Genomic DNA, 228,403 nt, shown 5'->3' on the forward strand with positions numbered 1-228,403 from the left:
GCGCACCCGCGCACCGGCGACGAGGTCACCTTCGTCAGCGACTACCCGGACGACCTGGCCCGGGCGCTGGAGATCCTGCGCGACTGACGTGACCGACCGTCCCGCGCCGCCGCGCCGGTCGCGTGCCGCCGCGCTGACCTGGCTCGCCCTCGCCTGTGCGCTGATCGTGCTGGTCGTGGGCGTGGCACAGCGGCGGGACCGGCCGGTGGGCGACCGCACGGTGGGCGAGGTGACCCGGGTCGGCGTGGCCGACGGCGACGCGGTGCCGGCGTACCTGCGCGCCGCCGGGGACGAGCTGGCCCGGCTCGACGCGCCCGACGGCTACGCCCTGGTCTCGTTCAGCGCCTACCTGACGCCGGCCCGGGTGGCGTCCACGCTGGGCGGCACGCCGGTGTCGGCCGTGGTCGCCCGGGTGCCGCTGCCGGGCCGGCAGACCGAGATCGTGCGCATCGCCGCGCTGCGCCTGCCCGACGACGTGGCCGGCGGGATGGCCGAGGTCGCCGCGCGCAAGGACCGCGAGGCGGCGGACTACCGGGCCCGCGCCGCCGCCCCGGCGGCCACCGCCGACCCCGAGGCGCGCCGGGTGTACGCCACCGGGGCCGAGGTGGCGGCCCGGGAGGCGGACGCCTACCGGGCCGGGTGCGCCTGCGTCTACGCCGCCGTGGTGCGGGGCGGGCCGGACGCGCTGCGCACGCTCGCCGCCCGTCCCGGCGTACGCGGGGTCGACCCGGCGCCGGAGGTGACCCGCCTGGACCGCACGGTGTTCACCCCGCCGCTGCCGGAGCAGCGCGACGTGGCCCGGCCGCCGGCCGACACCGGGTTGGCGTCCGGCGACGGTATGGGTGATTCGTCGGAAGCCGCACCGACGGTGAGCGGACCCTCACCCGTCGCCCGCCCGGCCGCCACCGGGTCCGGGTCGCCCAATCCCGCTCCCACCTCCTGAGACACCCCGGTGCGCGACGGCGCGACGGGTGACACGGTGAGGAGGGCCACCGGGCGATGTGCGGAGCGGGGAGTGGTCCGAATAGGGTTTCGTTCGTAGCCTGTCAGGCGGAGATCGATGGGCTGGGGGAGGGCGAATCCTTGGACGGCAGCGAGACCGGCTGGGGTCGGCAGGGTGAGCCGGCACCGCGGTGGCGGGCGCTGCTCGACCGGGCCCGCCTGGGCGGTCGCGGCGCGGAGCACACCGACGCCGAGCGGCGCGCCGAGGAGAACCCGGCACCACCACCCGAGCCGTTGCCGCGTCGCGGCGCGGGCAACGGGTGGACCGGCCGTGCCGCCGCCGTCGGCCGCGCCGCCGACGGGTCGTACGGCGCCGAGCCCGGCTACCGCGCCGAGGCCACGTTCCGGGTCGATCCCGCCTTCCGCGCCGACCCCCGCCTCGACGGCGAGCCGGCCTACCGCGCGGAGCCCGCGTACCGCGCCGACCCGGAGCCGGCCGCGCCGAGCTGGCGGGCCGAGCCGACGTACGCCCCCGAGCCGTCCTGGCGCGCCGAGGCGCCCCTCGCCCCGGAACCACGCGCCGAACCGTCGTGGGGCGGCGAGCCGGTCCCCGAGCCCCGTGGGCGGGCCGAGGCGCCGGTCGAGTCCCGCTACGCGCTGCTCGACGGCGGCTACCGGCCCGCGCCGCCCCCGGCGGAGTCCCGCTACGCGCTGTTGGACCGGGGCCGCTACCGCCCGGAGACCCCGCCCGCCCCGGAGCCGGTGCTGCCCGCCCCGCGACGGCCGGTGGAGGCCCGGCCCGGCCCGGTCGAGCCGGCGCCGGCGCGGTGGCGGGCCCGCGCCCCGCAGCAGGACCCCGAGCTGGAGCGGGCGACCGGGGTGCTCCGCCGCGAGCTGGGCACGCCCCGGGTGCTCGCGTTCGCCAACCCCAAGGGCGGCGTGCACAAGACCACCGCGACCGTGCTCGCCGCGGCCACCGTGGGCAGCGTGCGCGGGCGCGGCGTGCTCGCCTGGGACGACAACGAGCTGCGCGGCACGCTCGGTCTGCGGGCCGGCAGCGCCCGCCACGCCCGCACCATCCGCCACCTGGTCCACGACCTGGCGCAGATCGAGATCCTGGAGGGTGACACGCTGCTGTCGCACCTCGACGACTACCTGCGGCACGCCTCCGACGGCTCCTACGACGTGCTGGCCGGCGAGGAGAGCCCACGGTTCGCCCAGCGCCTCGACCAGTTCACCGTCAAGCGGGTGCTGGAGCTGCTGCGCCGGACCCACGAGGTGGTCTGCGTGGACACCGGCAACAACGTGGAGAGCCCGAACTGGCGCACCGTCATGCAGGCCGCCGACCAGCTCGTGGTGACCACCGTGCCGCGCGAGGACGCCGCCTTCAGCGCCGACTGGATGCTCGACCTGCTGCACGAGGTCGGCATGGGTGAGCTGGCCGACAACGCGGTCACGCTGATCTCCTGCCCGACCCCGGGTCGCACCTCCCTGCAGGACGACCTGGAGCGGCACTTCGCCACCCGCACCCGGGCGGTCGCCGTGGTGCCCTACGACCCGGCGCTGGAGACCGGCTCCTCGATCGAATACCACCAGCTCCAGGCGGAGACCCGGGACGCCTGGCTCAAGGCGGCCGCGGTGATGGTGGAGCCGTTCGCGCGCTGACCGCCCACCACCGCCCCGCGCCGGGCCCCGGCCTGAGAGGATCACCGGGTGAGTCCGGACACCCCTGATCCCGAGCGTCCCGGCGGCGGACCGACCGACCGGCAGGCGCCCGAGGCGGCGCAGTCCGCCGGCGCCCGCGCGACCGACGGGCGGTCGCCCGAGGGCGCGCGCGCGGCCGACGCGCAACCGCCCGCCTGGCCGAGCGGCCTGCCGGTGCCCGCCGGCACCCCGGTCACCGCGCCCGGCGCGGACCCGCTCGCCGGCCATCCGGGCGTCGTGGGGCAGCTGCCCGGAGCGGCCCCGGCCGCCCGGCGCGCCGTCCGCCGCCCGGTCGCGACCGTCCTCGGCCTGGCCGCGCTGCTGACCGCGCTCGGCGCGCCGCTGGGGTTGCTGTGGGCGTGGCTGGCGCCGGACACACCGGTGCGGCAGACCCCGGACGGGGCGGTCTACGTCACCCCGCAGCCGGAGCAGCCGATCGCCGCCGACGGCTGGTTCAGCCTCCTGGCGCTCGGCTTCGGCGTGCTCGCCGCGGTCGCGCTCTGGGTGCTGCTGCGTCGTCGACGCGGCCCGGCCGGCCTGCTCGCGGTGACGCTGGGCGGGCTCGGCGCCGCCGTGGTGGCCTGGCAGGTGGGCCGCCGGATCGGGCTGGCCACGTTCCAGCGGCTGCTGGACACCGCGCCGCCGGGCACCGACTTCACCAAACCCGCCGACCTGCGCGCCGGCGGCGTCGACTGGTACGGACCGCTGCCCGTGCCGCACGGCAGCCTGCTGCTCGCCGCGTTCGGCGCGGCCGTGACATACACGCTGCTGGCCGGGTGGTCCCGCTGGCCGTCGCTGCGCCCGGAACCGGAGCCCGGCGGCCACTGGCCGCCCCCCACGGGTCAGGCGGGCGACTGGCCGCCGTCGACGGGTCAGGCGGGCGACCGGCCGCCGCCCGGGATCAGTTCGGCGCCGGGAGACCCGCCAGCTCGCTGAGCGGCACCGGCACGGCCCGCACCTCGCGCAGCAGCGCCGTCTCCCGGTGCAGCAGGCGCAGCTCGGCGCGCAGCCGGCCGGGCGTGTCGTCGATGGCGAGCAGCCGCTGCCGGTCCGCGACGGTCAGCGCGGCGGTCGCGGCGACCAGGTGCGACAGCACGGTCGGGTCCTCGGGCAGCTGCTCGGAGATGTCCTCCGGGTCCGGCCGGATCAGGCCCAGATAGTGCCGGAACACCGAGATCACCCGGGCGGCCAGCAGATCGGCCGTCTCGTCCGGGCCGGTCGGCTCGGGCAGCCACTCCACCTCGGCGGTGAGGTAGGGCTCGGCGGCGTCGTCGACCTCGGCGATGCGGAACCTCCGCCGCCCCACGGTGACGATGTCGAAACCGCCGTCGGCCAGCTCGGTGACCTGCCGCAGCTCGGCGGTGCAGCCCACCTCGTGCAGGGTGACCGGGCCGCCGGCCAGCCCGGACCGCCCCGGCGGCCCGGCGGGCGCGACCTCCCACCCGGCCTGGATCGCCACCACCCCGAACTCGCGGGGCGCGCCCTCGGGCAGCCCGACCAGGTGGCGGACCAACGCCCGGTAGCGCTCCTCGAAGATGTGCAGCGGAAGGACCAGCCCGGGGAAGAGGACGGTCCCGAGGGGGAACACCGGCAGCCGTGCGCTCACTGATCGAGCGTATCCCCCGTACGCCCGTCCGGCGTGTCCCGGCTCACCGTCCCGGCGTGCGGGCGGCCCCGACCGGTCCGCGCGGTGGCGGCCTAGACTCGCAGACGTGCTGAATCGGATCGACCTGCGCGGCGGAGTACGCGACCCGCGCCGCCTGCTGCCCCGTGCCCAGCTCGACGTCTCCGTGGCGGTCGAGCGGATCCGCCCGCTCGTCGAGGCGGTCCGCGAGCATGGATACCCGGCGATCCGGGAGGCCAGCGAGCGGTTCGACGGCGTCTCGCCGGAGCGTCTGCGGGTGCCGGTGGAGGTGATCCGCGCCGCCGAGGACGAGCTGGACCCGCAGGTCCGGGCCGCGCTGCTGGAGTCGATCACCCGGGCCCGCAAGGTCCACGACGACCAGCGTCGCACCGACCACACCACTCAGGTCGTGCCGGGCGGCACGGTGACCGAGCGGTGGGTGCCGGTCGACCGGGTCGGCCTCTACGTCCCCGGCGGCCTGGCCATGTACCCGTCGACCGTGGTGATGAACGTCGTCCCGGCCCAGGCGGCCGGGGTCCGCTCGCTGGTGGTGGCCAGCCCGCCGCAGAAGGACAACGACGGCCTGCCCGACCGGCGCGTCCTCGCCGCCTGCGCGCTGCTCGGCGTCGACGAGGTCTACGCCGTCGGCGGCGCCCAGGCGGTGGCGATGCTGGCGTACGGCGCCACCGTCGACCCGGCCGGCGCGGAGCGCTGCGAGCCGGTCGACATGATCACCGGGCCGGGCAACATCTGGGTCACCGCGGCCAAGCGGCTGCTGCGCGGCGTGGTCGGCATCGACGCCGAGGCCGGCCCGACCGAGATCGCCATCCTGGCCGACCACACCGCCGACCCGGCGCACGTGGCCGCCGACCTGATCAGCCAGGCCGAGCACGACCCCCTCGCGGCCAGCGTGCTGGTCACCCCGTCCACCGAGCTGGCCGACGCGGTCGACGCCGAGCTGGCCCGGCAGGCGCCGGCCGCCAAGCACGCCGAGCGGATCGGCACCGCGCTGCGCGGCGAGCAGAGCGGCGTGGTCCTCGTCGACGACCTGGAGGCGGGGCTGCGGGTGGTCGACGCGTACGCGGCCGAGCACCTCGAGATCCAGACCGAGAACGCCCGCGAGTGGGCGCTGCGGGTACGCAACGCCGGCGCGGTCTTCGTCGGCGCGTGGTCGCCGGTCTCGCTGGGCGACTACTGCGCCGGCTCCAACCACGTGCTGCCCACCGGCGGGTGCGCGCGGCACTCGTCCGGCCTGTCGGTGCAGTCCTTCCTGCGCGGCATCCACCTGGTCGAATACACGCAGGACGCGCTGCGCGACGTGGCCCCGCACGTGGTCACGCTGGCCACGGTGGAGGACCTGCCGGCGCACGGCCAGGCGGTCAGCGTCCGGTTCCCCGAGGGCGGCACCTCGTGACCACGCTCGACGACCTTCCGATCCGGGACGACCTGCGCGGGCGGACGCCGTACGGCGCGCCGCAGCTCGACGTGCCGGTGCGGCTGAACACCAACGAGAACTCCTACCCGGTGCCCGAGCCGGTGGTCGAGGCGATCGGCAAGGCCGTCGCCGCCGAGCTGCGCGACCTCAACCGCTACCCGGACCGGGACGCCGTGGCGCTGCGCGCCGACCTGGCCGCCTACCTGGGGCACGGGCTCACCGCCGACCACGTCTGGGCGGCCAACGGCTCCAACGAGATCCAGCAGCAGCTGTTGCAGGCGTTCGGCGGACCCGGGCGCACGGCGCTCGGGTTCACCCCGGCCTACTCGATGCACCCGCTGCTGGCCCTCGGCACCGGCACCCGGTGGGTCCCGGGGGCCCGGGGCGCCGACTTCGGTCTCACCGCCGCCGACGCGGTGGCCCAGGTGCGCCGGCACCGGCCCGACGTGGTCTTCCTCTGCTCGCCGAACAACCCGACCGGCACCGCGCTCGACCCGTCGGTGGTCGCCGCCGTGCTGGACGAGGCGCCCGGCATGGTGGTCGTGGACGAGGCGTACGCCGAGTTCGCCCGCCCCGGCACGGTCAGCGCGCTCGCGGTGCTGCCCGGCCACCCGCGGCTGGTGGTCACCCGCACCATGAGCAAGGCGTTCGGCTTCGCCGGTGGCCGGCTCGGCTACCTGGCGGCCGACCCGGCGGTGGTGGAGGCGGTGCAGCTGGTCCGGTTGCCCTACCACCTCTCCGCGCTCACCCAGGCCGCCGCGCGGGCGGCGCTGGCCCACCGGGACGCGCTGCTCGGCACCGTCGCCGCGATCAAGGAGCAGCGCGACCGGATCGTCGCCGCGCTGCGCGCCCGGGGCCACCGCGTCGCCGACAGCGACGCCAACTTCGTGCTCTTCGCCGTCGACGGCGACCAGGGCGCCGCCTGGCGTACCCTGCTCGACGCCGGCGTGCTGGTCCGCGACGTCGGCCTGCCCGGCTGGCTGCGGGTCACCGCCGGGACGCCGGCCGAGACCGACGCCTTCCTCACCGCAACGGAGAAGCTGTCATGAGCCGCACCGCCCGGATCGAGCGGGTCACCAACGAGACCAAGGTACTGATCGAGATCGACCTCGACGGCACCGGCGAGGCCGACATCTCCACCGGCGTCGGCTTCTACGACCACATGCTGAATCAGATCGCCCGGCACGGCGGCTTCGACCTGACCGTGCACACCGTGGGCGACCTGGAGATCGACGCGCACCACACGATGGAGGACACCGCGCTCGCGCTGGGCGCGGCGTTCGACCGGGCGCTGGGCGACAAGGCGGGCATCCGCCGGTACGGCTCGGCCACCGTGCCGATGGACGAGGTGCTGGTCCGGGCCGCGGTCGACCTGTCCGGCCGGCCGTACGTGGTGCACGACGAGCCGGCGCTCGCCCCGTACATCGGGCCGGTCTACCCGACCAGCATGACCCGGCACATCTGGGAGTCGTTCGGTCAGGCGGCCCGGATCACGCTGCACGTGGACGTGCTGCGGGCGGCCCGTCCCGGTGGCCACCCGGACGCGCACCACGTGGTCGAGGCCCAGTTCAAGGCGGTCTCCCGCGCGCTGCGCGAGGCCACCGCGCTCGACCCGCGCAACGCGGGCGTGGTGCCGAGCACGAAGGGCGCGCTCTGATGCGGGTGTGGCCGACGCTGCTGCTGATCCTGGCCGGGGTGCTGGTCGGCGGGACCTGGTCGCTCTACAAGCAGGGCGCCAACCGGGCCGCCGTCGTGGTCACCGGCCTGCTGGCCGCGCTGGCCACCGCCGGCGGGCTGCTCTGGCTGCTGCCGGGGGAGGGCTGATGGCGCGGGTGGTGGTGCTCGACTACGGCTCGGGCAACCTGCGCTCGGCCGAGCGCGCGCTGGAGCGGGCCGGCGCCGACGTGACGGTCACCGCCGACCTGGCCGCCGCCGCGTCCGCCGACGGCCTGGTGGTGCCGGGCGTGGGCGCGTTCGCCGCGTGCATGGCCGGGATCGAGGAGCTGGGCGCCGGTCCGGTCATCGCCGACCGGGTCGCCGCCGGCCGGCCGGTGCTCGGCATCTGCGTCGGCATGCAGGTGCTCTTCGGGCACGGCGAGGAACACGGCGTGGTCACCAAAGGGCTCGGGCTGCTGCCGGGCGGCGTGACCCGGCTGCCCGCGCCCCGGCTGCCGCACATGGGCTGGAACACGGTGGCGGCCCCGGACGGCTCGGTGCTCTTCGCCGGGCTCCCGGCCGACGCCCGGTTCTACTTCGTCCACTCCTACGGCGTCACCGACCCGGCCGCGTTGGCCGCCGCCGGTGCCACCGTGACCACCGCCCACCACGGTGCGGACTTCGTCGCGGCGGTGGAGCGGGGCCCGCTGTCGGCCGCCCAGTTCCACCCGGAGAAGTCCGCCGACACGGGGGCCGCGTTGCTGCGCAACTGGCTCGGCACGCTTGAGTAAGGAGCGGGCCCGGCGCCGGGCGGCCCGCGAGGCCGAGCAGGAGCGCGAGCGCGCCGCCCGCGCCCGCCGCACGGCCCGTCGCCAGTGGCGGCAGGCCCTCGTACGCCGACTGACGCCGCGCCTGCGCCGGGGGCGTACCGGTCGGCTGCGCCGGCACACCCGTCGCGAGCGGGCGGCGATCGTGCTGTTCACCGCCGTCGCGGTGGTCGGCATCTGGAGTTTCGTCGACGACCTCGCCCTGCGTCTGGCGTTGGTCGTGTTGTTGCTGCTGGTCCTGCCGGCGATCGTGGTGATCGCGCTGGACCGTCGTTGAGGATACGAGGAGAGAAGCGTTGAGCCTTGACCTGTTGCCCGCCGTGGACGTCGCCGACGGCCAGGCCGTCCGGCTCGTGCAGGGCGCCGCCGGCAGCGAGACCGCGTACGGCGATCCGCTGGAGGCGGCCCTCGCCTGGCAGTCCGACGGCGCCGAGTGGATCCACCTGGTGGACCTGGACGCGGCGTTCGGCCGTGGCTCGAACGCCGCGCTGCTCGCCGAGGTGGTCGGCAAGCTCGACGTCAAGGTGGAGCTCTCCGGCGGCATCCGTGACGACGAGTCGTTGCGGGCGGCGCTGGGCACCGGGGCGACCCGGGTCAACATCGGCACCGCCGCGTTGGAGGACCCGCAATGGTGCGACCGGATCTGCGGCGAGTACGGCGACCGGGTGGCGATCGGGTTGGACGTGCGCGGCCGTACCCTGTCGGCGCGTGGCTGGACCCGCGACGGCGGCGACCTCTACGAGGTGCTGGCCCGGCTGGACGCCGCCGGCGCGGCGCGGTACGTGGTCACGGACATCACCAAGGACGGCACCATGCGGGGGCCGAACCTGGACCTGCTGCGCGAGGTGTGCGCCCGCACCGACGCGCCGGTGATCGCCTCCGGTGGCGTGTCCACGCTGGACGACCTGCGGGCGCTGGCCACGTTGGAGCCGGTCGGGGTCGAGGGTGTGATCGCCGGCAAGGCGCTCTACGCCGGCGCGTTCACCGTCGCCGAGGCGCTCGCCACGCTGCGGGCCGGCGCGTGACGGCAGGCCCGGGCGAGCTGCCGGTCGACGACACGGCGGTGACCCGGCTCGGCTCGGGCGGCCCCTGGGAGGCGCTCTACGGCTACTCGCGGGTGGTCCGGGCCGGGTCCCTGGCGATCACGGCCGGCTGCACCTCGACGGTGGACGGCCGGGTGGCGCACGTGGGGGACGCGGCGGCGCAGACCGCGCAGGCGATCCGGATCGGCCTGGACGCCCTGGCCGAGGTGGGCGCCACCCCGGCCGACGTGGTGCGGACCCGGATGTACGTGACCGACCGGCTCTACGTCGACGAGGTCGGCCGGGCGCACAACGCGGTGTTCGGTCCGGTGCGTCCGGTGGCGACCATGGTGGTGGTGGCCGGGCTGATCGATCCGGAGCACCTGGTCGAGGTCGAGCTGGAGGCGTATCTCCCCGTCGGCTGAGCCGGCCCCCTCCCGGTTCCGCGGCCGGACGGGGGAGGGTCGCCTTTCCGGTGCCTTTCGAGCTGATATCGGAAACGACTCACCCACGCGGCCATGTCCGGCGGCGGGGCCCGACCCGCGGCGGCGGCGAGGGCTTAACCGCGGCGGCGGCGAGGGCTTAACCGCGGCGGCGGCGAGGGCTTAACCGCGGCGGCGAGGGCTGACCCGCGGCGGCGAGGGCTGCGGCGGCAGGCCGGGAAGAGCCGGGCCGCTCCGGATGTCCGGAGCTGCCGGCGGCGGGGCGCGGCCCGTCCGGATGCCCGGCGCGGTGCCTGAGTCGTTTCAGGTATCAGCTCGAAAGGCGGTGCCCGGCGATGGCCCGCCCCCGCCCGCGAACGGCACCGCCGACGCAATCAAGTTGTGCGCAACTTGATTGCGCGCTACTGTTCAACGCGTGACCGATGATCTGGTGCTGCGCCGGCAGGTGTGCTTCGCCCTCTACGCGGCGTCGCGCGCCCTGACCGACGTCTACCGGCCCATCCTCGACGCGCACGGACTGACCTACCCGCAGTACCTCGTGCTGCTGGTGCTCTGGGAGCGCGACGACGACGCCCCCACGGTCTCCGAGCTCGGCGCGTGGCTCCGGCTCGACTCCGGCACGCTCTCCCCGCTGCTCAAGCGGTTGGAGGCGGCCGGCCTGGTGGTGCGTACCCGCTCGGCGGCCGACGAGCGCCGGGTCGAGGTGGGCCTCACCGACCGGGGCCGGGCCCTGCGGGAGCGGATGGCGGAGGTGCCGATGCGGGTGGCGATGGCCACCGGACTCAGCGAGGCCGAGCTGATCGGCCTGCGCGACACCCTCACCCGGGTCACCGAGACGATCCACTCACAGAAGGAGCAGTGACATGCAGGTGCTCTACACCGCGTCCGCCCGGGCCACCGGCGACGGCCGCGACGGCCACGTCCGCACCTCCGACGGCACCGTCGAGTTGGACCTCGCCGTGCCGAAGGAGATGGGCGGCGCCGGCGGCGCGGCCAACCCGGAGCAGCTCTTCGCGGCCGGCTACGCCGCCTGCTTCCACTCCGCGCTGCGCATCGTCGCGCGCCAGGCCAAGGCGGACGTCACCGGCTCCGTGGTCGAGGCCGAGGTGGGCATCGGCCCGAACGGCAGCGGCGGCTACGGCCTGACCGTCACGCTGGTGGTGGACCTGCCCGCCGTCGAGCGCTCGGCCGCCGAGCGGCTGGTCGACGCGGCGCACCAGGTCTGCCCCTACTCCAACGCGACCCGCGGCAACATCGAGGTCGCCCTGACCGTCCGGGAGGCACTGTGACCGTGAACCGGGAGATCCACCTGGCGTCCCGCCCGCAGGGGTGGCCGACCGCCGACAACTTCCGGCTGGTCACCACCGAGGTGCCGACGCCGGGTCCGGGCCAGGTCGTGGTCCGCAACCAGTTCATGTCGGTCGACCCGTACATGCGCGGCCGGATGAACGACGTCAAGTCGTACGTGCCACCGTTCGCGCTGGACGCCCCGCTCGACGGCGGCGCGATCGGTGAGGTGGTGGCCGGCGAGGCCGAGGGCGTCAAGCCCGGCGACGTCGTCCTGCACGGCTTCGGCTGGCGCGAGTACGCGCTCGTCGACGCCCGCGCCGTGCGCAGGGTCGACCCCGGCCTCGCCCCGGTCAGCGCCTACCTGAGCGTGCTCGGCATGACCGGGCTGACCGCGTACGCCGGGCTGCTCGACGTGGCCGCGATGAAGCCGGGCGAGACCGTCTTCGTCTCCGGCGCGGCCGGCGCGGTGGGCAGCATGGTCGGCCAGATCGCGAAGCTGCGCGGCGCCGGCCGGGTGATCGGCAGCGCCGGCTCCCGGGCGAAGGTCGAGCGGCTCACCGCGCTCGGCTTCGACGCCGCCTTCGACTACCACGACGGACCGGTGTACGAGCAGCTCAAGGCCGCCGCCCCGGACGGCGTCGACGTCTACTTCGACAACGTCGGCGCCGACCACCTGGAGGCCGCGATCGGGGCCATGAACCTGCACGGCCGGGCCGCCATCTGCGGCATGATCGCCCAGTACAACGCGACCGAGCCGCCGGCCGCCCCGCGCAACCTGGCGCTGGTGATCGGCAAGCGGCTGACGCTGCGCGGCTTCCTGGTCGGCGACCACGGGCACCTGCGCGAGCAGTTCGTCCAGGAGATGGCCGGCTGGCTGCGCGACGGCCGGCTGTCCTACGACGAGACCGTGGTCGACGGCATCGAGCAGGCGCCCGAGGCGTTCCTCGGCCTGCTGCGCGGCGAGAACCTCGGCAAGATGCTCGTCCGGCTCTGACCGGCGGGCGACCCGGCGGCGGTGGCCGGCCTCACAGGCCGGTCGCCGCCGCCCGCGCGTTGGCTAGGCTTCGGGGCATGACGGTGGCGGTACGGGTCATCCCGTGTCTGGACGTGGATGCCGGTCGGGTGGTCAAGGGGGTCAACTTCCTCGACCTGCGCGACGCCGGCGACCCGGTGGAACTGGCGGCGGCGTACGACCGGGCCGGCGCGGACGAGCTGACGTTCCTCGACGTGACCGCCTCGTCCAGCGACCGGGGCACCATGCTCGACGTGGTGCGGCGCACCGCCGAGTCGGTGTTCATCCCGCTCACCGTCGGCGGCGGCGTCCGGCAGGTCGCCGACGTCGACACGCTTCTGCGGGCCGGGGCGGACAAGGTCGGGGTGAACACCGCGGCGATCGCCCGGCCGGAGCTGATCGCCGAGATCGCCGACCGGTTCGGCCGGCAGGTACTGGTGCTCTCGCTGGACGTCCGACGCGCGCCGGCGGGCACGACGCCGAGCGGCTTCGAGGTGACCACGCACGGTGGTCGTCGGGGCGCCGGCCTGGACGCCGTCGAGTGGGCCGCGCGCGGCGCCGAGCTGGGCGCGGGCGAGATCCTGCTCAACTCGATGGACGCCGACGGCACCAAGACGGGCTTCGACCTGCCATTGATCGAGGCGGTCCGCGCGGTGGTCGAGGTGCCGGTGATCGCCAGCGGTGGCGCGGGCGCGGTGGCGCACTTCCCCCCGGCGGTCGGCGCGGGCGCCGACGCGGTGCTCGCGGCCAGCGTCTTCCACTTCGGCGAGCTGACCGTCGGCGAGGTCAAGGACGCGCTGCGCGGCGCCGGGCACCCGGTGCGCTGACCGCGCGGTCAGGGCCGGCCGGAGTGCCCCTCGGGGGAGCGGCGCGGCATCGGGATCGACCGGACGACATATTCCTGGACGGCGGCGGCGTGGTCGTCCTCGTCCAGGTGCCACTCGGACTCGCCCGGCGGGTGCCGGCGGCTCAGCACGCCCTGCACGGTGTCGACGGTGGTGCCCAACCCGGCGCTGGGCCGGGTGCGCCAGAGCCGCTCACCGTCCGGGGTGACCCGGAACCAGCCGTCGGCGACGCTGACCAGCCCCGCGCCGACGAGCCGGCGGACCGCCCCCTCGACCTCGTGCCGCTCGGGAATGGCCTGGTTGAGGTGGTCGGCGGTGGAGAGGACGTCGGCGAGGCGCACCCCCTCGGGGCGGCGTGTCGCGGCGGCCCGGCGGTGCCGGCCGGCGCCGCTCGCGATGACCAACGCGACGAAGATCCAGGCGTCGCTCCAACGCCATCCGTTCTCCCCCATGCACGAATGATGCCCGGCGACGGCGGCGGAGAAAACACCTGGTTTCGGTGCCGTACGTCGTCGCAGCTCAGGGCCGTCCGGCTCGTCCCATCCCGTGGCGGTCGGCCCGGCGGCGGTCACGTAGCGTAAGCGTCCGCCGGTCGGGTGGGGATGGCGAAGATCGGGATGAACATCTGCGCGAGCGGTCCGATGGCCAGCGCGTAGGCCACGGTGCCGAGCCCGACCGTCCCGCCGAGCAGCCACCCCAGGGCCAGCACGGTGACCTCGATGACGGTCCGGACCAGCCGCACCGACCAGCGCGGGTGGCGGGCGACGAACCCGGTCATCAGACCGTCGCGGGGGCCGGGGCCGAGCCCGGCGCCCAGGTAGAGGCCGGTGGCGGCGCCGTTGGCGACGATGCCGACGACCAGCAGCGCGGCCCGCACCGGCAGGCCCTCGCCCGGCGGCAGGACGGCCAGGGTGGCGTCGACGACCAGCCCGATCACCACGACGTTGCTCACCGTGCCCAGGCCGGGGCGTTGCCGCAGCGGGATCCAGAGCAGCAGCACGAGCGCGCCGACGGCGATGGTGACGGTGCCGAAGGAGAGGCCGGTCTGCCGGGCGAGCCCCTGGTGGAACACGTCCCAGGGGTCCAGGCCGAGCCCGGAGCGGATCATCAGCGCCATGCTCACGCCGTAGAGGGCCAGACCGGCGTAGAGCTGGGTGAGCCGTCGCACCGGCCGGTGCCGGAGATTGCCAAGCTGAGCCATGCATGCCACCCTAGGGGCCAATTGCGGAGTGCAAGGGGGCCAATTCCGGAGGTGTGGCCATGACGACCCAGGTACGCGGTGTCCAATTGGCGCGTCTGCTCGGTCAGTGGCACGCTTTGCCCGGCCGCCGGCGCAGCCCCGACTACGCCGCGCTCGCCGGCGCCGTGCGGGGGCTGCTCGCCGACGGCCGGCTGCCGCTGGGGGTACGCCTGCCGGCCGAGCGCGAGCTGGCGGAGGCGCTGCGGATCAGCCGGACCACCGTCACCGCCGCCTACCGGGAGCTGCGGGAGACCGGCCACCTGGCCAGCCGCCGAGGCGCCGGGAGCTGGACCATGCTGCCGGGCACCCACCGGGTCGCCAGCACCGGCCTGTGGACCCCGCTCGACGACCGGGACATGATCGACCTCGGGGTGGCCGCGCTCTCCGCGCCGGCCCAGCTCGTCCCGGCCGCCCGGGCGGCCGCCGAGGACCTGCCCCGCTACCTCGGCGGCGCCGGCTACCACCCCACCGGCATCATCGAGCTGCGTGAGGCGGTCGCCCGCGGCTACACCGAGCGCGGGCTGCCCACCAGCCCGGAGCAGATCATGGTCACCAGCGGCACCCAGCACGCGCTGGACCTGGTGCTGCGGCTGGCCCTGTCACCCGGAGGCGGGGTGCTGGTCGAGTCGCCCACCTACCCCAACGCGCTCGCCGCGCTCGCCGCCCGCCGGGCCCGGATCACCACCCACGGGCTCTCCGACGACGGCTGGGACGCCGACCTGCTGCTCGGCAGCATCCGGCAGACCCGGCCGAAGCTCGCGTACCTGATCCCGGAGTTCCACAACCCGACCGGTCACCTGATGGCCGCCGACCTGCGCGAGCGGCTGGTGGGCGCGGCGCACGCGGCCGGCACCGACCTGGTGGTGGACGAGTCCTTCGTCGACCTGCCGCTGGACGGCACCCCGCTGCCGCCCCCGGTGGCGGTCTTCGACCGGCACTCCCGGGTGATCAGCATCGGCGGGATGAGCAAGCCCTACTGGGGCGGCCTGCGGATCGGCTGGGTGCGCGCCTCCGCGCCCCAGGTGCAGCGCCTGGCCGCGGCCCGGGTCGGGGTGGACATGGCCAGCCCGGTGCTCGACCAGCTCGTCGCCGTGCACCTGCTCGACCAGGCGCCGGCCATCGTGACCGCCCGCCGGGCGCAGCTCGCCGCCCAGCGGGACGCCCTGGTCGCGGCGCTCGCCGAGCGGCTCCCGGACTGGCGGGTCACCGTGCCGTGCGGCGGCGTCACGCTCTGGGCCGAGCTGGACGGCCCGATCTCCAGCGCGCTGGCCCGGGCCGCCGAGGAGGTCGGCGTACGGCTGGCGCCCGGTCCCCGGTTCGGCCTGGACGGGACGCTGGAGCGATTCCTCCGGCTGCCCTTCACGCTGCCGGCCGCCGAGCTGGTGGAGGCGGTCGGGCGGCTCGCCGCGGTCCGCTACGACCTGGACCGGGCCGGCCGGCCGCAGTGGCGGGAGCCGAGCGTCATCGCCTGACCGGGCGCCCGTTCCGGTGGTCGGGACCGGAACCGGTCGCCGGGGCGGACGCGCGCCGACAGACTGCCCGGGTGGCACACCGAAGCGTCGCGCGCTGGTCGTGGGGGCTGCGCGCGGCGGCACCCGGGTCCCGCACCACCCGGTTGGAGCTCTTCTACGACCTGGTCTTCGTCTTCGCGTTCCTCAGCGTCACCACGCTCACCGCCAGCGAACTCACCCCGGTGAACCTCTACCGCTTCGTGCTCGTGCTGGCGCTGCTCTGGTGGTCGTGGACCGGGTTCGTGCGGATGGGCAACGCCTGCCGCGCCGACCAGGGCTCGCTGCCGCTCGTCGGATTCGTCACCGTGGCGGCGACGTTCCTCCTGGTGCTCAGCGCGCCCAGCGCGTTCAACGACCGCCCGGGCGGCCTGCCCGGCCCGCTGGTCTTCGCCGGCTGCTACTTCGTCATCCGGATGGCCCAGCTCACCGTGTTCGGCCGGGTGGACCGCACGGACCCGGTGCGGCGATGGCGGTTCCTGCTGCGCCTGACGGTCCCGACGGTGGCCACCGTGCTGCTGGTGCTCGCCGGGGCCGTCCGCACCCACCTGCCCGACGGCCGGCTCACGGTGGTGCTGCAACTGACGCTCTGGACGCTGGCGGTGCTGATCGAGTACGTGGTGGGGACCACGGTGGCCTGGCGCTGGTGGGTGGTGACGTCGGCGGGGCACTGGGCGGAACGGCACGCCCTGATGGTGCTGGTCGCGCTCGGCGAGTCGATCATCGCGCTCGGGCTGGGCCCGAAGACCGGGCTCCCGCTGACCGGCCCGGTGGCGGTGGCCGCGCTGATCGGCATCCTCATCGTGGCGACGCTCTGGTGGGCGTACTTCGACACGTTGGCGTTCGCGCTGGAGCAGGCCCTGCACCACGCCCGCGACCGGGCCGCCCGGCTGCGGCTGGCCCGCTCGGTCTACACCTTCCTGCACCTGCCGATGGTCACCGGGACGATCCTCTACGCGCTCGGACTCAAGGACCTGTTGGCCGAGGTCGCCGACGACCGCACCCCGACCTGGGGGTGGGCGTTGGGCGGCTTCTGGGGCGGGGTCCTCTTCGGTGGCGTGGCCCTCTACCTGCTCAGCATCGCCGCCTGCTGGTGGTTGGCGGAGCGGGAGGTGCACCGACCCCTGCTGGTCACCGTGGCGGTACTGGCCGCGGTGTCCCCGCTCGCGTTCCGGGTGCCGGAGGTGGGCGCGCTGGCCCTCCTGGCGGTGGTCACCGCCGGCGGCGTCGGCTGGGAGACGCGCAGTGAGGACGGCAAGCGGCACCGGGTGCGCCAGCTCGCGCTGGAGGAGCAGCTCGCGTCGGAGGCCGAGCAGAGCCGGTGGCGGCGCGAGCACCTGTGACCGGCGTACGAGACGGGGCCGACCGGCCGTGCCCCGGGACGGTGGGGCGCGGCCGGTCGGCCTCGTGGGCGTCGCTACAGCTCGGCGAGCGTGCCCTCGTACATCTTGTCGATCTCGCCGGCGAAGTTGGTCTCCACGCTGCGGCGCTTGATCTTCAGCGACGGGGTGACCTCGCCGTCCTCGATGGTGAGGTCGCGGGGGAGGATCGTCACCTTCTTGATCGTCTCCCAGCGGTTGAGCTTGGCGTTCAGCTCGGCCACGTAGCCCTCGACCATCTCCCGCGCCTGCGGCGAGGTGACGATCGTGGTGTAGTCGCTGCCCTCCAGCGGGGTGCCGGCGGCCCAGCCCTTGATCGCGTCCGGGTCCAGGGTGACCAGCATGGTGCAGTAGTTGCGGGCCTGGCCGATCACCACCGCCTGGGAGGTGTACGGGCAGACCGCCTTGAACATGCCCTCGATGTGCGACGGCGCGACGTACTTGCCGCCGGACGTCTTGACCAGGTCCTTCTTCCGGTCGGTGATGCGCAGGTAGCCGTCGTCGTCGAGGGTGCCGATGTCGCCGGTGCGGAAGAAGCCGTCGGCGGTGAACGCCTCGGCGGTCTCCTGGGGCAGATTGTGGTAGCCGCGCATGACCGGACGACCGCGCATCAGGATCTCGCCGTCGGTGTCGATCCGGCACTCCAGGTCGCCCATGGCCCGGCCCACGCTGCCGATCTTCAGGCCGCCGGGCGGGTTGACGAAGGCGCCGGCGCTGGTCTCAGTGAGACCGTAGCCCTCGGAGATGGGCAGGTTCGCGGCGGCGAAGAACGTGGCGATCTCCTTGCTCAGCGGCGCCGCGCCGGAGACCAGCACCCGCATCCGGCCGCCGAGCCGGGCCTGGAGCTTGCTGAAGACGAGTTTCTCGGCGAGCGCGTACTTCAGCCGCAGGCCGGCCGGGACCGGCTTGCCGGCCTGCTCCAGCGCGACCTTCTCCTTGCCGACCGCGACGCCCCAGGCGAAGATCTTGGCCTTCGCGCCGCCGGCGCCCTGCGCGGTGGTGACCGCCTTGTTGTAGACCTTCTCGAAGACCCGGGGCGCGCCGCACATGAGCGTCGGGCGGACCACGCCGAGCAGCTCGACCAGCTTGTCCACCCGGCCGTCGACGTAGGTGGGCAGGCCGACGTGGGTGGCGCCGCAGAGCAGCGTCTTGCCGAACGAGTGGGACAGCGGCAGCCACAGGTACTGCAGGTCGTCGACCCGCAGCAGGCCCAGCTCGGCCTGCGCCACGCCCTCCCAGCACCAGCCGCCGTGCAGCAGCTCCACGCCCTTCGGGCGGCCGGTGGTGCCGGAGGTGTAGATCAGGGTGGCCAGATGGTCCGGCCCGATCCCCGCGACCAGCATGTCGATCAGGTCGGGCTCGGCGGCCAGCGCGGCGGCTCCGCGCTCCTCCAGCTCGGCCAGGGTGAGCTGGGGTACGCCGGCGGCCGGGTCGGGCGTGCCGTCGAAGAGCACCACGTGGGTCAGGGCCGGCAGCTCCGCGCCGGCGATCTTCGCCGCCTGGGCGGCGTTCTCCGCGAACAGCACCCGCGACCCGGAGTCGGCGACGATGTAGACCGCGTCGTCGGGTTCGGTGGTCGGGTAGACGGTGGTGGTGGCCCCGCCGGCGCACATGATGCCGAAGTCGGCGAGCACCCACTCCAGCCGGGTGTTGGCCAGGATCGCCACCGGGTCCTCCAGGCCGACACCGAGCCCGTGCAGCCCGGCCGCGATCGCCTTGGCGCGCTGCCCGACCTGCTCCCACGTCAGCCAGACCGGGCCCGAGTCGTCGGGTGCGGGGTGGGCGAACGCCTGCCGGTCGGGGGAATCCGCCACGCGCTTGAGGAACATGTCGGGTACGGAACGGTACGGTACATCGAGAGCCATCGCTGTAGCCGCCTTCAGGGTGGAGGGACGTGACGGGGGTCACGCCGATCTGCGGTTACCGAAGGGTATTGCCTGCACCGGGGCAGCGGCTAGCCCCGGCCGGCGCGTACCATGCCGGTCCCGCGTCCTGGAACCCGGATCAGGTGTAGCGGGCGGCCGCGCGGGACCAGTCGTACGTGGCCCGGATCCAGTCCCGCCGGGTGTCCAGGAACGCCCGCACCCCGTCGTCGGCCGCGCCCGCCAGCGCCGCGTCCCGCTCCGCGTAGGTGGCGAGGGCGGTGTTGAACCGGGCCGCCGCCGCGCGCAGCGCCGCCGGCTCGTCCTGCCCGTTCTCGCCCGCGATGGTGGTGACCAGGTTGTGCGCCTCCGGGGCGACGCCGCGCTCCTTGCCGTAGGAGAACAGGTCGTTGCACCAGCACACCAGGTCGGTGGCGAGGGCGTCCAGCGCGGCCAGCGCCGGCTCGGACCGCTGCGCCGCACCGGTCCGGGGCGTGCGCGCCAGGTCGGTCACGGTGAAGCTGGGGCGTACGCCGCCGGTGTGCCGGCGCATCTGCGTGTACTCGGCCACCCCGGGCACCCGCCGGTGCTCCCGGTTGGCCGCCTCCCACAGCAGCGCCAGCAGGTATTCCCGCAACTGGCTGACCAGGCGCAGCAGCAACGCCGGCTGACGCTGCCCACGGACCCGTCGGCACAGGTCGTCGAGCGCGACGGCGAGCGGCCCGGCGTCGCTCGGCGCGGGCGCGTCCGGGTCGCCGTGCCGGTCGAGCACGGCCAGCAGCGCCGCCACGGTCGGGGCGAGCCGGGTGGGATCCGCGCCCAGGCCGTCGTCGTCGCAGGCGTCGTCCATCACGAACAGCCAGTTGATCAGATCGGTCAGCAGGCGCAGGCCGTCCGGGGACGCCTGCGGGGACGCCCGTCCGGCCAGTTCGGCGGCGTGCGCGCCGGCCAGTCGGCGTCGTCCCGCCGGGTCGTCGACCAGGCCCAGGTCACCCACCCAGCCGGCGCTCTCCCGCGCGATCCGCTCGACGTCGGGGTGCCGCCGCGCCGGGAAGGGCGGCTCGTGCAGCGCCGAGAGCGCGAAGCCACGCATCGGTTCTGTCCCCTGTCCGCCGCCGGCGGGGGTCGGGCGGCGGGCAGGAGCGTACGGCAGGCTCGATCGGTCACCGTCGTTGGGTTGTGCAATTTCCACCTGGCACGGTGACCCGCCGCGCACGCTCGGTCAGAACCCCAGTTCGGCCGCGCGCAGCCGGTCGGCCCGCTCGACCGGGCCGTCCACCTGGACCCGGGCCACCCGCTGCCGGCCGGTGAGGAACAGGACGAGTTCGCCCGGCGCGCCCACCACCCGCAGTCGTTCGCCGCCGCGCCCCGCCCGCAGCTCGCCGTGACCGGGCGCCTGCACCAGCACCTCGGCCGGGAAGCGGCGCAACGCCATCCGGGCCAGCAGGCCGACCCGCTTCCAGAGCACCCGCTGCTGCCCCGCCGGCAGGTCGCGCGGGTGCCAGCCGGGCCGGGCCCGGCGGACGTCCTCGTGGTGGATGAAGAACTCCAGCCCGTTGGCCAGCTCGTCGGTGAGCGGATTGCTCACCGGGCTCCACAGCGGCGGGCGGCGCACCCGGGCCACCAGCTCCGGGTAGGGCCCGGCGGCGATCCGCCGGCGGACCGACTCGCCGTGTCCGCGCAGCGGCGGCAGCAGGATCCCACCGGCCGCGTCCGGCCGGCGCTCACGCACCAGCAGGTGCGCCGCCAGGTCACGGGTGGTCCACCCCTCGTTGACCGTCGGCGCGTCCGGTCCCAGTTCCAGCATCAGATCGGCGAGCGCCTCGCGCTCCGCCCGGGCGTACCGCGGCATGGCCCGATCGTAGGCCCGGGCGGACCGATCGGCGCGCCGTGGCCGGCGCGGCGGCGGCGACCGGCCGACCACGCGGCGTGGTCCGCCCAGGTCCGCCGAGGAACGTGACGGCGGACATATCCCCGGCGGGTCGGCGGACCTGGCGGGGTGCGGTAAGGATGGGGGAGAAACGGGCGGCTTACGGCGGGGGAGAGCGTGGCGAGCGGGACAAGTCGGGACGTGCTCGGCAGAGGGCTACGGGTGCTCGGCCGGGCGATCCGGGAGCAACCGCGCATCTTCGCGGTGGCGGTGACCGGCAGTGTGCTCTTCGGCCTCCTCGTGATCGCCAGCGCGTACGTGGTCGGCGGCGTGGTCGGCGAGGTGGTGGTGCCGGCGGTCGAGCGCGGCGAGGTGGGCGGCGGGGTCCTCGCGCTCGCCGCCGCGGCGCTGTTCGGCATCAGCGTGCTGCGGGTGGTCGGCATCTTCGGTCGGCGACTCGGCGCCGGCTACATGCAGTACCGGCTCCAGGCCGCCTACCGCCGCCGGGTCACCCGCCGCTACCTGGACCTGCCGCTGGCCTGGCACCACCGCAACTCCACCGGCACGTTGCTGTCCAACGCCAACTCCGATGTCGAAGCCGCCTGGTATCCGATCGCGCCGCTGCCGTTCGCGGTCGGCACGCTGGTGATGCTGGTCGGCGCGGTGGCCTCGCTCTTCGTCACCGACTGGGCGCTCGCGCTGGTCGGCCTCGCGGTCTTTCCCGCGCTGTTCGCGCTCAACGTGGTCTACTCCCGCCGGATGGCGCCCCGCCAGGCCCGGGCCCAGCGCCTGCGCGCCGAGGTCAGCGGCATCGCGCACGAGAGCTTCGACGGCGCGCTGGTGGTCAAGACCATGGGCCGGGAGGCGCAGGAGACCGCCCGTTTCGCCGCCCGCGCCGGCGACCTGCGCGACGCGCTCATCTCGGTCGGTCGACTGCGCGGCGTCTTCGACCCGATGCTGGAGACGCTGCCCAGCCTCGGCACCCTCGCCGTGCTGGTGGTCGGCGCGATCCGGCTGCGGCAGGGCGCGATCACGGTGACCGAGCTGGTCAGCGTGGCGTTCCTGTTCACCGTGCTGGCCTTCCCGGTGCGGGCCATCGGTTGGGTGCTGGCCGAGCTGCCGCGCAGCGTCGCCGGCTGGGACCGGGTCCGCCGGGTCCTCGACACCACCGGCGAGATGCCCTACGGCGAGGTCGCGTTCGACCCGGCCACCCGCACACCGGCCACGCTGGGCTTCGACGACGTGCACTTCGGGTACGAGCCGGCCGAGGCGCACCTGCCCGGCGCCGAGGTGCTCGGCGAGGTGACGTTCACCGTGCCGGCCGGGAAGACCGTCGCGCTGGTCGGGCCGACCGGGGCCGGCAAGTCCACCATCGCGTCGCTGGCCGTGCGGCTGGTCGACCCGGGCTCCGGCCGGGTCACGCTCGACGGCGTCGACGTGCGGGAGTTGACCGCCGCATCGCTCGCCGCGACCGTGGCGCTGGTGGCCCAGGTGCCCTTCGTCTTCGACGACACGGTCCGGGCCAACATCACGCTCGACCGCGACGGCATCGGCGACGACGAGGTGTGGGCGGCGCTGCGGCTGGCCGAGGCGGACGGTTTCGTCGCCGCCCTGCCGGACGGACTGGACACCATGGTCGGCGAGCGCGGCACCTCGCTCTCCGGCGGCCAGCGGCAGCGGTTGACGCTGGCGCGGGCGCTGGCCGGGCGGCCCCGGCTGCTGGTGCTCGACGACGCCACGAGCGCCGTCGACCCGCGGGTCGAGGCGGCCATCCTGGCCGGCCTGCGGACCCCCGGTGACGGCGGCGCGTCGGCGTCGATCCTGGTCGTGGCGTACCGGCGGGCCACCATCGCGCTGGCCGACGAGGTGATCTACGTGGAGCAGGGCCGGGTGGTGGCCCGGGGCACGCACAGCGAGCTGCTGGCCACCGTGCCCGGCTACGTCGACCTGGTCACCGCGTACGAGCAGGCCGAGCAGGAGCGCGAGCAGAAGCGCACGTACGACGAGGTCGCGCCGGTGCCCTCCGGCCTGGAGATGGAGGTGGACCGGTGAGCGCGAGGAGTGCAGCGAAGCGGAGCCCCGCAGTCGCGAACGAAGGGCGGGCCCGGTGAGCGCGAGGAGTGCAGCGAAGCGGAGCCCCGCAGTCGCGAACGAAGGGCGGGCCCGGTGAGCGCGAGCGCGACCACGGCCGAGGCACGGACCGAGTCGACCTGGCGGACGCTGCGGCGCGGGCTGGCGCTCTCCCCGGAGCTGAAGACCGGGCTCGCCGGCACGCTGGCGCTGGCCCTGGTCTACATGATCGGCCGGGTGGCCGTGCCGGTGGCGGTGCAGCGCGGCATCGACCACGGCATCGTCGGCGGGCTCGACCTGGACGTCATCTCGCTGACCGTGACGATCACGGCCGCCGTGCTGGTGGTGACGACCGCCTGCGGCTATCTGATGATGCGCCGGCTGTTCACGGTCAGCGAGACCGCGCTGGCCGGGGTGCGCACCCGGGCTTTCCGGCACGTGCACGACCTGTCCATGCTGCACCAGCAGTCGGAGCGGCGTGGCTCGCTGGTCTCCCGGGTCACCAGCGACGTCGACCAGATCACCCAGTTCCTCCAGTGGGGCGGCGTGATCCTGATCGTGAACCTGGGGCAGCTGCTGGTCACCACCGCCGTGATGCTCGCGTACTCCTGGCAGTTGACGCTGGTGGTGCTCATCGCGTTCACGCCCGCGGTGCTGATCATCCGGTCGTTGCAGCGCCGGCTGGCCGGCGCGTACGGGCTGGTCCGGCAGCGGACCGGCACGCTGCTCGGCGCGATCGGCGAGAGCGTGGTGGGCGCCCCGGTGATCCGGGCGTACGGGATCGCCGGGCGCACCGCGCGGCGGCTGGACGCGGCGATCGACGGGCAGCGGCTGGCCCAGCAGCGGGCGATCCGGATCAGCATCCTGGGCAGTTCGGTCGGCGAGCTGGCCGCCGGTCTGGCGCTGGCCGGGGTGGTGGTGGTCGGGGTCAACCTCGGCGTCGACCGGACGCTGTCGGTCGGCCAGCTCACCGCGTTCCTGTTCCTGGTCACGCTCTTCATCCAGCCGGTGCAGATCGCCACCGAGGTGCTCAACGAGGCGCAGAACGCGATCGCCGGCTGGCGTCGGGTGCTCGACGTGCTCGACGTCGCCCCGGACGTGGCCGACCCGGGCACGCAGGGGCGGGACCTGCCGGCCGGTCCGCTGGACGTCCGCTTCGCCGGCGTGACGTTCGCCTACCCGGGCGGCCCGCCGGTGCTGCACGACGTGACGCTGGACATCCCGGCGAAGAGCCGGGTGGCGGTGGTGGGCGAGACCGGCAGCGGCAAGACCACCTTCGCCAAGCTGCTCACCCGGCTGATGGACCCGAGCGAGGGGGAGGTGCTGCTCTCCGGCGTCGACCTGCGCCGGGTGCGCTTCGACTCGCTGCGCACCCGGGTGGTGATGGTGCCGCAGGACGGCTTCCTGTTCGACGCCACGGTCGGGGAGAACGTCCGCTTCGCCCGCCCCGACCTGACCGACGAGCGGCTCACCGCCGCCTTCACCGAGCTGGGCCTGGCCGACTGGCTGGCCGGCCTGCCGGCCGGGCTGGACACCCCGGTGGGGGAGCGCGGCGAGGCCCTCAGCGTGGGTGAGCGGCAGCTCGTGGCGCTGGCCCGCGCGTACGTCGCCGACCCGGACCTGCTGGTCCTCGACGAGGCGACCAGCGCCGTCGACCCGGCCACCGAGGTACGCCTGCAACGCACGTTGGACGCGGTCACCCGGGGCCGGACCACGCTGGCCATCGCGCACCGGCTCTCCACCGCGCAGGCCGCGGACGAGGTGATCGTGGTGGACCGGGGCCGGATCGTGCAGCGCGGCCCGCACGACGAGCTGGTCCGCGACACCGACTCGGTCTACGCCCTGCTCTACGCCTCCTGGCTGGAACAGACCCGCTGACCCGTCACCCGGAACGCCCGCGATCTTGCATTTTCGGCCCCCGGTAGGGGTGGATCGTCCCCTTTCGTCCGGGCAGCAAGTGCAAGATCGGCGCGGGGGACGGGTCAGCCCCCGTCCAGCGGGCCGGTGAGGTAGCGCTGGACGGTCGGGCCGATCGTGGCGGCCAGGGTGTCCGGCGTCGCGGACGCGACCGGTTCCAGGCGGATCACGTAGCGCATCATGGCCAGGCCGGCGATCTGGGTGGCGACCAGCGCGCCCCGCAGCGGCACCTCGGCCGGGTCGAGGTCGAGCCGGTCGACGACCCGGCGCAGGATCTGCGTGGTCAGGAACTCGCGCAGCAGGCGGGCGGTCCACTGGTTGCTCACGGCGGAGCGGAGCAGGGCCACCGCGGCGGTCCCGGCCGGGGAGTCCCAGACGCCCAGGAACGTGCGGACCATTCGTTCGCCGACCTCGTCCCGGCCCCCCGCCAGCACCCGGGGCACCAGCTCGGCCGGGTCGATCGGGATCGCCATCGCGGCCCGGAACAGGTCCTCCTTGGTGCCGAAGTAGTGGTGCACCAGCGCCGGGTCCACAGCGGCGGCGGCGGCGACCGCCCGGATCGGGGTGGCGTCGAAGCCGCGCTCGGCGAAGGCGGCCCGGGCGGCGGCCAGGATCGACTCCCGGGTGTCCGGGTTGCCGGGCCGCCGGCCGGTGCGACGTGGGCTCATCCGCTGCGCCGGCGCAGCGTCGCGGCGGCCAGCACCAGCGCCGCCACCGCCGCGCCGGCCACGATCGCCACGTCGCGCCACATGGTGCCGGTCGGCTCGGCGTGCGCGCCGACCTCCTGCAAGGCCTCGACCGCGTACGACAGCGGCAGCGCGTCGCTGACCGCCTGGAGCCAGCCGGCCATCTGCCCGCGCGGCACGAACAGCCCGCACAGCAGCAGTTGCGGGGCGACCACCACCGGCATGAACTGCACGGCCTGGAACTCGGTGCGGGCGAAGGCCGAGCAGAACAGACCGAGCGCCACGGCCAGCACCGCGTTCACCCCGGCGATCAGGACCACCAGCCAAGGACTGCCGGCGGTGTCCAACCCGAACACCTGGTAGGCCACCAGCGAGGCGACGGTGGACTGCACCACCCCGGCCAGGCCGAACGCGATGCCGTAGCCGAAGAGCAGGTCGAGCTTGCCCAGCGGGGTGGTGAGCAGCCGTTCCAGCGTGCCGGTGGTGCGTTCGCGGAGCATGGCGATGCTGGTCACCAGGAACATGATGATGAACGGGAAGAAGCCCAGCATGATCAGCGCCACCCGGTCGAAGGTGCTCGGCGCACCGGGTGGGGTGGGCTGGTCGACGTACATGAAGTAGACCAGGGTGAGCAGCACGACCGGCACCACGACGAGCAGCGCCACGGTGCGCCGGTCGTGCCGCAGTTGGCGCAGGATCCGCGCGACGGTGGCGGTCAGGATCTTCGGGTTCACGCGCCGGCCTCCTCGCTGCCGCGGATCAGGCGCAGGAACGCCTCCTCCAGGTCGTCCACGCCGGTGGCGGCGCGCACCGCGGCCGGGGTGTCGTCGGCGACCAGCCGCCCCTCGCGGATCAGCAGCAGCCGGTCGCAGCGTGCCGCCTCGTCCATCACGTGGCTGGAGACCAGCAGCGTGGTGCCGGCGGCGGCCATCGCGTGGAACCGGGCCCAGAGGTCGGCCCGCAGCACCGGGTCCTGGCCCACGGTGGGCTCGTCCAGCACCACCAGCTCCGGGTCCCCGACCAGGGCGCAGGCCAGCGAGGCGCGGCTGCGCTGACCGCCGGAGAGCGTGCCGACCAGTTGCCCGGCCGCCGCGGCCAGGCCGACGTCGGCCACCGCCCGGTCGGCCTCGGCGTGCCCCCGGCCGTGCAGCACGGCGAAGTAGCGGGCGTTCTCCCGCACGGTCAGGTCGGCGTAGACGCTGGGCGCCTGCGTCAGGTAGCCGACCCGGTGGCGCAGGTCGGCCGATCCGGCCGGACGGCCGAGCACGTCGACCGCGCCGGAGCGCACGCTCTGCACCCCGACGACGGCGCGCATCAGCGTGGTCTTGCCACTGCCGCTGGGTCCCAGCAGCCCGGTGACCGTGCCCCGGGGCACGGCGCAGCTGATGCCGTGCAGCACCCGCCGTTTGCCGCGCTCGATCACCAGGTCACGGACCGACACCGCGTCGTCCATGTCCGCCTCCGATAAGTCATCAACCGTTGAAATCAACGCTAGATGAATTCTTCCGTCCGGTCAACGGGCTTGACTTCGAGCGGACTCGAACTGGAAGCCTGGACCGGTGGACATCGGTATCCGGGAGAAGAGCCTCAGCGTGGGCGAGGCGGCGGAGCGGGTCGGCCTGACCACCTACACGCTGCGCTGGTACGAGCAGGAGGGGCTGGTCGCCCCCGTCGGGCGGGACTCGGCGGGTCGGCGGCGCTACACCGACGACGACGTCAGTTGGCTGTTCCTGCTCACCCGGCTGCGCCGCACCGGGATGCCGGTGCGGGACATGCGCCGCTACGCCGAGCTGGCCCGGCAGGGTGATCGCACGCTCGGCGCGCGGCGGGCGCTGTTCGAGGCGCACCGGGCCCGCGTGCTGGCCCGGATGGCCGAACTGACCGAGGACCTGACGGTCCTCGACCACAAGATCGACGCGTACCGGAGGGCGGAGGAGGAACTGGGCTGAAGTCGCCCAGTAGCGGACACCCGGTCCGCCATCGGGCATTGCGCCGAAGATCGGACTTCCGGCACCATGTCGCGGTGGGTCCCGCTTCGTTGCCCGAGTCCGGATTCCTCGACGAGTGGGCCGCCCGCCTGCGGCAGGCCGCGGACCGGCCGGTCGTCGGGATCATGCTGCGTGGCAGCCACGCCCGGCGGGCCGCCACCGAACACAGCGACGTCGACGTGGACGTGCTCGTCGCGGCCGACGACGACCGCGCGGTCCGCACCCCCGGAACCACCGCCCCGGCCCGCCCCGCCGGCCCGTACGCGGCCCGCCGCGCCTACCTGACCGAGTTCGACGGCCGGCTGGTGCACGTCTCGGTGGCCGCCCGGGACGTCCGCTCCTGGGTGCACCGGCTCGGTCAGCCCGCCGACTGGGCCTTCGGGCTGCCCGTCACCGCGCCCGCCCGCCTGCTCTGGGCGGTGCCCGAGTGGCGTCGCCGGATCGACCTGCCGGTGCTCTGCCAGCCCGCCGACGAGCCGCGCCTGGAGGAGCTGATCGCCACGCTGGGCAAGGTGGCCGGCGCCCACTGGGCCGACGACCCGGTCGGCGTCCGGCTGGCCGCGGCCGACCTGGCCCGGCTCTGCCCCTCGGTGCTGCGGCTGGCCAACCCGTCGGTGCGGGTGGTGTCCCGCCGGGCCGCCCTGACCGCCGCGCTGGACCTGCCGGTCGCGCCCCCCGGCTACCGCACGGACATGCTGCTCTGCCTCGGTCTGCGCCCCGCCGACCCGGCCGAGGTCGGCGCCGCCGCCGGCCGCCTGGTCCGCGGGATCCTCCCGCTGGTCCGCCCGTACGCCGGGGAGATCGCCGAGGTGGCCGGCACGGACCTGGCCGAGGCCCTGGTCGACGGCCGGGTGGAGCGCTACCTGCGGCAGTTGGGCCGGGCGCTGGACCCGGTCGGGCCCGTCCCCCGGGACACGTCGGCGGTGCCGACGCCGCGTGCGGGAGAATGGTCAACCGTGCCCGCCTCTGACGCGCCGGTGACCGGCGCCCCCGCCCGCTCCGGCGGCGCCGCGGCCCCCGGCCCGGCCCGCCCCTCCCGGCTCGACCCGGCCATCGCGGCCAAGCTGCGCCGCACCCCCGACGGCCTGGTCGCCGCCGTGGTCCGCGCGCACGACTCGGGTGAGGTGCTGATGGTCGCCTGGATGGACGACGAGGCGCTGCACCGCACGCTCACCACCGGCCGGGCCACCTACTGGTCGCGCAGCCGGGGGGAATACTGGGTCAAGGGCGCCACCTCCGGCCACCACCAGTACGTCCGCTCGGTGGCGCTCGACTGCGACGGCGACGCGCTGCTGGTCAGCGTGGAGCAGGTCGGCGCGGCCTGCCACACCGGGCACCGCACCTGCTTCTTCACCGACCTGCCGGTCAGCTCGCCGGAGTCGACCCCGTGACCGACGGCGCGCTCACCCCGGACCGGACCACCTTCGCCGAGCTGGCGGCCCGCTGGCGGGTCGTGCCGGTGACCCGGCGGCTGCTCGCCGACGCCGAGACCCCGGTCGGGGTCTACCGCAAGCTCGCCGGCGGGCCGGGCACGTTCCTGCTGGAGTCCGCCGAGCAGGGCGTCGGGGCGGCCGGGACCGCCTGGTCGCGCTACTCGTTCATCGGCGTACGCAGCGCCGCCACGCTCACCGAGCGGGACGGCGCGGCCCACTGGACCGGTACGCCGCCGGCCGGCGTGCCCACCACCGGCGACCCGGTCGCCGTGCTCCGGGAGACCGTCGCCGCGCTCGCCGGCCCGGCCTGGGACCCGGCCGGCGACATGCCGCCGCTCACCGGCGGCCTGGTCGGCTACCTCGGCTACGACCTGGTCCGCCGGTTCGAGCGGCTGCCCGCGCTGACCCGCGACGAGCTGGACGTGCCCGAGCTGGGCATGATGCTCGCCACCGACCTGGTGGTGCTCGACCACTACGAGGGCTCGGCGATCCTGGTCGCCAACGCGGTCCTTCCGCCGCCGGACGCGCCCGACCGGGACGAGCGGGTCACCGCCGCGTACCACCACGCGGTGGGCCGCCTCGACGCGATGACCACCGCGCTGTCCCGTCCGATTCCGCCCATGGTCGCCACGGTCGGCCGGCCCGGCGTGGGCGAGGTGGTGAGCCGGACACCGGAGGGCGGATACCCCAGGGCGGTGGAGGCGGCCAAGGAGGCGATCCGGGCCGGTGAGTGCTTCCAGATCGTGCTCAGCCAGCGTTTCGAGCGTCCCACCGACGCGGACCCGCTCGACGTCTACCGGGTGCTGCGCACCACCAACCCCAGCCCGTACATGTACCTGCTGCGCTTCGACGGCTTCGACATCGTCGGCTCGTCCCCGGAGGCGCACCTCAAGGTCAGCGGCGGGCCGGGCGGGCGGCGCCGGGCCCTGCTGCACCCGATCGCGGGCACCCGCCCGCGCGGCGGCTCACCGGAGGGCGACGCCAAGTTCGCCACCGAGCTGCTGGCCGACCCGAAGGAGCGCGCCGAGCACGTCATGCTCGTCGACCTGGGCCGCAACGACCTGGGCCGGGTCTGCCGGCCGGGCACCGTGGAGGTGCCGGAGTTCGCCACCATCGAGCGCTACAGCCACGTCATGCACATCGTCTCCACAGTGGTCGGCGAGCTGCGGGAGGACCGCACCGCGTTCGACGCGCTGGCCGCCACGTTCCCCGCCGGCACGCTCTCCGGCGCGCCCAAGGTCCGCGCCATGGAGATCATCGAAGAGCTGGAACCGGTCCGCCGTGGCGTCTACGGCGGCACCGTCGGCTACTTCGCCTTCGGCGGCGACCTGGACATGGCGATCGCCATCCGCACCGCGCTGATCCGCGACGGCCGCGCCTACGTGCAGGCCGGCGCCGGGGTGGTGGCCGATTCCGACCCCGCCGCCGAGGAGCAGGAGACCCGGAGCAAGGCCGCCGCGGTGCTCGCCGCGATCGCCGCCGCCGAGACGTTGCGGCCGGCCCGATGAGCGCGTCCGGGACGCCCGCGACCGGCGCGCCCGCCGCCCGGGGCCGGCGCGAGCTGGCGTACGCGGTGCTGCTCTGCCTGGCCGGCGCGGGCCTGGCCTGCTGGGCGGTGACCCGGACCTGGTCGGTCGAGGTGACCACCCGCGGGTCGCTGCCGCCCGGGCGGCCGGGCCGCACCGGCGCGGAGCTGCTGCCGTGGGTGTCGGCGCTGGCCTGGGTCGGGCTGGCCGGCGGCGGCGCGCTGCTGGCGACCGGGGGGCGGCTGCGCCGGGTGCTGGGCGCGCTGTTGGCCGGCATCGGCCTGGCCGTGGCGCTGGGCGGTGGGATCGGGCTCGCCGAGTCGGGGGTGAGCCGGCACTGGCCGGCGCTGGTGCTGGCGGGCGGCCTGGCCCTGGCCGCCGGTGGCGCGTTCGCGGCGCTGCGGGGCGGCGGGTGGCCGGCGATGGGCGCCCGCTACGAGCGGCGGGCGGCGTCGTCGTCGGCCGCGCCGGGCGGCGCCGAGCGGCCGGCGGTCGAGCGGGGCGCCCGGGACGCGTGGGACGCGCTGGACCGGGGCGAGGACCCGACGGTCAGCTGACCGGCTGGGCCTCGCGCGCGTCCCGGCGCTCACGGGCCGCGGCCCGGGCGGCGGCCAGCTCGGCCACCAGCCGCTCCAGCTCCCGACGCTGTGCGGCCCGGGCGCGATCGGCGCAGACCGCCTCCCAGGCGTTGCCCCGGGCGGTACGGGTGCGGCCGTCGCCCGCCACCGCGCGTTCCAGCGTGTGCACCACGCCGACGGCGAGGGAGGCGACGGTCCGGGAGATGGTGGTCAGGCCCATGGTCTGGTTCGGCCCGTTGACGCTCACTGGTTCACCCCGCACGAGATCGTTGGTGACGGTCGGCAGCCGCCTCGTCGAGTCTGCCCGAGGACCATGCTGCCGGGCTCACGTTTCGGCGCCGTGAAGCCCAGGTCAACGGTCCGACAGAGGGAGCGACCAGGGCAGGGCCGGAGGTCCTTGAGCTTGGTCACAGTCGCGCGGGACCCGCCCCGCTGCGGCGCGGGAGCGGCCGTGGTGAGATAGGGCATGGGCGGCGATCGATACCCACGGTGGCGCTGCGTGACACCGCGTTCACCAGAAGTCGGCCATCATGCCACAGCCCGTTTCGTGAGGTGCGCCATACCCCCCGGCACGTGTCGCCAGGTGGCGCCCCCTAGCATCGGCCCATGACACCCGGAGAGGGGAGTCCGTTGGTGACTGCTGAGCATGCGCACGCGGAGGGGGACGACGCCGCAGGGGCGCCGTCCGCAGGCGTGCTCGACGAGATCCTGGCCGGCGTCCGCGAGGACGTGGCCCGGCGCCAGGAGCAGGTTCCGCTGGAGCGGATCCGCGAGCTGGCCGCGGCCGCGCCGCCGCCGCTGGACGCGTACGCGGCGCTGCGCCGGCCCGGCGTGGCCGTGATCGCCGAGGTGAAGCGTTCGTCGCCGTCCAAGGGGCGGTTGGCCGAGATCGCCGACCCGGCCGACCTGGCCGGTGACTACGCGGCCGGTGGGGCGCGGGCGATCAGCGTGCTGACCGAGGGCCGCTGGTTCGGCGGGTCGCTGGACGACCTGGCCGCGGTCCGGGCCGCCGTGAACGTGCCGGTGCTGCGCAAGGACTTCGTGGTCTCCAGCTACCAGGTGCACGAGGCGCGGGCGCACGGCGCCGACCTGGTGCTGCTGATCGTCGCCGCGCTGGAGCAGAACGCGCTGGTCGGGCTGCTGGAGCGGATCGAGTCGCTGGGCATGACCGCGCTGGTCGAGGTGCACACCGAGGAGGAGGCGGACCGGGCCCTGGAGGCCGGCGCCCAGGTGATCGGTGTCAACGCCCGTGACCTGCGTACCCTGGAGGTCGACCGCTCGGTGTTCGAGCGGATCGCGCCCGGCCTGCCCAGCAACGTCGTCAAGATCGCCGAGTCCGGCGTGCGCGGCCCGCACGACCTGATCCGCTACGCCTCGGCCGGCGCCGACGCCGTCCTGGTGGGCGAGGGACTGGTCACCCAGAAGAGCCCCCGTGAGGCGGTCGCCGAGCTGGTCAACGCCGGTAACCACCCGGCCACGCCCCGCCCGGTGCGCTGACCCGCGCCGGGCCACCCGATCCGAGAGGACGCCCGCGATGAGCGTCGTACCCGCATCCGGCCAGGTCCCCGACGCCGCCGGCCACTTCGGCCGGTTCGGCGGCCGGTTCGTCCCCGAGGCGCTGGTCGCCGCGCTGGACGAGCTGGACGCGGCGTACCGCAAGGCGATGGGCGACGAGGAGTTCCTCGCCGAGTTCGACGCGCTGCTGCGCGACTACGCCGGCACCCCCTCGAAGCTGTACGAGGCCCGGCGGCTGTCCGCCCAGCTCGGCGCCCGGATCCTGCTCAAGCGGGAGGACCTCAACCACACCGGCGCGCACAAGGTCCGCAACGTCCTCGGCCAGGCGCTGCTCACCCGGCGGATGGGCAAGCGACGGGTGATCGCCGAGACCGGCGCCGGCCAGCACGGCGTGGCCACCGCGACCGCCGCCGCCCTGTTCGACCTCGAATGCGTCGTCTACATGGGCGAGGTGGACACCGAGCGGCAGGCGCTCAACGTGGCCCGGATGCGCATGCTCGGCGCCACCGTCGTCCCGGTCACCACCGGCTCGCGCACGCTCAAGGACGCGATGAACGAGGCGATGCGGGACTGGGTCGCCAACGTCGACACGACCCACTACCTGATCGGCACCGCCGCCGGGCCGCACCCGTTCCCGGAGATGGTCCGGGACTTCGTGCGCGGCATCGGTGTCGAGGCCCGCCAGCAGTGCCTGGACCTGACCGGCGCGCTGCCGGACGCGGTCGCGGCCTGCGTCGGCGGCGGCTCCAACGCGCTGGGCATCTTCCACGCCTTCGTGCCCGACACCGGGGTCCGGCTCTACGGCTTCGAGGCCGGCGGCGAGGGCGTCGCCACCGGCCGGCACGCGGCCAGCATCACCGGCGGCTCGTCGGGCGTGCTGCACGGCACCCGCACGTACGTCCTGCAGAACGCCGACGGCCAGACCATCGAGTCGCACTCGATCTCGGCCGGCCTGGACTACCCGGGCGTCGGGCCGGAGCACGCCTGGCTGCACGACACCGGCCGGGCGACCTACCTGCCGGTCGACGACGCCGAGGCGATGGCCGCGTTCGAGCTGCTCTGCCGCACCGAGGGCGTGATCCCGGCGATCGAGAGCGCGCACGCGCTGGCCGGCGCCAAGCGGATCGCCCCGGAGCTCGCCGCCGAGCTGGGCCGCGAGCCGGTGATCGTGGTCAACCTCTCCGGTCGGGGCGACAAGGACGTCCACACCGCCGGGGCGTACTTCGGCATCCTCGACAAGGAGTGACTGCGTGAGCCGCATCGGGGTCGCGTTCGACAAGGCCCGGGCCGACGGGCGGGCCGTGCTGATCGGCTGCATGCCGGCCGGCTTCCCGACCGTCGAGGGCAGCATCGCCGCCATGACCGCCATGGTCGAGGCGGGTGTGGACGTCATCGAGGTGGAGATCCCCTACTCCGACCCGGTGATGGACGGCCCGGTCATCCAGAAGGCCAGCGACATCGCCCTGGCCGGCGGCGTACGCACCGCCGACGCGCTGCGCGTGGTCGAGGCGGTCGCCGCGACCGGTGCGTCCGTGGTGACGATGACCTACTGGAACCCCATCGAGCAGTACGGCCCGGACGCGTTCGCCCGCGACATGGCCGCCGCCGGCGGCACCGGCCTCATCACGCCCGACCTGATCCCCGACGAGGCGGCCGAGTGGCTCGCCGCCTCCGACGCGCACGGCCTGGACCGGACGTTCCTGGTGTCGCCGTCCTCCACCGACGCGCGGCTGCGGATGACCGTCGAGCACTGCCGTGGCTTCGTCTACGCCACTGCGATCATGGGCGTCACCGGCGCCCGGTCGCAGACCTCCGACGCCGCCCCGATCCTGGTCTCCCGGCTGCGCGAGGTCACCGACCTGCCGGTCGGGGTCGGGCTGGGTGTGGGCACCGGCGCGCAGGCCGCGACCGTCGCCGGCTACGCCGACGCGGTGATCGTGGGCAGCGCGCTGGTCCGGTGCGTGCTCGACGCCCCGGACCAGGCCGCCGGTCTCACCGCCCTGCGCACGCTCAGCGCCGAACTGGCCGAAGGCGTCCGCAACCCGGTCCGCTGACCCGTCTCCGCCAGCCGTCCGGCACTTGTCGGCTCGCATCGGGCGCCGTCAGGCCGGTGTCGGGTGCCGTCGGGCCGGTGTCGGGCCGGTGTCGGGCGCCGTCGGGCCGGTGTCGGGCGCCTGTCGGGTCTCCGCGCTCGCACCGGCACCGCTCAGACTCGCACCGGGCACCGGGCGCTGGGCAGGCTCGGACCGGGTGCCGGGCAGGCTTGCGCCGGGTGCCGGGCAGGCCTCGCGCCGAACCCGTCGGTTTCCCGCCGCCCGAGGTCGGGCCACCCCCGCCGCACGCCTTTCGAGCTGAGTCGTTTGTGATATCGCGCTGCCCCGAGGGACGCAGCGGGCCGCCTCCACGCGCAGTCGACACCACGCCGCCGGGAATACGCTGCGTGGCTCACCCCGATACCGCCGGTCCGGCCGAGTGGCGTCCGGTCCTGCGCCCTCCCGGTGGTGACCGCCGTCCTGGCGAGATCCCCCGTGCGCTGAGTCGTTACTGATATCAGCTCGACAGGCGTCGGAAAGAGACCCAGCCCGGCCGAGCGAGTCGAGGCGGCCTTGTCCGGCTGACGGTCCGCCCGAGGCCGCCCCCCGACACAGTCGCGGCTCGCCTCGCGTCGGTCGCCACCTCGCGTGGGCCGCGACTTCGCGTGGGCCGCGACTTCGCGTGGGCCGCGACTTCGCGTGGGCCGCGACTTCGCGTGGGCCGCGACTTCGCGTGGGCCGCGACTTCGCGTGGGCCGCGACTTCGCGTGGGCCGCGACTTCGCGTGGGCCGCGACTTCGCGTGGGCCGCGACTTCGCGTGGGCCGCGACTTCGCGTCGGCCCCTGCTCGGCGTCGGCCCTCGATCGGCGTCGGCCCGCTCAGCGCCGATGCCGCTCAGCGCCGGCCGGTGTCGAAGCCACCTGGCGACCGCTGGCCGGGCGGCGTGCCGACGCCGTCGGACGGATGCGCGTCCGGCGGCGGCGGGTCGGCGGCGGGCGTGTTCCGGAGCACGCCGGAACGGCCGGCGAGCGCGTCCACGAGGGCGGCCCGGGTGGCGGGGGTGAGCGCGCGGGGCAGTGCGTCCGAGGGGTGCCACTCGGGATGGCAGCCGGGTGCCGATTCGCCGGCCGGAGCGCCACCCGTCGGCCGGGCGCGGAACACGTGCACCAGGACGTCCGGCGCGGGGCCGCAACGGCCGGCCGGGGGCACGGGAGCGCTCGGATCGGCGACCCGGTAGAGGCCGACCAGGTCGACCAGGTCGACGAGCCAGCCGGTCTCCGCGCGGATCGACCGGACGGCGGCGTCGGGCGGGTTCTCGTCGTGGCGCAGCCGCCCGCCCGGCAGGCCCCAGCGGGGTACGCCGCCGGAGCGCCGGCAGAGCAGCACCCGGCCGGACCCGTCGCTGACGACCGCGGCGACCGCCCAGGTGAGCGCGCTCATGGACAAAGAGCGTACGGCCGCGCAAACCAGAAGTCATGCGGCTCCACGACGCGGCGGACCGGGGTGCCGCACACACGGTCCGCACCGGTACCGTGTGCACCCGTGACCCTCGCCCCGATGACCCCACTGGCGGCCATGCCCAGCCCCAGCACCGCCGTCTGGCAGCTCGGTCCCTTTCCGATCCGGGCGTACGCGCTCTGCATCATCGCCGGCATCGCGGTGGCCTGCGTGGTCACCGAGTACCGGCTGCGCCGCCGTGGCGTTGCCCCGGGCGCCGTGCTCGACATCGCGGTCTGGGCGGTGCCGGCGGGCATCATCGGCGCCCGGATCTACCACGTGATCACCTCGCCGGAGAAATACTTCGGCGCCGGCGGTGAGCCGATCAAGGCGCTCTACATCTGGGAGGGTGGCCTCGGCATCTGGGGCGCGGTGGCCGGCGGCGCGGTGGGCGCCTGGCTCGCCGCCCGGCAGTTGGGCATCCCGCTCACCGTGGTGGCCGACGCGCTGGCGCCGGGGATGCCGCTGGCCCAGGCGATCGGCCGGCTGGGCAACTGGTTCAACAACGAGCTGTACGGCGGGCGGACGACCCTGCCCTGGGGTCTCGAGGTGCACGTGATGGACCCGGACAACCCGGGTCACGCGTTGCGCGACGACGCCGGCAACCCGGTCCTGCAACCCGGGCTCTACCACCCGACGTTCCTCTACGAACTGCTCTGGAACGTCGGCGTCGCCGCGCTGGTGCTGATCCTGGACCGCCGGCTGCGGCTGGGCCGGGGGCGTGCCTTCGCGCTCTACGTGATGGGTTACACGGTGGGCCGGTTCTGGATCGAGCTGATGCGCACCGACGAGGCCAACCACATCCTCGGCGTGCGGCTCAACGTCTGGACCGCCGCGCTGGTCTTCCTCGGCGCGCTCGTCTACTTCGTGCGGGTCCGCGGTCCCCGGGAATACCTCGTCCCGGTGGGTGAGCCGGCCGCCCCGGTGGCGCCGGCCGGCGACGTGTCCCAGGTCGACCTCTCGGCCGGCGAGGCCGGCGCGCGGCCGGTCGCGCCGGAGGGCTACCGGGTGGTGACCGAGGACCAGTTCCGCGCGTACCGGGAGACCGGTGCGCTGCCCCCGACGGAACCGGCGGCGACCGGCGACGCGGACCGTGCGGCGGCCGACGACGACGCGGACCGTGCGGTGATCGACGACGACGCGGTCCGGCCGGACCGCGCGGCGACCGACGGCCCGGACGACGCGTCAGCCGACCGGGCCGGGGCCGGCGACGATCCGGCCGGGTCGGACCACACGGGCGGGGTCGACCGCGCGGACGCCGGTCGGGCGGACGCCGGCGGGCGACCGACGGACCGGGACAGCTGAGCGGGGGAGTCATGCGCAGCGCGGTGGTGGTCGGCGCCGGCCTCGGCGGGATGGCGGTGGCCGGCGCGCTGGCCCGCTCCGGATGGCGGGTCACGCTGCTGGAACGCTCCGACCGGGTCCGGCCGGAGCCGACCGCCGTGGTGCTGTGGCCCAACGGGGTACGCGCGCTGCGCGCCCTCGGGCTCGGCGCCGGGCTGGACGCGATCGCCACGGCGTTGCCCGACGGCGGCATCCGTCGCCCGGACGGGCAGTGGCTGGTGCAGCCCCGGCCCACGCCGGCCGACCGGATGCCGGTGGTGGTGCACCGGGAGGACCTGCACGACGCGCTCATCGCCGGGCTGGGCGACCAGGTGGAGCTGCGCACCGGGGTGAGTGTGCGCAGCGTACGCACGGTGCCCGGCGAACGTCCCGCGGTGGGCGACGGCCGGCACACGGTCGAGGCCGATCTGGTGGTGGCCGCCGACGGCACCGACAGCGAGATCCGCCGGCAGCTCTGCCCGGAGACGACGGTGGTGAGTTCCGGCTGCGCGGCCTGGCGGGCGGTGATCCCCTGGTACCGCGCGCCGCAGCTCCCCGCCGACCAGCCGGTGCACGGCGAGACGCTGGGCGCCGGCTACCGGTTCGTGGCCGCCTCGCTCGGTGAGCGGGGCACCGCCGGAGCCTCCCGCCGGGGCGGCATCTACTGGGTGGCCACCGCCGCGGGCGCGCCCCGCCCCGAGCCGCCGGAGATCCAGCTCGCCCTGCTCAAGCGCTGGTACGCGGGCTGGCCCGCGCCGATCGCCACGCTGCTCGAGGCGACCGACCCGGCGGACGTGGTGCAGCAGGAGATCCGCGAGTTGCGGCCGCTGCCCCGGGCGTACGGCTTCCCGGTCGGCCCGGGCGGTGTGGTGCTGCTCGGCGACGCCGCGCACGCGATGCCGCCGCACCTGGGGCAGGGCGCCTGCCTGGCGTTCGAGGACGCGGCCACGCTCGCCGGGCTGCTGCGCGAGTCGCGGCTGCCCGACGCGGTGACCGGCTACGACCGGTTGCGCCGGCCGCGCGCGGCCACCATGGTGCGGCAGACCCGCCGGATGTCGGCGGTGCTGCAGACCCGGGGCCGGCTGGCGCTGCGCGCCCGGGACGCGGCGCTCGGCACGATCAGCCCGAGGATGCGCAACACGGCCGCCGCGGCGGCCGCCGCCTGGCAGCCGCCGTCCTGACCGCCTCGCGCGTCCCCCGTCCGGTCGGCGCGCTGGTCAGATGACGGCGGCCGGCTCGGCGATGCAGGCGGTGCCGACCCGGCGGAAGCCGACCCGCAGGTAGACCCGGGCGATGTCCTCGCTGCCGGCGCTCAGGAAGACCAGGTCGGTGCCGGCGGCGCGCAGCTCCCGGGCCAGCGTGGCGGTGACCGCGGCGCCCAGGCCGCGTCGGCGGGCGGAGGGCAGCGTGGCCACGCCGGCGATCTCCGCCACGTCGTCCACCCGCATCGCCATGCCGCTGGCCAGCGCGCCCTCCTGCGGGGTGCCGGCGAGCACCGATACGCGCCGGCCGTCGGTCACCCGGGCGGCCTCCTCCTCCAGCGCCTCCACGTCGAGGCGGGCCACCGCGGCGTCCCGCTCGGCCGGCCCGGCCTCGCCGCGTGCGGTGCCGCCGTTCGCGAAACCGACAGCGGCGACGGCCCGGCGCAGCGCGATGTCCGCGGCGAAGCCCGGGTCGCCGGGGTCCAGCACCCGCACCGGTACGTCGCTGAGCGTCCCCGGGTCGGGCAGCAGCTCGGGTTCGAGCAGCATGAGCGGCGCCTCCAGCACGCTCAGCCCTGCCGAGCGGGCCACCGCGAGCAGCTCCGGCTGGTGCTCGTGCACCCACTCGAACGCCTCCGGCAGGCCCAGCTCCCGCTGCCGGGCGCGGACGGCGGTCACCTCGGCCAGGGTGGGCGCCTCGGTGGCGTCGGGCCGGGGGCGGGCGTAGAACGGCCATCCGGCCCCGTCGCGGACGAAGAGCACCAGGGAGTCGAACTCCTCGGTCCGGGCCCCGTCGCGGGGCACCGCGTCGTAGAAACGCTCCAACCGGTCGAGTGCGTCAGCTCGTACGACATCCACCGCGCGAGACTACACGTCCCAGATTCTGGAAGTGTGATCAATCTGAACTGGCCTTGCGCCGGACGCCCTAACGTAGACTCAATAAACCCCAGAGGGCCGACGTCGTCCCCACCATGATCCAACCTGAGTGACGACAGGAGGCCCGGTGGCCTTTCCGTACCCTCTCAGCCCGCAGCCGGCCCCAGGGACGACGGGGCTCTACGACCCCGCGTACGAGCACGACGCCTGCGGCGTGGCCTTCGTGGCCGACCTGCACGGGCGGCGCTCGCACCAGGTCGTCGCGAACGGCCTCGGGGCGCTCTGCCGGTTGGACCACCGGGGCGCCCGGGGCGCGGAGCACAACACCGGTGACGGCGCCGGCATCATGATCCAGGTGCCGGACGCGTTCCTGCGCGCCGTGGTCGACTTCCCGCTGCCCCCCGCCGGCCAGTACGCGACCGGACTGGTGTTCCTGCCCGACGACGACGCGGCCGAGGCGCGCGCCCGCCAGGTGGTGGACAAGTACGCGCTGGTCGAGGGCGCCGACGTGCTCGGCTGGCGCGAGGTGCCGACCGACGCGTCCGGGCTGGGCGAGACCGCGCTCGCGGCCATGCCCCGGGTCCGGCAGTTGTTCGTGGCCGCGCACCGGCTGACCGACTCGCCGGCCGGGCCGGCCGGCTCCCCGCTGTCCGGGCTCGACCTGGACCGGGTGGCGTTCTGCCTGCGCAAGCAGGTCGAGCGGGAGACCACCGAGCGGGGCGTGCCGGCGTACTTCCCGTCGCTGTCCGGCCGCACGATGGTGTTCAAGGGCATGCTCACCCCGGACCAGCTCCCGGCGTTCTACCCGGAGCTGACCGACGAGCGGGTGGTCAGCGCCATCGCGCTGGTGCACTCGCGCTTCTCCACCAACACGTTCCCGTCCTGGCCGCTGGCGCACCCGTACCGCTTCATCGCGCACAACGGCGAGATCAACACGATTCGCGGCAACCGCAACTGGATGCAGGCCCGGGAGGCGCTGCTGCGCAGCCCGAGCATCCCCGGCAACATCCGCCGCGTCTTCCCGGTGTGCACGCCGGCCGCGTCGGACTCGGCGAACTTCGACGAGGTGCTCGAACTGCTGCACCTGGCCGGGCGGAGCCTGCCGCACGCGGTGCTCATGATGATCCCCGAGGCCTGGGAGAACGACCCGGACATGCGCGCCGACAAGCGCGCGTTCTACCGCTTCCACGCCAGCCTGATGGAGCCGTGGGACGGCCCCGCCTCGGTCGCCTTCACCGACGGCGAGATCGTCGGCGCGGTGCTGGACCGCAACGGTCTGCGTCCGGGCCGCTGGTGGCACACCTCCGACGGCCTGGTGGTGCTGGGTAGCGAGGCGGGCGTGCTCGACCTCGACCCGACCACGGTGGTGGCCAAGGGCCGGCTCCAGCCCGGCCGGATGTTCCTGGTCGACACCGTCAACGGCCGGATCGTCTCCGACGACGAGATCAAGACCGAGCTGGCCGCCGCGCAGCCGTACCAGGAGTGGCTGCACGCCGGCCTGATCGAGCTGGACGACCTGCCCCCGCGCGAGCACACCGTCTACACCCACGACTCGGTACGCCGCCGCCAGCAGACGTTCGGCTACACCGAGGAGGAGCTGAAGATCCTGCTCGGCCCGATGGCCCGCAGCGGCGCGGAGCCGATCGGCTCGATGGGCACCGACACCCCGATCGCCCCGCTGTCCACCCGGCCGCGGCTGCTCTACGACTACTTCCACCAGCTCTTCGCCCAGGTCACCAACCCGCCGCTGGACGCCATCCGGGAGGAGCTGGTGACCAGCCTGGCGTCCACCATCGGGCCGGAGGGCAACCTGCTCGACCCGGGCCCGGCGAGCTGCCGGCAGATCGTGCTGCCCTACCCGGTGATCGACAACGACGAGCTGGCCAAGATCCTCTCCATCGACGAGGACGGCGACCTGCCCGGCTTCAAGGCGGTCCGGGTCTCGGGTCTCTACCGGATCCGGGACGGCGGCGCCGGCATCAAGGCCCGGCTGACCGAGATCTGCCGGCACGTGTCCGAGGCGATCGAGGACGGCGTACGGATCCTGGTGCTCTCCGACCGGGACTCCAACGCCGACCTGGCGCCGATCCCGTCGCTGCTGCTCACCGCCGCGGTGCACCAGCACCTGGTGCGCGAGCAGACCCGGACCCAGGTGGCGCTGGTCGTCGAGTCCGGCGACTGCCGCGAGGTGCACCACGCGGCCGTGCTGATCGGCTACGGCGCGGCGGCGGTCAACCCGTACCTCGCCTTCGAGTCGGTCGAGGACATGATCTCCACCGGCGCGCTGGCCGGTGTGGAGCCGGTGAAGGCGGTCCGCAACTACGTCAAGGCGCTCGGCAAGGGCGTCCTGAAGATCATGTCCAAGATGGGCATCTCCACCGTGTCGTCGTACTGCGGGGCGCAGGTGTTCGAGGCGGTCGGCCTGGACACGCGCCTGGTCGACCGCTACTTCCGCGGCACGCCGAGCACGATCGGCGGGATCGGGCTGGCCGAGATCCACACCGAGGTGGCCGCCCGGCACGCGCGGGCCTGGCCGGCGCCGGGCGCACAGATCAGCGACCGGCTGGAGGTCGGCGGCGAGTACCAGTGGCGCCGCGAGGGCGAGCTGCACCTGTTCAACCCGGAGACGGTCTTCCTGCTCCAGCACGCCACCCGCAGCCGCCAGTACGACGTGTTCCGGCAGTACACCGCCAAGGTCGACGAGTTGGCCGCGCAGGCGGGCTCGCTGCGCGGGCTGTTCACGCTGCGCACCGGCGTCCGCCCGGCGGTGCCGCTGGACGAGGTCGAGCCGGCCACCGAGATCGTCAAGCGCTTCGCCACCGGCGCCATGTCGTACGGGTCGATCTCCGCGGAGGCGCACGAGACGCTCGCGATCGCGATGAACCGGCTGGGCGGCAAGTCCAACACCGGCGAGGGCGGCGAGGACGTCGAGCGGCTGCACGACCCGGCGCGCCGCTCGGCGGTCAAGCAGATCGCCAGCGGTCGGTTCGGCGTGACCAGCGAATACCTGGTCAACGCGGACGACCTCCAGATCAAGATGGCGCAGGGCGCGAAGCCCGGCGAGGGCGGGCAGCTGCCCGGCAACAAGGTCTGGCCGTGGATCGCGCGGACCCGGCACGCCACCCCGGGTGTCGGCCTGATCTCCCCGCCGCCGCACCACGACATCTACTCCATCGAGGACCTGGCCCAGCTCGTGCACGACCTGAAGTGCGTCAACCCGGCCGCCCGGGTGCACGTCAAGCTGGTCAGCGAGGTGGGTGTGGGCACGGTGGCGGCCGGCGTGGCCAAGCTGAAGGCCGACGTCATCCTCATCTCCGGGCACGACGGCGGCACCGGCGCGTCCCCGCTCAACTCACTCAAGCACGCCGGCACCCCGTGGGAGCTGGGCCTGGCCGAGGCGCAGCAGACGCTGCTGCTCAACAAGCTGCGCGACCGGGTCACCGTGCAGGTCGACGGCCAGCTCAAGACCGGCCGGGACGTGCTGGTCGCGGCGCTGCTCGGCGCCGAGGAGTTCGGCTTCGCCACCGCCCCGCTGATCGTCGAGGGCTGCGTGATGATGCGGGTCTGCCACCTGGACACCTGTCCGGTCGGCATCGCCACCCAGAACCCGGTGCTGCGCGAGCGGTTCACCGGCCGGCCCGAGTTCGTGGAGAACTTCTTCCTCTTCCTCGCCGAGGAGGTCCGGGGCTACCTGGCCGAGCTGGGCTTCCGCAGCATCGACGAGGCGATCGGGCACACCGAGCTGCTCGACGTGGCCGGCGCGATCGACCACTGGAAGGGCCACGGGCTCGACCTGGGCCGGGTGCTGCACCTGCCGGAGCTGCCCGAGGGCGCGGCCCGGCGCGGCGTCCGTGCCCAGGACCACGGCCTCGACGCGGCGCTGGACAACCGGCTCATCGAGCTGGCCGGCCCGGCGCTGCGCGACGGCACCCCGGTCCGGGTCGAGGTCGAGGTGCGCAACGAGCACCGCAGCGTGGGCGCGATGCTGGGCGGCGAGGTGACCCGCCGGTTCGGCGGCGCCGGGCTGCCCGACGACACCGTCGAGTTCCTGCTGCGCGGCACCGCCGGGCAGTCGTTCGGCGCGTTCCTGCCACGCGGGGTCACGCTGCGCCTGCACGGCGACGCCAACGACTACGTCGGCAAGGGACTGTCCGGCGGGCGGATCGTGGTCCGGCCGGACGCCGACGCGCCGTTCGTCGGCGCCGACGCCGAGCCGGGCCGCCGCGCCGAGGACCAGATCATCGCCGGCAACACGATCCTCTACGGCGCCACCGGCGGCGAGGTGTTCCTGCGCGGTCGGGTCGGCGAGCGGTTCGCGGTGCGCAACTCCGGCGCGGCCGCGGTGGTCGAGGGTCTCGGCGACCACGGTTGCGAGTACATGACCGGCGGCACGGTGGTGGTGCTCGGTCCGACCGGGCGCAACTTCGCCGCCGGTATGTCCGGCGGCACCGCGTTCGTGCACCGGCTCGACCGCCGGCTGGTCAACGCCGAGCTGGTCGACCTGTCGCCGCTGCGCGACGAGGAGCGCGACCGGCTGCACGAGCTGGTCCAGCGGCACTTCGCCGAGACGGACTCGGCGGTCGCCGAGGACCTGCTCAAGCGCTGGCCGCAGGCGGTGGAGGAGTTCACCGCCGTGGTGCCCCGGGACTACCGCCGGGTCATGGAGATCATGCGGGCCGCCGAAGCCGCCGGCCGGAACGTCGACGACGCGGTGATGAGTGCCCTCTCTCCCGCCCCGGTACCACCCGCGCCCCGGGTGGTCGCCCAGGAGGTGGCTCGTGCCTGACCCGAACGGTTTCCTGCGCTACGACCGGCGGCTGCCCGCCCGCCGCCCGGTGCCGGTGCGGATCACCGACTGGCGGGAGGTCTACCCGCCGGCCGGCGAGGAGCTGGTCCGCGAGCAGGCCACCCGGTGCATGGACTGCGGCATCCCGTTCTGCCACGACGGCTGCCCGCTGGGCAACCGCATCCCGGACTGGAACGACCTGGTCCGCACCGGCAACTGGGACGCGGCGGTGGAGTCGCTGCACGCCACCAACAACTTCCCCGAGTTCACCGGCCGGCTCTGCCCGGCGCCGTGCGAGGCGGCCTGCGTGCTCGGCCTGGGCGGCCAGCAGCCGGTCACCATCAAGCAGGTCGAGGTGGAGATCGCCGACGCGGCGGTGGCCCGGGACGGCCTGCGTCCCCGGCCCGCCTCCACCCCTACCGGCCGGTCGGTCGCGGTGGTCGGCTCCGGCCCGGCCGGGTTGGCCGCCGCGCAGCAGCTCGCCCGCGCCGGTCACACGGTCACCGTGTACGAGCGCGACGACGCGATCGGCGGCCTGCTCCGCTACGGCATTCCCGACTTCAAGTTGGAGAAGCAGCACGTCGACCGCCGGGTCGCCCAGCTCACCGCCGAGGGGGTGCGGTTCCGCACCGGCGTCGAGGTCGGCGTCGACGTGACCGCCGACCAACTGCGCGCCGAGCACGACGCGGTGCTGCTCGCCTGCGGCGCGCTCCAGGGCCGGGACACCCCGGGCACCCCGGGCCGGGCGCTGCGCGGCGTGCACCAGGCGATGTCGCACCTGGTGGCCGCGAACCGGGTGGTGGCGGCCGCGGGCGACGGGCGGCCCGCCCTGGCCGTGCTGCCGGACGGCACGCCGATCGACGCGGCCGGCAAGCACGTGGTGATCATCGGTGGTGGCGACACCGCGGCGGACTGCCTGGGCGTGGCCCACCGGCAGGGCGCGGCCGGCGTACACCAGCTCGACCTCTACCCGCAGCCCCCGACGGACCGGGACGCCGCGCGGGACCCGTGGCCGACCTGGCCGTGGGTGCTGCGGTCCTACCCGGCCCACGAGGAGGGCGGGGAGCGGGTCTTCGCGGTGGCGGTGCAGGAGTTCGTCGACGACGGCACCGGGCAGGTCCGCGCCGTCCGGATCGCCGAGGTGACCGTGGAGAAGGTCGACGGCCGGCGCATCGTCACCCCGCTGCCCGGATCCGAGCGGGAGATCCCGGCCGACCTGGTGCTGCTCGCGATCGGCTTCGAGGGCACCGAGGAACAGCCGCTGCTGGCCCAGTTCGGGGTGACCCGCAACGGCCGGGGCGCGGTCGACGCCCGACCCGACTGGCAGACCGACGCCGACGGGGTCTTCGTCGCCGGGGACATGCACCGGGGCGCCTCGCTGATCGTCTGGGCGATCGCCGAGGGGCGGGCCGCGGCGGCGGCCATCCACGCGTACCTGGGCGGGGTGGGCGAGCTGCCCGCCCCGGTCGACCCGGCCCGGCAGCCACTCGCCGCGTAAGGAGGGGCCCCCTGTTAACGCCTCCGGTAGAGCAGGGGGCCCCTCTTAACACCTCCGTCAGGGTGGGACGCCCGGTATCGCACCGACCCGGACCGGGTGTCCGGGTCGCCCGGTGACACCTGCCACCAACTGTCGCCGCGACGTTTCCTCCGCCGCCAGACTTGGCGACCGGCCGGACCTCACGAGGGTCCGGCCTTCGTCATGTCGCTGTCGTCAACGGGGGAGATCGTCGTGGCTCTCGGCGCCACGTTCGCCGCGCTGCGCCACCGGAACTACCGGATCTGGGCGGGCGCCGGCTTCGTGTCGGTCACCGGCACCTGGATGCAGGTGCTCGGCGTCAACTGGTTCGTGCTCGCGGAGACCGGCTCCGCCACCTCGATGGGCCTCACCGTCCTGCTCCAGGCGCTGCCCACGCTGCTGCTCAGCGTGTGGGGCGGCGCACTGGCCGACCGCCTGCCCGCCAAGCCGCTGCTGGTCACCGCGCAGGCGGCGCACGCGGTGCTGGCCGCCGGTCTGGCCGTGGTGGCGCTCACCGGCGCCGGAGGTCTGCCGGCCGTCTACGCGATCTCGCTGGCCACCGGCGCGGTGTCGGCGATCGAGGGGCCGGTGCTGGGCCGCTGGGCGTCCACCCTGGTGGACCGGGAGAGCCTCGGCAACGCGCTCGCGCTCGGTTCGTTGACCAACTCCGCCGGGCGGATCCTCGGCATGAGCGTGGGCGCCGTGGTGGTCGCCGCCGTCGGCCCGGCGCTGCTGTTCGCCGTCAACGCGGCCAGCTTCGTGGCGGTCGTGGTCGCGCTGCTGGCCGTACGCGAGGGGGAGCGGCACACCGGCGGGCCGGTGGCGGCCGACGCGGGCCCGGCGGACGGCGGGATCTGGGCCGGGTTCCGCTACCTGCGGGGTCAGCCGGTGGTGCTGGTCGCGCTGGCGCTGTCGTTCGTGCTGGGCAGTCTGGGCCGCAACTACCAGGTGACCATGGCGGCGATGAGCGACGGGCCGCTGGGCGGCGGCGCGTCCGGCTACGGCTTCCTGTCCACCGTCTTCGCCGTCGGCGCGGTGCTCGGCGCGCTGGTCGCGGCCCGCCGCGCCGAGCTGGGCTACGCGGTGCTGGTCGGCGCGGGGCTGCTCGCCAGCGCGCTGCAGATCGTGGCCGGGCTGGCCCCGGGCACGGCGAGCTTCGCCGCGGTGATCCTGCCGGTGGCGGCGGCGGCCGTGGTCATCGACACCACGGTCGGCGCCCGCGCGCAGCTGGACACCGACTACGCGATGCGCGGGCGGGTGCTGGCGGCGCTCGCGGTCACCGGCTCGGTCGCCGCCGCGGTGGGCGCGCCGTTGCTGGGTTGGTTGGCCGAGCACGCCGGCCCCCGCCAGACGCTGGTGCTGGCCGGCGCGGTCAGCGCCGTGGCGACGCTCGCGGCCGGGGTGGCGCTGGACCGGCTGCGCGAGCGCCGGCTGGTCCGGACGCCGGTCGCGGTGCGTCGTCCGGTCCGTCGGCTCGCACTCGTGCCGCCCGCGGTGCGGCGTCCGGTCCGTCGGCTCACGCTCGTGCTGCCCGCGGTGCGTCGTCCGGTCCGTCGGGTGGCGGCGAGCGCCGTCCGGGTGGTGCGGCCGGTCCGGCGTGCCGTGCCGGTCCCGTCCGGGCCGACTCCGACCGTCGCGGCGGGTGTCGCGCCGACCGTCATGGCCGGTCGGCCGGTCCCGGCGTCACGGCCCGGGGTCCGTCCCGGCACGGCCCGGCCGGCGTCGGCCGCCGCCCGGGTGGACGCGGGCCGCCGCTGAGGTGGGCCACGTCATGCCCGCCGGGGCCCCGCCGGCACGATGATCATCGTTACGCTGCGGGCATGGACGTCGAGGTACGCCTGCGGCGCATCCGCCGCTGGCTCTGGGTCGTGGTGGTGGGGCTCTTCCTCAGCGGGGTGACCGCGTTCCCGCTGGAGATCGAGGTCCGGTGGTTGCTCGCGGCGCTCGACCCGCTCGCCGGGCGGCTCCCGGCGCTGGTCGGCTGGATCGAGCGGGTCCACGACGGGCTGGTGGCCGCCGACCGGGACTACCCGTTCCTGCTCTACGGCACCGACTGGCTGGCGTTCGCCCATCTGGTGCTGGCGGTGGCGTTCTGGGGGCCGCTGCGCGACCCGGTGCGCAACGTCTGGGTGGTCCAGGTCGGAATGATCGCCTGCGCCGGCATCGTGCCGCTGGCCCTGATCTGCGGCCCGATCCGGGGCATCCCGTGGTTCTGGACGCTCGTCGACCTCTCGTTCGCGGTCGGCGCGTTCCCGCCGCTCTGGTTCGCCTACCGGCACATCCGCGCGGTCGAGGCGGCCCGCACGCCGGCGACGCCGGTCGGGACGCCCGCGCCGGCGGCCGGCTGACCGGGGCCGTACCCGGCCGCAGCGGGGACCACGGACCCGGGGGCCGGCCCGGCCGGGCCCGCCCCGCCGGTGGGGGAGCGGGCCCGGCCGGTGCCGGTCAGCGGCCGAGCAGGTCGTGCGCGGCCCGGATCTTCGCCCAGGAGGCGGGTCGGGCCGGGGCCGAGGTCGCCCGCGCGGTGGCGCCCACCTCGGGGCGACCGGCGGTGAACAGCCAGGTGGTGAACACCGCGTCCAGGTCGCGACCGGAGACGCGCTCCGCGAGCGCCTGGAACTGCTCGATGGTGCCGTTGCCGTACTGGCGCTGCGCGGTCCAGGCGCGCAGGATCCGGAAGAACGCCGGATCGCCGACGGCCAACCGGATCTGGTGCAGCGCCATCGCGCCCCGGTCGTAGACGGCGTCGTCGAAGATCCGGTCGGCGCCCGGGTCACCGGGGAGCACCTGCCAGAACTCCGAGTCGGCCGGGTAGCTGGAGTAGGTGAAGTCGAACAGCTCCTGGGCGGTGCCCTCGTCCTGCTCCTCCGACCAGAGCCACTCGGCGTACGAGGCGAAGCCCTCGTTCAGCCAGATGTTGCGCCAGGCCGCCACCGAGACCGAGTCGCCGAACCACTGGTGCGCGTTCTCGTGCACCACCACGTACGGGTTCGCGCCGCGCCGCCAGAAGCCGGGGCCGTACACCGGTCGGGTCTGCGTCTCCAGCGCGAAGCCGATGCCGTCGATCGGCCCGGCCACGCCGCCCTGCGCCTCGAACGGGTACGGGCCGAACAGCCCGCTCTCCCAGTCGACGATCTCGGCGGTGCGTTCGATGCTGGCCCGGGCCGCCGGACCGCGCTCGCCCAGCGTGGTGCTGTACGCGTTCACCACCGGCTGCCCGTTCGGTGCGGTGTCGGTGACGATGTCGTACTGTCCGATGGCCAGGAACGCCTGGTAGGTGGCGCCGGGCTCCACGCTGCGCCAGCTCCACCGGGTGCGGTTGCCGGCTTCGGGCAGCGGGTCGCGCGGCTGCACGCCGTTGCTGACCACCTCGACACCGGTCGGCACCGAGACCGAGATGTCCCAGGTGGCCTTGTCCTTCGGGTGGTCGTTGCTCGGATACCACCACCAGGCCGACTCGGGTTCGTTGACCGCGAGCGCCCCGTCGGCGGTGCGGGTCCAGCCGGTGTAGCCGTAGACCGTCGTCTGCGAGGGGACGCCGGCGTACTTCACCACGACGGTGAGCTGCTGGCCCTTGGCCAGGGACCGGGCCGGGGTGACCACCAGCTCGTGGTCGCCGGCCCGGGCGAACGTGGCGACCCAGCCGTTGACCCGGACCGACTCGACGTCGAGCGCGAAGTCGAGGTTGAAGCGGGACAGGTCCTTCCTGGCGGTGGCCAGGATCGTGGTGGTGCCGCTGAGGCGGTCGGTGAACGGCTCGTAGCGCAGCCGGATGTCGTAGTGGTCGACGTCGTAGCCGCCGTTGCCGTAGTCGGGGAAGTAGCTGTCGCCCAGCCCGGGGCCGCCCGGCGTCGGGGTCGCCGCCGCGGGTTGCGGGCCGCCCCGTCCGGTCGGGGCGGCCAGGCCGGGGGCGCCGGTCACGGTGGTGCCGGCGGTGGTGAGGGTCAGGGCGGCGATCGCCGCCGTGAGTGCGCGTCGCACGGGTGGGACTCCCTCCGTCGGGTGTACGCACCGGCCAACCTAATCGACGCATGTAAACGGATCTGGGTCGGCAGCTATTCAATTCTTGCGAATGTTTCGATAGCATTACCGACTAGTAACAAGCACGACCCCTCGGCCACGCGCGCGGTCAACGGGCTCCACCACCCCTGTCCCGTGGAGGTCCTGTCATGTCCCGTCGCGTCCGTACCGCCCTCGCCGCGGTGTTGGCGGCCGTCCTCGGCGCCGTGCTCCTGCCCGGCGCGGCCCGCGCCGCCACCGTCAACTACGTCGCCCTGGGCGACTCCTACTCCTCCGGCGTCGGCGCCGGGCCGTACGACCTCTCCACCTGCCTGCGCAGCCAGAAGTCGTACGCCCCGCTCTGGGCCGCGGCGCACGCGGTCACCAGCTTCCGGTTCCCGGCCTGCGGCGGCGCGGTCACCGCCGACGTCCGCAACAACCAGGTCGGGCAGCTCAGCGCGAGCACCACGCTGGTCACCATCACCATCGGCGGCAACGACGCCGGCTTCGCCGACGTGATGACCAGCTGCCGCTTCGGCAGCACGTCGAGCTGTGAGAGCGCGGTGGCCGGGGCCAAGGCGTTCGCCACCGCCACGCTGCCCGGCCGGCTCGACGCCACCTACGCCGCGATCCGCGAGCGGGCCCCGAACGCCCGGCTGGTGGTGCTGGGCTACCCGCGGCTGTTCGAGACCGGATACTGCGGCCTGCTCGCCATGAGCAGCTACAAGCGCACCATCCTCAACCAGGCCGCGGACGTGCTGAACGGGGTCACCGCCGACCGGGCCGGCGCGGCCGGGGCCACCTTCGTCGACGCCCGGCCGTACTTCACCGGGCACGGTGTCTGCGCGGCCGAGCCGTGGATCCGCGACGTCAGCGGCGTGATCGAGGCGTACCACCCGAACGCGAGCGGCTACCGCTACGGCTACCTGGCCGCGCTGACCGCCGCCATCGGCTGAGGTGTAAGGAGGGGGCCCCTCTTAACGCATTCCGCAGAGGAGGGGCCCCTTTTAACAACTCACGCGGGTCAGCGGCCCGCCGGCGCCAGGCTGCCGACCGTCTCCGCCGCCACGACCGGCGCGCCGGTCACGCCCGACACCGGTCCCAGCCGCCGCCGTCGAGGTCGCGTCTGGCGCCCGGAGGGGACCGCGAGGGCGGCCAGCGCGGCGGCCAGCGAGATGCCGGTGAGCAGCAGGAAGCCCGCGGTGAAGCCGGCCTCCCGGGGCAACCCGCTCGCCTGCGGGTGAGCGGTGATCACGGCGCTGGCCAGGGCCGCGCCGATCGCGCCGCCGATGGTGCGGATGTTGGCGTTCATGCCGGTCGCGGCGCCGGTCTGTGCGGCCGGCACGCTGGCCACGATGAGGTTGGCCATCGAGGCGAACGCCAACCCGATGCCGAGGCCCACGAGGCCGCCGGCCACGCCGACCTCCCACCGGGTGTCGTGCGCCACGGTGAGCATCGCCGCCGCCGCCACGTTGAACGCCGCGCCGGTGCTCAGCTGCGCCTTGGCGCTGAACCGGGACTCCAGTCGGCCGGCCAGCAGACCGGCGGCGAACATGCCGACCAGCATCGGCAGCATCAGCAGCCCGGCCTGGGTGACGCTGGCGCCGAAGCCGTAGCCGGCGCTGGTCGGGATCTGGGCGAACTGCGGCAGGAACGCGTAGACGGAGAACATCGAGGCGCCGTAGAGCAGCGCGACCAGGTTGGTCGTCCAGACCGCCGGCAGGCGCATCATCCGCAGGTCGATCAGCGGGTTCCCGGCCCGGGCCTCGGCGACCAGCCAGGCCGCCGCCAGCACCACGGCCAGCGTCAGCAGCCCGACCACCCGGCCGGAGCCCCAGCCCCACGCGGCGCCCTTGCTGACCGGCAGCAGCAGCGCCACCAGCCAGCCGGAGAGCAGCAGCGCGCTGAGCCAGTTGATCCGGCCCGGCGTGCGCACCGGCGACGGCGGCACGAACCGGTACGCGGCCACCGCGGTCAGGCCGACCACCACCAGCGGGATCCAGAACAGCCAGCGGTAGCCGAGGGTGGCCACGATCGGGCCGGCCAGCACCACGCCCAGCCCGCCGCCGACGGCGACGACCGCCGAGATCGAGGCGACCGCCGAACTCACCCGGGCGGCCGGGAACTCGTCCCGGATGATGCCGAAGGACAGCGGGAAGACGGCGCCGCCGATGCCCTGGACCACCCGGGCGGCGATCAGCACGCCGATGCTCGGCGCGACGGCCGCCAGCAGGCAGCCCAGCGCCAGCGCGGCGAGCGAGACCACCAGCGTCCGTTCCTTGCCGATCATGTCGCCGACCCGGCCGAGGATCGGCGTGAAGATCGACGCGGAGAGCAGGTAGGCGGTCAGCACCCAGGTCACCGTGTTCGGCGAGGTGTGCAGGTCGTGCTGGATCGTGGGCAGCACGGGGGTGATCAGCGACTGGAGCATCGCGAAGAATCCGGTGCCGGCCGCGAGGACGAGGAACGTCATCCGGCGCGAGCCGCGCCGGGGTGTGTCGATCATGTGGGAGAACTCCCGTTCGGTACGAGGTGAGTGGCCGCTCGCGCGGGTGGGGCGGCGGTGGCGGCCGGGTCGTCGCGGGTGGTCAGCGAACAGCGGGCATGGCGGGACCTCCTGGGGTCCGGGGTCGGTTTCGGTCACCCACGCCGGCCGGACGCGGCCGGGAAGTCCGGAGTACGCTATCCGGAGGGGTGCCTCCACCAACGTAGCGGAGGGATGCCTCCGGTTGCAAGCGGGAGGGAGAGGTGACGCGCGTCATGACCAGCGCCGACCAGCGGGACGAGGTCTTCGCGCGCCGCCCGAAGCGGGCCGACGCCCGGCGCAACTACGACGCGCTGATCGCCGCCGCCCGCGAGGTGTTCGGCGAGTGCGGCGCGGGGGCTTCGCTGGAGGAGATCGCCCGCCGGGCGGGCGTGGGCATCGGCACGCTCTACCGCAACTTCCCCGGCCGGCGGGACCTGTTCGAGGCGGTCTACGTCGAGGAGGTGCGGGCGCTCAGCGCCTCCGCCGCCGACCTGGCCGACCTCGCCCCGTGGGACGCCCTGGTCGGCTGGCTGCACCGGTTCGTCGCCTACGTGGCCACCAAGCGAGCCCTGGCCGAGGAGTTGGTGCACGACTCCGAGGTGTTCCGCAGCTGCCGCACCGAGATCTACGCCGCCGGCGAGCCGCTGCTGCGCCGCGCCCAGGCCGCCGGAGCCGCCCGGCCGGACGCCGACTTCGACGACGTGGTGCGGCTGATCAGCGGGCTCGCGGCGTACCAGTTCCCGGACCCGGCGCAGCGCGACCGGGTGCTCGCCATCGCCCTGGACGGCCTGCGCCCACCGGCGACACCCGCCTGAGCCGCAGAGCAGGGCGAACGACCAGCGTCCCGGGTCGCGGTCGCGCGGACGCTGCGAGATCGTAAAAGGTGAGGGCCCTCCCGAGGGCCGTTTCCTTCCAGGGTCTACGTGGGGAGTCGGGATGACGCGGAGCGGCGGGGAGCTGGGCGGGTTCCACATCGGACATCTCCCGGCCGAGGTCGGGGAGCAGGTGTCGGACTTCGCCACCGAGTGGGAGGACGTCCGCTTCGCCACCCGCGTCTGGGAGCGCCAGGTCGAGGACGGCTACCGGGTCGACCTGCGTGTGCACGTGCTGCGGGGCGACCGACTCACCGACCTGGGCGCGGTCCGCGACTTCCTCGCCGACTACCACGAGCGCGACACCGCCACCTGGGAGCTTGTCGACTTCGCCCACCCCGACGGCCCGGCCCTGGCCGGCGACACCGAAGCGTTCTGGCTCGTCGAGCCCGGGGTGGCGGTCGACGTCCTGGCCGACCCGCGAGCGGCGGACCCCACCACGCTCCGCGCGATCGCCGAGAACGTCACCCGGACACCCGCCGGCACCCGCTAGCTCCCGCCGATCTTGCACTTCGGGTCGACAAGACGCGGCTCATGCGCCGTTTGCCGGGGCAGCAAGTGCAAGATCGACGAGAGTCGGCGGGAGAGGCGAGGTCAGGGGTGGGCGTTGCTGGGGCGGCGCCACGGGCCGGTGATCGCGAAGACGTAGCCGGGGGACTGGATGTTCGCGTAGAGGATCGTGCCGTCCGCGCTGAACGTCGGGCCGGTGAACTCGCTGTCGTTCAGCTCGTTGCGCGCCAGCGGATACGCCTTGCCCTGCTCGGTGACGCCGACCAGGTGCGACACGCCCTCGCCGTCCTCGGCCAGGATCACCCCGCCGTACGGGGAGACGGTGATGTTGTCCGGCCCGTCGTAGTTGCCGTGGTCCGCCTCCGGGTCGGTGTTCACCCCGAAGATGGTCTTCAGCGTGACGGTCTGCCGCCGCGGGTCGTAGAACCAGACCTGGCCGTCGTGCTCGTTGACGCTGCCGTCGCTGCGCCGGGCGTAGCTGGCCACGAAGTACGCGCCGCCGTCGCCCCACCAGGCGCCCTCCAGCTTGCGGCTGCGGGTCACCTCGGCGTCGGTGAACTGCTTGCGCACCGACACGGTACGGGCGTCCCGGTCCGGCACCTCGACCCACTCCACCCGGTACCGGGTGCCCGGCGTGGTGGCCTCGGACAGGTCCGCCACGTGCCCGTCGCCGCGCAGGCAGCGCATCGCCGCCAGGCTGCCGGCGGTGGCGCCGTCCGGCCGCTGGGCGAGCGCCCGCAGCGCGCCCTTGCCACCCCGGAAACCGGGCGGCGGCGTCCACCGGAAGTAGAGGCCGTTCGGGCCGCTCGCGTCCTCGGTCAGGTAGATCGAGTGGGTGTACGGGTCGACCGCCACCGCCTCGTGCGCGTAGCGGCCGAGGAACCGCAGCGCCACCGGGTCCTGGTTGGCCGACCGGTCGTGCGGGTCGACCTCGAAGACGTACCCGTGGTCCTTGAGGAACTGACCGCCGGCCCGCTGCTCGGTCTCCTCGCAGGTCAGCCACGTGCCCCACGGAGTGATGCCACCGGCGCAGTTGTTGTGCGTGCCGGCCACGCTGACGTACTCGCGCAGCCGCCGGCCGTGCCGGTCCACCTCGATGGTGGTGGTGCCGCCGCGCGCGCCGGGGTCGTAGGTGAGGCCGGGCAGCGCCGGCACCGGGTACGGCTCGTCGCCGCCGATCTCGTGGTTGTTCACCAGCACCGATCCGCGCGGGCCGCGGAAGCAGCCGGTGCCGTCGGCGTCGCTCGGGGTCGGCTGCCCCGACTCCAGCAACGTCACCCCCGCCTGCGCGACGACGGTGTAGGAGAAGCCGGGCGGCAGGGCCAGCAGGCCGGCCGGGTCCGGCACCAGGTCGCCGTAGCCGACCGCTGGTCGGCACGCGGCCCGGGCCGCCGCCGGGCCGGCGATGGCGTCCAGGCTGCCGGCCACCACGATGCCGAGTCCACCGGCCGCGCTGCCGCGCAGCAGGGACCGCCGGGAGAGGGGAGAGGAGGTCACGTCGTCGCCTTCCTGTGCACACGGGTTGCACTGGCAGGCAATCCGCGCCGGGGGAACGGCGGGCGGCGCGGCCGTGCGACCCGGGGTGAACAGTGGACGAACCTCGGGTGCCGAGCGTCCCGTGCCGGTGCGGCGCGCGTCCGTTAGGGTTCCTTCGATCGCAGACGGCGTCGGAGGGCGGACGGTGGGCAGGCTCGCGGCGGCGTACCGGCAGGCGGTCGACCGACACCGGCAGGCGCTGCGCCACTGGGAGGTGGCCCGGCGGATGCTCGGCGCCGCCGGCCCGGCGCCCGTCGGCAGCCCCGCGCTGGTCGCGCGGCTGGCCCGGCTGGGCGGGGAGATGGCCGCCGCGGTGCCCGGCACCGCCCGCGTCGCCACCCACCCCGTCCCGGTACGCCTCGGCGAGGCCCGGACGGTCGACGGCGCGTTCCCGGTCCTCGTGCCGGTGGGGGCCGGCGCCCACCTCGCGGTCGACGCGGATGCCCGCGACCCGCGCGTCGGCGAGCTGCTGCGCGCGGTGGTGGTGCGGCTGCTCACCGCCGCCCCGGCCGGCGCGGTCCGGGTGGTCGGCATCGACCAGGCCGCCTTCGGCGCGGCCTTCCTGCCCCTGCGCCCGCTGCACGACGTCGGCGTGCTCGGCCCGGCGGCGACCACCGAGGCGGAGACGACCGCGCTGCTGGAGGCGGCGGAACGGCACGCCCGCGCCGCCCAGCGCAGCGCACCGGAGGACCGTGAGCTGCTGGTGGTGGTCGCCGCGTCCGCGCCCGCGCCCCGGGAACTGGCCCGGCTGGCCGCGCTGACCCACGCCGGCCCGGCCGCGGCCGTGTGCGTGCTGCTGGCCGGGCACCCGCCGGCCGGAGTGACCACGGCGCCGCCGCTGGGCGCCACCACCCAGCTGCGGCTCACCGAGCGCTACACCCTCGTGGGCGATCCGCCCGGGCGACCGTTCAGCACCGACGGCACTGGACTGGCCGCGCCGGTGGTGCTCGACGGCGACCCGTCGCACGCCGCGGTGACCGCGCTGGCCCGCCGCTACGCCGAGGCGGTCGACCAGGACGTCGTCACGTTCGCCGACCTGCTCCCGGCGGAGCGCTGGACGTTCTCCGCCGCCACCGGCCTGCGGACCACGCTCGGCCGCGCCGGCCGTCGGCCGCTGGCCGTCGCGTTCGACGACGCCACCCCGCACTGGCTGGTCGGCGGGCGCACCGGCGCCGGCAAGACGGTGCTGCTGCTCGACGTGCTCTACGGGCTGGCGGCCCGCTACTCCCCGGCCGAGCTGCGGCTGATGCTGCTCGACTTCAAGGAGGGGGTCAGCTTCACCGAGTTCGTGCCCACCGACCGCGACCCGTCCTGGCTGCCGCACGCCCGCGCGGTGGGCATCGAGTCCGACCGGGAGTACGGCGTCGCCGTGCTGCGCGAGCTGCGCGCCGAGCTGGGCCGCCGCGCCGACCTGCTCAAACGCCACGGGGTCAGCCGGCTCGCCGACCTGCCGCCGAACGCCCGGCCGCCCCGGATCGTCACCGTCGTCGACGAGTTCCACGTGCTGTTCGCCGGCAACGACGCGCTGGCCCGGCAGGCCGTCGACCTGATCGAGGAGCTGGCCCGCAAGGGCCGCTCGTACGGCCTGCACCTGGTGCTGGCCAGCCAGAGCACCACCGGCATCGAGGCGCTCTACGGCCGGGCCGAGGCCATCTTCGGTCAGTTCCCGCTGCGCGTCGCGCTGCCCGGCGGGGACGCCGTGCTGGACCCGCGCAACGACGCGGCGCGCGGGCTCACCGTCGGCACCGCCGTGGTGAACACCTCCGCCGGCGCGCCCGGCGCGGAGGTCGAGGTGCGGTTCCCCGACGCGCACGCCGCCTCGGCCGAGCTGGCGGCGCTGCGCCACGAGCTGCACGCGGCCCGACCCGACGGCTCCCACCCGCCGGCGGTCTTCCGTGGCCACGAGACGCCCCGGCTCACCGACGACCCCGCCTGGGCCGCGCTGGCACCCGGCGCCGACCCGCCGTACGCGCTGGTGGGCCGCGTCGTCGACGTCGCCGGCAGCGCCGCCGGGTTCGCCCTCGACGCGAGCCCGGGCCGGCACCTGGCGGTGGTGGGCACCGCCGCCGGCGGCGCGGACGTGCTCCGGTCGGCGGCCCTCTCGCTGGCCCGGCAGCACGCTCCCGGCAGCGCCCGGTTCCTGTTCGCCCCGCTGGCGCCGGGCACCACCGACGTCGCCGACGACCTGGCCATGACGCTGGCCGCGGCCGGCCACCCGGTACGCCGGCTGGACGTCGACGGGTTGCGCGCCCACCTCGCCGAGGCGGCCGGCGGCGAAGCCCCGACGGCGGGCCGCACCTACCTGGTCGGGTTCGGGATGGACGCCGCGGCCGGCGTGCTGGGCGCGACCGACCCGGGCACGTTCCGCTCCGGGTACGACGACCTGCGCGCGGTACTGCGCCACGGCCCGGCGCGCGGGGTGCACGTGCTCGGCTGGTGGCGCGGGCTGCGCCGGCTCGCCGACGACCTCGGCGGCAGCGGCCACCGCGACGACGTGACCGCCCTGGTCGCGCTGAACGTGCCGGCCGCCGACCTGGGCCTGCACCTCGGCACGCACGACCTCGCCTACACCCCACGGGATGGCCGCGCCCTGCTGGTCGACCGGCACGAGCACCGCACCGCCCTGATCGTGCCGTTCGCCGGCGAGAGCGAACAGCCGTGAGCGGGTTCGACGACTACGCGGCGCTGATCCGGGAGTTGTCCGGCCGGCAGCGCGGCGGGGAACGGGCGATCGCCGCCGAGGCGGAGCGCCGGCGCGGGCTGCAGACCGGGGTGGACACGCTCGGGCAGCGGCTCGCCGCGCAGGGGCAGCGCCTGGAGCAGTTCGGGCAGGCGATCGGGGTGCCGATGAGTGCGGTTCCGGCCGAGGTGCCGGCCCCGGCGGTGCCGGCCGGTGGCGTGCCGGCGGGGCCGCCGACGAGCCCCGGACCGGGGGACGGGGTGACCGGCGGCGCAGCCGCCGCGCCGGGGCGGGCGGAGGTCGGGGCGTATCCCGGGGGGAGCGTGCCGGAGCCGCGGGCCGGTGACCCGGCGACGGAGCTGGCGGCGGCCGGCCGCCTCGCCGACGAGGCCGACCGGCACGGGCAGGAGGCCGAGGCGCTGGCCCGGACGCCGGTGCTGCTGCCCACCTGGTCGGCGCCGGCACGGGCGGTGGCGGTGTACGGCGGCTGCGCGCTGGTCGGCTCGCTGCTCATGCTGGCCGCGCTGGTCGGCTCGCCGCTGCCGGTGTCCGGGATGGACCTGGTGGCGGCGCTGTCCTGCGCCGGCGTGCCGCTGATGTCCTTCGTGGCCGGTCAGCTCGTGCTGGCCCGGTGGGGCCGCCCGGTGATCGACGACGGGGCCGCCCCGGCCGGCCGCTACGTCCCGCTCGGCTTCGTGATCTGCGCCCTGGTCTCCCCGTCCCTGTTCTGCCTCTACCTCGTCCTGTTCCGCCTCCTCCGCTGACCCCTGCCCGCCCGCTTCGTCGATCTTGGAGTTGTGGCACCACAGAAAAGCCACGAAACCTCATTTCCTGGGCGCCATAACTCCAAGATCGACGAGCGTGGCGTGGTTGCGGCGGGCGGTAGGCTGCGCGGTAGTCGGGAGGGCGGGAGCGGGGAGGGCTTGTGAGCGCGGCGGAGATCATCGCGAGGCTGGCGGCGGCGGCGCAGAAGCTGGACGAGGCCAAGGCGCGCACCGCGGCCGCCGCCCAGGACGCGGCGGAGGCGCGGGCGCTGGTGGCCGGCGCGCTGGAGGGGGCCACGGCCGGCCCGCTGATCGGGGTCATCGACGCCTACCGGCAGGCGTTGGCGCAGGCGGCGCAGGGCGGGGAGCCGGCGCGGCAGCACGTGCAGGAGACGATCGCGAAGGTCCAGGCGCTGGGCAACTGAACCGCCCGGCATGCCGGTTTGCGCGGAGGGCGCGACAACTGGTTACCGGCGCGTAACTTTCCATTGACGTGTGTGAAATCGGACACGCATCATCGTTCCCACGATCGATCGGATCCCACCCGTCCCTCCCGGGTCTCCCGGGTGCCTCCCCACCGGAGGTGCAGCCCATGCTGCTCCGAACGATCCTGGCCGCCACCACCGCCGCCACCGCCCTGCTCCTGCCGGCCACCGCCGCGCACGCCGCAGCCGAACCCACCACCCCGCCGGCCACGGTGTCCACCGTGGACACCGTCACCGCCGCCGACCGGGCCGCCGCCGCGGCGGCCGACCCGGTCGTCGTGGTCGGCGGCCTGATCGGAATCTCCATCGCCTACGAGCCGATCGCCGCCCGGCTGCGGGCCGACGGCTACCGGGTCTCCATCTACCAACTGCCGAACCTCGGCTTCGGCGACATCCGCGAGTCCGCCCGGGCGCTGTCGTCCTACGTGGACCAGGTCCGTGCCGCCACCGGCGCGAGCCGGGTCGACCTGGTCACCCACTCCGAGGGTGGCCTGGTCAGCCGCTGGTACGTCAAGTTCCTCGGCGGCTCCGCCAAGGTCGACCAGTACGTCAGCCTGGGCAGCCCGCAGTACGGCACCTACGTCGCCAACATCGTCAACTTCCTGGGGCTGGGCAGCTGTGCCGGCATCGTCGCCTGCCAGCAGATGACCATCGGGTCGAGCTTCCTCGCCGACCTCAACGCCGGTGACGACACGCCGGGCCCGGTCCGCTGGACCACGGTGCGCACCTGGCAGGACGAACTGGTCCGGCCGGTCGACAACGCGGCGCTCGCCGACGGCGCGACCAACATCCTGGTGCAGGCGTGGTGCCCGCTGCGGGTCGTCGGGCACCTCGGCCTGGTCCTGGACGGCACCACCTACACGGCGGTGCGCCAGACGTTGGCCGACGCGCAGATCCGGCCGAACTGCTTCGCCGTCTGACCCGTTCCGGGCCCGCCGACGGGCGGGCCCGGAACGGAACGCTCACCCCCGGTCGCGACCGAGGATCAGGTCGGACGCCCGCCAGGCCAGTGCGGTCACCGGGGCGCTGGTCCAGCCCGCCACCATCACCGGCAGCACCGACGCGTCGACCACCCGTAGCCCGTCGACGCCGCGCACCCGCAGCCGCGGATCCACCACGTGGTCGTCGTCCGGGCCCATCGCGCAGGTGCCGATGGCGTGGTACCCGCAGTAGCCGTGCGCGACGGCCGCCTCGACGATCTCCTCGTCGGTCCGGGTGGCCGGCCCGGGCACCGTCTCCGCCCGGACCCGCCCGGCGATCGGCCCGGCGCCGAAGAACTCCCGCATCCGGCGGAACAGGTCGACCGCCACCCGCCGGTCGTGCACGGTGGCCAGGTAGTTCGCCACGATCGCCGGTGCGGTACGCGGGTCGGCGTCGGTGATCGCGAGGTGGCCCTCGCTGTCCGGCCGGGTCACCGTGCCCAGGCACATCACGCCGGGCTCCCGTTCCAGCTCCAGCGCCCGACCCGGACGCGGCGGGGCGGCGGAGAACGGCGCCATCAGCAGGTGGGCGTCCGGGCGGTCCAGCTCCGGTCGGGACTTCACGTGGGCCGCGACGTCGAGCACCGGCAGCGCGAGCGGGCCGCCCCGGGTGAGCAGCCAGCGCAGCGCCGCGCGGGCCTGCCCGAGCGGACTGCCGAGCCGGGCGTTGTAGCCGCCCGGCCCGGCGAGCCGGTACTGCATCGCCACGGACCGGTGCTCTCGCAGGCCGGCGCCCACCCGACGCCGGTCGAGCAGCACCGGCACGCCGGCCGCTCGCAGGGTGTCCGCCGGACCGATGCCGGAGACCTGCAACAGCTGCGGGGTGGCCAGTGCCCCCGCGGCGAGGATCACCTCGCCGGCCGCCCGGTGCTCGACCTCCCGGCCCCGGTGCGCGACCCGTACGCCGACCGCCCGGCCGCCCTCGACCAGCACGCGCAGCACGACCGCCTCGACCACGACGGTCAGGTTGGGCCGGCTGCGGCACGGGTGCAGGAACGCGTCGGCGGCGCTGACCCGGCGTCCGCGGTGGATGGTGGCGGTCGGGTAGCCGATCCGCTCGTCGTCGTCGGCGTCCAGGTCGTCCACCCGGCGCCAGCCCAGCCCGACGCCGGTCGCCACCATCTCCTCGGCGAGCGGGTCGGTGCCGGTGGCGACGGAGAGCCGCACCGGACCGCCGACGCCCCGGTGCGGTGCCGGGCCCAGCGGGTGGTCCTCCAGCCGCTGGAACACCTGCCGCATCGTGGACCAGCCCCAACCCAGCGGCGCCAGCGCGTCCCAGTCCCGGGCCGCGCCCCGGCTCCAGATCATCCCGTTGACCGAGGTCGAGCCGCCGATCATCCGGCCGCGCTGCCAGGTCTCCCGCCGGTCGGGCCCGATCGTCGCCGGGTAGTGCCAGGCGGTGCGCGGGTCGTCCATCAACCGGGAGAACGCCTTCGGCACGCGGACGAACGGGCTGCGGTCCCAGCCGCCCGCCTCCAGCAGCAGCACCCGGGTGCCCGGGTCCTCGGAGAGCCGGTTGGCCAGCACGCATCCCGCCGCACCGGCGCCCACGACGACGTAGTCGAACTCGTCCACAGCGGACCCCCACTCGTGAGAATCCTTCTGACGGTAGTTGTTCGATCACGCGCCGCAAAGGGCCGACCGGCTCAGGCCGCGTGCGCCAACGCCTCGAACTCGTCGTCGCTCAGCTCCACCTCGGCCGCCGCCACGTTCTCCTCCAGGTGCGCCACCGACGACGTACCCGGAATGGGCAGCATGACCGGCGAGCGCCGCAACAGCCAGGCCAGGGCGAGCTGCGCGGGGCTGGCCCCGTGGCTGGTCGAGATCGCGTCCAGCGGGCCACCGGGGCGGGCCAGGTTGCCGGTGGCGATCGGGAACCACGGGATGAACGCCAGGTCGTTGCGCTCGCAGTGGGTCAACACGTCCTCGGCGCTGCGGTCGGCCAGGTTGTAGAGGTTCTGCACCGACACGATCGGGGTGATCGCCCGGGCCTGCTCGATCTGCTCGACGCTCACCTCGGAGAGCCCGATGTGCCGGATCTTGCCCTCCTGCTTGAGCAGCGCCAGCTCACCGAGCTGGTCGGCCAGCGGCACCTTCTCGTCGATCCGGTGCAGCTGGTAGAGCGGGATGCAGTCCAGCCCCAGGTGACGCAGGCTCAGCTCGCACTGCTGGCGCAGGTACTCCGGGCGCCCCACCGGCCGCCAGTCGCCCGGACCGGAGCGGGTCAGCCCGGCCTTCGTCGCGACCACCAGGTCCTCGGCGTACGGGTGCAGCGCCTCCCGGATCAGCATCTCGCTGACGAACGGCCCGTACGAGTCCGCGGTGTCGATGAACGTCACGCCCCGCTCGTACGCGCGGCGCAGCACCCGCACCGCCTCGGCCGGGTCCTTCGGGTCGCCCCAGACGCCCGGGCCGGTGAGCTGCATAGCCCCGTAGCCGAGGCGGTCGACCCGCAGGTCACCGCCGATCCGGTAGCTGCCCGACGCCTTCGCCGGCTGGGTGCTGGTGGCCATCACGGTCCTCCTGTGTCGCGCGGTCGGCGGGCGGTCACGTCGCCCGACCGTTCGACATTCCCCGAAACGGCCCGCCGATGCCCGCTCAGCCGAGGTGCCGCAGCACCACCAGCGCCTGGTCGTCCTCGGAGCCGGCCAGGTCGCGCAGCAACGCGTCCGCGATCGCCTCCGCCGGCTCGTCGCGCACCGCGACCAGCGCCCGGTGCAGCGCCGCGACGCCCTCGTCGTACGGCCGGCCGCGCCGCTCCACCAGCCCGTCCGTGTACGCCACCAGCAGGTCGCCGGGGCCGAACGGGATCGTGGTGGCGGTCATCGGTCGGTCGACCATGCCCAGCGGCATCGCGTTCTCGGTGTGCACGGTGCGCGGCGGCGCGCCGGCGGGCAGCACCACCGGGTGCGGGTGGCCGGCGCGGGCCACCCGCGCGGTGCGGGCCCGCGGGTCGACCACCACGACCAGGCAGGTGCCGAGGAAGCCGACGCCGAGCAGTTCGGTGAGCCGCAGGAACACCTCCTCCAGCGGCACGCCCAGCCGGATCAGCGTGTTCAGCATGGTGCGCAGCTGCGCCATGTCGGCCGCGGCCTCCACCTGGTGCCCGACCACGTCGCCGAGCACCACGGCCAGCCGGTCGCCCTCCTGGCGGACCAGGTCGTACCAGTCGCCGCCCAGGTGCAGGCCGCTCATCGCGGGCCGGTAGCGGGTGGCCACCTCCAGGCCGCGCGGGGTGGTCAGCGACGAGCTGCGCAGCCGGCCGGCCAGGCGGGTCACCAGGTTGTGCTCGGCGGCGGCCAGCCGGACCCGCTCCAGCGTCTGCTCGCACAGGTCGGCGACGGTGTCCAGCAACGCCAGGTCGCTGTCGCGCAGCGGCCGTTCCCGTCGCCAGCCGAAGCCCAGCGCGGCGATCGGGCGGCGACCGGCGCCGAACAGCGGCAGCGCCACGGTGGTGACCAGGCCGTGCCCGCCGACCGGGTCGGGCAGCCCGGGGAACCGGGCGGTGAAGTCGGCCCGGTCGCGCAGCACGATGCGCTCCCCGTCGCGCAGCGCGCGCACGATCGGGCGCGGATCGTCGACGGTCAGGTCGCGGAACGTGGCGGCCAGCGTGCCCGGCACGTCGCCGTGGTGCCAGAGCCGGACCCGGCGGCCCTCGTCCCGCATGGCCAGCCCGGGCAGCTCCGCCCCGAGCGCCGTGGTGGCGGCGTCGAGGATCACCTCGATCGCCTCGGCGGTGGAGCGGGTCACGCTGAGCCGGGCGGCGAAGCCGGCCATCGCCTGCGCCGACCCGGTCAGCTCGGCCCGTTGCAGCGCCTGGCTGCTCAACCCGGCCACCGCGTCGAGCAGGTTCCGCAGCGCCTCGTCCTCGGCGACCGGCCCGGCCCAGCGCACCTCCAGGGCGCCCAGCGCGGCACCGTCGCCGTAGCGCAGCGGCAGGCACAGCCCGGTGGTCCGGCCGTCGACGCCGGTCAGCGGCAGCGCCGCGTTGTCGCGTACCGCGCGGGCCAGCGGGGCCTCGGCGTCCACCGGCACCCGCTCGGCGGGGACGTCGCCGCCGGCCACGTCGAGCACGGTACGGCCGGGCCGGGCGAGCGCCACCCGCAGCGCGACCGCGTCCACCACGGCCGGCCCGACCGTGGTCACCACCTCCACGATGGCCTCGTGGCCACGCGCCGAGCTGAGCGCCCCGGCGAGCCGGGCCAGCGCCTCGGCCCGGCGCAGCGCCCGCTGCCGGTCGCTGACGTCGCGCGCCACGGTGGCCACGAACGCGGTGCCGTCCCGCCCGTCGCCGGTGGCGACGGTGAACGTCTGGTGGTCGACGTCGATCGCCTCGCCGGTGTCCCGGCGCACCAGGCGGCTCTCCGCCCGGTGGTGCCCCTCGCGCAACGCGGTCGGGATGAGCTCGGCGCGCCACAGCTCCCGCGCGTCCGGGGCGGCGAAGTCGACCAGGCCCAGCCCGTCCACCCGCTCCCGGTCACCGAGCCCGACCAGCGCCCGTCCGGCCGGGTTGACGTAGACGGTCCGACCGTCCGGCGTGGCCACCGCGATGAAGTCGCCGGAGCGTTCCACCAGCGCCTGGAACAGCCGCAGCTCGGCCGGCGCGGCGCCGTCCGCCGCCCGCCTCGCCCGGGCCAGCGCCAGCGCCGTGCCGACCTGCCCGGCGACCAGCTCGACGAAGGTGCGGTCGTCGGCGTCGACCGGGCCACCCGGAGCCAGCGCGGCGACCAGCACCCCGGCCGGGCGGTCGCCGTCGGGGTCGGGCACCGGCTGCACGGCGACCACCGGCGCGGTCGAGCCGTCGTCGGTGCGCGGCGGCAGCAGCCGGGGCATGCCGTCGGCCAGCACGGCGGCCACCGGCCACCCGTCCGCCGGCGCCGGCGGAACCTCGACCCCGTCCGTGGCGGCCGGTCGTGGAGCGTCCGGCCCGGCCAGGTGGAGCTGCACGAAGGGCAGCGCGGGAGTTCCGGCCAGCACCTTGACCGCCCGCCGGGCCACCTCGTCCGGGTCGCTCGCGTCGGCCAGCGCCGTGGCCAGCGCGGCGAGCAGCCGCAGCCGCTGGTCGCCGCGAACCGCGCCCGCGTCCCCGCCCGTGGCGGCGACGACGTCCGGCCACCGGGCGTCGTCCGGCGGGGTGCTGCTCACCGGGACCTCCGCTCGGCATCAGGCGTCCTCAGTTTCCGGAAACGTACCAGCGGCCCGAGGTGGATGGCGATCGTCGATCCGGTCCTCGGCGCGGCCCGGCTGGACGTACCTCCCAGCACGTCGGCAACCGGGCCGCCGGCGTACCCAGTTGCGCTGAGCCCGCCCGGGCCCCGGGGCCGGCGTGCGAGGCTGGGCGGGACGGTGGTCAGGAGGTGCGCATGGGGGCGACGCCACGGCTCGACTTCGCGCTGGACACGTACGAGTGCATCGTGCTCTACCCCGGTCCGTCCGGGCGGGCGCTGCCGGAGGAGACCGTGCAGCGGTTGCAGGCCGAGCACGTCCAGCACATGGGGGCGCTGCAGCGACGCGGCATCGTGCTGGTCGACGGCTCGGTGGACGGCCCGGCCCGGGAACCCGACCCGCCGATCGGCTTCGGCCTGGCCCGGACCGGTTCGGTGGACGACGTGCGCAGCGTCATGGAGGCCGATCCCGCGGTGCAGGCCGGGCTCTACCGGGTCGAGGTGCTCACCTTCCTCTGCCCCGCCGGCTCGCTGGAGTTCCCGCTGCTCAAGACCCAGAGCTGAGGGGCGCCGCGCACTGTCGCGCGGGCGACGGCGGCGGCGTCGCGGCGGTGCTACGGTCCGGCGCAGTGAGCCGCCCCGGCCCGTCCGGCGCCGCCGGCCCGGGTCGGTCGAGGAGCCGCCATGACCTCCGCCCCGGACCTGCCGCGCGCCACCGACCTGCTCCGCGAGCTGCTCGGCGACCGCCTGCTCACCCCGGCCGACGCCGGTTACCCCGACGCCGTGCGGCTGTGGAACGGCGCCCCGGTCGCCGCTCCCGCCCTGGTGGCCCGCGTCCGCGACGCCGGGGAGGTCGCGCACGCGGTTCGCGTCGCCGGGCGCTGCCACGTGCCGCTGTCGGTGCGCGCCGGCGGCCACGATTGGGCCGGCCGGGCCCTGCGCGACGGTGGCCTGGTCCTCGACCTCACCGCGCTGCGCCGGGTGGACCTCGACCCCGGGACCGGAGAGGTCACCGTGGGCGGCGGGGCGACGGCCGCCGACGTGCTCGCCGCCCTGCGACCGTACGACCGGGTCGTCGCCACCGGCGTGGTGCGTGCGGTCGGGCTGGCCGGGCTGACCCTGGCCGGCGGTTACGGCCCGCTCTGCGGCCGGTTCGGGTTGGCGCTGGACAACCTGCTCGGGGCCGAGGTGGTGCTCGCCGACGGCCGCCGGGTGACCGCCGACGCCACGCACGAGCCCGAGCTGTACTGGGCGCTGCGCGGCGGAGGCGGCAACTTCGGCGTGGTCACCGCGCTGCGCTACCGCACCCACCCGCTGGCCGCCGCACTCGCCGGCATGCTGCTGTTCCCGTTGGACCAGGCGACGGCGGTGCTGCGCGGCTACGGCGAGGAGGTGCGCCGGGCGCCGGACGAGTTGACCGTGATGGCCGGCTTCCTGCCCGGCCCGGCGGGGGAGCCGGTGGTCTTCCTCGCCCCGGTGTTCACCGGCGCCGACGAGGCGGCGGGACGGGCCGCGGTGGACCGGCTGCGGGCGCTCGGCACCCCGCTGGTCGACCAGGTCGCACCGCTGCCGTACGAGGACGTGCTGCGCATGTTCGACGGCGGGATGGCCGACGGCAACCACTACCTGCTGCGTACCCGGTGGTTGCCCCGGGTGGACGAGCCGGTGGTGGCCGCGCTGACCGCGGCGGCCGGCGCGGTCACCTCGCCGTTCTCCGCGATCGCGCTGCACCACTTCCACGGCGCGGCGGCCCGGGTGGGGGTGGGGGAGACCGCGTTCGGGCTGCGCGCCGACCACCTGCTCGCCGAGATCATCGCGGTCTGGGCGCCGGGCGACGACCCGGCGCCGCACCGGGCGTGGGCCGAACACACCAGCGCGGCCCTGGCCCCGCACGCGCTGCCCGGTGGCTACCCGAACCTGCTCGCGCCGGAGGAGACCGACCGGGTCCGGCTGGCCTACGGTCCGAACTGGGACCGGCTGCGCCGGGCCAAGCGCCGCTACGACCCCCGGGGCGTCTTCTCGGCCGTGCCCACGCTGCCGCCGGCCGGCCCGCCCGTGCCCCGCGTCGGACAGGGGCGACCGGATCCCCGGGAGCACCCGGCCGGACGGTGACGGCGAGCGGTACGATTTCCGCCGCGCGGTCGCCGATGCCCGCCACTCACGACGTCGCGGTGCGGTGCATCCACCGCCCGCCCGCGCGGGTTTCGCGCGTCGTTGGACAACTGTTCCACAGTCCGCAAGGGGTCGGCCGGCAGGTCGATCCGGAGGAGAGACTAGCCTGATGGGCGTGACACGCCGCGCGAAGATCGTCTGCACTCTCGGCCCCGCCACCTCGTCCCCGGAGCGCATCCGGGGGCTCGTCGAGGCGGGCATGAACGTGGCGAGGCTCAACTTCAGCCACGGCAGTCACGAGGACCACGAGTCGGTCTACCGGATGGTCCGGGAGGCCGCCGAGGCCTCCGGCAAGCCGGTCGCCGTCCTCGCCGACCTCCAGGGCCCCAAGATCCGCCTCGGCCGCTTCGCCGACGGGCCGCACGAGTGGCGCACCGGCGACTCCGTGGTGATCACCAGCGACGAGATCGTCGGCACCAAGGAGCGGGTCTCCTGCACCTACCGCAAGCTGCCACAGGAGGTGAAGCCGGGCGACCGGCTGCTGATCGACGACGGCCGGGTCGCGGTCGAGGTCAGCGACGTCACCGGCAACGACATCCGCTGCCTGGTCACCGAGGGCGGCCCGGTCTCCAACAACAAGGGCGTCTCGCTGCCCAACGTGGCGGTCAGCGTCCCGGCCATGTCCGACAAGGACGCCGAGGACCTGCGCTTCGCCCTCGGCCTCGGCGTCGACCTGGTCGCGCTGTCGTTCGTCCGCTCGGCGGAGGACATCAAGCTGGTCCACTCGATCATGGACGAGGAGGGCGTGCGCCGCCCGGTCCTCGCCAAGGTCGAGAAGCCGGAGGCGGTCGACCACCTGGAGGCGATCGTGCTCGCCTTCGACGGCGTCATGGTCGCCCGCGGCGACCTCGGCGTCGAGCTGCCGCTGGACCAGGTCCCGCTGGTGCAGAAGCGCGCCGTGCAGCTCTGCCGGGAGAACGCCAAGCCGGTCATCGTGGCCACCCAGATGCTCGACTCGATGATCGAGAACTCCCGCCCCACCCGCGCCGAGGCCTCCGACGTGGCCAACGCGGTGCTCGACGGCGCGGACGCGGTGATGCTCTCCGGCGAGACCAGCGTCGGCAAGTACCCGGTGCTCACCGTCAGCACCATGGCGAAGATCGTCACCACCACCGAGGCCGGCTCGATCGCCGTCCCCCGGCTGCAGCACGACCCGCGTACGCACGGCGGCGCGCTGACCGTCGCCGCGTCCTCCATCGCCCGCGCCATCGGCGCCAAGGCCATGGTGGCGTTCTCGCAGACCGGCGACACCGTCAAGCGGCTCAGCCGGCTGCACTGCGACCTGCCGCTGCTGGCCTTCACCCCGGTGCCGGAGGTGCGCAACCAGCTCGCGCTCTGCTGGGGCGTGGAGACGTTCCTGATGCCGTTCGTCGAGCACACCGACGACATGTTCCGCCAGGTCGACCAGGCGCTGCTCGGCCTCAACCGGGCCAACCCGGGCGACTACGTGGTGATCGTGGCGGGCAGCCCGCCCGGCACCCCCGGCTCCACCAACACGCTGCGGGTGCACCAGCTCGGTTCGCTCGTCGACGCGGCCTCGGCCCGGGCCCTTCAGTGAGCGCGAGGAGTGAGCCGGGTTCGCGAGCCCCGCAGTCGCGAACGAAGGTGGCGCGGTGAGCGTGAGGAGTGAGCCGGTGTTGCGAGCCCCGCAGTCGCGAACGAAGGTGGCGCGGTGAGTGACGCTCCGGTGGCGACCGGGCAGGCGGCGGTCGACCAGCTCCTGGAGGTGCTGGACCTGGCGCAGACCGGCGAGATGGCCTTCCGCGGGATGAGCCCGCCGGTGGGCCCGCAGCGGGTCTACGGCGGTCAGGTCGCCGGCCAGGCGTTGGTCGCGGCCGGCCGCACGGTCGACCCGGAGCGGGCCGTGCACTCGCTGCACGGCTACTTCGTCCGGCCCGGTGACCCGGCCGAGCCGATCGACTACCAGGTGGAGAACGTCCGCGACGGCCGCTCCTTCTCGGTGCGCCGCTCGGTGGCGTTGCAGCACGACAAGCCGATCTTCTTCATGTCGGCGTCGTTCCAGCGGCAGGAGGAGGGGCTGGACCACCACGCCCCGCTCCCGCCCGACGTGCCCGCGCCGGACGACGTGCCGACCATGACCGACCGGCTGTCCCGCTACCCGGAACGGCTCGGCATCTGGGGCCAGATCCCGCGCCCGATCGACGTGCGCTACGTCGGCGAGCCCGGCTGGGTACGCCCCGGCGACCGGCCGGCCGAGCCGCACCAGCGGGTCTGGATGCGCATCGACGGCAAGCTGCCGGACGACCCGCTGCTGCACGCCTGCGCCCTCACGTACGCGTCCGACCTGACGCTGCTCGACTCGGTGCTGTCGGTGCACGGCGAGGTGTGGGGGCCGGGTGGTGTGGTGGGCGCCAGCCTCGACCACGCGCTCTGGTTCCACCGGCCGTTCCGCGCCGACGAGTGGTTCCTCTACGACTGCTGGAGCCCGTCGGCGTCGGGGGCCCGTGGCCTGGCCACCGGCCGGATGTTCACCACCGACGGCCGGCACATCGCCAGCGCCGTGCAGGAGGGGCTGCTGCGCCGGGTCGGCGGCTGAGCCGGCAACCGTGACCGATCGGCCGAGGGTCGGGAGTCCGGGCGGCTGAACCGGCGACTAACCTTGCCGGCATGCGTCTCTCCGCCCGGGTCGACTACGCCCTCCGTGCGGCCGCCGAGCTGGCCTCGGTCGCCGACGGCGCGGCCGTCGGGCGGAGTCGGCCGGTGACCGCCGAGCAGATCGCCCGCTCCCAGGACATCCCGCCGAAGTTCCTCGAGAGCATCCTGCTCCAGCTGCGCCGGGGCGGCATCGTGCACGCGCAGCGCGGCCCGGAGGGCGGCTACTGGCTGGCCCGACCGGCGTCCGAGATCTCCCTGGCCGAGGTGATCCGCGTGATCGACGGCCCGCTCGCGCACGTGCGCGGGCAGCGTCCGGAGCAACTCGGCTACCAGGGCGCGGCCCGTGCGCTGCAGGACGTCTGGATCGCGCTGCGGGCCAGCGAGCGGGAGATCCTGGAGCTGGTCACCATCGCCGACGTGGCCGGCGGCACGCTGCCCGGCCGGGTCAACGAGCTGGCCGCCGACCCGCGCGCCTGGAGCTGACGCCCGCCGCTCCGCTCCCGACCGCCCGTCGTCGGGGCCGTCCGGCGTGTTCCCACCAACCGGATGGGGGACTTGACCGGGACCCCCTCCGTGCCGCATTGTCGACCAAGTCGATAGGAGATACCGAAAAGTCAGGGGGCGCTCGTGCGCAAGCTGCTGGTCCTCGCCCTCGTCGGGCTCGCCGCGCAACTGGTCGACGGCGCGCTCGGCATGGCGTACGGGCTGACCTCCTCGACCCTGCTGCTCTTCGCCGGGGTCGCGCCGGCCGCCGCCTCCGCCTCGGTGCACCTGGCCGAGATCGGCACCACGCTCGCCGCCGGCGTCTCGCACTGGCGCTTCGGCAACGTCGACTGGAAGGTGGTCGGGCGCATCGCCCTGCCGGGCGCGCTCGGCGCGTTCGCCGGCGCCACCTTCCTCAGCTCCATCTCCACCGAGTCGGCCGCCCCGTGGATGGCCGCCATCCTGTTCACCCTCGGCGCGTACCTGCTGGTCCGCTTCTCCCGGCCGCTGCGCGCCAACCGCGCCGCCGGCCGGCTGCGCAGCCGCTTCCTGGCCCCGCTCGGGCTGGTCGCCGGCTTCGTCGACGCCACCGGCGGTGGCGGCTGGGGTCCGGTCGCCACCCCGGCGCTGCTGGTCTCCGGCCGGATGGAGCCGCGCAAGGTCATCGGCTCGGTGGACACCTCCGAGTTCGTGGTGGCGGGCGCGGCCAGCCTCGGCTTCCTGATCGGGCTCGGCTCCGAGGGCTTCCTGCTGCCCACCGTGGCCGCGCTGCTGGTCGGCGGCCTGATCGCCGCGCCGATCGCGGCCTGGCTGGTCCGCATCGTGCCCGCCCAGGTGCTCGGCGCCGTCATCGGCGGCGTGATCGTGCTGACCAACGCCCGCACCCTGCTGCGCGCCGGCGAGCTGGGTGGCCCGGTGCCGGCCCTGGTCTACGCGGCGCTCGGCGCCGGCTGGCTGCTCGCCGTGGTGCTGGCGGTACGCGCGCTGCGCCGCGCCCGCCGTGCCCGCGCCACTGTCGACGCGGCGCTCGCCGCCGCTCCGGCCGATCCGGCCGATCCGGCCGTTCCCGCCGCTTCTGCTGCTCCGGCCGTTCCCGCTCCGGCCGTTCCCGCTCCGGCCGTTCCCGCTTCGGCCGTTCCCGCCGCTTCGGCCGTTCCCGCCGCCCCCGAGGCTGCCACCCCGCTCGACGAGCCGGGGGAGTCCCGCCGGCTCGCTGCCGCCGTCGAGAGCTGACGCGGCCCGCCCCGGGCCCGGGCCTGGTGATCCGTGCCGGGCGGGAGCGGCGTCTCCCCGGGGGCGGTACAGACACGACAAGCCCCCGGCTGAACACCCGCCGGCGCGGCCTCCGTCGGCGCGTCGCCGGTCGAGACCCCATCCTTTTCGAGCGATATACCGCTGGGTCATATTTATGACTCAGCGGTATATCGGCCCTTTCCATCGTCGGTCGTGGACGGCGGCTACCGGGAGTGACGGACCGCCAGCCGGCAGCCCGGCCCGTGGCCGGGGCGGGACCGCGGAGGGGACGCGTTCACCGTCACCGGCCAGCGGCCGGCGGGAGTCAGCGGTCGGCGGTCTCCGCCTCCGGCGAGCGGCCGGGGCGCGCCGGCCTTGTCGGGGCAGCGACTTGTCGGGCGTGCGGGGATGCCCTAGCCTGACGGAACGCGGAGCCTAGTTACCGACGTCGATGTCCGGCGTCGGCCGTCGCGTCAGCGCGCGTATCCTCTCGCCGGCCCGGGCAGGCCGGCGCCCTCGCGTGCCTGACCTCCGCGAAAGGCATCCCCGTGCATCCCACCACCCCACGCCGTCGGCTCGCGCTGCTCGCCGCGGCCTCGGCGCTCACCCTGACGGCCGGCGCGCTCACCACGGTGACCGCCGCCGCGGCGGCCGTTGCCTGCCGGGTCGACTACCGGATCACCAACCAGTGGAGCGGCGGCTTCGGCGCCGACGTCACCGTGACCAACCTCGGCGACCCGGTGAACGGCTGGACGCTCGCCTGGAGCTTCGCCGCCGGCCAGCAGGTCGTCCAGGCCTGGAACGCCACGGTCAGCCAGTCCGGCACCCAGGTCACCGCCCGCGACGCCGGCTACAACGCGGCGATCGGCACCGGCGGCACCGCCAGTTTCGGCTTCAACGGCTCGTGGAACAACGCCGCCAACCCCGCGCCGACCGCCTTCACGCTCAACGGCACCACCTGTACCGGCGCTACCCCGACCACGCCTCCGCCCACCACACCACCCCCCACCACGGCGCCGCCGACCACGCCACCCCCCACGACGCCTCCACCGACCACGCCACCGGCCGGCGCCAAGCAGATGGAGAAGCTCGACCGAGGGCTGGTCAGCGTCCGCTCCGGAAGCGGGAACCTGGTCTCCTGGCGGCTGCTCGGCACCGAGACCACTGGCGTGTCGTTCAACCTCTACCGGGGCGGCACGAAGGTCAACGGCAGCCCGATCACCGGGGCCACCACCTACCTGGACGCCGGCGCGGCTGCCGGCTCCGCGTACATCGTGCGGGCCGTGGTGGACGGCGCCGAGCAGGCGGCCTCCGCCCCGGCGCTGCAGTTCGCCAACGGCTATCTCGACGTGCCGATCCAGCCGCCGCCCGGCGGCACGACGCCCAGCGGCGAGGCGTACACCTACTCCGCCAACGACGCGAGCGTGGGCGACCTGGACGGCGACGGCCGCTACGAGTTCGTGCTCAAGTGGGACCCGTCGAACGCCAAGGACAACTCGCAGTCCGGCTACACCGGCACCGTCCACGTCGACGCGTACACCCTCACCGGCGCCCGGCTGTGGCGCGTGGACCTGGGCCGCAACATCCGCGCCGGCGCCCACTACACCCAGTTCCAGGTCTACGACTACGACGGCGACGGGGACGCCGAGGTGGCCATGAAGACCGCCGACGGCACCCGCTCCGGCACCGGCCAGGTGATCGGGAACGCCTCCGCCGACCACCGCAACTCCAGCGGCTACGTGCTCGCCGGCCCCGAGTACCTGACCATGTTCGACGGCCGCACCGGCGCCGCCCTGTCCACTGTCGACTACGACCCGCCGCGCGGCACCGTCTCGTCCTGGGGTGACTCCTACGGCAACCGGGTGGACCGGTTCCTCGCCGCCACCGCCTACCTGGACGGGCAGCGCCCCTCGCTGGTCATGGCGCGCGGCTACTACACCCGGGCGGTGATCGCCGCCTGGGACTTCCGCGACGGCACGCTGCGCAGGCGGTGGACGTTCGACTCCAACGCGTCCGGCAACGGCGCCGCCGCCGGTCAGGGCAACCACAACCTGTCCGTCGCCGACGTGGACGGCGACGGCCGCCAGGAGATCGTGTACGGCGCGGCCACGATCGACGACAACGGCCGGCTCCTCTACTCCACCGGCAACGGTCACGGCGACGCGCTGCACGTCGGCGACCTCGACCCGGCCCGCGCCGGCCTGGAGGTGTTCAAGGTCGACGAGGACGCCAGCAAGCCCAGCTCGTGGATGGCCGACGCGCGTACCGGGCAGATCCTCTGGCAGACCGCGCCCAACGGCGACAACGGCCGGGGTGTCTCGGACGACGTCTGGGCCGGCAGCCCCGGCGCGGAGTCCTGGTCGTCGGCGGTCGACGGCCTGCTCAACACCCGGGGCCAGAACGTCGGCCGCAAGCCGTCCTCGGCGAACTTCCTGATCTGGTGGGACGGCGATCCGGTCCGCGAGCTGCTCGACGGCACCAAGGTCGACAAATACGGCACCGGCGGCGAGACCCGCCTGCTCACCGGCGGCAACGTCGCGTCCAACAACGGCACCAAGTCCACCCCGGCACTCTCCGGTGACATCCTCGGCGACTGGCGCGAGGAGGTGGTCTGGCGCACCGCCGACAGCACCGCGCTGCGGATCTACAGCACACCGGTCACCACCGGCCTGCGGCTGCCCACCCTGATGCACGACCCGCAGTATCGGGTGGCCGTGGCCTGGCAGAACACCGCCTACAACCAACCGCCGCACCCGGGATTCCACCTCGGCGACGGCATGAGCACGCCGGCCGCGCCGAACATCTACCTGCGCTGACGGAAAAGCAGGCACCGGGCCGCCGGCCGCGGAATCCGCTCGGCCGGCGACCCGGTGCACCACACCGCAGCATTCCCGACCCGTCCCGACCGGGAATGCCGTACCACCACCGGGGACAAAGCTATGCGTCCCACGCGACGCTGCGGTGACGTCGCTATGAAGAGCGTGTTTCAGCCCTCCCGGCGCAGGCCACCCGCCACCTTGTCGGCGATCAACTCGAACGAGCGGACCCGGTCCGCCACGTCGTAGACCATCGCGGTCAGCATCAACTCGTCCGCGCCGGTGCGCTGCAGCAACTCGCCAAGCTGCCGGGCCACCGTCTCCGGTGAGCCGGTCGCCTGGCCGTCGCGGCGCTGGGCCACGAACTCCCGCTCGAACTCCGAGTACGGGTAGGCCGCCGCCTCCTCCGGCGTGACCAGCGGCTCCGGCCGCCCGGAGCGCAGCTTCAGGAACGACAGGCCGGCCGGCCCGGCCAGCCACTCCGCCCGCTCGTCGGTCTCCGCGCAGACCGCGTTGACCGCCACCATCGCGTACGGCCGGTCCAGCCACTGCGACGGCCGGAAGTGCTGCCGGTAGAGCTGCAACGCCGGAACCGTGTTCTGCGCGCTGAAGTGGTGCGCGAACGAGAACGGCAACCCGAGCAGGCCGGCGAGCTGGGCGCTGAACCCGCTGGACCCCAGCAGCCACACCTGCGGCGACTGCCCCCGACCCGGCGTCGCCGTGATCGGCCCCGGCTCGGCGCCGGAGAAGTAGTTCATCAGGTCGGCCAGCTCGCGCGGGAAGTGCTCCGCGGACAGGCCCTCCATGGTGCGGCGCAGCGCCAGCGCGGTCACCTGGTCGGTGCCGGGCGCCCGACCGATGCCCAGGTCGATCCGGCCCGGGTGCAGCGCCTCCAGGGTGCCGAACTGCTCGGCCACCACCAGCGGCGCGTGGTTGGGCAGCATCACCCCGCCCGAGCCCAGCCGGATCGTGCTGGTGTTCGCGGCCAGGTGCGCGAGCAGCACCGCCGGCGCGGAACTCGCGATCGCCGGCATGTTGTGGTGCTCGGCCACCCAGAACCGGCGGTAGCCCAGCTCCTCGGTGCGGCGGGCCAGCTCGGTGGTGTGCCGCAGCGCCTCACCGGCGCTGCCGGTCGCGGCCACCGGGGCAAGGTCAAGGACAGACATCGGTACGTCGATCACGGCTGGGTGCAACCCGCCGAGTGCCGGAATTGTTCCCTCGGGTGCGCTACCCCATACCCCGGGCCTGCTCGAAGATCAGACTGGTCTGGGTGTGCTGCACCACCGGATCCACCGCCAGGTGGTCGAGCACGAAATCGCGCAGCGCGTCACCCGAGGCCGCCCGCACGTGCAGCACATAGTCCTCCGCGCCGGCGACGTGGAACACCGACACCACCCCCGGCAGCCGCACCGACCGGGCCCGGAACGCGTCCACCGCGGCCCGCTCGTGCGCCGTCAGCCGCACCGACACCAGCGCCTGCAACGGCAGGCCCACCGCCGCCGGGTCCACCTCGGCGTGGAACCCGCGGATCGCCCTGCACTCGCGCAACGCCCGGGTCCGCGTCAGGCACGTCGAGGGCGCCACCCCCACCCGCTCCGCGAGCGCGTTGTTGGGCAGCCGCCCGTCGGTCGCCAGTTCGGTGAGGATCGCGCGGTCGACGTCGTCCAGGCCGGCGAACGGCCGTACATCATTCGGTGCGGCAGGCATGTGACCATCCTTCACCGAACGCGCACTCCGCGAAAGCGCAATTGACAGAATCTTCTTCGCTGCTATTGCCTCTGACCGGCGTGATGTTCGACGCTTCCGCCATGACTTCCGTGGACACCGCAGCCGTGCACGCCGGACGCGACGACCTCGCCGGGCTCGGCGTCCACGTCCCGCCCATCGACCTCTCCACCACCAACCCGCTGCCCTCCGTCGCCGGCGGCGGCGACGACTACGAGACGCTCGCCACCGGCGGCACCCTCCCGGCCGGCGGCAGCGCCGTCTACCAGCGGCTCTGGAACCCCACGGTGGCCCGCTTCGAGACCGCGCTCGCCCAGCTCGAGGGCACCGCCGAGGCGGTCGCGTTCGCCAGCGGCATGGCCGCGCTCACCGCCACCCTGCTGGCCGCCACCCGCGACGGGAAACGCCACGTCGTCGCCGTCCGCCCCCTCTACGGCGGCACCGACCACGTCCTCGCCACCGGCCTGCTCGGCACCGAGGTCACCTGGGCCCGCGCGGGCGAGGTCGCCGCCGCGATCCGCCCCGACACCGCAGTGGTCGTCGTCGAGACCCCCGCCAACCCCACCCTCGACCTGGTCGACATCGCCGCGCTCGCCACCGCCGCCGGCGACGTCCCGCTGCTGGTCGACAACACCGTCGCCACCCCGGTGCTCCAGCGACCCGCCCGCCACGGCGCCGCCCTCGTGCTGCACAGCGCCACCAAGAGCATCGGCGGTCACGGCGACGTCCTCGCCGGCGTCGTCGCCTGCGCGCCCGAGTGGGCCGCCCGGTTGCGCCAGGTCCGCGCCGTCACCGGGGCCGTCCTGCACCCGCTCGGCGCGTACCTGCTGCACCGCGGCCTGCAGACCCTGCCGCTGCGGGTCCGCGCCCAGCAGGCCGGCGCCGAGAAGCTCGCCGCCTGGCTCGCCGGCCACCCCGCCGTCGAGCGCGTCCACCACCCGTCGCTGCACGACCCGGCCGGGCTGGTCGGCCGCCAGATGTCCGGCACCGGCAGCCTGCTCGCCTTCGAGGTACGCGGCGGCGCGCCCGCCGCCGCCGTGGTCGCCGGCGCCTGCGAGCTCATCACCCACGCGGTGTCGCTCGGCGGCGTCGACACGCTGATCCAGCACCCGGCCTCGCTCACCCACCGGCCGGTCGAGGGCGACGCGAAGCCGTGCGGCGGGCTGCTGCGCGTCTCGGTCGGGCTGGAGGACCCGGAGGACCTGCGGGCCGACCTGGCGCGGGCGCTCGCCCTTATCTGAAGTGCGGCCGTTGCCGGCCACATCCGGTCAGGACTTCGGGCCGACGTGCCGGTCCAGTGCGGCGACGGCTTCCCTCCGGGCCACCGACAGCGACCACGGCAGGTTCATCCGCCACGCGATGCCGAGCAGGTCGAGGGACCACTGACACAGCGCCATGATGTCGGTGGAGCGGTTGGAGAACATGTAGCGGGGATAGACGTACTCCTTCCCGCGAACGACGACCCGGTTGGCGAAGCGGCAGCCGTCGGAGTGGAACAGGCCCCGCAGGAAGTCGCCCGGTTGGGCCTCGACGATGGCGCGCTGCCAGTCAGCCAGGACGATCGGTCGCTCGTGTTTCTTGCCCGGCCCGTGCTGCGGAAACAGGCAAGGCCAGTGGGTGGCGGTGCTCTGCACGGCGACGCAGCCCCGCTTCTGGATGCGCTGCACCTTGTTGGCCAACACCGCCCGCATCGCGGCGTCGCACTTGTCGATCAGGTTCGGCCAGGCGTCGGCACAGTAGACGCGGAGCACCGGCGTTCGGTCGGTGGTCACCAGGTGCCCGTCACCGAGATAGAGCCCGAGCAGATAGGCGTAGGCGGCCGGATCAGGCGGCCCGTCCTGGTCGGGGTGGCAGCGGAAGCAGCGGACCGCGCTGCCGAAGACTGCCGGCTGCGGCCGGTCGACGCACCAGTGCCAGACTGTGGTGTAGGGCAGGGAAAGGCTGCGGGCCACCGAATGGATGTTGTGACCCCGGGCGCGAAGGGCGCGGGCTCGTGCCCGCATTTCGGGAGGATGCACAGCAACATCCTCGAACACGTGTATGACAAGAAGTGCCGGGAGCGGGATTCGAACCCGCAAGCCCTTTCGGGCAGAAGTGTTTGAGACTTCCGTGTATGCCGTTCCACCATCCCGGCGGGGTGCGGTAACTGTACCCGACTAGGCTCATGCGGGAGCATGGGTGGTGACCGTGCCGGGATCGATGGTGGGAGTGGCTCGTGGGCGAGATGCAGACGGATGCCGAGCGCAAGCGCGTTCTGATCGCTGAGGACGAGGCGCTCATCCGGCTGGACCTGGCCGAGATGCTGGTCGAGGAGGGCTACGAGGTCGTCGGCGAGGCCGGTGACGGCGAGACCGCCGTCAAGCTCGCCGAGGAGCTGAAGCCGGATCTGGTCATCCTCGACATCAAGATGCCGATCATGGACGGGCTGGCCGCCGCCGAGCGGATCGCCGGCGCGCGCATCGCCCCCGTGATCATCCTGACCGCGTTCAGCCAGCGGGACCTGGTCGAGCGGGCCCGGGCGGCCGGCGCGATGGCCTACCTGGTCAAGCCGTTCCAGAAGAGCGACCTGGTGCCGGCGGTGGAGATCGCGCTGTCCCGCTACTCGGAGATCGCCGCGCTGGAGGCGGAGGTCGCCGGTCTGACCGACCGGCTGGAGATCCGCAAGACCGTCGAGCGGGCCAAGGGCGCGCTGATGACGACGTACGGGATGACCGAGCCGCAGGCGTTCAAGTGGATCCAGCGCACCGCGATGGACCACCGGATGACCATGAAGGAGGTCGCCGAGCGGATCCTCGCCGAGACCGCCGGCGGCGAGGTGGCGCAGCCCGCCTCCTGACCCGCCAGCGGGTTACCGGGGTCGGCGGCGGTCGATACGATCGCCGGCATGCGACGACCGGCGGCGATGCTCGGCCTGCTCGTGGCCCTGCTGGCCGCGTGTCACGCCGCCGATCGGCCCGCGCCGGAGCCGCTGCGCCCGGCCTGGAAGCAGGTCGACCTGCCGCTGCCGGCCGGCCTCTCCGGTCGGGAGGTGCTGCGTGACGCCGCGGCCTGCGCGGGGCGGTGGTTCGTCGTCGGGGCGGTGCGGGACCCGGACGGGACGCCGCATCCGGCCGCCTGGTCGAGTGTGGACGGCGCTGCCTGGACGCCGCTGCGTCCGGTGCCGCGTAGCGCGTACGGGGCGGAGAACGTGCTGACCGCGGTGGGCTGCCGGGACGGCCGGCCGGTGGCGGTGGGTGGTCGCAGCGGCGGGGTGCACGGCAATCCCCGGATCAGCACCTGGCGCCAGGACCGGGACGGCGCGCTGGTGGAGGTGCCGGCGGAGTTCGAGCTGTTCGGCGGCCCGGACGCGGTGAACGTGGGTCGGGTCGCGGGCGGGCCGGGCGGTTGGTTGATCTCCGGGAACCGGGCCACCGGCGCGGCGGCCTGGGTGTCGCCGGACGCCTCGGAGTTCCGGCTGGTCAGCGGCGTGCCAGGGCTGGTCGCCGACGGTTCGGGCCGGCCCTGGGTGACCGACGGCGCGGCGACCGGGTCGGGGTGGCTCATGGTGGGCTCGGTGCGGCCGTCGGGGCGTACCGGATCGGACCCGGCGGTGTGGACCTCGGCGGACGGGTCGTCCTGGCGGCGGGCGGTGCTCGCCGACGGCGGCGTGGACCAGGACCTGCAACGGGTGGTCCGGCTGGGCGACCGGTCGGTGGCGTTGGGTCGGCGGGGCGACGGCGTGGGCGCGTGGGTGGGGGAGGGCGACGCCTGGCGGCCGACCGGCGGTCCGGCGGCCGGGGGCGCGGACCGGCCCGCCCGGGTGTGGGGGTTGGCGGCGCGCGGTGACGGCGTGTTCGCGGTGCTCGCCGGTCCGGCGGCGGGGGCGGGCTGGTTCTCGCCGGACGGTGACCGGTGGTTGCCGGTGGCGCTGCCGGCGGCGGTCCCGGGGGGCAGTGACCGGTCGGTGGCGGTCGCGGCGGCGGGTGACGACGTCCTGCTGCTGGTGGACGACGGTGGCCGGGCGCGGGTCTGGTCGGCACGCGGGTCGTGGCGGCCCGCGTGACGTTCTCACCAGCATGTTTCCGGTCTGTGTCGGATGTCCGATCGTCCCACCCCGTGATCCGGTGTGTTACAGCACAGCTGTGAATCCGGCCACTCAACGTAACGGTTAGGTCAACCCCGCTTCTCAGGTCTACCTTCGCCCCCCGCTGGTGGGATAACGTCCCGGCCCAGACCGGGATCGCGGTCGGTCCGGCCAACCCTCGCAAGGTCCAATTCGCGCTGGGTGGTTTCCGGGCCTTCGGACGGAGGAGGGTACGAGCCGTGAGGCAGAAGCTCGCACGGGTGCTCGGTGGTGTGGCCATCGGCGCGCTCGTTTTCAGTGGCGCGGCCTGCAAGGCTGACAGTGGTAGCGATGCGGGGGGCAGCAAGGCCGCCTGCGACCTGAAGATCGGCTTCTTCGGCCCGCTGACCGGCGACGCCGCGGGTCTCGGTATCCACATGCGCAACGGCACCAAGCTGGCCATCGACCAGTACAACAAGGACAACGCGGACTGCAAGGTCAACCTGGCCGAGTACGACTCGCAGGGTGACCCGGCCAAGGCCCCCGCGCTGGCCCAGCAGGCCGTCGGCGACAACAAGGTCGTCGGCATCATCGGCCCGGCGTTCTCGGGTGAGTCCGAGGTCGCCGACCCGATCTTCGACGAGGCCGGCCTGCCGATCATCACGCCGTCGGCGACCCGGCCGAGCCTGAGCACCAAGAACTGGAAGATCTTCCACCGGGGCGTCGGCAACGACACCTCGCAGGGCCCGGCGGCCGGCCGGTACATCAAGGACGTCCTGAAGGCCGAGAAGGTCTACGTGGTGGACGACCAGTCCGCGTACGGCGCGGGTCTGGTGGACGAGGTGAAGAAGGTTCTCGGCTCGGTCGCCGGCGAGGACAAGATCCAGGTCAAGCAGACCAACTTCTCCGCCGTGGTCACCAAGATCCAGAGCAGCGGTGCGAACGTCCTCTTCTTCGGTGGCTACTACACCGAGGCCGGCCTGCTGCTCAAGCAGCTCAAGGGCGCGGGCTGGAAGGGCACGATGGTCGCCGGTGACGGTGTCAACGACGCCAACTTCATCAAGGTCGCCGGCCAGCAGGTCGCCGAGGGCACGATCCTCACCTGCCCCTGCGCCCCGGCCACCGCGGCCAAGGGCTCGTTCGTGACCGACTACAAGGCCGCGTTCGACAACGCCGAGCCGGGCACCTACGCCGACGTGTCGTACGACATCACCAAGATCATGCTTGAGGGCATCAAGGACGGCAAGGGCACCCGCGCCGACCTGCTGAGCTTCATCAAGTCCTACAACAAGGCCGGCGGTGCGACCGGCGTGACCTACAAGTTCGAGTCCACCGGCGAGCTGGACCCGGCCCAGGTCATCGTGTGGGCGTTCAAGGTGAACGCGGGCAAGGTCGTCCCCGACATCGAGATCCCCAAGAGCTGACCGGTTCGTCCGGTCCGGTAACGGGACACCAGGCGTGCGGCCGGGAGGCTACCTCCCGGCCGCACCGCTTGGCCGCACAGTTGGAGCCCCCACTTGAACTTCGATGAGTTGTTCGGGAACTTCCCGACGCTGACCATCACCGGGCTGGAACAGGGCGCGATCTACGCGCTCATCGCCCTCGGCTACACCCTGGTGTACGGCGTTCTGCGTCTGATCAACTTTGCTCACTCCGAGGTCTTCATGGTCGGTACCTTCACCGCCCTGTGGACCTGGCAGGCCCTCGGCTACGACCAGAACTCCGCCGCCCCCGCGCTCGGACCCCTGCTGGTGGCCCTGGTCGCCGGACTCGCGGTGGCGATGGTCGCGGCGGCCGCTACGGCGGTCACCGTCGAGCTGGTGGCCTACCGGCCGCTGCGCAAGCGCAACGCGCCGCCGCTGGCCTTCCTCATCACCGCGATCGGCGCCTCGTTCGTGCTCGCCGAGTCCTTCGGCATCGGCACCAGCCGCGCGCCCTTCGGCATGCCGACGATGATCACGCAGGACACCGTCTTCACCATCTTCGGCGCCGCGGTGACCAACCTCCAGCTCGTGATCCTCGGCGTCACGCTGATCATGATGATCGGGCTGGACCAGTTCGTGAACCGCAGTCGGCTCGGCCGCGGCATCCGGGCGGTCGCCCAGGACGCGGACACCGCCGCGCTGATGGGGGTCAACAAGAACCGGGTCATCCTGCTGGTCTTCGTGCTCGGCGGCCTGATGGCCGGTGTCGGCGCGTTGCTGTGGGACCTCCGGTTCGGCTTCACCAAGTTCAACGTCGGCTTCCTGATCGGCCTCAAGGCGTTCTCGGCCGCGGTGCTCGGCGGTATCGGCAACCTGCGCGGCGCGCTGCTCGGCGGCCTGCTGCTCGGTGTGGTGGAGAACTACGCCGCCGGCCTGTTCGGCGGCGAGTGGAAGGACTTCACCGGCTTCGTGCTGCTGATCGTGCTGCTGATGTTCCGGCCGACCGGTCTGCTCGGCGAATCTCTCGGGAGGGCGCGCGCATGACCGCCACCGTGGACAACAAGCGGACCGCGGGCTTCAAGACCCGCTGGGCGGCGATGCCCAAGCAGGTGCGCTGGGCGGCGATCGCCGCGCTGATCGTCCTGCTCTACATCCTGCCCAACAAGTGGTTCTACGAATACCTGGGCTTCCCGCTCGGCAGCGACTACTTCGCCTTCTACACCACCCGCTCGGACTTCGCCGGCGTGCTCTTCGACACCGCCGTGTTCGTGCTGCTCGCCGTGGGCCTCAACGTGGTGGTCGGCTTCGCCGGCCTGCTCGACCTCGGCTACTTCGGCTTCTACGCGCTCGGCGCGTACACGGTGGCGTTGCTGACGTCGCCGGAGAGCCGGTTCGGCACGAACTGGCCGTGGCTGGCGGCGGTGCCGCTGGCGGTGATGGTGGCGATGGTCTCCGGCGTCATCCTCGGCGGCCCGACGCTGCGGCTGCGCGGCGACTACCTGGCCATCGTGACGCTCGGCTTCGCCGAGATGATCCGCCTGTACGCGGCCCGCAACGAGGGCATCCTGCAGGGTCAGCGGGGCATCCCGGCGATCCCGCACCCGCCGGGCAGCGGCAGCGACGGCAAACCCCTGTTCGGGGTGGTCGACGCGCGACCGTACTACTGGCTGATGCTGACGCTGATCCTGATCGTGCTGGTGCTGATCCGGAACCTGGCCAACAGCCGGGTGGGTCGGGCCTGGGTGGCGATCCGGGAGGACGAGGACGCCGCCGAGATCATGGGTGTGCCCACGTTCAAGTACAAGCTGTGGGCGTTCGCCATCGGCGCGGCGGTGGCCGGTCTGACCGGCGCGGTCTTCGCCGGCAAGCAGACGTTCATCAACTCGGACCAGTTCGTGCTGGAGAGTTCCATCCTGGTGCTCGCCGCGGTGATCCTCGGCGGCGCCGGCAACATCAAGGGCGCCATCGTCGGCGGCGCGCTCACCTGGTACCTGCCGGAGTGGCTGCGCGGCGTCGGCGACCTGCTCGGCGTGGAGTTCGACGCGGCCGAGTACCGGATCCTGGTCTTCGGTCTGGTGGTCATCGTCATGATGATCTTCCGGCCGCAGGGTCTGGTGCCCAACCGGCGGCGGGCGGCCGAGTTCGCCGACCGGCGCAAGGAAGCGGTTCCCCAGGAGACGGTGCCCAATGAGTGAGCCGCAGATGCACAGCGAGCGGGATCAGACCAGCGAGCGGGACATCGCCGACGACGGCCGGAGCACGGTCGGCACCCCGCCCGAGTCCGGGTCGGACACCCCGGTCGAGGCCAACCCGGGCGACACCGCCCCGGCCGGCCGGGAGCCGCTGCTGGAGGTCGACCACGTCACGCTCCGCTTCGGTGGTGTGGTGGCGCTCAACGACGTCGCGTTCACCCTGTACAAGGGGGAGATCCTCGGCCTGATCGGCCCGAACGGCGCCGGCAAGACCACCTGCTTCAACGCGATGACGGGTGTCTACCGGCCCACCGAGGGCGAGATCCGGTTCGCCGGGCAGCGGATCAACGGCAAGCGCCGGAGCTGGATCACCAAGGCGGGCATCGCCCGGACGTTCCAGAACATCCGGCTGTTCCCGGAGATGACCGCGCTGGAGAACGTGATGGTGGGCGCTGACGCCCACCACAAGACCAGCGTGATCGCCGCGATGCTGCGGCTGCCGCGGCACTGGCGGGAGGAGCGGCAGGGCCGGGACAAGGCCCACGAGCTGCTGCGCTTCGTCGGTATCGAGCGCCGCGCCGGCGATCTGGCCCGCAACCTCTCGTACGGCGAGCAGCGCCGGCTGGAGATCGCGCGGGCCCTGGCCACCGACCCGAGCCTGCTCTGCCTGGACGAGCCGGCTGCCGGCTTCACCCCGGCGGAGAAGGAGGAACTCAACGGGTTGATCCGGAAGATCCGCGACAATGGCACCACGGTGCTGCTGATCGAGCACGACATGCGTCTCGTCATGGGCGTGACCGACCGGATCGTGGTGCTGGAGTTCGGCAAGAAGATCGCCGAGGGCCTGCCGGCCCAGGTCCGCGAGGACCCGAAGGTGATCGCGGCGTACCTGGGGGTGCCGACCGATGCTGCTTGAGATCAACGACCTGACCCTGCTGTACGGGCGGATCCAGGCGCTGCACGGGATCAGCCTGCACGTCGACGAGGGTGAGGTGGTGGCCCTGATCGGCGCGAACGGCGCCGGCAAGACCACCACCATGCGCGCCATCTCCGGGCTGCGCCCGGTGGCGAGCGGCTCGATCATGTTCAACGGCACCGACGTCACCCGGATGCGGGCCGACCTGCGGGTGGTCCGGGGCATCGGGCAGGCGCCGGAGGGTCGGGGCGTCTTCCCGGGCATGTCGGTCGTGGAGAACCTGGAGATGGGTGCGTACACCCGCCGGGACCGCGCGGGCATCGCCGAGGACATGAAGATGGTCCTGGACCTCTTCCCCCGGCTGCACGAGCGGCGCAAGCAGGCCGGCGGCACGCTCTCCGGCGGCGAGCAGCAGATGCTGGCGGTGGGCCGGGCGCTGATGGCCCGCCCGAAGCTGCTGCTGCTCGACGAGCCCTCGATGGGTCTCGCGCCGATGCTGATCCAGCAGATCTTCGAGATCATCACCCGGATCAACGAGCAGGGCACCACCATCCTGCTGGTCGAGCAGAACGCCCAGCAGGCGCTCTCCCGGGCCCACCGGGGCTACGTGCTGGAGACCGGCCGGATCGTCAAGGAGGGCACCGGCCGGGACCTGCTGCACGACCCGGCGGTCAAGGAGGCGTACCTCGGCGTGGCCTGAGGTCGTACCGGTCGACGGCCGGTCGTCCCCGCGGGGGGCGACCGGCCGTCGCGTTCCCGGTGCCGCCGGCCACGGGTTGTCGGGGCCACGGACTAGAGTCGCTGCCGTGACAGCTACGACGCCGCGCCTGCTCCTCGTCGACGGACACTCCCTGGCATACCGGGCCTTCTTCGCCCTGCCGGTGGAAAACTTCTCCACCACGACGGGGCAGCCGACCAACGCCGTCTACGGCTTCACCTCCATGCTGATCAACGTGCTCCGCGACGAGCAGCCGACGCACATCGTGGTCGCCTTCGACGTCTCCCGCCGGTCCTTCCGCACCGACCGCTACGCGGAGTACAAGGCCGGCCGCAGCGAGACCCCGACCGACTTCAAGGGGCAGGTCAGTCTGGTCAAGGAGGTGCTCGCCGCGCTGCGCGTGCCGGTGGTCGAGAAGGAGGGCTTCGAGGCCGACGACGTGATCGCCACGCTCGCCTGCCAGGCCCGCGACCAGGGCATGGACGTGCTGATCACCACCGGCGACCGGGACGCGTTCCAGCTCGTCGGCGACCGGGTCACCGTGCTCTACCCGCGCAAGGGCGTCTCCGACCTGGCCCGGATGGACCCGGCCGCGGTCGAGGCGAAGTACGGTGTCACGCCGGACCGCTACCGCGACCTGGCCGCGCTGGTCGGCGAGACCAGTGACAACCTGCCCGGCGTCCCGGGCGTCGGGCCGAAGACCGCGGCCAAGTGGATCAACCTCTACGGCGGCGTCGAGGGCGTGGTGGCCCGGGCCGACGAGATCAAGGGCAAGGCCGGCGACAGCCTGCGCGAGCGCCTGGCCGACGTGATCCGCAACTACGAGATCAACTGCCTGGTCTCCGACCTGGAGCTGCCGGTGCGCCCGGAGGACGCCCGCTGGCAGGGGTGGGACCGCGAGGCCGTGCACCAGGTCTTCGACACGCTCCAGTTCCGCATCCTGCGCGACCGGCTCTACCAGTACCTGGAGGCGGTCGAACCGGAGGCGGAGGCCGGCTTCGAGCTGGCCGGCGAGGTGCTCACCGAGCCGGGCGCGGTCGCGGGCTGGCTGGACACGCACGCGGGCGCGGGCGCGCCCGTCGGTCTGGCGGTCACCCTCGACACCGGACCCAACCGTCGGCACACCGCCACCGTGACCGGGATGGCGCTGGCCACCGCCGGCGGCGCCGCGGCCTGGTTCGACCCGAGCGGCCTGGGCGCCGACGACGAGGGCGCCCTGGCCGGCTGGCTCGCCGACGCGACGCGCCCGAAGGTGCTGCACGACAGCAAGCCGGCGGTGCTGGCGTTCGCCGCGCACGGCTGGGACCTGCAGGGCATCGCCCGCGACACGCAGATCGCCGCCTACCTGGCCCGCCCCGACCAGCGGTCCTACGACCTCACCGACCTGGCGCTGCGCTACCTGCACCGCGAGCTGCGCGTCGACGCCCCGGAGACCGGTCAGCTCACGCTCGACGGGTTCGGCGACGACGGCGCGGCCGAGCAGAACCTGATGCTGCAGGCCCGGGCCACCCTCGACCTGGCCGACGCGATCGACGCCGAGCTGTCCCGCGACGGCGAGCAGTCCGCCCGGCTGATGGCCGGCGTGGAGCTGCCGCTGATGCGGGTCCTCGCCACCATGGAGCGCACCGGCATCGCCGCCGACACCGACTACCTCTCCGAGCTGGAGGCGCACTTCGCCGCCGAGGTGAAGGCCGCCGCCCAGGCCGCCTACGAGGTGGTCGGCCGGGAGTTCAACCTCGGCTCGCCGAAGCAGCTGCAGGAGATCCTCTTCACCGAGCTGGGCCTGCCCAAGACCAAGCGGATCAAGACCGGCTACACCACCGACGCCGACGCGCTGCAGTGGCTCTACGCGCAGACCGAGCACCCGCTGCTGCACCACCTGCTGCGGCACCGCGACGTCGCCAAGCTCAAGTCGACGGTCGACGGGCTGCTCAAGTCGGTCTCCGACGACGGCCGGATCCACACCACGTTCAACCAGACCGTGGCGGCGACCGGGCGGCTCTCCTCGACCGAGCCGAACCTGCAGAACATCCCTATCCGCACCGAGGAGGGCCGGCGGATCCGCCGGGCCTTCGTGGTCGGCGAGGGCTACGAGTCCCTGCTGACCGCCGACTACAGCCAGATCGAGATGCGGATCATGGCGCACCTGTCCTCGGACGACGCGCTGATCGAGGCGTTCAACTCCGGGCACGACTTCCACGCGGCGACCGCCTCGTCGGTCTTCACCGTCGAGGTCGACCAGGTCACCGCCGACCAGCGGCGCAAGATCAAGGCGATGAACTACGGCCTGGCATACGGCCTGAGCGCGTTCGGCCTCTCCCAGCAGCTCGGCATCACCGCCGAGGAGGCGCGCGGGCTGATGGAGAACTACTTCGCCGGGTTCGGCGGGGTCCGCGACTACCTCCAGGAGGTGGTGGCCCGGGCCCGGCAGGACGGCTACACCTCCACCATCCTGGGCCGCCGCCGCTACCTGCCCGACCTGGTCAGCGACAACCGGCAGCGCCGGGAGATGGCCGAGCGGATGGCGCTCAACGCCCCGATCCAGGGCTCGGCCGCCGACATCATCAAGGTCGCCATGCTGCGCGTCGACGCCGCGCTGCGCGAGGCCGGGCTGCGGTCCCGGATGCTGCTGCAGGTGCACGACGAGTTGGTCTTCGAGGTCGCACCGGGGGAGCGCGAGGCGTTGGAGGCGCTGGTGCGCCGGGAGATGGGCCAGGCGCACCCGCTCTCGGTCCCGATGGAGGTGTCGGTCGGCGACGGCCGCGACTGGAACAGCGCCGACCACTGACCCTCCGGGCCGGCCGGCCGCGTCCGGTCACCGGGACAGCCGGTCAGAGACCGAGCAGGAGGGGCGCCGCGTTGACCGCGCCGTGCGCCACGAGCGGCGGCCACATCCGGCGGTACCGGGACCACAGGTAGCCGAGGAACAGCCCCGTCACGCCCTGGTTCACGATCACCGACGCCAGGTCGACGCCGGGGCGGCCGCTGCCCTGGATGGCCACGTGCCAGGCGGCCCAGACCAGCGACGCGAGCACGATCGCCGGCCAGCGGCCCAGCAGCGACTCCCACCGGGTCTGCAGCCACCGCCGGTAGAAGACCTCCTCCAGCACCGCGTTCACCGCGAAGCCCACCAGCAGCACGACGACCAGCTCGACCACGGTGACGGTGCGCCCCCAGTCACTGGCCGGCACGGCCAGCGGCGTCGCGTAGCTGAGCACCAGCCACACCGCCACCGGCAGCGCCGGACCCCACCGGTGGGCGGCGTCCGCCGGGGCCGGCCCGGGCCGCCACCGCGGCGGCCGCCGGCGCGCGGCCAGGAACACCCCGACCGGTACGCCGAGCAGCAGCGCGAGCTTCAGCACGGAGTACGCGGGCTCGCCGCCCAGCAGCGGCATGACGGCGGCGAACGCGACGCCGGCCAGCAGCAGCGGCACCGCCTCGCGGTACGGCGCGACCGGGTCCGGCCACCTCGGGTCGGCGGCGGGCGGGATCAGCCGGATCAGGGCGATGCCGGCGAGCGCCGGGATCCACCGGTTCCACATGGGTACGGTGCCGTCGTGGTCGGCGCTGTACCTGACGCCGGTGTTCCCGGTGGCCACCAGGAAGACGGCCGCGACGACGACGAGCCCGAGGCCCGCGACGAGGACCACCCGCCCGGCGCGGGGATGACGGCCGTCGATCGAGGTGCCTGTCGTCATCGCCGGCACGGTACCAACACGCCGCGAGCGACCAGGCGGGCTCAGCCCTTGAGCGGGTCGTGCCCCCAGTTCATCAGCGACCAGCGCCAGCGGGTGTCCCGGACGTCGCCGGAGGGCCGCTGGGCGAGGTGCCGGTGGACGTACCCGATCACCTTGCGCATGTGCTTGTAGTCGGCCGCGGTCAGGTCGGCGCGCTTGCGGCGCAGCAGGTCGACGATCCTGCGGCCGGAGTCGTGCCCGACGGACTCGCCGCCCTTGGTGCCCTTCTTGTGCCAGCCGACGTGCTTGGACTCGTCGCTCTCCAGCCAGCGGGTCAGCTCGGCGGGCTTCATGTTCACCGCGTCGGTGAACTCCCGGTAGGTCTGCTGCGGATCCTCAGCGCGACTCATGGCGGAGCACCTCCGGGCGGTGGGCGACGTCGCGGCCCGAGTCGTCGTTGGTGATCCGGTACTGCGGCTGCTCCGGCGAGGCGTCCACCGTGTGCCCGCGGACGTGGGTGCGCTCGGTCAGCTTCTCCTTGACGACCCCGTACGCCCGGCCGCTGTGGCTGGCCCAGGAGACGTGGTCGCCGGCGCGGAACTCCATCTCGGCCATGCCGGCCGGTTACCCGCCGGCACCAGCGGCTAACGGCACGGTCAGGGCCGGATCTCCGCGATCGGCAGCTTGATGGCGAAGGGCTCGGTCAGCTCGATCACCTCGCTGCCGTCGGTCACCAGCTCGTACTGGCGCTCGCCACCCGGGCCGATCCGGTCACCGAGGCGGTAGGCGTAGAGGTGCACCGGATCCTGCTCGATCCGCCAGTAGAACGGAATGCCGGCGGCGGCGTACTCGCCCGGCTTGGCGAACCGGTCGACCCGCCGGGTGCCGGGGGAGACGATCTCGACGGCCAGGACGACGTCCGCCGCTCGCAGCAGCGACCGGTCGCTCGGCAGCCCGGCGTGATGGAGCAGGACGTCCGGTTGCCGGCTGGTGTTGGGGCTGAGCCCAACGCCAACAGCCAGGGAGGCCTGGACATGCGTCGGTGCGTGGGACCGGAGCCAGAGCCAGAGCAGGCTGGCGATGGTTTGGTGGCCCAGGGTGGGGGAGGGTGTCACCTGGATGACTCCGTCGACGAGTTCGACGCGGGGGGCGTCGTCCGGCAGGGTGAGCAGGTCGTCCAGCGTGTAGTCCGCACGCTGCTGCCGCATCGGGTCCGGACACCAGGGGCCAGGTGATGTCGGGACGGGCTCGGCGCTCATGCGGCGAGCGTACCGCCGGGGAACCGGGCCGGTGTCGGACCGGACGTGCGACGCGCTCAGTCCGCCGGCCTCTCGGCGACGAAGATCGCGGTGCCGGGGAAGAGTCGACCGCGCAGCGGGCTCCACTGGCCCCAGACCCCCTCGTGCCCGGCCGGCCACTCCGGTTCCACCAGGTCGAGCAGGCGGAAGCCGGCGCCGACCAGCTCCCGGATCCGGTCGCCGAGCGTGCGGTGCTGCTCCACGTACGTGGCCACGCCGCGCTCGTCCTGCTCGACGTACGGGGACCGGTCGAAGTACGAGTGCACGGCGGTCAGCCCGCCCTCGCCCGGGTCGTCGAGGAAGATCCAGCGCATCGGGTGGGTGACCGAGAAGACCCACCGGCCGCCCGGACGCAGCACCCGGGCCACCTCGCGCATCGCCGCCGCGGAGTCGTCCACGAACGGGATCGCCCCGAACGCGGTGCAGACGGTGTCGAAGGCGGCGTCGGCGAACGGCAGCGCGAGCGCGTCGGCCTGCACCAGCGGCACGCGTACCCCGGTCCGGTCGGCGGCCTCGGCGGCGTGCCGCAACATGCCGGCGGAGAGGTCCAGCGCGACCGGTCGGGCGCCCTGCGCGGCCAGCCAGCGGGCGGCGGCGGCCGCGCCGGCGCCGAGTTCGAGGATCCGCCGGCCGGCGACGTCGCCGAGCAGCCGCGCGTCGGCCTCGCGCAGCCCCTCCGGGCACCAGACGAAGTCCGTCTCGCCGAGGAACGCGCCGTGCTCGGCCTGGTAGGCGTCGGCGTCGGTGTCCCACCAGCCCCGGTTGGCGCGGCGGATCTCGGCGGCGTCGACCCGCCGGCGGGTCACCCTGTCGTCGTCCACCCGTCCACGCTAGGGCGGACTGGGGCGCCGGATCCGGTCGGGGTCGGCGTGTTGCGGGTGGGGCAGGTGTGACGGACGAGACAGCTGTGGCACCTTACCGCGCGAAATCTCCGCTTTCGCAGCGGATGAGGTCGCACGGACCCGGGAGGGCTTGCACGCTGTGGTAATGCAGCGGGTAGGCTAGACGATGCGCTCGCGGATCGTGTGCCTCGGCAGGGAGCAGGTGCGCGGTCACCGGAGCCACTAATGATCTTCTCGCGTCGATCGTTCGGTGTGCCCCGCGACGGATCCGCTGGCGCGGAAGAGTCACCGCGACACCCATGCCCGCTGTGACAACCCATCCGACCGGAGCAACCGCCCACATGACGAGCAGCATCGAGGCCCCCTCGAGCGCCAACAAGGTCACGCACGACGATCTCGGTTCCGAGGAGGCTTTCCTCGCCGCGATCGACGAGACCATCAAGTACTTCAACGACGGCGACATTGTCGAAGGCACCGTCGTCAAGGTCGATCGGGACGAGGTCCTGCTCGACATCGGCTACAAGACCGAGGGCGTCATCCCCTCTCGGGAGCTGTCGATCAAGCACGACGTGGACCCCGCCGAGGTCGTCTCGGTCGGTGACCACATCGAGGCCCTCGTCCTCCAGAAGGAGGACAAGGAGGGTCGGCTGATCCTCTCCAAGAAGCGGGCGCAGTACGAGCGGGCCTGGGGCACGATCGAGAAGATCAAGGACGAGGACGGCGTCGTCCGCGGCTCGGTCATCGAGGTCGTCAAGGGTGGTCTCATCCTCGACATCGGCCTGCGCGGCTTCCTGCCCGCGTCGCTGGTCGAGATGCGGCGGGTGCGTGACCTGCAGCCGTACGTCGGCCGCGAGCTCGAGGCCAAGATCATCGAGCTGGACAAGAACCGCAACAACGTGGTCCTGTCCCGCCGTGCCTGGCTGGAGCAGACGCAGTCCGAGGTGCGCACCGAGTTCCTCAACAAGCTCCAGAAGGGGCAGGTCCGCAAGGGCGTCGTCTCCTCGATCGTCAACTTCGGCGCGTTCGTCGACCTGGGCGGCGTGGACGGCCTGGTGCACGTCTCCGAGCTGTCCTGGAAGCACATCGACCACCCGTCCGAGGTCGTCGAGGTGGGCCAGGAGGTCGAGGTCGAGGTCCTGGACGTCGACCTGGACCGCGAGCGGGTCTCGCTGTCGCTGAAGGCGACCCAGGAGGACCCGTGGCGTCAGTTCGCCCGCACCCACGCGATCCAGCAGATCGTGCCGGGTAAGGTCACCAAGCTGGTGCCGTTCGGCGCCTTCGTCCGGGTGGACGACGGCATCGAGGGCCTGGTCCACATCTCCGAGCTGGCCGAGCGCCACGTGGAGATCCCCGAGCAGGTCGTGCAGGTCGGCTCCGAGGTCATGGTCAAGGTCATCGACATCGACCTGGAGCGCCGCCGGATCTCGCTGTCGCTCAAGCAGGCCAACGAGGGCTTCGTCGAGGGCGAGGAGCACTTCGACCCGACCCTCTACGGCATGGCCGCGACCTACGACGACCAGGGCAACTACATCTACCCCGAGGGCTTCGACCCGGAGACGGGTGAGTGGCTCGAGGGTTACGACAAGCAGCGCGAGACCTGGGAGCAGCAGTACGCCGAGGCGCGTCAGCGCTGGGAGGCCCACACCAAGCAGGTGCAGACCTCCCGCGCCGCCGACGCCGAGGCCGCCGCCAACCCGGCTCCGGCCACCACCAGCGCCACCACCACCTCGACCTCGGCCCCGAGCCGTCAGGCCGAGGAGCCGGCCGGCACGCTGGCCACCGACGAGGCGCTCGCCGCGCTGCGGGAGAAGCTCGCCGGCGGCAAGTGACCGGTCGCTGACGTCGGTCCACCCTCGGGCGGGCCGGCAGGTCGCCTCCGACGAACGGGCCCCGTCCCCGCGTTCCGCACCAGCGGAGCGCCGGGGGCGGGGTCCGCTCCGTTTCCGGCGACGACCGGATCCGGTCGTCGCCGGTGGGGCCCGGTTGGCACGCGGACGGGCATCCGGTTGACTGTCCGGGTGCTGAAGGTGGGGTTGACGGGCGGAATCGGATCCGGCAAGAGCGCGGTGGCGCGCCGGTTGGCCGCGCTCGGCGCGGTGGTCGTCGACGCGGACCGGATCGCCCGCGAGGTCGTCGCCCCGGGCACCGAGGGGTTGGCCGAGGTGGTCGCCGCCTTCTCCGACCGGGTCCTGGACGCCGACGGGGCGCTGGACCGGGCCGCCCTCGGCGCCGTGGTCTTCGGCGACGAGGCGGCCCGCCGCAGGCTGGAGGCGATCACCCACCCCCGGGTACGGGCGCGGACCGCCGAGCTGGTCGCCGCCGCCCCCGCCGACGCGGTGGTGGTCAACGACGTGCCCCTGCTGGTGGAGGTGGGGCTGGCGCCCACGTACCACCTGGTGCTGGTGGTGCAGACGGCGGTGGCGACCCGGTTGGCGCGGTTGTCCCGCGACCGGGGCATGGACCCGGCCGAGGCCGAGCGGCGGATCGCCGCCCAGGCCGACGACGCCCGCCGGCGGGCGGTGGCGGACGCGCTGCTCACCAACGACGGCACACTGGCCGAGCTGCACGACGCGGTGGACCGCCTCTGGCACGAGCGCCTGCTGCCCTACGAGCGCAACCTCCGGGCGCGGCACGCGGTGCGGCCCGGTCCGACGGCGCCGACCGGGCCCGACCCGACCTGGCCCGAGCAGTACGCGCGGCTGGCCGCCCGGATCCGGCACGCGGTCGGCGGCGACGTCCGGGTCGACCACGTCGGCTCCACCGCCGTGCCCGGGCTGGCCGCGCCCGACGTCATCGACATCCAGCTGACGGTGCCGTCGCTGGAGGAGGCGGACGGGCCGCTCGCCGACCGGCTCGCCGAGGCCGGTTTCCCCCGCCTGCCGGGGGAGTGGTGGGACGCGCCGCGCCGGCCCGACCGGGTGCACTGGGCGAAGCGGCTGCACGGCGGCGCGGACCCCGGTCGTCCGGTGCTGCTGCACCTGAGCCCGGCCGGCTCCGCCGGCTGGCGGTACGCGTTGCTGATGCGTGACCACCTCCGCGCCGACCCCGGGCGGCGGGCCGACTACCTCCAGGTCAAGCGGGATCTGGCGGCCACCGCGCCGGCGGGCGCCGAGCAGGGCACGCTCGGCGATCCCTGGTTCGACGAGGAGCACCTGCGGGCCGAGGAGTGGGCCGCGCAGACCGGCTGGCGCCCCTGAGGCGGCGCCTGTCCCGCCGTGGGCGGTCAGCGTGCGGACGGCGCGGCCGTCGGGCCGGCGCCCGGTCTCCGTCCGGGGGTGAGGTCGAGCCGGACCCAGACGCCCCGGCCGGTACGCAGCTCCACCCGGCGCGGCAGCCCGCCCCGGTCGAGCCACCAGCGCCGGCCGCCCGGGACCTCGACGACGTCCACCACGCGGCCGGCCAGCCGGTCCTCGCGGATCCGGACCGCCGCCGCGGCGGGTGCCCGGGTCGTGGCCCGCAGCGTGGCGTCGACCAGCCGGTCCAGGTCGTCGGCGGCCGGCCGGGCGGTGGCCGTGAGCAGCCCGGTCGGCACCGGCGTCGGCGGCGTGCCCGGACCGTCGGGAGACCCGGGTGTCTGTGCCACCCGCCCCGGCCGGATCCACCGCAGCGAGCGGCGGCCGGTGTCCTCGTCGGTCACCGCCAGGTAGGCCGACGGCGCCGCCCAGCTCAGCGTGCCGTTGCCGCCCAGGTTGGCGGACGGGCCGAGCGGGGCGGCCACGGTCACCGCCGCGCCACCGGCGGCACGCAGCCGGGCGGGCAGCCGGGCCAGCCGGTCGGCCTCGTCGTCGGTGAGCGCCCGGGGCTGCCCGGGCGGCCCGCCGAGCGCGTCCACCGGGCGCAGGGTGGGTCGGTCGACGCGGACCAGGTCGACGGTGACGGGGGCGCCGTCGGGCAGCCGTCCGGTCAGCCGGTGCAGGCGGGCGTCCGGGTCGATCCAGAGCGTCGGCGCGGGGCCGCCCGACGGCGTGGCGCCGCCGGCCAGCGGGGCCTGGACCACGTCCACCGGCACGCCCCCGAGGGTCTCCCGGCGCAGCCAGCGACCGTCCGGTCCGGCCGGGTCGACCCGGTCCGCGCCGAGTGAGAGCAGGAGGTCGCGTACGGCCGCCAGGCCCCGCCCGGCGGGCGGCTCGCGCAGTCGCCAGCGGTCGACCGGCGGGACCAGCGGCGGGCGCGCGGGTGTGGGCAGCGCGCTCGGGTCGGGGCGGACCAGCAGCGTCGACGCGGTGGCCTGGGCCAGCCCGCGGTCGGCGCCCGCGCCGGGACCGCCGACGTCCAGGTAGACCAGCGGCCGGGCCCAGTCGACCCAGCCGAGCAGTTCGACGCGGTCGCCGCCGGCGCCGACGGCGATCCGCACGCCGGCGCGGACGTCCCGCAGGTTGCCGACCCGCAGCGCGGCCACCCGATCGGCCTCGTCCGCGCTCAGCGCGCGCGTCGCCCCGGGTCGGTCGGCCGGCTCCGGCGGGCCGCCCGGCAGGCCGGCGACGAGGACGGCCGCGGAGGCCGCGGCGGCCGCCACGAGCGCGGCCAACGCGACGCGCCGCCGGCCCGGCGGATCGGGCGGGTCGGCCCTGCCGTCCGTCTCCGGGTCGTCGCCGAGGCCGGTGGACCGGGCCGACAACCGGCCGGCGCCGGCGTCGGTCCGCCGACGGCGACCGGCGACCGTGGCCGGCCGCGCCGGGGCGTTGGTCCGGCCGCGCCGGTGACCCCGGCCCGGCTCGCGTGGCACGGCCTGGTCGCCGCCGCCGCGCGCGGTGGGCCGGTGGGGGACTCTCTCTGTGCGCGGCCGGCCCGGTTCCGCGGCCGGGGTGGGCACGCCGCTGTCCGGGGTGTGATCGCCTCGCGGCCGGCGCTCGGGAGAGGTCTCCACACGTGGAGAACGCGGCGGTGGGGTTTCGGTGACGAGCAGGGGCGCTCGCGGCGGCCGGTCAGCGCCGTCGGCGCGACCACCGTGGGCGCGCACGCCGGTCGTCCCGGGTGCTGCGGCCCTGGCGCCGGGGGCGGCCGGGCCCCCGGAGGGGGCGGCCACCGGCCCGGGCGGCCGCCGCGAGCGGCCTACGGTACGAGGGTAGACCGGTGAGATGAGCCACACAATGGGAATATCGAAGCCGATCAGGGACGGTCCGTGGTCGTCGGGGAAGTGTCGGACCGCGGGCGTACGGTTGGTGTCATGGCGCTCGACATTCCCCGGCTCGACGGCCGCTTCCAGGTCGTCAGCGAGTTCCAGCCGGCCGGCGACCAGCCGGCAGCCATCGACGACCTTGAGCGTCGGGTGCGCCGCGGCGACCGCAACACGGTGCTGCTCGGCGCGACCGGCACCGGCAAGAGCGCCACCACGGCGTGGCTGGTCGAGCGGCTGCAGCGGCCCACCCTGGTGCTCGCCCCGAACAAGACCCTCGCCGCCCAGCTCGCCAAGGAGTTCGGCGAGCTGCTGCCGCACAACGCGGTCGAATACTTCGTCTCCTACTACGACTACTACCAGCCCGAGGCCTACATCCCGCAGACCGACACCTACATCGAGAAGGACTCCTCGATCAACGAGGAGGTCGAGCGGCTGCGGCACTCGGCGACCATGTCGCTGCTCACCCGGCGCGACGTCATCGTCGTCGCCACCGTCTCGGCGATCTACGGCCTGGGCACGCCGGAGGAATACCTCGACCGCGCGGTGCGGGCCAAGGTGGGCCAGGAGCTCGACCGCGACCAGCTGCTGCGCCGGCTGGTCGACATCCAGTACACGCGCAACGACATGGCCTTCCAGCGCGGCACCTTCCGGGTCCGGGGCGACACGCTGGAGATCATCCCGGCCTACGAGGAGCTGGCCGTCCGGATCGAGCTGTTCGGCGACGAGATCGAGAAGCTCTACTACCTCAACCCGTTGACCGGTGACGTGGTCCGTGAGGTGGACAGCCTGGTGATCTTCCCGGCGACGCACTACGCGGCCGGTCCGGAGCGGATGGAGCGGGCGATCCGCGACATCGAGGCCGAGCTGGCCGAGCGGCTGGCCGAGCTGGAGCGCCAGGGCAAGCTGCTGGAGGCGCAACGGCTGCGCATGCGCACCACCTACGACATCGAGATGATGCGCCAGGTCGGCTTCTGCTCCGGCATCGAGAACTACTCGATGCACATGGACGGCCGGCTGCCCGGCAGCCCGCCGCACTGCCTGCTCGACTACTTCCCCGACGACTTCCTCACCGTGGTCGACGAGTCGCACGTGACCATCCCGCAGATCGGCGGGATGTACGAGGGCGACGCCTCCCGCAAGCGGATGCTGATCGACCACGGCTTCCGGCTGCCCAGCGCCGCCGACAACCGGCCGCTGCGGTTCGACGAATACCTGGAGCGGGTGGGCCAGTCGGTCTTCCTCTCCGCCACCCCCGGCCCGTGGGAGCTGGAGCAGGCCCAGGGCGAGTTCGTCGAGCAGGTGATCCGGCCCACCGGCCTGATCGACCCCGAGGTGGTGGTCAAGCCCACCAAGGGGCAGATCGACGACCTCATGCACGAGATCAAGCTGCGCACCGAGCGCGACGAGCGGGTGCTGGTCACCACGCTGACCAAGAAGATGGCCGAGGACCTCTCCGACTACCTGCTGGAGAACGGCATCCGGGTGCGTTACCTGCACTCCGAGGTCGACACGCTGCGCCGGGTCGAGCTGCTGCGCGAGCTGCGCAAGGGCGACTACGACGTGCTGGTCGGCATCAACCTGCTCCGGGAGGGCCTCGACCTGCCCGAGGTCTCCCTGGTGGCGATCCTCGACGCCGACAAGGAGGGGTTCCTGCGCAGCGGCCGGTCGCTGATCCAGACGATCGGCCGCGCGGCCCGTAACGTCTCCGGTCAGGTCCACATGTACGCCGACAAGATCACCCCGTCGATGGCGAACGCGATCGACGAGACCAACCGCCGGCGGGCCAAGCAGATCGCGCACAACGAGGCCCACGGGATCAGCCCGGAGCCGCTGCGCAAGAAGATCCACGACATCCTCGACGACATCTACCGCGAGGCGGAGGACACCGAGAACGCCACGGTCGGCGGGGCCGCCCGGCAGCTGTCCCGGGGCAAGGCGCCGGTGAAGGAGACGCGCAGCCGTGGGGGCCGGGGCGGTGCGGCGACCCCGTCGCGCGAGGGCATGGCCCGGGCCGACCTGGCCAACCTCATCCAGGAGCTCAACGACCAGATGCTCGCGGCCGCGCGGGAGCTGCAGTTCGAGTTGGCCGCGCGGATCCGGGACGAGGTCTCCGACCTCAAGAAGGAGTTGCGCGGGATGGACGCCGCCGGGGTGCGGTGACCGGCGCGCCGGCGCGGGGAGGGGTGCGATGCTGACCGAGGCCGTCGTCGGGTTGCCCGATCCCCGGCTGTGTCCGTGGGTCGACCGCTACCTTGGCTACCGGGAGGTCGCGTCCACCCCGCTGGTGCGCCGGGAGGTCGCGGGCGCCTTCGTGGTGCTGATCCTCGGCTGGGCCGACCCGCTCGACGTCGCCGACCCGCGCGCCGTCGGTCGGGGGGTCTCCGGCAGCGCCTTCCTGGCCGGCCCGTTCGACGGCTGGTGCGTCACCCGCACCACCGGGACCGGCGCGGGCGTGCAGGTGGTGCTGAGCGCGCCGGCCGCCCGGCGGTTCCTCGGGGTGCCCCTGGGTGAGCTGGCCAACCGGGCGGTCCCGGTCGACGGGGTCGGCGGCTGGCTGGTCCGGCTCCGCGACGAGCTGGCCGCCGAGGCGGCCTGGCCGGCGCGTTTCGCCCGGCTCGACGCCGCCCTCGCCGCGCGGCTGGCGGCCACCGATCCGGTCGACGGTCGCCTGCTGAGGGCCTGGCGGCGACTCGACCGCACCGGGGGAGCGGTGAGCGTCGGCGCTCTGGCCGACGAGGTCGACTGGTCGCGTCGCCATCTGGCGGTGCGGTTCCGGCAGGAGTTCGGGTTGCCGCCGAAGACCGTCGCCCGGCTCCTGCGCTTCGAGCGCGCGTACGCCAGCCTGGGCCGCACCCTGTGCGCGGCGCCGGCCGCCGGTCCGCACGGGGCGGGGTGGGCGGAGCGGGCGGCCCGGTGGGGCTACTACGACCAGTCGCACCTGATCCGGGAGTTCCAGGAGTTCGCCGGCGCCACGCCCGCGGCGCTGGTCCGGGCCGGATCGCATTCGTCCAATCCCGGCTGACCCGGCGGGCGGCAGACTGATCGCCATGCGAAGCATCTATCCGGTCCTGCGCTATCCCGACGTCCGCGCCGGCGTCGACTTCCTCCGGTCGGCGTTCGGGCTCACCGTCCACGAGCTGCACGAGGGGCCCGACGGCACGATCCGCCATGCCCAACTCGGTCACGGCGACGACCTGGTCATGGTCGGGCCGGGGCCCGCGCCGGCGAGCCGGCCGGCCGACGACGACTACCGCGTCTACGTGGCGGTCGACGACGTCGACGCGCACCACGAGCGGGCCCGCGCCGCCGGCGCGGAGATCGTCCGGGCGCCGTTCGACACCGACTACGGCTCCCGCGACTACGCCGCCCGCGACGTGGCCGGCGTGGTCTGGTCCTTCGGCACCTACCGTCCCTGACCGCGTCCCGCCCGGTAGCTCTGCGCGAGCGAGGTATTGCCGTGTGTGATGGTCATGCGTACGCTCCCACCCTGGGAGGCGCGCATGCCGTTGTCAGCAAGTCCTGTCGTCCGGAGGGTGCGGCTCGGCGTCGAGCTGCGCCGGCTGCGTCGGCGTGAGTCGATGACGCTGGAGCAGGTGTGCGCCCGGCTCGGCTGGGCGTCCACATCGAAGCTGTCCCGCATCGAGCTGGGCCAGAGCCGGCCCGACCTGGCCGACGTCCTCGACCTGCTCGACGTCTACGCGGTGCCAGCGCACCAGCGCGACGAGCTGATCGTCATCGCCCGCGACGCCGCCACCGGCCGCGGCTGGTCCAAGGCGTTGGGCGAGATGGGTGAGCGGCAGCGGGCGTACGCCGAGCTGGAGGCGGGCGCCGAGCGCATCGTCGAGTACCAGCCGGCGCTCGTGCCCGGGCTGTTGCAGACCCCGGCGTACGCCCGGCTGCGGGTGACCGCCGGCGCGCTGCTCGCCGACGGCGTGGACGTGGAGGCCGACGTCCGCGCCCGGGCGGTGCGCCAGGAGCTGCTGGTGCGGTCGGACCCGCCGCACTACACCGCGCTGATCGACGAGCGGGCCTGCGACCCGGGCGGCCTGCCGGCCGACGTGTGGCGGGACCAGCTGCGGCACCTGCTGACGCTGGCCGAGCGGCCGCACGTCACCGTCCGCGTGCTGCCGCGCGGCGCTTCGCCCGGCGACGACCTGCACCCGCTGGCGCCCTTCTCCTACTACGCCTATCCCGACCCGGCCGACCCGCGCACGGTGCTGGTGGAGACGCTCACCACGGACCTGCGCCTGGTCGCGGAGACCGACGTGGCCCGCTACGAGCAGGTGATCGAGCGGCTGCTCGCGGCGGCGCTGACCGAGGAGGCGACGGTCGAGCTGCTGGCCCGCCGGCTCGGGGCCGCGCCGGTGCCCCGGCCCCGGGACCCGCACGAGCTGGAGTGACGCCGCGCGTCCACCGGGCCCGGCGCCCCCGATGCCCGTCGGGACCGGTGGCCGCGCGTCGCGCGCAGGCTATGTGAGGGGTACGACAGATCAGGCCGGCACGTCGACGAAGTGCTCGACCAGCGGCGGGCCGGCGAAGTACGGGCCGATCAGCCCCCGCCACTGCGCGAACCGCTCGGTCTGCCGGAAGTTCACGTCGTGCGCCTCGACCGAGTCCCACTCGACCAGCAGCACGAACCGGGTGGGGGACTCCACCCCGCGGGTCATCCGCACGGAGCGGCACCCCTCGGCGCCGGCGAGGACCGGACGGGCCTTCGCGTAGGCGGCGGCGAAGTCGTCCTCGTTTCCGGGCGTCACGTCGATCAGCGCGACCTCAAGAACCATGACCGCAGCCTTTCATGCCGGGCGCCCACCGGTACGCTCCGGGGGCGCTCCGGTGGGCCGCATCCCTCCATGGCGGCGCCGGCGGCGGGGGGAGGACACATGCTCGACTGGCTCACCGGCACCGCGTTCACCGTCCTGGGCGCGGGCACCACCTGGGCCGAGCTGCTCGGCTTCGTCACCGGCGTGGTGAACGTCTGGCTGGTGACCCGCCAGCACATCGCGAACTGGCCGGTCGGCATCGCGAACGTGCTGCTGCTGATGGTGCTGTTCTGGACCGCCGGCCTGTACGCCGACGCCGGCCTCCAGCTCGTCTACGTGGCGCTCGGTGTCTACGGCTGGTGGCACTGGCTGGTCGGCGGCGAGCGGCGCAGCCGGTTGACGGTCACCCGCACGCGGCGGCGGGAGTGGTGGGCGCTGGGCGCGGCCGGGGTGCTGCTCACCGCCGGCCTGTGGGTGCTGCTGGACCGGGCCACCGACTCCACCGTCCCGCTCGCCGACGCGGTCACCACGGCGCTGTCGCTGCTGGCCACCTACGGTCAGACCCGCAAGCTGGTGGAGAGCTGGTGGCTGTGGATCGCCGCCGACCTCATCTACATCCCGCTCTACGCGTACAAGGGACTGTGGCTGACCGGCAGCCTGTACCTGATCTTCCTGGCGCTCTGCGTGGTGGGGTTGCGGGCCTGGCGGGCGGACCTGCGGCGACGTGCGGCGGCCACGCCGGTGCCACCCGGCCCGGCGCCGGTGGCCGCGTGAGCGGGCCCGCGGGCGACCGACGGCCGTTCCGGCACGGCCTGGTGGTGGGTAAGTTCTATCCGCCGCACGCCGGGCACCACGCGCTGGTCGAGGCGGCCGCCGCCCGCTGCGCCGCGGTGACCGTGGTGGTGGCGCCGTCCCGCCGGGAGTCGATCCCGCTGGAGCTGAGGTTGGCCTGGCTGCGCGAGACCCACGCCGACACCCCGTGGGTGCGCTTCGTCGGCCGGTACGACGACCACCCCGTCGACTACGCGGACCCGGCGGTCTGGGACCTGCACTGCGCGGTGTTCGCCGACGCGCTCGGCGGCGAGCCGGTGGACGCCGTCTTCTCCTCCGAGGCGTACGGCGAGGAACTGGCCCGCCGGTTCGACGCGGTCGCGGTCGCCGTGGACCCGGGGCGTCGGGCCGTACCGGTGTCCGGCACCGCGGTGCGCGCGGACCCGGCGGCGCACTGGCGGTGGCTGAGCCCGCCGGTGCGGGCGTGGCTGGTCCGCCGGGTGGTGGTGGTCGGCGCCGAGTCCACCGGCACCACGACCATGGCGCGGGCGCTGGCCGCCCACTACCGGACCGCCTGGGTGCCGGAGTACGGCCGCGAGCTGACCGAGCGCAAGCTCGCCGCGCTGCGCCGGTCCCGCCCGGCGGCGACGGTCGTCGACGTGAGCTGGGACCGGGACGACTTCGTCGAGGTGGTCCGCGAGCAGCAGGCCGCCGAGGACGCGGCGGCCCGGCTCAGCGGTCCGCTGCTGTTCTGCGACACCGACGCCCGGGCCACCGCGATCTGGGAGGAGCGCTACCTGGGGTCGTCCTCGGCCGAGGTCCGGGCCGCCGCCCGCCGTCCGGCGCTGTACCTGCTCACCGACGACGCCGGGGTGCCGTTCGACGACGACGGCCTGCGCGACGGGGAGCACCTGCGGGCGTGGATGACCGGGCGGTTCCGGGCCGAGCTGGCCGGGTGCGGGGCGCCGGTGGTCGAGCTGCGCGGCGGGCACGAGGAGCGGCTGGCCACGGCGGTGACCGCGTGCGACGCGCTGCTGGCCGCCGGCTGGTCGTTCACCGATCCGGTGCTGCCCGCGCGCCTCTGACGGCTCCTGCTCCACTGGCGCGCCCTGCTCGTGTCCCGGTGGGCGCCGGACATCGGCCCGCGAGGTGCTTCCGACCGATGGGTTCGCGACGGGCGATATACCGCTGGGTCATCTTTATGCCTCAGCGGTATATCGCTCTCGACTGTTCGGCTCGGCTCCCGGTGGCACGCCCGAAGGGCCGCCTCCAGACCCTCACCTAGCCTCCTAGGATGCCCTTCGCGACGTGAGCCCGCGCACGTGCCGGCGGCGTTCGGGCGCCCGGAGATGCGGCACCCGGGGGTGATGGTGAACAATGGCGGCCGAGGAGGGGAGTATTCCCCCGCGACGGAGTCGTCAGCACGGAAGAGCGCCGGCACCCCCGGTGGTTCGACCCGGCTCCGTCGGTCGGGACCACCAGGCCCCGGCGGAAGAGACCTCCGACAGTCACCAGAGTCAGCGTCGACGCACCCCGGCCCCACACCCGGCGTACGGTGTGCCCGACGCTGCGTGTCTGCCGGAGGATGGATTTGAACGTGTCCGCATTGGTGTGGGCGGTAACCCTGACCGCGATGATCGCGGTCCTGCTCGCCGACCTGTTCATCATCGGTCGCCGCCCGCACGAGCCCAGCGTCCGGGAGTCGAGCCTCTGGGTCGGCTTCTACGTGGCGCTGGCGCTGGTCTTCGGCGCGGTGCTCTGGGCGACGTCCGGGGCGAGCATCGCCGGCCAGTTCTACACCGGCTGGCTCACCGAGTACAGCCTGTCGGTGGACAACCTCTTCGTCTTCGTGATCATCATGGCCCGCTTCGGTGTGCCCCGGCAGTACCAGCAGAAGGTGCTGCTCATCGGCATCCTGCTGGCGCTGGTGATGCGCGGTGGCTTCATCGCCGCCGGCGCCGCGTTGATCTCCCAGTTCTCCTGGGTGTTCTACATCTTCGGCGCCTTCCTCATCTACACGGCGGTCAACCTGGCCCGGCAGGGCGAGCCGGACGAGGACGAGTTCAGCGAGAACCTGCTGATCCGGTGGAGCCGCAAGGCGTTGCCGCTGTCCCGGGACTTCGACGGGGCGCGGATGACCACCCGGGAGAACGGGCGGCGACTGTTCACGCCGATGCTGATCGTGATGATCGCGATCGGCACCACCGACCTGATCTTCGCGCTCGACTCGATCCCGGCGATCTTCGGCATCACCCAGGAGCCCTACCTCGTCTTCACCGCCAACGTCTTCGCGCTGATGGGGCTGCGGCAGCTCTACTTCCTGCTCGGCGGGCTGCTCGACCGGCTCATCTACCTCAGCTACGGGCTGGCCGTGGTGCTCGGTTTCATCGGCGTCAAGCTGGTCCTGGAGGCGCTGGCCGACAACAACCTGCCGTTCATCAACGGCGGTGAGCACGTGGCCTGGGCGCCGCACATCCCGATCTGGCTGTCGCTGACCGTCATCCTCGGCACGCTGGCCGTCGCCACGGTGGCCAGCCTGGTCAAGTCGTCCCGCGACCGGCGGCGCGAGCTGGCCGAGGCGCGTAGCTGACCGGTACGTACGTCAGGGGCGTCCCGGCCGGTCGGGGGCGCCCCTGATCCGTCTGCCCGGTCAGACCCGGTGGGCGCCGACGAGGGTGGCGACCCGGGCCTCCGGCAGCTCCTCCTCGATCACCCGGCGGGTGCGGTAGCAGGCGTGCAGCATCCGGCGCCGGCCGTCGTGCGGCTCGGCCGAGACGATGCCGACGTGGTGGATGCGCCGGCCGGGGCGGGCGAAGAAGTAGAGATCGCCCGGACGCTCGTCGTCCAACGCCAGCGGCGTGGTGGCCTCGGCCTGGTCGTCGGCGTCCCGGGGGAGGGTGGTCCCGTACCGCCGCCAGGCCAGGTGCACCAGGCCGGAGCAGTCGATGCCGTCGGTGGACAGGCCACCCCAGACGTAGACGAGGTCCCGCAGCCGTTCGGCGACCGCGAGCACCTCCTTGGCCTCCGGCCGTTCGCCGGGCAGCGGCACCAGGTCGCCCTCCGGCGCCCAGAGCGGGTCGACCCCGCCGGGCGCGCGGACCGGCCGCCAGCCGTCCACCGGTCGCCCGGCCGAGGCGAGGTGGGTGCCGAGGACCACGCCGGGAAGCGCCGGCGGGCCGTCCGGGGCGGCGCGCAGCGCGGTGCGGACGACGTCGACCACCAGCGTGCCGGCGGACGGCGCGGCGTCGGCCGGCCCGGCGAGGTGGGCGGTGCGCAGCCAGCCCGGGTAGCCGCGGACGTCGAGCTTGGCGGCCGGCTGCCCGAGCGCGACCACCCGGGCCCAGCCGTCCGGCCGGACCTCGGTGACCAGCACCTGCTCGCCGAGCAGCAGCTGGGTCAGGACGCAGTCGCCGACCTGCTGCTCGGTGTCCATCGCGGCGATCCAGGCGGCGACGTCGGGTGGGTCGGCCAGGGCGGGGCGGTCGATCGCGCGGACCGCCTCGGGTGCGGTCCACAGGGTCGCCACCGCGACCCGTACGACGGCCTGGTGGCCCGGCTGAGGCGCCATGTGCACCCCTCCTCCCACGCTTCTCCGGGCGACCCTATGAAAAATTCCAACGACACTCAACCACGGCTTTGAACCTTAGCTTCACTCACGTCGGTGATCCCGAGCCCCGGCGCGTCCGGCAGCAGCACTGTCGAGCCCTCGTACCGGAGCCCGCCGCCGACCGGCGACCAGGCGAGCCACCAGGCGGCGTCGAGGTCCGACACAGCCGTGGTGCCGTACGCGGCGACCAGGCTGGCGGCCGCGCCCACGCCGACCGGACCCTCCATCATCGAGCCGACGATCGTGCCCATGCCGTGCGCGGCGGCCAGGTCGAGCAGCGTGCGGGCCGGCTGGAGCCCACCGCACTTGGCCAGCTTGACGTTGACCATGTCGGCCGCCCGGCGGCGGATCACCTCGACCAGGTCGCGCACGTCGAAGACCGACTCGTCGGCGAGGATCGGCAGGTCCACCCGGTCGCTGACCCAGGCCAGCCCGTCCAGGTCGCGGCGGTACACCGGCTGCTCGACCAGCTCGACGTCGAGCCCGGCGTCCTCGATGCCGCGGATCACCCGGACCGCCTCGCGGGGCGTCCACCCCTGGTTGGCGTCCAGCCGGATCCGGACGTCCGGGCCGACGGCGGCACGCACCGAACGGACCCGGTCCAGGTCGCCGCGGGCGTCGGTGCCGACCTTCAGCTTGAGCACGGTGAACCCCTCGGCCCGCCGCCGGCCGGCCGCCGTGGCCAGGTCGACCGCGTCGCCGGCGGCCAGCGTGACGTCCGTCGGGACGCGCAGCGCGGTGCCGCCGAGCAACCGCACCAGGGGTACGCCGAGTCGCCGCGCGGCCAGGTCGTGCAGCGCCACGTCGACGGCCGCCTTCGCCGACTCGTTGCCCACCACGGCCCCGCGCACCTGCGCGCACCGGGCCTGGAGGTCGTCCGCGTCGCGGCCGGTCAGCAGCGGCGCGAGCAGTTCGCGGACGCACGCCTCGGCCCCGGCGACCGACGCGCCGGTGACCTGCCACACCTGCGGGGCCTCGCCGAAACCCGAGCGACCGTCGCTGTCGATCACCTCGACGACCAGGGTTTCCACGGTGGTGGTGCGGCGCAGCGCGGTGACGAACGGGGTGTGTAAGGGGGCCGAGAGCCGGTGGGTGCGTACCGCGGCGATCGTCATGTGGGGCACCCTATAGGCAACTGGTGGCGAGCAGGGGAGGGCCGATGACCGGGCGGGACTGGGAGCTGGTGGGCGCGCCGAACGCCCGCGACCTGGGCGGGTTGCCGACGACGGACGGGCGGCGGGTCCGCGCCGGGCGGCTCCTGCGTACCGCGGCGCTGGGCCGGCTCACCGACGACGACCTGCCGGTGCTGGGCAAGCTCGGGGTGGCCTGCGTGGTGGACCTGCGCGACGCCGACGAGCAGGCGGTGGCCCCGCCGGACCGACTGGTGGGTGAGCCCCGGCGGGTGCACCTGCCGGTCTACGACGCGGCGCACCCGGTGTTCACGTACGTCTCGGCCGTGCTCCAGGGCCACGACCTGAACGCGTACGCGGCGCTGGCCACCGAGGGCATGCCGGGGGCGATGACGGCGATCTACCGTTGGTTCGTCACCGGGGAGTCGGCCCGGGCCGGGTTTGGCGCCGCGGTGCGGCTGGCCGCGGACGGTGGGAACCTGCCGCTATTGTTCCACTGCTCGGCCGGAAAGGACCGGACGGGCTGGCTGTCGGTGGTGCTGCTGACCGCGCTGGGGGTGCCGGAGCCGGCCATCCGGGCCGACTACCTGCGGCACAACGAGCTGATCGAGAGCCTGCGCGAGGTGCTGCTGACGGCCATGACGCGCCGTCGGCCGGACCTGGACCCGGCGGTGGCCCGGCCGCTGCTGGAGGTGCGCCCGGAGTATCTCGACGCCGCCTACGACGAGGTGCGCCGGGTGCACGGCACGTTCGAGGCGTACCTGCGTGACGGGCTGGGCGTGACCGACGAGGTCCGGGCGGGGTTGCGGGCGGGCCTGCTGGAGTAGGGGCTCAGCCGGCCAGCTCGTGCCGGGCGTCCCACACCCGTGCGGAGACGTGCGCGATGAGCCGGCAGGCGTCGTCCTCGACCTGCTCGCCGTCCGCGCCGCCGTCGGCCAGGTCGGTGGTCGTGCACACCACCACGGTGTACGGCGGCGCGTCGTCCGGGAAGACCACGCCGGCGCCGTGGCGGACACCGCGTACCCAACCGTTCTTGTGTGCGATGCGGGTGCCGTCGGGCAGGCCGGCGGCCAGGTCCTCGCGGTGTTCCTGGGCGACGAGCACGTCGAGCATGGCGGCGCAGCCGGCCGGCGAGGCCAGCGGGCCGGGCCGGGTCGTGCCCAGCGCCAGCTCGCCGAGGAGGGCGGCCAGGTCGGCGGCGGTGACCAGGTTGTCGATGCCGGCGTCGCGGGCCGCGAAGTCCTCGATGCCGCGGCCGGTGACGCTGTGCCGCGCGCCGGCCAGCGCCCACGCCTGCGCGACGGCGGGCAGGCCGACCTGGCCGATGCAGATGTTGGTGGCCAGGTTGCTGGAGCGGACGATCATGCGTTCGGCGAGCCAGCGCAGCGGGGCGGCGCCGCCGACGCGCTCCCAGACAGCCTCGTCGTTGTCGTAGTCGCGGGCGTTGGTGAAGCGGGGCGCGCCGGGCAGCGCGGAGTCGAAGGAGTTGCGCACCGGCAGCGGCGCGTCCAGGTCGAGCCGGCCGGCTTCGGCGGCGCGGTGCAGCGCCACCAGGACGGCGACCTTCATGGTGCTCGCCGCGTAGTGGGTGGTGTCGGCCCGCCGGGTCCAGGTGGGCCGCGCGCCGGGGCGGCCCACGTACGCGGAGACGGTGCCGGGCACCTTGTCCAGGTGCGCGTCGAGGTCCTCCCAGATCATGGGGTGACCGTAGCGGATCTTCGGCGGTCGCGGGGCAGCGGCACGGCCGGGTCCGGGGCTAGCGTGCGGACATGACGACCGCCCTGTACGACGACATCGCGGACTGGTACGAGGAGTACGCCACCGTCGGGTCCGCTGCCTACATGGACCGGGTCCGATCGGTGCTGGCGGAGCTGTTGGGCACCGGCCCCGGGCGGTGCCTGGACCTGTGCTGCGGCACTGGGGCGCACGTGGCCGAGCTGCACCGGCTCGGCTGGTCGCCGGTGGGGGTGGACCTGTCGACCGGGCAACTGCGGCACGCCCGCTCCCGGCTGCCGGTGGCCGGTGCCGACGCCACCGCCCTGCCGCTGGCCGACGGTGCCCTGCCGGCCGTGGTCTGCGTGCTCGCGCACACCGACATGCCGGACTACCCGGCCGCGATCGCGGAAGCGGCCCGGGTGCTGGCCCCGGGCGGCCGGCTGGTGCACATCGGGGTGCATCCGTGCTTCGTGGGCGCCTTCGCGGACCGGTCCGAGCCGGAGCGGATCGTGATCGACGGCGGCTACGCCACCCGGGAGCGCACGACCCGGTCCTGGAACGCGAGCGGGGTACGGGCCCGGGTGGGCGCCTGGCACCTGCCCCTGGCCGACCTGCTCACCGCCGTCGCCGCCGCCGGCCTGGTGCTCGACCGGGTGGTGGAGTCCGGCTCCGGCCCGATCCCCGACGTCCTGGCCCTGCGCGCCACCAGACCCCACTGACGGCCACCCGCCGCCGGTGCCCACACCCGTCCCGCTGCCCGGCTCCCCGCTGTCTCCGCGACTGCCTCCCGCTCCGCCACGGCCCTTCCTGCCCCGTCCTTTCGTTCCCCGGCCACGGGGTTCGGCTCCGTCCTGCCAGCTCCCGCCCGTCGTGCCATTCACCCGTCGAACAGTCGCAACGGCGCGGTGACCGGGGCCAGGAACCGGCCGCCGACCCCGGCGTTTCGCCGCGGAACGCGTCCCCGCCTCCCGCACCCCATCGCGACCCCCTTCCGTTCAGTCCCGCCCCGCCCCGCCCCGCCCCGCCCCTCGCCTCACCGGTTCGTCCCCTCCCACAATTCGAGAGCCCATACCACACATTGAGAAGCGCGGAGATCTTGGAAGGAAAACGCCCCTATGGCGGCCATTTCGTACCAAGATCTCGCCCCTACCCCGTCGATCATGAGGTTGGCGGCAGAGTTGATCTCTAAAATCGCCGCCAACTTCATGATCGACGGGGTGACGGGGAAAGGGGGAGCCCGGTCCGCCGGGGTGGCGGGCCGGGCTCCGGGTGGGGCGTGGGGCGGGTGGGTCAGCCGGCGTGCTTGCGGCGGGCGGCCATCCGGCCCCGCTGCGTCTGGTCCAGGATCACCTTGCGGATGCGCACCGAGGTCGGGGTGACCTCGACGCACTCGTCCTCGCGGCAGAACTCCAGGGCCTGCTCCAACGACAGCTTGCGCGGCGGGATCAGCTTCTCGGTCTCGTCGGAGGTCGAGGCCCGCATGTTGGTGAGCTTCTTCTCCTTGGTGATGTTGACGTCCATGTCGTCGGAGCGGGAGTTCTCCCCGACGATCATGCCCTCGTACACCTCGGTGGTCGGCTCGACGAAGAGCTGGCCGCGCTCCTGCAGGTTGATCATGGCGAACGAGGTGACCGCGCCGGCGCGGTCGGCCACCAGTGAGCCGTTGTTGCGGGTGCGCAGCTCGCCGAACCACGGCTCGTAGGACTCGAAGACGTGGTGCAGGATGCCGGTGCCCCGGGTGTCGGTGAGGAACTCGGTGCGGAAGCCGATCAGGCCGCGCGCCGGGACCAGCCACTCCATCCGGATCCAGCCGGTGCCGTGGTTGACCAGCTGCTCCATCCGGCCCTTGCGGGTGGCGAGGAGCTGGGTGATCGCGCCCAGGTATTCCTCCGGCGCGTCGATGGTGAGCCGCTCGACCGGCTCGCAGGTCTTGCCGTCGATCTCCTTGGTGACGACCTGCGGCTTGCCGACGGTCAGCTCGTAGGACTCGCGGCGCATCTGCTCGACCAGGATGGCCAGCGCCAGCTCACCACGGCCCTGCACCTCCCAGGCGTCCGGCCGCTCGGTGGGCAGCACCCGCAGCGAGACGTTGCCGATCAGCTCCTTGTCGAGCCGGTCCTTGACCATCCGGGCGGTGACCTTGGAGCCCTTGACCCGGCCGACCAGCGGCGAGGTGTTGGTGCCGATGGTCATCGAGATGGCCGGCTCGTCGACGGTGATCAGCGGCAGCGGGATCGGGTTCTCGGCGTCGGCCAGCGTCTCCCCGATCATGATCTCGGGGATGCCGGCGACGGCGATGATGTCGCCCGGTCCGGCCGACTCGGCCGGCTTGCGCTCCAGGCCCTCGGTCATCAGCAGCTCGGAGATGCGGACCCGCTGGGTGCTGCCGTCGGTGCGGCACCAGGCAACGGTCTGGCCCTTGCTGATCGTGCCCTGGCGGACCCGGCACAGCGCGAGCCGGCCCAGGAACGGCGACGCGTCGAGGTTGGTGACGTGCGCCTGGAGCGGCGCGTCCTCCTCGTACGCCGGCGCCGGGATGGTGTCCAGCAGGGTGCGGAACAGCGGCTCCAGGTTGCTGCTGTCGTCCGGCACGGCGCCGTCGGCCGGCTGGGTGAGCGAGGCGATGCCGTCGCGGGCGCAGGCGTAGACGATCGGGAAGTCGATCTGCTCCTCGTCGGCGTCCAGGTCGAGGAAGAGCTCGTAGGTGTCGTCCACGACCTCCTTGATCCGGGCGTCGGGGCGGTCCACCTTGTTGATCACCAGGATGATCGGCAGCCGGGCGCGCAGCGCCTTGCGGAGCACGAACCGGGTCTGCGGCAGCGGGCCCTCGCTGGCGTCCACCAGCAGCACCACGCCGTCGACCATGGTCAGGCCGCGCTCGACCTCACCACCGAAGTCGGCGTGACCGGGGGTGTCGATGATGTTGATGGTGACCGGGTCGCCGTCCGCCGGCAGGTACCGCACGCCGGTGTTCTTGGCGAGGATGGTGATGCCCTTCTCCCGCTCGAGGTCCATCGAGTCCATGACCCGCTCGGTGTCCTCACCACGGGCGCCGTAGGCGCCGGCCTGCCGCAACATGGCGTCGACCAGGGTCGTCTTGCCGTGGTCGACGTGGGCGATGATGGCGACGTTGCGGAGGTCGGTGCGTAGCTGCATACCCTCCATACTCCTGTCTGCGGTTGCCGGGGCACGCCTCGGGGTCACCCCGAGATCGCCCGGATCTGTGGCGAAAGTGCTGTGCCGACCGTTCCAGCGACTGGCATGCTGGCTCCCGTGCGGGGTGCCGGATGCCTGACCTGCTGAACTGGCTGCAGGAGCTGCCGCCCCTGCTGATCTACCTGGCTGCCGCGACGATCGTCGCGGGTGAGACCGCGGTGATCTTCGGGCTGCTGGTGCCGGGCGAGGCGACCCTGCTGCTGGTCGGCTTCCTAGCGTACGCGGGGACGCTACGGCTCGTCCCCACGCTGCTGGCCATGGTGGCCGCCGCCGTGATGGGAGACACACTCGCGTGGCGGGCCGGGCGGCGGTACGGGCCGCGACTGCGCGCCTCCGGGCTCGGCGCCCGGATCGGTGCGCACCGCTGGCGACGCGCCGACGAGTTGCTGGAGCGCCTGGGCGGGCGGGGCGTGTTCGCCGCCCGCTGGGTGGCGTTCGCCCGCACGTTGGCGCCCCGGCTGGCCGGCGCGGCCGGGCTGCCGTACCGGCGGTTCGCGCCGTGGAACCTGGCCGGGGTGGTGAGCTGGGTCGGCGCCTCGGTGCTGGCCGGCTACCTGGCCGGCGAGTCGTACGAGCGGGTGTCGCAGCTGCTGGGCCGGGCCACCGGGGCGGTGCTGGTGCTGCTGGTCTGCCTGCTCGGCGTGGTGCTGGCCGGCCGGTGGCTCGGGCGCAACCCGGACCCGGTCCGGGCATTGGCGGCCCGGGCCGGTGCGTTGCCGCCGCTGCGCTGGCTGCGGGACCGCTACGGGGTGCTGTTCTTCCTGGTCGGCATGCGCGTCGGCCCGGTCTGGACGCTGCTGATCAACCTGGTGCTGGGGCTGGCGCTGCTGTTCGGCGCCGGGTTGGCCGTGGCCGCCCTGCTGGAGGCGGTGGTCCGGCACAGCGGGCTGGGCGTGCTCGACGGGCTGGTCGCGGACTGGTTCGCCGCCCGGCGTACCCCGGGGGTGGTCGACGCCGCGCTGGGCGCGGTGTCGGTGCTGCGCGGCTGGGTCCTCATCACGGCGGTCGCCCTGGTGGCGGTGGTGGTGACCGGCCGGCGGCGGTCCTGGCGCGCGGACCCGCTGGGGGTGGTGGGGACGGTCGGCGCGGCCGTGCCGTTGGTGCTGCTGGTGGTGGTGGCGGACCTGACCGGTCCGGGCGGGCCGGACGACGTCCGGGACCTGTTCCCCACCCAGAACGCGGTGGTCACCGCGAGCTTCGGCACGCTGGCGTGGCTGCTGTCGCGGGGGGCCCGTTGGCCGGTCGGGGTGGCGGTCTGGACCGCCGCGTCGGCGGGCGTGGTCGCGGTCACCGGCGCCCGGCTCTACCTGGGCTGGAGCACGGCCAGCGGCACGGCGTCCGCGGTGCTGCTGGGCGCCGCGTGGACCACCGTGTTCGTGGTCGCCTGGACGACCCGGGACCGCGCGGCGGACGGCGACGGCGGGTCGGCGCCCGGGGACGCCGCCCCGGCCCGGCCGGCCGTGGGGGAGGGCCCGCCGCGGCCCCGGGAGCGGCGGCCGGCGTCGCGGGTACCCCGCAGGCCCGTCGATCCCTGCTAGGGTGCGCCGGACGGGGACCACGGGGAGGTTCGATGCGGCGAGGAGTCAGCCGGTGGGCTGCGGCTGCGGTGGCGGCGCTGGTGGCGGCCGGTCTGGTGACCGGCTGCGGCGGCGAGGAGCAACCGGTCCGGGAGGTGGCCGCGGAGCTGCCCACGGTGGCCCCGGTCGAGGCGCCGGAGGAGGCGCCCGCCGACGCGCCGAGCGAGGAGCCGCCGGCGGTCGAGGCGATGGGCGGGCGGCCCAGCCCGTCGGCGTCGGCGAAGCCCCGGCCGAAGCCGTCCCGCACGTCCACCAAGCCGCTGGCGAAGCCGAAGCCGCCGACCGAGACCCAGGTGCCGCCGGCCCCGCCGAAGCCGGCGCCCGCCGGCTGCAAGCCCAGCCACCGGGGCACCAAGGCGACGCAGAGCCAGGTGAAGGCGGCGCTGGCCGACGCCGCGGCCCGGACCTACTGGCCCACCTCGGCGCCGGACATCCGCATCCCGTCGGTCCTGATGAAGGCCACCGCCTGGCAGGAGAGCGGCTGGCAGTCCACCATCGTCGCCTGTGACGGCGGCGTCGGGCTGATGCAGGTCATGCCGGCCACGGCGGAGTGGATGAACCAGCGCTTCGGCCAGTCGTACGACATCGACGACTACCGGGACAACGCCTACCTCGGCGGCACCTACCTGGCCTGGCTGACCAAGTACATCGGCGACATGTACTTCGAGTCCGACTACCGGCTGGACGCCTCGCTGTGCACCGCCGAGTTGAACTCGTGCCTGCTCAACGCCGTGATCGCGGCGTACAACTACGGGCACGGCGCGGTCGCCCGGGAGGGGCAGCCACTGGCCATCCCCAACCCGCAGTACGTCTACAACGTGCGCGAGCTGATGACCAGCTGCGAGTGCCTGGCGTTCTGAGGCCTGTCGGGCGTCCGGGGGCCGGCGTGACGCCGGCCCCCGGACGTCGGGTCAGTCCCGCGCGGTGACCGGTTCGACCGGCGCGCCGGGCGCCTCGGCCGGCGCGTCCGCTTCCCGGGTGATCCGACCGGGCCACCAGAACCGGTCGCCGAGCAGGAACGCCAGCGCCGGCACCAGCACGGTGCGGACCAGCAGGGTGTCCAGCAGCACGCCGATGCAGACGATGATCCCGATCTGGGTGAGCGTGATCAGCGGGAGCACGCCCAGCACCGCGAAGACCGCGGCGAGCAGCACACCGGCGCTGGTGATGACACCGCCGGTGACGCGCAGCGCGGAGAGCATCCCGTCCCGGGTGCCGACCCGGCGGGCGTCCTCCCGGGCCCGGGTGACCAGGAAGATGTTGTAGTCCACGCCGAGGGCGACCAGGAACACGAACGCCAGCAGCAGCACGCCGGAGTCCAGCGCCGGGAAGTCCAGCACGTGGTCGAAGAGCAGCCAGGCCGCGCCGAGGCTGGCGAAGAACGACGCGATCACGGTCAGCACCAGCAGCAGCGGGGCCAGCAGGCCGCGCAGCAGCAGCACCAGCACGGCACCGACCAGCAGCAGGATGATCGGCAGGATCAGCCGGAGGTCGCGGGTGTTGGCCTCGTTCGAGTCGTACGTGGCCGCGACCGTGCCGCCGACCAGCGCGCCGTCGGGGGCGTCCGCGCCGGCCACGGTCGGCGGCGCCGAGTTCGGCACGGCGGCGACCGCGTCCCGCAGCGCCACGACCGCGCGGTCGGAGGCGGCGGTGCCCGGCTCGGCGGTCAGCACCACGTCGACCTGGGCGACCCGATCTCCGGCCAGGCCCGGGCGGACCGACGCGACGCCGTCCACCGCGTCGGCGGCGGCGACGACCGCCGCGGCGGCCTGCGGGTTGGTGAGCACGGCAACCGGCTGGGTGCTGCCGGCGGGGAAGGCCCGGGCGAGGGTCTCCGCGCCGGCGACCGCCTCGGGCTTCTCGCGGAACTGCTCGGTCTCGGACAGGCCGGTGCGGATACCGAGGCCGCCGAGCGCGAGGCCGGCCAGGAGCAGGGTGGCCAGCACCGCGACCGGCAACGGCCGGCGGACGACCAGCGCGCCGAGGCGGCCCCAGAGCCGGCCCTCGCGGGCGGCGCCGCCGACCCGGGGAACGAACGGCCAGAACAGGCCACGGCCGAAGAGCACCAGCGCGGCCGGCAGCACGAACAGGGCGGAGAGCATGGCGAACACGACGCCGATGGCGCAGGCCACCGCGAGCGCCCGGTTTGTCTCCTGCTCCGACAGCAGCAACGTCAGCACTCCGAGCACGACGGTGCCGCCGCTGGCCAGGATCGGCTCGGCGGTGCGGCGCAGGGCGGAGCGCATCGCGGTGAAGCGGTTCTCGTCCCGGCGCAGCTCCTCGCGGTAGCGCGCGATGAGCAGCAGGGCGTAGTCGGTGGCGGCGCCGAAGACCAGCACGCTGGCGATGCCGGTGACCTGGCCGCTGGGCAGGTAGATGCCGAGCGCGGGCACGACGGTCTCCACCGTGCGCAGGGTGAGCTGCTCGGCGGCGGCCACGACCAGCAGGGGCACGAGCCACAGGAACGGGCTGCGGTAGGTGACCAGCAGCAGCAGCGCCACGACGGCGGCGGTGACCAGCAGCAGGGTGGTGTCGGCGCCCTGGAACACCTTGCTCAGGTCGGCGGTGAACGCTGGCCCGCCGGTGACCTCGACGGTCAGGTCGGCGGGCAGGTCTCCGACCGCGTCGCGCACCTTGACCACCTCGTCGACCACGGCCTGCTGATCGCCGGCGGTGGACAGCGGCACGACGACCAGCGCGACGGTGCCGTCGGGGGAGACCTGCGCGGGGGCGACCCGGCCGCCGGCGGCGAGCGCGCCGAGCTTCGCCGCCGCGCCGTCGAGCGCGCTGCGGTCGGCGGCGCTGAGCGGGGCGCGGTCGTCGCGGCTGACCACCACCAGGGCGGGCTGGGTGTCGCGGGAGGGCAGCTGCTCCTGGAGCCGCTCGACCTGCGTCGACTGCCACTCGACGGACAGGCCGGTGGCGGAGACGGGTTGGGGATTGTCCGGCTTGGGTAGGCCGAAGACGACCGCGCCGACGACGAGTGCGGCGACCACGGTGAGCCAGGCGGCCAACCGGCCCCGGGCGACGCGGGTGAACAGTGACATCGGTGCCCTCACAGGTTTCTTTGCGGGGGTGATTCTTGCCGGGAGAGTATCTTGATGAGCGAGATTATCCGGGGAGGGCCTATGCTGCAACCGGACCGGAGCGGGCAGGGGGGTGGCGGCGAGCGGTGACGGGGCACGGCATGTACCGGCGGCGGGACGACCCGCGGGGGCGGATGGTCGCGGAGATCACCAACGACCTGCGTCGCTACTCGTTCGACGCGCAGCACGTCGGGCACGCGTTCGCCGGCCTGCACGGGCTCAACGCCACCGACCTGCAGGCCCTCATCGCGGTGATGGAGGCCGAGCTGGTGGGCGAGCCGATCACCCCGGGCCGGCTCGGTGAGGTGCTCAATCTCTCCTCCGGGTCGGTGACCGCGCTGGTCGACCGGCTGGAGCGCGCGGGCCACATCCGGCGCGACCGGGACACCGTCGACCGCCGCAAGGTCCTGCTGCACTACGCCGACCGGGGCGCCACCCTGGCGCAGAGCTTCTTCGGGCCGCTCGGCCGCCGCACCGACGAGGTGATGGCCCGGTTCACCGACGACGAGCTGGCCGTCGTGCACCGGTTCATGGCCGAGATGATGCGGTCCATGCGGGCGCACCGCGACGAGGTGCGCGCCGCCCGCGGCGAGCCCCGCCGCGCCGCCGCCCCCGACCCCGCCGGCGACCACTGACCGTGCGACCGGTCACCCGGCTCGTCGCGGCGGCACTGCGGTTGCCCGCCGCCCGCACCGGCCGGGTCGCCGTCACCCGGAACCTCCCGGTCCGGGTCCGCGACGGCACCTGCCTGCGCACCGACCACTACGCGCCGGATCTCGCCGGCGCCCCGTGCGTGCTGATCCGCACCCCGTACGGCCGGGGTGGGCCGGTCCGGTTGCTCGGGCGCCTGATCGCCGAACGGGGCTTCCACGTGGTGATCCAGTCCTGCCGCGGCACGGACGGCTCCGGTGGCGAGTTCGCCCCGCTGGTGCACGAGCGTGACGACGGCCTGGACACCCTCGACTGGTTGCGCCGCCAGCCCTGGTGGACCGGCGCGTTCGGCATGTTCGGCGCCAGCTACCAGGGGTTCGTGCAGTGGGCGGTGGCCGCCGAGGCGGGCGACGAGCTGCGCGCGATGGTCGCCGTGGTGACCGCCTCGGCCACCCGCGACTCGACGTACGCGGGTGAGTCCTTCACGCTCGACACGGTGCTCACCTGGGCGGAGCTGCTCGAGGCGCAGACCGTGCCCTGGCTGGCCCGGCAGTGGGAGCTCAAACGCGGCCAACCCCGACTGGCCCGCGCGTTGTCCCACCTCCCGCTGGCCGAGGCGGACCGGGTCGCCACCGGCGTGACCGTGCCGTTCTTCCAGGAGTGGCTGCGTCACCACACCCCGGACGCCGACTACTGGCGCACCCGCGTCTTCGGCGACCGGATCACCGACGTGCGCGCGCCGGTGACCATGGTCAGCGGCTGGCAGGACATCTTCCTTCCGGCGCAGCTCGACGACTGGGCCCGGCTGCGGGCCGCCGGCGCCCGGCCCCGGCTCACCGTCGGTCCCTGGACCCACGGCAGCCCGGGGCTGCTCGTGGCGGCCCTGCGGGAGGGCCTGGACTGGCTCGACACGCACCTGGCCGGCCGGGCCCGGCCGGAGCGCGCACCGGTGCGGGTGCACGTGGGCGGCGACGGCGGCGGGTGGCGGGACCTGCCCGACTGGCCGCCGCCGGCGACCCCGACCCGCTGGCATCTGCGGTCGGGCGGCCGGCTGGACCGCACGCCGCCGGACGCCGAGGCGCCGGACCGGATCTGGTACGACCCGGCGGATCCGACCCCGTCGCTGGGCGGACCGCTGCTGGTGGCCCAGCGGGCGGGCGCGGTGGACAACCGGCCGGTGGAGTCGCGGCCGGACGTGCTCACCTACACCACCGAGCCGTTGCCGGCCGCCGTCGAGGTGGTCGGGCCGGTACACGCCGAGATCCACCTGCGTAGCGAACTGTCGTACCTGGACGTGTTCGTGCGACTGTGCGACGTGGACCGGCGCGGGCGGTCCTGGAACGTCTGCGACGGGCTGGCCCGGGTCGAGCCGGGCCGGTTCCCCCGGGACGCCTCCGGCGCGGTCCGGGTTCCGGTCACGCTCTGGCCGACCGCGCACCGGTTCGCGTCCGGGCACCGGTTGCGCCTCCAGGTCTCCGGCGGCGCCCACCCGCGATACGCCCGCAACCCCGGCACCGGGGAGCCGCTCGGCACCGCCGTGACTCTTCGTGCTGGATGGCGCGACGTGCTGCACGATGGTGAACATCCCTCGGGGTTGGACCTGCCGCTGACGCCGGCACCGTCCACAGCGGCCCGATAGTTCCAAATACCGCCTCTGAACTGGGCGTTTTCCCCGAACCGTGGTTAAGCTCGGAGCAGGTGCCCGGTGCCGTGCAACTCATCGGCGGGGCGCGACCGCGGATCGCAGGCCATCACGTGCTGTGATCGTCATGCCCTGCCGGCCATCGATCGGAAGGGGATCCACCATGACCTCGGCTCCGGCGAACCTGCTGGCGGTCCGCAACCTGTTGCTCACCTACCTCAACGTCGACAAGAACGCCGTACGGGATCAGGACCTGGAGCCGGCCGAGGTCGGCATCGTCGGCGACGCGAACCACCGGGGCGGCTACCACTGCGGCTCCGACCGGGTGGTCGTCAACGACTACTCGGTGGTGGAGTCCACCCGGGACCGGTCCGGGCTGACCCTCTACGCGTCCGCGCTGGACGTCGGCACGTTCTCGGTCCGCTCCGGCGGCGCCACCCACACCCTGCGCACCTTCTCCACCTGGATGGCGGCGCAGTGCGCGGCGAACGCGGCCGACACCCGGGACATCCGGGAGATCATCTACTCCCCGGACGGCCGGACCGTGCGGCGTTGGGACCGGCTCGGCAAGCGCACCAGTGGCGACAGCAGCCACCTCTTCCACACCCACTTCAGCTTCTTCCGCGACTCCACCAAGGCGGGCCGGGACCAGACCCCGCTGTTCCGCCGCTATCTCACCGCGATCGGGCTGATCGCCCCTGTGAAACCGGAGGACGACATGGAACAGACCGACAAGCTCGTCGGCAACACCGGCTACCCGAACCGCACGGTCGGCGACGTGCTGGCCGACGTGGAGAACCTGCGCAACTGGCTGATCTCACCGGTCAACACGACCGGCCTGGTCAGCCCGCCGATGGCCAACTCGCCGTTGCAGCAGATGCTGGCGATGGCGCGGGCCTGGCCGGCGCTCGTCGCGCAGGTCAACGAGTTGTCGGGCAAGGACTTCACCGACGAGCAGCAGATCGTCAGCGGGGTCCTCGCCGGCCTCCCGCCGGAGAAGATCGCCGAGGCGATCCCCCCGCAGATCGCCCGGGACGTCGCCGACGAGTTGTCCCGGCGGCTGACCGCCTGACCGTCCGGTGCCGCGGCGACCGCGTCGACGCGGTCGCCGCGGCGTCCGAACCAATCCGCAACAGGTATTGCGCAACACCTCTTGCGAATGTCAGGGTGGGTGGCATGACAGAGCCCACCGTCCGGCAGGTCACCGACTCGCGAGTGCTCGCGGCGCTCGCCCACCCCCTGCGTCGCCGGCTGATGGACGTGCTCAAGGTGCACGGTCCGTGCACCGTCGGCCTGCTCGCCGAGCACACCGACCAGGCGCCCGCGAACGTCAGCCACCACCTCCGGGTCCTGGCCGCCGCCGACCTGTTGGTGGAGGCGCCGGAGCTGGCCCGGGACCGTCGCGAGCGGTGGTGGCGGCTGCGGGACCGGGGGGTGCGCTGGTCCACCACGGACTTCGACGGCGACCCCGCCGACCGGGCGGTGGCCGACGCGGCCGGCTCGCTGAACCTGGAGCGGCACGCGGAGCTGGTGCGGGCCTGGCACGCGGCCTCCGACGAGACCCGCGCCGCCTGGGGCGAAGGGCCGTTCAGCACCGACAAGTGGCTGCGGCTGACCCCGGACGAGCTGGCCCAGCTCAGCCAGGAGGTGATCGCGCTCTTCGCCCGGTGGGCCGACCGGCCCGTGCCCGAGGACGGGCAGCGCCGCGAGCCGGTCTTCCTGTTCTCCTACGGCGTCCCGGCCCGGCCGTGAGCGCCCCGGCCCGACCGTCCGCGCCGGCCGTCGACAGCCCGCGCGGCGGGCTGTTCCGGCACCGCGACTTCCGGCTGCTCTGGACCGGGCACACGGTCAGTGCGGTGGGCAGCAACATGACCACGGTGGCGCTGCCGTTGGTCGCCGTGGCGGTGCTCGACGCCACCACGTTCCAGGTGGCGGTGCTCACCGCCGCCGCCTGGCTGCCCTGGCTGCTCGCCGGCCTGCCGGTCGGGGCCTGGGTCGACCGGGTCCGCCGCCGTCCCGTGATGATCGGCGCCGACCTGGCCGCCGCGGCGCTGTTCCTCAGCGTCCCGGTCGCGGCGCCGCTCGGCCTGCTGACCGTCTGGCAGTTGCTGGTCGTGGCGCTCGGCGCCGGCCTGGCCCGGGTCTTCTTCGAGACCGCCGACCAGGTCTACCTGTCCACGCTGCTTCCGCCCGAGCAGGTGCCCGAGGCGAACTCGCGGCTGCACGCCACCCACACCGCGAGCTACCTGGTCGGCCCGGGGTTGGCCGGCCTGATCGCCCAACTCGCCGGCGCGGTCGTCGCGGTGGCGCTGGACGCGGTGAGCTTCCTGTTCTCCGCGCTGTGCCTGCACCGGATCCGGGCGGTCGAGCCCCGACCGCGACGCCCCGCCGGGGCGTCGTCGTTGCGTCAGGAGGTCGCCGCCGGGCTGCGCTTCGTCACCCGCGACCCCTACCTGCGGGTGCTGACGGTGTTCGGGGCGGCCAGCAACATCGGGCTGACCGGCTACCAGGCCGTGCTGGTGGTCTTCCTGGTCCGCTCGGCGCACCTGCCGGCCGGCCTGGTCGGCGTGCTGATCGGTGTGGCCAGCCTCGGCGGCATCGTCGGCGCGGCGTCCGCCGCCCGGCTGGCCCGCCGGCTCGGCACCGCCCGCGCGCTGCTGGTCGCCGGCGCCCTCACCGGCCCGCCCGCGCTGCTGATCCCGCTGGCCGGGCCCGGCGCGCGGGTGACCTGGCTGGTGCTCGGCGGGATGCTGGTGAGCCTCGGCGTCGCGGTCGGCAACGTGGTCAAGGGCAGCTTCCGGCAGACCTACACGCCGCACCGGCTGCTCGGCCGGGTGACCGTGAGCATGCACCTGCTGAACTACGGCACCATCCCGCTCGCCGCGGTGGTGGCCGGCGCGCTGGGCGCCGCCTGGGGGCCGGACGGCGCGATCCGGGTGATGACCGCCTGGCTGGCGCTCACCCCGCTGATCCTGCTGGTCGGCCCGCTGCGCCGGCGACGGGACCTGCCGGCCGCGCCGGCCTGAGGAGTGCGCCGGCCGGAGGAATGTCCTGGCCGGCTGTGCCGGGCCCGAAGAATGCACTGTGGCGGCGGTCGGTGCTCCGACCGCCGCCACCGGCACGTCGCTACATCGGACGGACGTTGTCCGCCTGCGGGCCCTTCTGGCCCTGGGTCACCTCGAACTCGACCTTCTGGCCCTCGTTCAGCTCGCGGTAGCCACTGCTCTGGATGGCCGAGTAGTGGACGAACACGTCCGGGCCTCCGCCGTCCTGCTCGATGAAGCCGAAGCCCTTTTCCGAGTTGAACCACTTGACCGTGCCGGTTGCCATGCGTCTCTCCCTGTTCAATGCGGGTGAGCACCGGCCCCTCGGCCGATGATCGCCCTGTACCACCCTGACAGTAACCGGCCGAACCGGGATCCGCTGGCGGAAGTGCCGGCGTGGCACGTGAATACCTGCGAGCCGGAAATGCCCCCGGTACCGATCGGGGCACGGCATGCTTGCCCCGATGAGCACAATCACGGCACTGGCCGACCTGGAACAGGAGATCGCGGCGCCCGGCGCGGGCCCGGACCGCCTGCGGCTGGTCGGCACGCCGTTCGTGCCCGAGGTGCGACTGCACCTGGCCGAGGACGCCATCCTGTGGTGGGCGCGGATGGAGGCCGCGGCCGGGCGGTCGCTGCCGCCGCCGTACTGGGCCTCGGTGTGGGCCGGTGGGCAGGCGCTCGCCCGGCACCTGCTCGACCACCCCGACCTCGTCGCCGGCCGCCGGGTGCTCGACCTGGCCGCCGGGTCGGGACTGGTCGCCATCGCCGCCGCGCTCGCCGGCGCCGACCGGGTGGTCGCCAACGACGTCGACCCGTACGCGGTGGCGGCCGTCACGGTCAACGCCCGGGCCAACCAGGTCCGGGTGACCGCCGACGGCGAGGACCTGCTCGACGGTGTCGCGGGCGTCGACCTGGTGGTGGCCGGTGACGCCCTCTACGACGCCGGGTTGGCCGCCCGGGTGCTGCCGTACCTGCGCCGGTGCGCCGAGCGCGGCGTCGAGGTGCTGGTCGGCGACCCGGACCGCGGGCACCTGCCGCCGGACGGCCTGGACCTGGTGGCCAGCTATCCGGTGCCGACCACCGAACCCTCGGTCGACTCCCCGGTACGCCGGGTGCAGGTGCTCCGCCCCCGCTGACCCTGAGGGGCCCCCGGGTCCGGCCTCCGGGTCGGGTGGGGGGTCACGCCCGATGTGCCGGGCGGTCGGTGACGCATAGCGTGCTCGTCATGACGGACCTGCTCGCCCAACTCGGGGAGTTGCCCACCACGCTGCTGATGGGGCTCCTCGGCGTGGTGATGCTCGCCGACGCCGTACCCCTGGTCGGGGTGCTGGTGCCCGGGGACGCCGCGGTCCTCGCGGCGGTCGGCGCGGGCCGGCCGGCGGGCGGGGCGGTGACCGTCGCGGCCGTGGTGGCGGGCTGCGTGGCCGGCTGGTCGTTGAGCTTCCTCGCCGGGCGGCGCTGGGGCGTGCGGTTGCGGCACGGCCGGCTGGGGCGCTGGATCGGCGAGTCCCGGTGGGCCGCCGCCGAGGCGCTGCTGCACCGCGGCGGCGGACGGATCGTGCTGGTGGCGCCGTTCCTGCCGGTGTTCAACGCGCTGCTGCCGCTGGCCGCCGGCGGGCTCCGGATGCCGTACCGGAGGTTCGTGACCTGCGCGGCGCTCGGCGCCACGCTCTGGGCCGGGCTCTACGTGGCGCTCGGGCTGGCCGCGCGGACGCTGACCGTGCTGCTGCCCGGCGCGCCCGACCCGACGGTGCTCACCATGGCCGTCGGGCTGCTGCTGGCCGGGCCGGTGCTGCTCGGCGCCCGGCGCCGGCTGCGCGCGGTGACCGGCGCACCGGGCCGGGTCCGGCCGCCACGGGGGAGGCCGGACCCGGCGCGCTCACCAGCCGCGGGCCCGCCACTGCGGCAGCGCCGCCCGCTCCGCGCCGATCGTGCTGTCCTTGCCGTGTCCCGGATAGAACCAGGTCTCGTCCGGCAACCGGTCGAAGAGCTTGGCCTCGACGTCGTCGACGAGCTGGCCGAACCGCTCCGGGTCCTGGTCGGTGTTGCCGACCCCGCCCGGGAACAGCGAGTCGCCGGTGAACAGGTGCGGGGTGCCGGCCGGGTCGCGGTAGAGCAGCGCGATCGACCCCGGCGTGTGCCCGCGCAGGTGGATGACCTCCAGCGCGCAGTCGCCGACTTCGACGGTGTCGCCCTCGCGCAGCGGCTCGGCGTCGATCGGCAGGCCCTCGGCGTCGTCGGCGTGCACCAGCGCGCGGGCGCCGGTCTTGGCGACCACCTCCTCCAGCGCCACCCAGTGGTCCATGTGCCGGTGGGTGGTCACCACCGCGGCCAGGCCGCCGTCGCCCACCAGTTCCAGCAGGCGGGGCGCCTCGTTCGCGGCGTCGATCAGCACCTGGTCGCCGGTGGCGTGGCAGCGCAGCAGGTAGGCGTTGTTGTCCATCGGGCCCACCGACAGCTTGCTGACGGTGAGCCGGTCGAGCTCGCGCACGGCCGGCGGGCCGCCGGGGGTGACGTCTCCGGTGTAGGTCATGACGGCGTTCAGATCCATTCCGGTGGGTTCGGCAGGGGACCGTCGGGGACGACGGTGAGCAGCTCGCCCGCGCCCCGGCCGGTCAGCCAGGCGGCGAGTTCCGGCGCGGGGCCGGTGACCGTGGGCGCCCCCTCGGGGTCACCCACGACGAGTTCGTGTGCGGCGCCGTCGACGCGCAGCACCATGGCCGGCGCGGCCGGGTTGCCGGCCAGCCCGGTCGTCACCTCGTGCAGCAGGCGCTGGGCGAAGGCCTCCGGCCAGTCCGCCGGGCGGTAGCCGGTCGCCAGGTCGACGTGGTGCACCTCGACCTCGCGCAGCCGGCCCCAGACCAGCAGCGCCGCCGGCCACGGACCGCGCCGGGCCTGCACCATGGCGCCCCACGCCTCGGCCGGCATCTGCGCCACCGCCGCGTCGAACCGCTGGCCGCTGCGGCGCAGGTCGTCCAGCAGGTCGGCCGGGCCCCGGCCGGCCCCCGCCTCGATGTCGGCGTTACGCGCCTCGACCGAGGCGTACATCGGGATCGGTTCGCCGGTGCGCGCGGCCGTGAGCAGGTTGACGAACCCGTCGGCGTTGCGGGCCAGGTGGGTGAGCACGTGCGCGCGGGTCCAGCCCGGCAGGAGCGAGGGCGCCGCGACGTCCGCGGCGGTCAGGCCGGCGACGGTACGCAGCAGCCGGTCGTTCGCCTCGGCCAGGTCACCGGTCAACAGCAGGGGGTCACTGGTCATCTCGTTCTCACGGTTCGACAGTAGCGGGCGGGACCCGGCCGCGCCGCCGGGGAAATCGCTTTCGGCGCGTCGGCGCGGCCCCTACCGTCGGGTCGAACGACAGCGGCTCGCGGCGGGAACGCGCCGGGCCGACGTCGTGCCGGACGCGGGCGCCGGGAGTCGGAGCGGAGGTGGTGAGCATGCCGGTCGAAGCACGCGTGTTCCGCCGTGAACCCCCTCGACACCGATGAGGACACCATGAACCTGGACCTGACCGCCCTCGGCTGGGACGCCGACTGGGCGACCCACCTCGATCGACGCGCCGACCACCGACCCGGGCGGGTGGCCCGGGTGGACCGGGGCGTGTGCACCGTGCTCCGCCCGGAGGGGCCGGTGCGGGCGAGCCTCGGCGGCGGCGTCCTCGCCGCCGCGGCCCGCGACCTGACCGCGTTGCCCTGCGCGGGCGACTGGGTGCTGCTCGCCACCTGGCCGGACGGCCCGGTCACGGTGGAGGCGGTGCTGCCACGACGGACCGCGCTGGTGCGGCGCACCGCCGGCAAGGACGCCAGCGGGCAGGTGCTGGCCGCCAACCTCGACGCCGCCGCGGTGGTCGAGCCGGTGCACCCGACGCCGGACGCCGCGCGGATCGAGCGGCTGCTCTCGCTCGCGCACGAGTCCGGCGCCGAGCCGCTGGTGGTGCTCACCAAGGCGGACCTGGCCGCCGACCCGGCCGCGGTGGCCCGGCAACTGGCCGACCTGGCGCCCGGGGTGCCGGTGCTGGCGGTCAGCGCCGAGCGGGGCGCCGGCCTGGCGCCGCTGCGCCGGCACGTCGCCCCGGGACGCACCCTGGGCCTGCTCGGGCCCTCCGGGGCCGGCAAGTCGAGCCTGGTCAACGCGCTGGCCGGGGCGGACGTGATGCGGACCCAGGCGATCCGCCGGGTGGACGGCAAGGGCCGGCACACCACCACCTGGCGGTCGCTGGTGCCGCTGCCGGGTGGGGGAGCGGTGCTGGACACCCCCGGGGTACGCGCGGTCGGCCTGCTGGACGGCGTGGTCGGCCTGGACCGGGCCTTCGCCGACATCGCCGAGCTGGCCACCGGCTGCCGGTACGCCGACTGCGCGCACGACGCCGAGCCGGCCTGCGCGGTGCGGGACGCGCTGGACAGCGGCGAGCTGCCGGCGCGCCGCTGGGAGAGCTGGCGCCGGTTGCAGCGGGAGGTCGCGTACGAGGGCGGGCGTCGCGCGGCCCGGCTGGCCGCCGAGCGGCGGGGCGGGTGGCGTGGCGGGCGGCGGCGCACCGGGCGTCCGGCGACCCCGCCCGCGCCCGGCGCATTCTGAGTCGGCCCGGACCGGCCGGGCGGGGTTGGCCGCATCCCGCCCGACCGGTCTGAGCTGGGGGAATGTGCGCCCGACGGAAGTTGTCACACCTCGGGGCTAGAGTTGCCGGGGCGTCTTCCCTGCGCCTCGACAACCTGTGAGAACCGCCCAGACCTGACGTCTGGCGGACAGATCCGCCGCACATTCTTCTTCCGGGAGCACACGCACCGTGGCCGACCGTCTGATCATCCGTGGCGCGCGCGAGCACAACCTGCGTGACGTCAGTCTCGACCTGCCCCGGGACGCCCTGATCGTCTTCACCGGGCTGTCCGGTTCGGGCAAGTCCAGCCTGGCGTTCGACACCATCTTCGCCGAGGGGCAGCGCCGCTACGTCGAGTCGCTGTCGTCCTACGCCCGGCAGTTCCTCGGTCAGATGGACAAGCCCGACGTCGACTTCATCGAGGGCCTCAGCCCCGCCGTCTCCATCGACCAGAAGTCGACCTCGCGCAACCCGCGTTCCACCGTCGGCACCATCACCGAGGTCTACGACTACCTCCGCCTGCTCTTCGCCCGCATCGGCGAGCCGCACTGCCCGATCTGCGGCGAGCGGATCTCCAAGCAGAGCCCGCAGCAGATCGTCGACCGGGTTCTGGCGATGGCCGAGGGCACCCGGTTCATGGTGCTCGCGCCGGTGGTGCGCGGCCGCAAGGGCGAATACGTCGACCTCTTCGCCGAGCTGCAGGCCAAGGGCTACGCCCGGGCCCGGGTCGACGGCGTGGTGCACCCGCTGACCGAGCCGCCGAAGCTCAAGAAGCAGGAGAAGCACACCATCGAGGTGGTCATCGACCGGCTCAGCGTCAAGCCGAGCGCCAAGCAGCGGCTGACCGACTCGGTCGAGGCCGCGCTGGGCCTCTCCGGCGGTCTGGTGCTGCTCGACTTCGTCGACCTGCCGGAGGACGACCCGGCCCGCGAGCGCCGCTACTCCGAGCACCTGGCCTGCCCGAACGACCACCCCCTGGCGATCGAGGACCTGGAGCCCCGGGTCTTCTCCTTCAACGCGCCCTACGGCGCGTGCCCGGAGTGCACCGGCCTGGGCACCAAGAAGGAGGTCGACCCCGAGCTGGTCATCCCCGACCCGGAGCGCTCGCTGCGCGAGGGCGCGATCCAGCCCTGGGCCACCGGGCACAACCTGGAATACTTCCTGCGCCTGCTGGAGGCGCTCGGCGAGGCCGAGCACTTCGACATCGACACGCCCTGGCGGGCGCTGCCGTCGCGGGCGCAGAAGACGATCCTGCACGGCTCCGACGACCAGGTGCACGTCCGCTACCGCAACAAGTACGGCCGCGAGCGCTCCTACTACACCGGCTTCGAGGGCGTGGTGCAGTGGATCGAGCGCCGGCACACCGACACCGAGTCGGAATGGTCCCGCGACAAGTACGAGGGCTACATGCGGGACGTGCCCTGCGCCGCGTGCGGCGGCGCCCGGCTCAAGCCGGAGGTGCTCGCGGTCACCCTGGCCGGCAAGAGCATCGCCGAGGTCTGCAACCTCTCCGTCGGCGAGGCGGCCGACCTGCTGGCCGGCATCGAGCTGACCGACCGGCAGAAGATGATCGCCGAGCGGGTCCTCAAGGAGATCAACGCCCGGCTGAAGTTCCTGCTCGACGTCGGCCTCGACTACCTCTCCCTGGACCGCCCCGCGGGCACGCTCTCCGGCGGCGAGGCGCAGCGCATCCGGCTCGCCACCCAGATCGGCTCTGGCCTGGTCGGCGTGCTCTACGTGCTCGACGAGCCGTCCATCGGCCTGCACCAGCGGGACAACCACCGGCTCATCGAGACGCTGTTGCGGCTGCGCGGGCTGGGCAACACGCTGATCGTGGTCGAGCACGACGAGGACACCATCCGGGTCGCCGACTGGATCGTCGACATCGGTCCGGGCGCGGGCGAGCACGGCGGCAAGATCGTGCACAGCGGCTCGGTGCCGGCGTTGCTCGACAACGCCGAGTCGGTCACCGGGGCGTACCTGTCCGGGCGCAAGTCCATCCCGACGCCGGCCACCCGCCGGCCGCAGACGCCCGGCCGGGAGCTGGTGGTGCACGGCGCCCGCGAGCACAACCTGCGCAACCTCACCGTGAGCTTCCCGCTCGGCCAGCTCATCGCGGTCACCGGGGTCAGCGGCTCGGGCAAGTCGACGCTGGTCAACGACATCCTCTACACGGTGCTGGCCAACCAGATCAACGGCGCCCGGCTGGTGCCCGGCCGGCACACCCGGATCACCGGCCTGGAGCACGTGGACAAGGTCGTCGGCGTCGACCAGTCGCCGATCGGGCGCACCCCGCGCTCCAACCCGGCCACCTACACCGGGGTCTGGGACCACGTCCGCAAGCTCTTCGCCGAGACCACCGAGGCCAAGGTCCGGGGATACGGCCCGGGCCGGTTCTCGTTCAACGTCAAGGGCGGGCGCTGCGAGGCGTGCTCCGGCGACGGCACGATCAAGATCGAGATGAACTTCCTGCCCGACGTCTACGTCCCCTGCGAGGTGTGCAAGGGCGCGCGCTACAACCGGGAGACGCTGGAGGTGCACTACAAGGGCCGGACGGTCGCCGAGGTCCTGGACATGCCGATCGAGGAGGCGGCCGAGTTCTTCTCCGCCATCCCGGCCATCCACCGGCACCTGAAGACCCTGGTCGACGTCGGCCTCGGCTACGTCCGCCTCGGCCAGCCCGCGCCGACGCTGTCCGGCGGTGAGGCGCAGCGCGTCAAGCTCGCCTCCGAGCTGCAGAAGCGCTCCACCGGCCGCACCGTCTACGTGCTCGACGAGCCCACCACCGGCCTGCACTTCGAGGACATCCGCAAGCTGCTGATGGTGTTGGAGGGCCTGGTCGACAAGGGCAACACGGTCATCACCATCGAGCACAACCTCGACGTGATCAAGACGGCCGACTGGCTCATCGACATGGGCCCCGAGGGCGGTCACCGGGGTGGCACGGTGCTCGCCACCGGCACCCCGGAGGAGGTCGCCGAGGTTGCGGAGAGCCACACCGGCGAGTTCCTGCGGCCGATCCTCAAGCTGGACGGCGCGGCCAAGGGTGCCAAGGCCGCCACCACCCGGGCGGCCAAGGCCAACGGCGGGGCCAAGACCCGCGCCCGCAAGGTGCCGGCCGGGGCGCGCTGACCCACGGGCATGACGGACGGGGCCGGCGGTCCGGCCCGTCCGTCATCCGCACAGACGCCCGTTTCGTGACGCGGCAGTATGAACCGTGCCGGATCCTGGTGCGTGTTGCACACTGTGGCGCCGGATCATGACCGGTGGCGACAGCCGAGAGAGAGGCCGGATATGAGTGACGACCAGGCGCGGACCGGACCGATCACCCAGACCCGTCGGACCCTGCTCGCGGGTGCCGGAGCCGTCGGAGCGGCCGTGGTGCTCGCGGGATGCGGCGACGACGACGCGACCCCCGGGCAGGCCCCGACCAGCGGTGGGCCGCCCGGCGCCACCGCGACCGGCGACGCGGGCGGCGGCGACCGGGACAGCAGCGCGCCGTTGGCCCGCACCACCGACATCCCGGTGGGCGGCGGCGCGATCTACGCCAGCAAGGGCGTGGTGATCACCCAGCCCGAGGCCGGCCAGTTCAAGGCGTTCGACCCCATCTGCACGCACCAGGGCTGCCCCGTGTCGAACGTCGACGGTGGCACCATCAACTGCACCTGCCACAACAGCCGGTTCTCGATCAGCGACGGCTCGGTCAAGCAGGGCCCCGCCACCAAGCCCCTGGCCGCGAAGGAGATCAAGGTCGAGGGCGACCAGATCACGCTGGCCTGACCGGCATCCCGCCCTCCCCGCCCGCCGCTCGCGGGCGGGGGCGCGGCGGCGGCCGGGTGTCGGGGGTGCGGACTAGGCTTGGGCCGTGGCTGACCCCTCGACCTACCGTCCCGCGACCGGCACCATCCCGGAGTTGCCAGGGGTCTACCGCTTCCGGGACGGCACCGGCCGGGTGATCTACGTCGGCAAGGCGCGCAACCTGCGCAGCCGGCTCAACTCCTACTTCGCCGACCCGGTCAACCTGCACCAGCGCACCCGGCAGATGGTCTTCACCGCCGAGTCGGTGGACTGGATCACCGTCGCCACCGAGGTGGAGGCGCTCCAGCAGGAATACACCTGGATCAAGCAGTACGACCCGCGCTTCAACGTCCGCTACCGCGACGACAAGTCCTACCCCTACCTCGCGGTCACGCTCGACGAGGAATACCCGCGGTTGCAGGTGATGCGTGGCGCCAAGCGCAAGGGGGTGCGCTACTTCGGGCCCTACTCGCACGCCTGGGCCATCCGCGAGACGCTCGACCTGCTGCTGCGCGTGTTCCCGGCGCGGACGTGCTCGTCCGGCGTCTTCAAGCGGGCCGGCCAGGTCGGTCGACCGTGCCTGCTGGGCTACATCGGCAAGTGCTCGGCGCCGTGCGTCGGCAGCGTCAGCGCCGAGCGGCACCGTGAGATCGTCGACGGCTTCTGCGACTTCATGGCCGGCCGCACCGACACCATGGTCCGCCGGCTGGAGCGAGACATGCTCGACGCCAGCGAGCAGCTGGAGTTCGAGCGGGCGGCCCGGTTGCGCGACGACGTCGCCGCGTTGCGCCGGGCCATGGAGAAGCAGACCGTGGTGCTCGGTGACGGCACCGACGCGGACGTGGTCGCCTTCGCCGACGACCCGCTGGAGGCGGCGGTGCAGGTGTTCCACGTCCGCGGCGGTCGGGTGCGGGGCCAGCGCGGCTGGGTGGTGGAGAAGACCGAGGAGCTGACCACCGGTGACCTCGTGCACCACTTCTGCACCCAGGTCTACGGCGGTGAGCAGGGCGAGGCCGATGTCCCGCGCGAGCTGCTCGTCCCCGAGCTGCCGGGGGACGCGGAGGCGCTGGCCGACTGGCTCTCCGCCCGGCGGGGCAGCCGGGTGTCGCTGCGGGTGCCGCAGCGGGGCGACAAGCGGTCGCTGCTGGAGACGGTGGAGCGCAACGCCAAGGACGCGCTCGCCCGGCACAAGCTCAAGCGGGCCGGTGACCTGACCACCCGCAGCCAGGCCCTCGACGAGATCGCCGACGCGCTCGCCATGCGCACCTCACCGCTGCGGATCGAGTGCTTCGACGTCTCCCAGATCCAGGGCACCGACGTGGTCGCCAGCATGGTCGTGTTCGAGGACGGGCTGCCCCGCAAGAGCGAATACCGCCGGTTCATCGTGCGCGGCGCCACCGACGACCTCTCCGCCATGTCCGAGGTGCTGCGTCGGCGGTTCGCCCGCTACCTGGACGCCCGGGCCGAGACCGGGGAGCTGGGCGAGGAGACCGCCGCCGACCCCGACCGGCCCGGCATCGACCCGACCACCGGGCGGCCGCGCAGGTTCGCGTACCCGCCGCAGCTCGTGGTGGTCGACGGCGGCCCGCCCCAGGTGGCCGCCGCCGCGCAGGCGCTCGCCGAGCTGGGCATCGACGACGTGGCACTGTGCGGGCTGGCCAAGCGGCTGGAGGAGGTCTGGCTCCCCGACGACGAGTTCCCGGTCATCCTGCCCCGCACGTCCGAGGCGCTCTACCTGCTGCAACGGGTACGCGACGAGGCGCACCGCTTCGCCATCACGTTCCACCGCCAGCGCCGCTCCAAGCGGATGACCGAGTCGGCGCTGGACAACGTCCCCGGCCTCGGCGAGGTCCGGCGCAAGGCGCTCCTGCGGCACTTCGGCTCGTTGAAGCGGCTGTCCGCCGCCACGGTCGAGGAGATCACCGAGGTGCCGGGGGTCGGCCGGCGGACGGCCGAGGCGATCCTGGCCGCGCTCGACGGCTCCGACGCCGCCACCCCGGCCGGGTGACGTAGACGGGAGCGCCACCGGCCGCACGAGGACACCGGCGCGGCGCGTTCCGCGCTGCCTGGCGACGAGGTACGGCGGATGGCGCGCGGGCAGGCATCGGTAGCGGCGTGGTCGTGGTGGGCGTGGTTGTCGTGGGACCCGGCGTTGGGGTCGGTTGGTCGGCTTTCCCTTTGGTTGCCGGGCGTGTCGGCCTGACCACGAGGCATGCGCTGACACGGATATACCTCAGAGGCATATCTATGACGCTCAGTCATATCGGCAAAGAGGAGACATGCCCCTGGCTGGGACACGCGGTGTGAGGTGGCCTGCTGCCGGTGGCGTCGCGCCGTGCGATCCGCTTCTCCGCCAGCCGGCCGCCGAGTGGCTGCGACCCGGGGTGTGATCGAGCCGGCGACCCTGTTCGCCGCCACCGCACCCAGGACGGATCGGGCACAGCCCGGCGCCCGCAGCACTCGCCTCCGCAACGCCTTTCGAGCTGATATCAGAAACGACTCGGGGGGAGGGGGCCGGTGCCCGCCCGCGACGGGAGCGTGAGTCGTTGACGGCATCAGCTCGATAGGCAGCGTGACGGGCACGGCCCGGCCCGTGCGGGGTCACCGGACGCCCCCGTCGGTGGTGTCCGCCGGCCGGATGCCAACTGCGCCGTGTGGGGTGTTGGCTGCTCGCCTCAGGATCACCGCCCGCGACGCCTCGAGATCTTGGAAGGAAACGGCCCCGATGAGGGCCGTTACCTTCCAAGATCTCGGGACCGTCGACCCGATGCCGACGTCGGCGCAGAGGGCGTCGACGGCGATGTGAGCCCTGATGTCCGGTTCTGCGGGCCGCCGCGCATAGTGGCTGGGTGCCATGAGCGCGTGTGTCGGGTTGGGTGGTGGTCGGCGCCACCGTGAGCGTGGAATCGGTGCCGGGGGTCAGGCGTTGTACCGGGTAGACCGCGCGCCGCCCCGACCGTCGAGTCGGCAGGCCAGGCCCCGGTCGGACCGGTGGTTACACACCCGGTTCGGCAGGCCGCCCGGTCGGAAATGACCCGCCGCCCGCCGATGGTTACACACCCCGGACCCCGGCAGGCCGCCCGGTTGGAATGACCGGCCCCCGCCGGTGGTTACATCCCCCTGAGCCGCCCGTGCAGGCCACCCCGCTGGCCGCCGCGCAGGCCCCGTGCACGCCCTGTCGGGCCGCCGGACTTGCAGACTTCCCCCCTCTTCACACGGCACCCCCGTGCCGTGCCCCCCCACCCCCCCCTGGGAGGCATCATCATGGCTACCACCCTGCTGCGTAAGACCGTGCTGACCGCTGCTGGTATCGCCGCGACCGCCGGTGGCATCGCCGGCCCCGCGATCGCCGCCCACGCCGCCCCCACCGACACCACCACCGTGGTCGCCGACCGCAAGGGCCACGGCGAGCGGGAACTCGACGTGCGCTACGAAGCCCAGCCCAACTTCTACTACTGCGGCCCCGCCGCCACCCGCAACGCCATCAGCGTCCTGGGCAAGAACATCGACGTCCACGCCATGGCCCGCGAAATGGGCACCACCGAGAACGGCACCAACAGCATCAACGACATCACCCCGGTCCTGAACAAGGAAACCGGCAAGCCCTACCGCTCCGTCGAAATCAAGAGCGGTAAGGCCGACGACAAGCAGACCGACACCCTGCGCGCCGACATCATCCGCACCGTCGACGACGGCCGCGCCGTCGTGGCCAACATCGCCGGCACCGCCACCGACACCGACAACACCACCCACTCCTTCGAAGGCGGCCACTACATCAGCGTCATCGGCTACCGCGACAACGGCAACACCGTCACCATCGCCGACAGCGCCAACCCCAACATGGCCTCCTACCGGATGAGCATCGACAACCTCGCCGACTGGATCGCCACCCGCGGCTACAGCACCAGCTGACCCAACACGGCAAAGGGCCCGACCCCACCACGGGGCCGGGCCCTTTCTCATCCGTCGGCGAGGACCGCGAGGATCCCCTCGCCGTACTTGGCGAGTTTGTTCTCGCCGACGCCGTTGACGCGGGACAGTTCGGCCAGCGAGGCCGGCGGCTCGGCGGCGATCTGGCGCAGGGTGGCGTCGTGGAAGATCACGTATGCCGGCACGCCCTGTTCCTTGGCGGTGGCCGCGCGCCACGCACGGAGCCGCTCGAAGACCGGCGCGGCGGTGGGGGAGAGATCGGCGACGACGGTGGCCGCGCCCCGGGGCTTCGCGGCCCGGCCGGACAGCGGCCGTTCCGGCTCCTTGCGCAGGGTGACGGTGCGCCGCCGGCCGAGCACGTCGGCGCTGGCCTCGGTCAGCGCCAGCGTGCCGTAGTCGCCCTCCACCGCGAGCAGGCCCTCGGCCAGCAGTTGACGCACCACGCCGCGCCACTCGGCGTCACGCAGTTCGGTGCCGATGCCGAAGGTGCTCAGCGTGTCGTGGCCGTGCTGGTCGATCTTGTCGGTGTGCTTGCCGAGCAGGATGTCGATGCTGTGCCCGGCGCCGAACCGCTGGTTGCGTTCGCGGTCGAGCCGGTAGACGGTGGAGAGCAGCTTCTGCGCGGCGACCGTGCCGTCCCAGGACTCCGGCGGGTCGAGGCAGGTGTCGCAGTTGCCGCAGGTGGCCGCGCCGGACTCGCCGAAGTAGTCGAGCAGTTGGGCGCGGCGGCACCGGACCGTCTCGCAGAGCGCCAGCATGGCGTCGAGGTGGGCGGCGAGGTTGCGCCGGTGCGCCAGGTCGCCCTCCGACGTCTCGATCATCTTGCGTTGCTGCACCACGTCCTGCAGCCCGTAGGCCAGCCAGGCCGTCGAGGGCAGCCCGTCGCGGCCGGCGCGGCCGGTCTCCTGGTAGTAGCCCTCCACCGACTTGGGCAGGTCGAGGTGGGCGACGAAACGGACGTCGGGCTTGTCGATGCCCATGCCGAACGCGATCGTGGCGACCATGACCAGCCCGTCCTCGCGCAGGAAGCGCTGCTGGTTGGCGGCGCGGGTGCGCGCGTCCAGGCCGGCGTGGTAGGGCAGCGCCGGGATGCCGTTGGCGACCAGGAACTCGGCGGTCTTCTCCACCGAGGCCCGGGACAGGCAGTAGACGATGCCGGCGTCGCCCGGGTGCTCGTCGCGCAGCAGGCTCAACAGCTGCCGGCGCGGCTCCCGCTTGGGCACGATCCGGTACTGGATGTTGGGCCGGTCGAAGCTGGCCACGAAGTGCCGGGCCTCGGTGAGCCGGAGCCGGGTGGCGATCTCGGTGCGGGTGGCCCGGGTCGCGGTGGCGGTGAGCGCGATCCGCGGCACGTCCGGCCACCGCTCGTGCAGCATCGACAGGTTGAGGTAGTCGGGACGGAAGTCGTGCCCCCACTGCGAGACGCAGTGCGCCTCGTCGATCGCGAACAGGGCGATCCGGCCGCGCTCCAGCAGGCCGAGGGTGGAGCGCACCGCGAGCCCCTCCGGCGCGAGGTAGAGCAGGTCCAGCTCGCCGGCGAGGTAGGCCGCCTCGACCCGGCGTCGCTCGGCGGGCTCCTGGGTCGAGTTGAGGAAGCCGGCCCGGACGCCGACCGCGGTGAGCGCGTCGACCTGGTCCTGCATGAGCGCGATCAGCGGGGAGACGACCACCGCCACGCCGTCGCGGACCAGCGCCGGGATCTGGTAGCAGAGCGACTTGCCGCCACCGGTGGGCATGAGCACCAGCGCGTCGCCGCCGGCCACCACGTGCTCGACGACCTCCTGCTGGAAGCCGCGGAAGGCGTCGTAGCCGAAGACCCGGCGCAACACCCGCAGCGCGTCCTCGGTCCGCTCGTCGGTGGGGGAGACCATCCGCGCAGTCTACGAGCGCCCGCCGACAACGCCCCGTCCCGCGCGGGCGTGTGGCGGGTACGGGTACCCCGACAAATCGGGCAACCGCCTGTTCCGGTGGTCACCCCGTGGAATCCCGGGCGGGGTCGCAGCCGTTAGAGTCGGCGACTGACCATGCGCGGCCGCTCGGCCGCGGCGCCACGGCTGGGGGTAGCGGGTGAGCGAGGCGCGGACGGCGGGAGAGCTGGTGCCGACCGACACGGAGACGGTGCCGGTGCGGCCGGCGCCGGCCGAGGCGGACACCTCCCTGGTGGTGGTGACCGGCCTGTCCGGCGGCGGGCGCAGCACGGTGGCGCGGGCGCTGGAGAACGTCGGCTACTACGTGGTCGACAACCTGCCCCAGGCGCTCCTGCTCGACATGGCCGAGCTGGCGTTCAAGGCCGGCGGCGCCGCCCGGCGTACGGCGATGGTGCTGGACGTGCGCTCGCGCGCCTTCTCCACCGACCTGGCCGGGGCGATCCGGGAGCTGCGCGAGCGCGGCTTCTCCCCCCGGGTGGTCTTCGTGGACGCCGACGACGAGGTGCTGATCCGGCGGTTCGAGAGCGTGCGCCGCTCGCACCCGTTGCAGGGCGACGGGCGGCTGGCCGACGGCATCGCGGTGGAGCGGGCGCTGCTGGAGGAGGCCCGCGACCAGGCCGACGTGATCATCGACACCAGCCACCTGAACGTCAACCAGCTGCGCCGCCGGGTGGAGGAGCTGTTCGGCGGGGAGGACGCCCGCCGGCTGCGGATCACCGTGCTGTCGTTCGGCTTCAAGTACGGCCTCCCGCCCGACGCCGACTTCGTGATGGACGCGCGCTTCCTGCCGAACCCGTACTGGGTGCCGGAGCTGCGCGAGCACACCGGCCGGGAGGAGGCGGTCAGCGCGTACGTGCTGGGCCAGGAGGGCGCGGACGCGTTCGTCGCCGGCTACGCCGACCTGGTCAACGCCACCACGGCCGGGTTCGAGCGGGAGGGCAAGCGCTACCTGACCGTGGCCGTCGGTTGCACCGGCGGCAAGCACCGCAGCGTGGCGATCGCCGAGGAACTGGCCGCCCGGCTGCGCCGCTCCGGCATCGCCGCCAACGCGCAGCACCGGGACCTGGGGCGGGAATGACCCCGACCAGGGTGGTCGCGTTCGGCGGCGGGCACGGACTCTCGGCGTCGTTGCGGGCGCTGCGGCACTGCGTACCCGGACTGGACCTGGACATCACCGCGGTGGTCACGGTCGGTGACGACGGCGGCTCCAGCGGCCGGCTGCGCGCCGAGCGCGGCGGCCTGCCCCCGGGTGACCTGCGCCAGGCGCTGGTCGCCCTGGCCGGGGATCACCCGGCCACCCGGCGCAGCGCCGCGCTCTTCCAGCACCGCTTCGCCGCCAGCGCGCCGGCGCCGACGCCCGCCGCGCCGGTCGCGTCGGGCGCGGGCGATCCGCTGGTCGGCCACGCGGTCGGCAACCTGCTGCTGCACGGGCTGACCGAGCTGCTCGGCGACCCGGTGGCCGCGCTCGACCACGCCGGCGCCATGCTCGGCGCGGTCGGCCGGGTGCTGCCGATGTCCCGCCAGCCGGTCGGCATCGAGGCCCGGGTGCGCGCCGTCGACCCGGCCCACCCGGACGAGGTGCGCACCGTGCGCGGCCAGCACCAGGTGGCGGTCACCTCGGGCACTGTGGAGTCGCTGCGACTGACCCCGGCCGCGCCGGCCGCGTGCGCCGAGGCGGTGACCGCGGTACGCGCCGCGGACTGGCTGATCTTCGGGCCCGGCAGTTGGTACACCAGCGTGCTGCCGCACCTGCTGGTGCCGGGCCTGGCCGACGCGATCGTGTCCAGCCCGGCCCGCCGGCTGGTGACGCTGAACCTGGTGGCCGAGAAGGAGACCTCCGGGCTCTCCCTGCCCGACCATCTGGACACCCTGCGGCGCTATCTGCCCGAGTTGAAGGTGGACATGGTGCTGGCCGACTCCACGGCGGTGGGTGACCCCGCGGCGGTCGAACGTGCGGCAGAATCGCTGGGTGCCCGGCTGGTCCTCGCCCCCGTCGCCGTCACCGACGGCACGCCCCGTCATGATCCGGCCGCACTCGGCGCCGCACTGGTGCCTGTCCTGGGCGCCGATCGTTAGACACGTACGTAATCACCGGCGACACGCCGGAACCGGTCCTGAGGGGGCGCTGGAATGGCGATGACGGCTGCGGTCAAGGACGAGCTGAGTCGGGTCGACGTGCCCAAGCCCTGCTGCCGCCGGGCGGAGATGGCGGCCCTGCTGCGCTTCGCCGGCGGCCTGCACATCGTGTCGGGTCGCGTCGTGGTCGAGGCGGAGCTGGACACCGGCGCGGTGGCCCGCCGGCTGCGGCGGGAGATCGCCGAGGTCTACGGCTACCCGAGTGAGATCCACGTGCTCGCCTCCGGCGGCCTGCGCAAGGGCAGCCACTTCATCGTGCGGGTGGTCAAGGACGGCGAGGCGCTCGCCCGGCAGACCGGCCTGCTGGACGTGCGCGGCCGCCCGGTGCGGGGCCTTCCGCCGCACGTGGTGGCGGCCAACGTGTGCTGCGCGGTGTCGGCCTGGCGGGGCGCGTTCATGGCGCACGGCTCGCTGACCGAGCCGGGCCGCTCCAGCGCGCTGGAGATCACCTGCCCGGGGCCGGAGTCGGCGCTGGCGCTGGTCGGCGCCGCCCGCCGGATCGGCATCACCGCGAAGAACCGCGAGGTGCGCGGCGTGGACCGGGTGGTGGTGAAGGACGGCGACGCGATCGCCGCGCTGCTCACCCGCATCGGCGCGCACTCCAGCGTGCTGGCCTGGGAGGAGCGTCGGGTCCGCCGGGAGGTGCGGGCCACGGCCAACCGGCTGGCCAACTTCGACGACGCGAACCTGCGCCGCTCGGCCCGCGCCGCGGTGGCCGCCGCCGCCCGGGTCACCCGGGCGCTGGAGATCCTCGCCGACGACGCCCCCAACCACCTGACCTCGGCCGGGCGGCTGCGGCTGGAGCACCGCCAGGCCTCCCTGGAGGAGTTGGGCGCGCTCGCCGAGCCGCCGCTGACCAAGGACGCCATCGCCGGCCGGATCCGCCGGCTGCTCGCGCTGGCCGACAAGCGGGCCCGCGACCTGGGCATCCCGGATACGGAAGCGGCCGTCACGCCCGACATGCTCGTGGTCTGATAGGACCGGTGAGGCGTCGAGCTGCGAGGGGGATCACCACCCGGCGCAGCACGGCGGCGCGCGCTCGGATAAGGTCGCTGCGTACGGCAAGGGGGCCGGCAAAGGCATCCCTCGCCGTGCTCACCGCCTCGGGCGGTCTGGTCTCCTGGGACCGCGGCGGGGTGGCCGAGATGAACCGTCAACGGCCGGCTCCACCGGTCGGCGAACAATCTCCGCCGGCCGGGCTCCGACGCCGGCGGACCAGAACGCGAGGAGATGGGACCTGTGACCATCCGGGTTGGCATCAACGGCTTCGGCCGGATCGGCCGTAACTTCTTCCGGGCAGTGCTGGCGTCCGGCGCTGACATCGAGATCGTGGCGGTCAACGACCTGACCGACAACGCGACGCTCGCGCACCTCGTCAAGTACGACAGCATCCTGGGCCGTCTCCCGCACGAGGTGAAGGCCAGCGCCGACGAGATCACCGTGGGTGGCAAGGCCATCAAGGTGTTCGAGGAGAAGGACCCCGGCAAGCTGCCGTGGGGCGAGCTCGGCGTCGACGTCGTCATCGAGTCCACCGGGTTCTTCACCGACGCCACCAAGGCGAAGGCGCACATCGACGGCGGGGCCAAGAAGGTCATCATCTCCGCGCCGGCGAAGAACGAGGACGTCACCGTGGTCATGGGCGTCAACCAGGACCAGTACGACCCGGCCAAGCACAACATCATCTCGAACGCGTCCTGCACCACGAACTGCCTGGCCCCGATGGCCAAGGTCCTGCAGGACACGTTCGGCATCACCAAGGGTCTGATGACCACCATCCACGCGTACACGCAGGACCAGAACCTGCAGGACGCGCCGCACAAGGACCTGCGCCGGGCCCGGGCCGCCGCGCTCAACATCGTGCCGACCTCGACCGGCGCCGCGAAGGCGATCGGCCTGGTGCTGCCGGAGCTGAAGGGCAAGCTGGACGGTTACGCGCTGCGGGTGCCGATCCCGACCGGCTCGGCCACCGACCTGACCGTCGAGGTCGGCCGGGAGACCACCGTGGACGAGGTCAACGCCGCGCTGAAGGCCGCCGCGGAGGGCCCGCTCAAGGGCGTCCTGGTCTACAACGAGGACCCGATCGTGTCCGCCGACATCGTCACCGACCCGGCGTCGTGCATCTTCGACGCGCCGCTGACCAAGGTGATCGGCAACCAGGTCAAGGTCGTCGGCTGGTACGACAACGAGTGGGGCTACTCCAACCGCCTCGTCGACCTGGTCAAGCTGGTCGGTTCCTCGCTGTGACAGGGATCCGCAACCTCGACGACCTGCTCGCCGAGGGGGTGTCGGGTCGGCGCGTGCTGGTGCGCGCCGACCTGAACGTCCCGCTCGACAAGCAGACCGGTGAGATCACCGACGACGGCCGGATCCGCGCCGTCCTGCCGACGCTGAGCGCGTTGGTGCAGGCCGGCGCGAAGGTGGTCGTCTGCTCGCACCTGGGCCGCCCCAAGGGCGCGCCGGACCCGCAGTTCAGCCTCCGTCCGGTCGCCGGCCGGCTCGGTGAGCTGCTCGGCGCCCCGGTGCACTTCGCCGAGGACACCGTCGGCGACTCGGCCCGGTCGACCGTGGCGGAGTTGGCCGACGGCCAGGTCGCCCTGCTGGAGAACCTGCGTTTCAACAAGGGCGAGACCAGCAAGGACGACACCGAGCGGGGCGCCTTCGCCGACCAGCTCGCCGCGCTCGGCGACGTGTACGTGGACGACGCGTTCGGCGCCGTGCACCGCAAGCACGCCAGTGTGCACGACGTGCCGGCGCGGCTGCCGCACGTCGCCGGCCGCCTGGTGCTGCGTGAGGTGGAGGTGCTCAGTCGGCTCACCGGCGACCCGGAGCGGCCCTACGTGGTGGTTCTGGGCGGCTCGAAGGTCTCCGACAAGCTGGCCGTGATCGAGGCGCTGCTGCCCACTGTCGACCGGCTGCTGATCGGTGGCGGGATGTGCTTCACCTTCCTCAAGGCCCAGGGCCACGAGGTGGGCACGTCGCTGCTGGAGGCGGACATGGTCGAGACCTGCCGCAACCTGATGGAACGCGCCCCGGGCAAGATCATGCTCCCGGTCGACGTGGTGGCCGCGGACGCCTTCGCCCCGGACGCCGCGCACGACACCGTGCCGGCCGACGGCATCCCCAGCCACCGGCTGGGGCTGGACATCGGCCCGGAGACGGTGGCCGGTTTCGCCGCCGCGCTGTCGCAGGCGAAGACCATCTTCTGGAACGGCCCGATGGGCGTGTTCGAGATGGCGGCGTTCGCGAACGGCACCCGCGGGGTGGCCGAGGCGATCACCAAGGCCGACGCGTTCAGCGTGGTCGGCGGCGGTGACTCGGCGGCGGCGGTGCGGGCGCTGGGCCTGGACGAGTCCTCGTTCGGGCACATCTCCACCGGCGGTGGCGCCTCCCTGGAATACCTGGAGGGCAAGACCCTCCCCGGCATCGCGGCCCTGGAGAACTGAATGGCGAGCACCACCCGCCGGCCGCTGATGGCCGGCAACTGGAAGATGAACCTGAACCACCTCGAGGCCAACCTGCTGGTGCAGAAGCTGGCCGCGAGCCTGAACGAGAAGCAGCTCACCGACGTCGAGTGCGTGGTGCTGCCGCCCTTCACCGACCTGCGTACCGTGCAGACCGCGGTGGACGGCGACAAGCTGCTGATCGGCTACGGCGCGCAGGACCTGTCGCCGTTCCAGTCGGGCGCCTACACCGGTGACATCGCCGGGCCGATGCTGGCCAAGCTGGGCTGCGGCTACGTGGTGGTCGGCCACTCCGAGCGGCGGCAGTACCACTACGAGGACGACGCGCTGGTCAACGCGAAGGTGGCGGCGGCGCTGGCGAACGGGCTCACCCCGATCCTGTGCATCGGCGAGGGCCTGGAGGTGCGCGAGCAGCTCCGTCAGGTGCCGCACTGCTGCGACCAGCTCGACGGCGCGCTGAAGGGGCTCACCGCCGAGCAGGTCACCAGGGTCGTCGTGGCGTACGAGCCGGTCTGGGCGATCGGCACCGGCAAGACGGCGACGCCGGAGGACGCCCAGGAGGTGTGCGGCGAGGTGCGCAAGCGGCTCGTCGAGACCTACGACGAGGCCACCGCGCAGCAGGTCCGGATCCTCTACGGCGGCTCGGTCAAGTCCTCGAACGTCGCCGCGATCATGGCGCAGCCGGACGTGGACGGGGCCCTGGTCGGGGGCGCCAGCCTGGACGCCGAGGAGTTCGCGAAGATCTGCCGGTTCCCGGAGCACACCGCCCGCTGATCGCTCGCTATCCTTGACGCTGCCCGTCCAGTGGTCGGTGCCGCTGTGCCCGACAGGTCCGGGCAGTGATCGTAACGAGAGGACTGACCCCCGCCATGCCGATCTGGTTCGCCTACACGATGATCACGTTGCTGGTCATCACCAGCGTGCTGCTCGTCCTGCTGATCCTCCTGCACCGCGGTAAGGGCGGCGGGTTGTCGAGCATGTTCGGCGGCGGCGTCAGCTCCAGCCTGGCCGGTTCGTCCGTGGCCGAGAAGAACCTCGACCGCTACACCGTCCTGGTGGGGATCGTCTGGTTCGCGTGCATCGTCGGGATCGGGCTCTGGCTCCGGCTCCAGATGAGCAGCGGCACCTGAGCGAGCGCCGAGAAGCGTACAATCTGCGCGCGGTCCGTCACGGACCGCGCGCAGTTTTGTTTCTCCGCCCGTCGCCCGGCGCCGACCCCCTCCGGCGCCGGTCCCCTCCGACGACAGGGAGCGAGCAACCGTGCCCAGCAACAACGTCATCCGCGGCACCCGGATCGGGTCCGCCCCCGAGCGTTTCGACCAGCGCACCGAACCGGCGCCGCGCCGGCCGGTCGTCTACTGGTGCCGCCACGGGCACCGGGTCGAGTTCCTGATCGCCGCCGAGGCGGAGACGCCCGCGTCGTGGGACTGCCCCCGCTGCGGCGAGCCGGCCGGCCCCGACCCGGGCAACCCGCCGGGCCGCACCCGCGCCGAGCCCTACAAGACCCACCTGGCGTACGTGCAGGAGCGGCGCACGCCGGAGGAGGGGGAGGCGCTGCTCGCCGAGGCCCTCGCCGCGCTGCGCCGCCGTCGCGGCCGCGCCTGAGCCCAGGCGTTAAGAAGAGGCCCCTTCTCTACCGGAGGCGTTAAGAAGGGGCCCTTCCTTACCGCTCAGCGCAGGCTGCGCGACCGGGGCGGCACGTCGGCCGCCGCGGCCCGGTCCAGCAGCCAGAGGGTACGGGAGACACCCCGCACCCCCGCCGCCGGCAGTTGCCGGGATCCGGCCCCGGCCAGCGCCATGCCCACCGCCCGCGCCTTGTCCGCCCCGGCGGCGACCAGCCACACCTCCTCGGCCGTGTTGATCGCCGGCAGGGTCAGCGTGGTCCGCACCGGCGGCGGCTTCGGGCTGCCCCGCACCGCGCTGACCGGGCGGTTGTCGTGGTGCACCGGGTGCTCCGGGAACACCGACGCCACGTGCCCGTCCTCGCCCACGCCGAGCATCAGCACGTCGAAGTGGGGCAGGGTGGCGTGCCCCGGCCGGGCGGCGGCGGCCAGCTCCCGCGCGTACCCGGCGGCGGCCGCCTCCGGGTCGTCGCCGGCCGGACCGTCCGACGCCGGCATCGGGTGCACCCGCGCCGGGTCCAGCGGCACCGCGTCCAGCAGCGCCGCCCGGGCCTGGGTCTCGTTGCGCTCCGGGTCACCGGCCGGCAGGAACCGCTCGTCGCCCCACCACACGTCGACCCGGGACCAGTCCACGGCGTCCCGGGCGGGCAGCTGCCCGACCGCCCGGTAGACCGCCGCGGCGATCCGCCCGCCGGTCAGCACCACCGACGCCTGGCCCCGCTCGGCCTGCGCGTCGAGCAGCTTCACCACCAACCGGGCCGCCACCGCCTGCGCCAGCAGGTCGGGGTCGGCGTGTACGGCGACACTCGCCTCAGTCATCCGTGTGCTCTCTGTCCGACCGCCCCGCGGCGGTCACCTGTGCTGTCCGACCGCCCGGTCCGGGCGGTCACTCGTTCGCGGTCGCGCCCGCGTGCGCGGTCACGCCGGCCTCGGCCCGTCGGGCGGTGGCCGGGTCCTTCCACACGTGCACCCGCTGCGCCGGGCGCTGGTCCAGCCCGGCCAGGCCGGCCGCCGCGCCGAGCGCCTCGGCGTACACCTGGTCGGCGTCGAGCCGGCGCAGCTCCTCGGCCAGCTCGTCGCCGAGCGGCCGACGGACCAGCGGCAGCGTCCGGTCCTCCTGCCCGGTGCGGCGGAAGACGGCGATGCTGTCGTCCCGGGTCAGCGTCAGCTCGTCGCCGTTGGCGCAGCGCAGCTGCACCTCCCGCATCCGGGGGAACTCGTCGGTGTGCTCCCAGGCCGGGTCGATGCCGAGGCGGGCGTTGAGCCAACCGCGCATCAGCGCCGCCGTGGGGTCGGTGCGCGGCGCCACCACCGTCGCCTCGGTGACCCGGGCCTGGGTGGTGTCGAACGCGCCCGCGACGAGCGTGCGCCACGGGGTGATCCGGGTCCAGGCCAGGTCGGTGTCGCCCGGGGCGTAGTCGTGGGCGCGCTGCTTCAGCGCGGCGATCGGGTCGGCGGCCTGCGCCGAGTCGGTGATCCGCCGGTCGGCCACCACGCCGAGGAAGTCGGTGGCGATCTCCTCCGGCGGCTCGCCGTGCCACCAGGTCACCACCGGCACGTCCGGCACCAGCAGCGGCATCACCACCGACTCGGCGTGCAGCGCGAGCCGGCCGTACATCCGGGTCACCACCGCCTCGCACGGCCCGAGCCGGCCGCCGACGACGATCTCCGCGTCCAGCCGGTTGCGGTCCCGCTCGACGTCGGAGCGGACCACCACGAGCAGCCGGCAGGGGTGCGCGGCGGCGGCGATGGTGGCTGCCGCCTCGGCTTCCCGGACCCGCTTCTCGTCCACCACGACGATCAGTGTGAGCGCCATGCCGCTGGCCACCCCGCCCGCGCTGCGTCGCTCCGCGGCCAGCGCCTTGACCACCTCGTTGCCGGTGGTGTCCCACAACCCGATCATGCTCTTCTCCAAGCCCGGCCCTCGGCGGCCAGCATCTCGTCGGCGGCCCGGGGGCCCCACTCACCGGCCCGGTACGGCTCCGGCGTCGTGCCCTCCCAGGCGTGCTCCAGCGGGTCGACCACCTGCCAGCTCTGCTCGACCTCGGCGGCGTCGGGGAACAGCGTCCGGTCGCCGATGAGCACGTCCAGCACCAGCCGCTCGTACGCCTCCGGGCTGGACTCGGTGAACGCCTCGCCGTACTGGAAGTCCATCGCGATGTCGCGGACCTCCATCGTGGTGCCCGGCACCTTGGAGCCGAACTTCAGCACCACGCCCTCGTCCGGCTGCACCCGGATGACGAGCTGGTTGGGGCCGAGGGACTCCATGTCCGCGTCGTCGAACGGCAGGTGCGGCGCCTTCTTGAACATGATGGCCACCTCGGTGACCCGGCGGGGGAGCCGCTTGCCGGCCCGGATGTAGAACGGCACCCCGGCCCAGCGCCGGTTCTGGATGCCCAGCTTCACCGCCACGTACGTCTCGGTGGTGGAACCCTCCGGGACGCCCTCCTCCTCCAGGTAGCCCTTGGCCCGCTCGCCACCCACCCAGCCGGGCAGGTACTGGCCGCGCACGGTGTCCCGGGAGACGTCCCGGGGGACCGTGATGGCCTTGAGCACCTTGAGCTTCTCGGCCCGGATCTCGTCGGCGTCGAAGCTGGTCGGCTCCTCCATGGCCACCAGCGCGAGCAGCTGGAGGAGGTGGTTCTGGAGCACGTCGCGGGCGGTGCCGACGGAGTCGTAGAACGCGGCCCGGGTGCCGATGCCGACGTCCTCGGCCATGGTGATCTGCACCGAGTCGACGTACTTGGAGTTCCAGAGCGGCTCGAACAGGTTGTTGGCGAACCGCAGGGCGAGGATGTTCTGGACCGTCTCCTTGCCCAGGTAGTGGTCGATCCGGAAGACGTCCTGGCGGGTGAAGACGTCGTCGACCAGGTCGTTGAGCGCCTTGGCCGACGGCAGGTCGTTGCCGAACGGCTTCTCCACCACCACCCGACGCCAGCCGCCGGACTTCGCGTTGTCCGCCATGCCGGTGCGGGCGAGCTGCTTGAGCACCACCGGGAAGGCCGCCGGGGGGATGGAGAAGTAGAAGGCGGCGTTGCCCGCGATGCCGTGCGAGTCGCGCAGCTCGTCCAGCGTGCCGGCGAGCTGGTCGAACGCGGCGTCGTCGTCGAACGAGCCGCCGACGAACTTGATGTTGCCGGCCAGGCGGGCCCACACCTCCTCCCGCCACGGGGTGCGGGCGTGCTTCTTGGCCGCGTCGTGGGCGACCGACTCGAAGTCCCCGTCGCCCCAGTCCCGGCGGGCGAAGCCGAGGACCACGAAACCGGGCGGCAGCAGCCCTCGGTTGGCCAGGTCGTAGACCGCCGGCAGCAGCTTCTTCCGGGCCAGGTCCCCGGTGACCCCGAAGATCACCAGGGCGCACGGCTCGGGGATCCGCGGCAGCCGCCGGTCCTGGGGGTCGCGCAGTGGGTTCACCGGGCCACCTCCTCCTGCATCTCGGTCGGCTGATTCCAGGTCATTGATCGTCACGTGCGTGTCCGTCCGGCCGTATCCAGCAGTTGGGCGACGCCCGCCGCCCGCTCGGTCAGGTGCAGTCGCAGCACCGGTCGCTCCCGGCCGGCCAGGGCCCGCCGGTCGCCGGCGGCCCGGGCCGCCTGAAGTTCCGCGAAGGTGTACGGGCGACCGGGCACCGGCAGATCATCGGTGACCGCACCGGTGATCAGCAGGTGCCGGCCGCGCGCGTCGGTGGCGCCCGGGCGACGCGACCCCCACCCGAGGGTGACCGGTCGACCGGTGGTGCGGGCCAGCAGCGGGCGCAGCCCGGTCACCGCCGCGTCGGCCCGCCGGTCGAGGTAGGCGGTCACCGCGAGGTGCTCGTCCTCGCCCAGCCCGGCGCAGAGCCAGCGGAGCGCGCCGGCCAGGTCGGCGGGCGCGCCGGTCGGGGCGTACACCTCGATCGCGCCCTCGACGGACGACGGCGGCCCGGCGTCCGGCGCCGGCTCGTCGTCGCCGGCCGGGTCCGCCGGCTCGGCGAACGGGTCGACCCGCAGCGCCACGGCGGCGACCGCCGCGGCGTACTCCCAGGTGAGGAAGTGGGCGCCGAGCGGGCCGTTGACCGCGACGTCGGCGGCGACGCCGGGCGCGACGCCCGCGCCGAGGGCCCCGCCGAGGCCGACCGTCAGCACGCCCGCCCCGGTGGCGCCGGGAGCGTCGGGGGATTCCGCCGCCACCGGCAGCACGCGCCCGCCGGCGGCGGTGGCGAGCAACGCGGCGGCCCAGTGGCGCAGCCCGTCCAGGCCGGTGCCGTCGGGCACCAGCGCGACGCTGGCCCGACCGTGCTCCGCCGCCCCGGCCAGGGCCGCGCCCAGGGCCAGGCCGGGATTGTCCCGGTCCCGGTCGAGCGCGCCGGCCAGCGCCGCCGCCTCGTCCAGCAGTTCGATCACCGGCGCGCCCGCGAGCGCCGCCGGGACCAGGCCGAACGCGGTGAGCGCGGTTGAGTGCCCGGCCACCTCCGGGTCGGCCGGGATCACCACCGCGCCCAGCTCGTCGGCGAGCGCCTCCAGCGGGGAGCCGGGCGCGGTGACCACCACGACGTGCCGGGCGGCCTCCGGGCCGGAGTCGTCCCAGGCCGCCCGCCAGACCCGCAGGTGCGCGTCGGCGGTCCGGTCCAGGCCGTGCCGTCCGGCGAGCACCAGCACGGTACGCGCCGGCCGGTCGGCCACCGCCGCGCGGACCGGGCCCGGATCGGCGCTGTCGAGGACGGTCAGCGGCCGGCCCAGGCAGCTGGCGATCACCTCGGCGGCGAGCGTCAGGTCAGGGTCGCCGGCGAGCACCACGTGGTCCAGGTCGCCCAGCTCGGCGGTCAACTCGGCGAGTTGGGGGAGCAGGTCGCGGCTGCGGCAGTGGGTGTCCAGCCAGCCGAGCCGGGCGCGCGCCGCCGCTTCGGCCCCGGGGCCCCAGAGGGTCGGGTCCTGGGCGGCCAGCCGCGCGGGGACGTCGTGGGCGACCAGCGCGGCGCGCGCGGACCGGTCGACCGCGTCCGCGCCGTGCACGGCCAGGCCGGCGGCGATGTCCGCCGGCCCGGCCAACAGGTCGCTCACGTCCTCACCTCATCGATTCCACGGTACGGCGGCGGGACGCGCCCCGGGGCGGGACCCCGGGACGCGTCGGACGCCGTCGGTCACGCGTTCCCGCCGGCCTGCTGGGCGGCCTGCGCGTTGTCCCCGGCGGCCCGGTGCGGGCGGTCCGCGCCCTTGGCCGCCTCGGCGAGGGACTTCTTGACCCCCTCGAGCAGCTCCAGCCAGCTGGCCTCGAACTTCTCCACGCCCTCCTTCTCCAGGGTGGCGATCACGTCGGCCAGGTCGACACCGACGGACTCCAGGTCGGCGAAGACCTGCCGCGCGTCGTCGTACGCGCCGGTGATCGTGTCCGCCTGCGTCTCGCCGTGGTCGGCGTAGGCGTGGATGACCGGCTCCGGCATGGTGTTGACCGTGCCCGGCGCGATCAGCTCCTCGACGTAGATGACGTCCCGGTAGTCCGGGTTCTTCGTCGAGGTGGAGGCCCACAGCGGGCGCTGCGGGTGGGCGCCGGCGTCGGCCAGCTTCTGCCAGCGGGCGGAGGAGAACACCTCGCCGTACCGCTCGTAGGCCAGCCGCGCGTTGGCCACCGCGGCCTTGCCGCGCAGCGCCTTCGCCTGGTCGGAGCCGATCTTCTCCAGCCGCTTGTCCACCTCGCTGTCGACCCGGGAGACGAAGAACGAGGCGACCGAGCCGATCTTCGACAGGTCGTGCCCGTTGGCCTGCGCCTGCTCCAGGCCGGCCAGGAACGCCTCCATCACCTGCGAGTAGCGGTCCAGACCGAAGATCAGCGTGACGTTGACGCTGATCCCCTCGGCCAGCGTCCTGGTGATCGCCGGCAGGCCTTCCTCGGTCGCCGGGATCTTGATGAAGAGGTTCGGCCGGTCGACCAGCCACCACAGCGCCTTGGCCTCGGCGGCGGTCTTGTCCGCGTCGTGCGCCGAGCGCGGGTCGACCTCGATCGACACCCGGCCGTCCACGCCGGCGCTGGCGTCGTACGAGGGGCGCATCACGTCGCAGGCCCACCGCACGTCGTACGTGGTGAGCATGCGGACCGCCTCCTCGACGTCCACGTCGCGGATGGCCAGGTCACGCAGCTGCCAGTCGTACTCGTCGGCGTCGCTCAGCGCCTTGGCGAAGATCGTCGGGTTGGTGGTCACGCCGGCCACGTGGCTCTCCCGGCGCAGCTTGTCCAGCCCGCCGGAGGTCAGTCGTACCCGGGAAAGATCGTCGAGCCAGATCGCCACCCCGGCGTTCTGGAGCTCGCTCAGCCTGTCCGTCATGCCGTCCACGCTCCCCTCAGTTGCCGGTCGTGAAACCGGTGATGTCGCCCACCCGGGTGAGCGCCGCGTGCGCGGCGGCCACGATCCGGTCGGGGGTGAACCCGAACTGCTCGAAGAGCACGGTGTAGGGCGCGCTGGCGCCGTAGTGCTCGATGCTCACGCACTCGCCGCTGTCGCCGACGATCGCCCGCCACGACATCGCGATGCCCGCCTCCACGCTCACCCGTGCCTTTACCCCGCGCGGCAGAACCGACTCCCGGTACGCCTCGTCCTGCTCGTAGAACCACTCCTGGCAGGGCATCGAGACGACCCGGGTGGGGGTGCCGTCGGCCTCCAGCCGCTCCCGCGCGGTGAGGCAGAGCTGCACCTCGGAGCCGGTGCCGACGAGGATCACCTGGGGCTTGCCGTTGGACGCCTCGGCCAGCACGTAGCCGCCCTTGGCGGTGCCCTCGGCGGAGCCGAACTCGCTGCGGTCGATGGTCGGCAGCGCCTGCCGGCTCAGCGCCAGCGCGGTCGGCCGGTCGGTGTGCTCCAGCGCCTGCCGCCACGCCCACGCGGTCTCGTTGGCGTCGGCCGGGCGGACCACGTCCAGGCCGGGGATGGCCCGCAGCGCGGTCAGGTGCTCGATCGGCTGGTGCGTCGGGCCGTCCTCGCCGAGGCCGATCGAGTCGTGCGTCCAGACGTAGGTCACCGGCAGCTTCATCAGCGCGGCCAGCCGCACCGCCGGGCGCATGTAGTCGCTGAACACCAGGAACGTGCCGCCGTACGGACGGGTGCCGCCGTGCAGCGCGATGCCGTTGAGGATCGAGCCCATCGCGTGCTCGCGGATGCCGAAGTGCAGCGTGCGGCCGTACTCGTCGCCCGGGAAGTCCTTGGTGGCGTGCGCCGCCGGGACGAAGGACGGCTCGCCCTTCATGGTGGTGTTGTTGCTCTCGGCCAGGTCGGCCGAGCCGCCCCACAGCTCGGGCAGCACCGGGGCGAGGGCCTCCAGGACCTTGCCGGACGCGGCCCGGGTGGCGACGCCCTTGGCGTCCGCCGGGAAGGTGGGCACCGCGTCGGTCCAGCCGGTCGGCAGCGTACGGGTGGCCATCCGGTCCCACAGTGCCTTGCGCTCCGGGTTGGCCTGCGCCCAGGCGTCGAACCCGGTGGTCCACTCCGCCTGCGCCTGCGCGCCGCGCTCCAGCACCTGGCGGGCGTGCTTGAGCACCTCCTCGTCGACCTGGAAGCTCTGCTGCGGGTCGAAGCCGAGGATCTCCTTGGTGGCCTTGACCTCGTCCGCGCCGAGCGCCGAGCCGTGGATCTTGCCGGTGTTCTTCTTGTTCGGCGCGGGCCAGCCGATGATCGTGCGCAGCGCGATGAACGACGGCCGGTCGGTCTCCGCCCGGGCGGCCAGCAGCGCCTGGTAGAGCGCCTCCACGTCCTCGTGGTAGTCGCCCTGGTCGGCGTCGCCGCTGCGCCAGTCGACGGTCTGCACGTGCCAGCCGTACGCCTCGTAGCGGGCCGCCACGTCCTCGCTCTTGGCGATCCGGGTGTCGTCCTCGATCGAGATCTCGTTGTCGTCGTAGATCACGCAGAGGTTGCCGAGCTGCTGGTGGCCCGCGAGCGCGCTGGCCTCGTGGGTGATGCCCTCCTCGATGTCCCCGTCGGAGGCGATGCACCAGATGTCGTGGCGGAACGGCGAGTCGGCGCGGTCCGGCTCGGGGTCGAACAGACCCCGCTCGCGGCGCGCCGCCATGGCCATGCCGACCGCGTTGCCGAGGCCCTGGCCGAGCGGGCCGGTGGTGGTCTCCACACCGGGGGTGTGGCCGTGCTCCGGGTGGCCCGGGGTGAGCGAGCCCCACTGGCGCAGCGCCTTGAGGTCGTCCAGCGCCAGCGGGTAGCCGGAGAGGAAGAGCTGAATGTAGAGGGTCAGGCTGGAGTGCCCGGCGGAGAGCACGAACCGGTCCCGGCCGGGCCAGTTCGGGTCGGCCGGGTTGTGCCGCATGACCCGGTTGAAGAGCAGGTACGCCGCCGGGGCGAGGCTCATCGCCGTGCCCGGGTGGCCGTTGCCGGATTTCTCCACGGCGTCCATGGCCAGCACGCGGACCGTGTCGACGGCCCTGCGGTCGAGGTCGGACCAGTGGAGAGCGGGAAGCTCGGGTCGTTTCGCAGCCACGTTGATGTGCTCCTCGGCAGATGGGCGGAACCCTTACTGATGACCCTATCGAGCGTCGCTAAACGTCCGCCCGGGGATCTCGGCATGCTGTTCTCTACGGTTCCGGCCCGATCGGGCGTTCAACCCCGGGTGTGACGGCCCGCACCGTTGCCGGGTCTGCGGGGCAGCCAAAACGACGACGCGTAGTGTGTGGGGCGGTGTGTGGGCCCGGACGGGTCCGGGCCGACCGACCTCCCCCGCCGATGCCGGAAGGTGGCAATCCGTGAGCATGATCACCGAGCGCCCCGTCAGCAACCCTGCCGGGCAGTCGCCGGTGGGCACGGTGGCGGAGGCGCCGGCGACCGGGCGGCGGGACGTACGGGCCGTGGTGGCCGCGTACGTGGCGCTGACCAAGCCGCGGATCGTCGAGCTGCTGCTGGTCACCACCGTGCCGGCGATGATGCTGGCGGACGGCGGGATGCCGTCGTTGTGGCTGGTGGCCGTGGTGCTGGTGGGCGGCTCGCTCGCCGCCGGCGCGGCCAGCGTGCTCAACTGCTACATCGACCGGGACATCGACCAGTTGATGCGGCGGACCAAGCGTCGGCCGCTGCCCGCGCACACCGTGTCGCCGCGCAGCGCGCTGGTCTTCGGTCTGGTGCTGGCGGCGGTCTCGGTGGCGCTGATGGCGGCGACCACCAACTGGCTGGCGGCCGGCCTGACGCTGGCCGCGATCGCCTACTACGACCTGGTCTACACGCTCTGGCTGAAGCGGACCACGGCCGCCAACACGTTCTGGGGCGGCGTCTGCGGGGCCGCGCCGGTGCTGATCGGCTGGGCCGCGGTCACCGGCTCGCTGTCCCCGGCCGCCTGGGGCCTGTTCGCGGTGGTCTTCTTCTGGCAGATGCCGCACTTCTACGCGCTGGCCATCAAGTACAAGGACGACTACGCGCGGGCCGGCATCCCGATGCTGCCGGTGGTGGCGTCGGTCCGGCGGGTCAACGCCGAGATCATCGGGTTCTCCTGGCTGACGCTGCTCTCCTCGCTGGCGGTCTGGCCGCTCGGCATGAGCCCGATCTACGGCGTGACCGCGCTGGTCGTCGGCGGGATCTTCGTGGTCGAGGCGCACAAGCTGTGCCGGCGCGCGACGCGCGGCGAGGCGGTCAAGCCGATGCGGCTGTTCCACTGGTCGACCACCTACCTCACCATCCTCTTCGCCGCCGTGGCCCTCGACGCCCTGCTCTGACCCGGCGCTTCCGGCACGTCTTCTCGTCCCGCTGGGGACACCACCCTTACCGCGTGATCACCGCACGGGTCCGGCTCTTTGACCCGGGTGGATGGTTTCCGCACGTGAGGCGGTTCATCAGAAATTTTTTCCGAGTCCACCGGACGGGGCCAACCGGGACAGAGTGTGACTATCTCACCCGCCGGTTTCGCCCGGATATAAGCGACAAGAGCGCTCAAATTACCTGTGGTTCTCCTTAAACCAATGGGTAATTGGCATCACATTCAGTTCATCGTTCTCGCACATCCGGGTGGAACTCTGCTTAGGCTTCGCGTCATGGCAGATGGTTCCGATACGACGCTGACGGCTGACAAGACCGCGGAGCAGGCCCCCAACGGCCTGGTCGCGGGCATCAAGTCGTTCGCCGCCGGGCACGGCGGCGCGAAGGCGGTCATCGAGTACGTCGGCAAGCGCGGCGCACGGATCGTCCTCGTGGGTTCCGACGGGGTGTGGGCCGACCAGTTCGCCGACGGCACGGACGTCGCGCGGCAGGCCTGCGCCAAGGCCGGAGTCGACGTCGAGAACGCCTGGGAGCGTGAGCTGATGGACCAGATGCGTCCGAGCAACGACCTCTGGCGGTCGATGGCCCGGCGCACGATGGCCCGTTGACATAACCGCATGACCGCACACCACCAGTCGATCCGGGGGAAACCCCGGGTCGCTCTCGTCACCTGTGCCGCGCTGCCCGACCTCGACCCGGACGACCGGCTCGCGCTCGCCCCGCTCGACGCCCGCGGCGTCACCGCGGAGATCGCGGTCTGGGACGACCCGACCGTCGACTGGACCGGCTACGACCTGGTCGTCCTCCGCTCGCCGTGGGACTACGCGCTGCGCCGGGACGAGTTCGTGGCCTGGGCCCGCACCGTCCCGGCCCTGGCCAACCCGGCCGACGTGGTCGCCTGGAACACCGACAAGCGCTACCTGGCCGAGCTGTCCGCCGCCGGCGCGCCCACCGTGCCGACCGCCTGGGTGGCACCGGGGGAGAGCTGGACGCCGCCCGCCGACGGCGAGCACGTGATCAAACCGGCGGTCAGCGCGGGCAGCCAGGACACCGGGCGCTACGACCTGACCGACCCGGAACACCGGCAGCTGGCGTCGGCGCACGTGCGGCGTCTCGGCGACGCCGGGCGGATCGCCATGGTCCAGCCCTACCTGGACGCGGTGGACACCGCCGGCGAGACGGCGCTGCTCTTCCTGGCCGGCCCCGACGGCCTCGCGTTCAGCCACGCGATCCGCAAGGGCCCGATGTTGACCGGCCCCGACCTCGGCGAGGCCGCGCTCTACAAGGAGGAGCGGATCGACGCCCGCACCGCCACCGCGGAGCAGCTGGCGGTCGCCGAGAAGGTCCTGGCCGCCGTCCCCGGCGGCGCCGACCGGCTGCTCTACGCCCGGGTCGACCTGATCCCCGGCCCGGCCGGCACGCCCGTGCTGGTGGAGCTGGAGCTGACCGAGCCGAGCCTGTTCGTCGGCCACGCCGACGGCGCGCCGGAGCGGCTCGCCGAGGCGGTCGTCGCCCACCTGGCCCGCCGACCCTGATCAGCCGCCCGGGGGCCGTCAGTCGCGGTCGGTGTGGTTCCGGTCCCACCGACCGCCGATCGGCGGCGTGTCCAGCCGCAGGGCGGCCCGGGTCCCGGCCAGGTCGTTGTCCTCGACGGCGCAGGAGACGCAACTGCCCGCCTCGGTGACCCACAGCCCGTAGGTCTGGCTGTCGGCGTCCCGGTGCCAGATCCGGTTGTTCCGCACGGTGGCGGAGTCGAACGGGGCGGCGATGGTGATCCCGGCGCAGGCGGGCGGCCCGTCGGGCAGCTCGTACGCCGCGCCGGGCTCCGGGACCGCCTCGTTCCACCCGGTCATGCCGTCCGGCCGCACCTCGGCCAGGGAGAGCCGGTTGCCGGTGTTGTCGGCGACCACCGCGTCGCGGGAGTCGACCCGGACGACCTTGCCCCGGTGGCCGCCGGCCGGCCAGTCCGCCGCGCCGTCGGTGACCTCGCGCGGGCCGTAGCGCACCGCCTCACCGGAGCCCCGATGGGCCGGCGCGGAGCGGCGGCCGTTGTCCCGGATGCGGTTGCCCACGATCGAGGCGTCGAGCATCGGCCGGTCGATCCGGATCCCGTCCAGCGCGTTCTCCCGGATGTCGTTGCCCTCGATCACCACGTCCGCGGCCGCGCCCCGGTAGCCGTGGCCCAGGTCGTGCTCGTGGTAGCCGTACCCGCCGTTGTTGCTGATCCGGTTGCCCTGCACCGCGTACGGCCCGGGGGTGTTGCCCATGCTGATGCCGTCGCCGACGTTGCAGTCGATCACGTTGCCGGTGAGCAGGCCGCCGCGTCCGGCGATGCCGGCGGTGCCGTTGGCCGAGACGTCGAAGCCCGCCTCCAGGTTGTTGGTCATGGTGCAGCCGGAGACGATCAGGCCGTCCGCGCCCCAGTCCGAGATGCCGAACCGGTTGGCCTGGCTGTGGCAGCCGATGATGCGGATGCCGCGCGGCGGCTCCCAGTAGTCCTTCTGCAGCTCCAGGAAGATCCCGTTGGTGCCGTTGCCGACGGTGGTGCAGTTGGCGATGGTGAGCCGCTCCACGTCGCCCCACCCGCCGATGCCCACGCCGATCCCGGCGCCGCCCCACTGCTGGCCGTTGTCCAGTCGGCCGCAGCCCACCACGACCACCCCGTCGATCAGGCTGTCCTGGAGGAAGTCGCAGCCCAGGCCGGTGGCCCCGGTGTGGTGGATGTACAGGTTGCGGAACACGCCCCGGACGACGTACTGCAGGCCGAGGCCCTTGGCCAGGTAGTCGTACGCGGTCTGGGCCACCCCGGAACCGTCGATCTCGAAGTCGGCGAAGGTGCAGTCCGCGATGTGCCGCTGCCGGTCCGCGCCGTGCTGCACGGTGGTCCAGTAGGCGAGCGGGACCGGGGCGGCGCGGTTGCCCTCGTTGCTGAGCAGGAAGCGGGTGGCCGCCGAGCCGGCGCCGATCAGGGAGACGCCGCTGCGCCAGACGGTGCCGGCGTCGCGGATCGAGTAGAGGCCCGGCGGGCAGTAGATCACCCGGGCCCGGCCGTCGGCGTCGTAGCCGGCGCCGAGGCGGTCGACCAGCGCGGCCAGGGCCGGCTGGTCGTTGGTCACCCCGTCGCCGGTGAGCCCGAACTCGCGGGCGTCGCACCACAGCGGGGCGCCGGCCACCGGGGTCATCCGCTGCAGGGTGGTCGTGGCAAGGCCCTTGCGCGACACCGGGAGCTCCCCTCGGGCGTACGGTCCGTGGTCCGGACCGCTTTCCCGCTCCCGCCGGGCGGTAACGCCCGGCCCGGGTCAGGCCGCGGCGCCCACCGGTTCGGCGGCGGGCGCGGCCGGGGCCGGCGGGCTGACCGGCTGGCGCTCCCGGGTGGCCCAGAGCACGCCCAGCGTGGCCAGCAGCACCAGGCAGGACCCGAGCATGTGGGCGGCGACGAGCACGGCGGGCAGGTGGGTGAAGTACTGGACGAAGCCGATCAGGCCCTGACCCAGCTCGACCGCGAGGAGCACCCCGGCGGCCCGCGCGGCGCGCGACGCGCCGACCGCGCGGAACGCGAAGAACAACGCCACCGACAGGCCGATCAGCAGGAACACGCCGTCGGCGTGGACCTGGGAGATCGACTCCGGGTCCAGGCCGTTGCGGGCCGCGCCCTGGTCGCCGGCGTGCGGGCCGCTGCCGGTCACCCAGGTGCCGACCACCAGCACCGAGGCGCTCACCACCGTGGTGATCCGGGCGAGGGTACGCAGCGGCGCCGGCACGGTCGGGGTGACCGGCCCGTCGGGCTCGCCGGTGCGCCGCCACAGCGCGTACGCGGCGGCGATCACCACCATCGAGGCGAGGAAGTGCAGCCCGACCACCCACGGGTTGAGGTCGGTGAGCACGGTGATCCCACCGAGCACCGCCTGGGCGGGGATGCCGAACAGCACGCCGACCGCCAGCGGCAGCAGCCCGCGCCGGCGGGGCACCTGGGCCAGCACGGCCAGCACCACGGCCAGCGCGATGATCCCGACGGCGAAGGTGAGCAGCCGGTTGCCGAACTCGATCACCCCGTGCACGCCCATCTCCGACGTGGTGGTGTACGACTCGTCGGTGCACCGGGGCCAGGTGGGGCAGCCGAGGCCGGACGCGGTGAGTCGGACGGCCCCGCCGGTGACCACGATCGCGACGTTCGCGATGATCGAGGCGAACGCGAGGCGGCGCAGCAGCGTGGGGGAGACCGGGAACCGGACGGAACGCTTCACGGAGCGAATCCTACGCACCGTAGTTGATCCCGATCGGGTGACTCCGCCGACCCGGTGGTCGGAATCACCGGACCCCGGGTTTGCGGGGCTCCGACGAATTACGTAACGTTGCCGTTGTGAAAAACGCGGCAGCGCTGTCCGGAGAGCCGGTGACCAGTTCGGTCACCAGCGCGACGGCGCCCGCCGACCTGTCGACGCGGGACCGGGTCACCCAGCTCCTGCTGGAGCGGGGCGCCACCACGGCCGCGCAGCTCGGCTCCGCGCTGGGCCTGAGTCCGGCCGCGATCCGCCGGCACCTCGACGCGATGCTCGCCGACGGTGACGTCGTCGCCCGTGAGCAGGCCGTGCGGGGCAGTCGGGGGCGGGGCCGGCCGGCCAAGGTGTTCGTGCTGACCGAGGCGGCCCGGGTGCGGTGCGGCACCCACCACTACGACAACATGGCCACCGCGGCGCTGCGGTGGATCGCCCGCACCGGCGGCGCCGAGGCCGTCGCGGCGTTCGCGGCCGAGCAGGTCGCCGCGCTGGAGGCCCGCTGCCGGGCGGCCGTGGAGGACGCCGACGACGACGCCCCGCTCGCGCGGGCGGAGGCGCTCGCCGAGGCGCTCACCGCCGAGGGCTACGCTGCGAACGCGTCCACGATCGCGTCCGGCGGCCAGCTCTGCCAGCACCACTGCCCGGTGGCGCACGTGGCCGCCGAGTTTCCCCAGCTGTGCGAGGCCGAGACCGCGGTGATCTCCCGTCTGGTCGGCACCCACGTGCAGCGCCTGGCCACCATCGCGCACGGCGACGGCGTGTGCACCACGCACATTCCCGCCCAGTCCGGTTCCACCGTCACCACTGTGAGGACAGATAGATGACCGAGCAGATCGTCCAGCCCCTGACCCAGGAGGAGCAGCTCGCTGCCCTCGGTCGTTACGAGTACGGCTGGGCCGACCCCGACGTCGCCGGGGCGTCCGCCCAGCGCGGCCTCAACGAGGCGGTGGTCCGGGACATCTCGGCCAAGAAGAACGAGCCGGCCTGGATGCTCGACCTGCGCCTGAAGGGCCTGCGGCTGTTCGACCGCAAGCCGATGCCGGCCTGGGGCGCCGACCTCACCGGGATCGACTTCGACAACATCAAGTACTTCGTCCGGTCCACCGAGAAGCAGGCCACCAGCTGGGAGGACCTGCCGGAGGACATCAAGAACACCTACGACCGGCTGGGCATCCCGGAGGCGGAGAAGCAGCGGCTGGTCGCCGGCGTCGCGGCGCAGTACGAGTCCGAGGTGGTCTACCACAAGATCCGTGAGGACCTCGAGGAGCAGGGCGTCGTCTTCCTCGACACCGACACCGCGCTGCGCGAGCACGAGGACATCTTCAAGGAGTACTTCGGCACGGTCATCCCGGTCGGCGACAACAAGTTCGCCGCGCTGAACACCTCCGTCTGGTCCGGCGGCTCGTTCATCTACGTGCCGAAGGGCGTGCACGTGGAGATCCCGCTGCAGGCCTACTTCCGGATCAACACGGAGAACATGGGCCAGTTCGAGCGGACCCTGATCATCGTCGACGAGGGCGCGTACGTGCACTACGTCGAGGGTTGCACCGCGCCGCTCTACTCCTCCGACTCGCTGCACAGCGCGGTCGTGGAGATCATCGTGAAGAAGAACGCGCGCTGCCGCTACACGACCATCCAGAACTGGTCGAACAACGTCTACAACCTGGTCACCAAGCGCGCCGTGTGCCACGAGGGCGCGACCATGGAGTGGGTCGACGGCAACATCGGCTCCAAGGTCACCATGAAGTACCCGGCGGTCTACATGACCGGCGAGCACGCCAAGGGCGAGGTGCTCTCGGTGGCCATGGCCGGCGAGGGCCAGCACCAGGACGCCGGCGCCAAGATGGTGCACGCCGCGCCGCACACCTCCTCGACCATCGTGTCGAAGTCGATCGCCCGGGGCGGCGGCCGCACCTCCTACCGGGGCCTGGTGCAGGTGCTGGAGGGTTCGACCAGCAGCAGGAGCACGGTCAAGTGCGACGCGCTCCTGGTCGACACCATCTCCCGCTCCGACACCTACCCGTACGTCGACATCCGTGAGGACGACGTGTCGATGGGGCACGAGGCGACCGTCTCCAAGGTCAGCGACGACCAGCTCTTCTACCTGATGAGCCGGGGCCTGAGCGAGGACGAGGCGATGGCGATGATCGTGCGCGGCTTCATCGAGCCGATCGCCAAGGAGCTCCCCATGGAATACGCGCTGGAGCTCAACCGCCTGATCGAGCTCCAGATGGAAGGTGCCGTCGGCTGAGCCCGACCGCGGGCCCGGACCGGTCAGGCCGGGCCGCGCGGGCCTCGACCCGCCCTCCGGTTAATGACACCGTCGTCGCAGAACAGACCAAGGAAGAGATGACTACCCAGGCTTCCGCGCCGCCCACGACCAAGTCGCAGGCGCTCCGCTCGTACGACGTCGCCGACTTCCCGGCCCTGACCGGCCTGGAGGAGGAGTGGCGCTTCACCCCGCTCAAGCGCCTGCGTGGGCTGGCCTCGTCGGCCCAGGTCGCCACCGGCGCGGTCCGGCACGAGCACGGTGACCTGCCCGAGGGCGTCACCGTCGACCGGATCGGGCGGGACGACCCGCGGGTGGGCAGCGTGCTCACCCCGTTCGACCGGGTCAGCGCGCTGGCGTACGGCGGGGCCGACGGCGCGCTGCTGGTGCAGGTCGCCCGGGACGCCGTGGTGGCGGAGCCGGTGCGCCTGCGGGTGGTCGGCGAGACCGCCGAGGCGCTCGCGTTCGGCCACACGTTCCTCGAGGTGGGCCGCTTCGCCGAGGTGACCGTGGTGCTGGAGCAGGTCGGCTCGGCCACGCTCGCCGACAACGTCGAGGTGACCGTGGCGGACGGGGCGAAGCTGACCCTCGTCACGGTCGCCGACTGGGCCGACGACGCGGTCCAGGCCCAGCACCTCAGGGTCAAGCTGGGTCGCGATGCCAAGATCGTGCACGTGCAGGTCAGCCTCGGCGGCGACCTGGTCCGGCAGTACACCTCGGTGGAGTACACGCAGCGCGGCGGCGAGGCCGAGCTGTACGGCCTCTACTTCGCCGACTCGGGCCAGCACCTGGAGCACCGGCAGCTGGTCGACCACACCGTGCCGGACTGCCGCAGCAACGTCGGCTACCGCGGCGCGCTGCAGGGCGACGACGCGCACACCGTCTGGGTGGGCGACGTGCTGATCCGGGCCGAGGCGACCGGCACCGACACGTACGAGATCAACCGAAACCTGCTGCTCAGCGACGGCGCCCGCGCCGACTCCGTGCCCAACCTGGAGATCGAGACCGGCGAGATCGCCGGCGCCGGGCACGCCAGCGCGACCGGCCGGTTCGACGACGAGCAGCTGTTCTACCTGATGGCCCGGGGCATCCCGGAGGCCGAGGCCCGGCGCCTGGTGGTGCGTGGCTTCTTCGCCGAGATGATCAACAAGATCCCGGTCGAGGACCTGCGCGAGCGGCTCGGCGACGCGATCGAGGCGCGCCTGGCGAAGGCCGGCGCCTGATGATCAGGATCTGTTCGACCGAGGACGTGCCGAAGGGCACCGCGATCAGCGCCGACGTGGACGGCGTGCAGATCGCGGTCGTGCACGGCGAGGACGACGCGTTCTACGCCGTGCGCGACGAGTGCTCGCACGCCGCCGTCGCGCTCTCCGAGGGCGAGGTCGAGGGCTGCACGCTGGAATGCTGGCTGCACGGATCCCGTTTCGACCTGCGTACCGGTGAGCCCACCGGGCTGCCCGCGACCGAACCCGTACCCGTCTACCCCGTCGAAGTCCGCGACGGCGAGATCTACGTCAGCATGACGCCGAGCAATGGAGTGACCCGATGAGCACCCTGGAGATCCGCGACCTGAAGGTGTCGGTCAAGCTGCCCGAGGGTGAGCTCAAGCCGATCCTGCACGGGGTCGACCTGACCGTGCGCTCCGGCGAGACGCACGCCATCATGGGCCCGAACGGCTCCGGCAAGTCGACGCTCGCCTACTCGATCGCCGGCCACCCGAAGTACGAGATCACCGGCGGCGAGGTCACCCTCGACGGCTCCGACGTGCTCTCCATGTCCGTCGACGAGCGGGCCCGCGCCGGCCTGTTCCTGGCCATGCAGTACCCGGTCGAGGTCCCCGGCGTGTCGGTGGCCAACTTCCTGCGTACCGCCAAGACCGCCATCGACGGCGAGGCGCCGAAGCTGCGCACCTGGGCCGGCGAGCTGCGCGGCGCCATGGAGAAGCTCCAGATGGACCCGGCGTTCGCCCAGCGCAACGTCAACGAGGGCTTCTCCGGCGGCGAGAAGAAGCGGCACGAGATCGTGCAGCTGGAGCTGCTCAAGCCGAAGATCGCCATCCTGGACGAGACCGACTCCGGTCTCGACGTGGACGCGCTGCGCGTGGTCAGCGAGGGCGTGAACCGGGTCCGCGACACCGGCGACACGGGGATGCTGCTGATCACCCACTACACCCGGATCCTGCGCTACATCAAGCCGGACTTCGTGCACGTCTTCGTGGCGGGCCGGATCGTCGAGCAGGGCGGCCGCGAGCTGGCCGACAAGCTCGAGGAAGAGGGCTACGAGCGCTACGTCGCCGGGGCCGGCGCGGCGCGGGCCTGACCTGACATGACCTCGATCGCGATCCCGGCGGGCATGCCGCAGTACGACGACGTGCCCCGCTTCGACGTGGCGACGGTGCGGGCCGACTTCCCGATCCTGGACCGGGAGGTCAACGGCCACCCGCTGGTCTACCTGGACAGCGCGAACACCTCGCACAAGCCGCGGCAGGTGCTGGACGTGCTCGCCGAGCACTACGCGAGGCACAACGCCAACGTGTCGCGCTCGGTGCACACGCTGGGCACCGAGGCGACCGAGGCGTACGAGGGCGCGCGGGCGAAGATCGCCGCGTTCATCAACGCCCCCAGCGTCGACGAGGTGGTGTTCACCAAGAACTCCACCGAGGCGATCAACCTGGTGGCGTACGCGTTCTCCAACGCCTCGCTGCGCGCGGACGCCGACCCCCGGTTCCGGCTGGGGCCCGGCGACGAGATCGTGATCTCCGAGATGGAGCACCACTCGAACATCGTCCCGTGGCAGCTGCTCGCGGAGCGCACCGGCGCGACGCTGCGCTGGTTCCCGGTCACCGACCACGGCCGGCTCGACGAGTCCGGCCTGGACGACCTGGTCACCGAGCGGACGAAGATCGTCTCGCTGGTGCACATGTCGAACATCCTCGGCACCGTCAACGCCACCTCGCGGATCACCGCGCGGGTCCGCGAGGTCGGCGCGCTGCTGCTGCTCGACTGCTCGCAGTCGGTGCCGCACCTGCCGATGGACGTGGTCGACTTCGACGCCGACTTCATCGTCTTCACCGGGCACAAGATGTGCGGCCCGACCGGCATCGGCGTGCTCTGGGGCCGGGGCGAGCTGCTCGCCGCGATGCCCCCGGTGATGGGCGGCGGCTCGATGATCGAGACGGTGACGATGGCCGGCTCGACGTTCGCCGCGCCGCCGGCCCGGTTCGAGGCGGGCACCCCGCCGATCGCCGAGGCGGTGGCGCTCGGCGCGGCGGTGGACTACCTCACCGGCATCGGCATGCCGGCCATCCAGTGGCACGAGAAGGAGCTGACGGCGTACGCGCTGGACGCCCTCGCCACCGTGCCGGGGCTGCGGATCTTCGGCCCGACCGTGCCGGTCGGCCGGGGCGGGACGATCTCCTTCGCCCTCGGTGACGTGCACCCGCACGACGTCGGGCAGGTGCTCGACTCGCTCGGTGTGCAGGTGCGGGTGGGGCACCACTGCGCCAAGCCGGTGTGCGCCCGCTTCGGGGTGCCGGCGATGACGCGGGCGTCGTTCTACCTCTACACCACCACGGCGGAGATCGACGCCCTGGTGACGGGCCTGGACAAGGTGCGGAAGGTGTTCGAGTGATGCAGCTCGAGTCGCTCTACCAGGAGATCATCCTGGACCACTACAAGCATCCGCACGGCCGTGGCCTGCGGGAGGCGGACCCGGCGGCCCAGGTCGGCGAGGCGCACCACGTCAACCCGACCTGCGGTGACGAGATCACCGTGCGGGTGGCGACCGACGGCAGCGTGTTCACCGACATCTCGTACGACGGGATGGGCTGCTCGATCAGCCAGGCCTCGGCGAGCATCCTGCACGAGCTGCTGCGCGGCCGGGCCGCGCAGGACGCCGCCGTGGTGCACGAGGCGTTCGTCGAGTTGATGTCCGGGCGTGGCCAGGTCACGCCGGACGAGGACGTGCTCGGAGACGGGGTGGCGTTCGCGGGTGTCGCGCGCTACCCGGCCCGGGTCAAGTGCGCGCTGCTGTCGTGGATGGCGTTCAAGGACGCCGCGGCACGCGCCGGGGTGGGCGTGAGCCCGGAGGTGAAGGCATGAGCGACGAGACCAGCACGACTCCGGAGGCCGGCGCGGTGGCGACGGACGGCACTGCCGTCAACGGGGCTGTTGCCGACGGTGCGGCCGCGGGTGTGGCGGCGCCGGCCGGCGGCAAGGCCGCGATCGGTGACATCGAGGAGGCGATGAAGGACGTCGTCGACCCCGAGCTGGGCATCAACGTGGTCGACCTGGGCCTGGTGTACGGCGTGCACGTGGACGACGAGAACGTCGCCACGCTGGACATGACGCTGACCTCGGCGGCCTGCCCGCTGACCGACGTGATCGAGGACCAGGCCCGGCAGGCGCTGACCACCGGTCCCGGCGGCGGCCTGGTCAACGACATCCGGATCAACTGGGTCTGGCTGCCGCCGTGGGGCCCCGACAAGATCACCGACGAGGGGCGCGACCAGCTCCGCTCCCTCGGCTTTAACGTCTGACCGGTCCAGGGTCAGGATTCCGGGCGCGGCACCCCTTCCGGGGTGCCGCGCCCGGCTCGTTGCCCCCCTTGCTCGCGTGCCGCCTCGCTCTGGCCCGTCCCGTGTCGGCCTGGCCTGACCCGCACGACCCGCTCCGGTCACCTCGTCGCACCGACGTACCGAAATCCGGGAACTCGCAACCGTCAGTCAGGACGGCAGTAGATCTTGGTAGGAAACGGCCCCTATAAGGGCCGTTTCCTACCAAGATCTCCGAGCCGAGCCGAGCCGAGCCGAGCCGAGCCGAGCCGAGCCGAGCCGAGCGACATTGGCGAGCCGGGCGCGAGCAGGGCGGACACGGCGGGAAATCCGGTGGCGGGGTGGGGGAGCGGGTTGCACGATGAGCGGGTGATCGAGGCGTACCCGAAGCAGGCTCCTGTCCGTGCGGCCACCGCCGCGCGCCGACAGCGTGCCGTGCCGCCGGCCGCCGCGATCCCTCACCCGCCGTCGTGACCGGGGCGTTCCTCGCCGGGCTGGTCGCCGGCTACGGCGTCGCCATCCCGGTCGGCGCGATCGCGATCCTGATTCTCGGGCTGAGCGCCCGCGCCGGTTTCCGGGTCGGGGCGGCCGCGGCGCTGGCCGTGGCCACCGCCGACGGGCTCTACGCCGCGGCCGCCGCGCTCGGCGGCGCCGGGCTGGCCGGGTTCCTGGCCCCGGTCGCCGGACCGTTGCGGGTGGTCGCGGCGCTGGTGCTGCTCGCCATCGCCGCGCACGGCCTGTGGCGGGCCTGGTCCGCGCGGCGGGAGGTGGCGAGGGCCCCGGCCGGGCGCGGGCTGCACACCCCGGCCCGGGCGTACGCGGCGGTGCTCGGTCTGACCCTGCTCAACCCGGCGACGGTGCTCTACTTCGCCGCGCTGGTGCTGGGCCGCCGTGATGCCGCCGACCCGGACCCGGCAGCCGCCGCGCTGTTCGTCACCGGGGCGTTCCTGGCCTCCGCGAGCTGGCAGCTGCTGGTCGCCGGCGGCGGTTCCGTGGTGGGGCGCGCGTTGTCCGGGCCCCGTGGTCGCCTGGTCACCGGGCTGGTCTCCAGCGCCCTGATCGCCGCCCTCGCGGTCACCACGCTGCGGCCCGGCTGACTAGCCTGTGGAGGGCGAGGAGGTGTGCGATGGGGGGCGCCCGAGGTCTGACCGCGGGATTCGCGCTGGTGCTCGGCCTGCTCGTGGCCTGTGACGACGGGCGCGGCCGGGGCGACGCCCGGGTCGACGACGTCGCTGTGGACTGGTCGACCCCGGTGACGACCGTGTCCGCTCCCACCGGGCACACGGTGGCGCTGCGCACCGGCCCGCCGGGCTGCTGGCGGGTCAGCGAGGTCCGGTCCGACGGCACGGAGACGGGAGCGGTCAGCGCGTGCCACGGCCTGCCGGCGACGGCGGCCTCCCGCGTGCTGGGCGTCGTCGTGGTGGTCACCGGCTGTTCGGGCGCGCCTTCCGTGGCGGTCGGGGACGCCGCTCAGTGGACGGTCGTCGAGGACGTCTCCGACGGCATCTTCCTGGTGCCGCCCGGTCTGCTCCCGGCGGACGCGCCCGCGCTCACGTACGCCTGCCGCACCGCCACCGGGGAGGACGGGTCGCCGGTGACGGTGGACGTCGCCGGCTGAGTTCCACCGCTGGGTAGGGTCGGTGCCATGAGCAGCCGACCCGCAGCCGGAGGCGGCCGGTGGGTGGAGGTCGACCCGGCCCGCGTCGTGCGCTGGGTCGAGGGCTTCGCCGAACGGCACGGCCCGCCCACCACCACCGCCCTGGGGTACGGGCTGCTGCTCACCGCCCCGGACGGGGCCACCGCCGAGCTGCACACGCCGCCCGGCGCGCGCCCCGCGCCGGACCTGGAGGCGTTCGCCGGAGTGGCCGCCGCGCCCCGCCGGCTCGGGCTGCTGCTGGCCCGCAAGGGCGCGGTGGCGGTCGGGGTGGCCGACGGCACCGACCTGGTGGTCTCCAAGGTGGACACCCGCTACGTGCAGGGGCGCACCGCCGCGGGGGGCTGGTCCCAGCAGCGGTTCGCCCGGCGGCGGGACAACCAGGCGAAGGCGGCGTTGGGCGATGCGGCCGATCTCGCCGTACGCCTGCTGTTGCCGGCGGCCGGGACGCTCGCGGCGTTGGTCTGCGGCGGTGACCGGCGGGCGGTGGACACGGTGCTGGCCGACCGGCGGCTGGCCCCGCTCGCGGCGCTGCGGGCGGAGCGGCTGCTCGACGTGCCGGAGCCCCGGCACGCGGTGCTGGTCGCGGCCGTCTCCGCCGCCCGGGCGGTCCACATCCTGGTCCGCTGAACGGGAAAGATCGCATCAAGTACGGTCAATCGACGTCACCAACGGTGCATCGAACGACAGCGATGCATAGGGTCGGTGTCGTGACGTGGCGGGTCTCCGGGCGACCCGCCAGGGCAGCGTCACCTCCGCCAGTCAGGCACCGACATCGTTGGGAGACAGGAACTTCATGAGCGGATATCGAAACGCCCGGTGGCGCCGCCGTGCGACACAGCTTCTCGCCGCCGTGGCGGCGATGTGCGCCGCGGGCGTCATGTCCACGGCGGGCCCGGCGGCCGCCGGTGCCGGCACCGCCGCGTCGGCCGCGCCGACGGTCACCGCCGTCACCGCGGGCGGCGCCCACACGTGCGCGATCAGCGCCGACGAGGGCCTGTGGTGCTGGGGCTCGAACTACGCCGGCCAGCTCGGTGACGGGACCACCACGAACCGGAGCGCACCGGCGCGGGTCGACACCGCCGCCTGGGCCGCCGTCGACGGTGGCTCCGGCCACACCTGCGGGATCCGGACCGACGGCACGCTGTGGTGCTGGGGCTCGAACTTCCGGGGCCAGCTCGGTGACGGGACCACCACCAGCCGGAGCGCGCCGGTGCGGGTCGGCACCGCCACCACCTGGGCCCGGGTCAGCGCCGGCCCGCAGCACACCTGCGCCGTGCGGACCGACGGCACGCTCTGGTGCTGGGGCTTCAACCGGACCTCGCAGCTGGGCGTCGGCACCTCGCCGTGGGTCGCGAACACCCCGCTCCAGGTCGGCACCGCGACCACCTGGGCGAGCGTCTCGACCGGCTTCGGGCACACCTGTGGCGTCCGCACCGACGGCACGCTGTGGTGCTGGGGTCTCAGCTCGGACGGTCAGCTCGGCCTCGGCTTCCTGGGCTCCCAGACGACGCCCGCGCAGGTCGGCACCGCGACCACCTGGACCGGCGTCACCGCCGGGTACGCACACACCTGCGGCATCCGGTCCGGCGCGCTGTGGTGCTGGGGTGAGAACGGGTACGGGCAGCTGGGCGTGAGCGGCACCTTCCAGACCGCGCCGGTGCAGGTCGGCACGACCACCACCTGGAGCACGGTCGCGGCGAGCGGCGACGCGACGTGCGCGTCCCGCCTGGACGGCAGCCTGTGGTGCTGGGGCAAGAACACGACCGGCCAGGTGGGCGACGGCACCACCACCCACCGGTCCGCGCCGACCCGCGTCGGTGACGCCACCACCTGGACCGGCGGCCTCGCGGTGGCCGACCACGCGTGCGGGATCCGTACCGACGGCGGCCTGTGGTGCTGGGGCGACAACAGCGGCGGGCAGTTGGGCGACGGGACCACCGTCGAGCGGTCCACCCCGGCGCAGGTGACAGTGCCGGCCTGACCGGTCGGGGCACGAGTCGGGCCGCCGGCCCGCCCGCTGTCGAGGTCAGCGGTGCGGGCCGGCGGCCCGGGCGTGGAGCCGGTCAGGCGTCCGGCGTCACTGGCTGGAGCCGAAGGTGTCGCAGGACTTCGGGTCACCGGTGGAGAAGCCCTTGGTGAACCACTGCTTGCGCTGCTCGGACGAGCCGTGGGTGAACTCGTCCGGGTTCACCGGCCGGCCCGAACGCTGCTGGATCGCGTCGTCGCCGATCTTCTCGGCGGTGTCGATCGCCTGCTGGATGTCCTGGTCGGTGATGCTCTTGAAGATCTTCTGGCCGCCCTCGTCGGCGGTGCCGGTGGCGTTCTTCGCCCAGGCGCCGGCGTAGCAGTCGGCCTGCAGCTCCAGCTTGACCGAGAGCGCGTTGGCGTTCTGCGGGTCGCGCTGCTGCTGGCGGCGCATCTGCGCCTCGGTGCCGAGCAGGTCCTGCACGTGGTGGCCGTACTCGTGGGCCAGCACGTACGGCTGGGCGAACTCGCCCTCGGCGCCGAGCTGGTCGGCGAGCAGCCGGTAGAACGTGAGGTCGATGTAGACCAGGTCGTCGGCGGGGCAGTAGAACGGGCCCACCCCGGAGTCGGCGGCGCCGCAGCCGGTGCTGACGTTCTGGCTGAAGAAGACCGTCTTGGACGGCTGGTACTGCTCGCCGAAGACCTCCGGCATGGCGGTGCGCCAGTAGGCCTGGATCGAGTTGACGTACAGCGTGTTGCGGCAGTCGAGCTGCTTCAGCGCGTCCTCGGCCGAGCACTTCTGCTCCAGCGAGGTGTTGTCGCCCTGCTCGGAGCCGCCGCCGTTGGTGGCGGCGTTCAGGCCGAAGCCGCCGCCCACCAGGGCGACCAGTACGGCGATGATGATGCCCACGATCCCGCCCCGGCCGCCGCCGCCGGGGATCGGGATGCCCATCCCGCCGCCTCCGCCGCCGGACCCTCGCCGGTCGTCCACCTGACTGGTGTCGACCCGCGCGTTCTCATTCAGCTCCATGTTGACCCCGATCACCGATGTGTCCGTGTGTGGTGGTTGCGGTACCGGACCGGGTCCGGACGGCGGATTCGGTACCCGATGATCTTGCGCGGTAATCCGACGGGGTGGACGCTGGCCGCCCGGTACACTTGGCCCCGTGCTGCGCTGCGAAGGCTGAACGGCCCCGCGCCGACGGGAAATCACCACCCGCCGGCGCTTTCGCGTGCCCTGAGTCAGCCCTTCCGGACCCGAGAGCGAGTACTCCGAAATGATCACTGCCACCGGCCTGGAACTGCGCGCCGGTTCCCGGATCCTGCTGTCCGACACCACCCTGCGCGTGCAGCCGGGCGACCGGATCGGCCTGGTCGGCCGCAACGGCGCCGGCAAGACCACCACCCTCAAGGTGCTCGCGGGGGAGGGCCAGCCGTACGCCGGGCAGATCGACCGGCGCAGCGCCATCGGCTACCTGCCGCAGGACCCCCGTACCGGCGACCTCGACGTCACCGGCCGCGACCGGGTGCTCTCCGCGCGCGGGCTGGACGTCCTCATGGCGCAGATGAAGGAGCTGGAGAACAAGCTCGCCGAGGGCGCCGACGACGATCGGTTGGTCCGCCGCTACGGCGCGCTGGAGGACCAGTTCGCCTCCCTCGGCGGCTACGCGGCCGAGGCCGAGGCGGCCCGGATCTGCGCCAACCTGGGCCTGCCCGACCGTGCCCTGGCCCAGACCATCGGCACGCTCTCCGGCGGTCAGCGCCGCCGCATCGAGCTGGCCCGGATCCTGTTCCGCGACGCCGGCGAGAACGGCGGCGGCATCCTGCTGCTCGACGAGCCCACCAACCACCTCGACGCCGACTCGATCACCTGGCTGCGCGGGTTCCTGGCCAACCACAAGGGCGGCCTGATCGTGATCTCCCACGACGGGTCGCTGCTGGAGTCCGTGGTCAACAAGGTGTGGTTCCTGGACGCCACCCGGTCCGTGGTCGACACGTACAACCTCGGCTGGAAGGCGTACCTGGAGGCGCGCGAGACCGACGAGCGGCGCCGCCGCCGGGAGCGGGCCAACGCGGAGAAGAAGGCCGGCGCGCTGATGGCGCAGGCGGACAAGATGCGGGCCAAGGCCACCAAGACCGTCGCCGCGCAGAACATGGCCCGCCGGGCCGAGAAGCTGATCTCCGGGCTGGAGGAGGTACGCCACGCCGACAAGGTGGCCAAGGTGCGCTTCCCCAACCCGGCGCCGTGCGGCAAGACGCCGCTGACCGCCACCGGCCTGTCCAAGTCGTACGGGTCGTTGGAGATCTTCACCGACGTGAACGTGGCGGTGGACCGGGGTTCCCGGGTGGCCATCCTCGGCCTCAACGGCGCCGGCAAGACCACCCTGCTGCGGATGCTCGGCGGCCTGCTGGAGTCGGACACCGGCGAGGTGCGCCCCGGGCACGGGCTGCGGCTGGGCTACTACGCCCAGGAGCACGAGACGCTGGACGTGGACCGGACGATCCTGGAGCACATGCGCAGCGCGGCCTCGGACCAGACCGACACCGACCTGCGGAAGATCCTCGGCGCGTTCCTGTTCTCCGGCGAGGACGTGGACAAGCCGGCGGGTGTCCTCTCCGGCGGGGAGAAGACCCGGCTGGCGCTGGCCACGCTGGTCTGCTCGGGCGCCAACGTGCTGCTGCTCGACGAGCCGACGAACAACCTCGACCCGGTCAGCCGGGAGCAGGTGCTCGACGCCATCGCCCGCTACCCGGGCGCGATCGTGCTGGTCACCCACGATCCGGGCGCGGTCACCGCGCTCAAGCCGGACCGCGCCATCCTGCTGCCCGACGGCGACGAGGACGCCTGGTCCGACGACCTCCTGGAACTGGTCGAGCTGGCCTGAGCCTTCACCCGTCCGTTCCGTGTCAGGGTCGGTACGGATCAGCCGGTCGGAAGGATCACTCTATCGGGAAGCTGACATTGCGTAGCGTGTCGGTTGGCGAATAGTTGATATCTGGCGCATGATCGTCCGAGGCGGTCTAATAGGTGGGACCGTATCCGAACCGCACAGTCTGGGACGTGAGGAATCAGCATGGCAGCCACCGGCACAGCCACCAGCACTGAGAAGGGTCGCCGGATCGTCGGGGCCGAGCGTCAGACGCTCGCCAAAGACCTGGTAAAGCGGTACACCGGCGGAGAGAGCATCCGTGCTCTGGCGGCCTCGACCGGCCGTTCCTACGGGTTCATCCACCGGGTGCTCACCGAGTCCGGGGTGCAGCTGCGGCAGCGCGGCGGCGCCCGGCGCCGCAAGAAGGCGTGACCCGCCCCCCAGCGTCGTCCATCAGCGCCGCGCTCCGGGTGGTCCGGTGACCGCCGAGACGACCGGAGTGCGACTCGACTGCGACGGGCCGGTCGCGACGGTGACGTTGTGCCGGCCCGACGTTCTCAACGCCCAGACCCCGGCGATGTGGCGCGCGATGAGCGACTTCTCCCGGGACCTGCCCGGCGACGTCCGCGTCGTCGTCGTACGCGGGGAGGGTCGGGCGTTCTCCGCGGGCCTGGACCTGGCGGTCGCCGGCGCCACCGGGCCCGGTTCCTTCGCCGAGCTGGCCACGCTGTCCGAGGCGGAGTGCGCCGACCGGATCGCCGACTACCAGGGCGGCTTCACCTGGCTGCACCGGCCGGACGTCATCTCGATCGCCGCCGTGCAGGGCCACGCCATCGGCGCGGGCTTCCAGCTCGCCCTCGCCTGCGACCTGCGCGTGCTCGCCGCCGACGCCAAGCTGTCCATGGCCGAGGTGACCCTCGGTCTGGTCCCCGACCTGGCCGGCACCCGCCGCCTGGTCGAGCTGGTCGGCTATTCCCGGGCGCTGGAGATCTGCGCCACCGGCCGCCGGATGGACGCCGCCGAGGCGGACCGGATCGGCCTGGCCACCCTGGTGGTGCCCAACGACGAGCTGGACGCCGCCGTCCGCGACCTGTCGGCCGGGCTGCTGGCCAACAACCGGGACGCGATCGTGGAGATCAAGGCGTTGCTCGCCGGCGCGGTCGGACGCTCGCACGCCGAGCAGCAGCGAGCCGAGCGGGAGGCGCAGACGCGGCGGATCCGGGACCTGGCCGGGCGGGGCGAATAGTAAGGACCGTTCGGGAAGATCCGGGTTACTCGCGAGGTTGTCACAGGCGTCGGGAGAATTGAACCCGACGGTTCATGCTGCCCGACGACCCGGAGGTGACGGATGTCCAACCACATGGCCGGCGGCGGCATGGGCGGCTGGAGCATGCTCCGGTCGCTGCGCAACCGCGACGAGGTCTCCGCCCACCAGCTCAAGCGCGGCACCGCCCGGCGGATCGTCGCCTTCGCCGGGCCCTACCGGCGCGACATCGTCGTCTTCCTGCTCACCGTGATCGTGGCCGCCGTGATCGGCGTGGCCACCCCGCTGCTCGCCGGTGACGTCATCGACGCGATCGCCGGCGGCGGCCCGGCCGCCCAGTCCACCGTCGTCCGGCTCGCTCTGATCATCGCGGTGCTGGCCGTGGCCGACGCGCTCTTCTCCCTGGCCCAGCGGTGGTATTCCGCCCGCATCGGCGAGGGCATCATCCTCGACCTGCGCACCCGGGTCTACGACCACGTCCAACGGATGCCGTTGCAGTTCTTCACCCGCACCCAGACCGGGGCGCTGGTCAGTCGGCTCAACAACGACGTGCTCGGCGCCCAGCGGGCGTTCACCTCGACGCTGTCCGGGGTGGTCAGCAACGTCATCCAGCTCGTGCTCACGGCCGGGGCGATGCTCGTGCTGTCCTGGCAGATCACCGTGCTGGCGCTGGTGCTGCTGCCGATCTTCATCATTCCGGCCCGCCGGGTCGGCCGGCGGCTCGCCGAGATCACCCGCGAGTCCTACAACCTCGACGCCAAGATGAACGCCACCATGACCGAGCGGTTCGGCGTCGCGGGGGCCCTGCTGGTCAAGCTGTTCGGCGCGCCCGAGGTGGAGGCCGACCGGTTCGCCCGCCGGGCCGAACGGGTCCGTGACATCGGCATCCAGTCCGCGATGTACTCGCGCACGTTCTTCGTGGCGATGCTGCTGGTGGCCTCGCTGGCCCAGGCGCTGACCTACGGTGTGGGCGGCTGGCTCGCGGTCGCCGGCGCGGTCAGCGCGGGCACCGTCGTCAAGCTGGCCCTGCTGCTCACCCGTCTCTACGGTCCGCTCACCGCGTTGTCCAACGTCCGGGTCGACGTGATGAGCGCGTTGGTCTCCTTCGACCGCGTGTTCGAGGTGCTCGACCTGCGCCCGGGCATCGCGGAGAAGCCGGACGCGGTGCCGGTCCCGCCCCGCAACGGGCGGGTCGAGTTCCGCGACGTGCGCTTCCGCTACCCGACCGCCGCCGAGGTGTCACTGGCCTCGCTGGAGGAGGTCACCACGCTCGACCGCACGGTCAACGAGCCGGTGCTCAAGGGCGTCTCGTTCGCCGTCGAACCCGGTCAGATGGTGGCCCTGGTCGGCCCGTCCGGCGCCGGCAAGTCGACGCTGTCCATGCTGATCTCCAGGATCTACGACGTCACCGACGGCCAGGTGCTGGTCGGCGGCGTCGACGTGCGCGACGCGACGCTCGCCTCGCTGCGCGACGAGATCGGTGTGGTGACGCAGGATTCGCACCTGTTCCACGAGACGATCCGGGAGAACCTGCGCTACGCCAAGCCCGACGCCACCGACGACGAGATCTGGGCGGCCCTCGCCGGCGCGCAGGTCGCCGACCTGGTGCGGGCGCTGCCCGACGGGCTCGACACCACCGTCGGCGAGCGGGGCTACCGCTTCTCCGGCGGCGAGAAGCAGCGCATCGCGATCGCCCGCCTGCTGCTGAAGGCCCCGTCGATCGTGATCCTCGACGAGGCCACCGCACACCTCGACTCGGAGAGCGAGGCGGCGGTGCAGCGGGCCCTGTCGGTGGCGCTGACCGGGCGCACCGCGCTGGTGATCGCGCACCGGCTCTCCACCGTGCGCGACGCCGACCAGATCCTGGTGCTCGACGAGGGGCGCATCGTCGAGCGCGGCCGGCACGACGAGCTGGTGGCGGTCGGCGGTCTCTACGCCGAGCTCTACCGCACCCAGTTCGCGGTCGCCGACTCGCCGGCGCCCTACGCCGAGCCGGAGCAGCCCGAGCCGGTGGTGACCACGGTGCCGATGGGCACCTACGTCGCCCAGGAGAGCATGCCGCCCGCCACCGCGAACTAGTGGCGCATCCGGCAACGTTCGCCCTGGCGACATCCTTGCCCAGACAGGGGTGAAGCCCTCTGTGGTACGTTCGCCCTCGCTGTGCGCCGCTACGCGAACTGAGGAGGTGAGACCGATCAACGCTGTGACAGGTCGGGCCTCCCTCCCTCGCACGGCCTAGGGAGTGCCCGCAGAAGGCATTCCGAAAGGCTGAACGCTATGCGCTTCACCTCTGAGACGTCGTCCGACGGTGTCTCCGAACAGCTCTTTGTCCTCGGTGAGATTCCCGGCGTGCTGTGGACCCCAGAAGGTGCCGCCGGTACTCGTCCCCTTGTCCTCATGGGACACGGCGGCGGTCAACACAAGAAGGACCCCGGCATCGTGGCCCGTGCGCGCCGCTTCGTGGCCGAGTGTGACTTCGCGGTGGCGGCCGTCGACGTGCCCGGCCACGGCGACCGGCCGAAGGTCGAGGAGTACAACCGGATCGCCACCGAGAACCAGGCTCGCGTGGACGCTGGGGAAGAGTTGGCTCCGCTGATCGCTGGTTTCCAGGCGCTCGTAGCCCGCCAGACCGTCCCGGAATGGCGGGCAGTCCTGGAGGCGGTCCAGCAACTCGAGCACGTCGGTGCTGGTCCGGTGGGCTACTGGGGCGTGTCGTTGGGTTGCGGACTCGGCGTTCCATTCGTTGCCGCCGAACCCCGGGTCCGCGCGGCAGTGCTGGGCCTGGGCGGGGCGCTGGCATCAGCCGAGGCCGCCGCGCGGATCACGGTCCCGGTGGAGTTCCTGCTGCAGTGGGACGATGAGCGGGTGCCGCAGGCCCAGGGCTTGGCGTTGTTCGACGCCTTGGCCTCAGCCGAGAAGACGCTGCACGCCAACCCGGGCAAGCACGGGGAGATCCCGGCATTCGAGATGGACAGCACGCTACGGTTCTTCGCCCGGCACCTCCGCTGACACCGCCACCCGCAGCCCGCGACGCGCCGATCGGGATCAGCTCCCGATCGGCGCGTTCAGCGAACACTGGTCGGCGTGGCCGACCACGTTCAGGTTCGGGAGATCGACGACGACGAGGGGCAGCGCCTGCTGCGGATCGACCGCAGCGGCCCGCGCTGCCGTCGGACCGTCCGCTTCGCGGGCTCGACCCTGACGCAGCGTCAACCGCTCATGCCGAGCGTCATGAGCAACCAGACGGACCGCCCCGCCATTGAGGTCCGGGGCCTGGAAAAGTCGTTCGCGCAGGTCACGGTGCTGCGCGGCGGGCGCCCGGGGGCACAGCGATGAACCGGCACATGCTCGGTGACACCGCTGTTCTCCTGGGCCGGTCGCTGCGCCACATCGCCCGCAGCCCGGACACGATCATCACGACCGTGATCATGCCGATCGCCTTCATGCTGCGGTTCGTCTACGTCTTCGGCGGCGCGATCGACACCGGCACCGACGCGAGCGCGGCTGGTCCGGCTGGAACCGCATGGAACGGCTGGCATAGTCGCCGTTCCCGGCTATCCGCCGGCGACCGCGGCGCGCAGCTCGCCGAAGGCGGCACCGAGCGTCTCCGGGGTGAAGTGGGCGTTCAGCCCGCTCGGGTTGGGCAGCACCCAGAGCCGGGCGGGCCCGAGCGGTTCCGGCTGCGGCCCGAAGCCGGCCTTCGGCCGGACGAACCCGATCCGGTACGCGGTCACCCCGACCACCGCCACCCAGCGCGGCCGGTAGCGCTCGACCTTCGCGGTCAGCGCGCGGGCGCCGTCGACCAACTCCTCGGCGGTCAGCTCGTCGGCGCGGGCGCTGGCCCGGGCCACCATGTTGGTGATGCCCAGTCCCAGGGCGGGCAGCGTGTCCTGCTCACTGGGGTGCAGTTGGCGCGGGGTGAAGCCGCCGCGGTGCAGCGCCGGCCAGAACCGGTTGCCGGGGCGGGCGAAGTGCCAGCCGGTGGCGGCCGACCACAGGCCCGGGTTGATGCCGACGAAGAGCACGTCCAGCCCGGGCGCGATCACGTCGGGCAGCAGCCGGTCGGCCGCGGCGGCGAGCTGTTCCCGGCTGGGTCGGGGGTGGCGCCGGGCCGGCGTGCCCGGACCGGGCGCGGGCTCGGGTCGGCCGCCGGCCGGACGACGTCGATCACTCACCGAACCGCCCCCACCGGCCGCGAGGCCACCCCGGACGCACTCACAGGCCGCGCAGGGCGCCGCCGTCGACCGGGACGCTCACCCCGGTGACGTAGCCGGCGGCGGGGGAGAGCAGGAACGCGGCCACCCGGCCGAACTCGGCCGGGTCGCCGATGCGGCGCAGCGGGATCGCCGCCTCGGCCTCGGCGCGGGCCCGGTCGGCGTTGCCCGCGGCGGCCAGCAGCTCCCGGTTGCGGTCCGTCATGATCCGCCCCGGCAGCAGGCTGAACACCCGTACGCCGCGCGGGCCGTACTCGTCGGCCATGTCCTTGGCCACGCCGGCCAGGCCGGGCCGCAGGCCGTTGGAGATGCCGAGCCCGGGCAGCGGCCCCCGGACCGAGGTGGAGAGCACCAGCCCGATGGCGCCGCCGTCGCCGAGCGCGCCGGCCACCGTGCGCGCGACCCGGACGCTGCCCAGGAAGACCGTTTCGAAGGACTCCCGCCACTGCGCGTCGGTGACCTCGGCAGCGGTGCCCCGGGGCGGGCCGCCGACCGAGACCAGCGCGCCGTCGAGCCGGCCGAAGTGTTCCCGGGCCGCCGCGACGAGCCGCTCCGGGGTGCCCGGGTCGGTGAGGTCGGCGGTCAGCCCGATCGCCCGCTCCGGGTCACCGAGCGCGTCGATCGCGGCGGCCACCCGTTCCGGGGCCCGAGCGGAGATCACCACGCGGGCGCCGTCGGCGACGAGCTGTTCGGCGGTGGCGAAGCCGAGGCCGCCGGAGGCGCCGGTGAGCACGTACACCCGGTCGGCGAGTCCGAGATCCATGCCTCCGATCCTGCCGTACCGCAGGGCGCGTGTCAGCGCGGGGCGGGTCGCAGCAGGCGTACCCGGCCGGCGAGCTGGGCCGCGACGGCGCCGCCGGCCCGGGCGACGGCCGGGAGGCGGCGGGGCCGGGGCGCGGTGCGGCCGTCGTAGCGGCTCGCGGCCTCGCGCGCGGCCAGCTCCTCCGCGCCGAGCGGCGGCAGGGCGCCCCGGTCGCGCAGCTCGCGGGCCAGGTCCCAGCCGTCGCGCAGCGAGCCGTTGGTGGGCCGGCCGTCCGCCCAGCCGGTGAACGTGGCCGGCCAGTCGGCGCCGAGGCCGGCGGCGAGCAACGGCCAGTGCCGGGCCACGTCGCCGGCCCGCTTGCGCAGCAGCGCCCGGCGCGCGGCGTCGACCGGCGTCGGGGCGAAGCCGGGCGGCAGCGGCCCGCCCGCGACCAGCGCCGCCACCAGCTCGGCCTGTCGGGCCGCCAGGTCGCCGCTCACGTGACCACCGGATACCCGGAGGCGGTGGCGAGCGCGTCCAGCTCTCCGCGCAGCTCGGCGGCGGGCGGGTAGTGGCCGTCGCGTTCCAGCAGCAGCGCCGGCGGGCGGCGTCGGGCGCACAGCTCACGGACCAGGTCGAGCACCTCGGCGGGGACCGGGTCGGTGTGCGTGTCGTGGTAGAAGCCGCCGGCCTCGGCGCCGCCGGCCACGTGCACGTAGGCGATCCGGTCCAGCGGCAGCCGGTCGAGCAGGGCGGTCGGGTCGCTGCCCCGGTTGCGGGCGTTGGCGTGCACGTTGGCGACGTCGAGCAGCAGCAGCGCGTCGGTGGCGGCGAGGATCTCGGTGAGGAAGTCGGCCTCGTCCAGCTCGTCGTCGGGCCAGTCGAAGAGCGCCGCGATCGGCTCCAGCGCCAGCGGCACCGGCAGCTCCGCCTGCGCCCGCCGTACGTTGGCCACCACCGCGGCCACCGCCTCCCGGCTGCGCGGCAGCGGCAGCAGGTGCCCGGCCTCCAACCCGCCGGCGCGCACGAACGCGATGTGCTCGCTGACCAGCGGCGCCTCCAGCGCCGCCGCCACCCCGGCCAGGTGCGCCACCCGGGTCGGGTCGACGGGTTCCGCGCCGCCGAGGGACAGCCGCACCCCGTGGGGTACGACGGTGACGCCGCGTTCGCGCAGCTCGGCCAGGCCGGCCGGGAGCGGCCCGGTCGGGGCGACCGCCTCCGCGACCACCTCGACGAAGCGCAGCCCCGGCAGCCCGGCGACGAAGCCGGCGATCTCGGGACGCCAGCCGATGCCGACCCCGGACGGGCCGCTCATCCGCCGCACCCCCCTCCGCCGCCGCAACCCCCGCCGCCGGAGCAGGAGCTGCCGCCGGAGCAGGAGGAGCTGCCCCCGGAGCAGGAGCTGCCGCCGCCGCACGAGGTGCCCGTGCTGCCCGCCGAGCCCATCGCCTGTCGCTGGATCTCGGCCTGCTCGGCGAAGCCCGGGTCCATCGTCCAGAGCGTGGCGGTGCCGAACAGGGCCACGCCCAGGGCCGCGTCCGACGGGCCGTACGTGGCGTACGCCGGTGCGGCTGCGGGCCGCAGCCAGGCGTGCCGGCGACGCAGGTCGCGCAGCGCGGCGGTGGCCGCCCGGGTGCGCCAGGGCACGCGGTTGAACAGGAGGAACGCGATGAACAGCGGGACCAGGGTGAGCATCAGGAAGCCGGCGGGCCGGCTGTGGGAGAGCCCGACGAAGGCGCGCAGGAAGCCGATCGCGAGCAGGACGCCGATCAGCAGGGCGCCGCGCCGCAGTGCCCGGCGTCGGTCCTGGTCCAGGGCCAGGCCCCGGCGGACCAGGCCGTCGCGCAGCTCGTCGAGCGCGCGCCGGACCCACTCGTCGCGGGCCAGCTCGCGGCTGCGCAGGCCACGGGTGGCTGCGTGGTGGACGGCCTGGTCGAGCGGCGTGACGCCGGCTGGCAGCGGGCCGCCGGGGACCAGCCGCCGGTCCGGGTGCGCGCCGACCGCGCCGGCCCGGCGCAGCCCGCCGAGCGAGGTCCAGACCGCGAGCTGGTCGCCGCCGTTGAGGTACGCGACCTGCTGCGGTCCGAGCGCGCCGTGGTCGGTGACCGGGGTGCCGGCGAGCGCCCGGAACCGGTACACCGCCGTGCCCACGACCAGGACGACGGCGGCCACGAGGTACCAGCGCAGGAAGACGGGGCCGGGAATGCCCCAGGTGTCGGCCGCGAGGACGGTCATGGGCTGCTCCTGTCGCGAGGGGGTCGCGGCTCATTGTGGAGCAGGAGCGCCAGTGTCGATCTCCGCGGAGGGCCGAGTTACCGGACCGAGACTCAGTGCCGGCGGACGGCCTCCTCGACCAGGTCGAGCACCCGGCTCAGGTCGCCCGCCGGGCGGCCCATCGCCAGGTGCAGCACCAGCCCGTCGTAGGCCAGCTCCAGGAACTGGGCCAGCACGTCGATCGGCACGTCGTCGCGGAGCACGCCGGCCTCGCGCTGGCGGAGCAGGCGTTCCCGGGTCGCCTCGGCGATGGCGGCCGAGCGTTCCGCCCAGCGCCTGGCGAAGGCCGGGTCGGTGCGCAGGCGGCGGGAGACCTCCAACTGGCTGCCGAGCCAGCCGGTGGTGTCCGGGGAGACGGCCCGGGCGAGCAGGTCGCGCATGACCTGGACCAGGCCGTTGCGCGCGACGGTCTCGACCATGGCGGCGGCGTCGTCCTCGGCCACGGCGAGGAAGAGGGAGTCCTTGTCCCGGAAGTGGTGGAAGATCGCGCCCCGGGACAGGCCGGTGGCCTCCTCCAGCCGTCGCACGGTCGCGCCCTCGTAGCCGTGCCGGGCGAAACACGCCCGCGCGGCGCCCAGGATCTCCTGTCGGCGCGCGTCGAGCTGGTCCTGACTTACTCTGGGCACGGGAACGATCGTCGCAGGTGGAGACGGTCGACGCAAACCGTACGTACGGCTTGGGAGAGGGTCCGCTAGCATCCCGGTCGTGTCGCTCCCCTCCCGCCCGCTGACCGTCGCCGCCGTGCAGGCCGAACCCGTGCCCGGCGACGTCGCCGGTAACGCCCGCACCGCCGCGCGCCTGGTCGGGCGCGCCGGCGCGCGCGTCGTGGTGCTGCCGGAGCTGTTCCTGCCGGCGTACCACCCGCCGACGCTGGGCGCCGACCCGGCCGGGACGGACGTGGCCGCCGACCCGGACGGCCGGGTCGACGACCCGAGGCTGGACCCGCTGCGTGACGCCGCCCGGGAGGCGGGAGCCGCGGTGGTGATCGGGGCGGCGGTCCGGCAGCCCGACCGGCGGCGCACCATCTCGTCGCTGGTGGTGGACCCGACCGGCGCGGTCACCGTCGGGTACGACAAGCAGCAGCTCTGGAGCGGCGAGCGCGAGCTGTTCGACGCCGGCCGGCGGGGCGCCACGCTGGTGGTCGAGCAGTGGCGGTTCGGCCTGGGCATCTGCTACGACGGCTGCTTCCCGGAGCACGGCCGGGCCGCGGCGGGCGACGGCGCGCACGGCTACCTCTGCCCGAGCGGCTACCTGGCCGGCTCCGCGCACCGCCGGGACCTCTACTACGCCGCCCGCGCGCTGGACAACACGATGTACGTGGTCTTCGCCAACGCGGTCGGCGGCGCCGATCCCTGGCGGTTCAACGGTGGCGCGGCGGTCTACGACCCGGAGGGCCGACCGCTGGCCCGGGGCGCGGACACCGGCGAGGACGTGCTGGTGGCCACGCTGGACCCGGAGGCCCTGGCGGCCACCCGCGCGGCCCACACCATGCTGCTCGACCGGCCCGCCGACGACGGCGACCCGCGGGCGTCACTCGTCGCCTGAGCGCGCGGGGGGCCCTCGGCCCTGTCGGTGCTCCGACCCTTCCCGTAGGGTGCCCAAGTGCCGTTGCTCCTGCTCGATCTGGACAACACCCTGCTGGACCGCGACGGGCCGTTCCGCTCCTGGGGAGAACGCTTCCTGGAGGGCATCGGCGCGCCGCCCACCGACCTCGACTGGCTGGTCTCCGTCGACGCGGACGGGCTGACCAACCGCTGGGACGTGGCCGACGCCATCCGTGACCGCTACGGCCTGCGCATCCCCTCGATCGACCTGGTCGACGAGCTGCACGACGGGGTGGGGGCGCTCATGCGGCTGGACCCGCTGGTGGCGTGCGCGTTGCGGATCGCCGCCGACGCCGGCTGGGTGCCGGTCGTGGTCACCAACGGCACCGCCCGGCAGGACGACACCAAGATTCGCAAGACCGGCCTGGACCGCTACGTCGCCGACTGGGTGATCTCCGAGGAGGCCGGCGTCAGCAAGCCGAACCCGCGCATCTTCGCGCTCGCCGCGCAGCGGGCCCGGATGCCGCTGCGCGGCGCGTGGGTGATCGGCGACAGTCCGGAGGCGGACATCGGCGGCGCGACCGCGGTGGGCCTGCCCAGCGTCTGGCTGCACCGGGGGCGTCGCTGGTCGGACACCCGGTTCGCGCCGACCCGGGTCGAGGACGGGCTGATCCCGGCCGTGGCCGCCGTGCTGGCGGGCTGAGCGCGGCGGGGTCGAAAACCGGTTGCGCCGTCCGGCGCGGCGCACGAGCATGGTGCCGCGCGAGGGCGCAGCCGGGTGTCGCCCGGTCGAGGAGAGGAGGTCGGTCATGGCCGTCTTTGCAGGGTCGTTCCACCTGCCTCCACCAGCCTCGATCGAAGGACAGATCCACCCGTGCGCGATCACGACATCCCGGCGCCGCAGCGCCGTGGCCGCGGCAAGAGCCGCTTCGACGACGACGAGCCCGATTTCCTGAAGCGGGGGCGGCACGCCCCGCCAACCCTCACCGACCCCGACGCCGAGCCCGACGCGGAGGACACCTGGTCCTCCTGGGACCAGGCGGTCCACGGCCCCGAGCCGCATCCCGACTGGCTGGTCACCGAGCTGGCCGCCCGGGACACCGAACTCGGCGTGCTGAAGACCGGCAAGGAGGCGGACGTCCACCTGGTCCGCCGTGCCGTGCCGGACACCGACCGCGCCTGTCTGCTGGCGGTCAAGCGCTACCGCGACGCCCAGCACCGGCTCTTCCACCGTGACGCCGGCTACCTGGAGGGCCGCCGGGTCCGCCGGTCGCGGGAGATGCGGGCGATGGCCGGCCGCACCGCCTTCGGCCGGCAGATGATCGCCGGGCAGTGGGCGGCGGCCGAGTTCGACGCGCTGTCCCGGCTGTGGGAGATCGGCGCCGCCTCCGGGCGGATCGCCGTGCCCTATCCCGTCCAGCTGCTCGGCACCGAGCTGATGCTGGAGTTCGTCGGCGACGCCGAGGCGGGGGAGGCCGCGCCCCGGCTGGCCCAGGTCCGACCCACCGACGACGGGCTGCGCGACCTGTGGGAGCAGTTGGTCGAGGCCCTGCTGGTGCTGGCCCGGGCCGGGTACGCCCACGGCGACCTGTCGCCGTACAACCTCCTGGTGCACGCGGGCCGGCTGGTCATGATCGATCTGCCGCAGGTGGTCGACGTGGTGGCCAACCCACAGGGGGCCGAGTTCCTGGCCCGCGACGTGCGGGTGGTGGCGGCCTGGTTCACCGCCCGCGGACTGCCCGCCGCCGACACCGACCCGGTGGCGCTGACCGAGGTGCTGCTCCGGGAGGCGGGGATCCGCTGACCAACGGGTGTCCCGGGCGGGAGTCGTCCCGCCCGGGACCTCGGCTCACTGCAGGTAGCGCTCGACCTCCGGCACCGGGCGCTCGCCCTGGGCGTCCGGGTCGCCGTGCGCCTGCCGGGCGGCCCGGCGGCGACGGAGCAGGTCCCAGCACTGGTCCAGGGACTCCTCCAGGGCGCGCAGCCGCTCCCGGGCCTCGTCGTCGGTGCCGGCCTCGTGCTGCTGCGCGTCGGAGCGCAGCCGGTGCTCCTCGTCGACGAGTTCCGAGATCCGGCTCAGGATGGTCTTGTCGTCCATGCCCGAAGCTTGGCACAGCGGACGCGCCCGCGCCCGCGTTCCGGGGGACCACGCCCGGGCACCAGAAAGACTTCCCGCGTGACGCACGTCCCACTGGCTCCATTCTCGACAAAGAGATTGTTGTTACGTGAAATATCCTCCGCCCCGTCTTTTGATTCGTCGCTCAGGATGGCATGCTCACGAGCAACGTTTCACGGGTCGCGACGGGGCGGCGACCCTCAGCAACCCGAGGGAGCGTTCAGGTGGCCGATTCGTCCGGCCCGTACCGGCCTGCCGGCCGCCCGCACACCGTGCCGTTGCGACAGATCCTGCCCGCCGTCCTGCGCGACCCGGCCCGGGCGCTGATCGACGTCGGTAACCGCACCGGCGGCGACCTGGTCCGGCTCAACCTCGGCTCGTTCCGCCCCTACCTGGTCACCCATCCCCGGCACGTGCAGCACGTGCTGCGGGACCGGGCGGACAACTACGAGCGGGCCGGCGACGGACTGTTCTGGCGCCCGGTCAAGCGACTGTTCGGCGAGGGCATCCTCGGCGAGGGCCAGATCTGGTCGGCCAGCCGCCGGATGCTCCAGCCGATGTTCACCGCGAAGCGGGTCGAGGCGCTCGTCGACGGCATGGCGGACGCCGTCCGGGACGCGGTCGACGAGCTGGACGAGCCCTACCGCGCGGGCCGGCCGGTGGACATCGGCGTCGAGCAGGCCCGCATCGTCAGCCGGGCGATCATGAAGGTGCTCTTCGCCGACCGCATCTCGGTGCCGGACGCGATGCGGGTGATCGACGCCCAGGACCGGATCGCCACCGCCGTCATCCCGCGGATCGTGGTGCCGTTCGCGCCGCTGTCGCTGCCGATGCCGGGAGACCGCGCGTTCCGCCGCGCGGTACGCGTCGTCGACGACGTGCTGGTGCCGATCGTCCGGCAGACCCGTGACGCCGCCGACCAGGGCGACGACATCATCTCCACGCTCTGGCGGGCCCGCACCGACGACGGCCGGCAGCTCGACGAGCGGCAGGTCCGCAACGACACCGTGGCCATGTTCGCCGCCACCACCGAGACCACCATCAACGTGCTCACCTGGGCCTGGCCGCACCTGCACCAGCATCCCGAGGTCGCCGAGCGGCTCTATGCCGAGATCGACGCGGTGGTCGGCGCCGGGCCGGTGCGCCGGGAGCACCTGAACCGGCTCACCTACACCCGGATGGTGCTGGACGAGTTGTTGCGGCTCTACCCGATCGGCTGGATCATCCCGCGTCGCGCGGTCGCCGCGGACGTCATCGACGGCGTGCCGATCGAAGCCGGCGCCACCATCGCGGTCAGCCCGCTGATCACCCAGCGGATGCGGCAGTTCTGGGACCGCCCGGACGAGTTCGACCCGGAGCGCTTCCGCCCGGAGCGGGTCCGCGCCCGCCACCGCTACGCCCACTTCCCGTTCGGCGGCGGTCCGCACCAGTGCCTCGGCATGTACCTGTTCTATCTGGAGGCCCAGCTCATCCTCGCCACGATGCTGAGTCGCTACCGGTTCCGGCTGGACCGCACCGACGTACCCGGGTTGCGGCTGGCGGCGGCGCTGCGGCCACGCCGGCGGGTCGAGCTGACCCTGCTCGCCGCCGGCCGGGCGGAGCCGGCGTGACCGGCGGACCGCTGCCGGATCCCATCGCCGCCGCCGCCGAGCAGGGACGGATCTGCGCGCTCGCCGCGCACGGGCAGCGCGGCCTGCGCCGGGCCGCCGCCGCGCACCCCGACCTGTTCCCCGGCGAGCCGTTCGACGCCACCCTGTTCAGCAGCATCGCCTCGGCGATGGCGTTCAGCGCCCCCTGGCACACCGCCGCGGAGCTGGCGGTCACCAACCGCGCGGTGCTCTGGGGATTCGCCGTCGACTGGCTGGTCGACCACGAGGCGACCAGTCGGGCCGAGGTCGACCGGATCTCCGACACCTGCCTGGCCGTGCTCGACGGCGCGGACGCCGACGACCCGCTCGGCCGGTTCCTCGCCGAGCTGCGCGACGACGTCGCCGCCGCGCCCGCCTACCCGGCGCTGCGCGGACGCTGGCGGGCCACGATGGAGCGCACGGTGCGGGCGATGGCCCGGGAGTGGACCTGGCGGCGCACCACCCGACCCACGCTCGCCGACTACCTCGACAACGCGGACAACCTCGCCGCCACCGTGGTCGACGTGGCCCACTGGATCCACACCGGATCGGTCGTCGACCCCGCCGCGCTGGACCGGCTGATCGAGGTCGCCGACGAGGTGCAGCGGGCCCTGCGGCTGGTCAACGACCTCGGCACGCACCGGCGGGACGCGGAGTCGGGCGACCTCAACGCGTTGCTGCTGGTGGACGACCCGGCCGAGGTCGAACGGCGGTTCGCCGAGCAGGTCGACCACTGCCGCGTCCGGCTGGCGAAGCTGGCGGACGAGTCGCCCCGGGAGGCCGAGTTCCTGTCCCGGCAGCTCGGCTTCACCACCGGGTTCTACCGGCACACCGACTTCTGGGGCGTGCGGTGAGCCTCACCGCCGAGCCGGAGACCCGGTTCGGGCCCGCGCCCGAGCCGGTCGGCGCGCTCGTGGACGAGCCGGCGGGAGGGACCTCGCCGTCGGTCTACGAGACCGGTCGGCTGGTCACGCTGGCGCCCTGGCTGCCCGGCCACGGCGAACGGGTGGCCTGGCTGCTCGACCGGCAGCGCCCGGACGGCGGGTGGGGCGCTGCGGGCGGCTACGCGATCGTGCCGACGCTGAGCGCGGTCGAGGCGCTCCTGACCGACCTGCGCCGCGGCGGACCGGCCCCGCTGCCGGCCGCCGCCGCGCACCGGGGCCTGGCGTTCCTGGCCGCCGCGCTGCGCGCGGAGACCCCGCCCGACCTGCCGGCCACCGACCTGATCGTGCCGGCGCTGCTGGCCGCCGTCGACCGGCTCCTCGACGCGCCGGCGGGTCCGCCGCCCGGGCTGGCCGACTGGGCCGGCCGGCCCCGCCTGCCGCTGCCGGCCGGTCTGGACCCGACCCGACTGACCCGGGTACGCGGACTGCTGGCCGCCGGCCGGCCCGTGCCGGAGAAACTGGCGCACGCCCTGGAGGTGGCCGGCGAGCTGGCGTACCGGGCGCCGGGCGTGCGTCCCTCGGCCAGCGGGGCGGTGGGCGCCTCACCGGCCGCCACCGCCGCCTGGCTCGGCCGGCCCGAGCCCGGTCCCGCCCTGGACTACCTGCGCGCGGTCGCCCGGTCCGGTCCGGTGCCCTGCGCCAGCCCGATCACCGTCTTCGAGCGGGCGTGGGTGCTCGCCGTCCTGGTCCGGGCCGGCGTCCCGGTGCGCGTGCCCGAGCGGGTGCTGACCGGGCTGCGCGCCGCCGTCGGCGCGTCCGGCGCGGCCACCGCGCCCGGGCTGCCGGCCGACGCCGACACCACCTCCGTCGTGCTCTACGCGCTCGCCCGGTTGGGCCGGTCGCCCGGCGTGGGCGCGCTCGCCGGATACGACACCGGGCGGCACTTCTGCACCTGGCCGGGGGAGGACGGGGCGTCGCTGACCACCAACGCGCACGTGCTCGACGCGCTGGGCGAGCACCCGAGCCGGCCGGGCGTGACGGCGGCCCGGCGCCGGGTCACCGACTGGCTGGTCGGGCGGCAGGAGTCCGACGGGCGGTGGGAGGACCGGTGGCACGCCTCGGCCTACTACGCCACGTATGCGGTGCTGCTCGCGCTGGCCGACCACGCGCCCGACGGCGCGGCGCGGACCGCGGTCGAGCGGGGCGTCGGCTGGCTGCTGGCGACCCAGCGGCCGGACGGCTCCTGGGGACGCTGGCGCGGCACCGCCGAGGAGACCGCGTACGCGGTGCTCGCCCTGGCCGGCGCGGGCCGCGCGGGCGACGCCCGGATCGGCGCGGCGCTGGCCCGGGGGCGGGCTCTCCTGTCCGACCTGGACGGACGCGACGGCGGTCCGGCACTGTGGCACGACAAGGACCTCTACCGCCCGACGCTGATCGTGCGCGCAGCGGTGCTGGCCGCCTCGGGGCACACCGGTCGGGGGTCGGCGCACCCGGAAGCCACCATGATCAGGATCGCTTGAATGGAGTTCACGACGGCTGCTAGCGTGCGCCGGAGTCGATCGGATTTCGGACCGACCGAAGACCGGGCCAGGACGGTGTGATGCGTTCCCGCAGTACGAATCTCCGTACGAAGATCATCGCCCTGCTGGCGTCGCTGACCGCGCTCTGGGCGTTCGCGGCCTGGGTGACCGTGCGCGACGGGTTCAACCTGCTCGGCGTGCAGGCGCTCAACGCCCGGGTGTTCGAGCCGAGCGATCCGCTCTTGCTCGAGTTGCAGAACGAGCGCCGGCTGTCGCTGCGCTACCTGGGTGAGTCCGATCCCGGGCAGTTGCAGGAGTTGCAGGCCCAGCGGGCGCGCACCGACGAGACCGCCACCGCGCTGTGGGAGTCGGTGCAGGACTGGCGTACCGAGGTGCCGGCCAGCGACGAGCTGGAGCAGCGGCTCGCCGAGCTGAAGACCGAGCTGGGTCAGCTCGCCCAGGTCCGCGACGAGGTCGGCCGCAAGACCATCGACCGGACCGCGACGTTGGCGGCCTACGACGAGGCGGTCGACGGCATCTTCGCCGTCTTCGACGCCCTCGGCGGCCTCGACGACGACCAGATCGCCCGGGACACCGCCGCGCTGATCGACCTGAACCGCTCCCGGGAGCTGCTGTCCCAACAGGACGCCCTGCTCACCGGCGCGGTCTCGGCCAACCGGCTGACCGTCGCCGAGCAGACCGCGTTCGCCCGGCTGGTCGGCGCCCAGTGGTTCCTCGCCGACCGCACCGCCCGGGAACTCGCCCCGACCGACCGGGTCCGCTACCAGCAGATGATCGACGGGGAGGCGTTCGTCGCGCTCCGGACCCTCCAGGACCGGGTGCTGGCGGCCAAGGGTGAGGACGTGCGCCCGCCGATCACCGCCGCGGCCTGGCGGGCCGCCGCCGAGCCGGCGATGGCCGACCTGCGCGAGGTGATCCTCGCCGGTGGTGAGGACATCGTCGCCCGGGCCACCCCGGTCGCCATCGGCGTCATCGTCCGGCTGGTCCTCGCCGCCGGTCTCGGCCTGATCGCCGTCGTCGCGTCCGTGATCGTCTCGATCACCACGGCCCGGTCGCTGGTCCGGCAGCTCGAACGGCTGCGCGGGGCCGCCATCCGGCTGGCCGACGAGCGGCTGCCCAGCGTGGTGGAGCGACTGGGTCACGGCGAGGAGGTGGACGTCGCCCGGGAAGCGCCGCCGTTGCAGTTCGGCGACGACGAGATAGGCCAGGTCGGCAGGGCCTTCAACCGGGTGCAGGAGACCGCCGTCCGCACCGCCGTCGAGCAGGCCGAGCTGCGCCGCAGCGTCCGCGACGTGTTCCTCAGCCTGGCCCGGCGCACCCAGGCGCTGGTGCACCGCCAGCTCACCCTGCTCGACGCCATGGAACGCCGGGAGCACGACGCCGAGGAGCTGGAGGACCTGTTCCGGGTCGACCACCTGGCCACCCGGATGCGGCGCAACGCGGAGAACCTGATCGTGCTCTCCGGCTCGACCCCGGGCCGTGCCTGGCGGCGCAACGTGCCGATGGTCGACGTGGTGCGGGGCGCGGTCGCCGAGGTCGAGGACTACACCCGGGTGACCGTGCGACCGCTCGGCCCGGTGTCGCTGACCGGCCGGGCCGTCGGTGACGTGATCCACCTGCTGGCCGAGTTGATCGAGAACGGCCTCTCCTTCTCCCCGCCGCAGACCACCGTGGAGGTGCGCGGTCAGCTCGTCGGCAACGGCTTCGCCATCGAGATCGAGGACCGTGGCCTCGGCATGAGCGGCGACGAGCTGGCCGCCGCCAACGCGCGCATCGTCGACCGGTCCGAGCTGAACCTGGCGGACGCGGCCCGGCTCGGCCTGTTCGTGGTCAGCCGGCTCACCGAGCGGCACGGCGTGAAGGTCCAGCTCCGGGAGTCCGCGTACGGCGGCACGACCGCGGTGGTGCTGATCCCGCGCGAACTGATCACCGTGGACGGCGACGACCCGGGCGGATCCGCCGACCTGACGGCGGGCCCGGTCGCGCCGGCGCTGCCGCCGGCCGCGCCACCCGCCGCCGACCCGGTCGCGGCCCCGACCACCGAGGCCGGTGACGCCGCGACCGAGCCGACCGAGCCGACCGAGCCGACCGACGACGGTACGACCGCGGCCGAACCGGAACCGCAGGCGCCTCGGCTGACTCCCTCCGGGCTGCCGGCCCGTACCCGCAAACGGCAGCCCGCGGTCGCCGCGCCGACCGCGGAGCTGGCCGTGGTCGAACCCCCCGGGCCGGCGGTCGGGACCGAGGAGGTCCCGGCGGTGACCGACGCCGGGTTGCCGGTCCGGGTACGCCAGGCCAGCCTCAATCCGGAGCTGCGCAACGACCAGAGCGAGGCGGAGGACGACGGGGCGGACGACACGGCGCGCCCGCCGGAGCAGGTGCGCCGGATGATGAGCTCCTACCAGAGCGGCACGCGACGCGGCCGCACCGACGCGGCGCGCCTGCTCGGCGGGGCGCGTGGGGCCGGCGGCGCGCCCGCCGACGAGAACGAGCAGGCCACCTGACCGGGGCCGTCGACGCGACGGGACCGGGACGAGAACGGCACACCAGCCGGGGAGAAGAGGACGACGAGTGGCGCAGAAGACGGCTTCGAGCGCGGATCTGGCGTGGCTGCTGGATGACCTGGTCGGCCGGGTCAAGCAGGCGGAACACGCCGTGGCGCTCTCCACGGACGGACTGCTGATGGCCTCGTCCCGCGGCCTGAGCCGGGACGACGGCGAGCACCTGGCGGCCATGGCGGCGGGCATCCAGAGCCTGGCCCGCGGGGCGGGCAAGCGGTTCGGCGGCGGTCAGGTGCAGCAGACCATCATCGAGATGCAGTCCTCCTTCCTCTTCGTCACCGCGGCCGGCCGCAACGCCTGCCTGGCGGTGCTGGCGGCGGAGGACGCGGACGTCGGCCTGATCGCGTACGAGATGGCCATGCTGGTCACCCGGGTCGGCCGGTTCGTGGCATCACCGACCCGGGAACAGCCCCTCGGCGAGAACACGGCGCGATGACCGGCCCGGGGGAGTCCGCGGAGCAGGAGTGGGTGGACGACCACGCCGGCCCGGTGGTGCGCCCGTACGCCGTGACCGGAGGCCGGGCCCGCCCGGTCACCGGGACGTTCGACCTGATCTCCCTGGTCAGCGCGACCCGCACGGATGTGGGGTCGGAGTCCGGGCTCGGCCCGGAGCACGTGGCGATCGTCGGCCTCTGCCAGCGGATCCAGTCCGTGGCCGAGATCGCCGCCCATCTCAACCTGCCGGTGGGCACGGTCCGGGTCCTCCTCGGAGACCTCGCCGCCCGCAGCCTGGTGCAGGTACGCGAGCCGCGCGCCACCCCCGCCGGCCTTCCCGACGAGCACGTTTTCGAGGCGGTAATCAATGGACTACGGGCGCTCTGAGCGGCCGGCGGGAGCGGCGCCGCTGCCCACCGCGATCAAGATCCTGATCGCCGGCGGGTTCGGCGTGGGCAAGACCACCCTGGTCGGCGCGGTCAGCGAGACCCGGCCGCTGCGCACCGAAGAGGTGCTGACCGAGACCGGCATCGGCATCGACGACCTGTCCGGTGTGGAGGAGAAGTCGACGACCACCGTGGCGATGGACTTCGGCCGCATCACCATCAGCGACGACCTGGTGCTCTACCTGTTCGGCACGCCCGGGCAGGACCGGTTCTGGTTCGTCTGGGACGAGCTGGCGCTCGGCGCCCTCGGCGCGGTGGTGCTCGCCGACACCCGCCGGCTGGCCGACTGTTTCCCGTCGATCGACTACTTCGAGGGCCGGGGCACGCCGTTCGTGGTGGCGGTGAACTGCTTCGAGGGCGCCCGGACGTTCCGGCTCGACGAGGTGCAGGCGGCGCTGGACCTGGACCCGGGCGTGCCGGTGGTGCTGTGCGACGCGCGGGAGCGGGACTCGGCCAAGGAGGTGCTGATCACGCTGCTGGAGCACGCCATGAAGCTGCGTGAGGCGCGCCGTCGGGCCGCCGGCGACTGACTGTCACCACTCGGCGGTTGGCCCCTACTTTCCCGCGATATACCGCAGAGTCATGACTATGACGCTGAGGTATATCGCTAGCCGCGGCTCCTGCCGGCGGGTGCCGACGCGCCGCAGCAGCGCCGTGCGTCCGGTGCGCGAGCACCGGGCCGGCCTGGGCCGGCAGGTCGTGAGAGCCTGGCGCACATGACCGAGGTGACCGTCCGGGCGATGTCCACGCAGGAGTTCGACCACTGGCAGCACGAACTCGCCGCCGGTTACGCCCGGGAACAGGTCGCCGCCGGCAACTGGCCGGCCGAGGAGGCGCTCGACCGGGCCCGGGCGGCCAACGCCACCCTGCTACCCCGGGGCATGGCCACCCCCGACATGCTCTTCCTGATCGGCGAGACGGCCGACGGATCCCCGGTCGGCCACCTGTGGATCGGCCTGACCCATCCGCGTGGCGTCCCGGACTGTGCCTTCCTCTACGACATCGAGGTGTCGCCCGAGCGGCGCGGCGCGGGCCTGGGCCGGGCGCTGCTCGCCGCGGGGGAGACGGCGGCCCGGGAGCGGGGCGCCCGGGCGCTCGAACTCAACGTCTTCGGCGCCAACGAGCGGGCCGCGTCGCTCTACCGGACGTCGGGCTATCGCGTGGTCACCCAGCACATGCGCAAGGACCTTCTCGCCTAGCGGGCGCCGGCATCGAGGGCGGACCGCTCCACCCGCCGACGGTGGCTCCGCCACCAGGAGTCGTCGACGTCGGGCAGGTTGTCGAGCTGTGGCAGCAGCCCGGCCGTGCCGTCGATGAGCTCGCGCACGATGTCGGCGTGGCCGGCGTGCCGTTGGGTCTCCGCGACGACGTGGACCAGAACGGCGTGCAACGTGACCGTCGCGTCGCCCCACCACGGCACCACGCCGGTGTCATCGAGCGCCAGGGCCTCGATGGTGGCGTCGGCGTGGGCACACGCGCGACGGTACAGGTCGACGATCTCCTCACGGGTCTCGTCGGCGGTCACCCACATGTCCGCGTTGGGTTCCGCTGACGCGTCGGCGTACGGCAGTTCCTCCGCGAAGGGGCGGCCGAACACGATCCCGAAATAGCGGCTCTCCCACACCGCCGCGTGTTTCACCAGACCGAGCAGGTTGGTGGCGGTCGGGGTCAGCGGACGCCGTACGTCGTACTCGCCGAGCCCGTCGAGCTTCCACAGCAGCGCGTCGCGGCCGCCCCTGAGGTAGGTGTGCAGATCCGCCTTCATGGCCGCCACTATGGCATTCGGCCCGAGCCGGCGCTGTCCCCTGCCGAGGACCTAGAGGCGGGTGGCGGTGCGGACCAGCGCCGCCAGGGCGCGCGACCGGCTGTGCGGCGGCCACGCGATCACGGTGGTCACCGCGGGCGCGTCCGGCACCGGCACGGCGGCCAGATCGGGGCGCAGCAGGGGCCGGCACGACTCCGGCAGCACCGCCGCGGCCCGGCCGAGCGCGATGAGCTGGAACAGCTGGGCGTGCTCCCGGACCTGAGGGCCCGGACCCTCGGGATAGGTGCCGTCGCGCTGCGGCCAGCGCGGCAACGGCAGGTCGGGCAGCGCCTCGACGTCGGCCAGCCGCAGCTGCGTCCGGCCGGCCACCGGATGCCCCGCCGGCACCACCGCCACCTGCTGCTCCGTCACCAGCGCCTCGGTGTCCAGCCCGGCGGTCGAGTCGAACGGGAGGTGCAGCAGCGCCACGTCGGCCCGTCCGTCGCGCAGCAGCCGCTCCTGCTCGCCGATGCCGCACAGCAGCACCTCCACGGCCACCGCCTCGGGCTCCGCGGCGTACGCGTCGAGCAGTTTCGGCAGCAACTCGTGGGCCGCGCCCGCCTTGGTGGCCAGGACCAGGCCGGGACCGCCGTCCGCGGCGGCGCGACGGGTCCGGCGGTCGGCGGCCGCCACCGCGTCCAGGGCGGCCCGTCCCTCGCGCAGCAGCACCGCGCCCGCCGGGGTCAGCGCCACGGCGCGGTGGTCGCGGTCCAGCAGCGTCACCCCGAGCCGCCGTTCGAGCTGGCGGATGGCCCGGGACAGCGGAGGCTGGGCGATCCCGAGGCGACGGGCGGCACGGCCGAAGTGCAGCTCCTCGGCGACCGCGACGAAGTAGCGCAGCTCCCGGGTCTCCACCCGGCCACCGTACCCCCGGATCGATACCCGGCGGGTATCGCACGCTACCGAGACGGTGTTGGCCGCCCGATCGCGGCGCGACCAGGATCGACCGCATGAGCGAACGCACCGTCGCGCTGGTCACCGGCGCGAACAAGGGAATCGGGTACGAGATCGCGGCCGGCCTGGGGGCGCTCGGCTGGCGGGTGGGGGTCGGCGCCCGGGACGAGGGGCGCCGGGAGACCGCCGTGGCGACGCTGCGCGCGGCCGGCGTGGACGCGTTCGGCGTACCGCTGGACGTGACCGACGACGCGAGCGTGACCGCCGCCGCGCGCCTGCTGGAGGAGCAGGCCGGCGGTCTCGACGTGCTGGTCAACAACGCGGGCGTGACCGGTGGGATGTCGCAGCAGCCCGGCGGCGCCGACGTGGCGACCGTGCGGGCGGCGGTGGAGGTCAACGTGATCGGCGTGGTCCGGGTCACCGAGGCGACGCTGCCGCTGCTGCGCCGCTCGGCGTCGCCCCGGATCGTCAACATGTCCAGCGGCGTCGGCTCGCTCGCCCGGCAGAGCGCCTCCGCCGGCGAGCAGCAGACCGGGCCGCTGTCCGTCGCCTATGCGCCGTCGAAGTCGATGCTCAACGCGGTGACCATCCAGTACGCCCGGGCGCTGGCCGACACGAACATCCTGGTCAACGCCGCCTGCCCCGGCTTCACCGCGACCGACCTGAACGGTTTCCGCGGGGTGCGCACGCCGCAGCAGGGCGCGGCGGTCGCGATCCGGTTGGCGACGCTGCCCGACGACGGGCCGACCGGCGGCTTCTTCGAGGACGCGGGCGTGGTGCCGTGGTGACCGGCCCGGTCAGCACCACATGACCGGGTTGCCGGTGGCGACCGACGCGGCGCACACCCTATGTGGCGACCGGCCGCGGTCGTGGCCCTGGCGGGACGGGCGTGCCATCATCGGCGGCGTGGCCACGCAGTCCCGGCACCTCAGTGTGCACATCGACCGTCCGGTCGCGGAGGTCTACGCGTTCGCGTCCGACCCGGCCAACCTGCCCCGCTGGGCGCCCGGCCTGGGTGGCTCGGTGACGCGCGAGGGCGGGCACTGGTACGTCGAGACGGCCGAGGGGCGGGCGGCACTGACGTTCGCGCCGGCCAACGACTACGGCGTGCTCGATCACGAGGTGCGGACGCCGTCCGGCGAGACGGTGTACGTGCCGCTGCGCGCCATCGCCGACGGCGACGGCACCGAGGTGGTGTTCAGCCTCCGGCGGGGACCGGGCATGAGCGACGCCGACTTCGCGCGGGACACCGCGCTGGTCGAGGCCGACCTGGCCCGGCTCAAGGCCGTGCTGGAGTCGGCCGGTTGGAACGGCGAGGCGTCGATGGGGAAGAGGAACGGTCCCCGATCCTGACGCGGTCGATGCTCGGCCTGGAGCCCGGCACCGCGAGCACGGTCGAGACCACCACCGTCGACGAGGCAGCGACTGCTCCCCGGACGCAGCGGCGAAGGGGTCTCCCGTCGGGCAGGGCAAGCTTGCCGCCCACCTCCGCGCTGCCCGGTCATGGCGCCACCCGTTCGCCGGCGCAGCCGGCTCGCGGGTGCGCCACGTGCCTGGGGTGACCCGCTCAGCGGTGGGTCGACGTCACGAACCGGGTCCACGCCGCCGGGCTGAAGGTGAGCACCGGACCGGCCGGGTCCTTCGAGTCGCGGACGCCGACCACGCCGGGCAGGTTGCCGGCGACCTCGACGCAGTTGCCGCCGTTGCCGCCGCTGCGGGTGCTCTTGCGCCACCGGGCGCCGTTCAGGTCCATGCCGCCGCCGCTTCCCTCAGCAGTTCCAGGGTCCGCGTGCGGGGGAGTGCCTCGCCCCGGATGCGTTCCCACCGACGCTCCAGGGTAGCAATCTCCGAGGGCTGCTCGATGATCTGCGCGCGGGCCTGGCTGTCCACATGCGCCACCCGGTTGCCGTCGCGCAGCTCCGCGATGACGAACGGCCCGTCCAGGCCGGGATAGGTCGGCGTGTCCGCCGGAACCACGTGAAGCTGCACGTTCGGCAGTTCGGCGCAGGCGAGCAGGTGGGTCACCTGCGCGGCCATCAGTGCCCGGTCGCCGGCGGCGGCGCGGCGCAGCACCTGCTCGTCGAGCACCACGACGTACTGCGGCCCGCGCGCGGGTGAGGATGCCCTGCCGGTCCAGCCGGGCGGTGACCAGGTCGGTGACCTCCTGAGATAAAAGGAAGGGCCCCTTATTAACGCCTGGGGTAGAGGAAGGGCCCCTTTTTAACAGCGAGCTGTTAAAAAGGGGCCCTTCCTTACATCCAAGGTCAGCTGGCGATCATGCGGCGCAGCACGTACTGCAGGATGCCGCCGTGCCGGTAGTAGTCCGCCTCACCCGGCGTGTCGATGCGGACCACGGCGTCGAACTCCACGCCGGTGTCGGTGGTGACCTTCACCGTGCGCGGGGTGTCGCCGTCGTTCAGCGCGGTGACGCCGCTGATCGAGAACGTCTCCGTGCCGGTCAGGCCCAGCGACTCGGCGGTGGTGTCCACCGGGAACTGCAGGGGCAGGACGCCCATGCCGATCAGGTTCGAGCGGTGGATCCGCTCGTACGACTCGGCGATGACCGCCTTCACACCCAGCAGCATGGTGCCCTTGGCCGCCCAGTCACGCGACGAGCCCGAGCCGTACTCCTTGCCGGCCAGGATGACCAGCGGGACGCCCGCCTCCTGGTAGGCCATCGAGGCGTCGTAGATCGAGGACTGCTCGCCGGTGAGGTGGTTGACCGTGAAGCCGCCCTCCACACCCGGGACGAGCTGGTTGCGCAGCCGGATGTTGGCGAACGTGCCCCGGATCATCACCTCGTGGTTGCCCCGGCGGGAGCCGTACGAGTTGAACTCGTGCCGGGCCACGCCGTGCTCGGCCAGGTACGTGCCGGCGGGGGAGTCCGCCTTGATCGAGCCGGCCGGGGAGATGTGGTCGGTGGTCACCGAGTCGCCCAGCTTGGCCAGCACCCGCGCGTCGGCGATGTCCTGCACCGGGGTCGGCTGCTGCTGCATGCCCTCGAAGTACGGGGGCTTGCGCACGTAGGTCGACTCGCCGTCCCAGGAGAACGTGTCACCGGTCGGGGTCGGCAGCGACTGCCAGCGCTCGTCGCCGGCGAACACGTCGGCGTACGCGGAGCTGAAGCCGGTCGCGCCGATCGCCGAGGCGATGACGTCCTGGATCTCGGCGGTGTTCGGCCAGATCTCCCGCAGGTACACCGGGTTGCCCTGCGAGTCCTCGCCGATCGGCTCGTTGGCCAGGTCGATGTCCATGGTGCCGGCGAGCGCGTACGCGACCACCAGCGGCGGGGACGCCAGGTAGTTCATCTTGACGTCCGGGTTGATCCGGCCCTCGAAGTTGCGGTTGCCGGAGAGCACCGAGACGACGGCCAGGTCGCCCTCGTTGACGGCGGCGGAGACCTCCTCCGGCAGCGGGCCGGAGTTGCCGATGCAGGTGGTGCAGCCGTAGCCGACCAGGTTGAAGCCGAGCTTCTCCAGGTACGGCGTGAGGCCGGAGCGGTCGTAGTAGTCCATGACGACCTTCGAGCCCGGGGCCAGGGTGGTCTTCACCCACGGCTTGCGGGCCAGGCCCTTCTCCACCGCGTTGCGGGCCAGCAGCGCGGCGCCGATCATCACCTGCGGGTTCGAGGTGTTGGTGCAGGAGGTGATCGCGGCGATCACCACGGCGCCGTGGTCCAGCTCGTACTCGACGCCGTCGGCGCCCGTCACGCGTACCGGGTTGGTGGCCCGGCCGCCCGCGCCCACGGCGGCGGTCTCCAGGTCGCGCGGCGCGTCCGCCGGGTCGTTGACGCCGTTGGCCGGGGCATCGCTGGCCGGGAAGGACTCGGCGCTGGCCTCGTCGGCCGGACCGTCGGTGCCGAACGGCTTCTCCTGCTGCGGCACGCCGGGCTTGCGACCCGGGTCGCCGCCGGTCTCGTCGGCGGCCACGTAGTCGGTCAGCGCCGAGCGGAACAGCGTCTTGGCGCTGCCCAGCGGCACCCGGTCCTGCGGGCGCTTCGGGCCGGCCAGGGACGGCTCGATGGTGCCGAGGTCCAGCTCCAGGCGCTCCGAGTACTCCGGCTCGCGCGCCGGGTCGTGCCAGAGGCCCTGCTCCTTGGCGTACGCCTCGACCAGCGCGACCTGAGACGCGTCGCGGCCGGTCAGCTCCAGGTAGCGGACGGTCTCGGCGTCGATCGGGAAGATCGCCACGGTCGAGCCGTACTCCGGCGACATGTTGCCGATGGTGGCGCGGTTGGCCAGCGGCACCGCGCTCACGCCCGGGCCGTAGAACTCGACGAACTTGCCGACCACGCCGTGCTTGCGCAGCATCTCGGTGATGGTGAGCACCAGGTCGGTGGCGGTGGTGCCGGCCGGCATCTCGCCGGAGAGCTTGAAGCCGACGACGCGCGGGATCAGCATGCTGACCGGCTGGCCGAGCATCGCGGCCTCGGCCTCGATGCCACCGACGCCCCAACCCAGCACGCCCAGGCCGTTGACCATGGTGGTGTGCGAGTCGGTGCCGACGACCGTGTCCGGGTACGCCTGGCCGTTGCGCTCCATGATCGTACGGGCCAGGTACTCGATGTTGACCTGGTGCACGATGCCGGTGCCCGGCGGGACGACCTTGAACTCGTTGAACGCGGTCTGGCCCCAGCGCAGGAACTGGTAGCGCTCCTTGTTGCGCTCGTACTCCAGCTCGACGTTGCGCTCGAAGGCGTCCTCGCGGCCGAACAGGTCGGCGATGACGGAGTGGTCGATGACCAGCTCGGCCGGGGCGAGCGGGTTCACCTTGGTGGCGTCGCCGCCGAGGTCGCGGACCGCCTCGCGCATGGTGGCCAGGTCGACGACGCAGGGCACACCGGTGAAGTCCTGCATCAGCACCCGGGCCGGGGTGAACTGGATCTCCACGCTCGGGTCGGCGGTGGGGTCCCACGCGCCGAGCTGCTGGATGTGGTCGGCGGTGATGTTCGCGCCGTCCTCGGTCCGCAGCAGGTTCTCCAGCAGGATCTTCAAGCTGTAGGGCAGCCGATCGTGGCCCTCCACCTTGTCGATCCTGAAAATCTCGTAGCTCGCGTCTCCGACGCGTAGCTGGGTCTTCGCACCGAAGGTGTCGAGGCTCGCCACGTCGTACTCCTTCACACCAGCGACCGTGAGTAGTCCTGAGCAGTTTGTCGCACCGACCGGGGCGCCGCCGTGCTTAGGCGACACTTACCTACGTCGGTCTCTACAAAACCGTACGTCCGTCTTGCTATTCGCGCAACCTCGTGTCAGCGTGCGGGACGCGGTGGGCTCCCGGCCGGCGACGGGTCCGCACGTGTCCTTCGGGCCCTCGGGAGGCGACGTCGCGCGGGTAGGGTCGGTGCGTGGTCGACGTGCAGCACTGGCTCTCCGCGCTACCCCCGGGCGTGATCTACCTGATCGTGGGCGGGGTGATCGGCGTCGAGAGCATGGGCATCCCACTGCCCGGCGAGATCGTGCTGGTCAGCTCCGCCCTGCTCGCCGCCACCGGGGTGGTCCAGCCCGAGTGGGTGGCCATCGCCGCCGCGACCGGCGCGATCGTCGGCGACTCCATCGGGTACGCGGTGGGCCGCCGCGGCGGCCGGCCGCTGCTCGAACGGCTGGGCCGGCGCTTCCCCAAGCACCTCGGCCCGGCGCACCTGGCCCGCGCCGAGCAGAGCTTCGCCCGCCACGGTGTCTGGGCGGTCTTCTTCGGGCGGTTCGTCGCGCTGCTGCGCATCCTCGCCGGCCCGCTGGCCGGGGCGCTGCACGTGCCGTACCGCCGGTTCCTGGTGGCGAACGCGGCCGGCGGTCTGGTCTGGGCGTTCGGCACCACCTACCTGTTGTTCTCCGTCGGGCGGGCCGCCGAGCACTGGCTCAAGGACATCTCCTGGGCCGGGCTGGTGCTCGCCGTGCTGGCCGGCCTGGTCAGCACCGCGTGGCTGCGCCGCCGCGCGAAGCGGCTGGGCCCGGTCGAGACGCCCGACCAGGCCGAGCCGGTCGGGGCGACGGAACGCTGAGAAAGGGCCCGACCCCCGTGGTGGGGTCGGGCCCTTGCCGTGTTGGTGGGTCAGCTGGTGCTGTAGCCGCGGGTGGCGATCCAGTCGGCGAGGTTGTCGATGCTCATCCGGTAGGTGGCGGTGTTGGGGTTGGCGCTGTCGGCGATGGTGACGGTGTTGCCGTTGTCGCGGTAGCCGATGACGCTGATGTAGTGGCCGCCTTCGAAGGAGTGGGTGGTGTTGTCGGTGTCGGTGGCGGTGCCGGCGATGTTGGCCACGACGGCGCGGCCGTCGTCGATGGTGCGGATGATGTCGGTGCGCAGGGTGTCGGTCTGCTTGTCGTCGGCCTTACGGTCGCTGATTTCGACGGAGCGGTAGGGCTTGCCGGTTTCCTTGTTCAGGACGGGGGTGATGTCGTTGATGCTGTTGGTGCCGTTCTCGGTGGTGCCCATTTCGCGGGCCATGGCGTGGACGTCGATGTTCTTGCCCAGGACGCTGATGGCGTTGCGGGTGGCGGCGGGGCCGCAGTAGTAGAAGTTGGGCTGGGCTTCGTAGCGCACGTCGAGTTCCCGCTCGCCGTGGCCCTTGCGGTCGGCGACCACGGTGGTGGTGTCGGTGGGGGCGGCGTGGGCGGCGATCGCGGGGCCGGCGATGCCACCGGCGGTCGCGGCGATACCAGCAGCGGTCAGCACGGTCTTACGCAGCAGGGTGGTAGCCATGATGGTGCCTCCCAGGGGGGGTGGGGGGGCACGGCACGGGGGTGCCGTGTGAAGAGGGGGGAAGTCTGCAAGTCCGGCGGCCCGACAGGGCGTGCACGGGGCCTGCGCGGCGGCCAGCGGGGTGGCCTGCACGGGCGGCTCAGGGGGATGTAACCACCGGCGGCGGCCGGTCATTCCAACCGGGCGGCCTGCCGGGGTCCGGGGTGTGTAACCACCGGCGGCGGCCGATCATTCCGACCGGGCCGGGCCTGTCGGCTCGGGGGACCGGGGCGGCGCGCGGTCTACCCGGTACAACGCCTGACCCCCGGCACCGATTCCACGCTCACGGTGGCGCCGACCACCACCCAACCCGACACACGCGCTCATGGCACCCAGCCACTGTGCGTGGCGGCTCGCCGAACCGGACATCAGGGCGGTTATCTCCGACCACCTCCGCGTCGACGTCGGCTTCTGGTCGACGGTCCCGAGATCTTGGAAGGTAGCGGCCCTCATGGGGGCCGTTTCCTTCCAAGATCTCGAGGCGTCGCGGGCGGTGATCCTGAGGCGAGCAGCCAACACCCCACACGACCGCAGTTGGCATCCGGCCGGCGGACACCACCGACGGGGGACGTCCGGTGACCCCGCACGGGCCGGGCCGTGCCCTGTCACGCTGCCTATCGAGCTGATGCCGTCAACGACTCACGCTCTCCTCGCGGAAGGGCGCCGACGCCCGGAAGCGACTCACGCTCTCGTCGCGGGCGGGTGCCGACGCCCGGAAGCGACTCACGCTCTCGTCGCGGGCGGGTGCCGACGCCCGGAAGCGACTCACGCTCTGGTCGCGGGCGGGTCCCGGCCCTCCGAGTCGTTTCTGATATCAGCTCGAAAGGCGTCGCGGAGGTGAGTGCTGCGGGCGCGGGCTGTGCCCGATCCGTCCTGGGTGCAGGGGCGGCGACCGAGCAACCGGCCCGGCGTCGCCCGCATTCGGCGGCCGGCTGGCGGACACGCGAATGTCACGGCCCGACGCACCGACAGCAGGCCAGGCTCACCCCGGGGCGTCCCACCCGAGGGTCGGCGCCCGGCACCAGCCACGTCGCCGCGAAGAGCCCCGCCGTGTCGCCGGCATCTCGGCGTCATGGATCGGGACGTCAGGTGAGCAGGTCGAGCAGGGCGTCCCGGGCGGTGCGGACGGCAGTCCGGGATTCCTCGGTGTGGTCCAGAGCGTCGAATCCGTGCCGTCCGTTCGGTACGTTCACCACGCGCATCGGCAAACCCTGTCGCTCGGCGGCGGCGGTGAACGCCGCGACGGTGGAGGCGACCTCGGGTCGGTCCCGCCCGACCCGGGTCAGCACGAGCGTCGGCGGAGCACCGACGGCGGGAACCACACCAGCCGAGCCCCCGCCCGTCGCGCCGGCCCCGCCCGTCGCGCCGGCCCCGCCCGTCGCGCCGGCCCCGCCCGTCGCGCCGGCCCCGCCCGTCGCGCCGGCGGCGCCCGCCGGTCCGGCGGCGTCGGCTGTGGGGGGAGTGGGAGTGGGCGGGATGAGGGCGTCGAGCGGGTGGAAGCGCCGGTCGATCGGAGGCCAGTCGGGCAGGGGTGCCAGCAGCGGGTACGTCGCGGCGAGGCCGCGCAGCCAGCGGGGCGGGTCGCGCAGCCAGTCGCCGAGCAGCAGGCCCGCGCCGGAGAAGAACCACACTGCCAAGCGGTCGCTGTCGACGCGGGGATCGGCCCGGAGCAGGGCGGCGGCGTCGGCGACGCGGGTGGCGACGGTGGTCAGGTCGTCGGGGCTCGCCACGGCGAGCCGAGGGATCGCGACGACCGCGCCTCGGTCGGCGAGCAGGGCGCCGTAGCCGCGGTAGAGCGGCCAGTCCCGGGCGTCCGGCGCCTGCGGAGGGCCGGGGACGCCGTGCACCACCACCACGCCGGGGTGAGGGCCGTCGCCGGCCGGCAGGTGCAGGTCGACGTCACCGTGTCGCTCGGTCGGGGCGGGTGGGGGATCGAGAATAAACTGCGTCTCCCAGAAACTGTTTCCCATCGGACCGATGATAGGGCAGGTCACCGCCGCCCGTAACCCTCCAGTCAGGAGGAGGAAGAAGCCTTCGCGTGCCGCTCGCGCAGCCGGTCCCGGATCTCCTCCGGGGTGTACGCCCGCCGCCGTCGTTCCGCCCGGGCCACGACCACGCCCGTCGCCGCGACGCCGGCGAGACCGGCCAGGCCGAGCAGCTTCCACCACCGCACTCGTTGCCGCATCGGCTTAGGGTAGTCCTCCATGAGCATCAGCCTGGACGAGGCCGTGGAGCTGACCCGCACCGGCGACCTGTGGGTGTTCCGCGGACGCAGCGTGCCCGATCGGGCCATCCAGTTCACCACCAACAGCCCGGTCAACCACGTGGGCATGGCGGTGGTGCTGGACGACATGCCGCCGTTGATGTGGCACGCGGAGCTGGGCCGCTCGCTGCCGGACATGTGGACCGGCACGCACCAGCGCGGCGTGCAACTGCACGACCTGCGCGACGCGGTCTGCGTCTGGGCCAACCGCTACGGCCAGCGGGGCTGGCTGCGTCAGCTCGAACCGCCGGTCGACGCCGCGATGGAGGAGGCGGTGCTGCGTACCGTGGCCCGTCTCGATGGAACGCCCTTCCCGTCGACGGCGCAGCTCGCGTGGCGCTGGGCCCGGGGCCGGGTGCCGCACCCCCGCCGCCGTCCATTCACCCCGGACGGGGGCCCGCCGACGGACGGGAGCGGGTCGACCGAGGGCGGCCGGACCTCCGGCCGCGACCGGGCGCTGGAGACGGCGTACTGCGCGGAGGTGGTCGCGGTGACCTACGAGGCGATGGGGCTGCTGCCCGCCGGCCGGCGCCCCAACTGGTACGACCCGGGGCGGTTCTGGAGCGGCGACGACCTGGCCCTGACCGGCGGCGCGCAGCTCGGCGCGGAGATCGAGGTGCGCATCCCACCCCGCTGACCAGGTTTGCCCGGTCGGCCGGCCGGTAATGAGGAGCCTCGTGACGGCTTCCACCGACCTCGACACGCTGACCGACTTCTTCGACCGGTACGGCGTGGCGCTGACCACCGCCGACGTGCCGGCCATCGCCGGCTGCTACGCCCTGCCCGGGCTGGTGGTCGCCGACACCTACAGCTTCTCGTTCACCTCGCCGGCCGCCGTGGCGCTGAGCTTCGTCGGCGCCGCACCCGACTACCAGGAGCGGGAACTGGTCGCCGCGAACGCCCAGATCGAGGACGTGCAGCAGGTGTCGGCGCTGCTCACCGAGGTGGCGGTGCGGTGGGAGTTCCTGGACAGCCAGGGCGGCGCGGTGCCGGGCGAGCGCTACCGCTACGTGCTGCGGACCACCGACGAAGGCCCGGTGATCTGCACCGTCATCCGCACCGCCTGAACCGCCCCCGGGTGTTAAGCGGGGGCCCCTCCTCTACCGCATGCGTTAAGAAGGGGCCCCTCCTTACCTGTCAGCGGCGGCTGCCGACCCAGCGGTCGGCCTCGGGCGCCGAGTGCAGGCCCGGCTCGTGCAGGCCCTCCTCGGTCACCTGGCCGATCCGGCGGTAGGTGTCCGGCCGGCTGGTCCGCAGCACCGCGCCCCAGATCAGGCCGAGCGCACCGGCGATCACCGGGATCGCTGGCAGCAGCCACTTGAGATAGCTCGCGGTGTCCGGCGCGAGCAGCGCGTCGAAGTTGAACAGCAGCACCAGCAGCACGGCGGTGAGCAGAACCGTGCCGAGTGCCGGGGCGATCGCCCGCTGCCACAGCGTCTCCGGGCCGGAGCGGCCCCGGAAGAAGCCGACGACGGCGGCGGAGGTGAGCGTCATCAGCAGCACGACACCGACCGCGGCCGAGCCGGACAGCCAGGTGAACAGGTCGATGACCGGGTCCCGGCCGGTGACCGCGAACGCCAGGAAGACGACCACGGCCAGCACGCTCTGCACCAGCGAGCCCGCGACCGGAGCGCCGCTGCGGCTGGAGGTGGCGCCGAGGAAGCGGGGCAGGACGTTCTCCCGGCCCAGCGCGAACAGGTAGCGGGCGACGCCGTTGTGGAACGACAGCAGGGCGGCGAGCACGCTGGTGATGAACAGGACGTTGGCGATGTCCGCGACGACCGCGCCGGTGTACTGGTCGAGGGCGCCGAAGACGACGCCCGGCCCGGCCTCGCCGCTGGCCTGCGGCGCGTTCTCCGGCCCGGTGAGCACGGTCAGCGCCCAGGCGGAGAAGGCGTAGAACAGACCGGTGAAGGCGACCGCGATGTAGGTGGCGCGGGCCACCGTGCGCCGCGGGTCCTTCACCTCCTCGCTGTAGATGGCGCCGCTCTCGAAGCCGGTGAAGGAGGCGATGGTGAACGCGAGCACGGCGCCGAACCCGGCCCCGAACAGCTGCCCGGGGCTGATGCCGGCGGTGGTGACGCTGCCGCCGGCCGGGTGGGCGAACGCGACCAGGTCGAAGATCAGCACCACGATGCACTCGAGGACGAGCAGCACCGCCAGCACGCTCGCGTTGAGGTCGATGCGCAGCACGCCGAGCACGCCGATGAAGACCCAGGCCAGCAGCGCCCAGACCCACCAGGCCAGGTCCAGCCCGGCCTTGGCCGACATGAAGTCGGAGACGATGGCGCCGAGCAGCCCGTAGAGGCCGATCTGGATGGCGTTGTACGCGGCCAGCGCGACCGCCGAGCCGGCCACCCCGCCGGCCCGGCCGAGGCCGTTGGCGATGTACGCGTAGAACGCGCCGGCGTTGGCGACGTACCGGCTCATCGCGGCGTAGCCGGTGGCGAAGACCGCGAGGACGGCGGCGAGCAGCACGTAGCCGAGCGCGGCGCCGATGTTGCCGCTGACGGCGTACATGGTGGTGACACCGCCGCCGAGAACGGTCAGCGGGGCCGATGCGGCGACGGTGAAGAAGACGAGATGGGCGGTGCCGAGACGGCCACGGCGCAGCCCACCGTCGGAGAAGAACGGATCGGAGGACAAGGCTTCTCCAGGGGAGGGGGTGAGGGGGTAGAGGTGTCTACTTCGGAACAGCCTGAAGCAGGGTATTGGTGATCACGGATCGTCACAACCCCACTTCGATATCGATTGGGGCGCGCGTGTACGACCGGAATTGAGCTGTGCGTGGTCATGCCGTACCGTCCCGTGTCGACGATCACGGCCACCGTTCGAGGATGGACCATGACCTACCCCGGGGCACAAGCCACGTACCGGCTCGCCGATGCGCTGTTCCTCATCGGACACGACGAGTTCACCGGTAAGCCGCACGTCGCCGTCGACCGGCTGGAGTGCGGGCTGGCCGGTGCCGCGCTCGCCGAGCTGATGTTCGAGGGGCGGATCGCGCTCGACGGTGGCGGCATCGCCGCGGTCGACCCGCGGTTGTGGCAGGAGCCGCTGACCGACCTGCTGATCACCGAGATCCTGCGTCGTGAGGGCGCGCACCCGGCCCGGCTGTGGATCCGCTACCTGCGCACCCAGCTCAACATCAACGAGCGGGTCGGCACCCGGCTGGTCACCGCCGGCGTCCTGCGGCGCGAGCAGGGCAAGCTCATCGGCCGGTCGGTCCGCTGGCCGGCCATCGACCCGAACCAGGCGGCCTCGCCCCGGGTGCGGCTGACCGCCATGCTGATGCACTCGTCCCCGGCTGAGCTGGACCCGGGCACGCTGCTGCTGGCAAGCCTCGCGGAGGCGGTCGGGCTCGCCACGCACATCTTCGACCCGCAGGTGGGCGGCCGGATGCGGGACTGCCGGCGGTTCCTGCCGGCGCAGCTCGACGGGCTGCTCGCCGCCGTGGTCGGCGCGCTCGACGCCAGCACCACGACGGTACGCCGCTGAGGTCCCGCCCCGATGGGCCGGGGCGGGACCGACCCGCTCAGGCGGGGTCGCGCCACATCGGGTAGAGGCTGGGTCCCTCGGGCAGGTCCAGCGTCACCGGGCGGCGCCGGAAGCCGAGCCGCTCGTAGAGCGCGGCGTTGCGCGGAGTGCTGGCCTCGAGGTACGCGGCGGTGCCGGCTCGGTCCAGCTCGGCCAGCCGGTCGCGCAGCAACGCCGATCCGACACCCTTGCCGTGGTGGTCGGGGTGCACGCCGATGAACGGCAGGTACCAGTGCGGCTCGCCGGGATGGTTGGCGGCCATCAGCTCGTCGAGCACGCCGAAGCGCTTCATCGCCTCCGGCCCGATCGCGTTCTCCAGGTCGGCCAGCTCCTCGCCCTCGTCCTCGGCGTGGTCGCCCCCGACCGGCAGCCAGAGCGTGGCGCCCAGACCGTCCCCGGCGACGTGGACCTCACCGGTCCGCAGCGCGAGGGCGACGAACGGCCCGAAGAACGCGGGGTGCACCCGCGCGCGGTGGTCGTCGGCCGGGAAGATCCAGCCGCTCACCGGGTCGCGCATGAACGCCTCGGCGAGGATTGCGGTCACGACGGCGGCGTCCTGCGTGGACGCTCGCCGGATGTTGCCCTGCCACTGAGTCACTGCCACCCGTCCTGCCGGCTGCACGAGCCATTGTGGTCATTGATCGGCGTGCAACGTATCAGGTGCCCTCCGTCGCGCGGCAGGCCCCGGCGAACCGCTCGCCGTACCCCGGTCCCCATGGCTACGCTGGCCCGGCCCGCCGAACGGAGGACCATGTCCCGTACGCGTCGCCCCGGCTCCTCGCCCGGGGCCGCCATCACCTCGTCGCCCTGGATCCTGGTCGCGATCGGGGTCATCGTGATGGTGGTGCTGCTGGTGGTGGCGCTCGGCTCGGTGCGGGGCCGGCGGACGTTCCCGGCGGCCGCGCCGTCGGACCCGGTGATGTCGCTGCCGGGGCTGCCGTCGTCCCCGCCCACCCCCTCCGGCGGCCCGGCCGCCCCGCCGAGCACGGCCGCGCGGCCCGTGGTCCCGGGGCTGTCCCCGCGGTCGACCGTGCTGCCCGCCGCGCCGACGCCGGTCGCGCCGACGAGCAGCCCGCGCGCCGGCGGCCGACCCGCCCCGCCGCCTCCGCCGCCGGCCCCGCCGTCCGCGGTGACCGGCCGGTACGCGGTGGTGAGCACCTTCGACGGCGGTTTCATCGGCGAGGTGCGGCTGGTCAACACCGGCGGCGCGGCGCAGGGTTGGACGGTGCGGCTGACGTTCCCCGGGGGCCGGCTGGTCACGGCCTGGGTGCAGGGTGCCGAGCAGGGCACGTTCGGCTTCGCCGACGACGTGTTCACCTACCGCAGCGGTGTCGACCTGGCCGCGGGCGCGTCGGTGCCGGTGCAGTTCCACATCGAACGGGCGGGCTCCCGTCCGGCGAGCTGCGCGGTCGACGGCGTGACCTGCGCCGGGCTCTGAGCCGGCGGGGCGACCCCACCTGCTTTTGCAAGATGACTGCTTTGTTGCGGCATCGTTTGCAAGGTATTGCAGAATGTTTCGGCAAGGGCTAGCGTGCGGGCGAATCAGCGACCAGAGAAAGGCCGTCGATGAAACCGCCGCCGATATCCCCCAAGGCGCTGCTCGCCCTGGTCTCCTCCCTCGTACTCACCCTCGTCGGCGTTCCGGTGGCCCTCCACCAGCTGAACGCCGACGGCGCCGACCGCGCCACCACCCCCGACGTGCTCGCGGCCGGAAACGCCCCGCAGTGGGACCGCGAGCCGTCCGCCGACACGCTGCTCAAGGCCGGCCGGACCACCGCCAAGGCGGAGCAGTTCTACTTCGTGCTGCCGGACCGCTTCGCCAACGGCGACAAGCGCAACGACACCGGCGGCCTCCGTGGCGACCGGCTCGCCACCGGCCTGGACCCGAAGGACAAGGGCTTCTACCACGGCGGCGACCTCAAGGGCGTCATCGACAAGATGGACTACATCCAGGGGATGGGCACCACCGCCATCTGGCTGGCGCCGATCTTCAAGAACCGGCCGGTGCAGGGCACCGGCGCCGACGTCTCGGCCGGCTACCACGGCTACTGGATCACCGACTTCACCCAGGTCGACCCGCACTTCGGCACCAACGCGGAGCTGAAGAAGCTGGTGGACCTGGCGCACCGGCGCGGGATCAAGGTCTACCTCGACATCATCGTCAACCACACCGCCGACATCATCCGGTACGCCGAGGACAAGTACGGCTACGTGGACAAGAAGACCGCGCCGTACACGGACACGCGGGGGCGGGCCTTCGAGGACCGCAACTACGCCGACGGCACGCGGAAGTTCCCGGCGGTGGACTCGACGTCGTTCCCGTACACCCCGACGTTCGCCAGCCCGGCCGACGCGAAGGTCAAGGTCCCGGCGTGGCTCAACGACCCGACCATGTACCACAACCGCGGCGACTCCACCTTCGCCGGTGAGAACAGCGAGTACGGCGACTTCTTCGGCCTCGACGACCTGTGGACCGAGCGTCCCGAGGTGGTGCGGGGCATGACCGACATCTACGGCCAGTGGATCGGCAAGGCCGGTGTCGACGGCTTCCGCCTGGACACGGTCAAGCACGCCAACCTCGACTTCTGGCCGCAGTTCACCCGGGGCATCGACGCCTACGCGGCGAAGGCCGGCAAGAAGGACTTCTTCATGTTCGGCGAGGTCTACAGCGCCGACCAGGCGATCGAGTCGACCTACGTGCGGCAGGGCGGCCTGCCCGCCACGCTCGACTTCTCGTTCCAGGAGGCCGCGCGCGGGTACACCGCCGCCGACGGCTCGGCCAAGGCGCTCGCCGACGTGTACGCCAAGGACGACCTCTACTCCGCCCGCGACACGAACGCGAACCGGCTCACCACGTTCCTCGGCAACCACGACATGGGCCGGATCGGCTCGTTCATCGCCGCGGCCGGCGGGGACGACGCCGCCCAGCTGCGCCGAGACCAGCTCGCCCACCAGCTGATGTTCCTCACCCGCGGTCAGCCGGTGGTCTACTCCGGCGACGAGCAGGGCTTCACCGGCCCCGGTGGGGACAAGGACGCCCGCCAGGACATGTTCGCCTCGCGCACGGCGGACTACCTCGACGACGACCTGATCGGCACCACCCGCACCCACGCCGTGGACCAGTACGACACCCGGCACCCGCTCTACCGGACCATCGCCGAGCTGGGCAAGCTGCGGGCCGCGCACCCGGCGCTGCGCGACGGCGTCCAGGTCACCCGCCACGCCGCCGACGGCCCGGGCGTCTTCGCGTTCTCCCGCGTCCTTCCGTCCGATCGGGTGGAGTACGTCGCGGCGGTGAACAACGCCTCGACCCCGCAGACTGTCACCGTGGACACGTGGTCGGCCGGCACCCGCTTCACCGGCGTGTACGGCGGCGCCGCCACCGCCACGGCCGGCGGCGACGGCAAGCTGAGCCTCACCGTGCCGGCGATGTCGGCCGTGGTGCTCAAGGCCGACCGGGCCATCCCGGCGGCCGGCGCGGCCCCGCGGATCACGCTCAGCGAGCCGGGTGACGCGCCGGTGCCCACCCGGACCGCGATCACCGCCCAGGTCGAGGGCGACCCGCTGGCCACCGTCACGTTCGCCGCCCGGGTCCCCGGCGGCAGGTGGACGCTGCTGGGCACCGCCGACCGGGCCCCGTACACGGTGCACCACGACCTGACCGGCCTGGCCGGCGGCACGAAGGTCGAGTACAAGGCGGTGGTCCGCGACGGCAAGGGCCGGACCGCCACCGCCCGCACCACCGGCACCGTCGGCACGCCGGCCCAGGGCGCGTCCCGGGACTGGGCGATCGTGCACTACCAGCGCCCGGCCGGTGGGTACGACGACTGGGGGCTCTACGCCTGGGGGGACATCGACCCGGCGTACGCCACCGAGTGGCCGAAGGGGCAGCCGTTCGCCGGTGAGGACTCGTACGGCCGGTTCGCCTGGGTGAAGCTCAAGCCGGGCGCGAAGTCGGTCGGCTTCCTCGTGGTCGACAAAGACGGCAACAAGGACGTGGCGAACGACCGCACCATCGACGTGACCCAGACCGGCGAGGTCTGGGTGAAGCAGGGCGACCCGACGCTCTACCCGACCCGGCAGGCCGCCACCGGCGAGCCCGACCCGCCGGTCGACCAGGGCACCGCGGTCATCCACTGGCGCAAGGCCGACGGCAACTACGACGGCTGGGGCCTGCACCTGTGGGACGGCGCGGCCAACCCGACCGACTGGGCGGCCCCGCTCAAGCCGGAGAAGATCGACGCCTACGGCGCGGTGTTCCGGGTGCCCCTCGCCGCCGGCGCGACCGGGCTGAGCTACATCTTGCACAAGGGCGACGAGAAGGACCAGCCGGACGACCAGCGGCTGGACCTGACCGCCGTCGGGCACGAGGTCTGGCTGCTGGCCGGGGTCAAGGGTCGGCTGCTGCCGGCCGCCACCACCGGCGCCGCCAAGGACCTCGACCTGACCAAGCAGAAGGCGCAGTGGATCGACCGGTCCACCGTCGCCTGGGCCACCGGACCGACCGACGGCAAGCGGTACGCGCTGGTCGCCGCCCCGGCCGGCGGGATCGGCATCGCCGACGGCGAGCTGACCGGCACGTACACCACGCTGCCGCTGCGGGCGCAGCGCAACGGGCTGACCGAGGCGCAACGGCAGGCGTACCCCCAGCTCTGGACCTATCGCGCGTTCACGCTGGACCGCGCCGACCTGGCCAAGGTGCCGGCGGCGCTGCGCGGGCAGCTCGTGGTCACCGAGCGGGACGCCGAGGGCGCCCTGCTCGGCGCCACCGGGGTGCAGATCCCGGGCGTGCTCGACGACGTCTACGCGGCGGCCACCGGCGCGAAGCTCGGCCCGACGTTCGCCGGCCGGGTGCCCACCCTGGCCGTCTGGGCGCCGACCGCCCGCAAGGTGTCGCTGCAGCTGTTCGACTCGCCGACGGCACAGCCGAGCACGGTGGCGATGAGCCGCAACGACCGCACCGGCGTCTGGTCGGTGCGCGGCACCAAGGCGTGGACCGGCCGCTACTACCGCTACCAGGTCGAGGCCTGGCAGCCGGCGGCGCAGAAGGTGGTCACCGCGTCGGTGACCGACCCGTACTCGGTGGCGCTCGCGCCGAACTCGACGCACAGCCAGATCGTCGACCTGAGCGACCCGGCGCTCGCGCCGGCCGGCTGGTCGAAGCTGCGCAAGCCCGCGGCGGCGCCCGCGTCCAAGGCGCAGATCTCCGAGCTGTCGGTGCGCGACTTCTCGATCGCCGACAGCACGGTCCCGGCGGAGAGGCGGGGCACCTACCTCGCCTTCACCGACCCGAAGACCGCCGGGATGACGCACCTGCGGGCGCTCGGCGACGCCGGGGTCAACTACCTGCACCTGCTGCCCGCGTTCGACTTCGCCACGATCCCGGAGAAGCGAACCGACCAGGCCCGGCCCGCCTGTGACCTGGCGAAGCTGCCGCCGGACTCGGAGGAGCAGCAGAAGTGCGTCGCGGCGGTCGCCGAGACCGACGGCTACAACTGGGGGTACGACCCGCTGCACTACACCGTCCCGGAGGGCGGCTACGCGGTCGACCCGAGCGGCGCGAAGCGCACCACCGAGTTCCGGCAGATGGTCGCCGGGGTGAACCAGGCAGGCCTGCGGGTGGTCATGGACGTGGTCTACAACCACACCTCGGCGGCGGGCACCGACGGAAAGTCGGTGCTCGACCAGGTGGTGCCCGGCTACTACCACCGGTTGCTGGACGACGGCGCGGTCGCCAACTCGACCTGCTGCGCCAACACGGCCCCGGAGCACGCCATGATGGGCAAGCTCGTGGTGGACTCGCTGGTCACCTGGGCCAAGGCGTACAAGGTGGACGGCTTCCGGTTCGACCTGATGGGTCACCACCCGAAGGCGAACATCCTGGCCGTGCGGGCCGCGCTGGACAAGCTCACGCTCGCCCGCGACGGGGTGGACGGCCGGAAGATCCTGCTCTACGGCGAGGGTTGGAACTTCGGCGAGGTCGCCAACGACGCCCGGTTCGTCCAGGCCACCCAGGCCAACATGGCCGGCACCGGGATCGGCACGTTCAACGACCGGCTCCGCGACGCGGTGCGCGGCGGCGGACCGTTCGACGCCAACCCGCGCGTGCAGGGCTTCGCCTCCGGCCTGTTCACCGACCCCAACGGGGACGCGGTGAACGGCTCGGCGGCCGAGCAGAAGGCCCGGCTGCTGCACGGCCACGACCTGATCAAGGTGGGCCTGACCGGCAACCTGCGCGACTACCGGTTCACCGACTCCTCCGGGAAGACGGTCACCGGCGCCCAGGTCGACTACAACGGCTCCCCGGCCGGCTACACGGCGGCGCCGGGCGAGGCGGTCACGTACGTCGACGCGCACGACAACGAGATCCTCTACGACGCGCTGGCGTACAAGCTGCCGCAGGGGACCTCGGCGCAGGACCGGGCGCGGATGCAGGTGCTGGCGCTGGCCACCACCGCGCTCGGGCAGGGCACCGGGTTCGTGACGGCCGGCTCGGAGCGGCTGCGCTCGAAGTCGCTGGACCGCAACTCGTACAACTCCGGTGACTGGTTCAACCAGATCCGCTGGGACTGCGCCCAGGGCAACGGGTTCGGCGCCGGCCTGCCGCCGGAGCAGGACAACAAGGACAAGTGGCCGTACGCGAAGCCGCTGCTGGCCGATCCGAAGCTGGTGCCGGACTGCGCGGCGATCGAGTTGGCCGACGCCCGGTACGCGGAGCTGCTGCGGGTCCGGCGCTCCTCGCCGGTGTTCGGCCTGTCCACCGCCGAGCAGGTGCAGAAGCGGGTCGCGTTCCCGCTGTCCGGGGATAAGGAGACCCCGGGCGTGCTCACCATGACCCTGGACGCCCGCGGGCTGGACGGGAAGTGGAAGTCGGTGACGGTCGTCTTCAACGCCACCCCGGAGACGGCGAAGCAGACCGTGAGCGGTCTGCGCGGGGCGACCGTGGCGCTGCACCCGGTGCTGCGCGACTCGGCCGATCCGGCGCTGCGGACGGCCTCGTTCGACCGGGCCAAGGGCACGTTCACGGTGCCGGCGCGCAGCGTGGCGGTCTTCGTCCAGAGCTGATCCACCAGCGGACCGGCCCCCCTGCCACTCGTGGCAGGGGGGCCGGTCCGTACCCCGGGACCGTCAGGTCAGTTGAAGCAGTCCTCGACGGTGTTGGCGCAGTTGGTGGGGTCGTTGTTGCTGATGAGGGACTCGTCGTCGAGCTTGACGTGTCCTTCGTTGTTGAGGACGCCGCCGGCGACGCGGTGCAGCTTGCTGGAGTCGGTGGCGGTGTTCTTGGTGACGTGGGTCTTGGTGAGGGTGATCTTCGCCTTGTTGTTGAAGATGCCGCCGCCGTTGAGGGCGGTGTTGCCCTTGACCAGGGTGTCGCGGATGGTGAGGGTGGCGTTGTCGTCCTTGTCGTGCTCGCGGGTGAGGAAGCCGTCCTCGATCTTGACGAGCCACTCGCCGTTGAAGATGCCGCCGCCGAAGCGGTTGGCGGTGTTGTCGACGATGACGCTGTCCGAGATGGTGGCGCTGGCCTCGTCCTTGTTGTTGGGGTAGCCCCAGTGCTTGCCGCCGGTGACGACCACACCGCCGCCGTTGCCGTCGGCGTGGTTCTTGGCGACGTGGACCTTGTCGAGGTCGAGGTCGGTGTTCTCGGCGTAGACACCACCGCCGTTCTCGCAGGCGGTGTTGTCGGTGATGGCGGTGAAGGAGACGGTGACGGTGCCGCCGCTGCTGAACAGGCCGCCGCCGTTCTTGCCGGCGCGGTTGTTCGTCAGGGTGGACTTGACGCCGTCCTTGCCGTGGTCGGAGCCGATGATCTCGACCGTGCCGGCCTCGTCGTGCTTGCCCTTCGGGTCGTAGCCCTTGAGCGCCGAGGCTTCGGCGTCGTGCTTGCCGGACAGGCCGTTGCCGTTGGCGATGCCGCCGCCGTTGCCGCCGGCGGTGTTGTCGTCGACGTGGGACTCTTCGACCTTGAGTACGCCCTGGTTGAAGATGCCGCCGCCGTCGCCCTGGGCGTGGTTGTCGTAGACCTTGCTGTCCTCGACCCAGACGCGGCCGTAGTTGGCGATCGCGCCGCCGTTGCCCTCGGCGTTGTTGTGGGTGAGCTTGACGTGGGACAGGTGGGCCTTGCCGCCGCGCTCGACCAGCAGCGCGCCGCCGTCACCCTCGCCCCGCTTCTCGTCCTTGCCCGGCGCGTCCGCGACCGGAGCGGCCACGGCCACCGGAGCGGCGGCGACCACCGGAGCGGCCGCCGCCATCGGAGCGGCCTGCGCCGGCGCCGTGGCGGCCTGCGCGGCGGCGGCGCCCTGAGCCCCCGCGACCGCCGGGGCGGCCGGGGCGGCCGGCTGGGCCGGCGTGAGCGCCGCCCCGTCGGTCGGGGCGCCGTTGGCCGGGGCCGGCGGCTGCCCGCCGCCGCCGTACTTGAACTCGTTGGCGTTGCCGCCCTTGACGGTGAGGTCCTTGAGGGTCAGGGCGCCGCCGTCGACGACGCGGAAGATCCGGAAGGTGTCCTCGGCGTCGCGCTTGATGGTGGAGCCGTTGCCCTTGATGGTGACGTCCTGCTTGATCTCGGGCAGGGCGGCGCCGAACTTGCGGTCCTTGACGCCGACCTCGTAGGTGCAGTTCTCGGCCAGCTTCAGGGTGCCGCCGTGGTCCCGGTTGGTCAGGTCGAGGGCGTCGACCAGGGCGTCGTCGTCGCAGGGCACGTCACGGACCTTGCCGTGGTCGCCCTTGTCACCCCACTCGCCCCACTCGCCCTTGGCGCGGCCTTCCTGGCCACGGTCCTTGCCGTCCTTGCCGTGCTCGTCCCGGCCGTACTCGTCCTCGCCGTACCCGCCCTCGTCGTCGCCGTGGGCGTCGTCGCTGAGCTGCTGCGCGGTCGACCACTTCACGTCGGCGAGCCGGTGCGGACCGGTGACCCCGGTCGTCGCGTAGGCCACGCCGGCGAGGCTGACCGCTCCGGTCAGGCCCACGACGCCGGTGGCGAGCCAGAGCCGGCGGCGCCGGAGCGGGGAAACGGTCTCGCGGGTGGCGTCATCGTTATTGCGAAGGTAGTTGGACATCGGAGCTCTCTGCCCTCTCCTTGTACCTGACAAGGTCGCTTCGCCACAGCGAGGCGGCCTTCGCTACAAATCGGTTGTAGCTGCTGAACACGACCGTATGAGAGCCTTCTTCGCCTCGTGGCCATATACGAAAAAAACCCGCATAAGGGTGCGGGTGGGTCGGGGTGGCGCAGCAGGGACGGGAGGCCCCGGTCGGGGACACCGTGCCGGGACGGGCGGTGCGGGAGGTGGCGACGGTCGGTCGGGAGGCGAGGGGCGGGCGGCGGAGATGAGTTCGTGATGGGTCCGGCAAGCCGTCGCGACACGCCCAGCGGCGTCGAGGTCCCCGGGCTGACCGCACAGGGCACGAACCGCGACAGCGATGCCGGGTCCGGAGCCCTCCTCCCGCCGCGGTGGCGGGAGGAGGGCTCCGGCGGTTATGTGGTGGTTCAGTTGAAGCAGTCCTCGACGGTGTTGGCGCAGTTGGTGGGGTCGTTGTTGCTGATGAGGGACTCGTCGTCGAGCTTGACGTGTCCTTCGTTGTTGAGGACGCCGCCGGCGACGCGGTGCAGCTTGCTGGAGTCGGTGGCGGTGTTCTTGGTGACGTGGGTCTTGGTGAGGGTGATCTTCGCCTTGTTGTTGAAGATGCCGCCGCCGTTGAGGGCGGTGTTGCCCTTGACCAGGGTGTCGCGGATGGTGAGGGTGGCGTTGTCGTCCTTGTCGTGCTCGCGGGTGAGGAAGCCGTCCTCGATCTTGACGAGCCACTCGCCGTTGAAGATGCCGCCGCCGAAGCGGTTGGCGGTGTTGTCGACGATGACGCTGTCCGAGATGGTGGCCCCCGCCGCGCCGTGGTCCTTCCCGGCCCAGTGCGTGCCGCCGGTGACGACCACGCCGCCGCCGTTGCCGTCGGCGTGGTTCTTGGCGACGTGGACCTTGTCGAGGTCGAGGTCGGTGTTCTCGGCGTAGACGCCACCGCCGTTCCCGCAGGCGGTGTTGCCGCCGATCGCGGTGAAGGAGACCGTGACGAAGCCGCCGCTGCTGAACAGGCCGCCGCCGTTCCTGCCGGCCCGGTTGTGGCTCAGCGTGCTCAGGGAGGCGTCCTTGCCCTCGTGCGCCCCGATGATCTCGACCGTGCCGGCGTGGTGCTTGTCGTGGCCGCCCTTGGCGTCCTTCTCCACCTCGGCGCCGGCGAGGTCGGCCGGACCGTGCCCGCCGTGCTGCTCGCCGTTGCCGTTGGCGATGCCGCCGCCGTTGCCGCCGGCGGTGTTGTCGTCGACGTGGGACTCTTCGACCTTGAGTACGCCCTGGTTGAAGATGCCGCCGCCGTCGCCCTGGGCGTGGTTGTCGTAGACCTTGCTGTCCTCGACCCAGACGCGGCCGTAGTTGGCGATCGCGCCGCCGTTGCCCTCGGCGTTGTTGTGGGTGAGCTTGACCTGGGACAGGTGGGCCTTGCCGCCGCGCTCGACCAGCAGCGCGCCGCCGTCACCCTCGCCCCGCTTCTCGTCCCCACCCATCGGGCCCGACGCCATCGGCGTGAGCGCGGCCCCGTTGGCCGGGGCCGGCGGCTGCCCGCCGCCGTACTTGAACTCGTTGGCGTTGCCGCCGGAGACGGTGAGGTCCTTGAGGGTCAGGGCGCCGCCGTCGACGACGCGGAAGATCCGGAAGGTGTCCTCGGCGTCGCGCTTGATGGTGGAGCCGTTGCCCTTGATGGTGACGTCCTGCTTGATCTCGGGCAGGGCGGCGCCGAACTTGCGGTCCTTGACGCCGACCTCGTAGGTGCAGTTCTCGGCCAGCTTCAGGGTGCCGCCGTGGTCCCGGTTGGTCAGGTCGAGGGCGTCGACCAGGGCGTCGTCGTCGCAGGGCACGTCACGGACCTTGCCGTGGTCGCCCTTGTCACCCCACTCGCCCCACTCGCGGCCTTCCTGGCCACGGTCCTTGCCGTGCTCGTCGCCCTTGCCTTCCTCGCGGGAGTCCTTGTCGGAGTGCTGCGGCGCCGCGGCGTGGTTGTCCGCCACCGGCTCCGTGCCGCCGGACTTGTCGTCCCGAGCGGCGAGGCCACCCAGCGCCGCCAGACCGACGACGCCGGTCAGCCCGGCCACGCCGGTGGCGACCCAGAGCGCCCGCCGCCTGCTCGTCGGCGGGGTGCCCGTCGGGGCCCCGCCGTCGGGTGTCGTTACGTCGTTGGACATGAGAGCCTTCCGCCCTTTCGGTTCTTCCCAAACGGGTCGCACCGCCCCAGGCCGGGCGACCAGCTACAAACCGGTTGTAGCCTCTGTTCGACACCGTATGAGAAGGTTCCTCGCGAGGAAGATGTATCCGAAAAAAGCCCGCATTCGGACCTTGAAGGCGCAAAAGGCGGGCCCCACCACCGTCCTGCGGTGGTGGGGCCCGCCGTGGAACGCGGCCCGGAGGCTCAGCCGGGCAGGCGGGGTCCCGCCTCACGCTGCTCGGCCAGCCAGGTCTCCACCTCGTCCGAGCGGCGCGGCAGCCCGGCCGAGAGGTTCACCGGACCGTCGGCGGTGACCAGGATGTCGTCCTCGATCCGCACGCCGATGCCCCGCAGCTCCTCCGGGACCAGCTCGTCCTCCGGCTGGAAGTAGAGCCCCGGCTCGACGGTGAGCACGTAGCCCTCGCCGAGCGGGCCGTCGCGGTAGGTCTCCTTGCGCGCGTTGGCGCAGTCGTGCACGTCGATGCCGAGCATGTGGCTGGTGCCGTGCAGCGTCCACCGGCGGTAGACCGTGGAGGCCGGGTCCATCGCCTCGTCCACGCTCACCGGCAGCAGGCCGAGGTCCTTCAGCGCCTCGGCCAGCACCCGCATCGAGGCCAGGTGCACGTCGCGGAAGCCCACCCCCGGCTTGCACATGTCGATGCCGGCCTGCTGGGCGGCGTACACGGCGTCGTAGACCTGGCGCTGCAACGGGGTGAACCGGCCGTCGACCGGCAGCACCCGGGTCACGTCGGCGGTGTAGAGGTTGCGGTTCTCCACGCCCATGTCCATCAGCAGCAGGTCACCCGGACGGGTGGCGCCGTGGTTGTGCACCCAGTGCAGGATCGTGGCGTGCTCGCCCGCCCCGACGATCGAGCCGTAGCCCACGTCGTTGCCGTCGTGCCGGGCGCGCAGGGCGAAGACGCCCTCCAGCAGCCGCTCGGAGACCGCCCGGTCGGCCGGCAGCGCGCGGGCCACGTCCTCGAAGCCCCGCACGGTGGCGTCGCACGCCTCCTGGAGCTGCGCGATCTCCCACTCGTCCTTGACCAGCTTCAGCTCCGAGATGGCGATGGCCAGCTCCCGGTCGCGGCCCGGCTGGCCCTCCGCGCGCGGCCCGTCGTACCGGCGCACCGCGGCGTCCACCCGGGCGTCGAAGCCGCGCAACACCCGGGTCCGCCCCGGGGCCAGGTCGGCCAGCGCCGCGTCCAGCTCGCTCAGGTCGGCCGTCGGCAGGCCCAGCTCGGTCGACTTCTCCCGCAGCGTCGGCCGCCGGCCCACCCACAGCTCGCCGTGCCGGCTGCGGAAGAACTCGTCGGTCGCCCGGGACGAGCGGGGCCGCATGAACAGCGTCGCCTCGCCGCCCGGCCGCAGCACGAGGACGCTGTCGGGCTCCAGGTCGCCGGTCAGGTAGGCGAAGTCGCTGCCCGGCCGGAACCGGTGGTCGGTGTCGTTGGCGCGTACCTTCTCGGTGCCGGTGGGGATGACCAGCGTCTCGCCCGGGAAGGCATCAGCCAGCGCGGCCCGCCGCTTGGCGTGGTTGGGCACCTCGGGCCTCGGGGTGACCGACAGCTCGGTGTCCCGCCAGCCCTGCCGCATGAAGGACAGGAACGCCTCCGGGAAGTCCGGGTCGTGCGACTCCGTGCCGTCCGCCGGCTTGCCCTGCTGCGTCCGCTCCTCGGCCATGATCCGCCCTCCCTGAGCCTCGTCGCTGGTCCAGACGGTACCGCGCGCACGGGAGCGGGAGGTGCCTGCGGTGCCGCGACGGTGGCTTCCGGCGCGTGGAAAGATGGCCCCCATGTGCGGACTCCTGGCCTTCTTCAGCGCGCGCGGCGACGCCGCCGCCCACCGCGACCACATCGCCGGCGCACTGGAGTGCCTGCACCACCGTGGCCCGGACGAGACCGGGGTCGAGGTGGTCGGCGACGCCTCCGGCCGGTACGCGGACGGCGTGTTCGCGCACAAGCGCCTGGCCATCATCGACGTGGCGCTCAGCCACGAGCCCCTGCCCTACGCGGGCGGCCGCTACCTGCTCACCTTCAACGGCGAGATCTACAACTACATCGAGCTGCGGGACGAGCTGATCCGCGACTACGGGGCCCAGTTCGCCACCAACGGCGACGGCGAGGTGATCGTCGCCGGCTACCACTACTGGGGTGAGCAGGTGCTCACCAAGCTGCGCGGCATGTTCGCGTTCGTGATCTGGGACCGGCAGGAGCGGCGGGCCTTCGGCGCCCGGGACTACTTCGGCATCAAGCCGCTGCACTACCTGGAGACTCAGGACGGCCTCTACCTGGCCTCGGAGAAGAAGGCGCTGCTGCCGTTCGCGCACTCCGCCTACCAGGGCGACGCCGGCATCGACACCGCCAACCTGAGCCACTACCTGACCCTGCAGTACGTCCCGGAGCCGGGCACGCTGCACAAGGGGATCAGCCGGATCGGTTCGGGGGAGTACCTCACCTGGACCCCGGGCGGCCGGATCGAGGTGCGCCGCTGGTACCGGCCGGTGTTCCGCCCGGCGCCCGTCTCCGACGAGCAGAAGCTCTACCACGAGATCCGGGAGACGCTGCGCGAGAGCGTCCGGATGCACATGCGCTCGGACGTGCCGGTCGGTTCGTTCCTGTCCAGCGGCATCGACTCGACCGCGGTGGTGGCGCTGGCCCGCGAGTTCAACCCGAACATCCTCACCTTCACCGTCGGCTACGACGTGCCCGGCTACTCCGAGATCGACGTGGCCCAGGACTCGGCCCGGCACCTCGACGTGACCACCATCCCGACCAAGATCGGGCCGCAGGACATGATCGACGCGCTGCCGAAGATCGTCTGGCACCTGGACGACCCAGTCGCCGACCCGGCCCTGGTGCCGCTCTACTTCGTGGCGAAGAAGGCCGCCGAGCACGTCACCGTGGTGCTCTCCGGCGAGGGCGCGGACGAGTTCTTCGGCGGCTACACGATCTACCGCGAGCCGCTCTCGCTCAGCTCCGTCAACGGCCTGCCGGACGGCGTGCAGAAGGGGCTGCGGGCGGTCTCCAAGGCCATCCCGCAGGGGGTCAAGGGCAAGAGCTTCCTGGAGCGCGGCACCACCCCGATCGAGCAGCGCTACTACGGCAACGCGCGGATGTTCACAGAGGAGGAGAAGCAGCACCTGCTGCGCCGCTACGACCCCTCGGTGCGCTACACCGACGTCACCGCGCCGATCTACGCCGAGTGCACCGAGCTGGACGACGTCACCAAGATGCAGTACGTCGACCTCTACACCTGGTTGCGCGGCGACATCCTGGTCAAGGCCGACCGGATCTCGATGGCGCACTCGCTGGAGGTCCGGGTGCCGTTCCTGGACCGGGAGGTGTTCAACGTCGCCGCCGGCATCCCGGTCGACCTGAAGCTGCCGCCCCGCTCCGAGGCCACCAAGTACGCGATGCGCCAGGCGCTGCAGGGCGTGGTGCCGCCGGCCATCGTCAACCGCAAGAAGCTGGGCTTCCCCACCCCGACCCGGGTGTGGCTGCGCGGCGAGATGTACGAGTGGGCCCGGCACGTGCTGTCCACCTCCGGCGCGGGCGACCTGGTCGACCTGTCGTACGCGCTGCGGCTGCTGGACGAGCACAAGCGGGAGGAGGCCGACCACTCCCGCAAGGTGTGGACCGTGCTGATCTTCTGCATCTGGCACGCGATCTTCGTGGCGAAGACGCTCGACCCGGGCATCCAGCGCAACCAGTCCGCGCTGCTGACCAAGCCGGTCGTCGGCAGCATGGTGCGCTGACCCGTACGCGGTGAAGGGCCCCCGGGGTGTTCCCCCGGGGGCCCTTCTCAGTGCGGGGTCACCGACCGGTGCAGGTGACCGTCGGCAGGGTGTTGGTGCCGGAGGTGTTCGCGGTGAAGCCGAACGTGGTGGTGCCCTCCGGTGGGACGCTGCCGTTGTAGGCGGCGTTGGTGACCGTCACCGACGCCCCGCTGCCGCTCAACGTGCCGTTCCAGACCTGGTTGATGGTCTGGCCGCTCGGCCAGGTCCAGTTCGCGGTCCACCCGGCGTACGTCCGGGTGCTGTGGTTCATGATCATGACCTCGCCCTGGAAGCCGCCCTGCCAGGCGCTGACCACCTTGTACACCGCCATGCAGGTGCCCGCCGGCATGGTCGGCGTCGAGGTGGGCGTGGGCGTCGGCGTGGTGGGCGTGGGCGTCGGGGTGGTGGGGGTCGGCGTCGGGGTGGTCGGCGTGGGCGTCGGCGTGCCGCCGCCCGAACCGATCCCGGTCACCTCGCCGTTGCCGCCGTCGAACGTCACGTCGGAGCAGCCGAAGAAGTTCTCCTGGCTGTCCGAGCGGACCCAGCGCGAGTAGATGATGTGCCGGCCGCTCTTGTTGGTCGGCAGGTTCCCGGTGAAGTAGTAGTGCCCGTCGTTGGTGCCGACCGCGCCGCGCTGCGGCGGGTTGGTCACCTGCAGGAACGGCTGCTCCTCCAGGTCGCTCCAGGCCAGCGGGCGGGTCGGGCTCCAGCTGTCCTTGGTGACGTAGAAGTAGAACGTGCCCGGGTGGTGGGCCCAGTTGCTGTAGCGGAACTCCATCGACCGCCCGGCCGTCAGGTGCGTGATCGGCCAGTCGTTGCGCGCCGCGTCGTAGCCGCTGAAGTTGGGGTTCCCACCGCTGCACAGCTTGCCGTCGGGGATGAACCCGACGGTGCGTCCGCCCGCGTCCGAGCGCAGCACGCTGAACCAGTTGTAGAGCGAGTTCGCCCCGTTCGCGGCGACCGCGGCGGAGCAGGCGGGGTTGTTCGGGCGGATCTCACCGGTGCCGGAGAGGCCGTCCTTCCAGCACAGGTAGGTCCGGGCGCCCGGCGTCATGGCCGCGCCGTGCGCGGCGGCCGGATCGGAGTGGGAGGCCAGGGCGAACGCGCCCAGGGCCAGGGTGAGGGCCGCGGTGACCAGCGCGGCCGTACGGGATCGGTGCACGGGGATCTCCTGACTGGCGGAGCGCGACCTGCTCTCGGCCCGCCCCGCTGCGACGAGCGGATGCGACGATCGCGGTGCCCGCGCCCGGCGGTCGGCGTGCGGCCGGAACCGTCGGGGGACGCGCACCGCCTGCGGTCCGTGCCACGGACCGTGGGTGCCCTCGCGTCGGCTCGACCCGGCGGCGCGGCAGCCCACCGCGCCCTCCCGGCAGCGCCATCCCATCACGTCCGGCCGCCGCACGCAATAGCCGCTGGTCGATGCCCGGGTCCCGTCGCGCCGGATCCCGGCATGCGCCAGGATCGGGGGAGGACGAGGAGAGGAGCCAGGATGGGGTACGCGGTGGTGCTCGGCGAGGCGCTTGTCGACCTGCTCGACGCCGAGCACGACGGGGAACCCGTCTACCGGCAGGCGGTCGGCGGCGGGCCGCTCAACGTGGCGGTGGCGGTCGCCCGGCTCGGCGGGGACGTGCAGTTCGTCGGCTCGCTCGGCGACGACGCGCTGGCCGGACGGATCCGGGCCTTCCTCACCGGGGCCGGCGTGGGCGTGGCCGGCGCGGTGACCGTGCCCGCCCCGACCGCGCTGGCGGTGGCCACCTTCGCCGGGCCGGAGCCGGAGTTCCGCTTCTACGGTGAGCCCCGCTCGTACGCCCTGCTCGGCCCGGACGACCTGGACGTGGCGCTGGTCGAGGGCGCCGACGTGCTCTACTGCGGCTCGATCGTGCTGCTCGACCCGCCGGTGCTGGCCGCCGCCCGCCGCGCCTGGGCGGTCGCGGGCGGCCTGCGGGTGTTCGACCCGAACGTCCGCCCCAGCCTGCTCACCGCGCCCGACGCGCTGGACCGGCTGCGCGGGGTGGTCGCGGAGTTCGCCGCCGGGGCGCACCTGGTCAAGCTCAGCAGCGCCGACGCCCGGGTGCTCTACCCGCACGAGCCGGTCGCGGGCGTCGCGGCGTACCTGCGGGAACTGGGCGCGACCACCGTCGTGGTCACGCTCGGCGCGGACGGCGCCCTCGTCGCCGCCGCCGATGACGTGGTACGCGTGCCCGCCCCGAAGGTCGAGGCGGTGGACGCCACCGGCGCCGGCGACTCGGTGATGGGCGCGCTCGTGGCCGAGCTGCTCGCCGCCGGCGAACCGGCCGACGCGCTCGGCTGGCGGGAGCGGGTGGCGTTCGCGCTCCGGGTGGCCGGGCTGGTGTGCGAGTCGCCGGGCGGCGCCACCGCCATGCCCACCCGGAGCGCCGTCACCGCCCGCTTCGCGTGAAAGGAGGGGCCCCTTCTTAACGCCTCCGGTAGAGGAGGGGCCCCCTGTTAACACACCGGCCCTCGGGCGGCGGAGGTCAGCGGGGGCGGGTGAGGGTGAGGACTGCCGTCAGGGAGAGGGTGGCGGCGCCGGCCAGAACGGTGGCCATGGGGAGGGCGCTGCCCTCGCCGCCGAGGCCGACCAGGGGTGCGGCGAGCGCGCCGACCACCGACTGGACGCCACCCATCAGCGCGGCGGCGGTCCCGGCGTGGCGGGCGTGCGCGTCCAGCGCCAGCGCGGTGCTGTTCGGCATCACCATGCCCAGCGAGCCGACGAAGGCGAACAGCGCCACCGCCGTCACCGCCAGGCTGCCGGCGAGCGCGCCGGTCAGCACGCCCGCCGCCGTGACCAGGCCGACCACCAGCGTGGTGACCAGCAGCCGGCGCGGACTGAACCGGTCGAGCAGTCGGGCGTTGAGCTGCCCGGTGGCGACCAGGGCGAGCGCGTTCACGCCGAAGATCACGCTGAACACCGTGGCGGAGACGCCGAAGACGTCCTGGAACACGAACGACGACCCCGAGATGTACGCGAACAGCCCGGCGAACGCGAAGCCCTGGGTCAGCGCGTACCCGAGGTAGACCCGGTCGGCGGCCAGCGACCGCATGGTGCGGGCGGTGGCGCCCAGGCCGCCGGTGCTGCGGCGCTGCACCGGCAGGGTCTCCGGCAGGCGCAGCGCCACCGCGACGGCGAGCAACGCGCCGATCACGGCCAGGGCGACGAAGACGGCCCGCCAGGAGCCGAACCGGAGCACCAGGCTGCCCACGCTGGGCGCGGCCACCGGCGCCACGCCGAAGACCAGGGTGAGTCGGGAGAAGTACTTCGCGGCGTCCCGACCGGAGTAGAGGTCCCGGACCACCGCGCGGGCGACCACCACGCCCATGCCGCCGGCCACGCCCTGGACGAACCGCGCGGCGGCCAGCAGGGGAGCGTTCGGCGCCGCGGCGCAGGCCAGCGCGAGCACGGCGTACGCGACCACGCCGACCAGCACGGGACGGCGCCGTCCCCAGCGGTCGCTGAGCGGGCCGGTGACGAGTTGGCCCAGCGCCAGGCCGACCAGGCAGGTGGTCAGGGAGAGCTGGATGCCGGCCTGGTCGGCGCCGAGCTCGCGGGTCATCGCCGGGAACGCCGGCAGGTACATGTCCAGCGAGAGCGGACCGATCGCGGTGAGCGTGCCGAGCAGCACCAGCAGGGTGATGCCGCCGCCTGCCGCGGCGGGCCGGTCGACGGTCGGGCGCGCGGCGGCCCGCACGGTCTGGCTCACGAAGGTTCCCCCTGGATCTGGTGCGTTCCGGGTAACCTTATCTCTGTAGTCAGAACTATTGCGATGTGAAGCAGGTGACTCCGTGGCGACCGACGAGGAGATCGCGCGCTTCGGCGCCGTGCTCGGGGAGCTGCACCGGCTGCTGCGCCGCCGGACCGTCGCCCGCGCCGCCCGGGAGCCGCTGCCCGAGGCCCAGGTGGAGGTGCTCCTGCTGGTGCGGGCCGCCCCGGGCATCAGCGGCAAGGAGGTGGCCCGCCGGCTCGGCACCGCGCCGAACACGGTCAGCACGCTGGTGCGCGACCTCGCCGACGCCGGGCTGCTGGCCCGCGAGCGCGACCCCGCCGACCGCCGGGTGGTCCGCCTGCACGTCACCGAGGCGGCCCGCCGGCGGATGGCCGACTACGAGGTCCACCGCGCCGCGCTGCTGACCGAGTCCCTCGCCGAGGTGGATCCCGCGGCCCGCTCGGCCGTCCTGGCCGCCGCCCCGCACCTCGACGCGCTGCTCACCGCCCTGCGCAACCGCCCCTGAGGCGCGATCACCGCCGCCGCCGCACCGACCGCCGCCGCACCGACGGCCGCCGCATCGACCGCCGCCGCGCCGGCCGCGCGCTCAGGCGGTGCCGTCGAGTTCGGCGTAACCGCGGCGGGCCGCGATCAGGCCGGGCCGGGCCCCGAACGGCGACTCGGCCGCCACCCGCTCCGGCGGGGCGCTGCCGGTGTGCCCGGCCCGGATCAGCCACGCCTGCCGCGCGAGCCGGGCGTGCTGCTCGCGGACGAAGTCCGCGTCGACCGGCTCACCGTGGCCCGGCACCACCACCGTGGCCGGCGTGGTCAGCCGCAGCAGGTCGGCCACCGCGTCCGGCCACTGCAACGGGTACGACTCCTCGAACGCCGGCGGCCCGCTCTGCTCCACCAGGTCACCGGCCACCAGGACGTCCGCGTCCGGCACGTGCACCACCAGGTCGGCGTCGGTGTGCCCGTGCCCGGGGTGGCGCAGCAGCACCCGCCGCCCGCCCACGTCCAGCACGGTCTGCTCGTGCACCGCGTGCGTCGGCGTCGCCAGCTCGGTGCGCGCCAGCTCGTCGGCGAGTGCCGGCTGCTCGGCCCGCATCTCCTCGTACGCCGCCCGGCGCAGCGCGTCGGGGTGGTCCCGCAGCACCGCCACCGCCTGGGCGTGCGCGTACACCTCGGTGCCCGGCTCGGCGGCCAGCGTGACGTTGCCGAAGCAGTGGTCGAAGTGGTGGTGGGTGTTGACGATCGTCCACGGGTGCGGGGTCACCGCCCGGGCGGCCGTGGCCAGCTCGCGGGCCTGCCCGGTGGTGGAGAGCGTGTCCACCAGCAGCGCGGCGCCGTCGCCCACCACCAGCACCACGTTGACCCGCAGCAGCGGCTCGCGCAGCAGGTGCACGCCGGCGGCGATCTCCTCGAAGCGTGCGGTCATGACGCGCCGACGGCCCGCTCGACGAAGCGCTGCCGGTCGACCAGCGCCCGCTCGACGCGCCCCTGCGCGGCGACCGTGTGGCCGTCGGTCACGGTCACCTCGAAGACCAGCCGGCGACCGTCGACCTTGACCAGCTCGGCGTGGGCGGACACGGACCGCCCGACCGGGGTGGCCGCGCGGTGCTCCAGCTCGACCCGGATTCCGACGGTGGTGGACCCGGCCGGCATCCGGGGCGCCAGCGCCGCCACCGTGGCCGCCTCGGCCAGCGCCAGCACCCGGGGGGTACCGAGCACCGGCACGTCCCCCGAGCCGAGCGCCCGGGCGGTGTCGGCGTCGGTCACGGTCAGCTCGACGCGGGCGGTCAGGCCCGGCGCGAACGGCGACTCCGGCTGCTCCTGCATGCGGCCGAGCCTAGTGCAGCCGACGGCGGACCGTCCGGCGTCCGGGGCCCCCGCCGACCCCGCTCCGGGCCGGCCCCCCGACGGTCGGCGTCGGTCCGCCGGTCGCCCGCCGTTAACCTTGTCCGCGATGGCCGTGCTGACAGATCCCCCGCCCCCCGCCCCCGCCGGACCAACCGCGTCCCCTGACGGCGGGCGTCGCCGTGTGATCGCGATGACCGTCTGGGGCATCGCCTTCGTGGCCGCGTGGCTCGCCATCGGCCTGCCCACCGACCCGGCGTACGCGTTCCTGTGGATCTGGGCCGGCACGGTCGCCTGGAACTCGGCCCGGCCGTGGCGCAGCCACCTGCGCTTCGCCCGGGACTGGATCCCGGTGGTGCTGCTGCTCGCCGCGTACAACCTGTCCCGCGGGTTCGCCGACAACGGCGCCACGCCGCACGCCATGGAGCTGATCGTCGCCGACCGGTTCCTGACCGGGTGGGTCACCGGCGGCGAGGTGCCGACGATCTGGCTCCAGCAGCACCTCTACGACCCGGACCAGGTTCGCTGGTGGGACGTGCTGGTGAGCTGGATCTACTTCTCCCACTTCGTGGCGACGCTCGCCGCGGCCGCCGTGCTGTGGATGCGCAACCGGGGGCGCTGGATCGCGTACATGTCGCGGTGGGGTTTCCTCTGCGCGGCCGGCCTGGTCACCTACTTCGCCTACCCGGCCGCGCCGCCGTGGTGGGCGGCGCAGAACGGGCTGCTCACCGAGGTGGCGCGGATCTCCACCCGGGGGTGGAAGGAGATCGGCATGCACGGCGCGGGCAACCTGCTCAACGCCGGGCAGATCGCCTCCAACCCGGTGGCCGCCATGCCGTCGCTGCACACCGCGTTCGCGCTGTTCGTGGTGCTGTTCTTCCTGCGCTCGGTGCGCAAGCGGTGGTGGCCGCTGATGCTGGCGTACCCGCTGGCCATGACGTTCACCCTGATGTACAGCGGCGAGCACTACCTGATCGACGTGCTGGTCGGCTGGGCGTACGTGGGGATGACGTTCCTGGTCGTCGGCCTGGCCGAGCGCTGGTGGCGGGCCCGACGGTCCCGCCGGGACGGGACCCCGACGGCCGTGACCGGTGTCACCGCGCCCGCCGCCGGCCCGGACGCCACGCCCGGGGCCGACCGGGACGCCGTTCCCGCCGAACGTCGCTGACCGTCCTCCGGGCGCCGGACCGGCGATACGGCTGGAGGGCGGTCAAGAAGGGGCCGGCTCCACCGACTGCGGCACGCAGGCCCTTCCCCTACGCCCCCCGGCGCGCGTGGCGCGCCCGCGCGGTCAGCTCGGCCGCCAGCTCCCAGGCGTCGGTCAGGTCCCGGTCGACCGCCGCCGCGCCGGCCCCGCCGGCGGTGTCGGCGTGCACGGTGGCCAGCCGTAGCCGGCGCTGTGCCGGGCCCTGGGTGACCCGCACGCTCTGGATCCGGGCGTACGGGACCAGCGTCAGCCGGCGGGTCAGCAGCCCGGAGCGGGCCACGAAGACCTCGTCGTCGAGGCCGGCGCCGACCGCCGCCCGGCTCAGCGGGCGCAGCCAGCGAGCACGCGGGGGCGGCGGCGTGGCGGGCAACGCCCCCAGCCGTACGCCGGGCAGCACCTCCGCCACGACCAGCTCGCCGGTGCCGGTGTCGCCGACCGGGAGCAGCCGGTCCGGGCGGTTGCGGTCGTCCGGCTCACCGGCCGAGTAGCCGGCCACCTCCAGCCGCAGCCGCAGCCAGCCCCTGACCCGCCAGAGCAGCGGCCAGGTCACCCCGACGGTCTGCACCCGGTGCAGCGGCACGGTCTGCATCCGCGTCTCCAGCAGCCCGTTGTGCACCCGCAGGGTGCCGTCGTCGCGGTCCAGCCGGAAGCTCCAGTCGTCCAGCACCCGGCGGATCGGCTGGAGCAGCACACCGGCCATCGCGGTCAGCGTGCTGGCCACCGCGATGAACGACCAGGAACCCTCGGACAGGAACTGCGCCACCACGAACGCCAGGCCGAACGGCAGCAGGAACGCCTGCGGCGTGAGCAGCTGGCTGACCAGCAGGTCCCGGTTGCGCACGGCGTGCAGCCGGCGGCCGGCCGGGGCGGGCGCGGGCGGCGTGGCCGGATCGGCGGGCGCGGACGCCGGCGCGCGACCGGCCACGGCGAGCAGCCGCTGCCGCAGTGCGGTGGCCTCGGCCACGCTGAGATAGGCCAGCGGCGCCTCGGTCTTGCCCCCGCCGACCACCTCCAGCCGCAGCTCCGCCAGGCCGGTGAGCTGGGCCAGCAGCGGCCGGACCACCTCGACCGCCTGCAACCGTTCCAGCGGGATGGCCCGGGTGCGCCGCCACAGCAGCCCCTCGTGCACCCGCAGCTCCCGGCCGACCACGTGGTAGCCGGTGTTCCACCAGCTGATCACCGACAGCACGGTGGCGCCGAGGACGAAGACCGCGACGAGCGCGGCGAACCAGCCGAACCCGACCCGGGACAGCGTCGACCAGGAGAGCCCGGCGATCACCACGACCAGTGACTTCGCGCCGTGCACGGCGGGGCTCAACGGGTGCAGGCGCTGCCGCGG

201 protein-coding genes, 1 tRNA gene and 5 pseudogenes (1 of these 207 only partly in view) are annotated in these 228,403 nt (G+C 73.7%); 135 read left to right on the top strand and 72 right to left on the bottom strand.

Annotated elements, in window-relative coordinates:
- The 4 genes from GA0070622_RS11520 to GA0070622_RS11535 all read left to right on the top strand — a co-directional run.
- A protein-coding gene (locus tag GA0070622_RS11520; protein WP_091573293.1) for an RluA family pseudouridine synthase crosses the window boundary here: on the top strand, positions 1-87 show its 3' portion. The gene continues 858 nt to the left of window position 1, outside the view; 87 of the gene's 945 nt are visible here — the last part of the coding sequence; its start codon lies beyond the left edge, outside the window; its stop codon occupies positions 85-87.
- Position 88: 1 nt separating this feature from the next.
- A complete protein-coding gene (locus GA0070622_RS11525) occupies positions 89-943 on the top strand; it encodes a hypothetical protein (RefSeq protein WP_091573294.1) in 855 nt (284 codons plus the stop codon).
- A 140-nt stretch (positions 944-1,083) separates the two neighbouring features.
- Positions 1,084-2,607 carry a MinD/ParA family ATP-binding protein gene (locus GA0070622_RS11530; RefSeq protein ID WP_091573295.1) on the top strand — a complete coding sequence of 508 codons (1,524 nt, stop codon included), beginning with the start codon at positions 1,084-1,086 and terminating at the stop codon, positions 2,605-2,607.
- Between the two features lie 48 nt (positions 2,608-2,655).
- Positions 2,656-3,582, top strand: coding sequence for a DUF2567 domain-containing protein (locus tag GA0070622_RS11535; protein ID WP_425412760.1), 927 nt, complete (start codon positions 2,656-2,658; stop codon positions 3,580-3,582).
- Here GA0070622_RS11535 and GA0070622_RS11540 read toward each other — a convergent pair.
- A complete protein-coding gene (locus GA0070622_RS11540) occupies positions 3,548-4,252 on the bottom strand; it encodes an LON peptidase substrate-binding domain-containing protein (RefSeq protein WP_091573296.1) in 705 nt (234 codons plus the stop codon). The genes GA0070622_RS11535 and GA0070622_RS11540 overlap by 35 nt on opposite strands.
- Before the next feature lie 106 nt (positions 4,253-4,358).
- Here GA0070622_RS11540 and hisD point away from each other — a divergent pair, with 106 nt between their 5' ends.
- From hisD to hisF, 12 genes are all read left to right on the top strand, one after another.
- A complete protein-coding gene (gene hisD / locus GA0070622_RS11545) occupies positions 4,359-5,684 on the top strand; it encodes a histidinol dehydrogenase (protein ID WP_091573297.1) in 1,326 nt (441 codons plus the stop codon).
- Entirely contained in the window at positions 5,681-6,754 is a 1,074-nt protein-coding gene (locus GA0070622_RS11550) for a histidinol-phosphate transaminase (RefSeq protein WP_091573298.1), read from the top strand. Before hisD ends, GA0070622_RS11550 begins: the two co-directional genes overlap by 4 nt.
- Positions 6,751-7,362, top strand: a complete 612-nt coding sequence (gene hisB, locus GA0070622_RS11555) for an imidazoleglycerol-phosphate dehydratase HisB (RefSeq protein ID WP_091573299.1) — start codon at positions 6,751-6,753, stop codon at positions 7,360-7,362. The genes GA0070622_RS11550 and hisB overlap by 4 nt, the downstream gene beginning before the upstream one ends.
- On the top strand, positions 7,362-7,529 hold the full coding sequence (locus tag GA0070622_RS32505; RefSeq protein WP_172967956.1) for a hypothetical protein: 168 nt from the start codon (positions 7,362-7,364) through the stop codon (positions 7,527-7,529). Before hisB ends, GA0070622_RS32505 begins: the two co-directional genes overlap by 1 nt.
- Positions 7,529-8,152 carry an imidazole glycerol phosphate synthase subunit HisH gene (gene hisH / locus GA0070622_RS11560; RefSeq protein WP_091573300.1) on the top strand — a complete coding sequence of 208 codons (624 nt, stop codon included), beginning with the start codon at positions 7,529-7,531 and terminating at the stop codon, positions 8,150-8,152. Before GA0070622_RS32505 ends, hisH begins: the two co-directional genes overlap by 1 nt.
- Positions 8,145-8,465, top strand: coding sequence for a hypothetical protein (locus GA0070622_RS11565; protein ID WP_091573301.1), 321 nt, complete (start codon positions 8,145-8,147; stop codon positions 8,463-8,465). The genes hisH and GA0070622_RS11565 overlap by 8 nt, the downstream gene beginning before the upstream one ends.
- A gap of 19 nt (positions 8,466-8,484) precedes the next feature.
- Positions 8,485-9,213 (top strand): bifunctional 1-(5-phosphoribosyl)-5-((5-phosphoribosylamino)methylideneamino)imidazole-4-carboxamide isomerase/phosphoribosylanthranilate isomerase PriA, encoded by a 729-nt coding sequence (gene priA / locus GA0070622_RS11570; protein WP_091573302.1) that lies wholly within the window; start codon positions 8,485-8,487, stop codon positions 9,211-9,213.
- On the top strand, positions 9,210-9,635 hold the full coding sequence (locus GA0070622_RS11575) for a RidA family protein (RefSeq protein ID WP_091573303.1): 426 nt from the start codon (positions 9,210-9,212) through the stop codon (positions 9,633-9,635). Before priA ends, GA0070622_RS11575 begins: the two co-directional genes overlap by 4 nt.
- 433 nt (positions 9,636-10,068) lie before the next feature.
- Positions 10,069-10,515 (top strand): MarR family winged helix-turn-helix transcriptional regulator, encoded by a 447-nt coding sequence (locus GA0070622_RS11580; RefSeq protein ID WP_091573304.1) that lies wholly within the window; start codon positions 10,069-10,071, stop codon positions 10,513-10,515.
- A gap of 1 nt (position 10,516) precedes the next feature.
- Positions 10,517-10,942 (top strand): organic hydroperoxide resistance protein, encoded by a 426-nt coding sequence (locus GA0070622_RS11585; RefSeq protein WP_091573305.1) that lies wholly within the window; start codon positions 10,517-10,519, stop codon positions 10,940-10,942.
- On the top strand, positions 10,939-11,937 hold the full coding sequence (locus tag GA0070622_RS11590) for an NADP-dependent oxidoreductase (RefSeq protein ID WP_091573306.1): 999 nt from the start codon (positions 10,939-10,941) through the stop codon (positions 11,935-11,937). Before GA0070622_RS11585 ends, GA0070622_RS11590 begins: the two co-directional genes overlap by 4 nt.
- A gap of 77 nt (positions 11,938-12,014) precedes the next feature.
- Positions 12,015-12,782: an imidazole glycerol phosphate synthase subunit HisF gene (gene hisF, locus GA0070622_RS11595; RefSeq protein WP_091573307.1), complete on the top strand. Its 768-nt coding sequence runs from the start codon at positions 12,015-12,017 to the stop codon at positions 12,780-12,782.
- 8 nt (positions 12,783-12,790) lie between these two features.
- Here hisF and GA0070622_RS11600 read toward each other — a convergent pair whose 3' ends face one another.
- Together GA0070622_RS11600 and yczE are read right to left on the bottom strand one after the other, a co-directional pair.
- On the bottom strand, positions 12,791-13,252 hold the full coding sequence (locus tag GA0070622_RS11600; RefSeq protein ID WP_091573308.1) for a hypothetical protein: 462 nt from the start codon (positions 13,250-13,252) through the stop codon (positions 12,791-12,793).
- Between the two features lie 116 nt (positions 13,253-13,368).
- A complete protein-coding gene (gene yczE, locus GA0070622_RS11605) occupies positions 13,369-14,001 on the bottom strand; it encodes a membrane protein YczE (RefSeq protein ID WP_091573309.1) in 633 nt (210 codons plus the stop codon).
- A gap of 59 nt (positions 14,002-14,060) precedes the next feature.
- On the opposite strand from yczE, the gene yczR reads away from it, so the two are divergent.
- Positions 14,061-15,512 (top strand): MocR-like transcription factor YczR, encoded by a 1,452-nt coding sequence (yczR, locus tag GA0070622_RS11610; protein ID WP_091573310.1) that lies wholly within the window; start codon positions 14,061-14,063, stop codon positions 15,510-15,512.
- Positions 15,513-15,583: 71 nt separating this feature from the next.
- Complete coding sequence (locus GA0070622_RS11615; protein ID WP_176710448.1) at positions 15,584-16,891, top strand: low temperature requirement protein A; 1,308 nt, start codon at positions 15,584-15,586, stop codon at positions 16,889-16,891.
- Between the two features lie 74 nt (positions 16,892-16,965).
- Here GA0070622_RS11615 and GA0070622_RS11620 read toward each other — a convergent pair whose 3' ends face one another.
- The 3 genes from GA0070622_RS11620 to GA0070622_RS11630 form a co-directional block, all read right to left on the bottom strand.
- The gene (locus tag GA0070622_RS11620; protein WP_091573311.1) at positions 16,966-18,792 is read right to left on the bottom strand and encodes an AMP-dependent synthetase/ligase; all 1,827 of its coding nucleotides are present in this window, start codon (positions 18,790-18,792) and stop codon (positions 16,966-16,968) included.
- A gap of 139 nt (positions 18,793-18,931) precedes the next feature.
- Positions 18,932-19,882, bottom strand: coding sequence for a terpene synthase family protein (locus tag GA0070622_RS11625; RefSeq protein ID WP_091573312.1), 951 nt, complete (start codon positions 19,880-19,882; stop codon positions 18,932-18,934).
- Between the two features lie 129 nt (positions 19,883-20,011).
- Positions 20,012-20,641 (bottom strand): TIGR03085 family metal-binding protein, encoded by a 630-nt coding sequence (locus GA0070622_RS11630; RefSeq protein ID WP_091577206.1) that lies wholly within the window; start codon positions 20,639-20,641, stop codon positions 20,012-20,014.
- Positions 20,642-20,836: 195 nt separating this feature from the next.
- On the opposite strand from GA0070622_RS11630, the gene GA0070622_RS11635 reads away from it, so the two are divergent.
- Together GA0070622_RS11635 and GA0070622_RS11640 are read left to right on the top strand one after the other, a co-directional pair.
- Complete coding sequence (locus GA0070622_RS11635) at positions 20,837-22,711, top strand: ABC transporter ATP-binding protein (RefSeq protein WP_176710449.1); 1,875 nt, start codon at positions 20,837-20,839, stop codon at positions 22,709-22,711.
- A gap of 114 nt (positions 22,712-22,825) precedes the next feature.
- Complete coding sequence (locus GA0070622_RS11640) at positions 22,826-24,607, top strand: ABC transporter ATP-binding protein (protein WP_091573314.1); 1,782 nt, start codon at positions 22,826-22,828, stop codon at positions 24,605-24,607.
- A 104-nt stretch (positions 24,608-24,711) separates the two neighbouring features.
- Here the strand turns inward: GA0070622_RS11640 and GA0070622_RS11645 are convergent, their stop codons facing one another.
- Genes GA0070622_RS11645 through GA0070622_RS11655 form a run of 3 tightly spaced genes read right to left on the bottom strand, consistent with a single transcriptional unit; the run spans position 24,712 to position 26,785 of the window.
- Positions 24,712-25,314, bottom strand: a complete 603-nt coding sequence (locus GA0070622_RS11645) for a TetR/AcrR family transcriptional regulator (protein ID WP_091573315.1) — start codon at positions 25,312-25,314, stop codon at positions 24,712-24,714.
- Positions 25,311-26,066: an ABC transporter permease gene (locus GA0070622_RS11650; RefSeq protein WP_091573316.1), complete on the bottom strand. Its 756-nt coding sequence runs from the start codon at positions 26,064-26,066 to the stop codon at positions 25,311-25,313. Before GA0070622_RS11650 ends, GA0070622_RS11645 begins: the two co-directional genes overlap by 4 nt.
- On the bottom strand, positions 26,063-26,785 hold the full coding sequence (locus tag GA0070622_RS11655; RefSeq protein ID WP_091573317.1) for an ABC transporter ATP-binding protein: 723 nt from the start codon (positions 26,783-26,785) through the stop codon (positions 26,063-26,065). Before GA0070622_RS11655 ends, GA0070622_RS11650 begins: the two co-directional genes overlap by 4 nt.
- A 106-nt stretch (positions 26,786-26,891) precedes the next feature.
- Between GA0070622_RS11655 and GA0070622_RS11660 the strand changes: the two genes are divergently transcribed.
- From GA0070622_RS11660 to GA0070622_RS11675, 5 genes and pseudogenes are all read left to right on the top strand, one after another.
- A complete protein-coding gene (locus tag GA0070622_RS11660) occupies positions 26,892-27,281 on the top strand; it encodes a MerR family transcriptional regulator (protein ID WP_091573318.1) in 390 nt (129 codons plus the stop codon).
- 164 nt (positions 27,282-27,445) lie between these two features.
- Positions 27,446-28,039 (top strand): annotated as a pseudogene (locus GA0070622_RS33045) (phosphoribosyl-AMP cyclohydrolase); the annotation flags it as partial.
- Between the two features lie 237 nt (positions 28,040-28,276).
- Complete coding sequence (gene hisI / locus GA0070622_RS33050; protein ID WP_425412776.1) at positions 28,277-28,711, top strand: phosphoribosyl-AMP cyclohydrolase; 435 nt, start codon at positions 28,277-28,279, stop codon at positions 28,709-28,711.
- Positions 28,708-30,261, top strand: a complete 1,554-nt coding sequence (locus GA0070622_RS11670) for an anthranilate synthase component I (protein WP_091573319.1) — start codon at positions 28,708-28,710, stop codon at positions 30,259-30,261. Before hisI ends, GA0070622_RS11670 begins: the two co-directional genes overlap by 4 nt.
- Positions 30,258-30,836, top strand: coding sequence for a Trp biosynthesis-associated membrane protein (locus tag GA0070622_RS11675; protein ID WP_091573320.1), 579 nt, complete (start codon positions 30,258-30,260; stop codon positions 30,834-30,836). Before GA0070622_RS11670 ends, GA0070622_RS11675 begins: the two co-directional genes overlap by 4 nt.
- Here the strand turns inward: GA0070622_RS11675 and GA0070622_RS11680 are convergent.
- Positions 30,829-31,077 carry a hypothetical protein gene (locus GA0070622_RS11680; RefSeq protein WP_172968087.1) on the bottom strand — a complete coding sequence of 83 codons (249 nt, stop codon included), beginning with the start codon at positions 31,075-31,077 and terminating at the stop codon, positions 30,829-30,831. The genes GA0070622_RS11675 and GA0070622_RS11680 overlap by 8 nt on opposite strands.
- A 473-nt stretch (positions 31,078-31,550) precedes the next feature.
- Here GA0070622_RS11680 and trpC point away from each other — a divergent pair, with 473 nt between their 5' ends.
- From trpC to trpA, 3 genes are read left to right on the top strand one after another with little or no spacing between them, the layout of a single operon-like run.
- The gene (gene trpC, locus GA0070622_RS11685) at positions 31,551-32,354 is read left to right on the top strand and encodes an indole-3-glycerol phosphate synthase TrpC (RefSeq protein WP_172968088.1); all 804 of its coding nucleotides are present in this window, start codon (positions 31,551-31,553) and stop codon (positions 32,352-32,354) included.
- A gap of 37 nt (positions 32,355-32,391) precedes the next feature.
- Entirely contained in the window at positions 32,392-33,618 is a 1,227-nt protein-coding gene (gene trpB, locus GA0070622_RS11690) for a tryptophan synthase subunit beta (protein WP_091573323.1), read from the top strand.
- A gap of 4 nt (positions 33,619-33,622) precedes the next feature.
- Complete coding sequence (trpA, locus tag GA0070622_RS11695; protein WP_091573324.1) at positions 33,623-34,426, top strand: tryptophan synthase subunit alpha; 804 nt, start codon at positions 33,623-33,625, stop codon at positions 34,424-34,426.
- Positions 34,427-35,300: 874 nt separating this feature from the next.
- Here the strand turns inward: trpA and GA0070622_RS11700 are convergent.
- Positions 35,301-35,846, bottom strand: a complete 546-nt coding sequence (locus GA0070622_RS11700; protein ID WP_091573325.1) for an NUDIX hydrolase — start codon at positions 35,844-35,846, stop codon at positions 35,301-35,303.
- Positions 35,847-35,948: 102 nt separating this feature from the next.
- Between GA0070622_RS11700 and lgt the strand changes: the two genes are divergently transcribed.
- Together lgt and GA0070622_RS11710 are read left to right on the top strand one after the other, a co-directional pair.
- Complete coding sequence (lgt, locus tag GA0070622_RS11705; protein ID WP_091573326.1) at positions 35,949-37,208, top strand: prolipoprotein diacylglyceryl transferase; 1,260 nt, start codon at positions 35,949-35,951, stop codon at positions 37,206-37,208.
- Positions 37,209-37,219: 11 nt separating this feature from the next.
- A complete protein-coding gene (locus GA0070622_RS11710) occupies positions 37,220-38,407 on the top strand; it encodes an FAD-dependent oxidoreductase (protein ID WP_091573327.1) in 1,188 nt (395 codons plus the stop codon).
- 36 nt (positions 38,408-38,443) lie between these two features.
- On the opposite strand, the gene GA0070622_RS11715 is transcribed toward GA0070622_RS11710, so the two are convergent.
- Positions 38,444-39,286 (bottom strand): GNAT family N-acetyltransferase, encoded by an 843-nt coding sequence (locus GA0070622_RS11715; RefSeq protein ID WP_091573328.1) that lies wholly within the window; start codon positions 39,284-39,286, stop codon positions 38,444-38,446.
- A 145-nt stretch (positions 39,287-39,431) separates the two neighbouring features.
- Between GA0070622_RS11715 and gltB the strand changes: the two genes are divergently transcribed.
- The 4 genes from gltB (at position 39,432) to GA0070622_RS11735 (ending at position 47,954) form a co-directional block, all read left to right on the top strand.
- The gene (gene gltB / locus GA0070622_RS11720; RefSeq protein WP_091573329.1) at positions 39,432-44,090 is read left to right on the top strand and encodes a glutamate synthase large subunit; all 4,659 of its coding nucleotides are present in this window, start codon (positions 39,432-39,434) and stop codon (positions 44,088-44,090) included.
- On the top strand, positions 44,083-45,588 hold the full coding sequence (locus GA0070622_RS11725) for a glutamate synthase subunit beta (protein ID WP_091573330.1): 1,506 nt from the start codon (positions 44,083-44,085) through the stop codon (positions 45,586-45,588). The genes gltB and GA0070622_RS11725 overlap by 8 nt, the downstream gene beginning before the upstream one ends.
- A gap of 231 nt (positions 45,589-45,819) precedes the next feature.
- Positions 45,820-47,364: an MFS transporter gene (locus GA0070622_RS11730; protein ID WP_091577211.1), complete on the top strand. Its 1,545-nt coding sequence runs from the start codon at positions 45,820-45,822 to the stop codon at positions 47,362-47,364.
- Positions 47,365-47,426: 62 nt separating this feature from the next.
- Positions 47,427-47,954, top strand: a complete 528-nt coding sequence (locus GA0070622_RS11735) for a hypothetical protein (RefSeq protein WP_091573331.1) — start codon at positions 47,427-47,429, stop codon at positions 47,952-47,954.
- A 97-nt stretch (positions 47,955-48,051) separates the two neighbouring features.
- On the opposite strand, the gene GA0070622_RS11740 is transcribed toward GA0070622_RS11735, so the two are convergent.
- Complete coding sequence (locus GA0070622_RS11740; protein ID WP_091573332.1) at positions 48,052-49,587, bottom strand: M1 family metallopeptidase; 1,536 nt, start codon at positions 49,585-49,587, stop codon at positions 48,052-48,054.
- A gap of 188 nt (positions 49,588-49,775) precedes the next feature.
- Here GA0070622_RS11740 and GA0070622_RS11745 point away from each other — a divergent pair, with 188 nt between their 5' ends.
- Positions 49,776-50,561, top strand: coding sequence for an SGNH/GDSL hydrolase family protein (locus GA0070622_RS11745; protein ID WP_091573333.1), 786 nt, complete (start codon positions 49,776-49,778; stop codon positions 50,559-50,561).
- Positions 50,562-50,629: 68 nt separating this feature from the next.
- Here the strand turns inward: GA0070622_RS11745 and GA0070622_RS11750 are convergent, their stop codons facing one another.
- Entirely contained in the window at positions 50,630-52,111 is a 1,482-nt protein-coding gene (locus GA0070622_RS11750) for an MFS transporter (protein ID WP_091573334.1), read from the bottom strand.
- A gap of 254 nt (positions 52,112-52,365) precedes the next feature.
- Here GA0070622_RS11750 and GA0070622_RS11755 point away from each other — a divergent pair, with 254 nt between their 5' ends.
- Positions 52,366-52,947, top strand: coding sequence for a TetR/AcrR family transcriptional regulator (locus GA0070622_RS11755; RefSeq protein ID WP_176710451.1), 582 nt, complete (start codon positions 52,366-52,368; stop codon positions 52,945-52,947).
- A gap of 121 nt (positions 52,948-53,068) precedes the next feature.
- The gene (locus tag GA0070622_RS11760) at positions 53,069-53,497 is read left to right on the top strand and encodes a hypothetical protein (RefSeq protein WP_091573336.1); all 429 of its coding nucleotides are present in this window, start codon (positions 53,069-53,071) and stop codon (positions 53,495-53,497) included.
- A gap of 101 nt (positions 53,498-53,598) precedes the next feature.
- On the opposite strand, the gene GA0070622_RS11765 is transcribed toward GA0070622_RS11760, so the two are convergent.
- Positions 53,599-55,011 (bottom strand): alkaline phosphatase PhoX, encoded by a 1,413-nt coding sequence (locus tag GA0070622_RS11765; RefSeq protein WP_091573337.1) that lies wholly within the window; start codon positions 55,009-55,011, stop codon positions 53,599-53,601.
- A gap of 184 nt (positions 55,012-55,195) precedes the next feature.
- Between GA0070622_RS11765 and GA0070622_RS11770 the strand changes: the two genes are divergently transcribed.
- From GA0070622_RS11770 to GA0070622_RS11785, 4 genes are all read left to right on the top strand, one after another.
- Complete coding sequence (locus tag GA0070622_RS11770) at positions 55,196-57,712, top strand: FtsK/SpoIIIE domain-containing protein (RefSeq protein WP_091573338.1); 2,517 nt, start codon at positions 55,196-55,198, stop codon at positions 57,710-57,712.
- Entirely contained in the window at positions 57,709-58,494 is a 786-nt protein-coding gene (locus GA0070622_RS11775) for a hypothetical protein (protein WP_091573339.1), read from the top strand. Before GA0070622_RS11770 ends, GA0070622_RS11775 begins: the two co-directional genes overlap by 4 nt.
- Before the next feature lie 161 nt (positions 58,495-58,655).
- Positions 58,656-58,919: a DUF6244 family protein gene (locus GA0070622_RS11780; RefSeq protein WP_091573340.1), complete on the top strand. Its 264-nt coding sequence runs from the start codon at positions 58,656-58,658 to the stop codon at positions 58,917-58,919.
- Between the two features lie 167 nt (positions 58,920-59,086).
- A complete protein-coding gene (locus GA0070622_RS11785; RefSeq protein WP_091573341.1) occupies positions 59,087-59,899 on the top strand; it encodes a lipase family alpha/beta hydrolase in 813 nt (270 codons plus the stop codon).
- Positions 59,900-59,941: 42 nt separating this feature from the next.
- Here GA0070622_RS11785 and GA0070622_RS11790 read toward each other — a convergent pair whose 3' ends face one another.
- The 3 genes from GA0070622_RS11790 to GA0070622_RS11800 all read right to left on the bottom strand — a co-directional run bounded on the left by GA0070622_RS11790 (position 59,942) and on the right by GA0070622_RS11800 (position 65,104).
- Positions 59,942-61,534 carry a GMC family oxidoreductase gene (locus tag GA0070622_RS11790; protein ID WP_091573342.1) on the bottom strand — a complete coding sequence of 531 codons (1,593 nt, stop codon included), beginning with the start codon at positions 61,532-61,534 and terminating at the stop codon, positions 59,942-59,944.
- A 71-nt stretch (positions 61,535-61,605) separates the two neighbouring features.
- Positions 61,606-62,472 carry an aldo/keto reductase gene (locus tag GA0070622_RS11795; protein WP_091573343.1) on the bottom strand — a complete coding sequence of 289 codons (867 nt, stop codon included), beginning with the start codon at positions 62,470-62,472 and terminating at the stop codon, positions 61,606-61,608.
- A gap of 85 nt (positions 62,473-62,557) precedes the next feature.
- Positions 62,558-65,104: a SpoIIE family protein phosphatase gene (locus tag GA0070622_RS11800; protein ID WP_091573344.1), complete on the bottom strand. Its 2,547-nt coding sequence runs from the start codon at positions 65,102-65,104 to the stop codon at positions 62,558-62,560.
- Positions 65,105-65,322: 218 nt separating this feature from the next.
- Between GA0070622_RS11800 and GA0070622_RS11805 the strand changes: the two genes are divergently transcribed.
- The 7 genes from GA0070622_RS11805 to GA0070622_RS11835 all read left to right on the top strand — a co-directional run bounded on the left by GA0070622_RS11805 (position 65,323) and on the right by GA0070622_RS11835 (position 74,444).
- A complete protein-coding gene (locus GA0070622_RS11805) occupies positions 65,323-65,688 on the top strand; it encodes a YciI family protein (RefSeq protein WP_091573345.1) in 366 nt (121 codons plus the stop codon).
- Between the two features lie 120 nt (positions 65,689-65,808).
- On the top strand, positions 65,809-67,236 hold the full coding sequence (locus tag GA0070622_RS11810) for an FAD-binding oxidoreductase (protein ID WP_091573346.1): 1,428 nt from the start codon (positions 65,809-65,811) through the stop codon (positions 67,234-67,236).
- A gap of 169 nt (positions 67,237-67,405) precedes the next feature.
- Complete coding sequence (gene pyk, locus GA0070622_RS11815) at positions 67,406-68,854, top strand: pyruvate kinase (protein WP_091573347.1); 1,449 nt, start codon at positions 67,406-67,408, stop codon at positions 68,852-68,854.
- Positions 68,855-68,983: 129 nt separating this feature from the next.
- Positions 68,984-69,853 carry an acyl-CoA thioesterase gene (locus GA0070622_RS11820; protein WP_091573348.1) on the top strand — a complete coding sequence of 290 codons (870 nt, stop codon included), beginning with the start codon at positions 68,984-68,986 and terminating at the stop codon, positions 69,851-69,853.
- 71 nt (positions 69,854-69,924) lie between these two features.
- Positions 69,925-70,395, top strand: a complete 471-nt coding sequence (locus tag GA0070622_RS11825; protein WP_091573349.1) for an RrF2 family transcriptional regulator — start codon at positions 69,925-69,927, stop codon at positions 70,393-70,395.
- A gap of 144 nt (positions 70,396-70,539) precedes the next feature.
- Entirely contained in the window at positions 70,540-71,628 is a 1,089-nt protein-coding gene (locus GA0070622_RS11830; RefSeq protein WP_091573350.1) for a sulfite exporter TauE/SafE family protein, read from the top strand.
- Between the two features lie 548 nt (positions 71,629-72,176).
- Positions 72,177-74,444, top strand: coding sequence for a rhamnogalacturonan lyase family protein (locus GA0070622_RS11835; RefSeq protein ID WP_091573351.1), 2,268 nt, complete (start codon positions 72,177-72,179; stop codon positions 74,442-74,444).
- A gap of 170 nt (positions 74,445-74,614) precedes the next feature.
- Here GA0070622_RS11835 and GA0070622_RS11840 read toward each other — a convergent pair whose 3' ends face one another.
- Entirely contained in the window at positions 74,615-75,610 is a 996-nt protein-coding gene (locus GA0070622_RS11840) for an LLM class flavin-dependent oxidoreductase (protein WP_176559015.1), read from the bottom strand.
- A gap of 61 nt (positions 75,611-75,671) precedes the next feature.
- Positions 75,672-76,151: an Lrp/AsnC family transcriptional regulator gene (locus GA0070622_RS11845; protein WP_091573353.1), complete on the bottom strand. Its 480-nt coding sequence runs from the start codon at positions 76,149-76,151 to the stop codon at positions 75,672-75,674.
- A gap of 83 nt (positions 76,152-76,234) precedes the next feature.
- Between GA0070622_RS11845 and GA0070622_RS11850 the strand changes: the two genes are divergently transcribed.
- Positions 76,235-77,410 carry a trans-sulfuration enzyme family protein gene (locus tag GA0070622_RS11850; protein WP_091577214.1) on the top strand — a complete coding sequence of 392 codons (1,176 nt, stop codon included), beginning with the start codon at positions 76,235-76,237 and terminating at the stop codon, positions 77,408-77,410.
- A 27-nt stretch (positions 77,411-77,437) separates the two neighbouring features.
- Here GA0070622_RS11850 and GA0070622_RS11855 read toward each other — a convergent pair whose 3' ends face one another.
- Together GA0070622_RS11855 and GA0070622_RS11860 are read right to left on the bottom strand one after the other, a co-directional pair.
- Complete coding sequence (locus GA0070622_RS11855) at positions 77,438-78,121, bottom strand: transcriptional regulator (RefSeq protein ID WP_245666187.1); 684 nt, start codon at positions 78,119-78,121, stop codon at positions 77,438-77,440.
- A gap of 99 nt (positions 78,122-78,220) precedes the next feature.
- A tRNA-Leu gene (locus GA0070622_RS11860) sits at positions 78,221-78,303 on the bottom strand.
- 81 nt (positions 78,304-78,384) lie between these two features.
- Here GA0070622_RS11860 and GA0070622_RS11865 point away from each other — a divergent pair.
- The 8 genes from GA0070622_RS11865 (at position 78,385) to polA (ending at position 88,249) form a co-directional block, all read left to right on the top strand.
- Positions 78,385-79,005 (top strand): ANTAR domain-containing response regulator, encoded by a 621-nt coding sequence (locus GA0070622_RS11865; RefSeq protein ID WP_091573355.1) that lies wholly within the window; start codon positions 78,385-78,387, stop codon positions 79,003-79,005.
- 48 nt (positions 79,006-79,053) lie between these two features.
- Positions 79,054-80,211 (top strand): hypothetical protein, encoded by a 1,158-nt coding sequence (locus GA0070622_RS11870; protein WP_091573356.1) that lies wholly within the window; start codon positions 79,054-79,056, stop codon positions 80,209-80,211.
- 260 nt (positions 80,212-80,471) lie between these two features.
- Positions 80,472-81,635, top strand: coding sequence for a branched-chain amino acid ABC transporter substrate-binding protein (locus GA0070622_RS11875; protein WP_091573357.1), 1,164 nt, complete (start codon positions 80,472-80,474; stop codon positions 81,633-81,635).
- Between the two features lie 93 nt (positions 81,636-81,728).
- Positions 81,729-82,679, top strand: a complete 951-nt coding sequence (locus GA0070622_RS11880; protein WP_091573358.1) for a branched-chain amino acid ABC transporter permease — start codon at positions 81,729-81,731, stop codon at positions 82,677-82,679.
- Positions 82,676-83,830, top strand: coding sequence for a branched-chain amino acid ABC transporter permease (locus GA0070622_RS11885; RefSeq protein WP_091573359.1), 1,155 nt, complete (start codon positions 82,676-82,678; stop codon positions 83,828-83,830). Before GA0070622_RS11880 ends, GA0070622_RS11885 begins: the two co-directional genes overlap by 4 nt.
- Positions 83,823-84,743, top strand: coding sequence for an ABC transporter ATP-binding protein (locus GA0070622_RS11890; protein ID WP_176710452.1), 921 nt, complete (start codon positions 83,823-83,825; stop codon positions 84,741-84,743). The genes GA0070622_RS11885 and GA0070622_RS11890 overlap by 8 nt, the downstream gene beginning before the upstream one ends.
- The gene (locus GA0070622_RS11895) at positions 84,733-85,443 is read left to right on the top strand and encodes an ABC transporter ATP-binding protein (RefSeq protein ID WP_091573361.1); all 711 of its coding nucleotides are present in this window, start codon (positions 84,733-84,735) and stop codon (positions 85,441-85,443) included. Before GA0070622_RS11890 ends, GA0070622_RS11895 begins: the two co-directional genes overlap by 11 nt.
- Positions 85,444-85,549: 106 nt before the next feature.
- Positions 85,550-88,249 carry a DNA polymerase I gene (polA, locus tag GA0070622_RS11900; protein WP_091573362.1) on the top strand — a complete coding sequence of 900 codons (2,700 nt, stop codon included), beginning with the start codon at positions 85,550-85,552 and terminating at the stop codon, positions 88,247-88,249.
- A gap of 43 nt (positions 88,250-88,292) precedes the next feature.
- Here polA and GA0070622_RS11905 read toward each other — a convergent pair whose 3' ends face one another.
- The 5 genes and pseudogenes from GA0070622_RS11905 to GA0070622_RS11925 form a co-directional block, all read right to left on the bottom strand.
- The gene (locus GA0070622_RS11905) at positions 88,293-89,159 is read right to left on the bottom strand and encodes a CPBP family intramembrane glutamic endopeptidase (RefSeq protein ID WP_091577217.1); all 867 of its coding nucleotides are present in this window, start codon (positions 89,157-89,159) and stop codon (positions 88,293-88,295) included.
- 44 nt (positions 89,160-89,203) lie between these two features.
- Positions 89,204-89,548 (bottom strand): annotated as a pseudogene (locus tag GA0070622_RS11910) (DUF3140 domain-containing protein); the annotation flags it as partial.
- The gene (locus tag GA0070622_RS11915; protein ID WP_091573364.1) at positions 89,535-89,753 is read right to left on the bottom strand and encodes a hypervirulence associated TUDOR domain-containing protein; all 219 of its coding nucleotides are present in this window, start codon (positions 89,751-89,753) and stop codon (positions 89,535-89,537) included. The pseudogene GA0070622_RS11910 and the gene GA0070622_RS11915, both read right to left, overlap by 14 nt.
- Before the next feature lie 41 nt (positions 89,754-89,794).
- Positions 89,795-90,397, bottom strand: coding sequence for a Uma2 family endonuclease (locus GA0070622_RS11920; RefSeq protein WP_245666188.1), 603 nt, complete (start codon positions 90,395-90,397; stop codon positions 89,795-89,797).
- A 56-nt stretch (positions 90,398-90,453) separates the two neighbouring features.
- Entirely contained in the window at positions 90,454-91,257 is an 804-nt protein-coding gene (locus GA0070622_RS11925) for a class I SAM-dependent methyltransferase (protein WP_091573366.1), read from the bottom strand.
- 320 nt (positions 91,258-91,577) lie between these two features.
- Here GA0070622_RS11925 and rpsA point away from each other — a divergent pair, with 320 nt between their 5' ends.
- Both rpsA and coaE read left to right on the top strand, forming a co-directional pair.
- Positions 91,578-93,107 (top strand): 30S ribosomal protein S1, encoded by a 1,530-nt coding sequence (rpsA, locus tag GA0070622_RS11930; protein WP_091573367.1) that lies wholly within the window; start codon positions 91,578-91,580, stop codon positions 93,105-93,107.
- 189 nt (positions 93,108-93,296) lie between these two features.
- Positions 93,297-94,475 (top strand): dephospho-CoA kinase, encoded by a 1,179-nt coding sequence (gene coaE / locus GA0070622_RS11935; protein ID WP_091573368.1) that lies wholly within the window; start codon positions 93,297-93,299, stop codon positions 94,473-94,475.
- A 26-nt stretch (positions 94,476-94,501) separates the two neighbouring features.
- Here coaE and GA0070622_RS11940 read toward each other — a convergent pair whose 3' ends face one another.
- Positions 94,502-96,004, bottom strand: a complete 1,503-nt coding sequence (locus tag GA0070622_RS11940; RefSeq protein WP_245666189.1) for a serine/threonine-protein kinase — start codon at positions 96,002-96,004, stop codon at positions 94,502-94,504.
- 441 nt (positions 96,005-96,445) lie between these two features.
- On the opposite strand from GA0070622_RS11940, the gene uvrB reads away from it, so the two are divergent.
- The 4 genes from uvrB to GA0070622_RS11960 all read left to right on the top strand — a co-directional run bounded on the left by uvrB (position 96,446) and on the right by GA0070622_RS11960 (position 100,797).
- A complete protein-coding gene (gene uvrB, locus GA0070622_RS11945) occupies positions 96,446-98,557 on the top strand; it encodes an excinuclease ABC subunit UvrB (protein ID WP_091573370.1) in 2,112 nt (703 codons plus the stop codon).
- 28 nt (positions 98,558-98,585) lie between these two features.
- Entirely contained in the window at positions 98,586-99,419 is an 834-nt protein-coding gene (locus GA0070622_RS11950) for a helix-turn-helix domain-containing protein (RefSeq protein ID WP_091573371.1), read from the top strand.
- A 25-nt stretch (positions 99,420-99,444) separates the two neighbouring features.
- The gene (locus tag GA0070622_RS11955) at positions 99,445-99,813 is read left to right on the top strand and encodes a VOC family protein (protein WP_091573372.1); all 369 of its coding nucleotides are present in this window, start codon (positions 99,445-99,447) and stop codon (positions 99,811-99,813) included.
- Between the two features lie 84 nt (positions 99,814-99,897).
- The gene (locus tag GA0070622_RS11960) at positions 99,898-100,797 is read left to right on the top strand and encodes a DUF5753 domain-containing protein (RefSeq protein ID WP_091573373.1); all 900 of its coding nucleotides are present in this window, start codon (positions 99,898-99,900) and stop codon (positions 100,795-100,797) included.
- A gap of 90 nt (positions 100,798-100,887) precedes the next feature.
- Here the strand turns inward: GA0070622_RS11960 and GA0070622_RS11965 are convergent, their stop codons facing one another.
- Positions 100,888-101,181, bottom strand: coding sequence for an antibiotic biosynthesis monooxygenase family protein (locus GA0070622_RS11965; protein WP_091573374.1), 294 nt, complete (start codon positions 101,179-101,181; stop codon positions 100,888-100,890).
- 99 nt (positions 101,182-101,280) lie between these two features.
- Between GA0070622_RS11965 and pnuC the strand changes: the two genes are divergently transcribed.
- The 3 genes from pnuC to GA0070622_RS11980 all read left to right on the top strand — a co-directional run bounded on the left by pnuC (position 101,281) and on the right by GA0070622_RS11980 (position 104,521).
- A complete protein-coding gene (gene pnuC, locus GA0070622_RS11970) occupies positions 101,281-101,934 on the top strand; it encodes a nicotinamide riboside transporter PnuC (protein ID WP_091573375.1) in 654 nt (217 codons plus the stop codon).
- Positions 101,931-103,016, top strand: coding sequence for an AAA family ATPase (locus tag GA0070622_RS11975; protein ID WP_245666190.1), 1,086 nt, complete (start codon positions 101,931-101,933; stop codon positions 103,014-103,016). The genes pnuC and GA0070622_RS11975 overlap by 4 nt, the downstream gene beginning before the upstream one ends.
- A 506-nt stretch (positions 103,017-103,522) precedes the next feature.
- Complete coding sequence (locus GA0070622_RS11980; protein ID WP_091573376.1) at positions 103,523-104,521, top strand: TerC family protein; 999 nt, start codon at positions 103,523-103,525, stop codon at positions 104,519-104,521.
- Between the two features lie 60 nt (positions 104,522-104,581).
- On the opposite strand, the gene GA0070622_RS11985 is transcribed toward GA0070622_RS11980, so the two are convergent.
- Entirely contained in the window at positions 104,582-105,499 is a 918-nt protein-coding gene (locus GA0070622_RS11985) for a C40 family peptidase (RefSeq protein ID WP_091573377.1), read from the bottom strand.
- Positions 105,500-105,555: 56 nt separating this feature from the next.
- Positions 105,556-106,653: a mandelate racemase/muconate lactonizing enzyme family protein gene (locus GA0070622_RS11990; protein WP_091573378.1), complete on the bottom strand. Its 1,098-nt coding sequence runs from the start codon at positions 106,651-106,653 to the stop codon at positions 105,556-105,558.
- A gap of 44 nt (positions 106,654-106,697) precedes the next feature.
- Here GA0070622_RS11990 and GA0070622_RS11995 point away from each other — a divergent pair, with 44 nt between their 5' ends.
- The gene (locus tag GA0070622_RS11995) at positions 106,698-107,495 is read left to right on the top strand and encodes a tyrosine-protein phosphatase (RefSeq protein ID WP_091573379.1); all 798 of its coding nucleotides are present in this window, start codon (positions 106,698-106,700) and stop codon (positions 107,493-107,495) included.
- A 4-nt stretch (positions 107,496-107,499) separates the two neighbouring features.
- On the opposite strand, the gene GA0070622_RS12000 is transcribed toward GA0070622_RS11995, so the two are convergent.
- Positions 107,500-108,366 (bottom strand): serine hydrolase, encoded by an 867-nt coding sequence (locus GA0070622_RS12000; RefSeq protein ID WP_091573380.1) that lies wholly within the window; start codon positions 108,364-108,366, stop codon positions 107,500-107,502.
- A 71-nt stretch (positions 108,367-108,437) separates the two neighbouring features.
- Here GA0070622_RS12000 and GA0070622_RS12005 point away from each other — a divergent pair, with 71 nt between their 5' ends.
- The gene (locus GA0070622_RS12005) at positions 108,438-109,103 is read left to right on the top strand and encodes a class I SAM-dependent methyltransferase (RefSeq protein ID WP_091573381.1); all 666 of its coding nucleotides are present in this window, start codon (positions 108,438-108,440) and stop codon (positions 109,101-109,103) included.
- Positions 109,104-109,674: 571 nt separating this feature from the next.
- Here the strand turns inward: GA0070622_RS12005 and typA are convergent.
- Entirely contained in the window at positions 109,675-111,540 is a 1,866-nt protein-coding gene (typA, locus tag GA0070622_RS12010; protein ID WP_091573382.1) for a translational GTPase TypA, read from the bottom strand.
- Positions 111,541-111,671: 131 nt separating this feature from the next.
- Between typA and GA0070622_RS12015 the strand changes: the two genes are divergently transcribed.
- Both GA0070622_RS12015 and GA0070622_RS12020 read left to right on the top strand, forming a co-directional pair.
- Positions 111,672-113,138: a DedA family protein gene (locus GA0070622_RS12015; RefSeq protein ID WP_091573383.1), complete on the top strand. Its 1,467-nt coding sequence runs from the start codon at positions 111,672-111,674 to the stop codon at positions 113,136-113,138.
- A 32-nt stretch (positions 113,139-113,170) separates the two neighbouring features.
- Positions 113,171-114,037 (top strand): lytic transglycosylase domain-containing protein, encoded by an 867-nt coding sequence (locus GA0070622_RS12020; protein ID WP_091573384.1) that lies wholly within the window; start codon positions 113,171-113,173, stop codon positions 114,035-114,037.
- 51 nt (positions 114,038-114,088) lie between these two features.
- Here GA0070622_RS12020 and GA0070622_RS12025 read toward each other — a convergent pair whose 3' ends face one another.
- Positions 114,089-116,224 carry an MMPL family transporter gene (locus GA0070622_RS12025; RefSeq protein WP_091573385.1) on the bottom strand — a complete coding sequence of 712 codons (2,136 nt, stop codon included), beginning with the start codon at positions 116,222-116,224 and terminating at the stop codon, positions 114,089-114,091.
- 140 nt (positions 116,225-116,364) lie between these two features.
- Here GA0070622_RS12025 and GA0070622_RS12030 point away from each other — a divergent pair, with 140 nt between their 5' ends.
- The 5 genes from GA0070622_RS12030 (at position 116,365) to GA0070622_RS12050 (ending at position 121,582) form a co-directional block, all read left to right on the top strand.
- Entirely contained in the window at positions 116,365-116,898 is a 534-nt protein-coding gene (locus tag GA0070622_RS12030) for a MarR family winged helix-turn-helix transcriptional regulator (RefSeq protein ID WP_091573386.1), read from the top strand.
- A 2-nt stretch (positions 116,899-116,900) separates the two neighbouring features.
- On the top strand, positions 116,901-118,553 hold the full coding sequence (locus tag GA0070622_RS12035; RefSeq protein WP_091573387.1) for a CocE/NonD family hydrolase: 1,653 nt from the start codon (positions 116,901-116,903) through the stop codon (positions 118,551-118,553).
- 166 nt (positions 118,554-118,719) lie between these two features.
- Positions 118,720-119,628, top strand: coding sequence for a hypothetical protein (locus GA0070622_RS12040; RefSeq protein WP_091573388.1), 909 nt, complete (start codon positions 118,720-118,722; stop codon positions 119,626-119,628).
- 104 nt (positions 119,629-119,732) lie between these two features.
- The gene (locus tag GA0070622_RS12045) at positions 119,733-120,308 is read left to right on the top strand and encodes an ArsR/SmtB family transcription factor (protein WP_091573389.1); all 576 of its coding nucleotides are present in this window, start codon (positions 119,733-119,735) and stop codon (positions 120,306-120,308) included.
- Positions 120,305-121,582 carry an MFS transporter gene (locus GA0070622_RS12050; RefSeq protein ID WP_091573390.1) on the top strand — a complete coding sequence of 426 codons (1,278 nt, stop codon included), beginning with the start codon at positions 120,305-120,307 and terminating at the stop codon, positions 121,580-121,582. The genes GA0070622_RS12045 and GA0070622_RS12050 overlap by 4 nt, the downstream gene beginning before the upstream one ends.
- A 100-nt stretch (positions 121,583-121,682) precedes the next feature.
- Here the strand turns inward: GA0070622_RS12050 and GA0070622_RS12055 are convergent, their stop codons facing one another.
- Positions 121,683-121,886, bottom strand: a complete 204-nt coding sequence (locus GA0070622_RS12055; RefSeq protein ID WP_013287480.1) for a cold-shock protein — start codon at positions 121,884-121,886, stop codon at positions 121,683-121,685.
- 178 nt (positions 121,887-122,064) lie between these two features.
- On the opposite strand from GA0070622_RS12055, the gene GA0070622_RS12060 reads away from it, so the two are divergent.
- Together GA0070622_RS12060 and GA0070622_RS12065 are read left to right on the top strand one after the other, a co-directional pair.
- The gene (locus GA0070622_RS12060; RefSeq protein ID WP_091573391.1) at positions 122,065-122,739 is read left to right on the top strand and encodes a class I SAM-dependent methyltransferase; all 675 of its coding nucleotides are present in this window, start codon (positions 122,065-122,067) and stop codon (positions 122,737-122,739) included.
- An 89-nt stretch (positions 122,740-122,828) separates the two neighbouring features.
- A pseudogene (locus GA0070622_RS12065) lies at positions 122,829-123,500 on the top strand (DedA family protein); the annotation flags it as partial.
- Here the strand turns inward: GA0070622_RS12065 and GA0070622_RS12070 are convergent.
- Positions 123,483-124,136, bottom strand: coding sequence for an MBL fold metallo-hydrolase (locus GA0070622_RS12070; RefSeq protein WP_091577223.1), 654 nt, complete (start codon positions 124,134-124,136; stop codon positions 123,483-123,485). The pseudogene GA0070622_RS12065 and the gene GA0070622_RS12070 overlap by 18 nt on opposite strands.
- Positions 124,137-124,144: 8 nt before the next feature.
- Positions 124,145-124,861: a maleylpyruvate isomerase family mycothiol-dependent enzyme gene (locus tag GA0070622_RS12075; protein ID WP_091573392.1), complete on the bottom strand. Its 717-nt coding sequence runs from the start codon at positions 124,859-124,861 to the stop codon at positions 124,145-124,147.
- A 237-nt stretch (positions 124,862-125,098) separates the two neighbouring features.
- Here GA0070622_RS12075 and rsgA point away from each other — a divergent pair, with 237 nt between their 5' ends.
- The 5 genes from rsgA to GA0070622_RS12100 all read left to right on the top strand — a co-directional run bounded on the left by rsgA (position 125,099) and on the right by GA0070622_RS12100 (position 133,907).
- On the top strand, positions 125,099-126,178 hold the full coding sequence (rsgA, locus tag GA0070622_RS12080; RefSeq protein ID WP_091577226.1) for a ribosome small subunit-dependent GTPase A: 1,080 nt from the start codon (positions 125,099-125,101) through the stop codon (positions 126,176-126,178).
- A 208-nt stretch (positions 126,179-126,386) separates the two neighbouring features.
- The gene (gene uvrA / locus GA0070622_RS12085; protein WP_091573393.1) at positions 126,387-129,329 is read left to right on the top strand and encodes an excinuclease ABC subunit UvrA; all 2,943 of its coding nucleotides are present in this window, start codon (positions 126,387-126,389) and stop codon (positions 129,327-129,329) included.
- Between the two features lie 162 nt (positions 129,330-129,491).
- The gene (locus tag GA0070622_RS12090; protein ID WP_091573394.1) at positions 129,492-129,977 is read left to right on the top strand and encodes a Rieske (2Fe-2S) protein; all 486 of its coding nucleotides are present in this window, start codon (positions 129,492-129,494) and stop codon (positions 129,975-129,977) included.
- Between the two features lie 85 nt (positions 129,978-130,062).
- On the top strand, positions 130,063-132,003 hold the full coding sequence (gene uvrC / locus GA0070622_RS12095) for an excinuclease ABC subunit UvrC (protein WP_091573395.1): 1,941 nt from the start codon (positions 130,063-130,065) through the stop codon (positions 132,001-132,003).
- Positions 132,004-133,259: 1,256 nt separating this feature from the next.
- Positions 133,260-133,907 carry a C39 family peptidase gene (locus tag GA0070622_RS12100; protein ID WP_091573396.1) on the top strand — a complete coding sequence of 216 codons (648 nt, stop codon included), beginning with the start codon at positions 133,260-133,262 and terminating at the stop codon, positions 133,905-133,907.
- A gap of 47 nt (positions 133,908-133,954) precedes the next feature.
- Here the strand turns inward: GA0070622_RS12100 and recQ are convergent, their stop codons facing one another.
- Positions 133,955-135,796: a DNA helicase RecQ gene (gene recQ, locus GA0070622_RS12105; RefSeq protein WP_091573397.1), complete on the bottom strand. Its 1,842-nt coding sequence runs from the start codon at positions 135,794-135,796 to the stop codon at positions 133,955-133,957.
- Between the two features lie 226 nt (positions 135,797-136,022).
- On the opposite strand from recQ, the gene rapZ reads away from it, so the two are divergent.
- The 8 genes from rapZ (at position 136,023) to GA0070622_RS12145 (ending at position 143,055) form a co-directional block, all read left to right on the top strand.
- Positions 136,023-136,931 carry an RNase adapter RapZ gene (gene rapZ / locus GA0070622_RS12110; RefSeq protein ID WP_369700232.1) on the top strand — a complete coding sequence of 303 codons (909 nt, stop codon included), beginning with the start codon at positions 136,023-136,025 and terminating at the stop codon, positions 136,929-136,931.
- Positions 136,928-137,929, top strand: a complete 1,002-nt coding sequence (locus GA0070622_RS12115) for a gluconeogenesis factor YvcK family protein (protein WP_091573398.1) — start codon at positions 136,928-136,930, stop codon at positions 137,927-137,929. Before rapZ ends, GA0070622_RS12115 begins: the two co-directional genes overlap by 4 nt.
- Positions 137,930-137,983: 54 nt before the next feature.
- Positions 137,984-138,964: a DNA-binding protein WhiA gene (whiA, locus tag GA0070622_RS12120; RefSeq protein WP_018788213.1), complete on the top strand. Its 981-nt coding sequence runs from the start codon at positions 137,984-137,986 to the stop codon at positions 138,962-138,964.
- A 264-nt stretch (positions 138,965-139,228) separates the two neighbouring features.
- Entirely contained in the window at positions 139,229-140,233 is a 1,005-nt protein-coding gene (gene gap, locus GA0070622_RS12125) for a type I glyceraldehyde-3-phosphate dehydrogenase (protein ID WP_091573399.1), read from the top strand.
- Positions 140,234-140,238: 5 nt separating this feature from the next.
- A complete protein-coding gene (locus tag GA0070622_RS12130) occupies positions 140,239-141,432 on the top strand; it encodes a phosphoglycerate kinase (protein ID WP_091577230.1) in 1,194 nt (397 codons plus the stop codon).
- Positions 141,433-142,224, top strand: coding sequence for a triose-phosphate isomerase (gene tpiA, locus GA0070622_RS12135; RefSeq protein WP_091573400.1), 792 nt, complete (start codon positions 141,433-141,435; stop codon positions 142,222-142,224).
- A gap of 95 nt (positions 142,225-142,319) precedes the next feature.
- Positions 142,320-142,580: a preprotein translocase subunit SecG gene (gene secG / locus GA0070622_RS12140; protein WP_091573401.1), complete on the top strand. Its 261-nt coding sequence runs from the start codon at positions 142,320-142,322 to the stop codon at positions 142,578-142,580.
- A gap of 130 nt (positions 142,581-142,710) precedes the next feature.
- Positions 142,711-143,055 (top strand): RNA polymerase-binding protein RbpA, encoded by a 345-nt coding sequence (locus tag GA0070622_RS12145; RefSeq protein ID WP_091573402.1) that lies wholly within the window; start codon positions 142,711-142,713, stop codon positions 143,053-143,055.
- 65 nt (positions 143,056-143,120) lie between these two features.
- On the opposite strand, the gene pgl is transcribed toward GA0070622_RS12145, so the two are convergent.
- From pgl to tkt, 6 genes are all read right to left on the bottom strand, one after another.
- Positions 143,121-143,891 carry a 6-phosphogluconolactonase gene (gene pgl / locus GA0070622_RS12150; RefSeq protein ID WP_091573403.1) on the bottom strand — a complete coding sequence of 257 codons (771 nt, stop codon included), beginning with the start codon at positions 143,889-143,891 and terminating at the stop codon, positions 143,121-143,123.
- 67 nt (positions 143,892-143,958) lie between these two features.
- Positions 143,959-144,975, bottom strand: a complete 1,017-nt coding sequence (locus GA0070622_RS12155) for a glucose-6-phosphate dehydrogenase assembly protein OpcA (protein ID WP_091573404.1) — start codon at positions 144,973-144,975, stop codon at positions 143,959-143,961.
- Positions 144,972-146,486 (bottom strand): glucose-6-phosphate dehydrogenase, encoded by a 1,515-nt coding sequence (zwf, locus tag GA0070622_RS12160; protein ID WP_091573405.1) that lies wholly within the window; start codon positions 146,484-146,486, stop codon positions 144,972-144,974. Before zwf ends, GA0070622_RS12155 begins: the two co-directional genes overlap by 4 nt.
- 50 nt (positions 146,487-146,536) lie before the next feature.
- On the bottom strand, positions 146,537-148,111 hold the full coding sequence (locus GA0070622_RS12165) for a glucose-6-phosphate isomerase (RefSeq protein ID WP_091573406.1): 1,575 nt from the start codon (positions 148,109-148,111) through the stop codon (positions 146,537-146,539).
- An 80-nt stretch (positions 148,112-148,191) separates the two neighbouring features.
- The gene (tal, locus tag GA0070622_RS12170) at positions 148,192-149,370 is read right to left on the bottom strand and encodes a transaldolase (protein ID WP_091577232.1); all 1,179 of its coding nucleotides are present in this window, start codon (positions 149,368-149,370) and stop codon (positions 148,192-148,194) included.
- A gap of 16 nt (positions 149,371-149,386) precedes the next feature.
- A complete protein-coding gene (gene tkt, locus GA0070622_RS12175) occupies positions 149,387-151,525 on the bottom strand; it encodes a transketolase (RefSeq protein ID WP_091573407.1) in 2,139 nt (712 codons plus the stop codon).
- A 262-nt stretch (positions 151,526-151,787) separates the two neighbouring features.
- Here tkt and GA0070622_RS12180 point away from each other — a divergent pair, with 262 nt between their 5' ends.
- The 3 genes from GA0070622_RS12180 (at position 151,788) to GA0070622_RS12190 (ending at position 154,322) form a co-directional block, all read left to right on the top strand.
- Entirely contained in the window at positions 151,788-152,747 is a 960-nt protein-coding gene (locus tag GA0070622_RS12180; RefSeq protein WP_091573408.1) for a heme o synthase, read from the top strand.
- 315 nt (positions 152,748-153,062) lie between these two features.
- Positions 153,063-153,395 carry a hypothetical protein gene (locus GA0070622_RS12185; RefSeq protein WP_013287454.1) on the top strand — a complete coding sequence of 111 codons (333 nt, stop codon included), beginning with the start codon at positions 153,063-153,065 and terminating at the stop codon, positions 153,393-153,395.
- Positions 153,396-153,404: 9 nt separating this feature from the next.
- Entirely contained in the window at positions 153,405-154,322 is a 918-nt protein-coding gene (locus GA0070622_RS12190) for an ATP-grasp domain-containing protein (RefSeq protein WP_091573409.1), read from the top strand.
- 18 nt (positions 154,323-154,340) lie between these two features.
- Here GA0070622_RS12190 and GA0070622_RS12195 read toward each other — a convergent pair whose 3' ends face one another.
- On the bottom strand, positions 154,341-156,008 hold the full coding sequence (locus GA0070622_RS12195) for a right-handed parallel beta-helix repeat-containing protein (protein ID WP_091573410.1): 1,668 nt from the start codon (positions 156,006-156,008) through the stop codon (positions 154,341-154,343).
- A 78-nt stretch (positions 156,009-156,086) separates the two neighbouring features.
- Positions 156,087-157,031, bottom strand: coding sequence for a COX15/CtaA family protein (locus tag GA0070622_RS12200; protein ID WP_091573411.1), 945 nt, complete (start codon positions 157,029-157,031; stop codon positions 156,087-156,089).
- 116 nt (positions 157,032-157,147) lie between these two features.
- Here GA0070622_RS12200 and GA0070622_RS12205 point away from each other — a divergent pair, with 116 nt between their 5' ends.
- The 12 genes from GA0070622_RS12205 (at position 157,148) to GA0070622_RS12260 (ending at position 167,523) form a co-directional block, all read left to right on the top strand.
- Positions 157,148-157,888, top strand: a complete 741-nt coding sequence (locus tag GA0070622_RS12205) for a helix-turn-helix transcriptional regulator (RefSeq protein WP_425412761.1) — start codon at positions 157,148-157,150, stop codon at positions 157,886-157,888.
- Positions 157,885-159,315 carry a Fe-S cluster assembly protein SufB gene (gene sufB / locus GA0070622_RS12210; protein WP_091573412.1) on the top strand — a complete coding sequence of 477 codons (1,431 nt, stop codon included), beginning with the start codon at positions 157,885-157,887 and terminating at the stop codon, positions 159,313-159,315. Before GA0070622_RS12205 ends, sufB begins: the two co-directional genes overlap by 4 nt.
- A gap of 98 nt (positions 159,316-159,413) precedes the next feature.
- Positions 159,414-160,556: a Fe-S cluster assembly protein SufD gene (sufD, locus tag GA0070622_RS12215; RefSeq protein WP_091573413.1), complete on the top strand. Its 1,143-nt coding sequence runs from the start codon at positions 159,414-159,416 to the stop codon at positions 160,554-160,556.
- Entirely contained in the window at positions 160,556-160,882 is a 327-nt protein-coding gene (locus GA0070622_RS12220) for a non-heme iron oxygenase ferredoxin subunit (RefSeq protein WP_091573414.1), read from the top strand. Before sufD ends, GA0070622_RS12220 begins: the two co-directional genes overlap by 1 nt.
- Positions 160,879-161,652 (top strand): Fe-S cluster assembly ATPase SufC, encoded by a 774-nt coding sequence (gene sufC, locus GA0070622_RS12225; RefSeq protein WP_091573415.1) that lies wholly within the window; start codon positions 160,879-160,881, stop codon positions 161,650-161,652. The genes GA0070622_RS12220 and sufC overlap by 4 nt, the downstream gene beginning before the upstream one ends.
- Positions 161,653-161,658: 6 nt before the next feature.
- On the top strand, positions 161,659-162,963 hold the full coding sequence (locus GA0070622_RS12230) for a cysteine desulfurase (protein ID WP_091573416.1): 1,305 nt from the start codon (positions 161,659-161,661) through the stop codon (positions 162,961-162,963).
- Positions 162,963-163,433, top strand: a complete 471-nt coding sequence (gene sufU / locus GA0070622_RS12235) for a Fe-S cluster assembly sulfur transfer protein SufU (protein WP_091577238.1) — start codon at positions 162,963-162,965, stop codon at positions 163,431-163,433. Before GA0070622_RS12230 ends, sufU begins: the two co-directional genes overlap by 1 nt.
- Positions 163,430-163,870 (top strand): metal-sulfur cluster assembly factor, encoded by a 441-nt coding sequence (locus tag GA0070622_RS12240; protein WP_091573417.1) that lies wholly within the window; start codon positions 163,430-163,432, stop codon positions 163,868-163,870. The genes sufU and GA0070622_RS12240 overlap by 4 nt, the downstream gene beginning before the upstream one ends.
- 485 nt (positions 163,871-164,355) lie before the next feature.
- Positions 164,356-164,982, top strand: coding sequence for a LysE family transporter (locus GA0070622_RS12245; protein ID WP_091573418.1), 627 nt, complete (start codon positions 164,356-164,358; stop codon positions 164,980-164,982).
- Positions 164,983-165,011: 29 nt separating this feature from the next.
- Positions 165,012-165,503: a hypothetical protein gene (locus tag GA0070622_RS12250; RefSeq protein ID WP_091573419.1), complete on the top strand. Its 492-nt coding sequence runs from the start codon at positions 165,012-165,014 to the stop codon at positions 165,501-165,503.
- 27 nt (positions 165,504-165,530) lie between these two features.
- Positions 165,531-166,169, top strand: coding sequence for an acVLRF1 family peptidyl-tRNA hydrolase (locus GA0070622_RS12255; protein WP_091573420.1), 639 nt, complete (start codon positions 165,531-165,533; stop codon positions 166,167-166,169).
- Positions 166,170-166,335: 166 nt separating this feature from the next.
- Complete coding sequence (locus tag GA0070622_RS12260) at positions 166,336-167,523, top strand: RCC1 domain-containing protein (protein ID WP_091573421.1); 1,188 nt, start codon at positions 166,336-166,338, stop codon at positions 167,521-167,523.
- 96 nt (positions 167,524-167,619) lie between these two features.
- Here GA0070622_RS12260 and ypfJ read toward each other — a convergent pair whose 3' ends face one another.
- Positions 167,620-168,537 carry a KPN_02809 family neutral zinc metallopeptidase gene (gene ypfJ, locus GA0070622_RS12265; protein ID WP_091577241.1) on the bottom strand — a complete coding sequence of 306 codons (918 nt, stop codon included), beginning with the start codon at positions 168,535-168,537 and terminating at the stop codon, positions 167,620-167,622.
- A 247-nt stretch (positions 168,538-168,784) separates the two neighbouring features.
- Between ypfJ and GA0070622_RS12270 the strand changes: the two genes are divergently transcribed.
- From GA0070622_RS12270 to GA0070622_RS32835, 7 genes and pseudogenes are all read left to right on the top strand, one after another.
- The gene (locus tag GA0070622_RS12270; RefSeq protein ID WP_091573422.1) at positions 168,785-170,392 is read left to right on the top strand and encodes an ABC-F family ATP-binding cassette domain-containing protein; all 1,608 of its coding nucleotides are present in this window, start codon (positions 168,785-168,787) and stop codon (positions 170,390-170,392) included.
- A 189-nt stretch (positions 170,393-170,581) separates the two neighbouring features.
- On the top strand, positions 170,582-170,809 hold the full coding sequence (locus GA0070622_RS12275; RefSeq protein ID WP_007072022.1) for a helix-turn-helix domain-containing protein: 228 nt from the start codon (positions 170,582-170,584) through the stop codon (positions 170,807-170,809).
- Between the two features lie 46 nt (positions 170,810-170,855).
- The gene (locus GA0070622_RS12280; protein ID WP_091573423.1) at positions 170,856-171,623 is read left to right on the top strand and encodes an enoyl-CoA hydratase/isomerase family protein; all 768 of its coding nucleotides are present in this window, start codon (positions 170,856-170,858) and stop codon (positions 171,621-171,623) included.
- Positions 171,624-171,737: 114 nt separating this feature from the next.
- Entirely contained in the window at positions 171,738-173,720 is a 1,983-nt protein-coding gene (locus GA0070622_RS12285) for an ABC transporter ATP-binding protein (protein ID WP_172968090.1), read from the top strand.
- Positions 173,721-173,918: 198 nt separating this feature from the next.
- Positions 173,919-174,650, top strand: coding sequence for a dienelactone hydrolase family protein (locus GA0070622_RS12290; protein WP_091573425.1), 732 nt, complete (start codon positions 173,919-173,921; stop codon positions 174,648-174,650).
- A 75-nt stretch (positions 174,651-174,725) separates the two neighbouring features.
- Positions 174,726-174,977 carry a hypothetical protein gene (locus tag GA0070622_RS12295; RefSeq protein ID WP_091573426.1) on the top strand — a complete coding sequence of 84 codons (252 nt, stop codon included), beginning with the start codon at positions 174,726-174,728 and terminating at the stop codon, positions 174,975-174,977.
- Positions 174,974-175,135: pseudogene (locus GA0070622_RS32835) on the top strand (ABC transporter permease); the annotation flags it as partial. The gene GA0070622_RS12295 and the pseudogene GA0070622_RS32835, both read left to right, overlap by 4 nt.
- Positions 175,136-175,195: 60 nt before the next feature.
- Here GA0070622_RS32835 and mug read toward each other — a convergent pair.
- The 6 genes from mug to GA0070622_RS12330 form a co-directional block, all read right to left on the bottom strand.
- A complete protein-coding gene (mug, locus tag GA0070622_RS12305; protein WP_091573427.1) occupies positions 175,196-175,816 on the bottom strand; it encodes a G/U mismatch-specific DNA glycosylase in 621 nt (206 codons plus the stop codon).
- A 40-nt stretch (positions 175,817-175,856) separates the two neighbouring features.
- Positions 175,857-176,618 carry an SDR family oxidoreductase gene (locus GA0070622_RS12310; protein ID WP_091573428.1) on the bottom strand — a complete coding sequence of 254 codons (762 nt, stop codon included), beginning with the start codon at positions 176,616-176,618 and terminating at the stop codon, positions 175,857-175,859.
- A 32-nt stretch (positions 176,619-176,650) separates the two neighbouring features.
- A complete protein-coding gene (locus GA0070622_RS12315) occupies positions 176,651-177,097 on the bottom strand; it encodes an SCO6045 C-terminal-like domain-containing protein (protein WP_091573429.1) in 447 nt (148 codons plus the stop codon).
- The gene (locus GA0070622_RS12320; RefSeq protein WP_091577244.1) at positions 177,094-177,912 is read right to left on the bottom strand and encodes an MbnB/TglH/ChrH family RiPP precursor modification enzyme; all 819 of its coding nucleotides are present in this window, start codon (positions 177,910-177,912) and stop codon (positions 177,094-177,096) included. Before GA0070622_RS12320 ends, GA0070622_RS12315 begins: the two co-directional genes overlap by 4 nt.
- Positions 177,909-178,832 (bottom strand): TIGR04222 domain-containing membrane protein, encoded by a 924-nt coding sequence (locus GA0070622_RS12325; protein ID WP_091573430.1) that lies wholly within the window; start codon positions 178,830-178,832, stop codon positions 177,909-177,911. Before GA0070622_RS12325 ends, GA0070622_RS12320 begins: the two co-directional genes overlap by 4 nt.
- 92 nt (positions 178,833-178,924) lie before the next feature.
- The gene (locus tag GA0070622_RS12330) at positions 178,925-179,497 is read right to left on the bottom strand and encodes a TetR/AcrR family transcriptional regulator (protein WP_091573431.1); all 573 of its coding nucleotides are present in this window, start codon (positions 179,495-179,497) and stop codon (positions 178,925-178,927) included.
- Between the two features lie 79 nt (positions 179,498-179,576).
- On the opposite strand from GA0070622_RS12330, the gene GA0070622_RS12335 reads away from it, so the two are divergent.
- From GA0070622_RS12335 to GA0070622_RS12345, 3 genes are all read left to right on the top strand, one after another.
- Positions 179,577-180,416 (top strand): carbon-nitrogen hydrolase family protein, encoded by an 840-nt coding sequence (locus tag GA0070622_RS12335; RefSeq protein WP_245666192.1) that lies wholly within the window; start codon positions 179,577-179,579, stop codon positions 180,414-180,416.
- Positions 180,417-180,473: 57 nt separating this feature from the next.
- The gene (locus GA0070622_RS12340) at positions 180,474-181,118 is read left to right on the top strand and encodes an HAD family hydrolase (RefSeq protein ID WP_091573433.1); all 645 of its coding nucleotides are present in this window, start codon (positions 180,474-180,476) and stop codon (positions 181,116-181,118) included.
- A 171-nt stretch (positions 181,119-181,289) separates the two neighbouring features.
- Positions 181,290-182,219, top strand: a complete 930-nt coding sequence (locus GA0070622_RS12345) for a serine protein kinase RIO (protein ID WP_091573434.1) — start codon at positions 181,290-181,292, stop codon at positions 182,217-182,219.
- A gap of 45 nt (positions 182,220-182,264) precedes the next feature.
- On the opposite strand, the gene GA0070622_RS12350 is transcribed toward GA0070622_RS12345, so the two are convergent.
- Positions 182,265-182,513, bottom strand: coding sequence for a DUF2630 family protein (locus GA0070622_RS12350; protein WP_091573435.1), 249 nt, complete (start codon positions 182,511-182,513; stop codon positions 182,265-182,267).
- Between the two features lie 290 nt (positions 182,514-182,803).
- On the opposite strand from GA0070622_RS12350, the gene GA0070622_RS12355 reads away from it, so the two are divergent.
- From GA0070622_RS12355 to GA0070622_RS12390, 8 genes are all read left to right on the top strand, one after another.
- A complete protein-coding gene (locus GA0070622_RS12355; protein ID WP_176559019.1) occupies positions 182,804-184,141 on the top strand; it encodes a cytochrome P450 in 1,338 nt (445 codons plus the stop codon).
- On the top strand, positions 184,138-185,013 hold the full coding sequence (locus GA0070622_RS12360) for a terpene synthase family protein (protein WP_091573437.1): 876 nt from the start codon (positions 184,138-184,140) through the stop codon (positions 185,011-185,013). Before GA0070622_RS12355 ends, GA0070622_RS12360 begins: the two co-directional genes overlap by 4 nt.
- Positions 185,010-186,563, top strand: a complete 1,554-nt coding sequence (locus tag GA0070622_RS33445) for a prenyltransferase/squalene oxidase repeat-containing protein (RefSeq protein WP_091573438.1) — start codon at positions 185,010-185,012, stop codon at positions 186,561-186,563. The genes GA0070622_RS12360 and GA0070622_RS33445 overlap by 4 nt, the downstream gene beginning before the upstream one ends.
- 80 nt (positions 186,564-186,643) lie before the next feature.
- A complete protein-coding gene (locus tag GA0070622_RS12370; protein ID WP_091573439.1) occupies positions 186,644-189,088 on the top strand; it encodes a sensor histidine kinase in 2,445 nt (814 codons plus the stop codon).
- A 67-nt stretch (positions 189,089-189,155) separates the two neighbouring features.
- The gene (locus tag GA0070622_RS12375) at positions 189,156-189,581 is read left to right on the top strand and encodes a roadblock/LC7 domain-containing protein (RefSeq protein WP_091573440.1); all 426 of its coding nucleotides are present in this window, start codon (positions 189,156-189,158) and stop codon (positions 189,579-189,581) included.
- Positions 189,578-189,967: a DUF742 domain-containing protein gene (locus GA0070622_RS12380; protein ID WP_091573441.1), complete on the top strand. Its 390-nt coding sequence runs from the start codon at positions 189,578-189,580 to the stop codon at positions 189,965-189,967. The genes GA0070622_RS12375 and GA0070622_RS12380 overlap by 4 nt, the downstream gene beginning before the upstream one ends.
- Positions 189,948-190,556, top strand: coding sequence for a GTP-binding protein (locus GA0070622_RS12385; protein ID WP_091573442.1), 609 nt, complete (start codon positions 189,948-189,950; stop codon positions 190,554-190,556). Before GA0070622_RS12380 ends, GA0070622_RS12385 begins: the two co-directional genes overlap by 20 nt.
- 186 nt (positions 190,557-190,742) lie before the next feature.
- A complete protein-coding gene (locus GA0070622_RS12390; protein WP_091573443.1) occupies positions 190,743-191,225 on the top strand; it encodes a GNAT family N-acetyltransferase in 483 nt (160 codons plus the stop codon).
- On the opposite strand, the gene GA0070622_RS12395 is transcribed toward GA0070622_RS12390, so the two are convergent.
- Both GA0070622_RS12395 and GA0070622_RS12400 read right to left on the bottom strand, forming a co-directional pair.
- A complete protein-coding gene (locus GA0070622_RS12395) occupies positions 191,222-191,791 on the bottom strand; it encodes a DinB family protein (RefSeq protein WP_091577246.1) in 570 nt (189 codons plus the stop codon). The genes GA0070622_RS12390 and GA0070622_RS12395 overlap by 4 nt on opposite strands.
- Before the next feature lie 51 nt (positions 191,792-191,842).
- Positions 191,843-192,685, bottom strand: a complete 843-nt coding sequence (locus GA0070622_RS12400) for a LysR family transcriptional regulator (RefSeq protein ID WP_091573444.1) — start codon at positions 192,683-192,685, stop codon at positions 191,843-191,845.
- Between the two features lie 95 nt (positions 192,686-192,780).
- On the opposite strand from GA0070622_RS12400, the gene GA0070622_RS12405 reads away from it, so the two are divergent.
- Entirely contained in the window at positions 192,781-193,512 is a 732-nt protein-coding gene (locus GA0070622_RS12405; RefSeq protein ID WP_091573445.1) for an SDR family oxidoreductase, read from the top strand.
- A 118-nt stretch (positions 193,513-193,630) separates the two neighbouring features.
- Positions 193,631-194,077: an SRPBCC family protein gene (locus GA0070622_RS12410; RefSeq protein ID WP_091577248.1), complete on the top strand. Its 447-nt coding sequence runs from the start codon at positions 193,631-193,633 to the stop codon at positions 194,075-194,077.
- 214 nt (positions 194,078-194,291) lie between these two features.
- Here the strand turns inward: GA0070622_RS12410 and GA0070622_RS12415 are convergent, their stop codons facing one another.
- The 3 genes and pseudogenes from GA0070622_RS12415 to GA0070622_RS12425 all read right to left on the bottom strand — a co-directional run bounded on the left by GA0070622_RS12415 (position 194,292) and on the right by GA0070622_RS12425 (position 197,844).
- On the bottom strand, positions 194,292-194,477 hold the full coding sequence (locus GA0070622_RS12415) for a DUF397 domain-containing protein (protein WP_091573446.1): 186 nt from the start codon (positions 194,475-194,477) through the stop codon (positions 194,292-194,294).
- Positions 194,468-194,876 (bottom strand): annotated as a pseudogene (locus tag GA0070622_RS12420) (DUF5753 domain-containing protein); the annotation flags it as partial. The pseudogene GA0070622_RS12420 and the gene GA0070622_RS12415, both read right to left, overlap by 10 nt.
- A gap of 112 nt (positions 194,877-194,988) precedes the next feature.
- A complete protein-coding gene (locus GA0070622_RS12425) occupies positions 194,989-197,844 on the bottom strand; it encodes an aconitate hydratase (protein ID WP_091573447.1) in 2,856 nt (951 codons plus the stop codon).
- A 224-nt stretch (positions 197,845-198,068) separates the two neighbouring features.
- Here GA0070622_RS12425 and GA0070622_RS12430 point away from each other — a divergent pair, with 224 nt between their 5' ends.
- Positions 198,069-198,722 (top strand): DedA family protein, encoded by a 654-nt coding sequence (locus GA0070622_RS12430; protein WP_091573448.1) that lies wholly within the window; start codon positions 198,069-198,071, stop codon positions 198,720-198,722.
- 50 nt (positions 198,723-198,772) lie between these two features.
- Here GA0070622_RS12430 and GA0070622_RS12435 read toward each other — a convergent pair whose 3' ends face one another.
- The 3 genes from GA0070622_RS12435 to GA0070622_RS32515 all read right to left on the bottom strand — a co-directional run bounded on the left by GA0070622_RS12435 (position 198,773) and on the right by GA0070622_RS32515 (position 201,644).
- Positions 198,773-199,420, bottom strand: coding sequence for a C39 family peptidase (locus GA0070622_RS12435; RefSeq protein WP_091573449.1), 648 nt, complete (start codon positions 199,418-199,420; stop codon positions 198,773-198,775).
- A gap of 1,124 nt (positions 199,421-200,544) precedes the next feature.
- Positions 200,545-201,429: a hypothetical protein gene (locus tag GA0070622_RS12440; RefSeq protein ID WP_091573450.1), complete on the bottom strand. Its 885-nt coding sequence runs from the start codon at positions 201,427-201,429 to the stop codon at positions 200,545-200,547.
- Positions 201,430-201,473: 44 nt separating this feature from the next.
- Positions 201,474-201,644, bottom strand: a complete 171-nt coding sequence (locus GA0070622_RS32515) for a hypothetical protein (protein WP_172967964.1) — start codon at positions 201,642-201,644, stop codon at positions 201,474-201,476.
- Positions 201,645-201,663: 19 nt separating this feature from the next.
- Between GA0070622_RS32515 and GA0070622_RS12445 the strand changes: the two genes are divergently transcribed.
- Complete coding sequence (locus GA0070622_RS12445) at positions 201,664-202,359, top strand: hypothetical protein (RefSeq protein WP_091573451.1); 696 nt, start codon at positions 201,664-201,666, stop codon at positions 202,357-202,359.
- A 40-nt stretch (positions 202,360-202,399) separates the two neighbouring features.
- The gene (locus GA0070622_RS12450; RefSeq protein ID WP_091573452.1) at positions 202,400-202,789 is read left to right on the top strand and encodes a hypothetical protein; all 390 of its coding nucleotides are present in this window, start codon (positions 202,400-202,402) and stop codon (positions 202,787-202,789) included.
- A gap of 70 nt (positions 202,790-202,859) precedes the next feature.
- Here the strand turns inward: GA0070622_RS12450 and GA0070622_RS12455 are convergent, their stop codons facing one another.
- Positions 202,860-204,368 (bottom strand): APC family permease, encoded by a 1,509-nt coding sequence (locus GA0070622_RS12455; RefSeq protein ID WP_091573453.1) that lies wholly within the window; start codon positions 204,366-204,368, stop codon positions 202,860-202,862.
- A 198-nt stretch (positions 204,369-204,566) separates the two neighbouring features.
- Between GA0070622_RS12455 and GA0070622_RS12460 the strand changes: the two genes are divergently transcribed.
- Positions 204,567-205,220, top strand: coding sequence for a GOLPH3/VPS74 family protein (locus GA0070622_RS12460; protein ID WP_091573454.1), 654 nt, complete (start codon positions 204,567-204,569; stop codon positions 205,218-205,220).
- Positions 205,221-205,257: 37 nt separating this feature from the next.
- On the opposite strand, the gene GA0070622_RS12465 is transcribed toward GA0070622_RS12460, so the two are convergent.
- The gene (locus GA0070622_RS12465; RefSeq protein ID WP_245666194.1) at positions 205,258-205,863 is read right to left on the bottom strand and encodes a GNAT family N-acetyltransferase; all 606 of its coding nucleotides are present in this window, start codon (positions 205,861-205,863) and stop codon (positions 205,258-205,260) included.
- A gap of 147 nt (positions 205,864-206,010) precedes the next feature.
- Between GA0070622_RS12465 and GA0070622_RS12470 the strand changes: the two genes are divergently transcribed.
- Together GA0070622_RS12470 and pulA are read left to right on the top strand one after the other, a co-directional pair.
- Positions 206,011-206,697: a cellulose binding domain-containing protein gene (locus tag GA0070622_RS12470; protein WP_091573456.1), complete on the top strand. Its 687-nt coding sequence runs from the start codon at positions 206,011-206,013 to the stop codon at positions 206,695-206,697.
- A 128-nt stretch (positions 206,698-206,825) separates the two neighbouring features.
- Positions 206,826-212,324 (top strand): pullulanase-type alpha-1,6-glucosidase, encoded by a 5,499-nt coding sequence (gene pulA / locus GA0070622_RS12475; protein WP_091573457.1) that lies wholly within the window; start codon positions 206,826-206,828, stop codon positions 212,322-212,324.
- A 68-nt stretch (positions 212,325-212,392) separates the two neighbouring features.
- Here the strand turns inward: pulA and GA0070622_RS12480 are convergent, their stop codons facing one another.
- The 3 genes from GA0070622_RS12480 to GA0070622_RS12490 form a co-directional block, all read right to left on the bottom strand.
- Positions 212,393-214,315 (bottom strand): hypothetical protein, encoded by a 1,923-nt coding sequence (locus tag GA0070622_RS12480; protein WP_091573458.1) that lies wholly within the window; start codon positions 214,313-214,315, stop codon positions 212,393-212,395.
- A 428-nt stretch (positions 214,316-214,743) separates the two neighbouring features.
- Positions 214,744-216,483, bottom strand: a complete 1,740-nt coding sequence (locus GA0070622_RS12485; protein WP_091573459.1) for a hypothetical protein — start codon at positions 216,481-216,483, stop codon at positions 214,744-214,746.
- Positions 216,484-216,707: 224 nt separating this feature from the next.
- The gene (locus GA0070622_RS12490) at positions 216,708-218,183 is read right to left on the bottom strand and encodes an aminopeptidase P family protein (RefSeq protein WP_091573460.1); all 1,476 of its coding nucleotides are present in this window, start codon (positions 218,181-218,183) and stop codon (positions 216,708-216,710) included.
- Positions 218,184-218,295: 112 nt separating this feature from the next.
- Between GA0070622_RS12490 and asnB the strand changes: the two genes are divergently transcribed.
- Positions 218,296-220,257 (top strand): asparagine synthase (glutamine-hydrolyzing), encoded by a 1,962-nt coding sequence (gene asnB, locus GA0070622_RS12495; RefSeq protein ID WP_091573461.1) that lies wholly within the window; start codon positions 218,296-218,298, stop codon positions 220,255-220,257.
- Between the two features lie 58 nt (positions 220,258-220,315).
- Here asnB and GA0070622_RS12500 read toward each other — a convergent pair whose 3' ends face one another.
- Positions 220,316-221,440 carry a lytic polysaccharide monooxygenase auxiliary activity family 9 protein gene (locus GA0070622_RS12500; RefSeq protein ID WP_091573462.1) on the bottom strand — a complete coding sequence of 375 codons (1,125 nt, stop codon included), beginning with the start codon at positions 221,438-221,440 and terminating at the stop codon, positions 220,316-220,318.
- Between the two features lie 327 nt (positions 221,441-221,767).
- On the opposite strand from GA0070622_RS12500, the gene GA0070622_RS12505 reads away from it, so the two are divergent.
- Positions 221,768-222,697, top strand: coding sequence for a carbohydrate kinase family protein (locus tag GA0070622_RS12505; protein WP_091573463.1), 930 nt, complete (start codon positions 221,768-221,770; stop codon positions 222,695-222,697).
- 76 nt (positions 222,698-222,773) lie between these two features.
- Here GA0070622_RS12505 and GA0070622_RS12510 read toward each other — a convergent pair whose 3' ends face one another.
- Positions 222,774-223,997, bottom strand: coding sequence for a multidrug effflux MFS transporter (locus GA0070622_RS12510; protein WP_091573464.1), 1,224 nt, complete (start codon positions 223,995-223,997; stop codon positions 222,774-222,776).
- Between the two features lie 82 nt (positions 223,998-224,079).
- On the opposite strand from GA0070622_RS12510, the gene GA0070622_RS12515 reads away from it, so the two are divergent.
- On the top strand, positions 224,080-224,526 hold the full coding sequence (locus GA0070622_RS12515; protein ID WP_091573465.1) for a MarR family winged helix-turn-helix transcriptional regulator: 447 nt from the start codon (positions 224,080-224,082) through the stop codon (positions 224,524-224,526).
- 81 nt (positions 224,527-224,607) lie between these two features.
- On the opposite strand, the gene GA0070622_RS12520 is transcribed toward GA0070622_RS12515, so the two are convergent.
- The gene (locus GA0070622_RS12520) at positions 224,608-225,438 is read right to left on the bottom strand and encodes an MBL fold metallo-hydrolase (RefSeq protein WP_091573466.1); all 831 of its coding nucleotides are present in this window, start codon (positions 225,436-225,438) and stop codon (positions 224,608-224,610) included.
- Positions 225,435-225,839, bottom strand: coding sequence for a thioesterase family protein (locus GA0070622_RS12525; RefSeq protein ID WP_091573467.1), 405 nt, complete (start codon positions 225,837-225,839; stop codon positions 225,435-225,437). The genes GA0070622_RS12520 and GA0070622_RS12525 overlap by 4 nt, the downstream gene beginning before the upstream one ends.
- Positions 225,840-225,966: 127 nt before the next feature.
- On the opposite strand from GA0070622_RS12525, the gene GA0070622_RS12530 reads away from it, so the two are divergent.
- On the top strand, positions 225,967-227,025 hold the full coding sequence (locus GA0070622_RS12530; RefSeq protein WP_091573468.1) for a phosphatase PAP2 family protein: 1,059 nt from the start codon (positions 225,967-225,969) through the stop codon (positions 227,023-227,025).
- Positions 227,026-227,113: 88 nt separating this feature from the next.
- Here GA0070622_RS12530 and GA0070622_RS12535 read toward each other — a convergent pair whose 3' ends face one another.
- Positions 227,114-228,391, bottom strand: coding sequence for a PH domain-containing protein (locus GA0070622_RS12535; protein WP_091577250.1), 1,278 nt, complete (start codon positions 228,389-228,391; stop codon positions 227,114-227,116).
- Positions 228,392-228,403 lie beyond the last annotated feature (12 nt).

Source organism: Micromonospora sediminicola, assembly GCF_900089585.1.
Lineage (GTDB): Bacteria > Actinomycetota > Actinomycetes > Mycobacteriales > Micromonosporaceae > Micromonospora > Micromonospora sediminicola.

Excerpts from the sequence above, each read along its gene's own strand:
- GA0070622_RS12440 (WP_091573450.1), bottom strand. The coding sequence starts at position 201,429 with ATGGGAAACAGTTTCTGGGAGACGCAGTTTATTCTCGATCCCCCACCC.
- rpsA (WP_091573367.1), top strand. The coding sequence starts at position 91,578 with ATGCCCGCTGTGACAACCCATCCGACCGGAGCAACCGCCCACATGACG.
- GA0070622_RS32515 (WP_172967964.1), bottom strand. The coding sequence starts at position 201,644 with ATGCGGCAACGAGTGCGGTGGTGGAAGCTGCTCGGCCTGGCCGGTCTC.
- GA0070622_RS11960 (WP_091573373.1), top strand. The coding sequence starts at position 99,898 with ATGCCGTTGTCAGCAAGTCCTGTCGTCCGGAGGGTGCGGCTCGGCGTC.
- GA0070622_RS12310 (WP_091573428.1), bottom strand. The coding sequence starts at position 176,618 with ATGGATCTCGGACTCGCCGACCGGGTGTACGTGCTCACCGGCGCCTCC.
- GA0070622_RS12325 (WP_091573430.1), bottom strand. The coding sequence starts at position 178,832 with ATGACCGTCCTCGCGGCCGACACCTGGGGCATTCCCGGCCCCGTCTTC.
- GA0070622_RS12155 (WP_091573404.1), bottom strand. The coding sequence starts at position 144,975 with ATGATCGGGTTGTGGGACACCACCGGCAACGAGGTGGTCAAGGCGCTG.
- GA0070622_RS12470 (WP_091573456.1), top strand. The coding sequence starts at position 206,011 with ATGTCCCGTACGCGTCGCCCCGGCTCCTCGCCCGGGGCCGCCATCACC.
- GA0070622_RS12270 (WP_091573422.1), top strand. The coding sequence starts at position 168,785 with ATGATCACTGCCACCGGCCTGGAACTGCGCGCCGGTTCCCGGATCCTG.
- trpB (WP_091573323.1), top strand. The coding sequence starts at position 32,392 with ATGAGCGTCGTACCCGCATCCGGCCAGGTCCCCGACGCCGCCGGCCAC.
- GA0070622_RS12320 (WP_091577244.1), bottom strand. The coding sequence starts at position 177,912 with ATGAGCGGCCCGTCCGGGGTCGGCATCGGCTGGCGTCCCGAGATCGCC.
- sufU (WP_091577238.1), top strand. The coding sequence starts at position 162,963 with ATGCAGCTCGAGTCGCTCTACCAGGAGATCATCCTGGACCACTACAAG.
- GA0070622_RS32505 (WP_172967956.1), top strand. The coding sequence starts at position 7,362 with ATGCGGGTGTGGCCGACGCTGCTGCTGATCCTGGCCGGGGTGCTGGTC.
- whiA (WP_018788213.1), top strand. The coding sequence starts at position 137,984 with ATGGCGATGACGGCTGCGGTCAAGGACGAGCTGAGTCGGGTCGACGTG.
- sufC (WP_091573415.1), top strand. The coding sequence starts at position 160,879 with ATGAGCACCCTGGAGATCCGCGACCTGAAGGTGTCGGTCAAGCTGCCC.
- GA0070622_RS11920 (WP_245666188.1), bottom strand. The coding sequence starts at position 90,397 with ATGAGCGCCGAGCCCGTCCCGACATCACCTGGCCCCTGGTGTCCGGAC.
- GA0070622_RS12405 (WP_091573445.1), top strand. The coding sequence starts at position 192,781 with ATGAGCGAACGCACCGTCGCGCTGGTCACCGGCGCGAACAAGGGAATC.
- GA0070622_RS11745 (WP_091573333.1), top strand. The coding sequence starts at position 49,776 with ATGTCCCGTCGCGTCCGTACCGCCCTCGCCGCGGTGTTGGCGGCCGTC.
- GA0070622_RS11895 (WP_091573361.1), top strand. The coding sequence starts at position 84,733 with ATGCTGCTTGAGATCAACGACCTGACCCTGCTGTACGGGCGGATCCAG.
- GA0070622_RS12525 (WP_091573467.1), bottom strand. The coding sequence starts at position 225,839 with ATGCAGGAGCAGCCGGAGTCGCCGTTCGCGCCGGGCCTGACCGCCCGC.
- GA0070622_RS11995 (WP_091573379.1), top strand. The coding sequence starts at position 106,698 with ATGACCGGGCGGGACTGGGAGCTGGTGGGCGCGCCGAACGCCCGCGAC.
- GA0070622_RS11870 (WP_091573356.1), top strand. The coding sequence starts at position 79,054 with ATGCGACGACCGGCGGCGATGCTCGGCCTGCTCGTGGCCCTGCTGGCC.
- GA0070622_RS12075 (WP_091573392.1), bottom strand. The coding sequence starts at position 124,861 with ATGACCAGTGACCCCCTGCTGTTGACCGGTGACCTGGCCGAGGCGAAC.
- GA0070622_RS11655 (WP_091573317.1), bottom strand. The coding sequence starts at position 26,785 with ATGGACGACGCGGTGTCGGTCCGTGACCTGGTGATCGAGCGCGGCAAA.
- GA0070622_RS12230 (WP_091573416.1), top strand. The coding sequence starts at position 161,659 with ATGACCTCGATCGCGATCCCGGCGGGCATGCCGCAGTACGACGACGTG.
- GA0070622_RS11850 (WP_091577214.1), top strand. The coding sequence starts at position 76,235 with ATGTTCGACGCTTCCGCCATGACTTCCGTGGACACCGCAGCCGTGCAC.
- sufB (WP_091573412.1), top strand. The coding sequence starts at position 157,885 with ATGACCGAGCAGATCGTCCAGCCCCTGACCCAGGAGGAGCAGCTCGCT.
- GA0070622_RS12115 (WP_091573398.1), top strand. The coding sequence starts at position 136,928 with ATGACCCCGACCAGGGTGGTCGCGTTCGGCGGCGGGCACGGACTCTCG.
- GA0070622_RS12350 (WP_091573435.1), bottom strand. The coding sequence starts at position 182,513 with ATGGACGACAAGACCATCCTGAGCCGGATCTCGGAACTCGTCGACGAG.
- GA0070622_RS11785 (WP_091573341.1), top strand. The coding sequence starts at position 59,087 with ATGCTGCTCCGAACGATCCTGGCCGCCACCACCGCCGCCACCGCCCTG.
- GA0070622_RS12460 (WP_091573454.1), top strand. The coding sequence starts at position 204,567 with ATGACCTACCCCGGGGCACAAGCCACGTACCGGCTCGCCGATGCGCTG.
- GA0070622_RS11700 (WP_091573325.1), bottom strand. The coding sequence starts at position 35,846 with ATGAGCGCGCTCACCTGGGCGGTCGCCGCGGTCGTCAGCGACGGGTCC.
- GA0070622_RS11905 (WP_091577217.1), bottom strand. The coding sequence starts at position 89,159 with ATGACGACAGGCACCTCGATCGACGGCCGTCATCCCCGCGCCGGGCGG.
- hisH (WP_091573300.1), top strand. The coding sequence starts at position 7,529 with ATGGCGCGGGTGGTGGTGCTCGACTACGGCTCGGGCAACCTGCGCTCG.
- GA0070622_RS12015 (WP_091573383.1), top strand. The coding sequence starts at position 111,672 with ATGCCTGACCTGCTGAACTGGCTGCAGGAGCTGCCGCCCCTGCTGATC.
- GA0070622_RS12040 (WP_091573388.1), top strand. The coding sequence starts at position 118,720 with ATGACCTCGGCTCCGGCGAACCTGCTGGCGGTCCGCAACCTGTTGCTC.
- GA0070622_RS12435 (WP_091573449.1), bottom strand. The coding sequence starts at position 199,420 with ATGGCTACCACCCTGCTGCGTAAGACCGTGCTGACCGCTGCTGGTATC.
- GA0070622_RS12370 (WP_091573439.1), top strand. The coding sequence starts at position 186,644 with ATGCGTTCCCGCAGTACGAATCTCCGTACGAAGATCATCGCCCTGCTG.
- GA0070622_RS12520 (WP_091573466.1), bottom strand. The coding sequence starts at position 225,438 with ATGACCGCACGCTTCGAGGAGATCGCCGCCGGCGTGCACCTGCTGCGC.
- GA0070622_RS11890 (WP_176710452.1), top strand. The coding sequence starts at position 83,823 with ATGAGTGAGCCGCAGATGCACAGCGAGCGGGATCAGACCAGCGAGCGG.
- GA0070622_RS12005 (WP_091573381.1), top strand. The coding sequence starts at position 108,438 with ATGACGACCGCCCTGTACGACGACATCGCGGACTGGTACGAGGAGTAC.
- GA0070622_RS12290 (WP_091573425.1), top strand. The coding sequence starts at position 173,919 with ATGCGCTTCACCTCTGAGACGTCGTCCGACGGTGTCTCCGAACAGCTC.
- GA0070622_RS12505 (WP_091573463.1), top strand. The coding sequence starts at position 221,768 with ATGGGGTACGCGGTGGTGCTCGGCGAGGCGCTTGTCGACCTGCTCGAC.
- GA0070622_RS11750 (WP_091573334.1), bottom strand. The coding sequence starts at position 52,111 with ATGATCGACACACCCCGGCGCGGCTCGCGCCGGATGACGTTCCTCGTC.
- GA0070622_RS12445 (WP_091573451.1), top strand. The coding sequence starts at position 201,664 with ATGAGCATCAGCCTGGACGAGGCCGTGGAGCTGACCCGCACCGGCGAC.
- GA0070622_RS12390 (WP_091573443.1), top strand. The coding sequence starts at position 190,743 with ATGACCGAGGTGACCGTCCGGGCGATGTCCACGCAGGAGTTCGACCAC.
- GA0070622_RS11885 (WP_091573359.1), top strand. The coding sequence starts at position 82,676 with ATGACCGCCACCGTGGACAACAAGCGGACCGCGGGCTTCAAGACCCGC.
- GA0070622_RS11990 (WP_091573378.1), bottom strand. The coding sequence starts at position 106,653 with ATGACGATCGCCGCGGTACGCACCCACCGGCTCTCGGCCCCCTTACAC.
- GA0070622_RS12190 (WP_091573409.1), top strand. The coding sequence starts at position 153,405 with ATGACCGCACACCACCAGTCGATCCGGGGGAAACCCCGGGTCGCTCTC.
- hisB (WP_091573299.1), top strand. The coding sequence starts at position 6,751 with ATGAGCCGCACCGCCCGGATCGAGCGGGTCACCAACGAGACCAAGGTA.
- GA0070622_RS11760 (WP_091573336.1), top strand. The coding sequence starts at position 53,069 with ATGACGCGGAGCGGCGGGGAGCTGGGCGGGTTCCACATCGGACATCTC.
- GA0070622_RS12395 (WP_091577246.1), bottom strand. The coding sequence starts at position 191,791 with ATGAAGGCGGATCTGCACACCTACCTCAGGGGCGGCCGCGACGCGCTG.
- GA0070622_RS11805 (WP_091573345.1), top strand. The coding sequence starts at position 65,323 with ATGGGGGCGACGCCACGGCTCGACTTCGCGCTGGACACGTACGAGTGC.
- GA0070622_RS12240 (WP_091573417.1), top strand. The coding sequence starts at position 163,430 with ATGAGCGACGAGACCAGCACGACTCCGGAGGCCGGCGCGGTGGCGACG.
- yczE (WP_091573309.1), bottom strand. The coding sequence starts at position 14,001 with ATGGCTCAGCTTGGCAATCTCCGGCACCGGCCGGTGCGACGGCTCACC.
- sufD (WP_091573413.1), top strand. The coding sequence starts at position 159,414 with ATGACTACCCAGGCTTCCGCGCCGCCCACGACCAAGTCGCAGGCGCTC.
- GA0070622_RS11845 (WP_091573353.1), bottom strand. The coding sequence starts at position 76,151 with ATGCCTGCCGCACCGAATGATGTACGGCCGTTCGCCGGCCTGGACGAC.
- GA0070622_RS12490 (WP_091573460.1), bottom strand. The coding sequence starts at position 218,183 with ATGGCCGAGGAGCGGACGCAGCAGGGCAAGCCGGCGGACGGCACGGAG.
- GA0070622_RS11950 (WP_091573371.1), top strand. The coding sequence starts at position 98,586 with ATGCTGACCGAGGCCGTCGTCGGGTTGCCCGATCCCCGGCTGTGTCCG.
- GA0070622_RS12025 (WP_091573385.1), bottom strand. The coding sequence starts at position 116,224 with ATGTCACTGTTCACCCGCGTCGCCCGGGGCCGGTTGGCCGCCTGGCTC.
- GA0070622_RS12220 (WP_091573414.1), top strand. The coding sequence starts at position 160,556 with ATGATCAGGATCTGTTCGACCGAGGACGTGCCGAAGGGCACCGCGATC.
- GA0070622_RS11795 (WP_091573343.1), bottom strand. The coding sequence starts at position 62,472 with ATGGCCACCAGCACCCAGCCGGCGAAGGCGTCGGGCAGCTACCGGATC.
- GA0070622_RS12480 (WP_091573458.1), bottom strand. The coding sequence starts at position 214,315 with ATGTCCAACTACCTTCGCAATAACGATGACGCCACCCGCGAGACCGTT.
- GA0070622_RS12045 (WP_091573389.1), top strand. The coding sequence starts at position 119,733 with ATGACAGAGCCCACCGTCCGGCAGGTCACCGACTCGCGAGTGCTCGCG.
- rsgA (WP_091577226.1), top strand. The coding sequence starts at position 125,099 with ATGAACCTGGACCTGACCGCCCTCGGCTGGGACGCCGACTGGGCGACC.
- GA0070622_RS12020 (WP_091573384.1), top strand. The coding sequence starts at position 113,171 with ATGCGGCGAGGAGTCAGCCGGTGGGCTGCGGCTGCGGTGGCGGCGCTG.
- GA0070622_RS12185 (WP_013287454.1), top strand. The coding sequence starts at position 153,063 with ATGGCAGATGGTTCCGATACGACGCTGACGGCTGACAAGACCGCGGAG.
- GA0070622_RS12285 (WP_172968090.1), top strand. The coding sequence starts at position 171,738 with ATGGCCGGCGGCGGCATGGGCGGCTGGAGCATGCTCCGGTCGCTGCGC.
- GA0070622_RS11735 (WP_091573331.1), top strand. The coding sequence starts at position 47,427 with ATGGACGTCGAGGTACGCCTGCGGCGCATCCGCCGCTGGCTCTGGGTC.
- GA0070622_RS11675 (WP_091573320.1), top strand. The coding sequence starts at position 30,258 with ATGAGCGCGTCCGGGACGCCCGCGACCGGCGCGCCCGCCGCCCGGGGC.
- GA0070622_RS12000 (WP_091573380.1), bottom strand. The coding sequence starts at position 108,366 with ATGATCTGGGAGGACCTCGACGCGCACCTGGACAAGGTGCCCGGCACC.
- pyk (WP_091573347.1), top strand. The coding sequence starts at position 67,406 with ATGGGCGTGACACGCCGCGCGAAGATCGTCTGCACTCTCGGCCCCGCC.
- ypfJ (WP_091577241.1), bottom strand. The coding sequence starts at position 168,537 with ATGGAGCTGAATGAGAACGCGCGGGTCGACACCAGTCAGGTGGACGAC.
- GA0070622_RS12070 (WP_091577223.1), bottom strand. The coding sequence starts at position 124,136 with ATGACCTACACCGGAGACGTCACCCCCGGCGGCCCGCCGGCCGTGCGC.
- GA0070622_RS11645 (WP_091573315.1), bottom strand. The coding sequence starts at position 25,314 with ATGAGCCCACGTCGCACCGGCCGGCGGCCCGGCAACCCGGACACCCGG.
- GA0070622_RS12485 (WP_091573459.1), bottom strand. The coding sequence starts at position 216,483 with ATGTCCAACGACGTAACGACACCCGACGGCGGGGCCCCGACGGGCACC.
- GA0070622_RS11585 (WP_091573305.1), top strand. The coding sequence starts at position 10,517 with ATGCAGGTGCTCTACACCGCGTCCGCCCGGGCCACCGGCGACGGCCGC.
- GA0070622_RS12275 (WP_007072022.1), top strand. The coding sequence starts at position 170,582 with ATGGCAGCCACCGGCACAGCCACCAGCACTGAGAAGGGTCGCCGGATC.
- yczR (WP_091573310.1), top strand. The coding sequence starts at position 14,061 with ATGACGACCCAGGTACGCGGTGTCCAATTGGCGCGTCTGCTCGGTCAG.
- GA0070622_RS12380 (WP_091573441.1), top strand. The coding sequence starts at position 189,578 with ATGACCGGCCCGGGGGAGTCCGCGGAGCAGGAGTGGGTGGACGACCAC.
- pnuC (WP_091573375.1), top strand. The coding sequence starts at position 101,281 with ATGCTCGACTGGCTCACCGGCACCGCGTTCACCGTCCTGGGCGCGGGC.
- GA0070622_RS11710 (WP_091573327.1), top strand. The coding sequence starts at position 37,220 with ATGCGCAGCGCGGTGGTGGTCGGCGCCGGCCTCGGCGGGATGGCGGTG.
- GA0070622_RS12055 (WP_013287480.1), bottom strand. The coding sequence starts at position 121,886 with ATGGCAACCGGCACGGTCAAGTGGTTCAACTCGGAAAAGGGCTTCGGC.
- GA0070622_RS11680 (WP_172968087.1), bottom strand. The coding sequence starts at position 31,077 with ATGGGCCTGACCACCATCTCCCGGACCGTCGCCTCCCTCGCCGTCGGC.
- tal (WP_091577232.1), bottom strand. The coding sequence starts at position 149,370 with ATGACGGACAGGCTGAGCGAGCTCCAGAACGCCGGGGTGGCGATCTGG.
- GA0070622_RS11840 (WP_176559015.1), bottom strand. The coding sequence starts at position 75,610 with ATGTCTGTCCTTGACCTTGCCCCGGTGGCCGCGACCGGCAGCGCCGGT.
- GA0070622_RS12415 (WP_091573446.1), bottom strand. The coding sequence starts at position 194,477 with ATGGACCTGAACGGCGCCCGGTGGCGCAAGAGCACCCGCAGCGGCGGC.
- GA0070622_RS12100 (WP_091573396.1), top strand. The coding sequence starts at position 133,260 with ATGGCTACCACCCTGCTGCGTAAGACCGTGCTGACCGCTGCTGGTATC.
- GA0070622_RS12060 (WP_091573391.1), top strand. The coding sequence starts at position 122,065 with ATGAGCACAATCACGGCACTGGCCGACCTGGAACAGGAGATCGCGGCG.
- asnB (WP_091573461.1), top strand. The coding sequence starts at position 218,296 with ATGTGCGGACTCCTGGCCTTCTTCAGCGCGCGCGGCGACGCCGCCGCC.
- GA0070622_RS11915 (WP_091573364.1), bottom strand. The coding sequence starts at position 89,753 with ATGGCCGAGATGGAGTTCCGCGCCGGCGACCACGTCTCCTGGGCCAGC.
- GA0070622_RS11620 (WP_091573311.1), bottom strand. The coding sequence starts at position 18,792 with ATGGCTCTCGATGTACCGTACCGTTCCGTACCCGACATGTTCCTCAAG.
- typA (WP_091573382.1), bottom strand. The coding sequence starts at position 111,540 with ATGCAGCTACGCACCGACCTCCGCAACGTCGCCATCATCGCCCACGTC.
- GA0070622_RS11600 (WP_091573308.1), bottom strand. The coding sequence starts at position 13,252 with ATGGGGGAGAACGGATGGCGTTGGAGCGACGCCTGGATCTTCGTCGCG.
- tpiA (WP_091573400.1), top strand. The coding sequence starts at position 141,433 with ATGGCGAGCACCACCCGCCGGCCGCTGATGGCCGGCAACTGGAAGATG.
- GA0070622_RS11965 (WP_091573374.1), bottom strand. The coding sequence starts at position 101,181 with ATGGTTCTTGAGGTCGCGCTGATCGACGTGACGCCCGGAAACGAGGAC.
- hisF (WP_091573307.1), top strand. The coding sequence starts at position 12,015 with ATGACGGTGGCGGTACGGGTCATCCCGTGTCTGGACGTGGATGCCGGT.
- secG (WP_091573401.1), top strand. The coding sequence starts at position 142,320 with ATGCCGATCTGGTTCGCCTACACGATGATCACGTTGCTGGTCATCACC.
- GA0070622_RS12385 (WP_091573442.1), top strand. The coding sequence starts at position 189,948 with ATGGACTACGGGCGCTCTGAGCGGCCGGCGGGAGCGGCGCCGCTGCCC.
- GA0070622_RS11625 (WP_091573312.1), bottom strand. The coding sequence starts at position 19,882 with ATGCGTGGCTTCGCGCTCTCGGCGCTGCACGAGCCGCCCTTCCCGGCG.
- GA0070622_RS11755 (WP_176710451.1), top strand. The coding sequence starts at position 52,366 with ATGACCAGCGCCGACCAGCGGGACGAGGTCTTCGCGCGCCGCCCGAAG.
- recQ (WP_091573397.1), bottom strand. The coding sequence starts at position 135,796 with ATGGTCTCCCCCACCGACGAGCGGACCGAGGACGCGCTGCGGGTGTTG.
- GA0070622_RS11810 (WP_091573346.1), top strand. The coding sequence starts at position 65,809 with ATGACCTCCGCCCCGGACCTGCCGCGCGCCACCGACCTGCTCCGCGAG.
- GA0070622_RS11985 (WP_091573377.1), bottom strand. The coding sequence starts at position 105,499 with ATGGCGCCTCAGCCGGGCCACCAGGCCGTCGTACGGGTCGCGGTGGCG.
- pgl (WP_091573403.1), bottom strand. The coding sequence starts at position 143,891 with ATGACTGAGGCGAGTGTCGCCGTACACGCCGACCCCGACCTGCTGGCG.
- GA0070622_RS12250 (WP_091573419.1), top strand. The coding sequence starts at position 165,012 with ATGGGGGGCGCCCGAGGTCTGACCGCGGGATTCGCGCTGGTGCTCGGC.
- GA0070622_RS11630 (WP_091577206.1), bottom strand. The coding sequence starts at position 20,641 with ATGCCGCGGTACGCCCGGGCGGAGCGCGAGGCGCTCGCCGATCTGATG.
- GA0070622_RS11955 (WP_091573372.1), top strand. The coding sequence starts at position 99,445 with ATGCGAAGCATCTATCCGGTCCTGCGCTATCCCGACGTCCGCGCCGGC.
- uvrB (WP_091573370.1), top strand. The coding sequence starts at position 96,446 with ATGGCGCTCGACATTCCCCGGCTCGACGGCCGCTTCCAGGTCGTCAGC.
- pulA (WP_091573457.1), top strand. The coding sequence starts at position 206,826 with ATGAAACCGCCGCCGATATCCCCCAAGGCGCTGCTCGCCCTGGTCTCC.
- GA0070622_RS12530 (WP_091573468.1), top strand. The coding sequence starts at position 225,967 with ATGGCCGTGCTGACAGATCCCCCGCCCCCCGCCCCCGCCGGACCAACC.
- GA0070622_RS12030 (WP_091573386.1), top strand. The coding sequence starts at position 116,365 with ATGTACCGGCGGCGGGACGACCCGCGGGGGCGGATGGTCGCGGAGATC.
- GA0070622_RS12255 (WP_091573420.1), top strand. The coding sequence starts at position 165,531 with ATGAGCAGCCGACCCGCAGCCGGAGGCGGCCGGTGGGTGGAGGTCGAC.
- GA0070622_RS11825 (WP_091573349.1), top strand. The coding sequence starts at position 69,925 with ATGCGTCTCTCCGCCCGGGTCGACTACGCCCTCCGTGCGGCCGCCGAG.
- GA0070622_RS12260 (WP_091573421.1), top strand. The coding sequence starts at position 166,336 with ATGAGCGGATATCGAAACGCCCGGTGGCGCCGCCGTGCGACACAGCTT.
- GA0070622_RS12090 (WP_091573394.1), top strand. The coding sequence starts at position 129,492 with ATGAGTGACGACCAGGCGCGGACCGGACCGATCACCCAGACCCGTCGG.